We start from the raw sequence: 230,686 nt of genomic DNA, 5'->3' as shown, positions 1-230,686 counted from the left end.
CACGGGTCCTCGGCGGCCTCGGTATCGCAGTGTTGTCGACCAGCCAGGGACTCATGACCGACCGTGAAGCGCGCAGGCGCAAGGTCGGTGGTGAGGTGCTCTGCTACGTCTGGTAGGTACTCATGTCTCGAATCGGTAAAGCACCAGTCGCCATCCCCGGCGGCGTAGAGGTGAAGGTCGACGGCGACGATGTTGTCGTCAAGGGCCCCAAAGGCCAGCTCACCCAGGCCATCCCGGACGGCATCTCGGTCTCGGTAGAGGACGGCACCGTCTCGGTGACGCGTGGCGACGACGAGGGCGAAACCCGCTCGCTGCACGGCCTGACCCGTGCCCTCATCGCCAACATGGTCAAGGGTGTCAGCGACGGCTTCACCAAGGAACTGTCCATCGTGGGTGTCGGCTACCGCGCCCAGGCGAAGGGCCCAGGTGAGCTCGAGCTGGCTCTCGGTTTCTCGCACCCCGTCTCGGTGGTGGCCCCCGAGGGCGTCACCTTCGAGGTCCCCACACCGACCAGCATCAAGGTCTCCGGAATCGACAAGCAGCTGGTCGGACAGGTCGCCGCTGACATCCGCGAGTACCGCAAGCCAGAGCCCTACAAGGGCAAGGGCATCCGGTACGTCAACGAGTACGTACTCCGCAAGGCCGGCAAGGCCGGCAAGTGATCAAGCGCGCACAGTAGGCACGAGCACCATGAGCAACAATCAACACGCACGAGCTCGGCGACACACCCGGGTTCGCAAGAAGATCATCGGCACCCCGCAGCGGCCGCGCCTCGCGGTGTTCCGCTCGAACCGCCACATGGTCGCCCAGGTAATCGACGACCTCAACGGTCGCACCCTTGCCGCCGCGTCGACCCACGAGTCGGACATCCGTCAGGCTGGCGTCACGGGCAACAAGGACGCTGCCACCCGGGTCGGCAGCCTGATCGCCCAGCGCGCCTCGGCCGTTGGGGTTTCACGTGTCGTCTTCGATCGCGGCGGCAACCAATACCACGGCCGTGTCGCGGCACTGGCCGACGCCGCTCGCGAGGGCGGACTGGAGTTCTGATGGGTAACAACAACCAACGTGGTAACCGTCGCGACGAGAACCGTCGCCCCGAGCGCGATCGCAATGGTCGTGACGCCGACGGTCTTCGCGAGTCTCGAGTCATCGACATCAACCGTGTCGCCAAGGTCGTCAAGGGCGGCCGCCGGTTTGCCTTCACAGCCCTCGTTGTCATCGGCGACGGCGCCGGTCGCGTCGGCCTTGGCTACGGCAAGGCCAAAGAGGTGCCGCTGGCTATCCAGAAGGGCACCGAAGAGGCGAAGAAGAACCTCTTCGAGGTTCCCCTGGCCGGCTCCACCATCACCCACCCCGTTCTGGGCGAGCTCGGTGCAGGCAAGGTACTGCTGAAGCCGGCTTCTCCCGGTACCGGCGTGATCGCCGGCGGTGCAGCCCGAGCCATCCTCGAAGAGGCCGGCATCCACGATGTATTGGCCAAGTCGCTCGGATCTTCGAACCACATCAACGTCGCAAAGGCGACCATCGAGGGTCTCAAGGACCTGAAGCGCCCTGACGAGATCGCAGCGGCTCGAGGCCTGTCGCCCGAGGAGTGCATCCCGGCCGGCGTTCTCAATGCGTACCGCGAGACTCAGAGGGCCAAGGCCGTGGCCTCGGTCGACGAGGAGGCTGCATCGTGAGCGGTGCAAACTTGAAGGTCACCCAGGTGCGCTCGGCCATCGGCTCGAAGCCCGTTCATCGCGGAACACTTCGTGCCCTCGGTCTGGGTCGCATCGGCAAGTCGAACACTCTGGCCGACGGGCCGGTGCTCCAGGGAATGCTGCGCAAGGTCGCACACCTGGTCGCCGTCGAACCGGCCGAAGAAAGCTGATCTCAGATGCTCAAGCCACATGACCTGCGCCCGGCAGAGGGTGCAAAGAAGGACCGTCAGCGTGTCGGTCGAGGCATAGCCGGCAAGGGCGGCAAGACCGCCGGCCGCGGCACCAAGGGCCAGAAGGCTCGCAGCAAGGTACCAGTCTGGTACGAGGGTGGTCAGTACCCCTTGCAGCGCAGCATCCCCAAGCTCAAGGGCTTCACCAACCCGTTCCGTGTCGAATATCAGGTGATCAACCTCGACGTCGTCGCGAGCCTCGGAGTCGACGAGGTGACCCCCGAACTTCTCCTCGAGAACGGTCTCATCGGCAAGAACTCGCTGGTCAAGATCCTTGGCCGCGGCGAGATCTCCTCCGCGGTGTCGGTCAAGGCTCACGCCTTCTCCAGGTCGGCCGAAGCGGCCATCACCGCCGCTGGCGGTACGGTTGAGACCCTGCCCCTTCCATTCGGCGGGCCGCGTCCGCCGGCCAAGGGCAATCAGCACACCAACCGCTGACGCCTTTCGAGGCCACGACACACCAGGGAGTAACGAGTGCTGTCGAGCATGCGCAACATATTCAAGGTGCCCGAGCTGAGGAACAAGATCCTCTTCACGGTCACGATCATTGCGCTCTACCGAATCGGAGCCCAGGTGCCGGTACCCGGCATCGACTTCGACCGAATCATCGAGCTGCGCGACAGCGCCGAACAAACCGGCGGCGTACTCGGCATCCTGAACCTGTTCTCGGGTGGCGCCCTCACCAACTTCGCCATCTTCGCGCTCGGGATCATGCCCTACATCACGGCGTCGATCATCATCCAGATCCTCACCGTGGCGATCCCCAAGCTCGAAGAGCTGCAGCAACAGGGTGCAGTCGGTCAGCGCAAGATCACCCAGTACACCCGTTATCTGACGCTTGCCATCGCGTTCCTGCAGGCCACCGGGATCACCTTCGTGTTCGGCCGTGGTGGTGGTTCGGCGTTGGGCAACAGCTCTGGCATCGAGGTGCTGCCTCAGTTCACCTTCGGGCGCGTGATGCTGGTGATCATCTCGCTCACCGCCGGCACAGCCCTGCTGATGTGGATGGGTGAGCTGATCAGCCAAAGAGGCGTTGGCAACGGCATGTCGTTGCTGATCTTCGCCTCGGTGGTGTCGGGCTTGCCATACGACGGCGCCCGTCTGCGGGCAACCGAGGGCAACCTCTACCTGTTCATTGCGATCATCGTGGCCATCGGCCTGATGGTGGCCATCATCTTCATCGAGCAGGGCCAGCGACGCATTCCGGTCCAATTCGCCAAGCGTCAGATGGGCCGGCGCATGTACGGCGGCCAGAGCACATACATTCCGCTCAAGGTCAACCAGTCCGGCGTCATCCCCATCATCTTCGCCAGCTCGGTGCTGTTCTTGCCCGTCCTGCTCTCGAATGTCATCAACTGGAGCTGGTTCCAGACATTCATCAACGACTATCTGACCCAGCCAGACAACCCGGTCTACGTGATCGTGTTCGGCCTGATGATCGTGGGCTTCGCCTACTTCTACACCGCGGTCACCTTCGACCCGATCAAGCAGGCCGACAGCATTCGTAAGCAGGGTGGCTTCATCCCGGGCATCAGGCCTGGGCCTCAGACCGAGCGTTACCTCGGCAAGGTGCTGTCTCGCATCACCTTGCCAGGCGCCCTGTTCATCGCTGCCGTCGCCCTGGTGCCTTCGATCCTGATCGCCATCACGGCCCCCGGCTTGGGTTCTGTCTCGGGCCTTGGCGGCGGTGGAGCTGCGCTGTCGTTCGGCGGTGTTTCGATCCTCATCGCGTCGGGCGTAGCGCTCGAGACGATGAAGCAGGTCGATAGCCAGCTGATGATGCGCAACTACGAGGGGTTCTTGAGATGACGCACAGGCTGATCGTCATGGGCAAGCAGGGTGCAGGCAAGGGCACCCAATGCGTGCGGCTCTCCGAGCGCTATGGCATTCCTCATATCTCGACTGGCGACATGTTGCGCGCCGCGGTCGAGGCCGGAACCGAGCTCGGCGAACGTGCCAAGGCGATCATGGACGCCGGGGACCTGGTTCCCGACGACCTGATGATGTCCATCGTCGAGGATCGCCTGTCGCAGCCCGACGCTTCCAACGGGTTCTTGCTCGATGGCTTTCCCCGCACATCTGTTCAGGCCGAGTGGCTCGACGGTGCGCTTGCCCCCGGGGGCGTCGACCTGGCGGTGAGCATCGAGGTGCCAGACGAGATCGTCGTCGAGCGGATGCTGTCCAGAGGGCGTGCAGACGACACCGAGGATGCAATCCGTCGTCGGCTCGATCTGTATTCGGAGCAGACCGCTCCGCTGCTCGACCATTACTCGTCCGCCAGCCGTCTTGTCACGGTCGACGGATTCGGCGACGAAGACACTGTCGAGGCCCGCTTGGCCGAGGCAATCGACGCCAGATTGGGCGGGGAGGAATAACGACCCGATCTAGGGCTTGGCTTGAGCCCTGCGGGACGCTATCCTGCAACGTCGGCCGAGTGCGCCCTTCCGCCGCTCGAGCTGCCGGCCACCACCGACTTGCGTTCAGCACAATACGTGTCGTGCCTGAATTAGGTCATCTACGAGGAGAAAGACACTGCCGAAACCCAAAGACGATGTGATCGTCCTGGAAGGAAAGGTCGTCGAGCCACTTCCGGGAGCGATGTTCCGAGTTGAACTCGACAACGGGCACAGCGTGCTGGCCCACATAAGCGGCAAGATGCGGATGCACTACATCCGCATCCTTCCAGGAGACCGTGTTCAGGTCGAACTGACCCCCTACGACCTCAGCCGCGGTCGCATCACATATCGGTACAAGTAGCCGGGCGCCAGCCAGGCTCACATCGTTCGGCACGCCCACCCGCAAGGTCGGGGAGGCTCTGACAAGGCGGCACTGCCAGAGGTCGTCATGAGGTCATCGTGAAGGTAAAACCAAGCGTCAAGCGAATCTGCGACAAGTGCCGCGTCATCCGTCGGCGCGGTCGAGTTCAAGTCATTTGCACCAACCCTCGCCACAAGCAGCGCCAGGGATAGGGGAGTAGCAACCAATGGCACGTATTGCCGGCATCGACATCCCCCGCGAAAAGCGCGTGGTCATCTCGCTCACCTACCTCTATGGCATCGGGCAGACCCGAGCCGAGAGTATCTGTGAGGCCACGGGCATCGACCCCAGCACGCGGGTCCGCGACCTCACCGATGACGAGGTCAACAACATCCGCGCTCACATCGACGAGAACTACAAGGTCGAGGGCGACCTTCGCCGCGATGTGTCCCAGGACATCAAGCGCAAGATGGAGATCGGTTGCTACCAGGGACTGCGCCACCGCCGTGGCCTCCCGGTTCGTGGGCAGCGCACCCACACCAACGCTCGCACCCGCAAGGGACCCAAGCGCACAGTGGCCGGCAAGAAGAAGGCCCCCCGCAAGTAGTTCGCCCCACGACCAGACATCGAGACATCGAGAGATCAATGGCAAAGCCACCAGCCGGGGGACGTCGCCCCCGCCGCAGAGAACGCAAGAACGTCACGCACGGCGTCGCTCATATCAAGAGCTCGTTCAACAACACGATCATCACCTTCACCGACCTGCAGGGCAACGCGCTCTCGTGGGCGTCGGCCGGAAACGTCGGCTTCAAGGGTTCGCGCACGTCGACCCCCTACGCTGCCCAGCAGGCCGCCGAGCAGGCAGCCCGCCGCGCCATGGAGCACGGCGTGCGCAAGGTCGATGTCGAGGTCAAGGGCCCGGGCTCGGGCCGCGAAACCGCTATCCGTTCCATCCAGAGCACCGGTATCGAGATCACCGGTATCAAGGACGTCACGCCCGTTCCCCACAACGGTTGCCGTCCGCCGAAGCGTCGGAGGGTCTGACAATGGCTCGTTACACCGGTCCCAAGGCCAGGGTTTCTCGCCGTCTGGGCGTCAACATCTGGGGAACTGCGGGTGAGACCAAGGCTCTCGACCGTCGCCCCTACCCCCCGGGCGAGCACGGCCGCGATCGCCGTCGCAACAACAACTCCGAGTACCTGGTTCAGCTCCAGGAAAAGCAGAAGGCCCGCTTCTCCTACGGGATGACCGAGCGCCAGTTCCGCAACGTCTACGACGAGGCGAGCCGTCGCCAGGGCGTCACCGGCCACCTGCTCCTGCAGCTCCTCGAACGCCGTCTCGACAACCTCGTGTACCGCGCCGGCTGGGCCGCAACCCGCCGCCAGGCGCGCCAGTTCGTCTCGCACGGTCACGTCAACGTGAACGGTCGTCGGGTCAACATTCCCAGCTACCGCGTCCGCAAGGGCGACGTCATCGAGCTTCGCGACAAGGCCCGCAACATGGTCGTCGTGCGCTGGAACCTCGACGTACTCGATCGGGCCGTTCCGGCCTGGCTCGAGTCGGGCGACGGCGGCCAGCAGGTGACCGTCCGCGAGCTTCCGTCTCGCGAGCAGATCGACATACCCGTCCGCGAACAGCTCATCGTTGAGCTGTACAGCAAGTAATTCGTTCCCCAGCGCCAGGAGTCAGCGCCAAATGCTCATCATGCAGCGGCCAACGGTGGAAGCCCTCGGAGAAGAGGACGGCAACCGTCAGAAGTTCGCCCTCGGCCCGCTCGAGCCAGGGTTCGGGTACACGCTCGGCAACTCGCTTCGGCGCACCCTGCTGTCGTCCATCCCCGGAGCAGCCATCACCCAGGTCAACTTCGACGAGGCTCTCCACGAGTTCGACACCATTGCCGGTGTCGTCGACGACGTCACCGACATCATCTTGAATCTCAAGGACGTCGTGCTCACCTGTGAGTCCGACGAGCCGGTATCGGTTCGTATCGACGCCCGCGGTCCGGGCGATGTCGTCGCAGGCGACATCCAGCTGCCCCCAGAGGTCAGCTGCCTGAACCCCGAGCTTCGCATCGCCACCCTCAACGACAAGGGCCGCCTCGCTGCGGACCTCACGGTCGAACGGGGCCGTGGCTATCTCAGTTCAGCCGGTGCTCCAGCCTCGTCGACCATCGGTGTCATCCCCGTCGACGCGATCTTCTCACCGGTGCGCCGTGTGGCCATCGAGGTCGAGCCGACCCGTGTCGAGCAAAGCACCAACTTCGATCGTCTGATCCTCGACATCGAGACCGATGGTTCGATCGCACCCCGCGACGCACTCGCCTCGGCGGGCGACACGCTGCGCACCCTCATCAGCCTCGTGGCCGATATGAGCGAGGAGCCACTCGGCCTCGACGTCGGCGAGCTTCCCCAGGCCGCGGGCGGGTCGCCCGACCTGGACCTCCCCATCGAGGATCTCGACCTTTCCGAGCGTCCTCGCAACTGCCTCAAGCGAGTGCAGGTCAACACCATCGGCGAACTGCTCACCAAGAGCGCCGACGACCTGCTCTCCATCACCAACTTCGGCCAGAAGTCCCTCGACGAGGTCATCGTCAAGCTCGATGAGCGCGGCCTCGCCCTACGCGGCATGTCGGCCGGCGTTTCCTAGGAGATTCCCTCATGCCCACGCCAATCAAAGGAAAGCGCTTCGGCGGCTCGTCGGCCCACCAAAAGGCCATGATGTCCAATCTCGCCGCATCGCTGTTCGCTGCCGAGGCCATCGACACAACCGAGGCCAAGGCCAAGGCGCTGCGCCCGATCGCCGAGAAGATGATCACGAAGGCGAAGAAGGGCGGACTTCACCGCCACCGCCAGCTCGTCTCGGAGCTGGGCGATATCGAGATGGCCCAGAAGCTGATCGACGACATCGCGCCTCGCTATCAGGATCGCCAGGGCGGCTATCTCCGCATCCTCAAGCTGGGTCCGCGCTACGGCGACAAGGCGCCGATGGCGCGCATCGAGCTCGTCTGAGCCGAGCACCGCAAACCGGTCGCTTGTGGCCCTCGCGGTTCACAGGTCAGCTGCGAGCTTGAGGGTCAGGCTCGACCTGGCCTATAGGGGCACCGCGTTTCACGGCTTCGCCGAGAATCCGGGTGTACCGACAGTCGAGGGAACCCTGCGGCGCGAGCTCGAACGTGTGCTTCGCCATGGCGTGTCGATCGACGTCGCTGGCCGCACTGACAAGGGCGTGCACGCCTCTGGTCAGGTCGTCAGCTTCTCTACAGAAGCCGATCACTTCGCGCCCGATCGGCTCCTCTCTTCGCTGAACAAGTTGTGCGCGCCCGATATCGCAGTGAAGCGTGTGTCGATCGTCGACCCCGACTTTCACGCCCGATTCTCGGCCACCGGCAGGCGATACGTCTATCGCATCCTCGACGGGACCACCCCCGATCCGCTGCGCTCCGATCTCGTGTGGCACATCACCGATGCCTTGGACCTCGAAGCCATGACCGCCGAGACGGCCGCCGTCGTCGGTGAACACGACTTCTCGGCGTTCTGCCGGCCACCCAAACACGACCCGCAGGCCTCACTGGTGCGCCACGTGCGACTGTGCGCCTTCAGCCGCACCGACGACGAGACGTGCCTGGAGATCGAGGCCAATGCCTTTTGTCATCAGATGGTGCGCTCGTTGGTGGGTGCACTCGTGGCCGTGGGGCGCCACCGCGCCGCGCCAGGTCTGATCGGGGCGATGCTGACGGCGCCAGACCGCGCTCGCGCGCCCTCGCCGGCGCCTCCACAGGGGCTCAACTTGGTAGAAGTGGCCTATTGATCCGGCCTCGGTGTTGCCATAGGCGATTGTGACGCCTATCCTTGCCCCTCGGCCCAACAACCGGTCGGGTCGTTTCGGGCGTGCCGCCGCGCCGCCGCCCAACCAGCTGTTTTCTGAGGTTTCTCTCGTGCGTACCTATTCCGTCAGCGCCAGCGAGATCGAGCGTAAGTGGTTCGTCGTCGACGCAACCGATCTCGTGCTCGGCCGCATGTCCACCGAGGTCGCTCGCATTCTCCGTGGCAAGCACAAGCCGACCTACACCCCACATCTCGACACCGGCGATCACGTGATCATCGTGAACGCCGACAAGGTCGTGCTGACCTCCGACAAGGCCAACACCAAGATGGTCTACCACCACACCGGTTACCCGGGTGGCATCCGCTCGGAGAGCTACGGCAACCTTTTGTCACGCAAGCCAGACGAGGCGATTCTGCGCACCGTCAAGGGCATGCTGCCGAAGAACCGCCTCGGCGCCCAGATGCTGAAGAAGCTCAAGGTATACGCCGGGCCCGACCATCCTCACGCTGCCCAGCAGCCAGAGCCTCTCGCCATCGACCACGCCCGCGCCGGCCAGCGCTGACCAACCGGAGACCACAAATGAGCGCACCTCTCGTCCAGTCAACCGGCCGTCGCAAGCGTGCTGTCGCCCGGGTTCGCCTGCGTGCCGGAAGCGGCCAGATCACCATCAACAAGCGGCCCTTCGAGGACTACTTCCCCTCGGCGACCCACCGCATGATCGTGTCGCAGCCCCTCGAGGTCACCGAGACCACCGAGGCCTACGACGTTGACGTCACCCTCGATGGTGGTGGTGTCAGCGGTCAGGCCGGCGCCCTTCGACTCGGAATCGCACGGGCGCTCATCGCTCTCGACCCCGAGGCTCGTCCGGCGCTCAAGTCTGCCGGCCTGCTCACTCGCGACGCCCGCGAGAAGGAGAGCAAGAAGTACGGCCTCAAGAAGGCCCGTAAGGCTCCCCAGTACTCGAAGCGCTGAGCCAGTCGAGGTGCGGTTCGGCACCGATGGCCTGCGTGGGCCCGCGAACTCCGAGCTGACCCCCGAATTGGCCCTGCGTCTGGGCCGCGCCGCAGCGCGCGTCATCGACGCACCTCGTTGGTTCGTCGCCCGCGATCCTCGCCGCAGTGGTCCGATGCTCGACGGCGCCGTCGCGTCGGGCCTCGCAGCCGAAGGGGTCGACGTATTCGACGTGGGTGTCATGCCAACACCAGGCGTTGCATATCTGGCGGCCGCCCATGACGCGGCCGCGGTCATGGTGTCGGCCTCACACAACCCCTGGTACGATAACGGGCTGAAGATTTTCGGCCGCGGCGGGCTCAAGCTCGACGATCAGACTCAGTCGACCATCGAGCGCGTGCTGGCGGGGCTGGCCGGCGCCGAGGTCGCTGGCGATCCGAAAGCTGTGGGCTGGATACACCGCGACCACGATTCGCTCGGGCAGTACCGCCAGATGTTGCTGGGCGCCCTCGAGAGCCGATCGCTCGCCGGTCTGGACATCGTCATCGACTGTGGGCACGGAGCCGCATCGCCCCTGGCGGGAGAGCTGTTCCGCGCCGCGGGAGCCGATGTCGAGGTCTTGCACGACCATCCTGACGGTCGCAACATCAACGACGGTGTTGGCTCGACCAATCCTTCACCGCTGGCTGCCAGGGTTGTGGCATCGGGCGCCGATCTGGGTCTGGCGCTCGACGGTGATGCCGATCGCCTCATCGCAGTAGATGCTCGAGGCAACATCGTCGACGGCGACCGTTTGCTTTGCATGTTCGCCCTGGACCTCGCCGAGCGAGGCATGCTGGCCGAAAACACACTTGTTGTCACCGTCATGTCGAATCTCGGGCTCCACCGCTCGATGGCGCGACATGGCATCGATGTCGCCGTCACCCCCGTCGGCGACCGTCACGTCCTCGAGGCGCTCGCGACCGGTGGATGGTCGCTGGGCGGCGAGCAGTCGGGACACATCGTCTTCGCCGACCTGGCCACCACGGGCGACGGCTTGTTGGCGGGCCTCCTGCTGAGCGATCTGATCGTCCGATCAGGCCGACCGCTGGGCGAGATGGCCACTGAGGTGATGACCACGGTGCCCCAGCTGTTGGTGAACATCGAGACCGCTGTCCGGCCAGACGATCCGGCCGGCGATCTCGCTTCAGAGATCGCAACTGCCGAGCAGCTGCTCGGGTCCGATGGGCGAGTGCTGGTGCGAAGCTCTGGCACCGAACCTCTGGTGCGCATCATGGTCGAGTCGACGACGGCTGAAATCGCGCAGCGGGCCGCCGACGGGCTTTCCGAAGCAGTTCGAGAACGATATGGGGTGGCCAAGGCCCACTGAGGTCGCGGTCGTCCGCCGATAGTCGAGGGGTACGCTCGCCGTCATGTGTGGAATCATCGGAGTCGTCCGCAAGCGCGACGACCGCACGCCCCTGGATCCGGCCGACGTGTTGGCTCGCCTTTCGATGGCTGCCGATTTGCTCGATGCAGCGTCAGTTGATCTCGACGTAGGTTCACTCGAGACCGCCGCCCAGACAGCGCAGCACCTGGACGCTGATCTTCGCTCACTGCCAGGAGTGCGGGCGTTGGTGGACGATCCCAAGGTTCTCGCCGACGTTGCGGCGTTGACCAACCGATTCCGTGTCTCGGTCGCTGCGATTGACAGTGCGGTCGATACCGGGCGGCTCGTTTTCGACGCTTCTACGGAGACCCTCAACCGGGTGCTGGTCGATCTCAAGGATGCCGCCTGGGCGCTCGAGCGCGACCGGGTCCGTAATGCTGCAGCGATTGCAGCTCTGGCTCCGGCCAATCCCACGATCGAGCAGGTTGCCGGATTCTGGTCCATTCAGGTGGCTTTGTCGGCCTTGGACCGGCTCGAGGTTCGCGGACGCGACTCGGCCGGTATCGAGGTGGTGGTCGAGAACCACGGTCTCGGGCCAGATGAGCTCGAGGCCCATTCCGAGCTGAGTGTGCGGTTGGGTGACGCGGTCTATCGGTCGGGTGCGGTGCGAGCCGACGAGCGGATTGCCGTGTTCGTCTACAAGGCGGCGGCCGAGATCGGTGAGCTCGGCGACAACACCGCGGCCTTGCGCGCTGCGATAGACGCCGACGAGTTGTTGACCCGCGCCATGTCGCGCCCGGGCGCACACACCACAGTGTTGGGACATACGCGGTGGGCGTCGATTGGCATCATCTCAGAGGCCAATGCCCATCCGCTCGACTCGTGCGAGCTGGGCAAGCTCGATGGTCCGTTGGTTACTTCGGTTCTCAACGGCGACGTAGACAACTTCGCCGACCTCAAGGCGCACCACCGGCTCGAGATCGCTCCAGAGATAACAACAGACGCCAAGGTCATCCCGACACTGGTTGCGCGCGGTCTCGAACGTGGCGACGATGCCCTGGAGGCGTTCCGGTCGTCGGTGGCGTCCTTTGAAGGGTCGGTCGCCATCGCAACCCACATCGTCGACGATCCGAGCTGCCTGTACCTCGCCCTGCGCGGCTCTGGCCAGGCGCTCTATGTGGGCTTGGCCGACCACGCCTATGTGGTGGCTTCCGAGCCGTACGGTGTGGTCGAAGAGGCCGGTACCTACCTGCGTCTCGATGGAGAGACTCCCGCAGACCCCGACAACCCCGTGGGTTCGCGGGGCCAGATCGTTCGTGTCGAGTCGAGCGGCGCCGGCACGACCGGCGGCCTCACCCGCATCTCCTACAGCGGAGAACACCTGCGGGTGGCCGAGGCCGAACTGGTCCGGCCAGAGATCACGACGCGAGACATAGACCTGGGTGACGCGCCTCACTTCTTCTTGAAGGAGGTCGGCGAGGCACCCGAGTCGTTCCGCAAAACCTTGCGGGGCCGCATCGTCGAGGCCGACGGACTTCTCGAGGAGAGGCTCGACGAGGGCGCCTTCCCGTCCCTCATCGCCGATCGACTGGGCAGCGGCCAGATCACCCACATCATCTCGATAGGGCAGGGCACAGCGGCCGTTGCCGGTGAGAGCCTCGGCGCTTTCTTGTCGAACCTGGCCCGAGGTTCGATCAAGGTCGAGTCTCGTCTGGCCACCGAGTTGTCTGGCTTCGGCCTTCAACCCGACATGTCGAACACCTTGGTGGTGGCGGTCAGCCAGTCGGGTACCACGACCGACACCAATCGCACGGTCGACCTGGTGCGGGGCCGCGGGGCCGCGGTGATCTCCATCGTCAACCGCCGCGGCAGTGATCTGACCGATCGGTCTGACGGGGTTTTGTATACCAGCGACGGTCGCGACGTAGAGATGTCGGTGGCTTCGACAAAGGCGTTCTACGCCCAGATCGCCGCTGGTGCACTTCTGGCCTGTGCCATCGCCCGGGCCGTCAATCCCGACTCGGCTCCGCGCCAAGAGATTTCCGAGCTGTTGTCGGCGATCCGTTCCCTGCCCGAGGCCATGGCCGAGGTGGTCGCCGAACGTTCGCGGATCGGCGAGATCGCCCGAAGGCACTCGACGTCGAAGCGATACTGGGCAGTCGTCGGAAACGGCATCAATGCGACTGCAGCCCGCGAGCTCAGGATCAAGCTGAGCGAGTTGTGCTACAAGGCGATCGCCTTCGACAGCACCGAGGACAAAAAGCACATCGACCTGTCCTCTGAGCCGATGATCATCGTGTGTGCCGCAGGCCTGGTCGGTTCGACCGCCGACGATGTCGCCAAGGAGGTAGCGATCTTCCGGGCGCACAAGGCCACTCCCATCGTGCTGGCTTCTGGCGACACCACCCGGTTCTCGGCGGCCGTCGACCTGATCTCGCTTCCGGCCGTGCATCCGTTGGTTGACTTCGTCCTGGCCACGGTGGCCGGGCATCTGTTCGGCTACGAATCGGCCCTGGCCATCGACGCGCTGGCGCGGCCGTTTCGCGAGTGCCGATCCATCATCGAGGGTGCGGTCGACGAAGGATGGGAGGCCGGCAAGTCCGACGAAGTGGTTGCCGCCCTCACCCAGCCGACCAGCCGCTTCTTCGATGGCATCCGCACCAACCAGTACGACGGCAACCTCGAGGCCAGCACGGCGGTGCGCCTGTCGACCCTATTGCGTTACGCGTCGGGGCTGATTCCCCTGGACCGATTCCAGGTCGACTTCGGCAAGGTCGGCACACCCGCAGTGGTCATCGAGGATCTGATGAGGGCATTGACCCTGGCAACCGACGAGCTGACCCGTCCGGTCGATGCGATCAAGCACCAGGCCAAGACCGTGACCGTGGGTATATCTCGCTCGGACGAGACCCTTCTGGAATCTGCGCTGGTTCGCGAGGTGCTCGCGGCCGGGACTCCTCGCGACCGGCTTTCCTACAGGGCGCTGCGAACCCTCAGCGCCCTCGATCCCGCCGTGCTCGAGGTCGTCGGATACACCCGCTATCGAATCGATGGCGACGTCGAGGGCGATGCTCTGGTGCAGGTCATCGACCGGGGCGGCATCTCACTGAACATCCCGACGCGCACCGAGTCGCTGCCGACCCTTCGGGGCACCAAGCACCGCGCCGCATTCGAGCGCGAGGTCACCGTCAGCAAGGGTCGCAGCGACAATCGCACGATCGTGCTGATACCCGAGGTCAAAGACACCCAACCGACTGGCCTGACGCTGCTGCACGTCAAGATGCCCGAGCGGCTGAACGCCGAAACCATGAGGGCGGTGATGCAGGGCTACAGAGGCCGGTACGCAGCCCTGAAGGATGCCGTCACAGAGACCGAGCCGAGCTTTCGTGACGATCTGCTGGCCACGGTGGATGTCATCGACTTGCTCAGCGAGCCGGTGTACGTGTTGGCCAAGCACTGGACGTCGTGAAGCTCGGGCGCTGGCGCGGTCTCGGTGTTTCGCCGATGCCGGTGCTGACGCCAGAGCAGGTGCGAGTCGTCGACTCGGCCGCCGGCGATCTCGATGAGCTGATCGGCCGGGCCGGATCGGTCGTCGCCCGGGTGGCCGTCGATGTTCTGGGCGGTACCTATGGCAGGCGGGTCGTCGTTATCGCCGGGCCCGGCAACAACGGAGCCGACGGCCGAGTTGCAGCCGCCCGGCTGAAGGCTGCCGGCGTTCGCGTCGAGTTGGTCGACCCCACCGTCGGTCTCGTCGGCCCAGCCGATCTGGTCATCGACGCCGCGTTCGGCACCGGGTTGTCCAGGCCATACGAACCACCACAGGTCGACGCGGGCACGCCGATACTCGCCGTCGATGTTCCCAGCGGTCTCGACGCGTTGACGGGCGCGAATCTCGGCGCGCTGGGTGCCACCACCACGGTCACCTTCGGAGCGCCGAAGCGAGGAATGTTCTTCGGCGATGGCCCAGAGCTGTGCGGGCAGGTCGTGGTGGCCGATATCGGTCTAGATCTGGCTCCAGCCCAGATCGACACCTGGTTGGTCGACGACGGACTGGCAGAGCGCGTCCTGCCGCACAGGCCACGCCGGGCGCACAAGTGGTCTGCGGCGGTCAGGGTCGTGGCCGGCAGCCCCGGCATGTGGGGAGCTGCACACCTGACCTCGTCGGCAGCGATGCGTGCCGGATCGGGGATGGTGGTGGTCAGCGGTGCCGGCGATGCCATCCCCGATGGATTGCCGGTCGAGGTCGTCGCCCGCTCGGCTGACGACCAGGCCGGCGCCGCACCGGCTGATGCTCGCGAAAGGGCTGCCAGGGTCGCGGCCGACCTCGACCGTTTCGGCTCGCTCGTGTTGGGGCCTGGTCTCGGGCGCGACCAGGACGAGTTCGTCGATGCGCTGGTGGCGCTCTCGCCGGTTCCGACCGTCATCGACGCCGACGGGCTGGGTTTTGCTTGGGGGCGTCCGGAGGTTCTTCGACGTGCGGGTGGTCCGGCGATAGTGACTCCACACGACGGCGAGTTCGCCAAACTCGTGGGCCGTCCACCCGGTCCCGACCGTGTCGGTGAATGCCGAGAGCTCGCTACACGTTCGGGTGCTGTGGTGCTGCTGAAGGGTCCTACGACGGTGGTCGCTTCGCCAACGGGAGCCTCGTGGTTGGTGACCGCCGGAGATCAGCGGCTGGCGACGGCGGGGTCGGGCGACGTGTTGTCCGGAATGCTCGGAGCCGTGCTGGCTCAGCTTCGACCTGACGCCGATGATGTCGACCAGGTCGCTCTGACTGTCGCGTGCGCAGCGCACTGGCATGGCTCGACGTGTGACCACTTGGCTGCCGGCACGGTTGCCTCCGACATCGTCGACGCTCTGGCGCGCACTCGGTCAGGATGGCGTCCGTGAACGAGGTGCCGCCCCGCCCGACTTTCTGCAGGATCGACCTCTCGGCGCTGTCGGGCAACATCGCGGCCATCGAACGTCATGTCGGCCCCGGGTGCATCGTCATGCCCGTCATCAAGGCCAACGCATACGGACATGGCCTGGATCTGGTGGTCCCGCATCTGGAGGCGACGGGTACCCGACGCGTCGCGGTCGCCTACCTGGAGGAAGGCATCGAGGTTCGAAGGTTGGGTTTCACCGGCGACATCCAGGTGCTCGGTGGAGCATTCCAACCCCAGATCGAATCGTTTCTCGATCACGATCTGATCTTGACCGTGCCCTCGACCGACAAGCTCGACGAGGTGGCGACCATCGCCCGCCGTCGAGGCGAGCGTCCGCGGGTGCACCTGAAGATCGACACTGGCATGGAGCGCATAGGGGTTCACCACGACAGGGCCAAGCCCTTCTTCGATCGGGCCTTCGCCTGTGAGGACGTCCAGGTCGAAGGTGTCTTCTCTCACTTCGCGAACGCCGATGCGGCCGACCTGGATCACGCCAAGAGCCAGCTCGAGCGATTCATGGTGGCCACCGAAGAGTTGCGCGGGCTCGGCGATCGGCCCCTATTCCACATCGCCAACTCGGGCGCGGTCGCCCAGCTCGCCGAGAGTCACCTCGACATGGTGAGGCCCGGCGTGCTCACCTATGGCGTGTACCCCAGCGCCGAGACCCAGCGCAGCATCGACGTGCTGCCAGTCCTGGAGTGGCTGTCGACGGTGATCTACTTCAAGGTCGTCAAAGCCGGCTCTCCGGTCGGGTATGGCTCGACCTGGGCTCCCGACGAGGCGACCCGCGTCATCACCCTTCCGGTCGGCTACGGCGATGGATATCCGCGCGCTGCATCCAACCGGTCTCGGGTGTTGGTTGGCGGAACATCCCGACGTGTCGTAGGACGCGTGTGTATGGACCAGACGATGGTCGACATCGGCTGGAGCACGGCATACAACGGCGACGAGGTGGTATTGATCGGAAGCCAGGGCGACGAGCGAATCACCGTCGAGGACCTGGCCGATTGGTCGGACACGATCCCCTACGAGGTGCTGACACGGGTGACCTCGCGAGTTCCGCGCATGGCGATCGGGCGCGATGGCGGGGTCTGACCCCCGAAGCGGATCGCGTCGCTAGCATCAGGAGGTGTGATCGAGGTCAAGAGCAGCTCTCCTGATGCCACCAAGGCCATCGCCGCGGCTGTCGCGTCGATGACACGTTCGGGCGACCTCATCGTTCTCACCGGCGATCTGGGAGCGGGCAAGACGGCGTTTGTGCAGGGTTTTGGCGCCGCACTAGGGGTCGTCGAGCGAATCACCAGCCCGACGTTCACCCTCGTACACGACTATCAGGGCGCTCAGCTGTTGGTTCATCACCTCGATGTGTACCGGCTCGAAGACGTCTACGAGGTGTTCGACCTGTCGCTTCCCGAGCTTCTCGACGACGGCTCGGTCACGATCATCGAGTGGGGCGACCGTGTGTCTTCGGAGCTTCCACCCAACTATCTCGAAGTTCGTCTTCGACTGGGCGACCCGGCCCGACCCGACGACAGAGTTCTCGAGTTTGTCGCGATAGGAAACGCGTGGGTCGACAGGCTCGCCGAGTTCGAGGTCGCCTTCAGTTCCCTAGAGGTTCCCGAGCCGTGTTGATCCTCGCCATCGAGACATCCACGCCCCAGGTCGGCGTGGCCCTCGTCGACTACGACGGGGTCTTGGCCAGCTTCCACGCAAACCGCGATCGCAGACACGCCGAAACCGTGGTGCCCGCCGTCGAGTTCTTGTTCCGGCAGGCCGGGGTGGGCCCATCGGACCTGGGCGCGGTGGCGGTCGACGTGGGCCCCGGATTGTTCACTGGGCTGCGTGTGGGCCTGGCCACCGCCAAGACGATGGCGCAGTCGCTGCGTATCCCCATGGTCGGGGTCTCCAGCCTCGATCTGCTCGCCTTCGCAGCGCGCATGAGCGACAGGCGCATCGTCGCCACAGTCGACGCCAGACGCGGCGAGGTCTTCGCTGCCACCTATCGCCGAGTACACGGTGGCGTTCAGCGTCTCACCGAGCCCGTTGTGGCTTCACCCGACGAGGTCGCAGGCCTGGTCGAGAGCTTTGGCGAAGACTGCCTGCTCGTCGGAGACGGGGCCGACAGGTACTCCGACATCTTGTCCAGAGTCCACGGCGTCGAGATCGGACGGGAAGGAATGCGGTTTCCGTCGGCCGCAGCGCTGGGCGAACTGGCCCACAGCCGAGCTGTGCGCGAAGAGTTCCAACAGCCTCGCGAGATCGAGCCGATCTACCTTCGCGGACCCGACGCCACCCCCAACTGGAAGAGTGCCGGGTTTTCATGACCGGGTCATCGTCCATGCCGGCGCGCTCGGCCTTGTCCATAGTGGTCGAGCCGATGACCAGGCGCCATCTGAAGGCGGTGCGCGCCATTGATGCGCAGTCCTATCCCTCGCCCTGGTCGACGGCGATGTACTTGCAGGAACTCGCCAATTCAGCGACCCGGGTCTATCGCATCGTTCGCGTCGAAGGCACAATCGCCGGCTACGGCGGGCTCATGAAGGTGGGACCCGATGGGCATGTCACCTCGGTGGCCACGCATCCGTCGTATCGGTCGCTCGGCGTGGCAACCAGGGCCATGCTCGGCCTGTGCCGAGGGGCGCTGGACCTGGGCTGTGAGGCGATGACCCTCGAGGTCAGGGTGTCGAACTCCAGGGCCAGTTCGCTCTATGAGCGATTCGGCTTCGAGGTGGCCGGGGTTCGCAAGGGCTATTACTCCGACAATGGTGAGGACGCTGCGATCATGTGGCTCAACGACATCGATACGTCGTCGTTTCGCGCCAAGCTGCGCGATATCGAAGCCGGCCTGACAGGCGCCACCGATTGGAGGTCGATCTGATGAGTGATCCTTCCGAACTCGTGGTGCTTGGCATCGAGACGTCTTGCGACGAAACGGCGGCCGCCATCGTGGTGGGTGGTCGCAGCGTGCGCAGCAACGTGGTGTCGAGCCAGATCGATCTGCACGCGGCCTATGGGGGCGTGGTTCCCGAGGTGGCGGGGCGGGCCCACGAGCAGAGAATCGCAGAGGTTCTGGCCGAGGCGTTGGTGGAGGCCGGGGTCGACTACCCCCAGATCGACGCAGTTGCCGCAACGGTGGGGCCGGGGCTGATCGGTTCGTTGCTGGTGGGGGTCAGCTCGGCAAAAGCGCTGTCTTTGGTGTGGGGGGTTCCCTTCGTGGGGGTCAACCATCTGGAGGCCCACTTCCACGCCGCCCTGCTCGACGAACCCGATCTCGAGTTTCCGCTGGTCATGCTGCTGGTCTCGGGCGGGCACACCATGCTGGTTGCTATGGAGGCGCCTGGGCGCTATCGGCTGTTGGGCTCGACCCTTGACGATGCCGCGGGCGAGGCATTCGACAAGGTCGCCCGATTCATCGATCTCGGCTACCCGGGAGGGCCGGCGATCGACGCCGTGGCTCTCGAAGGCGACCCCGAGGCGATCCGGTTTCCGAGGGCCATGCTCAACGACGGCTATGACTTCTCCTTCAGCGGTCTGAAGACCGCTGTGGTGAACCACGTCAGGGCCAATCCCGATGTTTCGGTGCCCGACGTAGCGGCGTCGTTCCAGGCCGCCGCCGTCGACGTGCTCGTCGAAAAGGCCAGGCGTGCGGCAGCAGACATCGGGGCGACGGGCATCTGCTTGGCCGGAGGAGTCGCCGCCAACAGCCTGCTGCGAGCCTCAACCGAGTTGGTGTGCGCCACCGAGGGTTTGTCCTGCCACCTTCCCAGCCGGGCGATGTGTACCGACAACGCCGCCATGGTCGCGGCCGCGGGCTGGTTCAAGCTCCAGGCTGAGGGTCCCGACACCCTCGACAGCGGTGCCAATCCCAGAATGGCTATCCGATTCGTCGACTAGGGGTTGTCGATCCGTGCGGACGAACGTATCGTTAGCACTCGCCATATGAGAGTGCTAATGCCCCACGGAGGCACATCACATGAACCTTCAGCCGCTCGAGGATCGCATTGTCGTGCGTCCCAACGATGCCGAGGAGACCACCGCCAGCGGTCTGGTCATTCCCGACACCGCCAAGGAGAAGCCCCAACAGGGCACTGTCTTGGCCGTCGGCCCGGGCCGTCGCTCGGACTCCACCGGTGAGCTCATCCCCGTCGATGTCGCGGAAGGCGACGTCGTCGTCTACAGCAAGTACGGCGGCACCGAGATCAGCATCGGTGGCCAGGACCTGCTCATCCTGAACGCCCGCGACGTGCTTGCGGTGGTGAAGTAGCCCATGCCGAAGATTCTCAAGTTCAGCGAAGAAGCACGCCGCGGCCTCGAGGCCGGCGTGAACAAGCTCGCAGACGCAGTCAAGGTCACCATCGGCCCCAAGGGTCGCAACGTGGTGCTCGAGAAGTCGTTTGGCGCTCCGACCATCACCAACGACGGTGTCTCGATTGCTCGCGAGATCGAGCTCGAGGACCCGTTCGAGAACATGGGTGCTCAGCTGGTCAAAGAGGTTGCCACCAAGACCAACGACGTCGCAGGTGACGGCACCACCACGGCCACCGTGCTGGCGCAGTCGCTGGTCCGCGAGGGTCTGCGCAACGTTGCCGCCGGCGCCAACCCGATGTCGCTCAAGCGTGGCATCGAGGCTGCCGTGAAGGCTGCGGTCGACCGCATCGGCGAGATGTCCGAGGATGTCTCCACCGACAAGGGCAAGATCGCCTCGGTCGCCGCCATCTCGGCTGCCGACACCACCGTCGGCGAGATCTTGGCCGAAGCCTTCGACAAGGTCGGCAAGGACGGCGTGATCTCGGTCGAGGAGTCGAACACGTTCGGCACCGAGCTCGAGTTCACCGAGGGCATGCAGTTCGACAAGGGTTTCTTGTCGCCGTACTTCGTCACCGACCCCGACCGCCAGGAAGCCGTGCTCGAGGATCCCTACATCCTCTTCGTCAACGGCAAGGTGTCGTCGGTCCAGGAGATGGTTCCGGTTCTCGAGAAGGTCATGCAGACCGGCAAGGCTCTGCTGATCATCGCCGAGGACGTCGAGGGCGAAGCTCTTGCCACCCTGGTCGTCAACAAGATCCGCGGCACCTTCACCTCGGTCGCTGTCAAGGCTCCCGGCTTCGGCGAGCGCCGCAAGGCGATGCTTGCCGACATGGCCATCCTCACCGGTGGCCAGGTCATCGCCGAAGAGGTGGGTCTGAAGCTCGACAACGCCACCCTCGATCTGCTGGGTCAGGCTCGTAAGGTCATCGTGACCAAGGACGAGACCACCATCGTCGAGGGCGCAGGCAGCAAGGAAGACGTCGACGGTCGCGTCGCTCAGATCAAGCGCGAGATCGAAGAGACCGACTCCGACTGGGACCGCGAGAAGCTCCAGGAGCGCCTCGCCAAGCTGGCCGGCGGCGTCGCCGTCATCCAGGTCGGTGCGGCCACCGAGGTCGAGCTCAAGGAGAAGAAGCACCGCATCGAGGATGCCGTCTCGGCTACTCGTGCCGCCATCGAAGAGGGCATCGTCCCCGGCGGTGGCACCGCACTGCTTCGTGCTCGCGCTGCCATCAAGGACCTGCAGCTCGAGGGCGATGAGAACACCGGCGCCCAGATGGTGTTCCGGGCACTTGACGCTCCGGCTCGCCTCATCGCTCAGAACGCAGGCCACGAAGGTGCCGTCGTCGTTCAGCAGATCGAGATGGGCACGGGCAACATGGGCTTCAACGCCGCCACTGGCGAGTACGAAGACCTGGTCGAGGCCGGCGTCATCGACCCCGCCAAGGTCACTCGTGCCGCCCTGCAGAATGCTGCGTCTATCGCAGCTCTGCTGCTGACCACCGAGACCCTCATCACCGACAAGCCGGTCGACGAGGATCCCGCTGCCGCCGCTGCCGCCATGGGTGGCATGGGGGGCATGCCAGGGATGATGTGACCCCAGGGTCACCCCATCTCTTGACACCACTCGCTTCGAGGGGGTCCGGCTCTGCCGGGCCCTCTCGGGCTTTTTGACCTCCTCGACCATGGCCGTGACCCACTAGCCTCGCTTCGGTGAACAGCTCGGGGCAAAGAGGGGGTCCGCAGAAGATCCCCCGACCACCCGATGCCAGGCCCGGCAGCCCGCCCCCATGGCATGGCTTCACCGTCGTCCCGGATCTCGATGAGATCTGTCGGCGGGTAGCCGATCACCGGCCGGGGGTCAGGTTCACCGGTGCCCCGCCCCCAAAGCGCAATTCGGCGGTGCTGGTGGCGCTGTTCGAAGACGGCGGCGAGCCTCATGTCGTCTTGACCACCCGCAGCGTGAACCTGAGGTCGCACACGGGTGAGGTCAGCTTTCCGGGCGGCAGGCAGGACGACTTCGAACCCCTGGAGGTGACCGCCCTGCGAGAGGCCGAGGAGGAGATTGCGCTGGGCCGCGAACGCGTGACGATCGTGGGTGAACTCGACCGCCTTTCGACGTTCTCGTCGAAGTCGGCGATTCATCCCTTCGTCGGTCGTGTCGATTCCCTGCCGGCGCTCCGGCCCAATCCGGCCGAGGTCGATCGCATCCTGCTGGTTTCTTTGGCTGAGCTTGCGAGCCCGGCCGTATACCGGGAAGAGCGCTGGTCCAGTGGGGTTTATGGTCATGAGCGGGCCATGCACTTCTTCGAACTCGTGGGCGACACCGTGTGGGGCGCAACAGCATCGATGTTGCATCAACTGCTGACGCTGGTACTGGACTGAGACAACACCTCATCGCTGCGGCCAAAACGCCGACTGGAGTGGTGAGGAACCGTGAAAATTCCGTTCGTATCTCGCATTTTTGCGCCGCGGCACGTGGCGAGCGACGAATGTGCGCGCCCAGGAGCGACCCGATGACCGGCGCCAGGTCCGCGTTGGCACGTGTGTCGCCGGTTGCGAAGGTCTCGGCGTTTGCGGTTGCCATGGCGGCTGCGGCTTGTGTGGTCATGGCCACCATGGGCCCTCTGCCAGGCAGGTCGGCATGGGTGGCCGCAATTCCGTTTGTGATCGGGTACGCCCTCACCGAATCGATGGTGTTTCACATCGAGATCCGCAAGCAGGCCCACACCTTCTCGATTCATGAGGTGCTCTTGGTCGTGGGGCTGTTCGCTGTTGAGCCGGCGGCCTTGTTCGTAGCGAGGGTCTTGGGCGGGGCGATCGCGATGTTCCTCATCAGACGCCCGCCTCTGTTCAAGGCATTCTTCAACGTCGCGATGCTGGCGCTCGAAGTCGCGGTCGCCGTGCGGGTCTTTGCTTTCTTCGGCTACGCGGCACAGCCTTCGTTGGGCAGCGGCTTCGCTGCCATCGCGTCGGCCGCAGCCGCCGACGCAGTCAGCGTTTTCGCCGTATTCGGGGCGATCACGATATTCGAGGGTCGACCGCGGCGACGCCAGGCCGTCGACGTGTTCAACGCCCAGATGCTCGTCATGCTGATCGCAGGATCAGTCGGCGTGGTGGGTGCCGGGGCTTTGACGGTGGGTCGCTGGCAGGTGCTCTTCCTCGCCATCATGGGAACGGGCGCGGTGGTGGTCTTCCGTCAGCACGCGCTGACGACCAGCAGGTTCACGGGGCTCCAGACCCTCTACGCGTTCAGCAGGACCATTTCCAACGACGTTGATGTCGACCGGGTCGTTCGCACTGCAATGGTCGACGTGGTCGACATCATCGCGGCTACCTCCGTGGTGATGATCGCCCTGGAGGATGGCTCCTTCGGGCCCGCCGGCGCTTATCGGGTCGACGGTGGCAACCTCGCTCACACGAAGCTGGACCCGGTCGCCCGCAACGAGTTCGCCAAGTTCGACGCCGTCGAACCGGTGTTGATCGCCGCCGAGAGCCTGAGCCCCGAAACCCGATCGACGCTCGGGCTGCAGACCGGCCAGGTTCTCGCAGCCGAGTTGGCACTGGACGGCGAGCGTCTGGTGTTGATCGCCACGAAGGCGGCTGACGCTGTAGGTGTGTTCGACCAGGCCAGCGTCGATCAGGTGGGGGCTCTGGCCCGCCAACTGACTTCGACTCTGCGCAACGGTCTCTACGTTCGTCAGCTGGACGAGGCGGCGCGCCGAGACGAACTGACCGGGCTGGACAACCGAGGTGAGCTTCTCGAAAAGCTCGACGCCCTCGCACCCTCGAGCGACTGTGTGGTCGTGGCTATCGGTCTGGTGTCGTTCGACGTGGTCAACGAAACGCTCGGCCACGCGACGGGAGACTCGATGCTGATCGAGGCCGCCGACCGCATCGTGTCGGCGGTGCAGGGTCGTGCCCTGTCGGTGGCCCGCCTGAACGGGGCCACGTTCGCCGTGGCGCTGCAGGGTCGAATCGATCGGGATCTCGAAGATCTGGTAGCAGCGATCGTGTCGGGTGTATCGGCCCACGATCCCCGGTCGGCGCTGAATCTCGACATGCGATGCCGGGTTGGCATGGCCGAGTCGAGCAACCTCGATCGTGTCGACTCGGCAACTCTGGTGCGTCGATCGGATCTGGCATTGGCCGAGGCCATCCAGAAGCGCAATACCACGTTCACCTACACGCCTGATCTCGACGCGACCCAACAGCGCAGTGTGAGGCTGATCAGTGCCCTGCGCGAGGCCATAGACGAGGAACAGTTCGAGCTGTGGTTCCAGCCCAAGATCGAGCTCGCTACCGGGGATATGACCGGAGCCGAGGCCCTGATCCGGTGGACTCACCCCGAGTTCGGCCCGGTGAGGCCAGACGAGTTCATCGAGCTTGCCGAGACTGCGGGTCTGATCGGCGACATCACCCAGTTGGTGCTGGAGATGGCCGCGGCGGAAGCCAAGCGATGGATCGATGGCGGGACCCCTATCAAGATCGCGGTCAACCTCTCGATCCACGATCTGGTCGACTCGGACCTGCCCTTGAAGATCCAGGACCTGTTGTCCCGTTATGGGCTCGAGACCCTTCATCTTGGCTTCGAGTTGACCGAGACCGCCCTGGCTGCCGACGAGCAGAAGGTGGTGGCGGTTCTCGGATCACTGAAGGAAGCCGGCTTCAGCCTGTTCGTCGACGACTACGGAACTGGCTACTCGTCGCTCAGCTACCTGCGTTCGCTTCCTGTCGACACCCTGAAGATCGACCGGGCGTTCGTGTCGAACCTGGCAACCGACAACGAGGACCGCATGATCGTCAAGAGCACCATCGAGCTTGCGCACTCGCTGGGGCTCGAGGTGGTAGCCGAAGGAGTCGAAGACGCGGCTAGCTACGAGATCTTGCGCGACTTCGGCTGCGAGACGGCTCAGGGCTACTTCATGGCCAAGCCGATGCCCAGCGCTCAGCTGAGCGAGTGGTACAGCGACCTTCCCAAGCTCAAGAAGCTGCTGGGTTACGACACTTCGGACACCCCTGCCGGCAAGGGTGCCGCCGACCAGGGTCAACAGGCGGCGAACGTCGACTCACCGTCGATCATCTAAGATCGTTGGTTTCCACTTGCGCCCGAGGCAGTCATGGAAGCCACCAGTTCTCACCCAACGGTCCTCGTTGTCGATTTCGGCGCTCAGTACGCCCAGTTGATCGCCAGGCGAATCCGCGAAGCGAACGTCTACAGCGAGATCGTTCCGCACAGCACAACCGCCGCCGAGTTCGCACAGCGCAGGCCGGCGGGCATCGTGTTCAGCGGTGGCCCCAAGTCGGTACACGTCGAGGGGGCTCCGGCCATCGATCCGGGCGTGTACGAGCTGGGCATTCCGATACTGGGCATTTGCTACGGCGCCCAGCTGTTGGCCCAGCAGTTGGGCGGCATGGTTGACCGCTCGGGGCGTGGTGAATACGGGCGTACCAGCATGTCGCGCCAGGGCCCGTCCGCTCTGTTCGACGATGACAGCCCCTTCGAACAGCCGGTGTGGATGAGCCACTTCGACGCGATCGTGCAGCCGCCCCCGGGCTTCACGGTCACCGGCACCACCCCCGACGCCCCCGTCGCCGTTCTCGAGAACGACGACCGGCGTATTTACGGGGTGCAGTTCCATCCAGAGGTGATTCACACACCGCACGGTCAGCGGGTCATCGAACGATTCGTCCGCAATGTGTGCGAGCTGCCAGGCGACTGGAACACCGCAGACATCATCGAAGAGTCGGTGGCCGCGATTCGAGCCCAAGTGGGCACCGGGCGCGCGATCTGCGGGCTGTCGGGGGGTGTCGACAGCGCGGTGGCGGCCGCTCTTGTACACAAGGCGATCGGTAGCCAGCTGACCTGCGTGTTCGTCGACACCGGTCTGATGCGTCATGGCGAGGGCGAACAGGTCGTCGATACGTTCCATCGCACACAGGGCATCGAGCTCATTCACGAGCGTGCAGCCGATGAGTTCTTCACCGCCCTGCAGGGCGTCACCGATCCCGAGGACAAGCGCAAGGTAATCGGCGAGAAGTTCATCCGGGTCTTCGAGAGAGCCAGTGGCGGCATCGAAGATGCCAGGTTCTTGGTGCAGGGAACGTTGTACCCCGATGTGATCGAGAGCGGAACCTCTGAGGCTGCCAAGATCAAGAGTCATCACAACGTGGGCGGTCTGCCGGACGACATGGAGTTCGAGCTGGTCGAACCGCTCCGCAGCCTCTTCAAGGACGAGGTCAGGGCTGTGGGATCACAGCTCGGTCTGCCTGACGAGATCGTGTGGCGCCAGCCGTTCCCCGGTCCTGGGCTTGGCGTTCGGATCCTCGGCGAGGTCACCCCCGAGCGGGTGGCGGTTCTGCAACACGCCGACCTGATCGTCCGTGAAGAACTGGCGGCCGCGGGCCTCGAACGTTCGATCTGGCAGGCGTTCGCAGTGCTCGCCGACATCAAATCGGTGGGGGTCATGGGCGACGAACGTACTTACGAGAACCCCATCATCGTCAGGGCGGTCACCAGCGAGGACGCAATGACCGCAGACTGGGCCCGCATACCCCACGAGGTTCTCGCCACCATCTCGAACCGGATCATCAATGAGGTGGACGGTGTCAATCGAGTCGTGTACGACATCACTTCCAAACCTCCCGGCACGATCGAATGGGAATGACATGGACCTTCCTGCGGGATTCAGGGCCCATATCGGAAATATCGGCATCAAGGACGACCGCCCCGACGCTCTGATCGTCGCGGCCCAGGCGCCGGTTCCGACTTCGGGCCTCTACACCAAGAGCCGATTCGCTGGACCAAGCGTGCTGGTGTCTCGCCGGCACGGAGCCGACCTGACCGCTCGGGCCATGGTGGTGGTGGCGCGCAACGCAAACGTGGCAACGGGTTCAGAGGGCCTGGCCAACGCTCGCGAGCTCACCGAGTTGACCGCCCGCCTGGTGGGTTGTTCCAGCGACGACGTCCTGGTGGCATCCACCGGGGTGATCGGCAGGCTGCTTCCGATGGATCGGGTGCGTTCGTGGTTCTCGTCCCAGGACTGGGGCCAGGCCGACGCCGATGCCGACGCCGCAGCCAGGGCGATCATGACCACAGACACCCATCCCAAGTTCGCCCGGGCTCAGGCCGGCGCGGCGTCGGTGGTGGGCATCGCAAAGGGTGTCGGCATGATCGAGCCCGACATGGCGACCATGATCACCATCGTGTTGACCGACGCCCAGGTGGCGTCTGCCGAACTCGACGCCATGTGGAGACGGGTGGTCGAACGAACCTTCAATGCGGTCAGCGTCGACACCGATACCTCCACCAGCGACACCGCCGTGGTCATGGCTTCGGGTGTTGCCGGCGAGGTGGACGCGGCCGACCTCGAAGCCGCTCTATACGACGTCGCCCTAGATTTGACCCGACAGATCGCCGCGGACGGCGAGGGGGCCGAAACCCTCATAGTCGTCACCGTCGACGGTGCCCGCGATGACGCCCAGGCCAAGCGTGTGGCCAAAGCCATCGTCAACTCGCCGTTGGTCAAGACGGCTGTTCACGGGGCTGACCCCAACTGGGGGCGCGTTGCCATGGCTATCGGCAAGTGCTCGGACGAAGTCGACATCGAGCCGGACAATGTGGTCATTCGTTTCGGGACCGACGAGGTCTTTCCTCGGTTGCTTGACGACGCCGCTCTGGCGCAGCTGTCGAGCTACCTGAAGGGTCCTGAGGTGCTGATCCATGCAAGCCTCGGAATCGCCGACGGCCAGTTCACGGTCTATGGCTGCGACCTCACCGACGGCTACGTGCGCATAAACGCCGACTACACGACCTGACCATCACACCACGCCTCCAGCACCTGGAGCTGATGGTGGGGAAAGGCGATCTCGGGCCACGGGATATCGCCCGGCCCGAACCAGCCGGCTTCGCTGTTCTCGTCGGGGTCCAGCCGGATGTCGATGTCGTCTGCTTGTAGTTCGAAGTAGGTGTTCAGGGTGTCGAAGCGCACCGCGCCCAGCGTGTATGTGTCCAGCAGCATCGCTATTTGGCGTCCGGCGCGGGCACGGATGCCGGTTTCCTCGAAGACCTCCCGGACCGCCGCGTCCACGGGCAGTTCGGCGCCGTCGCAGAACCCGCCCGGAATGTCCCAGTACCCCCTGTAGGGGTCGATGGCGCGCTTCAACAGCAGAACCTTGCCCTCGTGAACCAATAGTCCCCCGGCGGTGGGGCGCGCGTTGCGAAAGTGGGGTTCACCACAAGACGGGCACGATCCGGGAACGTCCAGGTCGATGCGCGCGCCGCAAAGTGGGCAGTACGGCAGGTGGTTCATCGCCCGTCGAGCAATTCGATGACCGCGCCCATCTGATCCATCGCATCTGCGCTGACCGTGATGTAGCTGATGGCCCATCGTTCACGCCTGGCCAGGAGGTCTTCGGCAATCTGTTGGGCGGTTCCGACGAGGGCGAAGGGCGACCCCAGGGCCTGGTCTGTCGTGAGGCCGAAAGCTGGAGCGAGCATCTCGGCCATCGACATCCGATCATCGGTGACGGTGGCGAGGTGGATTCGGACCTGGATCTCGATGTCGTTCCATCGGTCACCGGCTCCGGCCTTGACCCACGAGATCTTCTCGTCGGCACGTTCGGGGGTGGCGTCGGGCCCCAACTCGGCTGAAATGACCCCAGGGTTGAGGTTGAAGTTGATCCCCACCATGTCGGCGTGGCGTCCGGCTTCGCGCAGCATCCGCGGCCCGCCACCTCCGATGAATACCGGAGGCCCGCCCGGTGTGCGGGGCCGAGGGCCGCCGGAGAGCCCCGAGATCTGATAGTGCTCGCCTTTGAAATCGACGGGGGCGTCTCCAAAGAGCCGCCGGCAGATCTCGAGCGACTCGAGCATTCTGTCGATTCGCCGGCCCGCAGGTTCGAGTTCGATTCCCGAGCTGGCGTAGTCCGAGGTCATCCAGCCCGCGCCGAGGCCGAACTCGAAGCGGCCCTCGGTCAACAGGTCGAGCGTTGCGGCTTCCTTGGCCAACACGACGGGGTGGCGGTAGTCGTTGCAATAGACGATCGTCCCCAGACGCAGTTTCGTGGTGGCCTCGGCCGCCATGGCCAGCGCAGGGCCTGCGGCCAGTTGATCGTCGAAGTGATCGGCCATGGTCAGCGTCGAGTAGCCCAGGTCTTCGGCCTTTCGGGCGAGATCCTTCCACTCGTCGGCAGATGTTGCCCGGCTCGCTTGAACTCCGAATCGAAATGGCCTTCTCGTCACATTGCGGACCCTACCGAACGCGAGGCCGTTGTCAGGAGAGCGCGACCTCGGCGGCGTGGATGAGGTCGCTGGTGGCCGCGGTGATGGGCCCGATCAGGTCGGGTATCAGCGCTTCGGCGACCGCCAGTGGGTGGATGCTGGTGCTGACCACGCCTGGCTCGAATCGTTTCCAGCTTGCGCCGGCGCGGTTCAACACGGCCCGCATGGCGGCATTTTCGGCCAGGACATAGGCGGTGAACTCGTCGAAACCCGCCGCGGCAGCCGACGCGGCGACAGCACCCACCAACAGGTTGCCCAGGCCTTTGCCGCGCTGGTCCTCGTCGACGGTCACGGCCATCTCGACACCGTTCTGGCACCTGGGGTCGAGGATGTAGCGGCCTTCGCCCCAGGTGACGGCGAGATCGTCGGGGTCGCTCGCCACCCACACGAACTGGTGAACGAAGTCGATGTTCAGCAGCCGCTCTATGACCTTCGGGGTGGGCCTGGCTCTCGAGAAGAAGCGGTTGAGGATGGTCTCGGCCGATGCCGTCGCCAGCTTGTGGATGTAGTCGGGGCGATCGACTGGCAGCATCGGCCGAAGCATCGTCAGGTGCCCCCTGTCGGTCTCAGCCGGAACGGGAACCACCTGGCTGGCCAAGCGTTGAGCAGCTGTCGAGCCGATCATCTCTGCCAACTCGCGGTCTTCCAGCAACTCGGCGAACGTCGCCGCATCGCCCTTCAGGCCCGTCACCTGCCCGACCGCAACGACGTCGTGTCGGTGCTGGGCCCTGGTCAGCAGCCCTATCTCTCCGAGCAGCGCGTATGCATCGACACGTGCAATCTCTGGACCTTCCACGCCCACCGGGTGGTGAACCCCGCTCATGGTCAGGCGCTCGACCACTCGGCAGGTGCCCGTCGTGAGGATGATGAACTCGTCGCCGGACGTGCCGGCGCCCATCAGCACCTGGCCAGGCGAGTAGGCGACCTCGACCATCGCCCTAGAGGCTTCGAGCGTCATCAGGCGAGCGAACCATGCTGGAGGTGAAACCTCTTCACCCACAGGGGCCAACCTAGCCGATGAGTTCGACCGATCCGGCGACCAGCGCCCGTGGTGTCACACAACATCGCTAGTCTCGAACGCGCATGGTTGCTGCGACCCCGATCTTCGACGGCCTCAATCCCGCCCAGTACGACGCAGTGCTTCATCAGCACGGGCCGTTGTTGGTGGTCGCGGGCGCCGGGTCGGGCAAGACCCGTGTTCTCACGCATCGCATCGCCCATCTCATCGATCAGGGTGCTTCGCCGTTCGAGATCCTGGCTATCACCTTCACCAACAAGGCCGCTGACGAGATGCGTCATCGGGTCGGCGGGCTCATAGGTCCCGTAGCCGAGAAGATGTGGGTTTCGACCTTTCACTCCGCCTGTGTGCGCATCTTGCGCCGCGACGCGGTGGTGCTGGGCTATCCGTCGTCGTTCAGCATCTACGACCAGGCCGATGCCGTGCGCCTGACCGGCTATGTGTTGCGCGATCTCGGAATCGACCCCAAGAAGTTCCCGCCTCGCAGCGTCCACGGTCACATCTCGACGGCCAAGAACGAGTTGGTGGGCCCCGACCAGTACCGCGACACGGCGGGCACCATCTTCGAACGCAAGATCGGCGACGCCTACCTCGAATACCAAAGCCGGCTGCGCAAGGCCGGCGCCATGGATTTCGACGACCTGCTCACCGTCACGGTCGAGCTGTTCAAGGCTGCGCCAGATGTGCTGGCCCACTACCAGCAGCGCTTTCAGCACGTCATGGTCGACGAGTACCAAGACACCAACAAGGCCCAGAACGAGATCGTCTTGATGCTGGCCGAGCAGCACCGCAACATCTGTGTTGTCGGCGACAGCGACCAGTCGATCTATAGATTTCGCGGTGCCGACATCCGCAACATCCTCGAGTTCGAACACGCCTTTCCAGACGCCACGGTCATCGTGCTCGACCAGAACTACCGGTCGACCCAGACCATCCTCGACGCAGCCAATGCGGTCATCGCTCGCAACGCCGGGCGCAAGCCCAAGGATCTGTGGACCGACAAGACCGGCGGGGACCGCATCGTTCGGTATCAGGGCGACGACGAGTCCGACGAGGCGGCCTGGGTGGCCGGCGAGATGTCGCGGTTGCACAGTCACGGAGATATCCGCTGGAGCGACATCGCTGTCTTCTTCCGTACCAACGCCCAGAGCCGCATCCTCGAAGAACACCTGGTCAAGATGGGAATCCCCTACAAGGTCGTGGGGGGCACCAGGTTCTATGACCGGCGCGAGGTAAAGGACGCTCTCGCATACCTGAAGGCGGTCGCCAATCCTGCAGACGAGGTTTCGCTCAAGCGCATCATCAACACGCCGAAGCGAGGGGTGGGTGACTCCAGCATCGCCAAGGTCGATGCGTGGGCAACGGCCAACGGCGTTACGTTCGTCGAAGCCCTCCGAGACTGGGAAGCTGCCGGCGTCAGCGGGCGCGCTGCCAAGGGAATCGTCGGCTTCATAGAGATGCTCGACGCCATGACCGGGTTGGTCGACGAGGGTCCGGCAGCCGTCCTGGAGTCGGCCCTGGAACGATCTGGCTACCTCGACGAGCTGCGGGCCGAGCGTTCGATCGAGGCCGAGGGCCGTCTCGAGAACCTCGCGGAGCTGCTGGGTAGCGCTCGCGAACACGACAGCATCGCAGAGTTCCTCGAGCAGGTGTCGCTGGTGGCCGACACCGACGACCTGGACGGAGACGAATCGCAGGTAGTCATCATGACCCTGCACTCGGCCAAGGGTCTCGAGTTCCCGACCGTGTTCATGATGGGGCTCGAGGACGGCGTGTTCCCCCATCTGCGTTCTCTGGGCGAGCCAGACGAGCTCGAAGAAGAGCGGCGCCTGTGCTACGTCGGCATCACCCGCGGCCAAGAGCGGCTGTACCTGACCAACGCCTGGAGCCGCACCATCTTCGGCTCCACCCAATACAACCCGCCCAGCCGGTTCATCGACGAGATCCCGGCCGAACTCCTCGAGGATCGTTCGTCACGACCGGGTCGTGGTGGTGGCAGGCCGTCGCTTCGGTCGCTCGACAGGCTCGACGATTCCGACTTCTCGGCGCCGATCGGATCGGGGCGGGGGCTGTCGTTGTCGTCGCGCCAGGAAGAGCGCCGGGCGCGCCGGCGCCAAGAGGCGCGCGAGCGGGTGGTCGAGCGAGCCATGCAGGCTGGGGCCGAGGCATCGGCATCCGCGTCGGGGCCTCAGCTTCGTCCCGGCGACGATGTCAGGCACGCCAAATACGGCGATGGGGTGGTGCTCGACGTCATAGGCATCGGTGAAAACGCCGAGTTGGTGGTCCGATTTCCCGACGCCGGCGAGAAGCGCCTGCTGTTGGGTTGGGCTCCGATCGAGAAGATCTGAGCCTCGGATCGGCCTAGCCGTCGGCGTTGGGCCGATCTGCGTAGTTGATGTCGATCTGCAGCTTTCCTTCGCTGAGCTCGACCGGGTATTGCTCGAGACCTGATCCGTCCGGTGGGTAGGTCAGCGTCTCATCGCAGGTGTCGACGAACACCGTCACCGCCGGCCGCCACTCGACGAGGCACGAGGTCTGTGGCGATCGGGCCGAGAACGCCAGGAAGCCCCGAAGCGGGTCGTCGCCCAAATGCGTCACATAGATGTCGCGCGTGCCGTCGGTCAGATCGGGGAAGAAGACAGGCCCGCCATCGTCGACCACGGTCAAGATCTCGGCGGCCCTGATGTCTTGGAACCTGTCGTCGCCCAGACTGGTGGTCGAGCGATCGCGTCCGATGGTCACGGCCACCACAGCCAGAGCCAGCATGGTCGCGACCACCACCGCTGCGCCCAAGATGACACCGCGCTGCTCGGAAGTGAAGCGCGCGATCTTTGCGCTGGGGTCGGGTTGATTCGCGCCGGCTTCCACCCGCCTAGTATGGCTGTCCTGGTGGCGCGATCGGCGTGCGCCGGAACCGACCAGGAGTGGCCGAGTGGATCTCTTCGAATACCAAGGCAAACAGTTCTTCGCGACCTTCGACATGCCGGTGTCGCCCGGCGAGGTCGCCTTCACCGTCGACGAGGCAGTTGCTGCCGCCGAGCGGCTGGGCACACCTGTGATGGTGAAGGCCCAGGTCCACACCGGCGGGCGTGGCAAGGCCGGCGGCGTGAAGTTCGCAGCGACCGTCGACGATGTCCGCGAGCACGCGGGCAACATCCTCGGGCTCGACATCAGGGGCCACATCGTCCAGCGGGTCTGGATCGAGAAGGCATCCGACATCGCCGAGGAGTACTACGCCAGCTTCACCCTCGACCGATCGGCCAAGAAACATCTGGGCATGCTGTCGGCCGAGGGTGGCGTCGAGATCGAGGCCGTGGCCGAGGAGAACCCCGACGCCATCGCCAAGATCTGGGTCGACCCCGTAGACGGCCTGACCGAAGACGCGGCGCGCGCATGGGTCGAGGCCGCAAAGCTCAACCCCGAGGCCACCGAAGGTGCGGTCGGCATCTTGATGAAGCTCTACCGGGCCTATGTCGAGGGCGACGCCGACCTGGTCGAGATCAACCCCCTCATCTTCACCCCCGACAAGCGTGTCCACGTCCTCGACGCCAAGGTCACCCTCGACGGCAACTCGGTGTTTCGTCATGGCGACTATGCCCAGTACGACGAGACCCAGCCCCGCGACGAGCGCGAGTCGGCAGCCCACGACAAGGGCCTGCAATACGTGGGTCTGGAGGGTTCCGTGGGCGTCATCGCCAACGGTGCCGGGCTGGCCATGAGCACGGTCGACGTGGTCAACCAGGTCGGCGGAGCGCCGGCCAACTTCCTCGACATCGGTGGCGGCGCCAACGCCGACGTGATGGCCGGAGCGATGGAGGTCATCAACAACGACCCCAACGTCAAGTCGATCTTCATCAACATCTTCGGTGGCATCACACGGGGCGAAGAGGTCGCCAACGGCATCATCGAGGCCATGAATCGGGTCAAGATCGACGCACCCATCGTGATCCGCCTCGATGGCACCAACGCCGACGAGGGCCGCGAGATCCTGCGCCCGCACCTGGGCGATGCCCTGCAGATGGAAGACACGATGCTGGACGCCGCCCGCCGGGCTGTCGAGCTGGCGAACTGAGGAGCCCACAAGTGAGCATTTTCGTCGACGAGAACACCAAGGTCGTCTACCAGGGCCTCACCGGTTCGCAGGGCCGCTACTACGGCCTGCTCAACCGCGAATACGGCACCCAGGTCGTCGCAGGTACCAACCCAAAGAAGGCCGGCACCGATGTCGATGGTATTCCCATCTACGCCTCGGTCGCCGAGGCCGTGGCCGAGACGGGCGCCACCGCCAGCTGCATCTTCATCCCCGCCCCGGGGGTCAAGGATGCGGTGATGGAGGCTGCCGAGGGCGGCATCGAGTTCATCGTGGCCATCACCGAGGGTGTGCCCGCCCACGATGAGGCTTGGTTCTACAACAAGCTGCGCCGCGACTTCCCCAACGTGCGCCTGTTGGGCCCGAACTGCCCCGGCATCATCAGCCCTGGCAAGTGCAACATCGGTATCACCGCCGGACACATCGCCAAGGCCGGTGGCCCGGTCGGCATCGTCAGCCGTTCGGGCACACTCACCTATCAGGCGCTCTATGAGCTCAAGCAAAAAGACATTGGCGTCACCACCTGCGTGGGTATCGGTGGCGACCCGGTGCCTGGCACCTCGTTCATCGACTGCTTGAGGGCATTCGAGGCCGACCCCGAGACCAAGGCCGTCATGATGATCGGCGAGATCGGTGGCTCGGCCGAAGAAGAGGCCGCTGAGTTCATCAAGAACCACATGAGCAAGCCGGTCACCTCCTACATCGCCGGCGTCACCGCTCCTCCCGGAAAGAAGATGGGCCACGCGGGCGCCATCGTCTCGGGTGGCAAGGGCACCGCTCAGGCCAAGATGGACGCCCTGGCCGACGCCGGTGTGAAGGTCGGTCTCAACCCCACCGAGGCCGGCGATCTGATGGCCGAGGTCGTAGCGGGTCTCTGACCCGACCGGACCGATTGAAGAACTGAAGATGCCCGGGTCGCGCGACCCGGGCATCTTTCGCGTTCTGGTTCGAACCCGCCGTTTGGCTAGTTCCCCTTTTCCTTCAGTACCCCACCGACGATTATCGCGGCCGATGACAGCCAGGCCAGCGTGAGGCCGAATTCGACAGACTGTCCGCCCAGCTGCATGCCGAAGGTGGGCAAGAACACCGCCAGTGCCAGCATCGTCATCAGCTGATCGATCGTGTAGCCCAGGATCTTGTCGGGCAGTTGAACGTTTCCGAAGTTGCGGGCCGCGGTAACGCCGGCGACCGCGATACCGATCAGCAAGACGAAGATGCCAAAAAGGCCCCAGAAATCGGTGTCGAGGGCGTTCGAGATGCCTCTCCAGTCGATGAATGTGGAGATCGCAAGCAGTGCTCCGCCTGCGAGCATCGTGATGGCACTTGGCTTCAGATTCATATTCGCCCCCTGGGGTGTCGGGTCTGACACCGCGAACGCTAGCTCAAACACGCAGCGTGGTTCTCCTTCATCTGATCTTGGGCTCTCAGCTGAGCCTTCGCTGCCCGTGCTGGCGCTATGGTCGGATCGCACAGCCGAGAGGAACGACCATGCGTGCATTGCTTTCCGTCTACGACAAGACCGGCATCGTCGACCTGGCCAAGGGCCTGGCAGAACTGGGCTGCGAACTGGTCAGCTCGGGCGGAACGGCGCGAGTTCTGGGCGAGGCCGGCCTGGATGTGCTGTCGGTCGAGGAGGTCACCGGCTCGCCCGAGATGCTCGACGGTCGGGTCAAGACCCTGCACCCCCGTATACACGGCGGCATTTTGGCCGATCGTTCCAAGCCGGCTCACATGCAACGACTGGCCGAGCTCGACATCTCGGCGATCGATCTAGTGGTCTGCAACCTGTATCCGTTCCGGTCGGAGCCATCGGTCGAGCAGATCGACATCGGCGGACCATCGATGGTGCGGGCGGCAGCGAAGAACCACGATGCCGTGGCCGTCGTGGTCAACCCATCCGACTATCAGGTGGTCCTGGACGAGCTGCGCCAGTCGGGAACAGTGGGATTCGAAACCCGCAAGCGGCTGGCCCGCGACGCCTTCGCCCACACCGCCGCCTACGACGCCGCCATCGTACGTTGGTTCGACGAAGGCGACCCTCTCCCTCCAACGCTGCACTTCGCCCTCGAGCGGGCCCAGGACCTGCGTTATGGCGAGAACCCTCATCAGCAGGGGGCGCGCTATCGAGACTTCGAGCTGTCGTCGTGGTGGGACTCGTCGGTGCAGCACGGTGGCAAGGCTCTGAGCTATCTCAACCTTTTCGACACCGAAGCCGCGTGGCGTCTGGCGCATGCGCTGGGCGACGAGCCTGCGGTGGCGATAATCAAGCACGCCAATCCGTGCGGGGCGGCCGTCGCCGACGACATCGCCACCGCATACAAGCGGGCCCACCAGTGCGACCCAACCTCGGCCTTCGGCGGCATCGTCGCCGCCAACCGCATCGTCACCCAGGAGATGGCCGAGGCGCTTGCGCCGGTGTTCACCGAGGTGGTCATCGCCCCCGGCTATGAGCCCGAGGCCCTCGACACCTTGCTGGCAAAAAAGAACATGCGCGTCATTGAAGGCCCACCGCCCAGTGACCTGCCGTGGCACATCCGCTCGATCGACGGTGGTTTCCTGGTGCAGGACGAGGACCGTCTGGTCGCCCCCCGGTCCGAATGGCGGGTCGTCACCGATGCCCAGCCCACCGACCAGCAGTGGGCCGACATCGAGATGGCGTGGCGGGTCGCGGCCAAGGTTTCGTCGAACTGCATAGTGCTGGTCAAAGATCAGCAGGCTGTGGGAATCGGAGCGGGCCAGCAGAGCCGCATCGACGCGGCAGGTATCGCCGCAACCAAGGCCGACGGCAGAGCCAAAGGCGGAGCTGCTGCCAGCGATGCGTTCTTTCCATTCCGAGACGGCCTCGACGCGGTCGCGGCTGCGGGCGTGGCCTGTGTTATCCAGCCCGGGGGCTCGGTGCGCGACCAAGAGGTCATCGACGCCGCTAACGAACAGGGTCTGGTGATGGTGTTCACCGCGGAGCGCCATTTCCGCCACTGACCTACTGGCACTGGCCAGACGGGCGGGCGCGATCGGTCAGCTGCGGTTGCGGATGCGCCGCACCAGGCCGCGGGTGATGGAACTGGGCGCCTCACCTCTGGCGACGCGGTCCAGCAGTTCTGCGAGTTGTTCGGCGAGCTGGCGGTCTTCGCGGCGGCCCGAACCAACGACGATCACGCCGCCGATGGTGACGACTCCGAAGGCCACTGCGGCCGGCGGGTTCAGCACGAAACCGGCGGCCGTGAGGGCAGTGCCGGTGGCTCCACCGCCGGCGACCAGGCCGCCCGCGGCAACCTGAGCCGTGCGCTTCACCGAGCGGTCCACGACCACGCGCACCATCGACATGGCCTCGCCGGTGCCGCTGGTGTAACCCTGAACCAACGCTTCGACGCGGCGGGCGTTGCCGAGGCCACCGTCGCCGGTCAGGCGCCTGGCGCGTAGTTGCATCGACGCAACCGGGTCTCGTCTCCTGACCCACATGGGCGAACCCGGCGCACCTGAGGCGCGGCGCAGGTGGTGGCCGGTGACCAGCCATGCATCCAGAGCGGTCAAGCAATCGCCGGGTGAAGCTGCGATGCGGCGCTCGAGGTACACCTGCGCGCGACCTGCAATCGGGTCGAGCACCCGAGACACCGGCTCGTCGCCCAGCCTTTCGAGGGCGAGTGCCTCCGAAACGGCATGGGCGGGGATTCCGGCCTCGGCCGCGGCCGAGATGACGAGCTCATCGTCGGGGTCGGGTGTCGTGTCGACGCTGCCGGGGTCTGACAACTTCGAAGCGCGTTCGATTATTCGTTCGAGCCGTTTCTCGTTGCCGGTCGGTGGTGTCGGTCCGCCTGCCACGGCAACGATCTTAGGAGTCGAATTTCATACGACCGGCTCAGCCCGACACCGGTACGCTTCGCAGGCGCCGCACGAGGAGGGGTATGGACTCGAACGGGCGCGAGCGCTCGGCCCACAAACCACCGATCTTCATTCCTGGAATGCGCATGCTGTTTGGCTACGTGCGCAACCACCCAGGTCCGTTTTCGCTTTCGGTGCTCGGCGCTTCGATCTTCTCGATTTTCTCCGTCGGCAGCACCGTGGTGATCGGCCGGGTGACCGACGACGTGGTTGTTCCGGGCATCGAACAGGGCGTACCCAGGTCGACCCTTGTGGCGGGCGTCGTGGCCATCGTGGCCGTGGCCCTGGTGCGTGCAGCCGGTGTGGTCATGCGGCGCTACTTCGGTGCCATGACAACCGATAGGCAGCAGGCGACTTGGCGCTCTCAGCTGAGCGATCGATTCGTCACCGTGCCCATGTCGTTCTTTCGCGATTACCCCACCGGCGAGCTGTTGGCCAACGCCGATGCCGATGTCGAGACCTCGACGATGGCGATGCAGCCCCTGCCGATGTCCATCGGCGTTGGTGTGTTGTTCGTGGCTGCCTTCCTCAGCCTGCTGGCGGCCGACCCCTACCTACTCTTGACCGTGTCGGGCTTGTTCCCGGTCCTGATCGTGGCCAACCGGATTTTCAGCCACAAGGTGATCGGTCCGGCCGAGTCTGTGCAGGCGTCGCTGGGAGAGGTCGGCTCGATCGTGCACGAGAGCGTCGACGGGGCCCTGGTGGTGAAGACCCTGGGCCGCGAGGATGCCGAGGTGGCCCGTCTCGAGGCCGCTGCCGACCGGTTGCGCCACAGCCGTATTCACATGGGTCGCCTTCGGGCCACTTTCGAACCCGTGATCGAAGCCCTCCCGACCCTCGGCGTGGTCGCCGTGCTGGCGGTCGGAGCCTGGCGCGTGTCGGTTGGCGCCTCCACCGCAGGTGATGTCGTTCAGTCGATGTTGCTGCTGCAGATGTTGGTGTTCCCGATGCGAGTTCTGGGGTTCCTGCTCGAGGAGTTGCCCAGATCCCTGGTTGCGGCCCAGCGCATCGAGCGGGTCCTCGAGGCCACGGCCGACAGCGACGGTGCTCAAGCACCCGAGATCCACTCGGCGGCGGGTATCGAAGTCGACGACGTGCATTTCAGCCACACCGGGGAGGCCGTGCTTGACGGCGTCAGCTTCCGGGTCGATCCCGGCGAGATCGTTGCCATCGTCGGTGCAACCGGCTCGGGCAAGAGCACCCTGGCACATCTGTTGTTCAGGCTCATCAGGCCCGACTCTGGACACATCCGCATCGGCGGTGTGCCGCTGGAAACCATGAGCGCCCGCGAGTTCAGCGAGTTCGCGTCGTTGGTGTTCCAGGAGACCTACCTGTTCGCCGACACCGTCGAGGCCAACATCGACCCCGACGGTCGCCACGGCCGAGAGGCGGTAGAACGCGCGGCGCGCCTGGCCAACGCCCACGAGTTCATCCTCGCAATGCCCCACGGCTACGGCACGGTGGTCGGCGAGCGGGGCGTGACATTGTCGGGCGGGCAACGACAGCGTGTGGCACTGGCACGCGCCCTGGTGCGCCAACCACGGGTCTTGTTCCTGGACGATGCCACCTCGGCCGTGGACCCGACGGTGGAACGCGAGATCCTCGACGCCCTGGCCGATCATCTCGATGCTTCGACACTCGTCGTCGCCCACCGCCTGTCGACCATCAAGCTCGCCGATCGTGTCGTGTTTCTGGAAGCCGGGAAGGTCAGGGCTACCGGCACCCACGACGAGCTGATGTCTATTCCGAGCTACGAGGCCCTGGTGACCGCCTACGAGGATGAACGATGATCGCCCAGGTGCCGCCCGAAGAAGGCCCGCTGCCTCTGCAAGACGTCGGTGCAGTCGAGCTGCTGCGTCGAGGTGTGGCGGTCACTCCCGAGCTCCTGCGCGGCGTTCGGCTCACCGTGGCGATGGCGTTGGTGGGTGCGGCCGGGCGCCTTGCGGTGCCGATACTGATCCAGCAGGTTGTCGACCGGGGTTTGGTTGACGGCTCCGAATACGACGCCGGATTCGTCTGGCGAGCATGCGCCACGGCGGCTGTGCTGATCCTGGGCGTGGCCATTCTTCAGCGGGCCACCTTCATCAGGCTGGCCATCGCGACCGAGAACGCGTTGTACGCAATTCGCACCAGGGCATTCGCGAAGATCCACAAGCTGTCGATCGCAGACCACAACGACACCCAGCGAGGGGTCTTGGTCGCTCGTGTCACCAGCGACATCGAGACGCTGGCAAGGTTCGCCCAGTGGGCCGGAATGTCGTGGATCATCAACTCGACCCTGCTGATGGGAATCCTGGTGGTCATGCTGGTGTATTCCTGGCAGCTGACCTTGGCCGTTCTGGTGGTGTTCATTCCCCTGCTGCCGGCTCTGCGTGCGATGCAAAAGCGCCAGTTGGCCGCCTACGACGACTTCCGCACAGCGGTGGGGGAGACCCTGTCGGAGATGAGCGAATCGGTGGGCGGCGCCGCGGTGATCCGGGCCTACGGCCTCGGCGACCGTGCCCGCAGCAGGCTCGAGCGGGTCATCGACAACCAGTATCGGGCTCGCATGAGGGCGGTGAAGTTCTTCGCGATCATGTTCCCGATGGGCGACGTGTTCGCATCGTTTGCCCTGTCTGCGGTGGTGATCGTCGGGGTCGAGTGGGGCGCGGGCTGGGATCTGGAGGTGGGCACGATGCTGGCCTTCTTGTTCCTGGTCAACCTGCTCTTGAGCCCGATCGGGGAACTCACCGAGATCCTCGACATGACCCAGACAGCCGTGGCCGGATTCCGCAAGGTCCTCGGCCTGCTCGACCAGGAGATCGACATCGTCGAGCCCGAGAACGGGCTGGAGATTCCCGACGGCCCGCTCGACATCAACGCCAGCGGTATCCGATTTGCCTACCGCGACGGTGTCGAGGTTCTGCACGGAATCGATGTGGTGATCCCGGCAGGCACCAACGTGGCCGTGGTAGGCGAGACCGGGTCGGGCAAGACCACCTTCGCAAAGCTGCTGTGCCGGCTGGCCGACCCCACAGCGGGTTCGCTGAAGATCGGTGGGGTAGAGCTGAGCCAGGCCGATCCGCACTCTCGTCGGCGCCACATTCGGATGGTGCCCCAGGACGGGTTCTTGTTCGACACCACGATCCGAGAGAACGTGCGCTTCGGCAAACCCGATGCCACCGATGAGGCGATCGAGAGGGCAGCAGAGGCGCTGGGCCTCGACCGCTGGCTCGCTTCGATGGCGGCCGGCGTCGACACCCAGGTGGGCGAGAGGGGCGAGAACCTCTCGGTCGGAGAACGTCAGCTAGTCGCCCTGATCCGTGCCGAGCTGGCCGACCCTGGTTTGCTGATTCTCGACGAGGCAACCAGCGCCGTCGATCCCGAAACCGAGCGGGCCCTCGCAGGGGCGCTGAAGACCCTGGCACAGGGTCGCACCACGGTGTCAATCGCCCACCGCCTGTCGACCGCCGAGGCCGCCGACCTCGTCTTGGTGTTCGATGCCGGCCATCTGGTCGAGGCTGGAAGCCACGAGCAACTGGTCGACGGCGAAGGAATCTACGCCGAGCTGTTCTCGAGCTGGCAGGGCAACACACAGCGGACTTGATCCTCTGTTCGGCCACGTTGCGGTCACGGCTACTCTTGAACCGTTCCCCCTCAACACGTGGAGATCTTCGATGAGCGATCCAGTTCGCGTAGCAGTCACCGGGGCCGCCGGCCAGATCGGCTACAGCCTTCTCTTCCGCATCGCGTCGGGCGCCATGCTCGGCCCCGACCAGCCGGTCATCCTCCAGATGCTCGAGATCACGCCGGCGCTGGGCGCCCTGGATGGTGTGGGTATGGAGCTCGATGACTGTGCGTTCCCGCTGCTGGCCGGAATGGTCAAGACAGACGACGCCAACCAGGCGTTCGAAGGCGCCGACTATGCCCTGCTGGTCGGTTCGATGCCCCGCAAGGCGGGTATGGAGCGTTCCGATCTGCTGTCGGCCAACGGTGGCATCTTCACCGGTCAGGGCAAGGCGCTGTCCGACAGCGCCAACCCAGACTGCAAGATCTTGGTGGTCGGCAACCCGGCAAACACCAACTGCCTGATCGCGATGCACAACGCGCCGAACATCCCCAACGCCAATTTCACGGCGATGACCCGTCTCGACCACAATCGTGCCAAGGCCCAGCTGTCGCAAAAGCTCGGGGTCAGCATCAACGACGTCACGAACATGACGATCTGGGGCAACCACTCGGCCACGCAGTACCCAGATCTGTTCAACGCCAAGGTCAACGGTGCCAACGCCGCCGAGCAGGTCAACGATCAGGATTGGATCGACGGCACGTTCATCCCCACGGTCCAGAAGCGTGGTGCCGCCATCATCGAGGCTCGCGGTCTGTCGTCGGCGGCTTCGGCCGCTTCGGCAGCCATCGATCACATGCGCGACTGGGCGGCTGGTACGCCCTCTGGCGATTGGGTGTCGATGGCCATTCCGTCCGACGGCAGCTATGGCGCCCCTGAGGGCATCATCACCAGCTATGCGTGCACCACCTCGGGTGGTACGTACCAGGTAGTGCAGGGCCTCGACGTCAACGACTACTCGCAGTCGAAGATGGAAGCCACCTGGGCCGAGCTGGTCGAAGAGCGCGACGCCGTTGCCGAGATGGGCCTGTTGGGCTGATTTCGTCCGGGTAACCGAACCCGACCTCGATTTCCCGACAGTGGGGCCGCTTTCGGCGGCCCCACTGTCTATTTTGGCGAACCCGCTAGGAGGGTTCAGCCGGTGAGCTTGGCGAGCATGTGGTCCATGACCTTGACGTGTTGGTGCTGGGGGCTGAACAGGACGACTTCGGTGTCCTCGATCACCCGCACGGAGTGGCCGGGAGGCCAATGGAACATGTCGCCACCTGCGAATGTGAACTCTCGGCCGCCGACGAACGTCACGACCACCTCACCCTCGAGCATGTAGCCCCAATGCGGGGCATCACACATGTCGTGTTCCAGTCCCTGCAGCAGAGGGGCGATGTCGGTTCCCGCCGCCAGAGAGAAGTACTCGCCGGCCATCTTGCCCAGCCCGGTTGCGTCACCAAAGTCGGGCATCTGCCTGGCCTTGGCTCCTGGCACATCCATCTTCGTAGGTACGTCGTTCTTGTCGACTCGGATCGGAGTCGACGGTGTGCGCCAGCGCTCCTCGATCGACCGCCCGCTGAACGCGGCCAGCGCTTCGAGTGCCGACGCGTCTTCCGGAGCCGGTGCCGGAGCCGAGAACAGGCCTGCTTGGCGGAGCTCGTCGGTGAGGGCAACGCGGGCGAACGCATCAACCGCCGCGACGGCGTCTGGGTCGACGGCGTACACCTGGCCCGTGGCGACGGCCAGATCCCATCCGTGAAGCAACCCGTCGAAGGCCACCACCCGCGCAAACGTCGCTCCGTCCATCCGGCCGATCGGGGTGTCGAGCATTCTGTCTAGAGCCCCTTCGGATCGCACCGCGGCGAGCAGGTCGTCCATCGCGGACCGGAAGTCTTTGGCTGGAACCCATCCGTACACCACCGGCGCATCCGCTTGGGGTGCCTCCTCGCCCCGGAACAGCGACGAGAAAGATGTCCCCAGCACGATCATGTGGTCGAGTACGCCGTGGACGCTGAACTGGTCGCACGGGGTGGGCTCGGTCAGCTGTGCGGGTGTGATTCGGTCGACCAGGTTGCAGACGATCGGCAGTATGACCTCGAGCTGTTCGGTTGGTTCCATGGTTGCTCCTCCAGTTGAACTCGCGCGCACCCAAATGGGTGTGACACCTCGAAGGCGTGACATTGTCTGTGACGTTGTGACAAACGAGGCAGTTCTGAGCCGCGCCACCTTGTTGGTGGCCGAGGGTGATTGGACGGCCGCGTTCGATCTGCTGCGCGGCTCCGACATCGACGGTGCGAACACCGCCACCGGCGGCAATCATGCCGATTTGCTCGAGTTGCTCGCCCAGGCCGCCTATGGCGCCGGCGAGTTCGAAGCCTCCGTCGAGGCCTGGGAACGGCTGTATTCATACGAGCTGGGTCGCAACGACCTGCACGCGGCAGCTCGCGCCGCGGCCATGGTGGCGATGTACCTGATGATGGACACGGGCCTCATGGCGCCAGTTCGGGGCTGGCTGGCTACCGCAGAGCGCCTGCTCGAGGGCCAGCACGACACGCCCGCGCATGCAATCGTCGCGATGACCCGGACCTACGAGAGGTTCATGTGCGGCGACATGGATTCGGCTCGTCGGCTCTCCGAGCGAGCGATCGAGCTAGGGACGGCCACTGGTGTCACCCCGGCCGTCGTCATCGGCACGACGGCGCGAGCGCGCATATGTATCTTCGACGGCGACCTCGAAGGCGGACTGAGCCAGCTCGACGAGGTCGGGGCGCTGTTGATGGCCGGCAACGCCGACCCGTTGACCACCGGGATGATGTATTGCGAACTCATCTGTGCGGCCCAGGGGCTCGGACTGCACGACGTGGCCGGCGAGTGGACCGACGTGATGGAGCGCTGGCGTCACGGGGCAGCCTTCGGCGGCATCAACGGTCGCTGTCGGGTGCACCGGGCCGAACTCCTGCGGGTGTCTGGACCTTGCGATGAGGCCGAAGCCGAGGCGATTGGTGCGTGCGACGAGCTTCGCCCGTGGATGCGCCGCGAGTTTGGGTGGCCGCTGGCCGAGTTGGGCACCATCCGTCTGCGACGGGGCGATCTGGCAGGCTCCGAGGATGCCTTCCTCGAAGCCCACGAGCACGCCTGGTCGCCCCAGCCGGGCCTGGCGTTGTTGAGGCTGGCCCAAGGCGAAGTCGGTGCTGCCTCGACGATGATCGCCGAAGCCATCGACGTCCCCTTCGACATCCCATCGAAGGAGCGTCCCCCCAACGGCGAGCTTCGGCTGGCCCCATTGCTCGATGCACAGGCCGAGATAGCGTTCGCCGCCGACGACGCCGAAACGGTCCGGGTCGCGGCCCAGCGCCTAGCCGAAATAGCCGCCAGCTTCCCCAGCCGCGGGCTCAAGACAGCAGCGATGCTGGCGGCTGCACGGGCTGATCTGCTCGAGGGCCACCCTGCCCATGCGGTCGATCGAGCGTCGGAGGCCGCGGCGGCCTGGACCGAGATGGGCGCTCCGTACGAGGCCGCGGCAGCACGGGTGGTGCTTGGCCTGGCCTACCGGTCGTTGGGCCGCCCCGATGCCGCCGCCATGGAGTTTGGCGCCGCTGCGTCGTTGTACGGCCGGTACGGCGCGCTCGGCAGGGTCGAGGAAGTTGCGGCCTTGGCGGAAACCTCGGGCCTTGTCACCGCGACCGCTGCGCCACCGCCCCCAGCCCAAAGGACCGCCGTGTTCGCAGCGAGCGCGGGGATGCGCGAGGTCGGCTTCGACGGGTTCACCACCACGATGCGCGACCTGAAGGGGTTTCGTTTCATCGCCCGCCTGATCGCCGACCCCGGCCGCGAGATCCATGTCCTCGATCTGGTGGCCAGCGACGAAGGGGTCTTGCGCCCGGGCCGAGATCACCGCGACGGCGACTCTGGCTCGCTCCAATACGGACAGGCTGGGTTGCCGGTCCTCGACGACTCGGCGCGCGACGCCTATCGACGCAGGCTCGCCGAGATCGACGACGATATCGACCGTGCTCGGCGAATGAACGACCCGGCGCGGGCCGAGCTTGCCGAGGCCGACCGCGACTATCTGATCGCCGAGCTGCGACGGGCCGTCGGCCTGGGCGGTCGGAGCCGTACCGTCGGCGGTTCGTCCGAGCGGGCACGAACCAGCGTGACCCGGTCGATTCGGTACGCCATCGATCAGCTCGCCCCGGCGCAGCCAGAGCTCGCCTCGCGCCTGACGCAGTGTGTACGCACGGGCACCTACTGCTCGTTTCAGCCAGACGCTGTGGCTCCGATTCGGTGGCGCCAGTAGCGCCCCGCCGCGCCGGCGACCACGCCCCAGCCCCTATTTCAAGAACTTGCTGGTGGTGTTGTCGGCGAGGATCTTGCCGCCGGTTTGGCAGCTCGGGCAGTAGCTGACCGTGTATTTGCGGTATTCGACCGATCTGACCTCGTCGCCACACACCGGGCAGGGTTGTCCGGCACGCCCGTGTACTGCGCTGGGCCGGTCGGACGAGTTGCTCATCTCGCCGCGCGACCGGTCGTATTGCAGCCCCTCGTCGACCACGGCATGCATCGCCGCATGAATGGCTCCGGCATCGTCAGCGGTCATCTTCGAGGTGGTGGCGAACGGCGACAGTTTGGCCCGATGACAGATCTCGTTGGCCAGCCGGCGGCCCAGTCCCGAGACGATCCTCTGGTCGCGAAGCAGCCCGTGCAGCCTCATGCTGTGGGCGTTCAAGACCGTCTGCAGCTCAGATGCCGACAGCGAGGTCGCCTCGGGCCCCAGCTCGGCGATGGGTTCTTGACTGACAGCATCGCCGGTGACCACCCACACCCCGGCGCGTCGCTCGGTGCCTGGCTCGGTCAGCAACAAGGCGTCGAAGTCTTCGAACAGCCACCGGGCCTGTCCGCCGCGAGGCTTCTTGGCCATCTTGGGATCTGGTTTGAGGCGCCCGCCCTGCATGAGGTGGACGACGAAGCTGATGTCGCCGAAGTTGAGCAGCAGGTACTTGGCGTGTGATGTAACCGAGTCGAGAGGCTGGCCATAAGCGTCTTCGGGCCTGGGGCTGAACGTCTTCAGCACTGTGAAGCTGAGGGGCTTGAACCCGATCAGGCGGCGCCCTGCGTATTGCTCGCTCAGGCGTTCTGCGTGGGCTCTGATCTCGGGGATCTCGGGCACCGACGCACCTCTGCCTAGAACTCGACGCTCGAGTTGACGGCCGAAAAGGCGCTGTCGAGACGGCCGATGACGCCCTGATTGGCCGTGAGTTTGGCGACCTCGCCCTTGATCGAGATTCGTCCGGATTGGAACGCCTCCAGGGCATTGGAGCGTCCCTCGTGCACGGCAACGGCGGTTTCATAGTCCTGGGTGAAGGCGACATCGCTGGAGGAAGCGACTCCGGCCTGGACGTACACCTCGCCACGATCGAAGGTGATGAAATAGGCGACCTCGCCGAACGGTGTCCCGGTGACGACCTGCTGCAACACCAGCTCGGTGTCGGCGGCTGCCTCGGCCAGTTCGGCATCGGTCGAGACGGCAGCTCTCACCGCATCGAGCCACTCTGAACTGAGGTACTTCACGGCCCTGAGCCTACGGTGTCTCGATGGTCGTTGTGTCAGATGACGGGCTCGAGCGGCCCGACCCCAGTGCCCCGGTCGACCGTTGGTGGTTCGAGTTCTGCGACCAGGCCGCGGATGCATTCGGATGGGTCGAGTTCAGGCACTACCCCCCGCTGGGGCTGGCTCACTATTCGTGCGCGGTCACCGGATTCGACCGGTCGCTCATCGTTGCGGTCGACGACGCAATCACCATGAGGCAGCCGACCCGTTCGCTCGAGTTCCGCAATTCGGGAATGTGGGCGCACCACGTGTGCGAGGAACCGTGGGAACGATGGACGGTTGGTCTCGAGGCCTTTGGGGTCGAGCTGGATCGGCCCGACGATGCCCTGGAGGTGCATGCGAGGGGCCGGCTGGTGCCCTTGGGGCTGGACCTCGAGTGGTACGCCACCGACGCTCCCGAAGGTTCCGCACAGCGTTGCCGCGTGGTTGGAGATCTGCTGTTGGGGCCCGATGTGATCGAGATCGACTCGAGCGGCTGGCGCGGGCGATCGTGGGCTTCGCCCGGCCCACAAGTCAGGGGCGAACGCCTCAGCGACGATCCGCTGCAGCAGCCGCACGCGCCTGCGCTGACAGCATCGGTGGCAGGCGACAACCCTGGTAGGTGGACACACCGCCGCTGGGTTGTCGAGGTCGACGGCTCTTGGGGATGGTTCGAGCTGGGCGACGATCTAGCCTCGTGGGCGTGAACTTTCCGATCCGTCGCCTCCGTCGATTGCGAACCACTCCTGCGATGCGTCGCCTGGTAGCCCAGACCAGGCTGGGTGTGGACGACCTGATCGCCCCGTTGTTCGTCCGCGAGGCGATCGACACCCCGGTGCCCATCTCGTCGTTGCCCGGTGTGGTGCAACACACTCAGGAATCGCTCGTGGCCGAGGTGTCGGCCCTGCGCGATCTGGGTGTGCCTGCGATCATGCTGTTCGGTGTGCCCCTGCACAAGGATCCCGAGGGGTCGCAGGCCTGGAACCCCGACGGTGTCGTGCAGGTGGCCCTGCGCAATCTCAGGGCCCAATTCGGCGACGACGTGGTGCTGATGGCCGACCTGTGCGTCGACGAATACACCGATCACGGTCACTGCGGAATCGTCGTCGACGGCGATGTCGACAACGATCAGACGCTGGTGTTGTACCAGGCTGCCGCGGTTGCCCAGGCCAACGCCGGGGCTCACGTCGTGGCGCCCTCGGGCATGATGGATGGCCAGGTTGCCGCGATCAGGGCCGCACTGGATGGCAGCGGTCACATCAACACCGCGATTCTGGCCTACAGCGCCAAGTACGCATCGGCCGAGTATGGGCCATTTCGTGATGCCGTCGACGTTCAGATCGCGGGTGGTGGCAACCGAAAGAGCTACCAGCAAGATCCCGCCAACCGGCGTGAGTCGATGGAAGAGATCGCCTTCGACCTCGACGAGGGTGCCGACATGGTCATGGTGAAGCCAGCCCTGTCGTACCTGGACATCATCTCCGACGCCAGGCTGCGCTTCGACGTACCGCTGGCCGCCTACCACGTCTCGGGCGAGTACGCGATGTTGAAGGCCGCCGGCGCCAACGGCTGGATCGACGAGACCGCAACCATGTTCGAACACCTGACCTCGATCAAGCGAGCCGGAGCCGACATGATCTTGACCTACTGCGCCCGAGAGGTGGCTGAGATCTTGAACGGCTGAACGGCGGCCTAGAACACTCGACTGGCATCTTCGAAGAACCGTCCGAGGGCCTCGCTGGCCGGCACGTCCCGATTGGCAGGGTCGGCATAGAAGTCGGCGAGCCAGTTCCCTAGGGCGTTGCCGGCGCGCTGGTCGGGCGGCGCGAACTCCGACGCCCATCGGAACTCTCCGTGCTCCCAGCTCGACCTAGGTGCGTGCATCACCTCTTGCCACGAGTCGCCCCCGTCGGTCTGCGTCCAGCGCATGAAGTCCCGCCAGAACTCCGGCTGCCCTTCCCGGTTCATGTCGCTCCGGACCCCGGCGTAGGCGTGCGTCATGTCGATGAGTGCGCCGTTGGGTCCGATGAGCCACTTGGGCGTGACATAGGTGATCGGCGGGTCGGTCGATCTCGGATCGAGGTTCAGCGCGGACAGGATCTCCCGGTAGTACCCACCATCGGCCCCTCCGACGAATCGCTGCCAGGTCCAGGGCACCGGCATGTTGGCGTCGAGGTCGACCCCGAACTCGTCGGCGTGGAGGGCGCGAAAAACGTCCGCGGGATCGGCCTTGGGAAAGCGACGTTCGATCTCCTGGATGTACGCCACGTACTCATCGATCGGGAGGGTCCGGGTGCGGTCGGCCGGCTTGGCGTTCAGCTTGTCGCGCACCGCGTCCATCAGTTCCTCGTGCGTTCGCGGCGCCGCGGCGCGCATCTCGGTACCCGTCCCGCCGAGAGCGGGCGGGCTCGAACTCGTCACCGAAGGAGGTGGGAGATCCGTTCGCGACGGCGGAGGCAGTGGTTCGGGCACCGGGCGGGAAGGTTTCTCCTCACGAGCCAACGCCGTTCGGTCCAGGACCGAGCCGATCAGGATGCCCGCCTCGTTCGCCGAGATCAGGCCGATGGCGATGGCGATGATCATGCCGGCTATGGCCTGGGCGATCGCCTGGTCTGGTTCGATGACGGTCTCGGGCGTCGCCGTCGGATCGACCGCATCGGACCCGGCGGCTGCGGGCCCGGCCTCGCCCGAGGCGACGAACCGGTAGGTCGATCGCACCTCACACGCACCGCCGCAGTTCAGGGCCGACAGCGAGAACGACCAGGTGTCGCCGGAGCTCGGCACCGTCGCCGACAACTCGCCCGGGACGGTCCGCGGTTCGCTACACACGAACTCGTTGCTGATCACCGTCGTCTCCCAGCAGTTCGCTGCGGCGCCGACGGCCACGCCGTCCCAGCGGCCGTCGACGAGCAGGATCACGTCGAAGGCGAAGTAGTACTGCGTCTCGCGGCTACCGGTGATCTCGCCCGTCACCGTGACCGGGACGGCGAGCGTCGCGCCAGGCTCCAGTGTGGTCGGGGGCTTTGGCCACGATCCGGAGAACTGCGCCTCGGCGCCGCTGCCGTCGTCCACGCCCATCCCCTGCACCACGTGGATCGAGGTCGGACCGAGCTCGATCTGCCACGCGGGCGGTGCCTCGCCGCCCGCCGGGTTGGTCTCGGTGGCGACGAGCGACCACTGTCCCGGATCGGATGCCGCCTCGCCGCTGGTCGCGGAACCGATCGTCACCAACATCCAACCGCCGGCCAAAGTTAGCAGCACGAGGGCGGCCGGAACGGGACGACTCGCAGCCACCATCCCCTGGCGGCCGGCGATCATCCCGGCGAGCGCCCCGGCGCCGAACCACCCGACCAGCTGACCGATCTGCAGCAGCCCGGTGTGAGCCAGGACGCCTGCGAGCTGCATCACGACGACGCCGGTCGACCACGTCGCCAACCCGACCGTGGTGCGAGTGGCCACCGGCGACGCGCCTCGCCACTCGATGTGCAGCGAACGCCCTTGGAGCACGCCGAGCCCCATGCCGCTGACGAGTGCGAGGACGATCCACATCGCGCCGACCGAGGTCCCGACGGCGAACATCATCACCGCAGCACCGACGATCGCGACGACGAGCCGGGCGACGTCGAAGACGATGCGGACACGACTCGGCCGCCGAACCGCGGCGATCGCCACGACCGAGGCGGCCGCCGTCACGATCACCGACACGATGGCCACGAGCCACGCCCCGAGCGACCAGCCGAACCCGAGCATCACGGTGACCTCCCTCTTGCAGGGACGCGGTCACCCTACGGTGGTGGGTCAGCAGCCGCCAGGGCCGAACGTCGGACTCATGGCGTTCCTCGCGGTGCGCGCGAGTCAAGGGCGGCGCCCCGGCGGCCACTTCCCGACCTCGCCGCAGCGTCGGGCGCGGCGTTCGCCACCATCGTGCTCGCGCAGGCCGCGAATGCGTTCGCCTGCCGCGCTGCCCGGGACGCCGCATGGCGCATCCCGCTCCGGTCGACACGCTGAGTGGCACCTTGTCCCGCCACGCCGTGCTCACTGCGCTCGATGACGCCGTGCGCACCGACCGTCGGTCGGGGTTGGCGACGGCCGCGGTCTACTTCGATCTCGACGGGTTGAAGCTGATCAACGATCGTGATGCCATGAGGCCGGCGACCGGATGATTCACGACTTCGCGGGTGCTGCGCTCCACCACGTGCGCAGCACCGACCGTCTCGGCCGGATGGGCGGCGACGAGTTCTTGCTCGTGTGCCCGAACTCGACCATGGCCGAACGCAGCCTCGCCTGGCTCGCCCACCGAGCCGCAGCCGTCAACCTCGGCCTTACCCACCATGACGGCCGGCAACTCGCCACCAGATAGGCGGGCCGGGGCTGACAACGAGGGAACGACACCTACAGCGATCTGCCATCCAGCGCGGCCGACTCTCACCCTCGAACACCGGCTCTTCGGGCGGTCAGGACCCACCAACAACGCTACGCCCCACCCCTCACCCACGAAAGAGCGACTTGCTCAGCAGTCTCCTAGAACCAGGGTCGCCGATCGGTCAGGACCGTGTACAGGACCCGGTCTCTCAACGCTTCGGCCTGTTCCTGGGTCAGGAACGGAATCTCGACGCTGCCTTCGGCGGTTCTGAGCACGAAGGTGGCCACGCCCCTCCTTCGCTGATACAGGTTCTGCGTCACCGTCGCCCTCTGGACCCTGCGCATGGTCACCTCGGTGCGTTCGGTTGACAACACGCCTCGGCTGGTGGCCAGCCCTGTTTCGGTGAGGTCCCATCTCCACGACCGCTGCAGCGCCCTGTTGTACAGCCACAGCGGAGCGAGCGCTGCCCACGCCAGCAAGGCGAGGGGCGAGGTAGTGATCGCTGCGGCCGTCGTTCCCACCAGCACCGCCACAGCGGGCCAGCGAAACCAATACAGGGTCGCGCTCGGATCGATCGTGCGCTCCAGATCGGCCAGGCGGGCGTCGGCATCGATGGTGAGGCAGCGCAACACATCCAGTTCGCTTCTGCTGGCGCCGGGCAACCTCAGCGAGTCGCTTTCGCCCGCCGTTGGCAGCCTGATGGTTCGGTGGTCGACCAGGCGCTGCAGGAGGCTCTGATCGGTTTCCAGCTGCTGTATTCGCGTGATGGCACTGGATGCACTACGCCTGTCGAACAGCCCAGACTCGCGCCGCAGAACCCGGTCGTCTCGGCTGAGGGTGAGGTCGAACTCGGTCACGAAGGTCCAGGCGATCTGCAGAGCCACCAGCGCACCCAGAGCGACCACCAACGTCAGCGCGATCGATACGGCCAGCGACCCGACCTGAGGTAGATCACCGGGCACAGCGCTCTCGGGCCACAGGCCGAATGTGCCCAGCACGTCGTCGGCCATGCCCATCAGGGGTGCGATCAGCACCAACCCGGCCAGTGGCCGGTTGGTCAGCGCCATTACCACCAGGTCCGACGCAGAGCGCTTGGCCAGCACCTCGCGCTGTGGGGCGGCCGGCGGTGCATCGCCCGTTTCGCCAGGCGATGGCGTGGCCCGAACGACCCCCGAGCCCGCCAAACGTTGAAGTGCTTCAGCGATATCGCGCGACGTGGCCGAAACGACGATCTCGGCTTCTCCGCCCGCAGTGTCGATCTTCACCTCGACCAGGCCGATCGGCCTGTGTAGAAGCTGCTGCTCGATGTCGACGCTCTGGATCCGCGCCAGCGGCACGACCACTCGTCTGGACGACACAACTCCGCTATCGACGATGAGGGTGTCGTTCTCGACCACGAAGGTGTAGCGGTACCAAGCGACCACCGCCCACGCTGCCAGCGCGGCCACGATCAGCGGGACGACAAGCAACTCGGGCCCGGGGAGGCGCCCGGTGGCAACCAGGACGGCGGCGATTGCCAGTTGGCCCAGCCCCAGGCGGCGCAGAGCTGTGATGGCGATGAACACCGGGGCCCAAACCGATTGGCGACGCCTGCTCGACAAGATGTCGAAGTCGGCGTTCATCGTTCGCCGTTGTGGGTCTCGCCTTGATCGAGTCCGGCTCGGGCGACCACAGTCTCTTTCAACGCCTCGGCGATTTCGACCGGAAGGCCCGGAACGGCCAGCGACCCGCCTGCGCTGGTGACCGTCAGCGATGCAAGGCCCACTGCGCGGTCGAGCGGGCCGCGATCGACGCGCACGTTCTGAACCCGACCGAAGGGAACGGTCTGCACCGACACCACCAACACGCCGCGCCGCACCGAGATGTCGTGCTGGCGAAGCAGATACCCCAGCCGCCGATACCTGGCTCTCAGGTAGACGACACCCGCGATTCCAACGGCCAGCACCAGGGCCGTGGCCGATGACCCCCAGTACAGCGCTTGGCGCCCGTCGGTGTTGGACGAGGCGAACGCTGTGGCGAACACGGCCAATGCGGCGGCCAGGGCGGTGAATCCGGCCAAGGCCGCGGTCGAGATGGAGAGATGTTTCGGGCTCACCTGCTCGAAGGCGTGAGCACCGACCTGCGGAAGGCTCGAAGCATCGAGTGGGTCGTTTCCGATGAGCGATCCGTCGCCCATCAACCGATCTCGAAGGCGATTCGCACCGCTCCGCGAGCGCCGGCCGCAGCGGCGTGATCGATCGCGTCGACATAGTCGTCGAGCGCGTAGGTGGCGCTGACCAGCCGACCCAGGTCGAGCTGGCGCACCAACTCGAATGCCAGCTCATAGGTGTGCTTGCCACCGTGGCTGTGTTCGGTGCCGTAGCAGTATGAGCCGACCAGCTCGGTTTCGCGATGCCACAGTGCAGTCAGGTCGGTGCTGACCTGGGCCGGCATTCCCAGCATGACGACGCGGCCCCGAGGCCTGGTGATTCCAATTGCGTCGGTGAGCGACTCGGAGTTGCCGACAGCATCGATCACCGCGTCGGCCCCACCTGCCAGCCGGGGGCCGATGACACCACAACCCGTGATGCGCCTGACAGCGCGCGCCACCTCGTCGGGCGACACCACAACGTCGGCGCCGGCCAGCTTGGCCAAACGGTGCTGATGCGGATAGCGCGCCCCGGCCACGATGGTGCCCGTCGGTGTGTGGTGGCGCAGCCCCGCGATGGCCGCCAGCCCCATCATCCCGGCGCCGAGCACCGCGACCAGGCCACCGTCGGGGACGTCGGCCTTCAGAGCGGCGTGGATTCCGGCGGCGACGGGCTCGACCACCACGGCTGAGGCGTCGTCCAAATCGTCGGGAACATCGTGGAGTTGGCTGGTGTGTGCCACCAGCACCTCGCCCCAACCTCCACCCGTCGACTTGCACGAGCCGATCTGGATGCCAGGCTCGATGTCTCCACCGAGCAGGTGGCCATAGTCGTGGCCGTCGGCCTGGGCCGCGCCCTCGAAGGGCGGGTCGAAGCCGTGGGCTGCATGCCCGAGAACGGGTTCGATCAGCACGCGGCGTCCGTCGTCGGTTCTGCCGACCACCTCGTGCCCGAGGACGAACGGGAACGTGATGAGGGGTTCGAAGTAGCGAGACGAGTGGCCATCGATCGTGGACAGATCGCTGCCGCAGATGCCGCTGAGCGTAGGCGACACCCTCACCCAATCTGGGCTCGGAAGCTCGGGTTCTGAGATGTCTGCCAGCCTCAGCGGGCCCACCCGCGCCCCAACTCCAGGCCGAAACCGGCTGGCGGCCGCTGCTGCAACGAACCGTGCTTCCTTGCGCTCGAACAAAAGGGCTTTCATGCGCCAGCAATCATGTCATGCCACGCGTGGATCTGGCTCAAAGCGTGGGTGGAGAGTCTCAGGGCAGGTACGCCATGGGATTGACGGTGCTGCCATCGATACGGATCTCGAAGTGGAGATGTGACCCCGTCGAGTTGCCCGTGCTGCCCATGAGCCCGATCTGCTGGCCCTGACTCACCGCGGAACCCTTGCTGATCTGGCGCTGCGACATATGCCCGTAGAGGGTCACGTATCCGTTGTGATCGATCATGATCGTCTCGCCGTAGCCGCTCATCCACCCCGAATAGATGACCGTGCCGGATTGGGCGGCCCAGATGGGGTCGCCCGTGTCGCCGTCGATGTCGATGCCTGCGTGGAATCTCTGGCCGCCCGTTATGGGGTGAACGCGGTTCCCGTACGGGGATGTGACCGCGCCTCGAGATGGCCAGATGACATCTGGGTCGCCGGCGGGCTGCAACACGACCGGCGCGGTGGTGGTCGTGGTGGTCGCCGCGTCTGGGCTGTCGGCCGTCGTCGTGGTGGTCGATTCGCCGCCCGATGGCTGCTCGGCGATCGTGGTGGTCGTGGTCGACGTCGTGGTGGTGGTCGTCGATGTGGCCGCACGGGCCAGGGCTTCACGTCGGGCTATCTCGCGCTGGCTGTCGCGGATGATGGCCTGGATCTCGGACTCGGCTGCCGCCATCGCCTCGATCTCTTCCTCGAGGTGTGCGATCTCTTCTGCCAGTGCCGTTCGCAGGCGCTCTTGGGCGGCGACGTCTTCTTCCAACAGAGCGATCTGGGCCTCGTAGTCGGCCTGGCGTTCGGCTGCAGCCTGAGCAGCAGCGGAGGCTTGGGTCTCCAGCAGGTCGAGGTCGTCGGTGGCGGCACGCAACTGGTCGATGAGGTCGCGGCCGTCGAGGTCGACCTGCCTGAACAGTGCGTCGCGGCGCGCGGCCTCGGTGGGGTCGCCCGCCACCGTTTCGTTGCCTCTGGGGGCTACGTAGGCAGCGACTGCACGTTCGATGGTCATCTCGCGAAGCTCTGCAACCTCGGCCGCCAGCTCTGCGATCTCGAGATCGAGACGAGCCTGTTCGCCCTGGGCTTGCTCGACTTCGATTCGCGCCCCTTCGACGCGCAGTTCTTGAGCCGCTATCTCCTCGTTCAGGGTGGCCAACGCTTCGAGCAGCTCGGCGTCTGATGCCTCCAGCAGGTCGAGTTGTTTGGCCAGCTCGGCCTTCTCGCGTCTCACCTGCTCCTGCTGCTCGCGGGCCTCGCGGATGGTTTGTTCCGGCGCTTCTTGTGCGTCGACTAGCGGCGCAACGAACACGAGAGCCGATAGGGCGCAGATGGCGCAAGCGAAGAGAGCGGTCGGTCGGTGTCGCACGGTGGTTCAAAGATGCGGCCGGGTCTGGGCCGGCGGCGAGGCGTCATCCTAATCACATCCGTCACGCGAACGTAACGATTCTTCGGCGGTCTCACCGACGGGGCCGAGGCCGCCGGCCCGCAGACGACTTATTGCGACATTTGGTCACTGTGTGTGAGAATCGTTGTCATCGCAGAGGTCGCAATCGGGGTGCATCCGTAATGGAGAACGTGGAGGACATATACCCGCTCACCCCCGCGCAGGCAGGGATCCTGTTCCACGTCCTCAGCGCCGACGACCCCGAGCTGTATTTCGAGCAGTATCGAGCCGATGTGGTGGGTGCGGTCGACGAGGCCGTTCTGGTCTCTGCGTGGACCGACATCGTTGCCAGGCACCCGGCTCTTCGGACGTTGTTCGTCTGGGAGGGGCTCGACGATCCTGTGCAGGTCGTCAGAGCCAAGGTCGAGCCCAGGGTTCAGGTCATCGACCTCCGCGACGCCGACGATCCCGATGAGGTGCTCGACGAACTAGCGGCATCGCATCGTGCCGAGGGCATCGATCTGCGGCGAGCCCCACCGACCCACGTCGTGTTTGCCAGGTTGGCCGAGGACCGCTGGCACATGATCTGGAACTTCCACCACATCACTGTCGACGGTTGGTCGGTCGGTGTGATCGTCGACGAGTTCCTCGCACTGGCCTCGGGCGAGCAACTCGAGCATGATGCACCACCCTTTCGCCGCCACATCGAACATCTCTTGTCTCAGCCGGCCTCGCTCGATGTGTGGCGGGATCGATTTGGCGACGTCGACGAGGTTCGCAGATTTGACCTGCCCGGGGCCCGGGCCCGATCACAGGCTTCGCCCCAGCGATTCGACCGGCGTCGCATCGACGTCGAGGTCGGTGAAGGGCTGGCGGACGCCGTCAAGGAGGTTGCCCGTCGGCTCCGGATCACGCCCAACACCGTCGTTCAGGGCGCCTGGGCACTTACGGTGGCGCACCACACCGACTCGCACGACGCGATTTTTGGGGTCACGATGTCGGGCCGGTCGCCCGATGTCGACGGTGTCGACGACATGGTCGGAATGTTCTTGTCGACCCTTCCGATGCGTTCGTCGGTACCCGACACGGCATCGGTCGGTGAGTGGCTCAAGGATCTACAGAGCCAACAACTCGATCTGCTGGCGTCGCAGCATGTCTCCTTGGCCGAGGTGCAGAGGTGTACGGGCCTCGCCCCGGGCACCGAGTTGTTCGACTCGATACTGGTCTTCGAGAATTGGCCGGAACGCAACACGGACCGGCCCGTTGGCCTCGAGGGACGTCGAGCCGTCGAGCAGAGCCACTACCCCCTGACCCTGATGGTGTCGGTCGAAGACCAGATCCATGTGACGATGCTGTATGAGGGAGCCTCCATCGCCGAGCCCTCTGCCCGACGTGTCGCCCAACACTTCCTGGCAATGATCGGCGAGTTGGTCGCCGACGTCGACCGCACGCCCGCTTCGATCGAGCCGACCACCGCAGCCAGCAGACGTAGACAGCTCGAAGAATGGAATAGCACCTCTGTCGACGAGGGCGACTCGTCGATCATCGAACTGTGGGCCGAGGTCGTGGCGACCAACGGTGATGCTGTGGCGCTGATCGACGGTGACCGCCAGGTCACCGTGTCCGAACTCGACGAACTGGCTCGAAGGGTGGCGTCGGGGCTTAGCGCTCGAGGTTTGAAGCCCGGCATGCCCATCGGCTTTTGCATGCGTCGCGGCATCGACGCCATAGCTGGCTTGTTGGGCGTGGTGTTGGTGGGAGGTGTTTACGTTCCACTCGATCCGACCTATCCCCAAGGTCGTCTGGATCTGATCGTCGACGACAGTCGAGTCGACATGGCAATCGTCCACGCCGAGACGCGAGGCCTGCTTTCAGGTGTTGTCGAGCTCGACATGGCCGACCTCGCATTGGCCGACCCGTTGGCCGAGTCTGCCGACCTGGCGCCGACGAGTCCGCTCTACATCACCTACACCTCGGGCTCGACGGGAATGCCGAAGGGCGTGGTCGGACACCATCTTGGCGTCTTGTCGCGCTGTCGGTGGCAGTGGGAGGCCTACCCGATAGCGCCAGGCGAGCGGCTGCTGCAGAAGGTCACGTTCAACTTTGCCGATCACCTCTGGGAGCTGTGGGGTGCGCTGCTGAGCGCAACTCCCTTGGTGCTCGTATCCGAGGAAGCAGCGCGCGATGCCCACGCCCTGCTGGACCTGGTTTCGCGCCATTCGATCAGACGACTTGTGTTGACACCATCGTTCGTCGAGACGATGGTCGACAGTATTGCGGACCTGGCCGAGCGTCTTGCCAGCCTCGAAACACTGACGCTCAGCGGCGAAGGAGTTCCCACCGAACTCGTCGAGAGGTTGCGCGCCGCGGTGCCTCACGTCGTTCCGCTCAACTTCTACGGAATGTCCGAGGTCACCATCGACGCAGCCACCCACGACGGCCGCGAAGAGGTGGCGGCATCATCGTTCCCCATCGGCCGTCCGATCAGAAATCAGCGGGTGTACGTACTCGACCGGTTGGGTCGGTTGGCCCCGGACGGAGTAATCGGGAGGATCCACGTGTCGGGCGTGGGGCTCAGCCTCGGTTACTGGGGCCGCCCCGATCTGACAGCTGAGAAGTTCTTCCCGCATCCAGTCGCCGGCGGCGACCTCGTGTACGACACCGGAGACCTCGGGCGGTGGCTGCCCGAAGGTGTTCTCGAGTTTCACGGCCGCTCTGACGACCAGGTCAAGATTCGTGGCAACCGGGTTGAGTTGGGTGATGTGGAGGCGACATTGGCTGCAGTCGATGGCGTGGCGGCCATCGTGGCAACGACGGTTGAGAGGTCGAATATCGCCGACCGGGTGCTGGTGGCCTTTGTTAGGCCGGCCGAAGGATACGACCCCAATTCGGTCGTTGCCGCTGTTCGAGACCACGCGCTGAAGGTGCTTCCGAGCTACATGGTGCCCGGTTCGATCCATCCGATCGAGACAATCCCAGTAACGCCCAACGGCAAGACCGACCGCAATGCGCTCAGCGCCCGCTGGGACTCGATAGTGCCCTCGACTCCCGACGACGAGGCCCCGGCCGACGACGACGAACAACGCATGGTCGAGGCCTGGGCGACCGTCCTCGATGTCGCGGTGGGCCCGAACTCGGACTTCTTCGACTGTGGCGGTCACTCGCTGCTTGCGCTGCGGCTGAGCTCACGACTTGCAGCCGAGTTTGGCTCTGAGATCACCCTTCGCTCGCTGCTCGAGAACCCAACTCCGCGCCTGTTGTTGGGTCACATGCGCAGCGCGTCCGAGCAGCCCAAGGCTCTTCACGTGGTGGCGATGGGAGGCCAGGAACTCGCCAGACCGCCCTTCTTCTGCGTCCATGGCGCAGGAGGGAACATCATGCGTTTCACGGGCATCGCTCGTGACATCTCGAGGTCGCGTCCCTTTTACGGGGTGCAGGCACTTGGGGCCGACGGCACCCAGAAGCCCCACGAATCACTTGCAGAGATGGCCGAGTCATATGTGTCCGAACTGGAGGCTGCGGCGCCAACGGGACCGGTGATCGTTGGCGGGTATTCGGCTGGTGGCGCTATCGCGTACGAGATGGCGCGACTGCTGGAAGGCCGCGGACGTCGACTGTTGGGTGTTGTGCTGATCGACACCTATCACCCACAGGTAGGCCCTCGGTCGAAGAACACCAGGGAGCGTCTCGGTGATCTCGTGGCGGCCGGGCCCGTGGGCGCAATAGAGAAGATTCGCGAACACCGCCGCTGGACACAACGCCGGGAGGAATGGAGTCAGGCCCGGGAGACGGCAGGCGAAGCAGTGCCAGAGACGCTTCGGTTTGCGCGTCTTACCGAAGCGATACGAACGGCTTACAGGGACTATGTACCTGCGCCGATCCCGGTGCCGCTGGTCGTCATAGGCGCCACTTCAGTGCCTAGGAATCTCGCTCACGCGTCGAACTTCAGGGGGTGGGAGTCGGTCAGCGACCAGATCGAGTTGCTGGAGGTCGCCGGCGACCACCACAACTTGTTGTCGGGCAGTCTCGCCGGCGAAACGGCGGCTGTCATCGAACAAGCCCTGCGCCAACTCGAACAGCGCTGATCAGTCGAGCCCGTCGAGTAGAGCGCCAAGCCTGGTCAACTGCTGTTCGTTCAACCCTGACAGCGCAAACCTCTGCTGGAGGCTGTCGGCATTGTGGCTGCCGCGGTCGGACTGCGCCTCCAGCGTGGCCACCAAACGGTCGATCAGGGCAATCGCTTGGGCGTCGGGCAGATCTGAGGGGGCGTAGTCAAAGAACAACTCGACCTGGTCGGCACCGGTGCGGATCAGGATCCCGAGAAGGTGGGTCCTGCGGTTCTTGTCGCCAACGATCGCAAACGGTCCCTCGACCAGCTCGATGACTCGTCCGGTGCCGGTTGGGCCAGGCACCGAACCCAACTGGTTGATGCGCACGACGTCATCGGGGCCGGTGTCGCCGTGTTGGATCGCCCGGCGGGCGCTGACCAGGTCGGTTGCGCCGAGACCTTCCAGGCACGAACGAACCTCGGCCAATGCAAGCTCGGGGTCATCGGTGGCCGTTGCGTGGATGGTCTCGGTGGTCGTGAACCACCCGACGGTGCGAGTCAAGTCCAGCGGTCTCGACGCTTCGCGGCCGTGTCGTTCGAAAGTCACCGCCAGCCGACCGTCGTGGATGAGAGGGCTGTCCGAAGCCTTGGCGGCAGCGACGGCAGCACCGGCAACCGTGTCGGCAATGCTCCTGGGTTCGGACAGCATGCGCTGGGCGGCCTGGGGCGACAACTGGCGCGACACGTGCACGGTCTCGTGTTCAAGGGCTGTCGGACGTGTGCTTACCTGCGGGCCCGATGCGGCTACGGGGGGCATGTCTCTCAGCCGCTCGACCCAGCTCTGGGTGGATGTGTGGCGCATCGGAGGGCTGTCGCTGGTGGGCTCTCGGCGCGATGACAAGAACCACTCGAGGTCCTCGGTCAATATTGCCCACGACACGGCATCGACAACCAGGTGGTGAGCGTTGATCACCACTCGTCTGGATGGCTCGGTCCCGATCAAGCCGGCGGCGAGCAGACGTCCCGTGCCGATATCGAGCCAGTCGGTCGTGGCGGTCTTTGCGCTTTCGTCGTCGGGCCAGATCCCGATCAGAGGTGGGCCGAGCGGTGATGGGTGGATCGTCTGGGTCGGGCCCGACTCACCGACCTCGAACGTCGCTCGCAGCGATTCGTGCCGGTTGACGAGCCAACCGATGGCGGCCTCGAGTTCTTGTGTGTCGATCGCAGCGGCCAGGTTCAGCACTATCCCCTGCGACCATCGATCGGGTTCCGCGAATCCTCGCTCGAAGAACCAGCGCTGTATCGGAAGCAGGTCGGTGTGACCGCTCAATGGTGGGTCACCGACAGAACTCTGCTCGACCTCGGCCGCCAGGGAGCGCACTGTCGCGTGTTCGAAGATCGTTCGCGGCGAGAACGTGAGCCCATGCTTCGACAGAGCAGCGGCAATCCTGATGGCAACGATCGAGTCACCGCCCAGGTCGAAGAAGTCGTCGTCGGGGCCGATTGTCTCGATCCCCAGGGCACTGCGCCAGGCATCCAAGAGGTGCGCTTCGACCTCGTTCGTAGCGCCATCGCGATCGTGTTGGGGGACGTTGGGCTCGCTCTCCTCAGAGCGCCTCTGGTGGTCCAGGTCGGCCAGTGCTTTACGGTCGAGCTTGCCGTTCGGTCGTCGGGGCAGCCGGTCGATCCGGTCGATGCGCGATGGGACCATCGCCGGCGGCAGCGAAGCCTTCAAAGACTCCCGCAGAGCTGGTGCGTCGACGGTTCCTTCGACGAAGACCACCAACTGTTGGGTGCCGTTGGCAGCGGCTGCAACCGTCGCAGCCGCTGGTGCGCCGGCTCGTTCGGTGACCAGCGCGTCGACAGCCGCGAGTTCTATTCGGTGGCCTCTGACCTTTACCTGGTCGTCCACCCGTCCAAGGAATCGAAACCCTCCCGAGGCGTGGACATCGACCAGGTCACCGGTGCGGTACCAACGGGTCGACTCGAACTCGACAAAGCTCTCGGCGGAGAGCTCGGGCCTACCCAGGTAGCCATCGGCGACGCCGGGGCCCGAGATCAGGAGCTCGCCGGGCACGCCGACAGGACGCTTGACCGGCCCGGGGCCTACGACGATCGACCGGCTACCCGGTGCCACCTGGCCTATCGGCACCGGGTCCGATTCGTCGCCCTGGGTGATCAAGCGGTGCGACCAGACGGTGCCTTCGGTCGGCCCGTACTCGTTCGCCAGCAAGCAGCCTGGCAAAGAGCTGTGGTGCAGCCGCACCAGCGCAGCGCTGCACGCCTCACCGGCGACGATGACGACCTTCAGCGAGCCGAGCCGGCTCGCGCCGGCGGTACGCAGCACGATCTCCCAGAGGGTCGGCAACATCAGTGTGTGGGTGATCCGGTGCTGCTCGATCAGGTCGATGATGTGTGCCACGTCGTCGCTGCGGCCGTCTTGTGGCAGTACCACGGTGCCCCCGAACGACAGCGGCCACCACAGCCCGACCATCGACGAGTCGAAGGCCATCGACGAGATCATGAGGAACCGCTCGGGACTCTGGGGGTAGCTGAGCGACCTGGCCATCGTCGAGTAAGCGATGTGCGATTGGCGTATCAGAACACCCTTGGGCAGACCTGTCGATCCGCTCGTGTGGATCACGTAGGCCGGATCGGCCGGACCTATCGTGCGCTCGATCGGCGAGAACCCTGACGTCAGGGCCGAGCGAATGTCGATGATCTCCGTGCCCAGAGCCCGGTAGGCATCGGCGGCGTTGCCTGTGGGGTGTCCGTCTACCAGCACCGCGCGGCTTTCGCTGTCTTTGAGCACCTGCACCAGATAGTCGGCCGGGTAGGCGGGGTCGATGGGTTGGTAGGCGCCTTGGGCCAGCTGAATGCCCAACATCGCCATAACTGTGGCCGAGCTGCGCCTGGCCTCGACCGCCACCGTCGACGATGACAAGCCCGTGGCGTCCAGATAGCCCGCCAGTCTCTGAGCGCCCTGCCAGAGGTCGGGCCACGACAACCTGCCGCCGGCATCGATGACAGAGGTCGCTGTGGTCGTGGCAGCCGCCTTGGCCAGTATCTCTACGAGCGATGTAGCCGCGGGCTCTTCGAGCAGGCTTGCGGGTGGCACATCCGAGGGCAACGGAACGCTCAGGTGCGACAGCGGGCCGAGGTTCACGATGCTTTCGGCGAAGGCTGCCACATCGTCGAGCAGGAGCAGTGCGTTCGATTCGCTCAGCTTCGAGCCGCGGTACTCGAGGAGCAGCTCTATCAATCCATCGGTCACCTGGACGAACAGGGTTGCGTCGGCGACGGTTTGGCCAGACCACCTGACCTCTGGCCGGGCTCGATGGCCGCCGAGTTCTACCGAGTTCAGCCGTTCGAGGACGAACAGATTGGACAGTTCCAGCTCTCGTGAGGTCCGACGCCTCAGCTCCGAGACGATCGAGGCCAGCGGGACGGTTCTGTCGGCCAGGGCCGCCGTGGTTGATGCCTTCAGGCGCGAGACGACCTCGGACATCGAGGTCGTCTCGTCCCCGGTGTCGATCATCATCGGCAGCGTGTTCAGGTGGTAACCGACTAGATCGTCCATCGCCTGGTGGGTGCGTACCGATGTGACGACTCCGGTGAGGATCTCGTTTCCATCGGAGCGGCGGCGCAGTGCCATCACCCAGGCGGCCAAGAGGGTCGTGAAGGTGCTCAGGCCCGTGCCCAGCTGGTGCTCGCTCAGCCCCAGAACTCTGCGCGCGAGCCCGTCGGCCCCGTCGTGACGGCCGAGGTCGATCTCCGCAGGTGAGGGCTGCAGGCGCTCGATCCAACGGTCGAGGGCGGCGTCAGACAACCGACCTATCTGCCAGGAGAAGACGTCGGCGTTGTCGGGCGCGTCATCGCCGGCGCGCAACGGGCCGCCGCGGTACCTGTCGTCGATCTGATGCCACAGCACATCGAAGGTGCCCGCATCGATCGTGACATGGTGCGTGGCGATACTGACCGCCGTTGTTCCATCGTCGAGATGCCTTGCCGTCAATCGCAGCATCGGCCCGTTGTCCAGATCGAACGGACGTCGCTGGGCTCGTTGGGCCAGCTGGTCGAAATCCTCTTTGCTGGTGGTTGCCTGTTCGATGTCGACCTCGACGATCGACGAGGGTTTCAGCTTTCGGCGCGGCGCGGAGTAGGTCCAGGTAAAGGGAGCGTGACGAGCCGCAACCTCTTCGACCGACCTGGCCAGTTGTGCCAGGTCGATCGCTTGGGGCTGACTTGTCTCGATGTGGTAGTCGCGCGCGACGTTGTATCGAACGTTTCGCGGGTCGGCTGCCTGTTCGAACAGGATCGCGGCCTCGCCTGGCGTCAACTCGGGAGCGGTCGCGTCAGATCTCTTGACCGGGCCCTCGATATCGGTGCGCTCTCCTATCAGGGATGCGAGGTCGCGAGGTGTTGTGGCCTTGAACACCCACTCGTCGCTCGTCTCGAATCCGCCTGAGCGAAGGCGGGCAGCGAGGCGGAGCGCCCCCAGCGAGTCGCCTCCGAGCTCGAAGAAGTCGTCATCGATCGAGACCCCGGACATGCCGAGCAGTTGCTCGTAGAGCTCGACCACCAGCGCCTCTGATTGCGAACGGGGCTCGGCTCGGCCAGCACGAGGTCTGTCGGCTCTGTCTGGCGGTCTGAGACGCTCGTGGTCCAGCTTGCCGTTGGGGGTCAGTGGGAGAGATTCGATCTCGACGTAGGCCGACGGGACCGCCGCCGACGGCAGCATCGTGGTGGCAGCCCGGCGCAGAACAGCGATGTCAAGGTGTGCGCCGATCTCGGGAACCACCCACGCGACGAGCATCGGGCGAACGTCTTGTTCGTCGGGGGGTGACCACAAGCGCACGGCCACCGCGCTCACGCCTGGTTGCTTTGCTATGGCGGCTTCGATCTCGGCCGGCTCGAGGCGGATACCTCCCACCTTGATCTGATCGTCCGCTCGCCCGACGAACACCGCGGTTCGCTCGTCGACCAGTCGAACCAGATCGCCGGTTCGATACCAGCGTCGCCCTTCCAGGTCGACGAAGCGCCCAGCGTCGTCGCGGCGATCGAGGTAGCCGGGCGTTATCCCGCGGTGGCTGACGAGCAGCTGTCCGGTGGCGCCGACGGGAACGGGTCTGTCGGAATCATCGACGATGCGAAGTGAAGTTCCCGGATGAGGCGTGCCTATCGGGACGTCGGGTCCGGTAGCGAAAGGTTCGGCCTCGTGGATCATGCAGCCGACTACGCACTCTGTGGGTCCGTACTCGTTGAACTGCCTTACTTCGTTGCCGAACACCTCGCGGATCGCCTCTGCCAGCTTGGAGGTGAAGCGCTCGCCGCCCACAACGATGGTCTCGAGGCGGCACCTGGGCTCCAAGCGTCGAAGAACATCCAGGTGTGTAGGGGTTGCCTTGATCCAGGTCAGCTCGGTCATCTGGCTGATGGATCTGAGCCCGTCGACCCCATCTTCGGTTATCGGAACGATCTTGCCCCCAACCAGCAATGGGGCGAACATCGTTGTAACGGTCAGGTCGAAAGTCAGGGCAGAAAACAGTGGGGCAACAACTGGCTTGGTGCCCTCGAAGTAGAGCTCGGTGGCGTTGTTGATGTAGTCGGCCAGGCCGCGATGCGAGATCGGCACCCCCTTGGGCGTGCCGGTCGAGCCGGAGGTGAACAGCAGGTACGCCTCGTCCTCAGGGCGCGCCCGGTCGAGTCGTTCGAGGGTTCGCGGGTCGGGCGCTGGAGCCCTCTTCAGTGTTCCCAGCATCTCTGGGTCGATCGAGAGCACCGACCCAGATCGCTCGATCAGCGACCGCCTTCGTTGCGGCGGTGCCGACGGATCGACCGGCACGTACGAGGCCCCCGCCCTCAAAACAGCGAGCACCGCAATCACCGCCGTGGTGGACCGCGGCAATTCGATCGCGACTCGCGAGCCGGGGGTTACCCCCATTTCGTGCAGCGCCAAGGCCCATCGCCCCGCTGTGTTCCATAGCTCTTGGCCGGTGAGCGCAGCTTGTGTGTCGTCGACGGCCACCGTGTGGCGCTCGGCGAGGGCGTCGCGCAGGCGGCCGAGCAACAGGTCGTCGCTACGAAGTGCCGTCCCGGTGCCCCAGCGGCGTTGGGCGGCCATCTCGGCGTCCGTGCACAGGTTCAGTTGTGCAGCAGCGGTGCGGTCGTCGTCCAATAGGGCACGGGTCAGCGTCAGCACATGTGAGGCGACCGATCGAGGGTCAGGTGGCGCTACCGACCGAGCGATGTCGGCAATGAACTGACCTTCGGGCGACCCGTATGGCGTCAGTTGAAGCTGCAGCAGGTTCCGAGCATCGATCGAGCCGTTGTGAATCCACTCGACGGACACCTTGCGCGAACCGAACGCTGGGAACGCGGCGTGCGAGATGACGTTGACCAGCGCATCGACGTCGGCGGGTGGCGTGCGGCCCGGGGCCGAATGAGCGAGGGCGTCGAACACGATGGCTGCCACGCCGTCGTGGATCGAGCGCATCGGCAGGGTGAGGTCGGGCTCCACGGTTATCGGCACAACCTCGAGCACCGGTCCGATCACCGACTTCGCGACCTTGCCCCGACGGTGATGCACCGGAATGCCGACCGACACCTTTGTCTCACCGCTGAGTCGGGCCATCAATACGGCAGCGACGGTTGTCATCACTGTGGTCCAGCCGAGCTGTTCGGACAGGCTCGTCAGCCCTTCGGGCAGCCGCAGTTCGCTTGCGTCGGCGACGACGACCCGATGCGCCGGTGATGTCGTGCCTGTCTCTGCCCCCGATCCGTAGAGGTTGGTCAGCGGCGGGGGAGTCGGGTTCGCCTGCCAGTACAGCGCCGCGCGCTCGTGTCTGGTCGATGTGCCCACCGCCTGGTCGCTGATCCACTGGTGGTAGTCGGCCCGAGGACGGACCTCGCCGCCTTCGTAGATCTCAGCGGTTGCCTCGAAGACCAGCGCCGAAGAGGTGGCATCGGTCGCGAGGTGGTGGAGGTTCAGGTACCAGCTGGCAGAGCCGTCGGGGTGGGTGAAGATGGCACTGTCGTACAGGCACTCCTCGGGCCTCAGAGCAACACGTGCGCGGGTCGCGCACCAGCTGAGAGCTTCATCTCTGGTCGCTGTTGCGATGCGAGAAGTGGGCGCCTCTCCCCGTCTTTGCGTCCAGACGGCGCCGTCGGGGCCTTCGACGAGAACGTCGCTCAACACCCTCGTGCGGGCGACCAGCTCGTCGAAGGCATCCGCCAGCCTGGCTGCGACGACTGGCCCGTCGATGTGGGCGAGCAGGGCCATGTTGTGCGCGGCCGAGTCGGGACGGCGCCGCTGGCCCGCCAACATGGCTCGCTGTACCGGCGAAAGAGGGATGCCGGTTCGCGAGCTCACCGTTGGAGTCGCGTGGCGAGGTCGACCATACGAGCCACGGTCCCGAAGTTGTCCACGGTCACCTCCGAGGGCGGTACCTCGACGCCCAGTCGATCGCTCAACCAGTCGACGATTTGAACCACCCCGAGCGAGTCGAGGGCTTCTGTCTCCAGCAGGTCGGTATCAGAAGCGACCTCGACGTCGGGATCCAGCGACAGTTCGTCGTTGATGAGGGCGCAGAGTTCTGCTTGGAGCTGGAGAGGTGTCATGTTCGTTTCGTTTCGTTTCGCATCGCCGCCAGATCCGCTCGAATCTTCTTGCGATCCGTCTTGCCGCTGGACGTCTTTGGCATGTCGGCGGAACCGGTGATCATCCAAGATGTGGGAATGGCGGGCGGGGTCAACAAAGACGTTGCGTGTTTGCGCAGGTCCGATAGCTGCACAGGGGCTGAACACCCCACGGCCGCCAGCAGCTCTGTCGGCGAATCGGCCGGGTGAGGCGCCACGACCACCGTCGCAACCCCAGGGAATGACTCCAGAGTGGATTCGATCGCATCGAGTTCGAGCCTCACGCCTCTGATCTTCACCTGGTTGTCGACCCGGCCCTCGAACACGACCCCGTGTTCGGTAGTGCGCACCAGGTCGCCTGTGCGATACCAGACCCTTCCAGCGTCGTCTGTCTGGGTCCGGTCTCGGGTCAGGTCGGGCCGGGCGAGATAGCCGTCCATCATCGTGTCTGCGCTCAGCCACAGCTCACCGACGGATGTGTTGGTGGTCTGCATCGTCTGCACGTCGCGGATGTCAAACAACGCCCCCGGCCAAGGTTCACCTATGGGAATGGCGTCTAGTCGTGCGTGCTCGGGGGCGACGTCCAGCACCGACACGACGTTCGTTTCGGCCGGGCCGTAGGCATTCTGGATATCGACCTCGGGCAGGATCTGCATCAACCTCGCCACCGTAGAAGGCGGGCACGGCTCGCCGGCGTAGGCGATCAAGCGTAGGGAGGGTACGTCGGCGGCGGAGAGAGCGCCTTGGTCGAGCAGCGCCCGCAACAGCGTTGGTACCAGGTACCAGACCGTGCAGCCGTGGCGTCTGCTGTGGTCGATGACGCTGGCCGGAAACCGCAGAACCTTGTCCGGCACCGGCGCTATGCAACACATTGCCAGCGGAGCCGCGTACAGCTCGAGGGTCGACATGTCGAAATGCAGCGGTGCGATGCCGGCGATGGTGTCGCCGTCCCCGAGCGAGTGTGCAACCACCGCCGCGTCGGCGTAGGCCCGTGCGCTTCTGTGGGTGTGCACGATGCCCTTCGGGACGCCGGTCGAGCCCGACGTGAAGATGATGTAGGCCTCGTCGCTGGGCCTCGCTCTGTGCGGGAGCCGATGCGCTGTGGTCTCGCCGGCCGTGTCGATCGTCAGCTCCGCGTCGTCGCTTCCGAACTCGGGTGCAGCGACACACCTTGGGGAGGGCGCGACACGGTCGAGTTTTTGCAGCACCTTGGCACTGGCGACGACGGTCGATGCCTGGCTGGCCCTCACGATGTCCGCGACATGTGACGCAGGCGAGCGGGGGTCGACGGGCACAACGGACGCGCCGAGGTCCAGAAGTGCATGGATGGTCAGGTGTGATTCGATGGTCTTCGGTGAAGCCAAGACCACGCGGTCGCCGGGCGAGACACCCGCGGCGCAGAGTTGGGCGGCGAGGCTGGTCGCGGCCCGATTCGCTTGTTCCCACGTCAGATCGACGCCTTGTGCTGTGTAGGCGGCGCCAGCTGGCATCTTGTCAGCCGCGCGCCTCAGCAGGCCTGCAATGGTGCCGTGTTCCGCCACAGGAACAAGTGTCGCACGAAGAGTGGCCAAATGCACGCGCTTGGTGGGTTCATTGCCACGATGGGTGATATCGGGTTAGTCTGAGCTTTCCACGTGTAATCCCGCACGCACGGGGAACGAGAGATTGCCGATGGTTGACGATCAAGACGACGACGACCTGTTTGTCGCGGCGTTCCTCGACCCCGACCACTCCGAGATCATCGCTGCTGCAGATTGGGCTGCGAAGTATCTGGTGCGGCGCGACAGCTTCGACCGCTCCGTGTGGTCGACGGCCGCCGAAGGTGGATACCTCGGCATCCACATGCCGTTGCACGTTGGTGGCTCGGGGGCCAGCCCGGTCCGTGCGTTGATGGCCTTCGAGGGGTTGGGCCGCGGCGCCGATGACTTCGGCATGGTCTTCTCGCTCGCCTCGCAGCTGTTCGCAACCCAGTCGGCGATCGTCGAGGGTGGCACTCCAGAGCAGATATCGCAGTGGCTGCCTCCGCTCGTGTCCGGCGACAAGATCATGGCCTTCGCCATGAGCGAACCCGACGCCGGCAGCGACACCGGTTCGATCACCACAACCGCGTTGCCGCACGGCGACCGCTACAGAATCGCAGGCACCAAGACCTGGACGACCCTGGCGCCCGTGGCCGACGAGGCGCTCGTCTTCGCCAACACCGACCCGTCCAAGGGTCGCTGGGGTATCACCGCGTTCCGAGTTCCACTCGATCTGCCGGGTGTCGTCGTAGGCAAGCCCATCGAGAAGATGGGAATGGGCTCGTGCCCCTTTGGCGAGATCCACTTCGACGACGTCGAAGTGGGCCCCGAAGCAGTTCTTGGTGCCGTGGGCGCTGGTCAGAGAATCTTCGCGGCCGCCGTCGAGATCGAGCGCGCCTTCTTGTACGCCGCTCAGCTGGGCCGGATGAGAAGGCTCGTGGACCTCATGATCGAGCGGTCGCGTCAACGCGAACAATTCGGAAAGCCCATTGGCCAGTATCAGGGGGTATCGCACCGGATCGTCGATGCCATGGCCGAGCTCGAAGCCGCTCGGCTGTTGGTCTACAAGGCGGCGGCACTGTACGAGCGGCGTCGTCCGATCGGCATGGCCAGCGCACTCGCGAAGCTCAGGGTCAGCGAGAAGGCCGTGGAGGTCGCCGTATCGGCGATGCGGGTCTTCGGCGCCGAGGGCTACGTGACCGAGGTCGGAATTGAGTCCGAGATCCGCGACGCTCTTGCAGGTCTCGCCTACTCGGGTACCTCAGAAATCCAAAAGAACATCGTTGCCGGGCTTGCTGCCATAGGCCGACCCGTCCGCCGAGCCAGTCGAGGTGAGTAGTCACTCGCGTCGGCCGAACCGACAGGAGAAATCTGCAATGGTTAAGCGTCAAGCTCTGGCCCTACTGGGTCTGTTGATGACCGCTGTCTCGGTGCTGGTGTTTGCACCGGCAGCGGGCGCTCACGACGCCGACGAGGCCTACGTGTACCTGAGCGTGTCCGAGTCGAGCCTGTCTGGTCGAGTCGAGCTCGCGTTCGTCGACGTGGAGCAGGTGTTCGGGATCGATCTCGAGGGCCGCGGCGATGTGGTTCTCGAACGAGTCAACGAAAGTCTCGAAGAACTCATCGCCTACACAGATCAGCATCTCCAGATCGGTGCTGAGGGGCGGCAGTGGCAGATCGAGTTCGGCGAGGCCTCGCTGCTGTTCCCCAACAACACCCCAGACTTCAACTACGTCCAGTTGGCCTTCGAGGTCGTGGTCCCCGAAGCGTCGGTGCCTCGCGACCTCGAAGTCACCTTCGACCCCTTCTTCGATGAGGTACCCGACAGGGTCGGATTGCTCCTGATCGAGAACGACTGGGCCGCTGGAACCTTCGACAACGAGTCCGAGGCCCTGGTCGCCTTCGACAGGTCGAACCGCAGTCGAGATGTCGACCTCGGCGACACCAGCAACTGGTCGAACTTCACGGCGAGCACCCAACTGGGGCTCGATCACATCCGCACGGGTCCAGACCACATCTTCTTCATTCTCGTGTTGCTGCTGCCCTCGGTCCTGGTGTTCGGCGCAACGTGGCAGCCTGGGCACGGCTTTGGGTCTGCCCTGTGGCGAGTTCTGAAGATCGCCACCATGTTCACGATCGCCCACTCGATCACCTTCACTTTGGCGGGTCTCGATATCTTGCCCTTGCCTCCTTCTCGCTTTGTGGAGTCCCTGATCGCGCTGTCGATCGCTGTGGCGGCGCTGCACAACCTCCATCCGATCGCAGCAAACCGCGAATGGTTGATCGCCTTTGCGTTCGGGCTCTTCCACGGCATGGGCTTCGCGGGTCTCGTTTCTGGCCTCGACGTCAGTCGCTCGACCCAGCTCGTATCGCTCCTGGGCCGCAACGTGGGCATCGAGTTCGGCCAGGCGGTCATCATCTTGCTGGTGTTCCCCGGCCTGTTCCTGCTCCGCCGAACCTCGTACTACCGGCCGTTCTTCTTGGCCGGCTCAATCGTGTTGGCGACGGTGTCGTCGATTTGGACCATCGAGCGCGTCTTCGCCACCGACTTCGGAATCAACGACTACGTAGACGCCGCCATCGAGTGGCCGCGGGTTCTGGTTCTGATTGCCGCGTTCACCGCCGTCGCCGCGATTTTGCACCAGCGCGAGCGCGCAGCCGGCAGGCTCCTGGCCGTTGCCAGCCAGCGACCCGACGAGGCAGAGCTGGAGCTGGCAACGATCTGATCGCCATCAGTTGGCGACGATGTTCACCAGGTTCGGTGGTCTGACGATGACCTTGCGAACTGTCATGTCGGCGGTCAGTTCCTGGATACGCGACGACGCCATGGCCGCGGCCTCGGCCGCGCTCGCATCGATGTCGGCCGCCACGTCCAGACGATCACGGACCTTGCCGTTCACCTGAATCACCATCGTCACCGTGTCTTCACGAGCGATGTCGGCGTCGGCTTCGGGGAAGGGTTCCAGGTGAATGGACCCAACGTGGCCGCGACCTGCCCACAGCTCTTCGGTGATGTGGGGTGCGATGGGCGCAAGAAGCTTCAGAAGCGTCTCGACGCCCTCGTTCCAGGCCTGCTCGGTGACCGCGCCGGCGCGCCGCGCCTCCGTCAGGTCGTTGCGCAGCGTCATCAAGGCCGCCACCGCTGTGTTCCACTTGAACGCCTCGAGGTCCGAATCGACGCGCTGGATGGTCTGATGGACCTTTCGGCGCAAGGTCGCCGTGGCTTCTTCGGTGACATCGCCAGGCACATACTCGTGGGTGCCGATCTTCCATACGTCCTCGATGAAGCGCCGGCTGCCGATGATGTTGTGGCTGTCCCAGGGCCCGCCCTTTTGCCACTCGAAGGCGAACATCAGGTACGTGCGAACCGTGTCGGCGCCATACTCGACCACCAGCTCGTCGGGGTTTACGACATTGCCCTTCGACTTCGACATTCGCTGAATCTCGAGGTGATGCTTGAGCTGGTTGACGTCGTTGGTGCCAGGAATCGACGCGATCTCGACGGTTGCGGCCGCGGGAACCTCGACGGTCACCAGGCCATCGGGCCCAGCCACCTGCAGCACGTTCTCTGTGCGGCGCATCAACTCGCCAACCAGCATGCCCGAGCCATCGGCGGCCTCCGGGTCGACCACGACCGATGTGGCCACGATGCGATTGCCGTCGCGGGTGCCCTCGACGACCAGCCTGTCGCCTGTGCGCTCTTCGCCAAGGATCTGGCCCTGGTTGCGAAGCATCATGAACGGCTCGTCGAACAAGCCCTCGGGGTCGCGGCCATGGGCGCGCATGGTTTCGATGGTTTCGTCGAAGACCCCGATGTCGCGCATGGCCTTGACGAAGAAGCGTGCGTACAACAGGTGCATGACCGCGTGCTCGGCGCCGCCGGTGTAGGTGTCGACCGGCAGCCAGTATGCGGCCTCCTCGGGATCGAAGGCCGCGGTGTCCAGATGCGGTGACAGGTAGCGGAACCAGTACCACGACGAGCACATGAAGGTATCGAGGGTGTCGGTCTCGCGGCGGGCGTGTGTGCCGTCGGAGGCGACCGCGTCGGTGTAATCGGGATGGTCGTGCAGTGGGCTCCGCCCTCCGTCGAAGGCGACGTCTTCTGGAAGCACCACCGGCAACCGCTCGAGGGGCACGGTCTCGATGCCGCCATCGTCACGGTGCAGCACAGGTGTTGGAGAGCCCCAGTACCGCTGCCGGCCGATGAGCCAGTCGCGTATGCGGTAGTTGACGTGCTCATCTCCGGCATCGTGTTCGACGAGCCAATCGATGGCTGCCGATATCGACGGGTTGGAGCGGCCTTTGGCCTCGGTGACCTCGACCCCATCGAGTGGACCGCTGTTGACCATCGTGCCGGGGCCCACGAACGCCTCGGCCATCGTCGCACCGTCGAGTGGCTCCTGGCCGGCCGGTTGAATCACCGGAACCACGTCGAGCCCAAACGTGCGGGCGAACTCGAAATCTCGCTGATCGTGCGCTGGAACGGCCATGATCGCACCAGTGCCGTATGAGACCAGCACATAGTCGGCTACCCAAACCGGAACCTGTGCGCCGTTGACGGGGTTGGTCGCATAGCCGCCGGTGAATACCCCGGTCTTCACGTCGGCGCCTTCGAGGCGCTCGAGCTCGCTTCGGCGGCTGGCTGCCTCGACGTAGGTCTGCACGGCTTGTTGTTGCTCGGGCGTGGTCAGCGCATCGACCAGGTCGTGCTCTGGTGCCAGGACCATGAACGTGGCGCCCCACAGGGTGTCTGGGCGTGTGGTGAACACCGTCAGCGGACCCGCGGGGGTGTCGAAATCGACCTTGGCCCCCTCGGAGCGGCCGATCCAGTTGGTCTGCTGGGCGACGATGTTGTCAGGCCAGTCGATCGAGTGGAAGTCGAGCAGTTCGTCGGCGTAGTCGGTGATGCGGAAGAACCACTGCTCCATCAACTGCTGAATGACGGGCTGGCCGGTGCGCTCGTCGACCCCGTCTATGACCTGCTCGTTTGCCAGCACCGTCTGGAGGGTCGGCGACCAGTTGACCATGGCCTTGCCGCGGTAGGCGATTCCGTTTTCGAACATCTGGGCGAACAGCCACTGGGTCCACTTGTAGTAGGCCGGATCGCACGAGATGGCTTCACGGTTCCAGTCGAACATCGCGCCCATCGACTTCATCTGGACGCGCATGCGCTCGATGTTCGGCCATGTCCAGTTGGCCGGGTGAATTCCGCGGGTGACCGCCGCGTTCTCGGCGGGCAGGCCAAAGGCGTCGAACCCCATGGGGAACAACACGTTGTAGCCCTTCATGCGCATGTAGCGCGCCCGGGCGTCGGACGGTGTCATCGCATACCAGTGACCCATGTGCAGGTCGCCCGAGGGGTAGGGAAGCATCGTGAGCGCGTAGTGCTTCGGCTTGTCCCAGTCGACGGTGCTCGCGTAGAGGCCGTCGGCTTCCCAGCGCTGTTGCCAGCTGGTCTCGATCGCCCGATGGTCATAGGTCATGACAGGCAAGGCTAGCGAGGCTGCGACACGGCGCTGACGCCCATTTCTCAGCGTTCTACGCTCCTGCCCGAGACATTCACCTCAGGAGGTCCCGTGATTGCTGCTCCCGTGTTCATCAGGGCGCTTCGAGCGCTCGTGGCCGACCCGGCGGCTCGAGGTCTCGCCGGAACTGCGTTGTTGACCGTCGTGGGCGGAACGGTGTTCTACCAGCGGGTGGAGGATCTGACTTGGGTCGACTCGCTTTATCTGACCGTCATGACCTTGACCACTGTCGGCTACGGCGACGTTTCACCTCAGACACAGGGCGGTCGTCTGTTCACCGTGTTCTACGTTCTGGTCGGAATCGGATTGATAGCGGCGCTGATCTCGGAGCTTGCCCGCGCGGTGATGGCTGACAACAAGACCTGACATCAGCCCGCTTATCGAACCCTGGTAGCAGCCGACCAAGTGTTGTATGCCTTCGCTCGCCGTTTTGTTGTCCCACCAGGGGGGCTGGGACGAGGTGCTGCTGTACGGGGCTCCACTGGTCATCGCCATCGCAATCTTGTGGGGCCTCAGCAGGTACGCGAAGCGCAAAGCTGCCGAGGCCCCAGCCGAGGGCGATTAGGGGTCTAGGGCCAGGTGCCCGTCACCAGCGTGGTGACACCGTCGGCCACGGCCACCGTCTCGCACGGAGGCGTGAACCCGTCGGATTCACCGAAGCAGACCTCGTAGGTGCCGAGGGGAAGGTCTACCCACATTCCCCAGTTGTTTCGAGGCACTCCGTTGGCATAGATCACCGAGTCATGCGGCAGATCGGTCACGACCCGCAGCCAGCCGCGGTGTTGGAACATCCCCTCGACGAATGTCGTCTGACCCACCTCGACCAGCACGGTCTGACAGTTGGGCGTGTCGAAGTCGATGACATCACCGAAGCACACCTCGTGCCAACCCGGTTCGGCCTTCATCCAGCTGATACCCCACTGGTTGACCGGCTCGCCGTCGATGTAGATCTGGGTCGGGACCGGTGGGTTGGAGGTGACTCGCAACAGCCCGTGCGGGCCAGGCCCAGGGGCAGCCGGATTGGCGCTGAAGTCGCCCGTCACCACCTCGGCGTCACCGGCGTTCACGGTTCGGGTTTCGCATGCCGGGGCGTCCATGCCTGCGACATTGCCGAAGCACACCTCGTAGTCGCCGGGTGCGACGTCTGACCAGTAGCCCCAGTCGTCGACGGCGACCCCGTTGATCGAGATCGTCGACGGCACCGGTGGGTTGGTGATGACCCTCAGGTTGCCAGCCTGCTGGAAGTTGACGTCGTGGGTCGTGATCTGTCCGGAGGTGACCGTCACGGTGTCGCAAGCGGGCGTGATCCAGCCGATGATGTCGGTGTAGCACACCTCGTGTTCACCCGGCTCGATGCCCATCCAGTCGAGGCCCCAGCGTTGTCTGGGCTCTCCGTCGATGACGATCTGGGTGGGCAGGGCCGGGGTGGTCGTCAGCCGCAGCTGCCCCAGAGCGGGCTTCGGCAGTTCGGCCAGGCCGGCCTGCACGGTGTCGTGGGTGCGCAAAATTCCCCACATGCCTCCCTCTAGGAATGGCATGCGGTAGTCGCCGAACAGATAGTCGGCGCCGGACTCGACACCGCCACCCGCCCCGTTGTGCAGCACCAGGTCGAAGGTCTCTCCAGGCAGCAGGCCCTTGGCCGCCAGCAGGTCGGATCCGGTGATGTCGTTGTCCCATGGGAACAGATGGCCGCCCACCCCGAACACGTGTGCCTGCATGCCGGCTGCCATCCCGAGCCTGAACACGACCTCATCGCCGACGTAGGCCTCGAACAGGTTGGCCGGATCGCCGTGTTCTGCGGTGCTGAACGCCAGTTCGGTAGCTGCCAGGTCCATTCGGCCACCATCTCGAAGCGGGTCCGTGGCGTAGTTGATGGCAGCGGGCTGACGAACGAACTCCGGGTACGGCATGGAACTGGAGCCGATCTTGTCGTCGGCATCCTGGAACAAGGCGACGAACTCGCGGAACGAACTTCCGTCGGCCCTCACGATGATGGCTTCGAGCCCGGTCTCGATTGGGGTGGCGGTCGACGTATCTAGCCAGGTCGAGCCGGCGGGTTCGACGATGATGGCTCCGAATCCGCCTGCCAGCAGCACCAGCTCGATGTTGCTCAGGTCGTAGATCATCGCCATACCGACATCGGCCGAATCGGCGTAGTACTGGAAGTCCTGAGACCCGAAGATCGGAATGGACGAGTCCTCGTTGAATCCGACCGCCATGCCAGACGATTGCTGTACGTCCGACGTCAGCTCGCCGACGTTGAACACCACGCGGTGGTTGGCGTTGTTGTTCACCGTGATCTCGAGACACTCGCCCTCCTCGACCCGCAGCACAAGCGGCTCGAGCGGCTTGACACCATTGAGGATGTCGATGACGTCGCTTGTCAGCGCGAAGGCCGTGGTCGCGACTTCGCCGGCGGCGAGAGGCGGGGTGAACGCCGTGATGTCGTAGGTACGTATCGGCGCGTCGCCAGGGCACACATCGCCGGGGTTGTTGGCTACGTCTGGGGCCAGTCCGGTGAAGGTCTGGTCGGGGAAGCCGTTCCCGGACGGTGGCGCGGCCACGTCGGGAAGCGGCATCAGGTCGGGCTCTTCTCGGTCGTGCACCCGAATGATGCCCCAAGCGCCCATGTCGGTGTCCTGGGCTTTGGTGCTGTAGTAGAGGTAGTCGCCGGGAAGGCCTGCGGACCCACCGGCGCCATCGATCAGCACCAGATCTTCCCTGGCCGAGATCCCGACCGAAGATGTTTCTTCGACGGCACTGTTCGGATCCCAGCGGTCCTCGAGATAGCGGTGGCCGGTCACCCGTAGCGCTCCAACCCGCTCGACGACGCCGAGGTTGCGGACCACTACGTCGTCGCCGACGTAGGCGCGGAACACCGGTGTGGCCGGGTCGTCGTTGGTCACCGACGAGAACGGGAAATCGGGGTCACGGTCGGGCAATGGAGCCGATCGCATGTTGATGGTGGCGAAGGCGAACTCGTTGAGTCCGTCGACGACGTTGGCTCCGTTGTGCAGGAACACCATGAACTCACGGAAGCTGCCCGACTGGCCCACCCCGACGCTGGCGCTGGCCGGAGCGTGGATGTCGGCGACCGTTCCGGTGCGGACTTCGGCCCCTGTCTGGGGGTCGTGCCAGGTAGAGCCCGCGGGCTCGATGATGTGGGCTGCGAACAGGCCGTGGAACCAGTTGTTGAAGTCGACGTGGTCGTGGAAGAACACGGTGCCGGCCTCGGTGTCGGAGTACCAGCGGTACTGCACGAACTCGACTCCCACGGCCTCGCCGAGGGCGTGGTCGTTCTGCAGCGGAGCATCGAGCGTTATGGACGTCGGTGTCAGGGCGACGATGTTGCGTATCTCGGTGCACGCCCGGTCGGCGTTGTCAGGATCGGCCACCGGTGCTCCCGTGGCCGGGTCGCACATGCCTTCACCCAAACCCACGCCGATCGAGATGCCGACCCGCAATCGGTCTGTGTTGGTGACGGCTATGACGGTGTCGCCTACGCCCGCCGCGGCTGTGAGCGTGCGGTTCTCGGACTCGTAGGGCCTCACAGACTGCTCGTAGGACATGCCGGTGATGACGCCGTCGGATGCCTGTGGGTCGAACTGCACGAAGTGGGTGTGCATGTTGACCTTGGCGAAGTCACCGTGGTTTACGTCCTCCTGCTCGCTGGTGAGGATCACGTCTATGCAGTCGCCGACGTTGGACCGCAGCACCAACGGCTCGGCCGTCTGGGTACCCGCCCTGATCTCGTCGACGTCCTCACTCAGGGCATAGAGCATCCCGAGGGGGTCGGTGACTGCGTCGGTGATCGGGATGGGCACGTCGATGGCGGTGACCGGATAGTCGAGTATTCGCCGCCCGGGCACCTGGGTGTCGGTCGGACAAAGACCATCGGGTCGCGTTCCGGTGACGTCGGAACCCAGCCACGGGGTGCCCGAATGCCCGTTGGGCGAGAACGGCGGTCGCTGGTTCAGATGGGGCCTGAACAGGGGCCACGCATAACGTCCGTTGCTCAGGTTGAACTGGACCTCAGGCCTCACGCCCGGAGTCGGAGACTCGTAGTTCGGCCAAACCGTGGTGTCGTCGGGTTCGCCCAGTACCAGGGGTTGGCGTGGGTCTCCGCCGACGTATTCGATGGTCCAGTCCCACACCGTGGCGTCCTGGTCGTCGATGCGCACACCCTGGGGTGGCAGCAGCGAGGCGACGTAGTCCTCGATGGCGAGTTCGGAGGGCAGGTCGGCGTCGATTGCCGGAACCAGCGTCTGGCCGTCGATGACCGTCCCGATGAGGTCTATCGAGTTGCCTGCGGCTGCCACCGGCGGCGGCAGGTATCCAGCATCTGGCGGCATTACCGCGAGGTCGGCTTGTTGGGTGTCGAAGACCCGCCAGAACGACCACATGCCCGATACGTAGTGGGGGCCGATGTGGCAGTGGAACAAGAAGTCGCCTGCGGCCTGCTGGCAGCCGCCCGCACCACATGCGTGCTCGAGGTTGAACGTCTCGCCCGGTCCGACGGCCTGGCTGTCGAGGTGCGTCGACTGCACGTCAGCCGGCTGTTGTTTGTCGAGGCCCGACGCGAAGTTCGAGGTCGAGGCCCCAGGGTTGCGCGGCCAGCGATCGCCGCCACCGTGCAGGTGATAGACGTGGAACATCTCACTGCCGGGGTGCGTGAGTCGGGTCTTCGTCGGTTCGCCGAGGTACGACCGCGGAATCGGCGTGGCGGGGTCGCCGAACGTGTACGACGAGTAGGCCAGGGACTTGTCGGCGCCAAGCCCAAGGCGGTTGCGGAACGGCTCGCTCCGGTAGTTCAGGGCTCGCGAGGCCGGCCGATACGAACCGGTGATGTCGTCGACCAGCGGCAGCGGGTTGTCGTTGGCGTCGAGGACTTCGAAGATCTCGTCGCCGACCTCGTGCATGTTGATGACGAACTCGCGGAAGTCGACACCGCGGGGATCGACGATGATCGCTTCCCACCCGCTCTCGATCTGGACTGAGGAGTCTTCCGGGTCCAGGTAGATCGAGCCCGCGGGCTCGATCACGAGGGTTCCGAAGAGGCCATGCGCCATCGTTTGGCGGGGGTCGTTCATGCTGTGGAAGGTGTAAGCACCTTCCACAGCCGGATCGGACGGAATCGAGAATCGATAGGTCAGCGTGGCGCCAGGAGCCGCCAGGGTGTCGGGGTTGAGGCCCACGAAGCCGGCACCGTTGGCGGCGGTGTAGGGAAGACCGATGACGTTCATCGACGCGTCGATCGCCAGGTCATTGCGGAAGTTGATCTCGAGACACTCGCCTACGTTGGCCCTGATGACCAGGGCCTGGATCGGATCCTTGCGGAGGCCCGGTGTCACCTCGCCGGACGCCTCCTGAGCGCGAACGTCCGCGATGCGGTTCTCGAGCACGTACATCATCGCCGTCGGGTCGTGGTCGCCGAAGCGGTTGAGCACCATGTCCACGTTGATGGCAGCGACGTCGTAGGTGCGCACATTGGCACCGACCTCGCAGCCGTCCGCGTCGACAGCGGCAGCCGCGGGCGAGGGGTCGCTGAGCCCGATGGGTCCAGGCAGTGCAAGGGACCCGGCCATCAGTGCGCCTGCAAGCGCAATGCGCGTTGCGGTTGGGCGTTCGACCGAGACCAGCATCACCAGGATCGTTCCGGAGGCGACGACGACGATTCCGCCGGCGCCGGCTACCGCCAGGGCGCACACCGCTGTTGTAACGGCAGCGGCGCGGACGACCATGCGTCGCGTCAACACCTCGGCCGGATTCGTGCACGCATAGATCGCGAGCACCAGCAGTGGGAAAGCGACGAGTTGCCCGACGAGAGCATCACGAATGGCGTGCGAAAGCCACGGTCCCGTTTCGACATGGCCGCCGAACGCCGCATCGATCTTGCCGTGAATGGGCACCCCGATGAGCATGGTCATCGAGAAGATCAAGCTCGTGAGGGCTGCCCTTGGCCAGGGGCGGCCCGAGCGATCGACGAGGGAGGAGATGTTGCGACCGCTCACGACCGCCACGGTGGCGAGCGGTATGGCAAGGGCGATGTCTCGCATCAGGTGAGGGAGGTGGGCAGACCATGCGTCGTCGGAACGCACCAGCAGGGTGGCGTGCAGCAAGTGCTGCCAGCCGACCACGCTGGCGGCCAACACCAGCGTGATCGCGGCGGTGATCAGTTTGGATTCTTGACCAACGGGCCTAGGCCGATCGAGCGACTTGGTCTTGGAGTGTGGCTCAGTGTGCATGGGTGCTCCCATTGAGCGAAAAGCGGAGCTCTTCGACTCCGTTGGTCCAGATGAGGAACATGTCCAGCGCTGCGTCGTCGTAGGGGACGTCGAACGCCACCACCGTCGACAAGGCCTGTCCGGTGTCGAGGCTCGTCGGAACGAAGGTGCCCCCGAGCAGTGAGGGCCAGGTCTTGCCCTCGGTCGACTCGAGGCGGAAATCGTCGGGGCTTATCGGTTGGGCGGCGCCCTGGCTCAGAACGTTCAGGTTGACCTGGAGTCTCTGAAAGCCTTCGTCGGGTGTGCCCGGCATCATTCTCGAAGGCATCGCGAATCCGGCGTTGGCGCGGATCTCGTCGAGAGCCTGTGAGGTCGGATCGGGTTCGCTCTCTTCGTCTTCGTCGTCACCGTGGTCGTGGGCGTCGTGGTCGTGTTCGAGCCACTCGTACCGATCGACCCACACCGAGAGCTCGCCGGCGCTCGCCTCGGTCTGCAGCCCGATGGCCGGACCACCACCGAAGAGCATCAGCGCCACCAGCACCAAGCCCGCGAACGCAGCGAGAGTCGCCAGCGATGCGATCGCAAAGATGCCGCGCCCGGCGTGTCGATTACCGACAGCGCCGGAGGTGTGTCCCCCGTGTGATGTCACGGTCACGCAAAGTAGTCACAACCCTAAATAAAGTCAAACAAACCCTGATATTTGACCGTTGTGCCACACCAAGGCGACCCTTGGACTGGTTGATGTGAAGCCCGGCCGGTCAGCGCATCCGTACGATCGCCGAGCGATCGTTGGGCGTCACGGCGCTTCCGCAGACCACGCTCAGCGTTCGACCGACGAGACGCGGTCGGGGCCTCAGATGCCCCCGAAGAACTGGGCGAGGGCGTCGTTGGTGGCCGCGGGGGCTTCTTGTTGAACCCAGTGGCCTGCCCTGGGGACGATGGTCGTGCCTCGGAAGTCGTCGCAGAATGCTCCAGCGGTCTCGAACGGGTCGTACCCCTCGACGAAGTTGCGAACGACGTCGTATTCGCCACCGATGAAGGCCGCCGGTTGGACGATGTTCGGATTGGGAGCCGTGCCCAGCTCGGCCGCGTCGAGGGGCTGGGCGCGGTATCTGTTCAGCGGACCGCGCCAGCCGCTTCGCTCGAATGCGTCGGCGTAGACCTCGAGGTCGTCGGGGCTGGCCCACGCCGGGAACGGATCTGGGTCGGTGAGCCCATCGAGCATCTTTGCGTCAGCGGGCTTGTCCTTGGTGAACTCGGCGCCGTGGGCGTCGCCGCTGGCCGAGTAATAGATCTTGCGAAGGCTCACCATGTTGTCCGCACCCAGCTCCGCCTCGGAAGCGTCCTCATCCAGGAAGTAGACCTGGTAGAAGAACTTGCCCTGGTCGGTGAACAGTGCCTTCCACAGATCGAACGGATTGTCCGGGGTGATCGGCCGGTAGGGCACCGACAGGCCGGCAACTGCGCGCACCCGGTCGGCGTGAAACCTCGCGGTGTTCCAGGCGATGGGTGCGCCCCAGTCATGACCGACGACTATGGCCGGTTCGTCGCTGAGGGCATCGATGACAGCGGCGACGTCCGAAGTGATCTTCGACAGGGTGTACTCGCCGACGTCATGTGGCGCCGACGAGCCGCCGTAACCACGTACGTCGAGCGCGGCGGTGGTGTAGCCGCGCCGAGCGAAATGGTCCATCTGGTGGCGCCACGAGTACCAGAGCTCGGGCCAGCCGTGAACGAACACGATCAGCGGGCCCGAACCTTGCGTGGCCACGTTGAGCTCGATATCGCCGTTGGCGACGGTGATGAAGTTCTGTTCCCCCATGCCGTCCAGTCTGGCACCCAGGTGACGTCAGAGCTCGAGCTCGATTGTTGCCACGACGTCGCGGCTGCTGCGTCCGATGCGCAGCTCGACCGGGCCCGCTTCGAGCGCCCACGATCGTTTGCTGGGGTCCCAGTGGCGAAGGTCGGCGTGAGAAACGGTGGTTCGCGCCGTGGTCGATTCGCCCGGTTCGAGGGCGACCTTGGTGAACCCGGCGAGGATCTGTTCTGGGCGCATCACCGCAGTGTCGGGGCGGTGGGCGTAGATCTGGACGACCTCGACGCCGGCGCGGTCGCCCGAGTTGGTCAACTCGACGGCAACCTCGATCGAATCGGCGCCGGCCTGCACCTCGGGCTGACCCCACTGGATGTCGGTGGTGGTCAGGCCATGGCCGAAGCAGAACGCCGGTTCGATGTCGCGGGTGTCGTACCAGCGGTGGCCGACCAGTTGGCCCTCGCCGTAGTGCACCTTTCCGAACTCACCCGGGTAGTTGCCGAACGACGGCGTGTCCTTCATCCGCTTGGGGAAGGTGGTCGGCAGGCGTCCGCCAGGAGGTGTGGTCCCAAGCAGCACGTCGGCCACGGCGTTGCCGTCTTCCTGGCCCGGATACCACATGTAGATGGTGGCCGCGGGAGCGTCCGACCACGCCATGTCGACGGGCGATCCGGCGTTGACGAACACGATCGTGTTCGGGTTCGCCGCCGATACGCGACGGATCAGTTCGTCTTGTTCGCCCGGCAACTCGAACATGTCGCGGTCGCGGCCCTCTGTCTCCCAGTCTGCGTTCTGGCCGACGACCAGCACCGCTGCGTCGCAGCCGGCTGCCAGCTCTGCGGCCCGATCGATCAGGTCGTGCGGACGTTCGGGTCGAGCCCCGATGGTCAGCCCGGCCAGGTGGTCGGTGTCTGCATTGTTGGAGAATTCGACGCGGATCTGGTGGGGTTCGCCCTCGACGAGGTCGATCTCGCCGGTCACCTCGCTGCATCCTTGACCGAAGAACTCGGGGCCGGTCGCCCAACCGGTCCAAGCGTCGACGAGCAGTTCGTCGTCGATGTACAGCCGGCTTCGTCCTGCGCTCGCGAGGCTGAACGTCCACGTCGATGTTTCGTCGGCCTGGAACTCGCCCTCGATCCTGACCTCCATGCTCGTGGGTACGACCCCAGGAGCGATCTCGTTCATCCAGATGAAGTGGCTGTTTCTCGTCTGGCGGACTGCGACGGGCTCGGTGCCACCGACTGCGTAGAACGAGGCGGTCCAGCGTCCTGCCTCGGCGCCGATCGGCCGAACGAGGCGCGTGTCGAGATGTGGGGTGCGTGCATCGATCGAGCAACCGAGGGCGCTGATGACCTCTACGCCCTCACCGAGGGCCTTTCGAATTCCCTCGAGTGGAGTGATGGCGTAGTGGGGGTTGACCCCGGAGCTACCGCCTCCCTGGATGCGTGCCTGATCGGCATTGGGCCCGATTACAGCGACCCGCTTCAGGGTCGACCTGTCGAGGGGGAAGCTGCCGTTGTTCGTGAGCAACACCATCGATGAAGTGGCCGCGGCGCGTGCTAGCTCTCGATGCTCGGGTCGGTCGATCGATTGTTCGGTGGTGTCCTCCTGGTCGAAGGCGCCGGTGCGTTCCATGGCTGACAGCACACGCCGGGCTTTGTCGCGCACGGTTGTCTCGCTCACCTCGCCGTTGCGCACGGCCTCGGCGAGCCTTTCGCCGAACATCCGTGGTGGCCCCGGCATTTCGAGGTCTAGCCCGGCGTTGGCTGCCTCGATCGTCGAGCGGGTACCGAACCAGTCCGAGATGACGAAGCCCTCGAAACCCCACTCGTCCCTGAGGATCGTGGTCAACAACTCGTGATTGTCGCTGGCCGAAGTGCCATTGACCTTGTTGTACGACGACATCACCGACACCGGGTTGGCCCGCTCGATGGCCATCTCGAATGGGCGGAGGTAGACCTCTCGCAGCGTCCGCTCGTCGATCACCGAGTCGATGGTGTGGCGTTCGAACTCGCTGTCGTTGGCGACGAAGTGTTTGATGGTCGCGCCCACACCGGTGCTCTGAACGCCGTTGACGTATGCGCTGGCCATCAGCCCGGTCAGGAATGGGTCTTCCGAGTAGCACTCGAAGTTGCGGCCGGCGAGAGGCGTGCGGTGGATGTTGATGGTCGGGGCCAGCAACAGATGGGCCTTCTTGGTCCTGGCTTCGTCGCCGATGGCCCTGCCAACCCTCTCGACCAGATCGAGATCCCACGTGGCACCCAGAGCGGTCCCGACGGGGAAGCACGCGGACGTGGCGCTCCCCGAGAAGCTGCCGCCGCGGGCGCCGTTGGGGCCGTCGGTGACCTTGATGGCGGGGATCCCCAGCCGTTCTACCTGGCCTCCGAACCAGACACCGGTGCCGGTTGCCAGTGCCACCATCTCTTCGACCGTCAATTGGTCCAGTAGTTCTTCGACGCGTGACATTCGAGCTCCTCTCGTGGCCGAGACTCTACGGCAGTCGCCGCAACCAGGTTGAAAGCGTTTGCAGCCAAAATAGGCCGTGCGTCCGATTGGTCGTCACTACGGTTGGGCCGTGGTTGGTCCCGATCCGATCTTCGCCAACCCGCGGCTGGCAGCGATCTACGACGTGTTCGACGGTGATCGCGACGATCTCGATCTCTACGAGACGATCGTCGCAGAGTGCGGCGCACGCACGGTCATCGACGTGGGGTGTGGCACTGGCGAGTTGGCGACCCGCCTGGCCCGGCGTGGTCTGTCTGTCACAGCTGTCGATCCGGCTCTGGCATCGCTGGATGTGGCGCGGACCAAACCAGGTGCCGATCGGGTCACTTGGCTGCATGGCACCGCGCGCGACCTGCCTGACTTGGCGGCGGATCTCGTGACCATGACAGCGAACGTGGCTCAGGTCTTCGTCGAAGAACGAGACTGGCTCGACAACCTTCGTCAGATCAGGCGGGTGCTGGCCACCGATGGCTTGCTGGTCTTCGAGGCGCGCGACCCGAGCCGGCGTGCTTGGGAGCGGTGGATTCCAGCCTTGACCACACGCCGCCTAGAGCTCGAAGGCGAGGGCGCAGTCGAGGGTTGGACAGAGCTGGTCGCCGTCGACCTGCCGCTCGTGCACTTCCGTCACCACTACAGGTTCGAGGTCGATGGCGAGGTGCTCGTGTCTGACTCGCAGTTGTGCTTTCGATCGCGAGCTGAAATCGAACAATCCCTCGTAGACGTGGGCTTCGACGTCGTCGAAGTGAGAGACGCGCCCGATCGTCCGGGTCTCGAGTTCGTCTTCGTGTGCCGCCGAAGATAGGCGGTTGTGCGAACGCATGTTCGATGGCACACTCGAACCTGTGTTCGCAGTGCGTGACGGAATCGACGAGGCGGCGGGCCTCTCGTGGCAGTCGACCTTGTTCGGTTCGGGCCCACGGTCGATCGACGAGCGCACTGCGATCGTTCGCCATCAACTCGACTCCACGTCCTGGGTCGATTTTGCTTCGGGTTTCGCGTCCGAACCAGACGAGGTGTTGGGCCATCTCCTGACCAGCCTGGTCTGGGAACAGCACGAGATGAAGATGTTCGACCACATCGTGTGGCAGCCGCGGTTGTCGGCCGCCGCCGAAGTGGGCGACGAACCCGCTCCGTTGCGCCGCGACCTCGACCTCGTCGAGCAGCGTTACGGACTGGTTCTCGACCGCTACTGGGTGAACCTCTACCGCAACGGCACCGACAGCGTGGCCTGGCACGGTGACAAGATCGGGGCCGTTGCGCACGAACCTCTGGTGGTGATCTTGTCCTATGGGGCAACTCGCACGTTTCGCCTCCGCCCCAACCCAGGTGGTCCATCGGTGGCATTCGAGGTCAGGCATGGCGACTTGCTGGTCATGGGTGGCCGGTGCCAGCACGACTGGCAGCACTGCGTTCCCAAGACGTCTCGTGCTGTCGGGCCCAGGGTCAGCTTCACTGCAAGGCATTGGCCGCGCTAGAGGCGCTCGATTGGCGCCCGGGCCCGACGGGCTGTGAATCTGTGCCGGGATATGGAGGTCGAAGAGCCGTGAGCACCAATCAGTGGCAGGTCGGGTCGGTGACGATCACACGCGTGGTCGAGATGGAGGTCGCGGGCGGCACCAGGTTCATCCTTCCCGATGCCATGCGCGACGCATGCCTTCCCTATTCGTGGATGCAGCCACACTTCATGGACGCCGAGGGCAACCTCATCATGAGCATCCACGCCCTCGTCGTCGACACCGGCCAACGCCGGATCATCGTCGACACCTGTCTGGGCAACGACAAGGAGCGCGAGATTCCCGCCTGGAGTCATCTCCAGACGTCGTTCCTCGACGATCTGGCCGCGGCTGGTTACCCACCCGAGTCGATCGACACGGTGTTGTGCACACACCTGCACGTCGACCACGTCGGCTGGAACACTCGACTGGTCGACGGCCAATGGGTGCCAACGTTCGTCAACGCCCGTTATCTGATGGCAGAGCCCGAATGGCAGTACTGGTCGGCCAACGGCGACGACCCGACCTATGGGTCGGTTCTGGCCGACTCTGTGCAGCCCGTCGTCGACAGAGGCCTGCACCAGCTCGTCGAGACCACACACCGGTTGTGTGACGAGGTGTCGCTGATCCCCACGGTCGGGCACACGCCCGGTCACGTGAGCGTGATGATCGAATCCGATGGCCACAGGGCCTTGATCACCGGCGACTGTTTCCACCACCCGGTTCAGATGAGCCGGCCCGACTGGTGCTCATCGGCCGACTACGACCAGGCGCAGGGCGAGGCGACCCGTCGCGAGCTGCTCGATCGCCTGTGCGGCGAGGATGCCGATGTTCTGGTCATCGGCACCCATTTCGCCACACCAACAGCCGGCCACGTCCGCCGCGCCGACGACGGCACCCACTGGCTCGAGGTCTAGGACTCGGCGGCCACCACGGGGGCGGTGCGCTTGTTGGCGACGTCATCGTTCAGCCGCTCGATGAACGCCTCCACGCTGACCCCGCGCTCGACGTCGCCCCCCCTTGGGTTGACCCCCACCGTGTTGTTGGCCACATCGTCGTCACCGATCACCAACACGTAGGGAATCTTCTCGAGCTTGCCCTTGCGTATGCGTGCGCCGAGAGGATCGTCGGCCTCGACCATGTCGGCTCGGTAGCCGGCCTCGACCAGCCGGCCCACCAGCGCGCGAGCGACGTCGTCGTGATCGGCGCGCACGCCCAGAACACGAACCTGCACGGGCGAGAGCCAGGTGGGGAACGCACCGCCGTAGTGCTCGACCAGCACGCCGAAGAACCGCTCGATGGATCCCAGCAGGGCACGGTGCAGCATGATCGGTCGGTGGCGTTCGCCGTCGGCGCCGATGAACCCCAGGTCGAACCTCTCGGGCAACTGGAAGTCGGCCTGGATGGTCGACAATTGCCAGGAACGCCCGATGGCGTCCTTGACGTCGATGTCGATCTTGGGCCCGTAGAAGGCGGCGTCGCCCTCCTTGATGGCGTACTCGAGACCGTGACGGTCGAGTGCCTCGCGAAGGCACTGGGTTGCGTACTCCCACACCTCGTCTGTGCCGACGTACTTGTCGGGGTCCTTCGTGGACAGGTTGAACACGAAGTCCTCGAACCCGAACGCCTTCAACACCGAGAGCACGAAGTCGAGCAGGCGCGCGATCTCGTCGGCCAACTGTTCTTCGGCGACATAGATGTGCGAATCGTCCTGGGTGAAGCCGCGTATGCGCATCAGCCCGTGCAATGTGCCCGACCGCTCGTAGCGATACACAGTGCCCAGCTCGAAGAGCCGCAGGGGCAGTTCCTTGTAGCTGCGTTGCCCGTGTCCGAAGATCAGGCAGTGCATGGGGCAGTTCATCGGCTTGGGGTAATAGGTGCCGTTGTCCATCTCCATGGGCGGGTACATGCCGTCGGCGTAGAAGTCGAGATGCCCTGAGGTCTCGAACAGGTTCGCGTTGGCCAGATGGGGCGTGTAGACGAACTCGTAGCCGCCCTTCTCGTGGCGTTCGCGGCTGTAGTCCTCCATCACCTTGCGGACGATGGCCCCCTTGGGGTGCCACACGGCCAGGCCACCGCCGAGCTTGGTCGGAAAGCTGAGCAGGTCCAGCTCGTTGGCCAGCTTGCGATGGTCGCGCTTGGCGGCCTCTTCCAGGCGGGTGAGGTGATCCTTGAGGTCTTTCTTCGAGGCCCACGCTGTGCCGTAGATGCGCTGAAGCATCTGGCGGTGTTCGTCGCCGCGCCAGTACGCGCCCGCGACGCGCATCAGCTTGAAGTGGCCGAGGCGCCCGGTGTGTGGAACATGGGGGCCACGACACAGATCGACGAACGTGTCGGTGTTGCGGTAGGTCGTGATGACGTTGCCTTCGGGGCCCGATGTCGGATCATCGGCCTCACCGTCGAGGATCTCGCGCTTGTACGGGTGGTTGGCGAACAGCTCGTCTGCCTGCGCTCGGTCGACCTCGGCGCGGATGAAAGGCTGCTTCTGGTTGACGATCTCTCGCATCTTTTGTTCGATGCGATCGAGGTCGTCGTCGCTGAACGTCTGACCGTTGGGCAGATCGAAGTCGTAGTAGAAGCCGTCGGTGATGGGAGGGCCGATCGAGAACGTGGCGCCCGGGTAGAGCTCGAGCACGGCTTGGGCCAAAACGTGGGCGGTCGAGTGTCGGATGACCTCGAGACCCTCGTCGGTGTCGGGGAACACCAAAGACACGTTGGCGCCGTCGGGTAGCTCGCGGTTGAGGTCCAGTTGCTGACCGTTGGCAACGGCGACCAGAGCCTCGCGGGCGGCCCTGCCACCCAGAGAGTCGGCCAGACCGGCGCCGGTGGTCCCGGCGGGCAACTCTCGTTCGCTGCCGTCTGGGAGCACAACGCTGATGCTGCTCATCGCCTTCGCCTTTGCCTTGGTGTTCGGGAACGACCTTCGAGGATACCGACCACTGCGGTGCGGCCTTCCCCGAATTGTGCTGGACTCGGGTGATGTCGACGCTTGACGAGACCGCTCCCGCCTTCATCGAGATAGCCCACCGCATCGTCTGGTGCACCGCAGCGACGGTCGACCCCGACGGTCGTCCCCGGACTCGCATCTTGCATCCGATATGGCAATGGGACGGTGGCTCGTTGATCGGTTGGATCGCAACCGGCCCCACCCCCGTCAAATCGGCAGCACTCGACATCATGCCTGCCATGTCCGTGAGCTACTGGGACTCGACCCACGACACCGTCAGCGCCGATTGTGACGTGACGTGGCACGACGACCTCGAAACCTGCACCACCGTGTGGAACCTGTTTGCCGAAGGTCCAGAACCCGTCGGGTACGACCCGTCGATAATCCCGGGTTGGGACGGTCCCGACTCGCTGGGTTTCAGAGCCTTGCGCCTCGACCCCTACCGGGTGCGAGTCTTCCCGGGCACGATGCTGCTTTCGGGCAGCGGCAAGGTGCATCACTGGCGCCGCTGAAAGACGGCCAGCCGAGGGCGGCCCGGTTCAGGACACCAGGTCGGAGATGGCCGCGAGGGTGTCGGCGCCGGCGTCGAGGTCGTTGACCGAAACCTGGAACTCGTCGATGCCGTGCGCTGCCATCAGGGTCTCTAGCTCGGCTCGGCACTGGGCCGGGCTGCCCGCGATGACGAACTGCTCGACCCACTCGTCCTTGACGAGATGTGCAGCGGCCGGTGGCCCGCCGGCAGCTATCGCGCTGCGCAGCGCGGCTGTGTCGGCTGGTGTCATGCCGATGCGTTCCTTGACCGACTCGGGCGAATCGACCAGGCGAAACGTCAGAGCTTGCTTGGCCGATGCGAACGACCTGTCGTCGGAGGCGACGAGGGTCATGTAGCAGATCTTGGGCCTTGGCTTCGCGGCTGCTTCGGCGGCTGTCGCCAGCGAGGCGACATGCTCGTCGATCAGGTCCTTGTGCACGTAGGACATGATGAAGCCGTCGGCCAGCTCGCCGGCGGTGGCAATTACCTTTGGTCCGCGACCGGCGATCCACACCGGTATCTCGGCCCTGCCATAGCCCATGCGGGCGTCAGCGAAGGAACCGGTGATGCCCGGTCCGTCGACGGTCTGGCCGCCCCACAGTCTTCGGCAGGTTTCGATCAGCTCGCGCATAGCGCTGAGCGGTTTGACCCGATCGATGGCCATGGGGGTCAGGGTCAGCCCGCCTCCTGCCCCTACACCCAGTGCCGCCCTGCCTCCCGACAGCTCATCCAGCGTGGCAATGGCCGAGGCCGTCACCCCCGGATGGCGCGTGTAGGCGTTGGTGATCCCTGTACCCAGCTGAACCCGGTGGGTGGCTGCAGCAACAGCGGCCAGCGATACGTAACACTCGCGGGCTGCCAGACCCTCGTCAGGTATCCACACCCGTTCGAAGCCCAGGCGTTCGGCCTCGACGGCAACGTCGACCACCTTGCCGACCGGACCTTCTGGCATCAGCATGCACGCAAGCGAAGTCATGGTGTCGCGACGCTAGCCGACTACTGCCGAGAGGTGCCTCAGTCGCGCTGGTTGTCGGTGAGGTCTCGGTACAGCTCGCAGAGGTCTACGTCGCCTGACAAGTCGGCGATCTCCTGCGCGGCCAGCACCGTCTGTTTGATTTGGCTCTTCCTCGCCTCCGTCGAACGAAGGCACTCGGCGACGGCTTCGGCGTGGGCGGCGATGTCTGGGTAACTCGGGAAGGTCGACCACTCGAGCGAGGGAATAGCTCGCACCAGAACGGGGATCTCGAGCGATGCGGCGTCGAAGATCGACAGGGGAACCCCGGCTTCCCAGGCTGCGGTGTGGACATATACGCCCGAGTCTGCGACCCACTCGAGAACCTCGGGTGGTGTGAGCCATCCGGTTATCTCGACCCCGGCATCCCTGAGGATGCTGTCGCTGAAGCCCAGATCGACGCCTCCGATCCAGCGGGCCGATATCTCGCGACCCATCAACTGCTGAACCCGGTCCCGGAGTTCCACGAAATAGCCAGGGTCCTTCTGGGAAGCGATCCGGCCGATCGTGGTGAGTTCGGCTCCGGGTTCGGCTGCGACCAAATCTGGCTCGCGGCGCCCGACCATGGGCAAGTTGACGACGCGCCGATAGCCCAACGAGTCGGCCGTCTGAGCTTCGCGGCCACCGTTTGCGATCAGCACGGCGGTCCGCTGCGCGCCTGCGCGCTCGATCAACTGGAAGACCGTTCGGGTGACTGTTCCGATGTCGACCCGCTCGAAGGCGAAGCAGTGGGGCGAATAGACCACAGGAGCCTTGCCGTTGACGATTCTCGACAGAAGGCCCGCCCAGCTGGAGTGTGCGTGGATCACCGCGTTGTCGGACCTCTTGAGTTCTGACCTGATCGTCCTGGCCATGGCGAGCCGGCCGTCGGTTTGGATAGCTCGCTCGAACAGTTCGGGGTCAGGTTTCCTCGAAACGCCGTCGCGTTCGACGTAGATGAGGGTGTGGTGTGAGTCGGGGCTCTGGCTTGCGATCCATTCGCACGCGTCGACGATTCCTCCGCCCCACGCCTCGGCAACGTGAATGACGGTTGCGCCGGTGCGGTCACCTGCGCGGTCCGTGTTTGCGCGCCGCCTTCCCTCTCCCACGGTGACTACGGTACGTGGTCTTGGTGTCCCAGGCAACCACTTTAAGTAGTTGCGACGAGAATCGTAGAGCGGCTGTGACGTCACGGCTGAACGACCACGAATGACCATACGAGGGTCGAGGCCCCACTCTTGGCGGTCACAGCGCCCGTCCCCTCAGTGGCCGCGAATATGGCGAATCTCTGATCGCCGGTGTCGACGAGAGAGTCGAGCGGTGCAACAGCTACCGCTCCGGACGCGGTTGGGGCGCTAGCGGCGGCGTCGAGGGCGAGTGTGACGTTCGAACCTGCTCGAATCTGGAAGGTCGCACCACTGGTGGCAGCCGTGATGAGCGCCGGGGCGTCCGGTATCGCGGGCTCGGTGGTTGTTGTTGTGCTCGTTGTCGGCGCCCCCTCGTTCTCGGTGGCGTTGTCTGGGGGCTCCGTGGTCGTGACCACCACCGAGGTCGATGTGTCCGAACCGCCGGCGGTAGTTGGCGTGGGCGACTCTGATGATGTCGATGTCGTCGACGTGATCGAGGTGGTCGAACCCGACGGGCCTTCGGTGGTGGTGGCCGCGGACTCCACTTCGCTGCGTTCCGGCCGTTGTGCCTCGGTTGCTTGTGGAGCAGGGGTGGTAACGACCTCTGCGTCGGAGGGCTGCTCGCTCGTCGGCGTCGTCGTATCGCGCGTCTCGGGCTGGGTGCTTGTCGGCTTTGGGGCAGTGACCGTCGCTGGCGTCTCGGTGGTTGGGGCGCCGTCTCCGGTTTCGACCGAGGTGCCCGATCGTGGTGCCAGCGCGAATGCGCCGACGACCACAGCAGCAACCGCTGCCATGCCACCGATTGCGACCTTGGGTCTCACGGCCAGGTTCCCTCGACGACCGTTGTGTTGAGGGCTGTGAGGGTTGTCGTCTCACAAGGTGGCGTGAACCCCGCCCAGCCCTCGAAGCAGACGATGTGGTCGCCCACCGGCAGGTCGGTCCAAAGACCCCAGGCATCGCGTGGGAGCCCGTCGACGTAGATGGTGCTCGGCTGTGGGGGAGCGGTGACTACCCGCAGATCTCCCAGCTGTTCGAATACGCCCTCGGTCGCCGTGACCTGACCGGCCACCACCTCGACCGTACGACAGTCGGGCGCGACGTAGAGATGGATGTCGCTGAAGCAGACGTCGTAGCTGCCCGGTGCCAGCTTCACCCAGTCGAGACCCCAGCGATCTGCTGGGTTTCCGTTGATGGATATCATCGACGGAAGTGCCGGCGAGGTTGTTGCTCGGAGAAGCCCGTGCCCTGCCGGCCCTGGTGACCCTGGTTGTGGTGTGAAAGAGCCGGTCACCGTCTCGAGCGCACCGGCAGACACTGTCACCTGCTGGCACGGCGGCGTCGCGTAGTCGGCGACTGCGCCGAAGCAAACCTCGTAGTTACCCGGATCGATGTCAATCCAAAGCCCCCAGTCGTCGGCCGGCTCACCGTCGATGGTGATGGTGGAAGGCACTGGTGGGCTTGTCTCGACGCGCAAGAAGCCTCGTTGGGAGAAGGTTCCGACGGCGGTGGTGGTGGTTCCGTCTTCGATGACCACCGTCTGGCAGGGTGGTGCCGTCCAATCGATCACGTCCGAGAAGCACAGCTCGTAGCTGCCTGGAGCTACGCGGAGCCAGTTCAGTCCCCAGCGGTTCATGCGCACGCCGTCGAGCGTGATCTGGGACGGAACCGGTGGGTCGGTGGTCACCCGCAACAAGCCGCCTTCGTGGATCTCGGTCTGTAGCTGAGCCGGTTGCGAGGTCGTCGCCGGAGTGCTGGCGGTGGCGGTTCCGCTCACGATCGCGCCGACCTCGTTTGCCAGGCGGACATCGTCTACCCACCACCCGGGTGCGCCTACGCTTGCGTCGGTACCTACCCTGAACCGGAACATGAGGTCGAATCCCTGATACGGGTCGAGCGAGAGTACCGACTCTTTCCAGCCGCCGCTGTCGCCGGTGAATGCAGGTCGTCCGCTAAGCGGGTTGGAAGTACTGAACAGGGACGTCGGGTAGCCCCCGGAGACGAACAGGTTCTGGGTCCCGACCCAGGTGGTGCCGCCGTCCTCGGAGATCTCGACCACACCTCCGTCGTACCGGTTCTCGAAGTCGTAGCGATGCCAGAACCGCAGAACAGTGCTCGTTCCCATCGTGATCGGCGATGTGGTCGTCATCTGCTGGTCGCTGGTCGTGATGCTGTCGATGGCGAAAGCCGAGTTGTTGGGGCTGTGCGAGTCGGTGGACACCGCTGACCATTGGTCGGGCCCTGCCGGGCTTGTTACGGCCCAAGAGGTAAGGCCCGACTCGAAGTCGTCGTCGAGCAGCACCTCGGTCGCCGCGGTGGTGACGCGAGCCAGGAACCGACAAGCTGCTGATCCGGCCGGGCCGACATCGCCGAGCTGTAGGTCGAGAGTCGTCCCCGACACGGCGGGGCAGGTGGCCGATCCGTCGACATACGACGCGTTGTGGAGGTCGAGGCTTGCTGACACTCCGGTCTGGATGCTGGCAGTGTTGTTCGATGCCGAAGCGGTGATCTCGATCACCTCACCGGCGGCCGCGATGGTCGGGCCGGTCAGGGTCAGGCTCAGGTCGGTGCAGTCGGGGGGGATGTCGAAGGCTTCTACCCCGTCCGTGTGACTGGCTGAACTTCCCTGGCTGGCGCTGTACCCGAGGCCGCGCTTTGCGAACGACTCCCAGATCAGGCACCGGTTCGTTCCACCGGTGAGTAGCTGGTCTGCGGTGATGATTGCATCGCGTGCATCGACGAAGCCGGGGTTGCACGGCTGGATCTTCATCGCGTCGATCACCAGCTGAAGTGCTGTCGTGTTGCCTCCGGCTCCGTTGATCAGATCTGGGTCGAACCCATCGCGATCGATCAGGGCCCAGGTCATCTCCCAGAGCATCGTGGCGAAGATCGAGCCGACCCCGTGCGGAGCGGTCGAGTTCGCTACGTCTCCGTAGGTGCGGGGGTCGACGAGCATGTTGGTCGAGTAGGGGTACGCGCGGATGCCCGCACCGGTGGGGGGTTGTCCGAGCAGGTAGGTGCCGATGCCCCTCGGGTCGGCACCGGTCTGGCCCGGCTGCATCGTGAGCATCAGACCGACGTAGTCGCTCCAGCCCTCGCCCGGCTGCTCTGCTTGCTGTAGGCACGAAACGTTCGAAGGTCCGCCCGTCAGGCGGTTGCTGAGTCCGTGGGCGTACTCGTGGACCACGACGCCGCTGTCGAAACTCGACGACCGATTTGGGGTCGCGTTGTTCCATACGAACATCTGCATGCGAGGTGACTGGCCGTCGGGTGGTGTGGCGAAGTTGGCGTTGTTCAGGGCCTCGCCGTCTAGCGCCTCGGCGCGGACCGGGTCTGAGCCGAGCCCCCCGTTTCCGTAGTTGTTCATCTGGAAGTTTCCGGCGGCTTCGTCGAACCCGAATGCGTACAGGACATCGTGTGCGATGTTGTTCCAGTAAAAGAGGTTGGTCACCGCCGCGTCGGCATTTGTCGAGGGGGCCTGGAGCGGGTCGAACGCGAAGTCGAAGTCGAGGGTGGCTCCACCGTCGGGCTGGCTGCCCGGGTCTGGGTTGTTGTCGAAGTCGGTGTCGGTGTAGGCCGTGACGTTGTTGCCTGATGTGAGGGTCGACTCGGCACCTGCCACGCCGTCGGTGTCGTGCCAGCCGAACGGAGAAGCGGTCGGGTCGGCCGGGTCGTTGACTATCGCTCTTGCTCCGAAGCTCGGTGCCTCGGTTGGTTGAGGGATGACGTTGTACGAATCGTGAGCGACGTAGCTGACGCGTCCCAGTTCGTCGCCGCTGTCTGCGTCGATGTTGATCTGCCACCAGCCTTCGTTGCCGATCGCCTCGATGGTCAAGTTCCAAGCGAGCGCAAGCGTGCCGTCTGCGGTGGGTATCAGTCTCAGTTCCGCAGGGATCTCGGAACGTGAGACCCCTCCGTCGCTGAGCCGCGTCGACATGCTGTCCCCTGCGGCCGATGCCCTCAGCATGAACGGCGCGCTCGGAGAAAGGCCCAACGCGTTTGCGGCTGCAGCGGCCGCGCCGGCGGGAAGTGTCTTTGGCCTGATCCGGGGAGCGGCCTTTGCGAGGTCGGGCTTGAAATTGATGTTGTGGTCGACGACCTCGCCGGTTCGGTCGATGGTGAAGTTGGCTGTTGCGCCTTCGACGACGATGCCGCGATACCGCTGCTGCAGGTAGACGTGGATGGCCGAAGTGTGGTCCGACTCGACCACATCGGTGACCACTACATCGTCGAGGTCGCCGGGGAGCAGGCCATGGTCTGTACGGACCTGCTCGAGCAGATCGATCGCCACCTTCGCCGGGTCGAAGCCTGCCGGGGCCCGGGGCGCAACCGGCACGGGGCGCTGGTTGGGCTGGACGCCGGCCGCAGCGGGAGTGATCGGAGCTTGCTGGAGGGACAGCCCGATCATGGCCATGCAGATGAGTGACAGCTTCAGTGCACGCATGCAAGGCCCTTCCCTCTGTTTGTGCTGATACAGTCAGTGCGAAGCTATGTCATGGCCACGCGGAGTGGCAAATAAACCGCGGGGGCAGCGGGAACCCGAGACATATTTGGCTCAACCCCTGGATTCCCGTCACTCTTTATGCTCAACTCTGACGTGTGAGTGGTACAAATCTCACTCTGCGTGATCGCAGGGCACGGCTGCGAGGAGCGCGTTCGGTGGAGGTCGGGCAGGTGGGTCTCTCGTGATCTCAGTTCTCTGGTTTCTCGTGCTCGCCTTTCCCAAGGCGGGCTTCTACCTGGGTGCGGTGCCCGTCACATTCGCGTCGTTGGTCGTTATGGGCTACGCCGCATACCACTTCCTTTACCCGGGATATCCGCCCAAACGATTGGCCGACTCACGCCGATTCAACCGGATCCATCTGATCCTGGTCTGGGTCTTGCTTCTCGGCCTGCTGGTCCGATTCGAAGAGATGTCGGCCACCGACCTGGCCGCGTGGTTGCTGTTCGCGGCGAGCCCGCTCGCGTATCACGCCGGACTTCGCGTGCGCAGGCCGAGGGTTGCGGTGGCCGCCGTCTTGATCGCAATGATTGCGGTGGGCTGCTACGGGGTCGCTCAGAATCTCTTGGGCGTCGAGGAGACTGCGGTGCCGGGGCTGACCCACGTCCTCGGCGAGGATCTTCTGGCCGACAACCCGATCACCACGCGGTCGGGGTCGATCAAGAGCCCGTCGACATTTCACAACGGCAACCTCGCGGCGGCCATGTTGCTGACGGGTCTGACGGCAGTCGGCTATGCGTGGGTGAAGGGTGCAGGTATCCGGCACTCGAAGCTGTTGGTAGCCGGCGCGGCTGTGGCAGCCATCGCCGGTATCGGCGTCTCGCTGTCGCGTTCGGCTGCCTTCGGTGCGTTGGTCGCGCTCGCCATCTGTATGTGGCCATCGATGCGACCTCGCTCTCTCAGCAGCCGCGTCGGAAACATCCTTCTCGGCTTCAGCGTGTCGGTCGGCGGCGCTGCCGCTCTGTATTTGGCGACCGGGTGGGGATCGTTTCTGGTCGACCGCTTCGTCGGCGACACCTTGGGCGACCCGACTGCGTCGGGCCGAACTCAGGGATGGAGTTTTCTGGTCGATCACCTGACCAACGGATCGCCGGCAGAGGTGGTTGGGCGACTCGTCTTCGGCGACTGGACTGTCGACGCAGTGGCCGAGCGCGTCGAAGGGGTGGCCACCGTCATCGCCAACTTCGGCCTTCCGGCGCTGCTTGCCTTTGTTGCGCTCGCCGCCTTGCCGATGCGCCAGATTCGCGAGCGTGCCGGTCGCGAAGGCACGCTGCTGTTGTTCGGACTCATCGCAGCGTCAGCGTCCTGGTTGGTCGACAACACCTTCCTGTTCCCTCCCACCTTGATGAACTGGTTCTTGCTCGCGGGACTGGCCGTGCAGCTCAGCTCCGGCGATAGCGCGTCGGCTGGTGCGATCCAACATCACAGCGATCGCAGACTGGTAGGCGTGTCGTGACCCGCAAGCTGGCGAATCTCGGTGGACACGCCTCTGCCCTGTTGAGCATCGGTGCGCGCGGTGCCGGGTCGGTGCTGCAGCTACTGGCGACGATCCTGATCGGCAACTCGGCCGGGGCAGCGGCCGTGGCTTTGTACATCACGATGCTCACCTGGTACCGCCTTGCCGAGATCGTCCTGAACCTCGGTGTCGCGCCGCAGGCCCTGCGGGACGGAAGCCGGCTCAGCGAGAACACCTCGGCCTTCTGGTTCTTGGCGCGGGTCTCGAAGGCAACGACACCGTTGGCTCTGGCCGTCACCGTCGCAGGCATCGGCTGGGGCCTCGGTGTGTGGGCGCTCGGCGCTGGCGAAGTCGCGGCGGTCGGAGTGTGTGGCGCCGTCGGTGGTGTGTCGATGGCAAAGTCGAAGCTGGCCATCGAGTTGCTGAAGGCCCGCGGTCGCGGGATCATCGCCCTGCTGTTCGAATTCTCGGTGGTACCTGCGCTGACGATCGCTCTGGTCGCAGGGGCGCCCGGAGTCTGGTCGGGAGCCACCGGTCTGACCTGGATCGTTGCGTTCGCCGTCGCCGCGGTTCTGTCGATGGTGTCGTCCCATCTGACACTCTGGGCCTTGGAGCGGGGCCGCAACCACGGGCGAGAGGTTCGATACTCGGGGCTCAGCAGCGAATCGAAGCGGTTCCTCTCTGCGGGTGCGCTGGGTATCGCTCTGTGGGTAACCCCCACACTTCTCGTGCCGATCATGGTCAGCGGCGAGGACGCCGGCCGCTTCGCTGTGTGCTTCCGTCTGGCAGCTGTCGCAGAACTCATCCTCGGTGGTCTCGCTGCGGTGTTCGCACCCCGCTTCGCCCGCTACTGGGGTGAGGGGGACACACGGCACCTGGCCAAGAGCTTCGCCCTCTCGCGAGCTGTTGCGGCGGCCGTGTTCGTCCCCTTCGTGTTGGTCGTAGCCGTGTTCGGCACGGAGGTCCTGTCCGTCTTCGGGGACGAGTTTGCGTCGGCCCGCCCTGTGCTGTTGATAGCGGTGTGCGGCCATCTCGTGAACGCCCTGACCGGTCTGGCGTCGGAGCTGTTGTTGATGACGGGCGCCGAGCGCGAGGAGCTAGCGACGTCCGCGATCGCCTGGGCGTACATGCTGGTGGCTCTCGTGCCCGCGACGGTTGTGTTCGGTATCGGTGGTGCCGCCTTCGTCTATGCCTCGAGCCTTTCCATCAGGACGCTCCTCGCATACAGCCGTGCCACTCGCAAGATGAGGGCGCGAGTAATCCCGGTGCCGGGCGGGCGCACATCTCGACCTGCCTCGGACGCAAATGTCACCGAGGCGTTCCGATGATGCTCTCGTGGCTCGGCCCCCGCTTCCTTAGCTTTCGATCGATCTCGCCGATGGAGCGAGGGGAATCGAGATCGGATTCTCCAGTGCTGTCTCGTGCCACGCGACATGCCGGTTCAACAGTTGGTGCAGCATGACCCAGTTCGAATCAATACACGGAACGGAAGATCCCGCGCTCAGGCGGATCGTTTTGGCGTTGAGGCGGGCTCTGCCGTTGCTTCTCGTCTTCACGTCGCTCAGTGCTGCGGCGGGCTACCTCCTGGTTTCGGGCAGCACCGAGATGTACTCGTCGGAGAGCGTCATCGAGCTGACCGACCAGGTCGCCATCGGCGTCACGTCGACCGGTCAACGTCGAGGCGACGCAGTGGTGGAGATCGAAGCGCAGCGCCGCCTCATCGAGAGCTCGTCGTTCGCTGAAAGCCTTGCTTCTCGGCTTGGGGCCGAAGCCGGAGATGTCGCGATCTCGGTTACCAACCCCGAGGACTCACCTGTTCTCGTCATCGGCATCGAAGCCGACGAGCCCGAGCTGGCCGAGCGCGGGGCCGACGAGTTCGTGGATCTGTACGTCGAGCAGAGGATCCAGAACGAATTCGACCGACTCGAAGACGAGCTGGTTCCCCTTCGATCCCAAAGAGAAGAGCAATCGGCTCTGGTCGACTCTCTCGTCGATGACCTTCAGGATCTTCGACTCACCGGCAACCAGGACGAGATCTCGGTTCTCGAGAATCGCGTGGCCAGTGCCCTCGATCGACTCGACGACTACAACGTCGCGATCCAAGAGCGCGAGTTCTTCCAGCAAACGATCGAGGGCAACGTCAGAGTGGTCGAGCCGGCAAGTCCGGCGGTCAAGTCTTCCTCGTCATCGGTGGTGAGAGCCGTCCAGTTCGGCCTTATCGCATTGCTGCTGGGCATCGGGGCGACCGTTCTCGTCTCGCGTATCCGCGGCCGGGTATTGCTGCTGGACGAGGTCAGGGCCATCGCCGGGCCGGACGTGCCGGTGTTGGCGACCGTTCCCAAGTTCGGGCGACGGTTCCGCAAGGGAAGGGCGTCGTTGGTCGTCGCGTCGCGGGCAGCCCGGCGAGAGGCCGAGGCGTTCAGATATGTACGAAGTGCGCTCGAAGTTGCCGCGGGTGGTGTTGTGCCGCGCAGCATCGTGTTCACCAGCGCCAGGCCCAACGAAGGCAAAACAGTCACCGCCGCAAACCTCGCGCTCGCATCGGCGCGGGGCGGCCAAGACACGGCGCTGCTCGATGGCGACATCTTGAACTCGAGTGTCGAGCGAGTCTTCGAGCTGAAGGGAATGCACAGCGCCTTCCCGTCCCTGATAGACGAGGTCGTCGACCCCGCCGACCACGACTGGCACACGGTCGGAATTGCCGATACGAAGCTGTCGGTGCTTGCGACCCAGGCCTACCGGCAGCCCGGCGTGCGAACAGAACTGACCTACGAGACTGCTCTGCGCGTATTCAACCGGCTGAAGAAGACCTGGGACATCGTCGTCGTTGATGCACCGCCGGTGCTCGCAGTCAGTGACGCCTTGAGCCTCGCTCGCGCCGGCGACCTGACCGTGCTGGTCGTGAAGCTCGGGGCCACCAGGCGTCGCGATGTGGAGACCGCAGTGACCCAGCTCCGTCAAGGCGATGTGAACCTCGCCGGCGTCGTGGTGACACATGTGCGCCAGTCCGACGACGCTTATTACGGCGGCGGCTACAACTACGGCGGCATGGTCTGAGCGCTGCGCTCGCCATTCCAGCGCTCTGAGTGGTCATTTAGCCTAAAGATTCCGCATCTTTAGATTTTTCTTAGGAATTGTTTGCCTCCTTTGTGTGTTCGCGACTACGTTCCGTGGCAATGCGGGGTGGATGGCCTCCTGCAATGACACACAGGGGACTGTTGTGGCGAAACAAAGGAAGAGTCCTCCGGGGGGCACACGCTCCCGGCGGGGACGGATGGGACTGGTGGCCCTTCTTGTGGTCGCCATGCTTGCAGCGCTGGCGCCGGTAACGCCGTCCAGCGTTGGGGCAGCTGAAGGGGACGGCCTGTTCCCCTGGCAGATCGAGGATTATCAGCCCGATGGTTTGGTTGGCGCCGGTTTCGACCTGACCATCGCCGACCTGACTTTCATCCTCGACCAGATCAAGATTGCCGAGGCGCACATGGGGCCCGGGTTCAACCCGGCCGACCCGTGTGCGAATCTCATCGGCCCCGGGCCAGACCAGATTCCGGTTGGCAACGAAGCATTGCCGCTGGGCCTGCGAACGGTCAGCGGTATCTGCAACAACCTGCTGCCCGGGCAGGAGGCCTTCGGTGCTACCGACGAGCCCTTCATCCGTCTGGCTACCCCGAGCTATCGGGATGCTGAGGATGGTTCGCTCTGCGGAATGGCTCCGGGTCTCACCAGCTACGCCGACTTCGGCTCAACGGTCTGCGACCCGCAGCCCCGTATTGCGTCGAACCTGATCGTCGATCAGACGCCGGCCAACCCAGCAGCAGTTGCGGCGAACACCGGTGGCGGAGCGGTTAGCGCGGACGGGTCGTTGTTCATCGACAACACCGCCCCCGACGCAGGCCTCTCGGCCCCGACCAACTCGCTGTTCACGTTCTTCGGCCAGTTCTTCGACCACGGCCTCGACCTGACCACCAAGAGCGGTGCAACCGTTCTGGTTCCCCTCGAGACCGACGACGAGCTGTTCGGCGTCAGCCCGATGAACTTCATGATGCTCAGCCGCGCCATCAACACCGATGGCTCGGAGCCGGTCAACCTGACCTCGCCGTTCGTCGACCAGAACCAGACCTACACCTCGCATCCGGGGCAGCAGATCTTCCACCGCGAGTGGACTGCTGCGACGGTCGACCCCGACGGTGCTGGTCCCAAGGGCATTGGTGACCCGGTCGACACCGGCCGCCTGCTGGTTGGTCTCTTCGACGGTGAGGAAGACGGAGTTGCCCTCACGAACCAGGAAGGTCTTGCCACCTGGGCCGACATCAAGGCCAACGCGAACTACCTCGGGTTCGAACTCAACGATCGCGATGTTCACGACGTTCCGATGATGATCGCCGACCTGTACGGCAACTACATCCCGGGTGCCAACGGCTACCCGCAGATGGTGTTCGTCGGCCTCGACGGCTTGCCCGGCACCCTCGACGATGTTGTCGTCGAAGGTAACCCGGCTGCTCTGGTTCCCTCTGCGGGTACTGCTGCAACCGGTCCGGCCGTGACCATCGGTCACCCGTGGCTCGCCGACATCGCCCACAGCGCCAATCCCGGCCCTGGCGACGTCGCCGACGGTGACACCATCATCAACCCGGGCCCTCCGGTCGCTGGTGAATACGACGACGAATTGCTCGATGCCCACTTCGTGTGCGGCGACGGGCGATGCAACGAGAACATCGCTCTCAGCGCTGTTCACCACGTGTTCCACAGCGAGCACAACCGCATCGTCGATCAGGTCCAGAACACCCTGACGCTCGAAGCAAGCCCGGCGTTCCTCGCCGAGTGGCAGTTGAGCGACGGCTCGTGGAACGGTGCTCGTCTTTTCCAGGCGGCCAAGTTCGCAACCGAGATGCAGTATCAGCACCTCGCGTTCGAGGAGTTCGCACGCACCGTTCAGCCGAACGTCAACGTGTTCGCCGGCTACGAGACCAGCATCGACTCCCGAATCACTGCAGAGTTCGCCCATGCGGCTTACCGATTCGGCCACTCGATGCTCGGTGACGAGGTCACGAGGTTCGATACCTTCACCGGCAACGAGCACTCGCTCGGCCTGATTCCGGCGTTCTTGAACCCGCCTGAGTTCTTCTCGGGTGAGGGCGCCAACGGCAACAAGACACCGGCGGCTGCGGCCGGCGGCATTCTGGCAGGTGCTGTAGTCCAGCCGAGCCAGGAGATCGACGAGTTCGTCGTCGAGGCCTTGCGGAACAACCTCGTAGGTCTTCCGCTCGACCTTCCGACGATGAACATGACGCGAGCTCGCGATGCGGGTATCCCCCGCCTCAACGAGATGCGTGCGGCGATCTTCGCCATCACCAACAGCGACCCGATCTTTGCTCCGTACGCCAACTGGTGGGAGTTCGGTCAGGCGCTCAAGACTCCAGAGTCACTGGTGAACTTCATCGCCGCATACGGCGATGACTCGGCCCACGGTGGTGTGCTCAACGCCGCCACCAACAACGCCGACCGTCGTGCCGCTGCTGCGGTGCTGGCTACCAACAATGCCTTCATCTTCGATGACGCCGCCACCACTGGTGTCGACGACATCGACCTGTGGGTTGGTGGTCTGGCGGAGTCCCGCGAGGACTTCGGCGGTCTGCTCGGCTCGACGCTCAACTACATCTTCGAGACCCAGATGGAGGACCTGCAGAACGGCGACCGGTTCTACTACCTGTCGCGCACCGCAGGCATCCCGCTGCTGGCCACTCTCGAGGGCAACTCGTTTGCCGAGATGATCGAGCGCAACACCACCGCTGTGAAGCTTGCTGCTGTGGCCTTCATCAAGCCGACTCACATCATCGACGTCGAGGTCGTCAGCCCCACCGCTGGCTCTGGCCTGTTCGATGATCCGTCCACCACACCAGACGAGTCTGCCGGCGAGCCGACCAGCCTGGTTCTGTTGCCGAGTGGCCAGATCCGTTACACCGGCGCCGAGCATGTGCTCTTCAGTGGTCGTTTGACCCTGGATGACAACATCTATTCCGGCGATGGCGACGACACGATTCGTGGCCACGGAGGTAACGACCGACTCGAGGGTGGAGCCGGTAACGACTCCATCATCGGCGGCGAAGGCGACGACATCCTCACCGACACCTTCGGTGATGACACCATCAAGGGTGGTCCGGGCAACGACGCCATCAATGGCGCCCGTGGCCTCGACCTTCTCCAGGGCAACGCAGGCAAGGACTTCATTGTCATCGGCAACGATGCCGCCGAAGCCCTCGCAGGCGAGCAGGATGACTTGATCATCGGCGGCGCCGATGCCGACATCATCGTCGGTGACGGCGGCGACGACTGGATGGAAGGCCGCGGCGGTATCGACTTCATGCAGGGTGACCTCGGTCAGCCTCTCGAGATCCCGCTCGGTTTCGATGGTCACGACGTCATGAACGGCGGAAGCGGCGACGATGCGTACGTCGGCGAGGGTGGAGACGACATCTTCATCTCGAGCCCGGGTACGAACATCTACGACGGCCTCGCCGGTTATGACTGGCAGACCCAGTACGGCACTGCTACCGGTGCCAATATCGACCTGAACAGGCTCGATGTTCTGGGCGTGCCCGTCGATCCGCTGGCCCCCCGCTACGACCTCGTCGAAGCGGCATCGGGTTGGACCGGAGACGATGTCATCCGAGGAACCGGGGTGCTCAACGCAGCCGTTGTTGGAGCCAATGTCTTCAACAACGACCTCGATGCAGCAGGCCTGGCACGCATCACCAACCTGGCGAATCTGGCTCCGGCCGGGCTCGTCGGCGACGTTGGTGGAAATGTCGGCAACATCCTTCTGGGTGGCCCGGGCAGCGACACCCTCGAGGGTCGCGGCCTCAACGACATCATCGACGGCGATGCGTATCTCGTGGTCCAGCTCGAGGTTGGCGGAGTTCGCTACGACTCGCTCCTCGAGCTCCAGGCTGACGTCTTTGCCGGCGTGATCAACCCGGGCGACATCAACATCGTCCGTGAGATCGTCTGGGCCCCCGCCGACAGCGGAATCGACACCGCTGAGTTCGACGGTGCCCTCGCCGACTACGACATCACCTACAACGCGGATGGTTCGATCACCGTCTTCCATGCCCGTAACACCGGCCCCGGCCTGTGCGCCGACCCGGCATCGGACTGCGACGACGGTCTCGACACCCTGTACAACATCGAGATGTTGGCCTTCAGCAACACCACCATTCCGGTGGATGCTGCCAACTGCAACTCGTGCTTGCTGCGTGTCACCACCAACGACGGCCTGGGCAATGGCGTCCAGTCGCAGATCGTTGTCGATGGCACCCCGCGTGACCGTTGGGGTCTCAACTGGATGGAGGTCAGCCAGGGCATGCACGAGGTGTGCTTCACCGACGTTGTCGGGTTCATCACCCCCGCTTGCCAGATGGTCGATGTCCAGCCTGGTTCGGCCTCTGCCGTCGAGGGTGTGTTCACGCAGCAGGGAATCCTGCGGGTGATCACCGACGACGGTCTGGGCAACGGCGTTCAGTCGACGATCACCATCGACACCACCGTCAACGGTGTTGCCGACGGTCTGCCGTCAAATGACTGGGGCGTCTGGCGCTCGGTCGATCCGACCATGACCTACGAGGTCTGCTTCGGTCCCGTTGCAGGGTTCGATGCACCCGCATGTCAGGTCGTCGGGCCGATCGCCGGCGGAACCCAGCAGACGGTGACCGGTGTGTTCACAGCCAACGCAGCTGCACCTGCTCCTGGCCCGCACGGCTTGCTCCGTGTCAGGACCGAGGCTGGTGTTGGCGGCGGAGGCGTCCAGAGCATGATCTCGATCGATGGCAACGATGCCAACGAGTGGGGTCTTGACTGGGTGAAGATGCCGGCTGGTACCTACACCGTCTGCTTCAGCGATGTTCCGAACTTCTCCACTGCACCGTGCCAGACCGTCGACGTGCTCGACGGCCAGGTGACCGAGGTAGTGGGCACGTTCGGGGTGCGCGGCTTCCTCCGGGTTGTGACGGATGTGCCGCACCCGTCGACCATCCTGGTCAACGGCGTCGCCATGAACGCCTGGGGCTCCTGGACCGATGTCGATCCTGGCATCTACGAGGTGTGCTTCCGTGAAGCCGATGCCTTCGCTCCGGCGTGCAGCACGCCGCAGCTGGTCTCGGCTGGCGGACCGCTGGTCCTGGTGACCGGCACCTGGCCCTGATTGACAGGCTAGCCATACCCATCTAGAGGGTCCCCGCCCGCTCTTTCGAGAGCGGGCGGGGATTCTCGCGTTCGGCCACGATCGGTTTCGCCGTTTCATCGCCGGTCGACAGGACAATGGTTACAGGAGTATCCGTTGTCCGACGCGCCAGGCCGACCGTCCATAACCGTCATTCTCCCCTGTCTCGACGAGCAAGGGGCGGTAGAACGCGTCGTGCGAGAGGCGTTGGCCGGTCTCGCTGCCAGTGGTAGGCAGGGCGAGGTTCTGGTGGTCGACAACGGCTCATCGGACCATTCCGCCGACCTGGCCCTGAGGGCCGGGGCGCGAGTGGTCCATGAGCCGGTCAAGGGCTATGGGGCGGCGCTGCGGCGCGGAATCGCCGAGGCCCGTGGCGACATTGCAGTAATGGCCGACGCCGACATGACCTACGACCTGGGTCGCCTAGGTGAGCTGGTCGCGAAGGTCGATGCCGGGGCAGACCTGGTGCTCGCCAGCCGCCTCGTTGGTGCAACAGGCGAAACAATGCCGGCTCTGCACCGCCTGGTCGGGACGCCAGTGTTGAGCTTTCTGGTGCGCCGCTTGTCCGGAGGCATGGCGGTCAGCGACAGCCAGTCCGGCTACCGGGCGTTCGATCTGGAGAAGGTCAGGGGGCTACGCCTCGTGACCTCGGGGATGGAGTTCGCCTCCGAGATGTTGGTGCGAGCCGCGGCCGAAGGCCTGCGGGTTGAGGAGGTTGCCATCCCGTATCGGGCTCGTGTTGGTGAGTCCAAGCTCAACACCTTCGACGACGGCTTTCGTCACCTCAAGCTGGTGGCCCTGCTCGGACCGCAGACTGTGCTGTTGTGGCCATCGGTCCTGATGGGCATCGTTGGGGCGGTGCTGACGGTCGCTTCGCTGGTGTCGCCGGCTGGAATCCAGGTTGGCGGCGGCCGCTGGCAACCCGTCTTCTTTGCGCCGATCCTGCTCGTGCTGGCAACCATGTTGGGCGTCGCTTACCAGGTCGTGTCGGCCTTCGATCCGCTCAGGCCGGCGAGAACACCGTCCGAACACTCTCGTTCGAGGCTGCGCCTCGTGCGAGTTGGGTTCGTTCTCGCTTCGATGGGAGTCTCGGTCGACGTCGGGCTGTTCTTCCGCTGGTCGATGGCGGGCGAACAATGGGACAGGGCGCTCGCCCTGGCCGGACTTGCCCAGGCGCTGATCTTGTCTGGGGCGACGGTGATGGCCAGTGCGTTCATCTACTGGCTCGTGCATCGCCAGAGCGAATACGGGACTCGCCGATGACTCGCCGCGAAACCTCGGATCGCCTGGAGGTGCTGGCCTTCTGCGATTACTTCGGAGGCTCGAGCGGCGGCATCGAGATCGCCACGCGCAACATCTACAACAGGCTCGCCGACCGGTTCGACCTGACCGTGGTCAGCGGGACCAGGGCTGACACCTTCGAGGGTCTCCGTGTCGTTGCCTCGACCCCCATCGACCTTTCCGGTCTGTTGGGAGCACAGGTGTCGTTCGCTCCCGGGCTGGTCTTCAGGGCGTGGAGCCAGCTGCGACGCAACCGTCCAGCGGTGGTCCACGTCTCGGGCCTTCACTTCTTCGGCTCGGTCGTGGGGGCGACCATGGCCCGCACGATGGCGATTCCCTTCGTACTGTCGATGCATCTGGGTGATCCGGCGGCCGGCGGTGGGCTCGTCGGCAGAGCAGCAACCTTGTACGAGCGGCTCGTCGGCCGTTGGATGGTCCGCCATGCAGCAGCCGTGATCGCAGTGTCGGAGTCGGTAGCCCAGCATGCCCGGCGGCTCGGAGCGCGGGCCGATCGTACCCATGTGGTGCTGAACGGGGTCGACCCGGTCCTGTTCGCGCCCGGCCGCGACGTCGGCTCGCACAACGGCACTGCACGGGCGCCTCGGATTGCGGTGATCGGTCGGGTGATAGGCAACAAGGGCGCCATCGAGACGGCGCTGGCCTTGAGTAAGTCAGAGGCGGAGTTCTCGGCTGTATTCGTCGGCGACGGGCCCGACACCGACGAGTTGCGACGGATCGTGGCCGGAGATCCTCGCTTCGAGTTGCTCGGTCATCGAGACGGCGTTGAGCAGATTCTCGCGAGCACCGACATCTTCGTCAGGTACTCGACCACCGAGGGTCGTTCGCTCGCAGTGCTGGAGGCGATGTCGGCTGGGTGCGCGGTGGTTCTGTCCGACATTCCTGCCAACTCCGAGATTGTCACCGACGGCCAGGATGGTGTCCTCGTGCCGCTCGGGAACGTCATGGCTCTGCGAGGCCAGATCGAGGAACTCGTCCTCGATCCAGATCGGGTCAAGCGGCTCGGTGCAGCTGCGCGACAACGAGTTCTGACTCATGGGTGGGATGTGTGTGCCGACGGCGTGGCCTCAGTGCTGCGCTCGGCGGGTCGACGGGAGCCGGGATGACCAAGCTTCGCGCTGTCCTGGTAGGAGCCGGGTGGGTCGCTCGGGCTCGATACCTGCCTGCCTTGAGATCGCTTCCCGGTGTCGAGCTGGTCGGTGTGTGCGAGCACACCCCCGGTGCGATCCGAAGTGAACTCCCTGAGAGCATCATCGTGTCTTCCAGCCTCGACGCGGTACTAGAGCTGCGACCAGATGTCGTCTTCGTCTGCACGCCTCCCTGGCTTCATCACGACCACTCGATAGCGGCGCTCGCTGCTGGAGCGGACGTGTTGTGCGAGAAGCCGATGGCGATGACCTCGGCCGAGGCGCGATCGATGTACGCAAGCAGCCGCGAGCACGGCGGCGCCCTGTGTGTCTCGCACAACTTCTTGTGGTCGGTGGCGATGGGCCAGGCGAGGCGTCGTCTCGACCACAGCGATGGTCTCCAGTACCTCACCGCAACTCAGCTCAGTAGCTCCAAACGCCGACTTCCCAGCTGGCACAGAGAGCTTGCCGGAGGACTCATCTTCGATGAGCTTCCCCACATGATCTATGTGATGTCGGACCTGGCAGGCACGGCACCCGCTGTCGTGGATGTGAGGGCCCACCGCCGCGACGGTGAGGTTGTTGGTTGCGACGTGATGTTCGACTTCGGCCAAACGCCCGGCTCGTTGGCAGTGGTGCTCGACGCGCCGATTTCTGAATGGCACGTATCTGCGGTGTGTGCCAACGATGTCGTCGACATCGACCTCTTTCGCGACACGATGGTTGCCACAGGCTCAGACGGCTCACACAAGGCACTCGACGTTCTGGGTCTGTCGGCAAGAGTCACCGCTAGACATCTCTTGGGCTTTTCGGCTGCGGGACTTCGCTCTGCACTCGGGCGACAGTTCTGGGGGCACGACCGGCTGATCGCCCAGTTCTGCTCCTTCGTCGTGGCGCGGCGCGCTGGTGATCTCACCGCTCTCCCGCCCGTCTCAGAGAGTCGGGCGCTGCAGGTCGTCGATTGCGTCGAGACGATCGTCGAGGCGCTGGCACATGACTGATACAGCGCCCTTCGCCTTCTCGTCGCGTCGGTCACAACGGGTCGCGTTTGCAGCCGCCGCGGGCACGGTCGCCATCTTTCGGCTCGTCGTGCTGTTGACGGGTGGGGCTCCGGCCACCATCGACGCGGGCAACTGGATCGCATTCGGACAAGCCCTGGTGGCGGACTCGTCGAGATCTGGCGAGCTTGTGTACCCCCCGCTGGTGCCTTTGCTGACCTATGGGGCAACCACGGCGCTCGGGTTCCAGACGGGTGTTGCTGTGACCGGGGCGTTGTCTTCGGTGATGCCCGGCGCAGGCGTCTTCTGGGCGCTCGGGCGCTGTCAGATCGGGCGAGTCAGGCTGGTTGCCTCGATTCTGATGCTGGGAGTTGGTTCTGTGGGCGAGGCAGCCGCTTGGGGTGGGTTCCCTCAGCTCATAGGGTTCGGCCTGTTGCCAGTGGCGGTGGTGGCTGTGGACCGCTGGCTTTCCAAGCCTTCCGTGAGGGCGGTCATCGTTCCCTCGTGCCTCGTCTTCGCGGTGTTCGCCACGTCACACTTCGTTGCACTGATCCTCGTGGTGGCACTGCCGGTGGTCCTGGCGAGGCACCTCTTGCTTGCGGGTACAGCTCTGAAGCCTCGGCTGGCGTTGATGGCCAAAGCGGCCCTGCTGGTGGTGCCGCTGTTGTTGCTGGCTTCGACCTACTGGAAGCTCGCGGGGGCAGCCTTCGGCGATGACAACGCGTTCGCAGAACTGGACGACTTGACGTGGGGCAATGTGCTCGACCGCCTCGAGCACGTATACGCGGAATGGCCATTGTTGTGGCGCCTGCTGGTGCCTTTGTCGGCTATCACGCCGTTCGTGAAGTGGGCCCCGAAGCATGGAGCGGCGGTGCGGCTCGTGCGGGTTCTCTGGTTCGCCCTGATCGTGGTCTCGGCCGTCACCAGGGAGAGTCGCTACCTCTACCTGGTGCCGCTGATCGCTCTCGTGGCCAGCTCGATCTGGCTCGAGGAACTGGAAGCCCGTACCTACGGCATGAGCCGCCGAACACGGGGTGTTGTGGTCGCTGCGGTTGGTATTTGTGCGGTGTGGCAGATGACCGCGGGCATCGGCCTGTTCGACGACCAGAGGTATTTCTATGGCCCGCTGACCCGCGACCTGACCGCGGCGATCGAAACTGCCGGCGACGCTACGACCGACGGGCGGCGCATAGCGGTCCCTTCGCTGGACGGCACACCCGTTGGGTGGTGGGTCGAGGCGCTCGGTGAGAGCGAAGCGCTCTATGGCTCGTCGCTGCGGTGGCTGGTGTTCCCCGACGAGATCGAGCGTGCGACGGCGGCGAACCGGGTATTCCGGCCCGACTTTCCTGCCAGCGATTCCTTGGGCCTGCTGCGAGAGGCCGACGTCGAAACGATTGTGCTGCCGCGCACCTGGCGGTGGTTCGACTACGACGCGGTGACCCGATGGGCCTACGAGAACGAACTCGAGACCTTGCTTGTAAACGCCGATGCCGTGGTGCTCAGGGTGGGGTTAGGCTGATCGATTGCGGCGAACCATCAAGGCCACGCCTCCGAGCGTGGCGCAGATGGCTACAGCTGCGATTGCCACGATGGCACCGTCGCCGGAACTGGAGCCCGAGTCAGAAGCCGCCGCGTCGGCGTTGGTGTCGTCTGGCTCATCGGCGTCCTCGTCGACGGTGGACGAGTCGCCCGGTGACCCCGCCTCCGATGACGGACTCGATTCTGAATCGTTCGTCGTGGACGGTTCGCTCGTGTCGCTGCCCGATGCCTCGCCTTGTTCCGAGCCTGCTCCGGCGTCCGTCGTGTCTCCGGTTGTCTCGGAGGTCGCAGCGGTTGTCGGGGTGGTGGTTGCGGGAGGCTGGGTGGTGTCGGCGACCGGGTCTGGTCCGATATCTGTGTCGGGCAGGTTCACGCGCACCGATAGAACGAGCGACCCGCCATCGGGAGTGGCGCCGGACATCACAGCTATGTACAAGTCCTGGGTGAGATCCACAGGAAGGGTGAACTGGAATGCCGCGCGGCCCGTCTCGTCCGCATCGGCCGTGCCCTGGGCAATGATCTCGCCGGTGCCGGTACTGGTCATCTCGACCTCTACAGGGGCCAGAGGTTCGAACCCGACGCCTTCGACCTCTGCGTCGCTTCCGTCGATCGTGATCGCCAACTGGCCCTGCTCGTTCGACTGGTAGGTCTCGGCCCGGGCTTGGGGGGCAACGATGGCACCCATCAAGGTGAGGGTCACCGCGGCTACAACCGTCCACAGCCCCAAAACGCCCCACCGATTGACTCTTGTGCCGCGCCTTGTCATTTTTGAGGGTCCTGTCTGGCCGTTGAACGTGACCGATTGCGATCCTTCCAGACCCCAGTCGGATCGTTCGGTGCAGATTTGAGAGTAGCGCCACGCGCGGTGGTAATTAGCGCGGTCTGCGTGATAATTTTGCAGGGCGATCTTGGTGGCGGCCTCCAGGCGCGAAGACCCGAAGGCGAACAGATGTCCTCAACCCGTCGAGTTATCGACACAGAATCCCAATCCGGCGGGCCGGGGCGCGTCCGCATTGGCACATGGTTCCTGGCCGCCTTGGCCATAGGAATTGCCCTCACTTGGGTCAACCCCACGCCATCTGCAGGCGTCTACGACACTGGCGGCGGCGGCGGGGGAGTCGTCGGCGACGGCTACTGGATGCTGTCGGCGTCCGGCAAGGTCTACAACTTCGGTGCGGCCGGTGATTTCGGCGACTTCGCCGACAACGTCGGGGGATCCATCCCGTCGCCCGCCGTCGATCTCGCGGCTGTACCCGACGGCTCCGGCTATTACATCCTCGACACGGCAGGCAGGGTCTATGCATTCGGATCGGCCGTGGCGAGGGGCTCGGCTGTGGGACGACTCGATGTGGGCGAGACTGCGGCTGCCATCTCGGTTACGCCAACGGGCAGCGGATACTGGGTGTTCTCCGACCGCGGCCGGGTCATCCCCTTCGGCGATGCACGACACCTGGGCGACCTCGTAGGCCTCGATCTGGCCGGGCCCATCGTCAGCAGCGTGGCAACCGCTTCTGGCAACGGCTACTACATGCTCGGTTCCGATGGGGGAGTGTTCGGGTTCGGCGATGCCGAGTTCCGGGGCTCGATACCCCAGGTGTTGCCTGGGGTCACGCTCGACTGCGAGGTCGTCGGCCTCGTGCCTACTCCGACGAATCGTGGCTACTGGCTCGTCGGTTGTGATGGCGGCGTGTTCGCGTTCGGCGACGCAGGCTTTGTGGGGTCGATCCCCGCCGTGCTCCCGGGTGTGACCCTCGACCAGCCGATCAACGGCATGGTGGCCTACGGGAACGGCTATCTGATGACCGCATGGGACGGTGGCGTGTTCAACTTCGCAACCGACAAGGACTTCCTCGGCAGCCTCGGCGGCACCAAACTCGACTCACCGATCGTCGGAGTCGTGCCTCTCCCGAGCTGATACGAGTTTGTCTGTGTAGATCATCCGATCGAGAACAAGGAATCGGGCGATCCAAACCATGCCGAACCCCGCCAGGTTTGCGGCGTTGATCCACAGCCCATCGCCCAGAGTTGCGGCGGCGAGGGCCACGGTTACCGTCGAGACGGCCAACCCGGCCACGGACAGTGCCGAGAACGCGGCAACCTCGACGCGCATCCGGGGGCGCCCCAATCCGGGCCAAACCAGCGCCCGGTTGGCCACAAAGACGAGGACCGTGTTACCCACTGTCGAAAGCAGGTTCGCAACGGTCGGTCTGACCCCGAGCACCGAGTGGATCCAATAGAGCAGCGCCTGACCCGTAATGACCGAACCGGCAGACACGACGGCGAATCTGACTAGTCGTTCACGCCTCGCGGTCGGCCTTGCCATTTGCTCGAACCTACCCCACGGCTGAATCTGGGATACTCAAACAGTGGATCTGGACGGACGGGTCGCCTTGGTCACCGGCGGCGCACACCGCGTAGGCAGGGCTATTGCCATCGAGCTCGCGAGAGCGGGCGCATCGGTCGCGATCGGCTACCACAACTCGGCCGAAGCGGCTTCGCAAACCGTGGCCGATCTGAGGGCAATGGGGGTGGCGGCCAAAGCTCTTGGTGCCGATCTCGGAGATCCGAAGCAGGCCGAAATGCTGGTTTCGCAAGCCGAGACCGAGTTTGGTGCCGTCGACGTGTTGGTCAACAGCGCGTCGGCGTTTGCTCGAGACACCTTTCCGACCAACGACCACAGTGGTTGGTATTCGACGTTTGATGTCGTCCTGCACGCCGCCTATCACTGCTCCAATGCGGCCGCTGTCGGGATGTTGCAACGGGGGCGCGGCGCGATCATCAACATCGTCGATCTCTCCGCTTGGCAGCCATGGCCGGGCCGAATGGCGCACAGTGTCGCCAAGGCAGCATCGTTGGCCTTGACCAGACAGCTGGCGGTCGAGTTGGCCCCCGCGGTTCGGGCCAACGCCGTTGCGCTGGGCCCGACAATCGCGCCCTCCAAGTTCGGGCCCGAGCAAATCGAGTTGCTTCGCGACCGGACCTTGCTGGGCCGCTGGGGAGGCGGTGAAGAGGCGGGACGTGCAGTTAGATATCTGGCCGAGGCCGACGCAGTCACCGGTGAGTGTCTGACCGTCGACGGCGGCGAGCAGTATGGGCATGTCCGCCAGCGATTCTTGGATTGAGCCCAGGCCCTGCAGGCTCAGCCGCCTCAGAAGATGATGGCGTCGGCCCCCAGCAGGGCCCTCAACTCGCCCGCCAAACCCTGGCTTGCGTCCACGCGGAACTCGTCTGGTAGCCGCACAACCTGGTGATCGAGATGGATCATCACCTCGCTGTCGCCCGGGTGGCGGGCAAGGGTTTCGCGCAGATCCACGACCAACTGGTCGGACACCGAGTTGGCGTTGAGGCGCAGCTTCACCGGCACCGAGTCTTCCTCGTAGGCCTCGATGACCTCGATGGAGTTCGCCACGAAGTTGACCTCTTCGTCGCGGTGCTGCGCCCGGCCCGAGACGAGGATGATGGCGTCGTCTTCGAGCTTGTGCCCGTGCTCTTGCATGGTTCGAGGAAACACCATGACCTCGATCGAGGCCTCGAGGTCTTCGAGGTTGAAGACCGCCATGAGGTCGCCGTTGCGGGTGTACTTGCGCTGCAAACCCGTGACGACACCGCCCAGGCTGACGAACGGATCACGCCCGCCATCGTTTGGCCCCGTCGAGATGGTGCTTCGCTCGGACAGGCCGGCGATGGTGGTGTCGGCGCGACGCTTGAGCATTCCCACTGCACCCATCAGCGGGTGAGACGAGACGTAGAGGCCCAGCATCTCCTTCTCGAGCTTGAGCTTCGAGCGAGAGTCGAACTCGAGATCGGGGATGGCGGTGCGTTCGTCGAAACCCGAGTCGAGGTCGCCGCCCATGTCTCCGAACAGCGTCTGGATTCCCATGTCGCGCTCTTTGCGCCTGGCTGTGACCTGATCGATGACCTGCTCGTGGACTGCCAGGAGGCCTTGGCGGGGATGCCCCATCGAATCGAAGGCGCCGGCCTTGATGAGCGATTCGACGCTGCGCTTGCTGAGGGCGTTCAGCGGAACTCGCTCGCAGAAGTCGTAGAAATCGGCGTAGGGGCCCGCGGCGAGGCGTTCCTCGACGATGGGTGCGACGACTCCTTCGCCGACATTACGCACGGCGGACAGGCCGAAGGTGATCTCGCCATTCCTCGACCCGAAGTCGACCTCGGACTGGTTGACGTCGGGGACGTTGACCTTGATTCCGAGCTGACGGCAGTCGTTCAAGAAGACGGCCGCCTTGTCGAGGTTGGTCTTGGCGCTGGTGAGCAACGCCGCCATGTACTCGACCGGGTAGTTGGCCTTCAGGTATGCCGTCTGGTAGCTGATGAGCCCGTAGCCGAAGGCGTGACTCTTGTTGAAGGCATAGTCGGCGAACGGCTCGATGATGTCGAACAGATCGGTTCCGAGCTGCGGGTCGTAGCCACTGGCCGCGGTGCCCTCGACGAACTGCACCCGATGCTGCGCGATGAGCTCGCGCTTCTTCTTGCCACAAGCCTTGCGGAGGTTGTCGGCCTCTTCGAGTGAGTAGCCGGCGATGCGTTGGGCAACACGCATCATCGACTCCTGGTAGATCATCAGACCGTAGGTCTCGCCCAGGATCTCTTTCAGGTCGTCGTGGAGGAACTCGACCGGTTTGCGACCGTTCTTGCGGTCGGCGTAGTCGTAGTGCATGTTGGCGGCCATCGGCCCCGGGCGGTACAGGGCGACCAGGGCTGCGACGTCGTCGAACTCGGTCGGCGCAAGGGCGCGCATGAGGGCGCGCATCGGTGCCGATTCGAGCTGGAACACACCGACCGTTTCGCCTCGGCGCATCAGCTCGTAGGTGCGGTCGTCGTCGAGAGGTACGTGGTCGATATCGACCCGCACACCGTGCACCTTCTCGATGAGCCGTAGGGCGTCGTCGATGATCGAGAGGTTGCGCAGGCCCAAGAAGTCCATCTTCAACAGGCCGAGCGACTCGACGCCGTTCATCTCGAACTGGGTGACGACCGGGGCTTCGTCGGGGTCTTGCCCCGACGCCGGCTTGCGCTGGATGGGCAGGTATTCGGTGAGGGGGTTGCGGGTGATGACCACGGCTGCGGCGTGGATCGAGTCGCCGCGTCGCAGGCCCTCGAGGCCTCTGGCCACGTCGACGACCTTCTGGACGTCGACGTCGGTCTCGTACATCTGACGCAGCTCGCCGGCCGCCTTGAAACCATCGGAGAACTTCGGGTGCTCTTCGAAGCAGGCGTACAGCGGGGTGTCGCGGCCCATGACTATGGGGGGCATGGCCTTGGCGACCTTGTCGCCGACCGAGTACGGGTATCCGAGCACGCGGGCGGCGTCGCGGACCGCGGCTCGGGCCTTGATCGAACTGAACGTGATGATCTGGGCGGTGTGCTCGCGCCCGTAGCGCTCGGCGGTGTAGCGGATCATCTCGTCACGGCGACGATCGTCGAAGTCCATGTCGATGTCTGGCATCGAGATACGGCCCGGGTTCAAGAACCTCTCGAAGAGCAGGTCGTACTTGATCGGATCGAGGTCGGTGATCCAAAGCGTGTAGGCGACCGCGCACCCAGCCGCCGAACCACGCCCGGGCCCGACGCGGATGCCGTGGTCGCGTGCGTACTTGATGAGGTCCCAGGTGATCAGGAAGTACGCCGAGAAACCCATGTCGGAGATGACCCGAAGCTCGTACGCGAGCCGTTCGACGATCTCGTCGGAGAGATTCGGGCCCCAGCGCTTCTTGGCCCCCTCGAAGGTGAGGTGACGGAGGTACTCGTCGTCGTTGGCGAAGCCCTCGGGGATGGGGAAGTTGGGCAGTTCTGGCTTGCCGAACTCGATGGTGACGTCGGCTCGTTCGGCGATCCAGAGCGAGTTGTCGCAGCTCTCGGGCAGCTCGTCGAACAGTTGGCGCATCTCGTAGGCGCTCTTCAGATAGTGCTGATCGCCGTGGAACTTGAACCGATCGGGGTCGCTCATCAGCGACTGGGTCTGCACGCACAACAACGCATCGTGGGCGACGGCGTCTTCCTGCGTTGTGTAGTGGAGATCGTTGGTGGCCAGCAGGGGAGCCTTGATGCGCTTGGCGATCTCGAGCAGCTGGGGGTTGCAGCGCTTTTGTTCGGGGATCTCGTGGTCTTGTAACTCAACGAACAGGTTGTCTCGGCCGAAAATGTCCTGAAGTCGGGCTGCGTTGCGCAAGGCCTGTTTGAAGTTGCCCTTCAGCAACTCTTGCTGAACGACCGATCCGAGACATCCGGTGGTGGCGATGAGGCCCTCGCTGTGGCGCTGGAAGAGCTCCCAGTCCATGCGGGGCTTGTAGTAGTACCCCTCGAGGTACGCCAGGCTCGACAGCTTGAGCAGGTTGCGATATCCAGCGTCGGTTTCGGCCAGCAACGTGAGGTGGTAGTAGAGCTTGTGGCCGTCGTCGGTGTCGCCGCCCGAGTCGTCGAGCTTGCGGCCACGGCGGCGCGGACGCTCGTGCCGCGACTCGCCGGCCATGTAGGCCTCGGTGCCGATGATGGGCTTGATTCCCTGGTCGTTGCACGCCTTGTAGAAGTCGAGAACGCCGTACATGTTGCCGTGGTCGGTGATGCCCAGTGCCGGCTGACCGTCAGCGACGGCCGCGGCGACAGCGTCGGGGACGCGCGCGGCCCCATCGAGCATCGAGAACTCGGTGTGGGTGTGAAGATGGACGAACGAGTCGGCCACCGGGCCCCCTGTTCTGGTGTCGGGCGGAAAGGTGTATCGCGTACGCGAACCGAACCCCTAGGCTCTCGGGGTTCTTGTTTTGACCCTAGCGCGACCCTGTCACACTCGACCCATGACCTCTGAAGAATCACAACCCCAAGCTCACGAGGTCCTGTCTGAGGTCCTCCAGCGAGACGACCCGTCCGAGGGTCTCTGGCATCTCGTCGACTCCGGGTGGGCCGACGAGCATCTCCCCGAGCTGCCGGCCCTGCGGCTCGAGCAAGACCCGATTCATCGTCACAAGGACGTTTTGACCCACACCATTGTCGTGACCTCGCAGGCCCCGAGTCGCCTGGTGGTTCGACTGGCCGCCCTGTTCCACGACATCGGAAAGCCGCGCACCCGAAGGTTCGAGCCCGGTGGGGTCACCTTTCACCACCACGAGGCCGTCGGGGCCAAGATGACCCGCAAGCGCATGCGCAAGCTCGGCTACGACGAAGACATCGTGGCCGACGTGTCGCAGTTGGTGTTCCTGTCTGGACGGTTCAAGGGCTACGCCGACGGTTGGTCAGACGCCGCGGTGCGGCGCTATGCGCGCGACGCTGGGCCGTTGCTGGGCGACCTCAACGCTCTGGTGCGCAGCGACTGCACCAGCCGCAACCCGCGTCGCGTGGCCGCCCTCCACGAGGCGCTCGACGACCTCGAACTGCGCATAGCTGACCTCGCTCGCGACGAGGCCCGCAAGGCCGAACGTCCCGAGATCGACGGAGCCAAGGTAATGGAGCACCTGGGCATCGGGCCTGGCCCGGCCGTGGGCGAGGCTATGCGGTTCCTGCTGGACTTGAAGCGTTCGCAAGGAACTCTCGGGGAAGCCGAGGTGCTCGAGCGCCTGGACCAGTGGTGGGCCAGCCGCTGATCAGCAGATGTCGCGCCGGTCGAACACAACGGTGGCCAGGGCGGCTATGACACCAACGGCGACGAGGGCGATGAGGGTCCCGAGCCAGGCACCTCCGGCAGCCGGGGCTTCGCCCAACGCCAGGCCCACCGGAGACAGCGAACCAAAGTCGAAGGCCACGGCACCGAAAGAGGCCGCTGTGGCAAGTGCGCCCACGGCGGCTGGCATCAGCACCCCAGATGACGCAGCCGAAGCGATCATCGCAATCGACGAGATGAATGTCGCGAGGACCATCGCCTTGATCCCAGCTCCGAGAACGGTAAGGGCTCCCACGTCGATCTGGCCCAGTTGAGAACCGACGGCGACCAGTAGTACCGCCGGAGCGGCTGCTTGCACCTGGGCCGCGCTCACGGCTAGCAAGCGCTCGACCAGGAGCTGAGACCGGGTGACCGGATTCGAGACGAGCAACTCGAGTTCGCCGGACCCGGCCGCCCCGGCGAGCGCCCTCGAAGCGCCAACGATTCCCAGTGCGATGAGCACCAGCGGCAACGCCAGAGACAGGAAGGTCGCGTTCAGGTGGCCGATGCCGGTGTCGAGAGACTGGCCGACGCTCAGGCCCAGCAGTCTCGAGGCCGGCGCGGGTAGCTCGCTGGCTGCGGTTGCGGCCCCATCGCGCTCGAGCAAGACAGGTGCCGAAGCGACCGAAGCCACGCCGACGACGGCTAGCACCGCAGAACACAGGGCCGTGTAGGGCTGCAGATCGGACAGGTAGTGGCGTGCTGCCACCCCTACGCGAGGACGCGCCATCATCGCTTGCGCTCCGCCAGCATCCGGTAGTCGACCAACAGTTCGTCGAGGGTTGCGTCGTGGTGGGTCACACGATCGAGGCCTGCGCCTTGGGCGGCGCTGACCAACCTCTCGGGCTCGCCGGCATACAACACACGCGCCTTTGTTCCGTCTACGGCCGCCGCCAGTACCCCGGGCAGAGCCGCTACCCAGGCCTGGTCGGGCGGTTGGGAGAACTCGAGTTCGCTGCGATGCCTGGCCCGCCGCCTCAACCCCTCCAGCGACCCGGTGGCAACAATCTTGCCCCTGTCCAGCAGCATCACAGGGCCACCGAGATGTTCGGCGAGCGTCAGATCCCGTGCGGTGGCCAGGATGGTCGTGCCCGGCCCGCTGACCTCGATCAGCTTGTCCAGGACCCAGCGATGTCGGCCCAGTTGAGCCAGCGGCTCGTCCAGCAGCACCACCTGCGGCGACCGCTGGAAGGCTGCCACCATCGCCAACGCGTGGCATTCGGACTGATCGAGGTCGGCGATCTTGTCGTCGGGTGCCAAGTCGAGGCGAGGAAGTATGTGGTGTCTGGCGGCCCGGTTCGGATCGGTGCGGCGGAACTGGGCCGAGCGATCGAGGAACTTCTCGACACTCAGGTTCTGAGGCAGATGAACCTGAGCCGGCACCCACGCTGTGGCTCTACGTACCTGGTAGGAGGCCCGTCGGGTGTCGAAGCCGGCCACTCTGGCCCGGCCTGAGGTGGGGTGAACCAGGTCTACCAGCAGCCGGAGAAGCGTCGATTTGCCCGCGCCCGGCTGGCCCACCATCGACACTCGGTCGCTGCCGACTATCTCCATCGACAGCTGATCGATTGCGGTGGTGGACCCGAAGCGCTTTGTCAGTTGTTCGGTCTGGACAACCGACTGCATCGACCCCTCCGAAATTGACGCCGCTCTAGTCTGGCACCTCTCGGGTGCAGATGCGATCGCGGCCCGCGAGGGTCTATGGGAAGACCTGACCGGCCAGCTTGCGGTTCTTGATCTTGGACTTCAGGTAGTCGCGGTTCATCCAAGCGATGTTGTCGAGGCTGATCTCCTTGGGGCAGGCCTCGGCACATTCGCCGTGATTGGTGCACGACCCGAAGAACTGCTCCATGGTCTCGACCATGGCCTCGGTGCGCTTCCAGCGTTCGGCCTGGCCCTGCGGCAGCAGGTTCAGGTGGCTGAGCTTGGCCGAGGTGAACAGCTGTGCGGCCGAGTTGGGGCAAGCGGCGACGCAAGCGCCGCAGCCGATGCACGCTGCAGCGTCCATCGCCATGTCGGCGGCATCCTTTGGCACCGGGATGAGGTTGGCATCGGGTGCCGCGCCGGTGTTGACCGAGATGTATCCGCCGGACTCGACGATGCGGTCGAACGGCGAGCGGTCGACGACCAGGTCGCGCACGATGGGAAAGCCACTGGCCCGCCAAGGTTCTACGACGATCTCGTCACCGTCTGCGAAGTTGCGCATGTGCAACTGACAGGTCGTGGTGCCCTTCTTGGGGCCGTGGGCCTTGCCGTTTATCATGACGCCGCACGTTCCGCAGATGCCTTCGCGACAGTCGTGATCGAACTCGATGGGCACGCCGCCCTCTTCGATGATGTTCTCGTTGACTATGTCGAGCATCTCGAGGAACGACATGTCGTCGCTGATGCCCTTCACAGGAACCGTCTGGAAAGAACCCGCCGAATTGGGTCCGTCCTGGCGCCAGACCTTCAGTGTCAGGTTGAGCACCTTTGCGTTTCCGCTGCCGCTCACTTGTAGCTCCTCTGAGTCAGTGCGACGTTCTCGAACTCGAGATCTTCCACATGGCGTGTCTGGACCTGGCCTGCGCCGTTCCACTCCCACGCGGCGACGTGAGCAAAGTTCTCGTCGTCGCGCTTGGCCTCGCCCTCCTCGGTCTGGTGTTCTGACCGGAAGTGGCCTCCGCAGCTCTCTTCGCGCTCGAGGGCGTCGCGAGCCATCAGTTCGGCCAGCTCGAAGAAGTCGGCGACCCGGCCGACCTTCTCGAGGCTCGAGTTGAGCGTCGATGCCGAGCCCGGCACCCTGACGTCCTTCTCGAACTCGGCCTTGAGAGCGGGAATTTCCGAGATCGCTTTCTCGAGGCCGGCCTGGTTGCGCTCCATGCCGATGTAGTCCCACACGATCTTTCCGAGCTCGCGGTGGAACCAGTCGACCGAGCGGGTGCCGTTGACGCTCATCCAACGGTTGGTCTCGTCGGCGATCCCGGACTGGGCCTCGGCGAACACCGGATCGGAGGTCGAAACCGGGTCCGAGCCGAGCTTGCCTGCCAGGTAGTCACCGATGGTGTAGGGCAGCACGAAGTAGCCGTCGGCCAGGCCCTGCATGAGCGCCGAGGCTCCGAGGCGGTTTGCGCCGTGGTCGGAGAAGTTCGCCTCGCCGATCGAGTAACAACCTGGGATGGTGGTCATGAGGTTGTAGTCCACCCACAGGCCACCCATGGTGTAGTGGGTTGCCGGGTAGATCCTCATCGGGACCTTGTACGGATCCTCGCCGGTGATGTTCTCGTACATGTCGAACAAGTTGCCGTACTTGGCCTTGATCGTTTCGACACCGTCGCGGGCGATGGCGTGGCTGAAGTCGAGGTAGACACCGTTCTTCAGCGCCCCCACGCCGCGACCCTCGTCGACGACGGTCTTGGCGTTGCGCGATGCGACGTCGCGGGGCACCAGGTTTCCGAACGCCGGGTACTTCTCTTCGAGGTAGTAGTAGCGCTCGGACTCTGGGATCTGACCCGCAGCCCGGTTGTCGTCCATGCCCCGGGGCACCCAGATGCGGCCGTCGTTGCGCAGCGACTCCGACATCAGCGTGAGCTTGGACTGGAACTCGTCGCTCGACGGAATGCAGGTTGGGTGGATCTGGGTGTAGCACGGGTTGGCGAAGAAGGCGCCCTTGCGGTGTGCCCGCCATGCGGCCGTGGCGTTGCAGGCCATGGCGTTGGTCGACAGGTAGAAGACGTTGCCGTAGCCGCCGGTCGCCAGAACGACCGCGTGAGCCGAGTGAGACGCGATCTCGCCGGTGATGAGGTCGCGGGTGACGATGCCACATGCCTCGCCGTCCTTGACCACCAGGTCGAGCATCTCGGTGCGGGTGTGCAGCTCGACCGTGCCCTCGGCGATCTGGCGAGCCAGAGCCTGGTAGGCACCGATCAGCAGCTGCTGGCCGGTCTGGCCTCGGGCGTAGAAGGTACGGCTCACCTGGGCGCCGCCGAACGAGCGATTGTCGAGCAAGCCGCCGTACTCGCGGGCGAACGGAACACCCTGGGCCGCGCACTGGTCGATGATGTCGACCGATACCTCGGCAAGGCGGTGGACGTTGGCCTCTCGGCTGCGATAGTCGCCACCCTTGACGGTGTCGTAGAACAAGCGGAAGACCGAGTCGCCGTCGTTTGTGTAGTTCTTGGCGGCGTTGATGCCGCCCTGAGCTGCGATCGAGTGAGCCCGTCGTGGCGAGTCGTGGTAGGTGAAGACCTTCACCCGATAGCCCAGCTCGCTGAGGCTGGCCGCTGCCGAGGCACCAGCCAGGCCGGTGCCCACGACGATGATCTCGAACTTGCGCTTGTTGTTGGGGTTGACGAGCTTGACCGAGAACTTGTGGTTGCTCCACTTGTCGCCAATGGGGCCTGCGGGGACCTTCGAATCGAGGATGCTCACGATGCGACCTCCTGGCTGATGACGAGCGCGGCCGGTGCGCTCTCGTGGGTTGCGTTTTCGGAATCGAGGACTCCGGCCTGAACCATGATCGGGAAGCTGAGATTGCCGACCAGGATCAGGGCCGCGAGACCAGCCGACATCGGCTTGCGAACAGCGTTGATGCGGGGGTTGTTGATGCCGATGCTCTGCAGAGCAGACCAGGTGCCGTGGAAGATGTGGACCGCCAAGGCGACGTTGGCGACGATGTAGATGATCGCCACAGGCAGGCTCGAGAGGCTCTCGGAGAGGTTGTGGTACGGGTTGCCGCGGATGAAGTCGTCGCCGAGCCACCAGCCCCAGGTCAGATCGGCCAGGTGGTAGAAGACGTAGAGGATGATGATCGGGCCGGTCCAGCGCATCGTGCGAGATGCGAAGTTGGCAGCGATGAAGTCTTGGCTGCCCTCGTACTTCTTGGCCCCGTCGATCGAGACCTTGGGGCTGGCCTTGCGGCTCATGCGCTGCAGCGACAGGGCCGCGTGGATATGGAGTGCGAAGGCGCCGATGAGCCCGATTCGCATCGCCCACAACAGGTGGGTGCGCGGAACTAGGTGACCGCCCAGGTCGCGGAGCGCCTCGCCGTACTCGTTGATGTCTTCAGGCCCGAGGTAGGCCTTGAAGTTGCCGAGCATGTGGACCACGACGAACCCGATGAGCATCAGGCCGGTGAGACCCATTACCCACTTGCGCCCGACCGCAGAGCGGTAGAGCTGGACCGGCCAGGGGAGCGTCTTTCTCGGAGCGGGTCTGATCGGGGTCACACCGCGCTGTGTCGAGGTAGCAGCCATATGTGGGAATGCCTCCACTCGATGTATCGGGCGTGTCCGCCGAACGGCGGCGAACACTCTTGCTGAAAGGTACTCGCGTCAGAGGTGCCCAACGACAATCGGGTCGACCGCATTCCCATCAGGCTGTCGGCGAGACCCTGGTCCGATAGATGTTGACGCTGTCGACCCCGGGGGCGGTCACCTTCAACTCGATGCTGATTTGGCCCGCCGCGGCAGGCACGGTCCAGGCGATATCGCCCACCCGGTTGACGCTGTCGGCGCCGAGAGTTCCCTCGAAGATCCAAACCCGGGGTTCCATCTCGGAGGTCAGCTTCACCTCGAGCTTGGCGTCGATGGATTGCCGCAGGTCCGAGACCACGTGGATCACCTGCTTGTGCTCGACACCGGGCTGCACGGTTGTCGGCAGAGGGTCTGCAATTGCGAGCACCGGGCTACATGCGGTGGCGAGTGCTGCCAGTGCAGGCTTTGGACGGCGGTCACTGCCGATCACCGCACACGAGATCTGCGGCGTGGGGTCGAGCAGGTGGAACTGGCAGAACCCTCCGGTCGGCTTGTACTTGAGCAGCCGCAGCGTCTCTATCTGACGCCTGATGACCTCGGCCTGGTACGTCTGCAGCGCTTCGGTCCACTCCGCGAAGGTGTCGAAGCCTTCTATCGGAAGGCGGTCGAGGGCCACGTCCACGTGCAGGCCGAAGCGATCGCTCAGGTAGGCCCAGTCGACTTCTGCCGGGTGCATGGAACCCCAATCCTGCAGGCCCAACGACGGCAGGGGCGGAGGCGCCTGGGCGCCAAATTCGCTGACGAAGCGCACCACCCGAGGGATTCGGGCCGCCAGCGACTTGAGTCCGTCTATGTCGCCCTGGAACCAGCCGAAGTACCAGTGGCCGTCGGTGCCGTCCAGTTGGGGCGGATGTGGCAGCACGCCCGAGTGGGGGATGACGGGTCGGGAGGGATCGGCCTTCTGTATCGCCCGTTTGACAGCGTGGTCCAGGACCGTGCGGTTCCAAGACGGCCTCTCGTGTTGCCACAGGCTGCGTCGCAAGAATCGGTTCGAGGGCTGGGCGTCTTCTCGGTGGCCCGGTCTGGCTTCCAGCGGTATCGGCTCGTTGTGGCCGCACCAGATGACAATCGATGGATGGTGCGCCAGCAGATCGACCATTGCCTCGGCTTGGCGTTCGGCGCTCTTGCGGATTCCTCTGGCATGGCCCCACTGGAGCGGGAAGTCCTGCCAGACCAGCACCCCAGCGGCGTCTGCTTGCCTGTAGAACTCGGGTGGAGCGATGTGCCCATGCACCCGCACCAGGTTCAGGCCGGCGTCCTTGACCGTGTCGAGGACCCACCGGTGGTCGTCATCGGTCTGCGAGCTGAGGTCCGCTCCGATCGGGCCGAGGTTGGTGCCCTTCAGGAACACGCGCTCGCCGTTGATCGACGCGATCCAGTTGCGCAGCTCCATCGACCTGATGCCGATGCGGCGCTTGCGGGTGTGGCTGACCTCGCCGGCCAGCTCGACCTCGACACGTATGTCGTGCAGGTTCGGATCGCCGAGGTCATGGGGCCACCACAGCTGCGGCTGTTCGATGGCGACGCGCCACTCGATCTCGTTCGAGCCGGTGGCGAGCACCTGCTCTTCCTCCACCGTCGCGATCTGGCCGGTTCCCTCCGAATCCGACGACGGGTCGACCAGCGTTCTGACAACCACCGTGTGGGTGGCCACCGAGTCGAGCTTGGCGTGGAACTGCAGAATCGCCACTGCACTGTCGGCTTCGACGACCGTCACCCTCAACGTGTTGATTCGAATGGGTCCTGTGTCTTCGATGCGAACCCTGCGCCACACACCGCCCGGGTTGAGCGAAGGGTCGAGGTTGTCCCAGTGCTGCAGAACGCCGGTGATGTTGCGCTTGGCGGTGAGGTCGCCTGGTGTGCGGCACGAAGCCTCGATCGCCAGGACGTGGCTGGTGCGCCTTGACCGCCTCGGATATTTCGAACACGTGAGGCTGGAAATAGCCTTCGGTGTCGCCTATGTAGGCGCCATCGAGCCAGATGTCGCCCTGATAGCAAAGGCCGTCGATGCTGAGCCAGGTCCGCGAGCCGGGACCGGGCCAGGTGGCATCGAATCGGGTGCGGTAGAGCACCTCGTCCTCGTCGGCCAGTGCCGGCGTCGAGCGCCACAGACCAGGTACCGCCACCGGCAGCCACGTCGAATCGTCGAAGTGCGGATCGGCGAACGAACGCCTGAGGTCTTCATCGGGCACCGCCGCGACCCAGGGTCCGTCGAGGGTGACGCTCGCGTCGAATCGAGCATCGGTGGGGCGCCTTGCGGTCACCGTGACACGCTACGTCGTTCGCAGGTGGCTCCGATAGGGTCACCGTGTTCAGGTCGATAGCGCGAGGGGTGTTTCATGAGCCGACCATCCACGTTGGGTGAGTTGAAGGCGTCGGGGTGGGAGTCTCTTCCGGTCAAAGAAGAGATGCGTCGCAACGCCCTGCGCCTCATCGCAGCCGGAGAGCCGCTGTTCGAGGGGGTTCTGGGCTACGAGAACACCGTGCTGCCCCAGCTCGAGAACGCGATATTGGCTGGTCACGACGTGATCTTCCTGGGCGAGCGGGGTCAGGCCAAGACCCGCATGATCCGCTCGCTCACGAACCTGCTCGACGAGTACTGCCCCATCGTCGCTGGTTCGGAGATCCTCGACGATCCCTACAACCCGATCTCCAAGTACGCAAAGGACCTGCTGGCCGAGAACGGTGACGAAACGCTCATCGACTGGGTTCACCGCGACCATCGCTTCGGCGAGAAGCTGGCCACGCCCGATACGTCCATCGCCGACCTCATCGGCGAGGTCGACCCCATCAAGGTCGCCGAAGGGCGCTATCTGTCCGACGAGCTCACCCTTCACTACGGCCTGGTTCCGCGCACCAACCGTGGCATCTTCGCAATCAACGAACTACCCGACCTCGCCGAGCGCATCCAGGTCGGTCTCTTGAACGTCCTTGAAGAACGCGACGTGCAGGTTCGCGGCTACAAGGTCAGGCTGCCCCTCGACGTGATGCTGGTCGCGTCGGCCAACCCCGAGGACTACACCAACCGCGGCCGTCTCATCACCCCGCTGAAGGACCGATTCGGCAGCCAGATCCGCACCCACTATCCACTCGATGTCGACATCGAGATGGACATCGCCCTGCAAGAGGCCCACTTCCCCGAGGCTGTGTTGGCCGACGGCACCACCATCACGGTCACCGTCCCCGAGGTCATGACCGAGATCGTCACCACCTTCAGCCACGTCGCTCGTTCCAGCCCGCACGTCAACCAGCGCTCGGGTGTGTCGGTGCGCATGACCGTCAGCAACCTCGAGGTTCTCGTCGCGAACGCCACCAGGCGAGCCCTCTCCAGGGGCGAGACCCACGTCGTGCCCCGCGTCAGCGACCTCGACGCGCTCGTGGCCTCCACCAGCGGCAAGATCGAGATCGAATCGATGGACGACGGGCGCGAGTCCATGATCATCGAGTCGATGTTGCGCCAGTCGATCCTCGAGGTCTTCCGCGGCCACTTCACCACCGAGGAACTCCGAGCCGTCGTCGAGGGGTTCGAGAACGGTGTGGTCGTGCACACCGGCGACGACCTGGGGGTCGACCAGTACGTGTCGATGCTCGAGACCGTCCCGGCTCTGAAAGACGCCGTTGCCGAGGTCGCCGACTCGCAAGACCCAGCGGTTGTTGCGTGCGCGGTCGAGTTGGTGCTGGAAGGCCTGCATCTCAACAAGCGCCTCAACAAGGACGCTGTCGGCGCGAGGGCCACCTATCGGGGCCGGGGCTGAGGTGTCCGTGCCCTTCGACGAGCGCGCAGGTGCCAGCGGGCTTCGGTAACCACCGCGTTCGCCCCCACAGCGGTCGTTGCCAGCAGTGACGACGTTCGAGTCGGCGCCCAGGCGTAAGTTGCCCGAACAAACGACCGCACCAGCCTCGGGGAGCGTGCCGTCGGTTTGGCGTTCGGGGAAAACCAGCGCGCGATATCGGCCTTAGACCGATTGGCCGAGCGCGAATCGGACGCGTGGCGCCTCCGTTTGAAAAGTCGATCATCGACCTCGACCACGTGACCTCTGAGAGCCATCTCGAGCAGCAGCGTGTAGTCGCTCGAGTCGAAAGGTTGGATGAGATCGGTGCTCAATAGGGTCGAGCGGCGGTGAAGGCCGAAGACGGCGTGGCACATCCGAAGTCTCCACAGGAGCCGGACCGCCCGGTGGGTTGGGCTGTCGATATCGAGGTCGAGATGCTCGTCGTGCTCGCGAACCGCAGACCCGACCTCGTCGATGATCACGCTGCTGGGGTATACGAGACAAACCTCCGGCCGATCCTTGAACGCGCGCAGACATGCTTCGATGCAGGTCGGTTCCAATAGGTCGTCGTGGGCCAACCATTGGAAGAATTCCCCGTTCGCAGCATGAACGAGCCGGTTGTAGTTGAAGGCGGCGCCCCTGTTGTGGTCGCTTGGCAGGAGCCTGATGCGTTTGTCACGGCTGGCCGCGTCGCGCACGATGTCCCTGGTGTCGTCGCAACTGGCGTTGTCGGCGACGAGGATCTCGATGTTGCCGTAGGTCTGCGACGAGGCGGAGGCGAGAGCCTCGGCTATGAAGTCTGACCCGTTGAAGACCGGGATGCCTATCGACACCAGCCCCGTCACCGAACTGTCGGTTGCAAGTCGGAGGGCCGGGTCACCCAATTTGTCCACCACAATAAGTGAGATTAGCCTCCGGCCATGGATACCGAAATGACGGTGGCTTTCTGTGTCCTCACAACCGCGCGGGCCGAGAGAATACTGGGGTTGTTGGAGTCGGTCTCGGCGCTCGAGGTTCCAGCCGGTGTCAACGCCTGGCTACTGTTAGTGGTGAACACAGCCGAGCCCGTCGAGCTCGATGTCAGTGCTGTCCGCAACATGGCGGTTCGTGTGGTTCACGAGCCGCGGGTAGGTCTGGCCTCGGCCCGCAACCGAGCTGTTGCCGAGACTCGTGGGTCCGACCTCTTGGTCTTTCAAGACGATGACGAGCGGCCCCGTCCAGATTCGCTGGCGCGGTTGGTCGAGGCGTATCAAAGCAGTGGAGCCGACGTAGTGCAGGGATCTTCTACTCCGGCTTTCCCCAGTGATGTGCCGCAATGGGCCCTCGACCTGAGGCTCTACAGTCGTCACTTTGCTCCGGGCTTGGTTGCCATTCCCCCTTTCATGGCGCGTACCAGCAATGTCTTGATCCGCCGGGACAGCCTCCCCTCGGACAGCCCATTCGATCCCGCTCTCAATTCGACGGGCAGTGAAGACACGCATTTGTTCCGGCAGATGGCCGACGCCGGGGCACGCTTTGTGGCAGTTGATGAGGCGTGTGTCGACGAGCCGATTCCGGCTGATCGCGTCAGCGCGAGGTGGTGGATCCGGCGCGGCTACCAGATCGGTTGGGGAGTCTCGTATCACCTGTGGGCCTCGAACCCGTCATGGTGGAGACGTATACGACGTCTGGGGCGTGGGCTGAAGGAGATTTCGGGCTCGGTTGGTCTAGCCGCCATGGGAATGTTCGACGGCAATGCGACTGTACGCGCCGGCTATCGCGGGGCCTACGGTGCTGGACTGGTCGCAGGCGCTTTCGGGAGTCGTTTCGCCCCCCGCCCGTATGGGGGAAAGATCGAGGGCGGCCGTCGCCGCGGTTGATCTCTGCTCGCCCCGGTCAGCCGTTGACCGTAGCGATGGCCGTGATCGGCGAGGTCGGGGGGTTGTCACCAAGGCTGCCCAGGAACGGACCACCGAAGGCGAACACACCGCCATCTCCGGCGATCAGCAGATAGCCGGCACCGTAGGGAACCATTGCGTTCACCGGCGCTACGGGCACAACCCCCAGACCTGGCAGGGAGCCGACGAAGGGCGCATCGCCGAACGCGAACACGCCGCCGTCGCAGCCGACCAGCCAATAGCCGTCGGGGCCCGAGGCGACCATTCCAGCTATCGGGCAATTGAGCGTCACCCCGGGCAGGATCTGGGGGATGCTGCCGAGAAAGCGGTCGGTGCCGAAGCTGAACACGCCGCCATCGGTGCCCAGCATGCGGTAGCCGTCGCCCACCGGGTTCACGGCCCCCGCGATGATCGGCCCGGCTAGGTTCAGGTCCGAAACGTCGCCCAGATGCGGCACGCCGCCCACGGCGACGACCCGGCCGGCGTCGCTGAATATCCAGTAGCCGCGGTTCAACGGATCGATCTTGACGTCGACCGGCGTATCGCCCGGCGCGCCCACATCTGCGGGCGGAGCGTCGGTGGGTGCGTTGCCGAATGGGTGAACGCTCCAGTCGTCTGCCACCACCAGGTAGCCATCGCCGGTCCTGGTGGTGTCGATCGCAACGGCGGTGACGCCGTCGGCGAGCGGCACGCTTCCGCGGTCGACGGCCGAGCCGAACGTGAACACCCCGCCGCTCTCGCCGAGCAGGTAGTAGCCGGGCTCGGGGTCGTAGAGATCGGTCTCGATGAATGCGTGACGGCCCGTGGTCTGGAAGTTGACCTGATCGCGGTCCAGTCCCAGCAGCAGGCCGCGGTCGATGACCTCGATGTCGTACACGCCTATCTGGACGTTGGTCGTGGGGTTCCAGTCGAGAACCTCACCCGTTTGGGGGTCGAGGGCCGCCAGCTGGTAGCGAGCCTTGGCACCGTCCATGTCGACGTTGTTGAACGGATCGCACGGCGCCGGCTTGTCCTCGTAGACGTAGTCGGCTGCCTGGTCGGTTCGAATCGGGCCCAGGCCCTTGGCATAACAGAAGTGGCCCCCGACATAGACGGCCTCGTCCGACACACCGACGGCCAGCGACGAATCGAACATCGACGTGACCCAGAGGTTCTCTTCGAGACCGGGCCAGTTGGCCGTCGGGAACGCTATGGCCTTGTCGCACTCGTAGTGGCCCTTCTCGACCACGACGAAGAACGAGCCGTCGGGCGAGTATTCGGCGTCGCGGATGGTCAGCGCCTCGCCGTCGGCGCAGCGCAGTCTTGCCGCCGCGTACCAGTCGGTGCGCCAGTCGCTGACCTTGTCGGTGGTCAGGTCGATCTGGGGCCACTCCGGTGCGGGGAAGGCCGCCGACCTGGGTGTTCGAGGTTGCCACCAGCAGTCGCGTGCCATCGGGGTGTACATCGAGGGCGCGAACCGAGCTGGCACCGTCAAATCCGATCCCGCCGGTGACGTCTGCCCTGAACGGGTCGAGCTCGCCGGTGGTGATGTCCAAGGCGGCCAGGTGGCTGCGCGGCTGACCGTCGACCTCGACGAACGAACCTCCGATGTAGACCCGCTTCCCGTCGTCTGCGATCTCGTGCACCTTGGCTTCTACGACCACCTCGAATTCGGCGACCACCTCGCCGGCGAGGTCGAGCTTGGCCATGCGCTGGCGCTCGACGCCGTCTATGTGGGTGAACCGGCCGCCCAAGAACAGGCCGCTGCCGTCTGTTGCCACGGCCAAGCCCAAGACCTCGCCGTCGACCACCGGATCGAACGACTCGACCAGCTCGCCGCTGTCGATGTCGTATGCGATCAGGTTGGCTCGGTCGACGATCGACCCGTCGGGGCGCTTGACCTGGGTGAACTCGCCACCCACCACCACCATGTTGGCGAACACGACGTTGGCGTTGACCACGCCGTCGAGCACCTTGGGAACGTCGAGGCGCGGCGACTCGGGAACGACGCGACCGTGTTCTGGGCCTCGCTCGGCGCCCGCAGTTCCCACGAAGGTGGCGATCACGGCGAGCAAGGCCAGCGCGGGGATGCCGATACGAATCGGGTTCGGGCGCGCGGTCAACAGCTTCATGGTTCTACATCGGTAGTCGATGGACGGAACTCAAGGGCGTCGGGGTAGCCTCCGATCGCAGAAGGGGGCAGACATGGGCATCCTCAGAGGTCGACTGAACCAGCGCACCGAGAGGGATCGCGAGGGTTCGCGCTTCAGGTATTCGGCCTGGGATGGCACCCAGGTCGGCTTCGAGATGGACGCCGACGCGCTGTTCGGCGAGCTGACCGACGACCTGCTCTACCACGGTGATCTCAACGCCGCCCTTCGTCGCCTGATGCAGCAAGGCATGACCGACGCCGACGGCAACCAACTGGTTGGTCTGCGCGAGATGCTCGAACGCCTCCGCGAGCAGCGTGAGGCGCGCCTAGACCGCTTCGACCTGGGCGGCGTCTACGACGAAATCCGCGACCAGCTCGACGACATCGTCGAGGACGAGCGCGACGCCATCGCCGACCACATCGAAGACGCCAAGGCGTCCGGCGACGACCGCCTGGCCGACATCGCCGAACAATCCATGCAGGAGAAGAACCTCCAGCTCGACCTGATGCCCCCTGACCTGGCCGGCAAGGTGTCGAGCCTCAGCGACTACGAGTTCGTCTCGCCAGAGGCTCGTGAGCGCTTCGAGGAGCTGATGGAGCAGCTGCGTCAGGAGTTGGCCGAGAGCTACTTCAACCAGATGGCCGGCGCCATGGAGTCGATCACGCCAGAAGACATGGCGCGCATGAAGGACATGATGGCCGAGCTCAACCAGATGCTCGAGGCCCATCAGCGCGGTGAAGAGACCGACTTCGACGGCTTCATGGAGAAGTACGGCGACTTCTTCCCCGAGAATCCCCAGTCCATCGACGAACTGCTCGAGATCATGGCCCAGAGGATGGCCGCGATGCAGGCGATGATGAACTCGATGTCGCCCGAGCAGCGTCAGCAGCTTCAGGAGCTGATGGACCAGCTGATGAACGACATGGACCTGCAGTTCCAGGCCCAGCAACTCAGCCAGAACCTCCAGCAGATGTTCCCCCAGATGGGGTGGAACAACCGCTACGAGTTCGGTGGCGACGAGCAGATAGGCATCGGGCAGGCGTCGGGCGTCATGCAAGAGTTGGGCGAGCTCGACGCCCTCCAGCAGTTGCTGGGGCAGGCATCCACCCCCGGGGCCTTGGCAGACATCGACTTCGACCGCGTGGCCGACCTGCTCGACAAGGAGAGCGCCGAGAGCCTTCAGCGCATGGCGCAGATGGCGCGCATGCTCGAAGAGGCGGGTCTGGTCGACAACAAGGAGGGTCGCCTCGAGCTGACCCCCAGAGCCATACGCAAGATCGGGTCCAACGCCCTGGCCGAGCTGTTCCACAAGCTCACCAGCGACAAGGTCGGCAAGCACAAGGTCGACAAGGTCGGCATCGGCCACGAGCGCGCCTACCAGACCAAGGAGTACGAGTTCGGCGACCCGTTCAATCTCAACATCGAACAGACGGTGCGAAACGCCATACGCCGAACCGGTGGCGGAACGCCCGTCTCGTTGTCGCCAGAAGACTTCGAGATCGAGCGCACCGAGATGACCACCAGGGCCAGCACCGTGCTGATGCTGGACCTCAGCCTGTCGATGCCCATGAGGGACAACTTCTTGCCAGCCAAGAAGGTGACCATGGCGCTGCATTCGCTGATAACCAGCCAATACCCCCGCGACTACATGGGCATCGTGGGGTTCGCCGAGTCTGCCCGCGAGCTGACCGCGGCCGAACTGCCCGAGGTCTCGTGGGATTTCGCCTACGGCACCAACATGCAGCACGGCTTCATGATCGCCAGGCGGCTGCTGGCGGGCCAGACCGGCACCAAGCAGATCATCATGATCACCGACGGCGAACCTACGGCACACTTGATGCCGCACGGCGGGGTCTACTTCAACTATCCGCCAGTTCAAGAGACCATCGACGCGACCATGAAAGAAGTCGTCCGCTGCACCAAGGACGGCATCAGGATCAACACCTTCATGCTCGACCCCGACGGTGGGCTCAGACGTTTCATCGAACAGCTCAGCGCCTACAACGGCGGCCGGGCGTTCTTCACCACCCCGGACAACCTGGGCGACTATGTGCTGGTCGATTTCGTCGAGCACCGGCGCAAGCTGTTGGCCGGTCGCGCCCGCTTCTGACGCACCTGCCAGCGATGCGCTTGTAATCCCGGTCGACCTGCCGACTGGAACTCGTCAGAGAGGCCCGATGGGGCCTCAACAGTAGGGCCCGATGGGGCCTCAACGGTGTGGCAACCGCGCCTCGGTACTGTGGAGCATCAATGGCAGGACATGCGTTTTCCAATTTCGTCAAACGCCCGACCTTCGTGGCGAGCGACAAGGCTCTGGCCCGCTACGTGGCCCGGCCGGTGCTGCGTTTCATCGATACCGAGGTGGCCTCGGGCATCCTCTTGCTGATCGCCACCGCGGCTGCCCTGATCTGGGCGAACGCCGGCGACAGCTACAACGAGTTCTGGCACACCGAGATGTTGCTCGAGGTCGGCTCGTGGACCGCCGAGATGTCGTTGGCCCACTTCGTGAACGATGCCCTGATGGCGTTGTTCTTCTTCGTGGTCGGCCTCGAGATCAAGCGTGAACTCGTAGTCGGACGCCTCGCGAACCCCCGTGTCGCAGCCCTGCCCGGCATTGCGGCCCTGGGCGGCATGGTCGTTCCGGCGCTGCTGTTCTTCCTGGTCAACCTGGGCGGAGACGGCGTGCCGGGCTGGGGCATACCCATGGCCACCGACATCGCCTTTGCGCTCGGGGTCGTTGCCCTTCTTGGCAGCCGTGTCTCGCCCGAGCTCAAGCTGTTCTTGCTGACGCTGGCCATCGTCGACGACATCGGCGCCATCGCCGTCATCGCGATCTTCTACAGCAGCGGCCTCGATTTTGCTTGGCTGGCCCTGGCCATCGCCGGTTTGGCGCTCACGCGGGCGCTGCAGGTAGCCAGGGTTTGGGCGCTACCGGTTTATGTGATCGTGGGGGTCTTCGTCTGGTACGCCACATGGCAGTCGGGTGTCCACGCCACCATCGCCGGCGTCGCCCTTGGTCTGATGACCCCCGCCCTGCCCCTGCTCACCCGTGAGGAGGCCGAAGACATCGCTGACGACCTGCCGACCGATCCCTCGGCCGAGGAGATCCGCCAGGCTGCGTTCTTGTTGCGCAACGAGGTCGGCATCTGCCAGTGGCTCGAGACCCATCTGCATCCCTTCACCGGCTACGTGATCATCCCGATCTTCGCCCTCGCCAACGCGGGCATCCTCATCAGCGGCGACGCGATCTCCGATGCGGCATCGAGCCGGGTGACCATCGGCATCATCGTCGGCCTGGTGCTGGGCAAGCCGATCGGAATCATGCTGTTCACGTTCTTCGCCACCAAGCTGGGCTTCGAACTGCCGCCAGGTGTCCGCTGGGCCCAGTTCCTGGGCATGGGGCTGGCCGCAGGCATCGGGTTCACAGTCTCGATCTTCATCAGCGGTTTGGCCTACACCGACTCGGCGGTACTCCACTTCGTGCCAGAGGCCAAGATCGGCATCCTGGTGGCATCTGCCATCGCAGCAATTGCTGCGCTGTTGGCGCTGAGGGCCTCGAGCGATCCAGCCTGACGTCCGGTTCGCCGCGGCGGCTCCAGCGTTACGGTTTGCGCGAATATTTGAAGCGACCACTTCCCAGCACCTACGGTTCCCGGATGCCCCCGAGCCTTAGACGCGCGCTCTGAGCGCTGCATCTTCGACGCTCACATCTCCCGAACAAGAAGGAAACACGTGGAAGCGGTTCCCTACCTAGCCCTGGTCGCGTCTGCCGCGGCGTTGGCGCTCGCTTACTACTTCGCTCAAGTTGTGCTTGCTGCCGACCAAGGCACCGACCTCATGAAAGAGATCGGCGAAGCCATCCGCGAAGGCGCGATGGCGTTCCTACGCCGTGAGTATCAGTGGGTCTCGGCTTTCGTCGCCGCGATGTTCATCCTGTTGCTGGTGGTTCCGATCGATGGTCGGCCCTATGCATCGTTCGCCTATTTGATGGGCGCGGTGCTCAGCTCGATCGCAGGTTTTATCGGCATGCGCATCGCCACCGCTGCCAACACCCGCACGGCCAACGCGGCCCGCGAGGGTGCTGCCAAAGCGCTTCCCTTGGCATTCAAGGGTGGGGCGGTCATGGGCTTCAGCGTCGCCGGCCTGGCTCTGTTCGGCATCTCGCTCAACTACCTGCTGTGGGTCACCTGGATCGGCGTCGACGACGCCTTCCAGGTCGTGGCTGCCTTCGGTTTGGGCGCCAGCTCCATCGCCCTGTTTGCCCGTATCGGTGGCGGCATCTACACCAAGGCCGCCGACGTCGGCGGTGACCTTGTGGGCAAGGTCGAAGCCGGAATTCCCGAGGACGACCCCCGCAACCCGGCCACCATCGCCGACTCGGTCGGCGACAACGTCGGCGACGTCGCCGGCATGGGCGCCGACCTGTTCGAGTCATACGCCGGTTCGATCGTCGCTCCCGTGGTGCTGGTCTCGCTGCTGCTGCCGGGTGCGTTCATCAACGACGCCGGCGAGCTCGTCTCCGACTTCGGCAACGTCGAATCGCTCCTGCTGTTCCCCATCCTCATCGGTGCCTTCGGCATGATCGCGTCGATCATCGGTGCCCTGCTCACCAGGGGCCGCGAGGGCGCATCGTTGTCGGCGCAGCTGCACCAGGGTCAGTACATCTCGATGGCCTTGACCGTCGTGCTCGCGATCGTCGCCGCGTTCTGGATGTTCGGCGGTGACGAGGTCACCGTCGGAGCCGAGACCTTCGACCTGATCGACAATCCGTTCTACCTCGCCTTGACCATCATCATCGGTCTGTTCGGTGGCTGGGCCATCGGATTCACTTCCGAGTACTTCACCTCAGATCACTATGCGCCGGTGAAGGGCATCGCCCAACAGGCAGAGACCGGTCCGGCCACGGTGACGATCGCTGGTATCGCCCAGGGCAAGCTCTCGACACTTCCTGCTGTCGTTCTCGTCGCAGCCATGATCGCCTCCACCTACTGGCTTGGCGGCGCGGCCTTCGTCGAGGGCGCTCCTGACGCCATCGGCCTCTATGGCGTGGCCCTGGCTGCCATCGGCATGCTCGCTGTCACTGGCGTGATCGTGGCCGTCGACGCCTACGGTCCCATCGCCGACAACGCGGGCGGCATCGCCGAGATGGCAGAGCTTCCGCCCGAGGTTCGTGAGGTGACCGACTCGCTCGACTCGCTCGGCAACACGACGGCTGCCGTCGCCAAGGGCTTCGCGGTCGGCTCGGCTGCCGTCACGGCGTTGGCTCTGTTCAAGTCGTTCAGCCTCACAGCCGGCGCCGAGTTGGTGCTCGACATCAACCGCACCGATGTCACGATCGGCCTGTTCCTGGGAGCGATGACCCCGTTCATCTTCGCCGCCTTGACGATGGCGTCGGTCGGCCGGGCCGCCCAGGCGATGATCGTCGAGGTGCGCCGCCAGTTCGCCGAGATTCCGGGGCTCCGCGAGGGCAAGCCTGGCGTCAAGCCAGACAGCCGCCGCTGCGTCGACATCTCCACGCAGGCCGCTCTGCGCGAGATGTTGCTTCCCGGCGGCCTGGCCGTTGTCCTGCCGCTCGTGTTCGGATTCATCAGCGTGCACCTGCTCGGCGGCTTCCTCGCCGGTGCGGTCGTCACCGGCTTCCTGATCGCCATCTACATGGCCAACTCGGGTGGCGCCTGGGACAACGCCAAGAAGTACATCGAGGCGGGCGCCCACGGCGGCAAGGGCTCAGACGCCCACAAGGCTGCCGTTGTCGGCGACACCATCGGCGACCCGTTCAAGGACACCTCCGGTCCGGCCATGAACATCCTCATCAAGGTCATGACCATCGTCAGCCTGGTGTTCGTGCCTGCGTTCATCTGAGGTTCTGACATCTCGCAACGAGACGGGCCCCGCCGCGACCTTTCGGTAGCGGCGGGGCCCTCTCGCGTTCGGCCTCCGAAACACAGGGTTCACGCCCCGGTCGAACGCCCGTGACAAGGGCGCTCTACCGTGATGTTTACGCCCAGCCAGGCGCCGCAGCAGCGACGTGGTGGACTGTGACGGATCACTAGATCTCCCCCCTAGAGCGCGCAGCCCTGCGGTCCCCCTCCGCAGGGCTGCTGCGCGCAGTGGGTCACCGCATTCAGTCCATGGCGTCTTTGAACTCTTTTTGTGCCTGCCCGATCGATCGAGCCAGCTTCGGGAGCTGCGATCCGCCGAACAGCAGCAGCATGATCACCAGGATGATAATCATTTCTGTGGGTCCAAGGTTCATCTCGGCATCCTCGTGGTCGTGTGACACCCGCGCTTGGGGCATTTGACGACATATTCGCCGTTCAACATGAAGGAATCGTGAGCACGGTTCAGAGGCTGTACCGTCGCTGCTCGTGATCAAGCGCATTCCCGCCCAGGTGGCCCGTGGCTTTGCCATGGGCGCCGCCGATATCGTGCCTGGTGTCAGCGGGGGCACGGTTGCGCTGCTGCTCGGTTTCTACGATCGTCTGATCCACAACGTTCGCGAGGGCGCGGGCGTTCTGGGCCACGCCCTCAAGGGCGACGTCAAGGGTGCCACGGCCCGACTCAAAGCGATCGAGTGGATGTTCCTGTTGCCCCTGTTCGTCGGCATCGGGCTGTCGGTCGTCGTGCTGGTTTCGTTCTTGCGAAACCAGGCCGAGACCAACCCGGTCGAGGTCTCGGCGGTCTTCTTCGGCTTCGTAGCGGCTTCGGTGTTCGTGGCCGCTCGCGAGGTCGAGCGATGGGACGTGTTGCGGTTGGCAACGGCGGCCGTCGTCGCCGTCGGAGCCTTCTTCGCCCTGGGGCTGCGATCGGGATCGGTCGATGACCCAGCGCTGTATGTGGTGTTCGCCGCAGGCTCGATAGCGATCTGCGCAATGATCCTTCCGGGCATCTCGGGGGCCTTCATCTTGTTGATGCTGGGTATGTACGACCCGGTCACCGCAGCCATCGACGAACGTGACCTGGCCGTGGTTGTCGTGTTCGGCGCCGGCGCGGTGCTGGGTCTGGCCTTGTTCTCGACCGTTCTCAACTGGATGCTCGAGCATCACCGAAACACCGTGATGGCCGCTCTGATCGGCCTCATGGCCGGCTCGTTGCGCGTCTTGTGGCCATGGCCCGTCGGGGAGGGCGAGGGCACCCACGCCCTCGAGAACGCCGAGCTGGCGGCTCCGATTTCGGGAGACCTCCCCACGGCCGTGGTGGGGGCCGTCATCGCCTGTGTGGTGGTGGTCGTGTTGGGCGAATTCGGCCGACGGCACCGCCCCGAGTGAAGACCCTCGCGCTTGTCGCAGCTTCGGTATCTGATAGGGCTAGGTGGGTTGAGCGGCTCAAGTCCTGTACGTTCCGGACGAGGAAGTCTCCGGAGCCGTCAGTGCTCCAGCCGCAGATCCGCAAGCCAGCCAACCCGAGAAGAACGTGAACAAACCCCTCGTAATTGTCGAGTCGCCCACCAAGGCGAAGACGATCGCCCGATTCCTCGGCGACGACTACGTGGTCGAATCGTCGGTGGGGCACATACGCGATCTTCCCCGCAACGCGGCCGATGTTCCCGCCAGCTACAAGGGCGAGAAGTGGGCCCGTCTGGGGGTCGACACCGACAACGACTTCAAGCCCCTGTATGTCGTTACCGGCCGTGCCAAAGAACAGGTCCGCCATCTCAAGGCACTGCTGAAGGACGCCACCGAGCTGTATCTCGCAACCGACGAAGACCGTGAAGGGGAGGCCATCGCGTGGCACCTCCTCGAGGTGCTCAATCCCAGGGTGCCCGTGAAACGGATGGTCTTCCACGAGATCACCGAACGTGCCATACAGCAGGCCATCGACGAACCGCGAGAGATCGATCGGCGGCTGGTCGACGCCCAGGAGGCCCGCCGAATCCTCGATCGGCTCTATGGCTACGAGGTCTCGCCGGTCTTGTGGAAGAAGGTCATGCCCCGCCTCAGCGCAGGCCGGGTGCAAAGTGTCGCCGTGCGACTCATCGTCGAACGCGAACGAGAGCGCATGGCATTCGTGTCTGCCGGGTACTGGAGCCTGTCCGCGACCTTTGCCGACGGTTCGATCTCTTTCGGGGCCTCGCTGGCCGCGCTCGATGGCTCTAGGATCGCCACCGGCAAGGACTTCGACGATGCAGGTGCCCTCAAGACCGAAGCCCATGTCTTGACCGAGGCTGACGCCAACACCCTGGCCCAGGGCCTTGCCGGTTCACAGCTGGCCGTCACTTCCCGCGAGTCCAAGCCATACAGGCGCAGGCCGGCCGCTCCGTTCATCACGTCGACCCTTCAGCAAGAGGCAGGCCGCAAGCTCGGCTTCTCGTCATCGCGCACCATGCAGGCTGCTCAGAGGCTCTACGAGAACGGTTACATCACCTACATGCGAACCGACAGCACGACGCTGTCTGGGGAGGCCGTCGGCGCAGCTCGCTCTTTGATCTCGGAGCGCTACGGCCAACAGAACCTGCCGCCCGAACCTCGCATCTACACCCGCAAGGTCAAGAACGCCCAGGAAGCCCACGAGGCCATCCGCCCCGCGGGCGAACGCTGGCGTCACCCAGACGAGATCAGCGCCGAGGTAGCGGGCGACGCTGCTCGGGTCTACGACCTCATCTGGCGGCGCACGGTTGCCAGCCAGATGATCGACGCCACCGGCGAGACGGTCACCATAAAGCTGGGCGGTGTAGCCCCCGATGGGCGCAGTGTCGAGTTCTCGACCAGCGGCACCGTCATCACCAGCCCGGGGTTCCGACTGGCCTACGTAGAGGAGGCCGAGCCCGGCAACGACGACGCGGCCGAGCAACAGCTTCCCCCTCTGCAGGAAGACGACACGGTCACGGCCCGCGAACTCGAACCCAAGGGCCACGAGACCACGCCACCGGCTCGCTTCACCGAGGCCTCGCTGGTCAAGCGACTCGAAGACCTGGGGGTCGGCCGTCCTTCGACCTACGCATCGATCATCGAGACGATCCAGGCACGCGAGTACGTGTGGAAGAAGGGCAACGCCCTGGTTCCTAGCTTCACCGCCTTTGCGACCTCGGCCCTGCTCGAGAGCCACTTCAACGATCTCGTCGACTACGCGTTCACCGCCCGCATGGAAGACGACCTCGACGACATCGCGGGTGGCGACAAGGAAGCCATTCCGTGGCTCTCTGAGTTCTACTTCGGCACGTCGGGCCCCCAGCGCGAAACCGGCGACGGTCTCAAGTCGATGGTTGCGGCCCGCCTGGCCGAGATCGACGCCAGGGAGATCAACTCGATTCCGATCGGCGTCGACGAAGACGGCGCTTTGGTCGTCGCCAGGGTGGGCCGCTATGGGCCCTACGTGCAGCGCGGCGACGACACCTGCAGCATCCCGGACGATCTGGCACCAGACGAGCTGACCATCGACAAGGCGATGGAGCTCTTGTCGGCTCCATCCGACACCAGGGTGCTGGGCACCGACCCCCAGACCGGCATCGACGTCATCGCCAAGCCAGGACGTTTCGGGCCCTACGTCACGCTGGGTGAGCCAGAAGACGGCAAGCCCAAACCCAAGACCGCGTCGCTGTTCGCTTCGATGAGCCTCGACACGGTGACGCTCGACGATGCTCTGAAGCTTCTGAGCCTTCCTCGCGTGGTGGGCACCGACCCCACCGACGGCGAAGAGATCACGGCTCAAAACGGCCGCTACGGGCCCTATCTGAAGAAGGGCTCCGACAGCCGCAGCCTCGAGTCAGAAGACCAGATCTTCAACATCGATCTCGACGGCGCGCTGGCGATCTATGCCCAGCCCAAGCGCCGACGAGGGGCCGCAGCCCCCAAACCTCCGCTCAAGGAGCTTGGCGAAGACCCGGTCAGTGGCGTCAAGATCGTCGTGAAGGACGGTCGATTTGGCCCGTATGTCACCGATGGCGAGACCAACGCCTCGTTGCGCAAGGGTGACGACGTCGAGACGATCACCACCGAACGCGCTGCAGAACTTCTACAGATCAGGCGCGAGGCTGGACCCTCCAAGAAGAAGTCGACCAAGAAGAAGGCCACGGCGAAGAAGGCGGGCTCGAAGAAGGCAGCCGCAAAGAAGTCGGCTGCCAAGAAGAAGGCGCCGGCCAAGAAGAAGGCGACCTAGCCTGAACGGCCGTGACCGGACCTGAGCCCATCGACGCTGCGCCAGCGGCGCTCGATGGCAAGGCTGGGGTGTTCGGGAGGCTCTTTGCCACCCCAGAGTTCTTTCGCCTGTGGTTGGCGCAGGTGTTCAGCGCGTTCGGCGACTGGGTTGGCTTCCTGGCCATCATCGTCATAGCAGAGCGCATCGGCGGCGACACCGCCGGCTCGGCCATCGCACTGGTGATGATCGCCAGGGTCCTGCCAGGCTTCTTTCTCGCCTCGGTGGGCGGTGTCATCGTCGATCGATTCAACCGCAAGCGCCTGATGATCACCTGTGACATCACACGCGCCGTGGTGCTGTTGGTCCTGCCGGCTATCGACACCGTGTGGGGTCTGGTGCTGGCATCGCTGGTCCTGGAGTTGGCGACGTCGCTTTGGGGACCCGCCAAGGAAGCCATCGTGCCCAATGTGGTGCCCGAGGACCAGCTGACCACTGCCAACTCGCTGTCCTTGGTTGCTGCGTACGGCACGTTCCCGTTTGCCTCGGCTGCCTTTGCAGGCCTGGCCCGAACATCGGACTGGTTGGTGGGCACGGGCAGGCTCGACCTGCTCGACGTCAATCGCGAGGCGTTGGCACTCTATGTCGACGCGGCGACGTTCCTGGTGGCTGCCTCGCTGATCGCGACGCTGCCGCTGGTCGCCCGCTCGGCGGCCGAACGCCGCAGCTCCAAGCGCACCATCGACTGGTCATCTGGCGTCAGGGAGCTGAAGGAAGGTTGGAAGTTCATCGCCCTCAACCCCACGGTACGGGCGGTTCTGGTAGCCCTCAGCACTGGCATGATCGGCGGGGGGATGTTGATACCGCTGGGTTCGGTCTTCAACCATCAGATTCTCGAGGCCGACGACGATGGTTACGGCGCGATCCTGACCGTATTGGGCGTCGGGGTGGCGGTCGGGGTGGCCATCCTGTCCGCCATCCAGACCAGGGTCGACAAGCGTCGGATGTTCGTGGGGGTGATCATCGCGGCGGGCGTGTCGCTGTTCTTCGCCGTATCGGTCTCGGCCATTCAGGTGAGCCTGGTCGGGGTCTTTGCGTTGGGGTTGAACGCCGGCGCCGTCTACGTGCTCGGGTTCACCTTGTTGCACGAGTCGGTGTCCGACGAACTGAGGGGCAGGGTGTTCAGCGCTCTGTACACCCTGGTCAGGTTTTGTTTGCTGGTCGCCATCGGCGTGGGTGGGTTCCTCAGCGAGGCCCTCGACTGGGTGTTCGAGCAGACCCTCGAATCTCGGGTCGAGATCGGGTCGTTCGGCTTCGATTTGGTAGGGGTCCGCGGCGCCCTGTGGCTGGCAGGTCTGTTGATAGTCGGCGCAGGTCTTCTGGCGGCCTGGTCGCTGCGCGGTGGCACACCGTCTGGGCAGAATCTCGACAGGGCCGAATCACCGGCCACCCCGAACCGGTAGCCGACAGGGAAGCCAATGTCCGAACAAGCAGGCCCAATCGAGATTCTCGGCCAGCCCCAGGCGACCAGACGCCTCAACGCTGCCCTGGACAACCCGGTACCGGCGTACCTGTTCGTTGGCCCCACCGGCGTGGGAAAGCGAGCCGCAGCGGCCCAGTTCGCCGGCGCACTCATGGCCTCCGCCGATCCATCCGGTGCCGAACGCCATCGTCGCCTTGCGGTCGCCGAACGCCACCCAGACCTGTTGGTGTTCGAGCGGGCGGGCCAGACGATCACCGCCGAGCAGGCCCGCGAGGTGGTCAGGGTCAGTGCCACCAGCCCCATCGACGCGCCGCTGAAGGTCATCGTGCTCGTCGACTTCCACCTGGTGGGCGACCAGACTGCGATGGTCCTGAAGGCCATCGAAGAGCCGCCCGCCACCACTCGCTTCGTGATTCTCGCCACCGAGATCCCGCCAGAGTTGGTCACCATCGCGTCGCGTTGTGTCGAGATCGCGTTCGGCCCGGTGCCTCGCGACGTGATCATCGCCGAGTTGCTCGACATCGGAATCGATCAGGCCGGCGCCGAAGCCTGTGCCGAGGCCGCTGGTGGCGACCTCGAGCGGGCTCGCCTGCTCGCATCCGACCCAGATCTGGTGGTGCGCCTCGATACATGGGTCGAGATCGCCGGATCGTTGAACGGCGCTGGTAATCGTGCCGCCACAGGCGTCGAGCGCCTGCTGGCGCTGGTCGACGGCGCTGCGGCTCAGGTCAAGGCCAGACACGAAGCAGATCTCGACGAGTTGGCTCGTCGTGTCGAACAGACTGGCGAACGAGGGGCGGGGCGCAAAGACCTCGAAGCCAGGCACCGGCGCGAACTGCGGCGCCATCGCACCGACGAGTTCCGTGCCGGTATGGCGAGGTTGGGTGCCTTCTACCGAGACGAGTTGCTGGCCGGCCGGATGGCGCCAGACGAGATGGCGGCCGCGTGCGGTGCTGTTTCGGAGGCATCGCAAGCATTGGCTCGCAACCCCAACGAGAGGCTGCTGTTGCAGGATTTGTTCTGCCGGCTGCCACAGCTCGGCTAGCGGAGCCCGAGGTGGGGATTGAACCCACGGCCTGCTCTTTACGAGAGAGCTGCTCTACCACTGAGCTACTCGGGCACGGACCGATCATGTTACAGGCTCGCCATGGCCTAGCCGCGCCCGGTCGCGCCGATCGCAGGCACTGCCGGACAGGTCCTTTTCGCAGCTCGTGCCGCTAGGTTTTTAGCGTGGCCGATCAGGAGAACTTCGTCGAAGACGCCATGGAGTTCATGGACGGCCTCTATTCGGCTGCGTTGCGGATGACCCGCAACCCCGCCGACGCCGAGGATCTGGTCCAGGAGACCTACCTGAAGGCCTACCGCGCCTACGGATCGTTCTCTCAGGGAACGAACCTGCGGGCGTGGCTGTATCGGATCCTCACCAATACGTTCATCAACCGGTACCGAGCCAAACAGCGGCGACCCGAAGAGTCTGATCTGGCCGAGATAGAAGATTTCTACCTCTACCGCAGGGTCAACGATCTGGAGAAGGTCGCAGGGCGTTCCGCCGAGGACGAACTGTTCGACTGGTTCACCGATGATCAGGTCGTCGCTGCTCTCGACGAGCTCCCGGAGAACTTTCGCCTCGCGGTCTACCTGGCCGATGTCGAAGGTTTTTCCTACAAGGAGATCGCAGAGATCACAGATGTGCCGATCGGAACGGTGATGAGCAGACTGCACCGTGGAAGAAAGGCTCTACACAAGGCGTTGTACGACTACGCCGTAGGTCTGGGCATCGTGGAGGCCAAGTAGCGATGACGAGCGGATCAACGATGGACGCGCCTGATCCTCACCAACAGACAAGCCAATCGCTCGACTGCCAGCAGGCTCTCGACCGTTTGTATCGCTTTCTCGACGGGCAACTCGACGACGCGCGCAAGGACGCGATCCGTCACCACCTCGACTCTTGTGGTCACTGCCTCGAGGCGTTCTCGTTCGAAGCCGAGCTCAAGACCGTCATCGCAAGGCGGGCGGTCACACCGGTTCCCCCGGGTCTGAAGGACCGCATCGCCGAACAGCTTCGGCGTTCGGTTTGAGCCGTTGTTGTTCTCTTGGGCCGATCCAGCGCCTACGATGTCTGCCATGATGCTCGCCGCCCAGGAATGGCACTTCTGGATCGCCCCACTCCTCACCGCAGGTGCGGTGTTGCTGGTACTCGCGCTGGCCATTGGCTACGCGGTCCGGGTTGTCGGGCCGCGTTACCCGAGGCGCTGATATCGGCGTGGATCAAACCATCGACTGGGAGTTCGCAGCCCGCATCGCCAGGCGAGCCGCTGGCGTAGAGCCCCTGTCGCAGTCGTATCTCTACCAATCCCTGCACGACGACTTCGCCGAGGCGACGGTTCTGGCAGAGGAATTGGTCGCCGACGAGACCGGCCTTAGGTCGCTTGACGGCCCAGCTCGCGCCCGGGTGATCGGACGCGAGGACTGGATCGATGCAAACATCCGCTCGTTCCAACGACTGTTGCGCCCCCTCACCGCCAAGATGGAGGAGCGGGCGCCATCTGGCCCCATGGCGGCGGTGTCGGGCAAGGTCGCTGCAGTCGAGGTCGGCACCGTGCTGGGCTGGATGTCGCGGCGCGTTCTGGGCCAGTACGACCTGCTGCTGGCAGAGGACGAAGATCCACAAGACCAGGATCTCGTCTATTACGTGGGCCCCAACGTGTTGGCCGTCGAGAAACGTTATGCGTTCGTGCCAGGCGAGTTCCGGCTGTGGCTGGCCACCCACGAGCTGACGCACAGGGCCCAGTTCACCGGCGTGCCTTGGATGCGCGAGCACTTCATCGGCTTGGTCGAACAGACGCTCGACAACATCGACCCCGACCCCGATCGCATCATGTCGGGTCTCAAGCGCCTGTTCGACGAGAGGCGCCGCGGCGAGACGGCCGCACTCGACAACGGCCTCGCGCTGTTGTTCGCCTCCGACGAGCAGAGGCTGGTGTTGGATCAGATCTCGGGTCTCATGAGCCTGCTCGAAGGCCATGGCGACGTCACCATGAACCGGGCGGCACGCGAACACGTTCCCAGCGCCGGACGTTTCGCCAAGGTCATGCAGCAGCGCCGAAACAACACCAAGGGCATTGCTCGCATCATGCAAAAGCTCATCGGCATCGACGCCAAGTTGGCCCAGTACGAACAGGGCGAGAGGTTCATCGAGCGCATCGAGGCCGAGCGCGGCGACCGGGCGGTCGACGTGATCTGGCAAGACTCGACCCATCTGCCCTCGATCGAGGAGATCAAGGAGCCGTCGCAGTGGCTGCTGAGGGTGCCCGAAGCAGCCTGACGCTCGGCGACCTGGACGCACCCACGCGTGGGCTGGTCGACGATCTAGTCGCCAGGTGCAGGTTCGTCGCCGGTCCCGATCCGTTGGTGCTGGGTGTGTCGGGAGGCGCCGACTCACTGGCAATGCTGGCCTTGGCCGTGTTCTCCGGTCACGAGGCCCTAGCCGTCCACGTCGACCACGGCCTGCGCCCTCGATCAGCAGCCGAGGCCGATGTCGTCGAGCGGGTGGCGTCTCTTCTCGGGGCCTCCTTCGAGGCGCGAAGCGTCACCATCGAGCCCGGGCCCAATCTCGAGGCACGCGCTCGCGAGGCCAGGTATGAAGCTCTGGGGCCCGGCGCCCTGGTGGCTCATACACGCGACGACCGCGCCGAATGGGTGCTGCTGGCACTGCTGAGGGGGTCGGGCATCGACGGTGTCTCGGCGATGGATCCCACCACCCGTCCGCTGCTGGCCCTGAGGCGAACCGAGACCGTCGGGTTGTGTCGCAGCCTGGGGTTCGAGTTTGTCGAAGACCAGCACAACACCGACCCCAGGTTTCGCCGCGTCCGGGTTCGCGCAGAGCTGATCCCGCTGATGAACGAGATCGCAGACCGAGACGTCGCCGTTCTGCTCGACCGCTTCGCCGAGGTGTCTCGGGTCGACTCCGAGTTGCTCGACGAGCTCGCGGCGGCCATAGACCCCACCGACGCCCGGGCGTTGACGGCTGCGCCCGTCGCTTTGGCCAGAAGGGCGGTGCGAAGCTGGCTGCGAGCCGACCACCCGCTCGACCTCGCCTCCACCGACCGGGTGCTCGGCGTGGCCGCCGGCCGAGCCGTTGCCACCGAGATCGTCGGCGGTCGAAGGGTCAGGCGAAGCGGGCAGCGCCTCTTCGTCGAGGAATCGCCAGGGCGTTCACCGTTGTCGGGCGACGGTGGGGCTGGTTCGACGGCGGTGGTCTAGCGTCTCGGGCGTGCTCGAAGGACCAAACATGGATGCCGTGGGCGATGTCGTAGTCGACTCGACCTCTCTTCACCGTCGCGTAGACGAGATCGGAGCCGAGATATCGGCCGATTTCGCGGGCTCGAACGTGTTGATGGTGGGGGTGCTGAAGGGCGCCTACATGTTCCTTTCCGACCTGGTTCGTTCGATGTCGATACCAACCGAGGTCGACTTCATAGCTGTTTCGTCTTATGGCGCGTTGACGACATCGACAGGCGTCGTCAGGCTGTTGAAGGATCTCGACCACGACATCGAAGGGCGCCACGTCGTTGTGGTCGAGGACATCATCGACTCGGGTCTGACACTGCGCTATCTCCTCGAACTGCTCGAGGCCCGCAACCCGGCCAGCCTCAGCGCCTGCAGCCTGCTGGCGCGCAGCGGTCATCCCGCCGACCTCATTCGTTACCTGGGTTTCGAGATTCCCGACGGGTGGGTCGTCGGTTACGGTCTCGACGTCGGTGGGTGGCATCGCGACTACGACGAGATTCGTTGGTACAACTCCGACGTCTGATTTTCCGGTGTTCGTTGGGCATTCGTGGGGGCCTGTCGGCTAGTGTCCCGTCTGGCCGCGAAGCTGTGGGGTGAGACTGTTCGATGAAGGGCAAGTGGGCCGAGGGAATCCGGCCGCGCAACTTCGCCTGGGTCATCAAGGACCAGCTAGCAGTCTGCGAACGCCCGGGCGGCTATGGCGAGAGCCATCGCCGTGTGCGCCGCCAAGAAGAGATCATCTGGTTGCGCCAGCAGGAGTTCGATGTGGTCATCTCATTGACCGCCGCACCGCACAACCTGCACAACTACGACGAGCTGCGGTTGCCCTATCTGCACCGGCCATTCCCACCCACCGACGAGGTCGGGCGTGCGCTAGAGCGGCTCTATACCGAGATCCGTCAGATGCTCGAACAGCACCGCAGGGTCGTCGTGCACCGAGACGAGGTCGGCGACCACGTCAGCGGGCTCATCGCCGGTTATCTCGTCTGGGCGGGTATGGTCCCTGAGGTGCCCAAGGCAGTGGTCGTGACCGAACGTATCTTCGGTCGTCAGCTCGGGCCTCTTGCCCGCGGCCTGGTCGCCGAGGCCGAGAAGCTCGCATCGCACTCGCCTGCGTCTTGAGCCCACCCTCTCTTAACCATCCACCGACCGTGCCGGCTCGTGTGCCGGATCCCCAGCGCTGATGACTGCCATTCCCTACCGCTACGAACGCGATCATTCCGTCGCTCAGATAGTCGACGCCAACCAGGGTCTCGAGGCCGGCACCGAGACCGATCAGGTCGTGTCGATCGCCGGTCGCCTGATGCTTCGCAGGGTGCAGGGCAAGCTGGCGTTCGGGACGCTCCAGGACTCTTCGGGGCGAATCCAACTCTTTGCCCCCTCGAAGACCACTCCCGATTTCGATTCGTTCTGCGATCTGAACCTGGGCGACTGGATCGGTGTCAAGGGTGTGGTCATGGTCACCCGTCGCGGCGAGCTGTCGGTGCGAGTAGACGAATGGGTCCTGCTGGCAGCCACGAAGCGTCCGTTCCCGGACAAGTGGCATGGCATCAGCGATGTCGACACCAGGTACCGCCAGCGTTACGTCGATCTGTGGGTCACTCCCGAAGCTCGGCGGACGTTTCTCATGCGCAGCCGTATGGTGTCGCTGATCAGGCGGTTCCTCGAAGACCGAGACTTCATCGAGGTCGAGACGCCGATGTTGCAGCCGCTGCCGGGTGGGGCGCTGGCCAAGCCCTTCGAGACGCACCACAACTCGCTGGACATGAAGCTCTATCTGCGCATCGCCCCAGAGCTGTACCTCAAGCGGCTGACCGTGGCCGGCTTCGAGAGGGTGTTCGAGATCGGCCGGGTGTTCCGCAACGAGGGCGTCTCGACTCGACACAACCCCGAGTTCACGATGCTCGAGCTCTACCAGGCGTACGCCGACTTCGCCGACATCATGGAGTTGGTCGAGCAGATGGTCGAACATCTGGCGCTGAGCCTGCTCGGCACGACCGTGGTCGACTTCGGCGGACGCCAGCTCGATCTCGCCGCACCTTGGCGCCGCGCCACCCTCGATGAGTTGATCGCCGAGTTCACCGGCCATCAACTCGATCTGACGACACCCATCGACGAGCTACGCCGCGTGGCCCAAGACCTAGGTGTCGACGTCAAGGCGGCCTATGGCCCAGGGAAGCTGTTGCTCGAGATCTACGAAGCCTCCGTCGAGGCACAGATCTGGTCGCCGACATTCGTCACCGACTATCCGTCCGAGGTTTCTCCGCTGTCTCGCGACCACCGAGACCGTCCGGGGTACACCGAGAGGTTCGAGGCCATCGTTGCGGGCCGCGAGTTGTGCAACGCGTTCAGCGAGCTGAACGATCCGGTCGAGCAGCGCAAGCGGTTCGAAGACCAAGCCGGCCTGCGAGATCTCGGCGACGACGAGGCCATGGTGCTCGACGAGGATTATCTGCGGGCCCTCGACTATGGCCTGCCACCCACGGGCGGCCTGGGCATCGGCATCGACCGGCTCGTGATGTTGCTTGCGGGCGTCGAGACCATTCGCGACGTCGTACTGTTCCCGACCCTCAGGCCCGAGGCTTCCTCTTGATGTGCGCGGCGCCTGTGGGTGAGCCGATCATCCGATAGGTTGCCTGCGTGGAATTCGACTACCTGGCCCGTCTGCTTGCAGTCGACGAGCTGGTCGCGCGCATCGACAGGGTCGAAGAGCGCTTGTCGGAGGCGTTGCTGCTGGACGGTGTGGGTCTGGGGCCGCCGTCGACACGTATGGCCCTGTCCGGCGGCAAACGCCTGCGGCCGGTGATGGTGATCGCAGCAGCCCACGTCTTCGACGTGTTCGACGACCGGGTCATCTCGGGTGCCGCTGCCGTCGAACTCGTGCAGGTCGGGTCGCTCGTACACGACGACATCTTCGACAAGGCCGCCACCCGGCGAGGCGTGCCCACCATCAACGCCACCGACGGAGAAGAGCCGGCAATCCTGGCCGGCGACTACATCTTGGCCCGCGCCGGAGTCGAGGCCGCACGGGTGTCGGCCGAGGCTGCCCGCGTTCTCGCCCGCACCGTCATCGAGCTGTGCGTGGGCCAGCACCAAGAGACCGTCCAGCTCGAAGACCGTCATCGCACCATCGAACAACACTTCGCGTCGATCGAGGCCAAGACAGCAGCGCTGTTCGACGTGTCGGCCCGCATGGGCGGTCTTGCGGCCGACGCCCCACCAGAACTCGTCGACGCTCTGGGCATCTACGCCCGAGCCTTCGGCATGTCGTTCCAGATCGTCGACGACGTACTCGACCTGGTGGCCGACCCCGAGCGGCTGGGCAAGCCGGTGGGCAGCGACTTGCGTGCCGGTGTCTATACCTTGCCCGTATTGCACGCCCTGGCCGGCGACCGCGGCGACGAGTTGTCGGCCCTGCTAGACGGCCCGGTCGACTACGAGACCTCGGCACATGCCAGCCGACTGGTTGCTGCTTCTGGCGGCATCGAACATGCACTGGCCGTGGCGCTCGACTTCGAGAAGTCGGCGGTTTCGGCACTCGACACCTTCGACGACCACCCGACCGTTCAGGGTCTGCGACGCCTGCCCGAGGATTATCGCGTGTGGGCCTTGTCGACTCTGGGCGACGACCTCGAGATCGGGCCCGTAGGGGTCTGAAGCTCCTTGGGCCGCTCAGGCCCGAGCCAGCTGGTCGAATGCCTGGGCGACGATGCCGCAGGCCGAGTGCAGCGGCGAACCGGGTTCGAGTCCGGTCCGGGCCGCATCGAGTTCCGAGCGACCCATCGAGATGGCGCTCGCCCGAGGTTCGGCCATCAGTTCGTCCCTGAGCTCTTGGGGGTTTGCGCCGCTTTGGGCGCGGTCCATCAGATCTGGGCCGGCGATGGTCATTGGCAGCGTCCACACGTGGCGGTCGAGATCTGCCAGCGGACCTGTACCAGTCCCCGGATCGCCGGACACGATTCGCGTCACGTCGTAGAAGATGGCGATCGATCGTCCCAGCGCCATGCCGGCTTGGCCGATCGCATCCGCGCTGTCGCTGCTGGCTCCGGCGACAAGGGCGCCGATGGTGGCGCCGGTCGAGAACAGGCTGGCGTGGCGCGTGCTGATGGTGTCGATGCGTTCTTCGGGGGTGGGCCGAGCGCTACCCGATTGCTGAAGTTGGCGGGCCCTGCCCTCGCATATCCAGCCGATGGTTTCGGCCAGCATCTGGGCGATCTGGGTGCCGTGGGCCGCGGCGTACTCTGATGCTCTGGCCATCAAGAAGTCGCCGGCCAGTATCGCCTGCAGGTTGCCGGCGGTCGCGTTGACGGTAGGCGACTCACTGCGTGTGGTCACCGAGTCGATCACGTCGTCGTGTGTCACCGCGCCGATGTGCACGAGCTCGACGGCCGCGGCGGCATTCAGCAGATCCGCGCTCAAGAGGGCCGACGAAGCGTCTGCGTCCGAGCGCTCGAGCGCGCCCAGCACGGTCGTCGAGGCGCGTAGGCGACAGGTCACCGGCGTGACGGCCTGCACGGCGAGCAGGCTGAGCTGCGGGTCTTTCGCGTCACACGCCCTGCTGAGCGTCTGTTCGATTGACAGCCGGTCTTGGTCGGGCGAGTGACGCCAGGCGAGAAGATCGATCGACATCGTGGCCCAACGTATCTGCCCACGGCCACACCCGCCACGCTCGGGCCCCTCATCTCGGGTGCGGTTCGGCCGATGGAAACACCATGTTGACGGCCTTGACGCAATCGCGAGGAGATGCTGTCACATGTGCCCGGTACACTCGGGTTTGCGCTTCTGAAGCGAGATCGAAGAGCGTCACGTCGGCTACAGCGACATCCGGCGTGTAAAGGACGGAGGGTCCGTGTTCGAGAGGTTCACAGACAGGGCACGTCGAGTCGTGGTGCTGGCGCAAGAAGAAGCTCGCCTGCTCAACCACAACTACATCGGCACCGAGCACATCTTGCTCGGGCTCATTCACGAGGGCGAGGGGGTTGCCGCCAAGGCTCTCGAATCGCTCGGCATCTCCCTCGAGGCTGTTCGCAGCCAGGTAGAGGAGATCATCGGCCAGGGCGGGTCTTCGCCCTCGGGGCACATCCCATTCACCCCGCGCGCCAAGAAGGTTCTCGAGCTGTCATTGCGCGAGGCGCTGCAGCTCGGTCACAACTACATCGGCACCGAACACATCTTGTTGGGGCTGATCCGCGAGGGCGAGGGTGTCGCTGCCCAGGTCCTCGTCAAGCTGGGCGCGGATCTGTCCAGGGTTCGCCAGCAGGTCATCCAGTTGCTCTCTGGCTATTCGGGTCCTGCATCGTCGGGTTCGTCTGGCAAGGAGACCGCAGGCGCTTCCACCGGAAGCAATGCGGGCGAGGCAGGCAACCAGTCGGGCTCGGTCGTCCTCGACCAGTTCGGCCGCAACCTCACCCAGGTCGCCCGCGAGAAGGGCCTCGACCCGGTCATCGGTCGATCGCGCGAGACCGAGCGTGTCATGCAGGTCTTGTCTCGTCGCACCAAGAACAATCCGGTCCTCATCGGTGAGCCGGGTGTCGGCAAGACCGCAATTGTCGAGGGCCTCGCTCAGCGCATCGTCAGCGGTGATGTGCCCGAGACACTCAAGAACAAGCACCTCTACACACTCGACCTCGGCGCCCTCGTCGCCGGCTCGCGTTATCGGGGTGACTTCGAAGAGCGCCTCAAGAAGGTCCTCAAAGAGATCAAGACCCGCGGCGACATCATTCTGTTCATCGACGAGCTCCACACCCTGGTGGGCGCCGGCGCTGCAGAGGGCGCCATCGACGCTGCGTCGATCCTCAAGCCAATGCTGGCTCGCGGCGAACTGCAGACCATCGGTGCCACCACCCTGGACGAGTATCGCAAGCATCTCGAGAAAGACGCTGCCCTCGAGCGTCGCTTCCAGCCCATCAAGGTCGACGAGCCCACCGTGGCACACACAATCGAGATCTTGAAGGGACTTCGCGACCGCTACGAGGCGCATCACAGGGTCACCATCACCGATCAGGCGTTGGTGGCCGCAGCCAACCTCGCCGATCGCTACATCTCCGATCGCCAGCTGCCGGACAAGGCCATCGACCTCATCGACGAGGCCGGCTCGCGGTTGCGGATCAAGCGCATGGAGACCCCGCCCGACTACAAGGAGATCGAGAACAAGATCGCCGACGTCGTCGAGCGCAAGAAGCAGGCCGTCGAAGACCAGGACTTCGAGCTCGCCGGGTCGCTGCGCGACGAGGAGAAGCAGCTCCTCGAGCAGAAGTCCGAGATGGAGACCCAGATCAAGGCCGAGGGGGTCGACCTCTTCGACGAGGTCGACGAGGAGGCCATCGCCGAGGTTCTGTCGATCTGGACCGGTATCCCGGTCTACAAGCTCACCGAGGAAGAGACCCAGAAGCTTCTTCGCATGGAGGACGTCCTCCACGAGCGGGTGATCGGTCAAGAAGACGCCATCAAGGCGGTCAGCCAGGCGATCCGCCGCACGCGTGCGGGCCTCAAGGATCCGCGCCGCCCGGGTGGCTCGTTCATCTTCTTGGGCCCATCGGGTGTCGGCAAGACCGAGCTCGCCAAGACCCTCGCCGAGTTCTTGTTCGGCGACGAGGATTCTCTCATCAGCCTCGACATGTCCGAGTACATGGAGAAGCACACCGTCAGCCGTCTGGTGGGTTCGCCCCCGGGCTATGTCGGCTACGACGAGGGCGGCCAACTCACAGAGGCCGTCCGACGCAAGCCGTTCTCGGTGGTGCTGTTCGACGAGGTCGAGAAGGCGCATCCAGACGTGTTCAACACGCTGCTGCAGATCCTCGAAGAGGGTCGCCTCACCGACTCTCAGGGTCGCTCGGTCGACTTCCGCAACACGATCCTGATCATGACCTCGAACCTGGGTACCCGCGATCTCCGCAAGGTCAATGTTGGCTTCTCCAAGGTCGACGAGGCTGTCAGCTACGCCCGCATGAAGGAAAAGGTCAACGACGCTCTGAAGGAACACTTCCGCCCAGAGTTCTTGAACCGCATCGACGAAACCATCGTCTTCCACGAGCTCTCGCTCGAGGAGGTCACCGAGATCGTCGACCTCATGATCGCCCGCACTGCAAAGCAACTCGAAGCTCAGGGCCTGGGCCTCGAGCTCACCGATGCTGCCAAGACGATGCTGGCTCGCAAGGGCTACGACCCGACGTTGGGTGCACGACCGCTGCGCCGCGCAATCCAGCGCCATGTCGAGGACGCTCTGTCCGAGCGCATTCTCTACAAGGAGTTCCACGCCGGGAACATCATCATCGTCGACGCCGACGAGGAGAACGACGAGATCGTGTTCCGTGCGATCGAAGGGTTCGAGCCGCCTCAGATCGAGATGGCCGACGCCGGCGCTGAGTGAGGTACAAGGCTGCGCTGTCGCTGGCGGCAGCGTCGGCCCTGCTCACCGGGTGCCGATTAGACCTAGCTCTGAATGTCGACATGGCCGAGGACGGAACGTCCTCGGTCATGTTCACTCTCTACGCCGATGACGAGGTTGTCTCCGGTATCGATCTCGACACCATCGATCTGGGTGGCGTGATCGACTCGGGTTGGGCCGTCAGCGGCCCCGAGGCCGTCGACGGTGGGGCTCGGCTCGAGCTCGCTCTGAACGACGTGTCACCCGAAGATGTCGCACGGGTGGTTTCCCAGGTCGACGATGGGCGACTGTTCGAAGTATCGGCTGTTGAGGTCGTGCCCTCGATCGGCCGAACGGACTACCGGGTGGCGTTGTCGGCCTTGCCCGAGGCCACGGTCGCGGACTTCACCGACCCCGAACTGGGTCAGTTGTTCGGTGGCGAACCCTTCGGCGAAAGCCTCGCCGAGCTCGAGGCGCGTGCCGGCGGCCCCCTCGACGGCGCGGTATCGGTGTCTGTCCACGCGAGCGTTCCGGGTCAACCACCCCAGGACGCATCGGTTCTGTTGTCCGATGAAGCCGCCAGGTCGGTCGATGTGATGGCTACTGCAATAGACGGCTCTGTGCTCGAGTCGAGGGCTCAGGCTGCAGACGCCAGGGCCGACTATGACCGGGCCTGGCGTTGGGTGGCGTTGTCGTGGATGGCCGCTGCCGTGCTGGCGGGCGCGCTGGTGGTGGTGCATCGGCGTCGTCGGCCCACCACCAGGGTTCCGACGATTTAGCTCCGAAGCCCCACGCGACGTCCCACCCCTCTGCGAGACTTGGGCGGTGGCTCGAAACAAGGTCTCGTATCTGTGTCGGTCGTGCTCGACACCGGCTCCAAAGTGGACAGGTCAGTGCGCTTCCTGTGGCGAGTGGAACACGCTCGTAGAAAAAACCGCCACGGTCGGCGGCCTCACGGCGGCTTCGGCGGTGCCCCTTGCTTCGGTCAGTTCCGCGGCTCAACCCCACGACCCAACGGGTATCGATCAGCTGGATCTGGTTCTGGGCGGTGGCCTGGTGGCCGGCTCGGTCACCCTGCTTGGCGGCGAGCCTGGCATCGGCAAATCGACGCTGCTGGTGCAGGCGGCGGGTTCGGTGGCTCGCTCGGGCCGCAAGGTGTTGTATGTGTCGGCCGAAGAGTCGATGACCCAGGTGCGCGACAGGGCCGCACGCCTGGGCGCGGTGGCCGATGGTGTGTTCATCACCGACGTCATCGACGTCGGCGCCATCACATCGGAGATCGAAACGTTGCGGCCAGACGTCGTCATCGTCGACTCGGTCCAAAGCGTTTACCAGCCCGATCAGCCCGGCACCCCTGGTTCGGTGACCCAGGTGCGTGAGGCGGCCCACAGCTTGGTGCGGGTGGCGCGGGCGACCTCGTCGTCCGTCGTGCTTGTCGGCCATGTCACCAAGGAAGGCAACATCGCCGGCCCACGAGTGCTCGAGCACGTCGTCGACACGGTTCTCACCTTCGAGGGCGACCGGCACCACGCCCTGCGTTTCCTCAGGGCGGTCAAGCACCGCTTCGGTTCGACAAGGTCGTTGGGCGTGTTCGAAATGGGCCCGAGCGGCCTTGTGTCTGTCGACGATCCGAGCCGGCTGTTCCTGGCCGATCGGCGCCCGGGTGTTCCCGGGTCGATCGTTGCGCCGGTCCTCGACGGCAGCCGGCCTCTTCTGGTCGAGGTGCAGGCCCTGGTTTCCGAGACCAACCTGGCCTCGCCACGACGGGTGGTCCAGGGGTTCGATCAGCGTCGCCTCTCGCTGCTGTTGGCGGTTCTCGAGCGCCGCTGCCGATTGCCGCTGGCAAAGCGCGACGTGTTCGTGTCGATAGTCGGCGGCGCCAAGGTCACAGAGCCGGGCATCGACCTCGCAGTTGCCTTGGCCGTGGTCTCGGCCCTGTACGACGAACCTCTGCCTCCCGACATAGTCGCCTGTGGCGAGGTGGGCCTGGGCGGTGAGGTTCGCCAAGTGGCAGACATCGACCGGCGCATGGCCGAGGCTGCGCGGCTGGGTTACGGGGCTGTGATCGTGCCCGCCGGGTCTCCGGTTGCACCTGGTGGGCGCGTACATCGGGCCGTCGACGTCGTCGAAACCCTGGCTCGCTTGGGCTTCGGAATCGATCGGGTCAAAGAGATCGCTGCGTGAGGGCGTCGCGGTTGGTGATCAGGTAGGTGCGCTCGCGTTGTTCAAGCCAACCGAGCCGGTTGAACGACGACAACGCCTTGTTCACCCGCTCCCGACTGGCCCCGACCATCTGTGCCAGTTCTTCTTGGGTCACAGGCAACTGGAACTCGTCTTCGTCGCCCGCCATCTCCAACAGTTTCTTGGCGGTGCGGCCGGCGACATCGAGGAACATGGTGTCGGCCAGGGCGTCGTCCATCGTCCGCAGCCGCGACGCCAGCAGCGACACGGCTCCCCACAGCAGCTCGGGCCTGGCGGTGTACATGCGTCGCAGCGGCTCGTAGGGAACCTTCACTAGGCTGGTGGGCTCGAGCGCCTTCACCTTTGCGCTCCGTGGGGCGCCGTCGAACAACGGCATCTCACCCACCAGATCACCCGCGGTCAGCAACGCCAGAACCGACTCGCGCCCGTCGAACGAGTCGCGAACGATGGCCAGGCGACCATCTCGGACGACGAACAGGCAGTCGGCTTCGTCGTGTTCAGAGAACAACACCTCGTTGCGTCGCAACTGGATGTCGCCCGTCAGCGCCTGGAGTTCGTCGAGTTCGGAGTCTGTGAGCCCCGACAGCATCTCGACCGACATGAGCAGTTGGCGATCGTCCATCGGACTCATGGTAGTGGCGTACGACACATCTGCTGAAGCCGAGCCTCGCACATCGCACAAACTCGTCAAACGGTTTACATCTCGCCGCGGGTCTGCCGATGGAGTTTGGTAGTGGCGTGATACCGCACTGTTGGAGCGAGAGGAGGAGCTGAGTTGTTCGTCGAGACCATCAGGCTCCTCATCGTTTTGCTCCTCACAGCGGCCGGCCACGAAGTTGCGCTGATGACTGCAGGCGGCGAGGTATCGCCCTTCGTCGGAGCAACTCTGGGTGCCGGTATCGGGTACGTCATCGGCGGTGTCCTGGGCCGGCGCGTGTCCCGCACCGTCGACGGCCTCGAGAACATGAAGCTGCCATGGTCGCCGGCCGAGATGGTGTCGGGCGCAGTGTTCGGAACGTTCGGTGGCATTCTGGGGATCGTTGCCGGCACGGGTGCGCTGCTGGGCATGGGCTGGCGATTTGGTGGTCCGGTCGCGGCCGTCGTCTGCTGGCTCGGAATGTCGATCGGCACCAGGTTCGGGTTGCGTGCCAGTGCCGACTTCTGGGCCCTTCTGGGCCTGTCACCCATTGGGTTGTCAGCGTCGAGACGCCTGGGCGAGGCCCCGGCCGGCGACGCATTGCTGGTTGATTCCAGCGCTGTGTTGGACGGCAGGCTTCTCGAGATCGTGAGGTCGGGCTTCATTCGTGGAACCTTGTTGGTTCCCCGATTTGTGCTCGACGAGATTCAGGCGATCGCGGATGCCCAAGACCCGACCAAGCGGCGCAGGGGCCGCAAGGCGCTCGAGCTGCTCGACGTGCTCGACGACGAGGGCACGGTCTCGCTGAGGGTCATCGACGACGAGGTGCCAGAGGTCAAACACGTCGACGCCAAGCTCGTCACCCTCGGACGCCGCCTGAACGTCAGGCTGATCACCAACGATCAACCGTTGGCCCGTGTGGCCGAGCTACAGGGAGTGTCCACCCTGTTCGTGTCGCGGCTGGCCGACGGATTGCGGTCAGAGGTGATGCCCGGCGAGGTGCTCAGCATCGAGCTGGTCCGCGAGGGTTCCGAGCCCGGCCAGGGTGTCGGGTACAGGTCCGACGGTTCCATGGTCGTGGTCTCCGACGCGGCCGAACAGCTTGGCAATGAGGTCAGGGTTCGGGTCAGCCACTCGGTACCCACAGCCAAGGGCATCATGCACTTCGCCACCATCGATGCCCACGAAGACCTGGAGACAGCGGCCGCGACCTGACACGCTTTGTGTATGACAGGACGAACGCCAGGGCCGGTTTGGGCCATCGTGGTGGCGGCCGGCTCGAGCACGCGGTTCGGCCGGCCCAAGCTGCTCGAGACCATCGCCGGTGCAGCCGTCGTCGAACATGCCGTCGGCGTTGCCCAACGCTGTTGTGATCAGGTCGTGTTGGTGTCGTCCGACCCCAATGTCGTCGAATTGTGCGACGGAGTGTTGGTAGTACCCGGCGGCGAGTCGCGCAGCGAGTCGGTGCGTCGGGGGCTCGACGCATTGCCGCCCGACGTCGAATTCGTGCTGGTGCACGATGGGGCTCGGCCCGGTGCTCCTGCCGAGGTGTTCGCTCGCGTCATCGCCGCCTTGCGTCGTGGGGCCGATGCTGTGGTGCCGGCGCTGGCGGTGGCTGACACGATCAAGCAGGTCGAAGGCGACGTTGTGGTGTCGACGCCCGATCGCTCGTCGCTCGTCGCGGTGCAGACCCCACAGGGGTTTCGTGCCGCCCTGCTGCGCGAGGCTCATTCGTCGGGGGCAGACGCCACCGACGACGCCGCCCTGATCGAATCGGTCGGCGGGGTCGTGCATGTGGTGGAAGGTTCGCCGCGAGCTGCCAAGATCACCACCGAATACGACCTGGTAGTTGCCAGGGCAACCTGGTGAGACTGGAGCGTCAGCCCGTGAATCTGCGAATCGGACATGGATACGACGTTCACAGGGTCAGTGACGACCCCGATCGTCGGCTTCTGCTGGGAGGTATCCACTTCGAGGGTCATCCCGGCCTGGTCGGCCACAGCGACGCCGACGTCGTGGCCCATGCCGTGATCGACTCTCTGTTGGCCGCTGCGGGACTGGGAGACATCGGCCAGCAGTTTCCCGACACCGACCCACAGTTTGCCGGGGCCGACAGCATCGAGTTGTTGCGCAGGGCCGTCGAGCTGGTGCACGCCGCCGGCTATCGGGCTGTCAACGTCGACTGTACGGTGGTGGCCGACCGCCCCAAGCTGGCACCCCGGCGCTCTCAGATGTCCGAGCGGCTGGGTGCGGTGGTGGGCGCTCCCGTTGGAGTCAAGGGGCGCACCACCGAAGGTGTCGGCGCACTTGGTCGTGGAGAGGCGATCGTCTGTATGGCGGTAGCCCTGATCGAAGGGTCGCAAGACCGATGAGCAACGCAAGAGGTCGCAAAGGCGGTCGCGGCGGCACACCCAAGCCGGGCAGGCGCAGCCAGGGTCGCAACAACCCGAGCGCGGCCAGGGGACGCCCCGGGGCAGCTGCCGGGGGTCGCAGCACCGCACCGCGTGGCGGCGACGATCGCCAGCGTGGGCGCCAACGCGACCCAGACGACCTGGGCGGCGACCGGGTCGAGGGCCGTCAGGCCGTGGTCGAACTGTTGCGCGTAGGCAAGCGCAAGGTTCGAGAGATCGTCGTGGCAGAAGACATCGACGATTCGGTGATAGTCGCCGAGATCCTCGACCTGGCTGCCGAAGATCGGGTGCCGGTGACACGAGTCGCTCGGCGCAAGCTGGACGAGCTGGCCCGCACAGACGCCCCTCAGGGAGTAATAGCGACAGCCAAGTCGGTTCGGGCCACCGACTTCGACGACCTCACCCAGCCATTCGAGGGCCGCCAACCCTTCCTCTTGATGCTCGACGGCATCACCGATCCTGGCAACCTCGGCGCCATCCTGCGAACCGCCGAAGTGGCCGGGGTGACCGGTGTGGTCATACCGCGGCATCGGGCGGCCCGCCTCACGCCGGCGGCGGTGAAGTCGGCGGCCGGCGCTGTCGAGTACCTCCGGATCTCGCTGGTCGGCGGGCTACCAGCGGCGATGGGACAGTTGGCCGACAAGGGAATCTGGACCATCGGGTTGGCAGCCAGGGCGCCCCAGTCCATCTGGGAATCGACTGCTGCCTTCGATGGTCCGGTGGCGATGGTGCTTGGCGCGGAGGGCGCGGGTCTGGGTCGTCTGGTCTCGGAACGATGCGATGAGTTGGTGTCGATTCCTCAGTTCGGAAAGCTCGACTCGTTGAACGTCGCCAACGCTGCGGCGGTCGCCTGTTATGAGGTGGTCAGGCGCAGATCTTGACGCGCGCCCACCACGGGGTCCGCGGGGCGTACCATCGTCCGAAGCGCCCGAGTAGCTCAACGGCTAGAGCACCGCTCTTGTAAAGCGGGGGTTGTGGGTTCGATTCCCACCTCGGGCTCGGTGCGGCATCAGCGGGCAGCAGGAGGAGATCAATCATGAACGCCGGACGTCATGCATCGCAGGACGGTTCGTTCGTCCGTTCTGCCGGAGGGGCGATGTCGCGCGGCATCATCTTGATCGTCATAGCCGTGGTCATCGGAATCGTTTTGATCCGTACCGCCGTGGGTGATTCGACCGTTGCCGCTGGCGGCGAGCAGTCGGCCTCGACAACCGAGGCCGCGTCGGGAACCACCGACACGACCGCTGCTGGTACCGCCGACACCTCGGTCGCCACAACCGACACAACCGCTGCTGGTACCACCGACACCTCGGTCGCCACGACCGATACGACCGCTGCTGGTACCACCGACACCTCGGTGGCCACAACCGACACAACCGCTGCAGGCACCACCGACACCACCACCGACGACAGGGGTGCGGTCGAGCCCAGGCCGAACGCTCAGGTGCGTGTCCAGGTTGCCAACACCACGGCTGTGGCCGGTGCGGCCGGTGGCCAGACCGACGATTTCAAGGCCCTTGGATACGTCACCCTCAAGCCCACGAACTCGGCCAGCGGCCAGGGCACCTTGGCTCTCACGAAGATCCACCACGTTGGTGGTTATCTGCTCGAGGCCCAGCAGATTGCTGCGGAGCTGGGGCTGGGCAACGACGCTGTGTTCAGCATGCCCGACTCGCCCGAAGCGCTCGTGGCCGACTGGGAAGATCCTCACATCCTGGTGCTGCTGGGCTCGGACATCGCCAACTGATCCATCTCGTGGGCATTCGCGACCTGCTCGGGGACGACCTGACCGGTACCCACGTGTTCACCGATTTCGACGGCACCCTGTCGCCGATCGTGGGCACGCCCGAGCAGGCCAGACCCCAACACGGCGCACTGGATGCGTTGTCGAGATTGCGTCGTGACGGGGCACGGGTCACCGTGATATCCGGCCGCCCGGTTTCGTTCCTGGTGTCTCAGCTGGCCGGCCTCGATGTCGAGCTGGTCGGTCTGTACGGCCTCGAGAGCTTCGTAGGGGGTCGGGAACTGACCAACGCCGAGGCCGAAGGGTGGATTCCGACGGTGGAACGAGCTCGGGTTTCGGCGCTCGACAATTTCTCGGGCACCTCGGTGGTGGTCGAGAGCAAGGTTCTGTCGCTGACAGTGCACTACCGGAGCCGCCCAGACCTCGAGGCGCGGGTCCTCGAATGGGCTCGACGCGTGTCGGTCGACTCGGGGCTGCAAGCCCGACCGGCCAAGATGAGCGTCGAGCTTCACCCACCGATCAGCGTCGACAAGGGCTCGGCGGTCAAGGAGCGGGTCCAGCCCGGCACAGAGGCGGTGTTGATGATCGGTGACGACGTTGGTGACCTGTCCGCCTTTGTCGCTGTGGCCGATCTGCAAGCCAACATGCGTGCGCTCAAGGTGGTCGTCGCCAGCCCCGAGCTCGATCCGCAGGTGGCCGCCATCGCCGACATCACGCTTGATTCACCTGCCGAGGTCGTCACTTTCCTGCAGACCTGACGCTGCGAGTTGGTCCTCGAGCCAGCGCTGCGACGACAGCGCCTCGGCCGCTGTTCGGGCTCGGGTTGCCAGAGCGATGCGATCGCCCGACGGCATGTCGAGAGCGCGTTCCAGGGCCTGCGAGGTCTGCGCCAGGTCGGTCGGATCGATCGACTGGACGTTGCCCACAAGCGCGTCGTGGGCCCCGCAGTTTGTGCTCAACACGATCGTGCCCGAGTTGTCGTTCAACGCTGCGCCCTCGAAAGCCACCAGGTTCAGGCCGTCCTCGACGGGGTTCACCAACAAGACGTCGAATGCCTGTAACCCGGCCACTGCTGCATCGAGGTCGTCGTTCAGGTCGAGCTCGATGGGTGTCCAATCGGGGGTGCCGAAGCGGTCGTTGACGCGATGCACTGCGGCCGTCAGATCCTGGCGAAGGATTCGGTAGGCCCCTAGGGCAGACCGTGACGGATACGCGTAGGCCATCAGGGTCACCCTGCCCCGCATGTCTGCCCTGCGGGTCAGTAGATCTTCGAAGGCATCTACTGCGACCAGGTGGTTCTTGGTGGGCTCGAGCCGGTCTACCCGCACGATGAGCTTTCGGCCGCCGTGGTGGGCCGCCAGCCGTGATCCTTCTTCGACGCAGCGGTCGCTTGACGCGCGTCGACGCATCGCCTGGAGGTCGGGGGCGAGCTGGGTGACGAACGTGGCCGGCGTGGGTGTCACGTCGAGACCTACGGAAGCTGCGAAGCGTTCTGCCCATCTTGTGCTGTGAAATCCGCAGGCTGCGTAGTCTCCAAATCCCTCAGCGATCCGGGTGCGCTCGGCCGGCGGCAACAGGCGCCACACCTCGGGGCTTGCGAACGGGATGTGGTTGAAGTGGGTGCACACCAGGTCAGGCCTCGAGGCTTTCAGGTGCGAGGCGGCCAGAGGCAGGTGATAGTCCTGCACCAGCACGGCGGCACGCGGTGGTGCGTAGGCGGCTACACACTCGGCAACCGCCCGGTTGTAGCTCTCGAAGGCCAGCCAGTGCGATGGGGTCGGTTCGCGGGCGATCTCGGTGAGGCCGTGATGCATGAACCACAGGTATTCATTGGCCACCCGACCCACGCCGGCATCGATGACGTCGGCGTCTACGTCGGCGAACACCACCTGTATGCCATCGACCGAAACCGTCGTGCCGACCGACTGTCGGTCGGCCTCGGTCAAAGGCACGCACACCCACATGCCGCCGGTTTGTGCCAATACCGGACGAACACCTGCGGCGAGACCTCCTCCGGTCTTGGCTGTGACGACATTGCCGGCATCGTCGAGGTCGAAAGCGATGGGCCCTCGGTTGCTGACCAGCACGATCGGCCTTCGGTCGAGGATGGATGATCCTCTTTGAGCAGCGGGGTTCATTGCAGACAGTGTGGTGCGAGCTGGCCTGCCGCGGTGTCATGGGAGAGACTGGCCCGGTGAGGGTCGTGGCCGCATTCGACAAGTTCCGCGGATCGGCCACTGCGCGAGACCTTGCGCGTGCTGTGGGCAGGGCCGCCAGCGAGAACGGGTGGTCGTGTTCTCAGGTACCCCTCGCCGACGGAGGCGAGGGCATGCTCGACGTCTTCGGAGGTCCCAACCGGCAGGCGATCGTCACCGGTCCGCTCGGAGACCCGGTCGAGGCCGGGTTCCGAATCGACGGCGGCCGGGCAGTGGTCGAGATGGCAAGAGCGTCTGGGCTCGAGCTGGTGGGAGGGGCAGCGGGCAACGACGCCTTGTCGGCCACCAGCGCAGGCACCGGAGAGCTGATCACCGAGGCCGTTTCGTGCGGGGCCAGGCGCATCATCGTCGGTGTAGGCGGCTCGGCGTGCACCGACGGTGGGCTGGGTGCGTTGCGGGCGATGGAGCCATTGGCCAGGCTCGCAGGCTGCCGTATCGAGGTCGCGTGCGACGTTCGGATCGACTTCGTTTCTGCTGCCACACGTTTCGGACCCCAGAAGGGCGCCAGCCCGGCTCAGGTCGAGTTGTTGGTCAGGCGACTCGAGCGGTTGGCCCAGGTATACGCGGACCAGTTCGGCATCGACGTGACCAGACTCGAGGGAGCCGGGGCCGCGGGTGGTCTTGCCGGCGGTCTCGCCGCGATGGGTGCCCAGCTGGTGTCGGGGTTCGATCTGGTCGCCGACGAGGTGGGGCTCGATGGCCTTTTGGCCGGCGCCGACCTGGTGGTAACCGGTGAGGGTCTGCTCGACGACCAGTCGGTCGACGGCAAGGTGGTCGGAGGGGTTCTCGACATGGCCCACGAGTTCGGTGTCGAGGCCATGGTCGTCTGCGGATCGGTCGATGCCGGCGATTGGGATCGGTCGCTTCTGGACGGTGTGGAGGTTGTGTCGCTCGCCGACGCCTTCGGGCTCGACGCAGCGATGAGCGACACCGTTTCGTTGGTCGGGCGGGTGGTTTCCGACGCGCTGTCGGCGCGCGGGGGCCGACGCTGAGGTGGTGTTGGGCTCAACGCGCGCGTTTTGGTCGTGAGAGGTTGCGATTCGGGTGCGCGACTGGTTTGCTGTTAGCACTCGTACATCGAGAGTGCTAACAAACGCCGGTCGTCCGATCGGTGCAGAAGTGTCACCGCCCCGGTCGCCACGATCGGGACTCGTCACATACGGAGACATCCAACAATGGCCAAACTCATTTCGTTCGACGAAGAAGCTCGTCGCGGGCTCGAGGCCGGCATGAACAAGCTGGCCGACGCCGTGCGTGTCACCTTGGGCCCCAAGGGCCGCAACGTCGTTCTGGACAAGAAGTGGGGCGCTCCCACGATCACGAACGACGGCGTGTCGATCGCCAAGGAGATCGAGCTCGAAGACCCGTTCGAGAGGCTGGGCGCCGAGCTCGTCAAGGAGGTCGCCAAGAAGACCGACGACGTTGCTGGCGACGGCACCACAACCGCCACTGTTCTGGCGTGGAGCATGGTGCGCGAGGGCCTGCGAAACGTTGCGGCTGGTGCCAACCCGATGTCGCTCAAGCGCGGCATCGAGGCCGGCGTGGCCGCCGCTGTCGAGGCGGTTCGTGACCTTGCCCAGGACGTCTCGACCGACAAGGCCCAGATCGCCAACGTCGCCGCCATTTCGGCTGCCGACGCCGAGATCGGTCAGCGCATCTCGGAGGCCATCGAGAAGGTCGGCAAGGACGGCGTCATCACCGTCGAAGAGGGCCAGACCTTCGGCCTGGAGATGGACCTCGTCGAGGGCATGCGTTTCGACAAGGGCTTCATCTCGCCCTACTTCGTGACCGACCCCGACCGCCAGGAGGCGGTGCTCGACGATCCTTACCTGTTGTTCGTCGGATCGAAGATCTCGGCCGTACGTGACATCGTGCCTGTTCTCGAGAAGGTCATGCAGAGCGCGAAGCCGCTCGTCATCATCGCCGAGGACATCGAGGGTGAGGCGCTGGCCACGCTTGTCGTCAACAAGATCCGCGGAACGTTCCGCTCGGTGGCCGTGAAGGCTCCTGGCTTCGGTGATCGCCGCAAGGCGATGCTGCAGGACATGGCGATTCTCACCGGCGGCCAGGTCGTCACCGAGGACGTCGGTCTCAAGCTCGAGAACGTCACCCTCGATCTGCTGGGTCAGGCCCGCCGCGTGGTCGTCACCAAGGACGAGACCACGATCATCGAGGGTGCCGGCCAGGAGATGGACGTGCAGGGTCGTATCGCCCAGATCAGGGCCGAGATCGACAACACCGATTCCGACTACGACCGCGAAAAGCTCCAGGAGCGTCTTGCCAAGCTGTCGGGTGGTGTCGCTGTTCTGAAGGTCGGCGCGGCCACCGAGGTCGAGCTGAAGGAAAAGAAGCACCGCATCGAAGATGCTGTCAGCACCACCAAGGCTGCCCTCGAGGAGGGTGTTGTTCCTGGCGGTGGTGTTGCTCTGCTTCGTGCCCGCCCCGCCGTCGAGGCTGCCGCTGAGGCTCTCGTGGGTGACGAGGCCACCGGTGCTCGTCTGGTAGCTCGTTCGCTTTCGGCGCCGCTCAAGCAGATCGCCGAGAACGCCGGCCTCGAGGGTGGCGTCATCGTCGACAAGGTTTCGTCGCTCGAGGGCCCCAACGGCCTCAACGCCGGCACCGGCGTGTACGAAGACCTCGTTGCCGCTGGTGTCATCGATGCTGCCAAGGTGACCCTGTCGGCGTTGCAGAACGCCGGCTCGATCGCTGCGCTGTTCCTCACGACTGAGGCTGTGGTTGTCGAGAAGCCGCACGAGCACGGCGGCCCCGCCATGCCGGGCATGGACGACTTCTAGGAAGTCGTCCCGAGGGATCAGACGACTTCTTCCGAAGTCGTCCCGAAGGTACTGACGACTTCTTCCGAAGTCGTCCCGAAGGTATTGCCGACTTCCGGTCGGTTGAGGGCGTCCGCTCGTGCGGGCGCCCTCGCCTCTTTTTGGCTGCACAATGGCGTGATGAACGCCGACCTGCATCCCGATATCGCATTCTTGGCCCCCATTCTCGGCACCTGGAAGGGGGCGGGTAGGGGTGACTATCCGACCATCGATGGGTTCGACTATCTCGAGGAGATCACCTTCTCGACGGTCGGCAAGCCCTTCGTGGCCTACACGCAGCGAACTCGCAGCGCGGCAACGGGTTTGCCGATGCACGCCGAGACTGGCTATCTACGGCCTTGTGGCGGAGATGGGGTGGAGTTTGTCGTGGTGCAACCGACGGGTGTGGTCGAGATCCACGAAGGTTCTTTCGTCGATGGGCGCCTGAGCCTGGCGACGGTGCAGGTGGCTTCCACCGCCACCGCCAAGCCGGTGGAGGCGGTTGCGCGAACCATGCACTTTTCGGAAAACGAGTGCCGCTACACCCTCGATATGGCTGCCGTTGGGCAGCCGATGGGGTTCCACCTGGAAGCATCTCTGGAGCGGGTTGCGGCCTGATCGGGTGGAGCGCGCATGTGACCGATGTCACGCGCATGAAAGGGTGGATCCTGCCGACTGGTTGAGACAATTGGACCAAGTTTGTCTCAGTGTCTAGCAGGGGTGTGTGATGACCGACGTTCAGGAGCCGGGCCTGGAGCCGATCGACGACTGGGCGACCCAGTTCGATCACACACGACCCGAGTACGCAGCCCACGCCCCCGAGATCTGGTCCGACCTGCGCCAGCGCTGCCCGATTGCGCATTCGGATGCCTTCGGCGGCACGTACCTGCCGACTCGCCATGAAGACGTGAAGGCGATTGCCCACGACACCCACAACTACACGTCGCAGGGCGTCATCGTGTCGCCGTTCAAGCCCGATGTGCCGCGGCCCATGGGTTACGCCCCACCGATCACGTCCGACCCGCCCTTCCACGCCGAAGCAAGACGTTTGTTGCTGCCTCCGTTCGGCCCCAAGAAGATCGCCCAGCTGGAACCGTTCACCCGCGAGTTCTGCAACCATCTGATCGACGAGATGGTGGCCGACGGCGCCGATGTGGTCGATGCTGCCACCCAATACGCGCAGCACATCCCGGTGAGGATCATCGCCCACATGCTCGGTTTGCCGCCCGAGGACGGCGACTTGTTCCGTGGCTTCATCCATCGCATCGTCGAGACCCCGGGCGCCGAGGAGGCGATCGATCCGCAGGACACCCTCGATGCCTATCTGACCCGCAAGATCATCGAGCATCGCGAAAACCCCAAGACCGGTGACGACGCCGACCTGATCGACTTCCTGGTGGCTGCACGAATGGCCGGCCAGCCATTGGCCGACGAGCACATCTTCGGCACCATCGCCCTGCTGCTGATCGCCGGCATCGACACCACTTGGTCGGCCATCGGCGCTTCGCTGTGGCATCTGGCTCAGCATCCACAGGATCGGCGACGTTTCATCGAAGACCCCGACGTTCGACCCTTTGCCGTCGAGGAGTTTCTGCGGCTGTACGCACCGGTCACCATGGCCCGTCTCGTCGCCGAGGACCACGAGCTGTCGGGATGCCCCATGGAGGAAGGTCAGTGGCTGCTGCTGCCGTTCCCGGCCGCCAACCGCGATCCTGAGATGTTCGAGAACCCCGACGAATTCGTCATCGACAGGGTCGAGAACCGGCATGCGGCCTTTGGCCTGGGCATCCATCGTTGCCTGGGGTCCAACCTCGCCCGCCTCGAGCTCTCGGTTGCCATCGAGACCTGGCTCGAACGCATTCCCGAATTCGAGCTGGCGGACCCAGAGGGCGTTCGCTGGTCGACGGGCCAGATCCGCGGCCCTCGGCTGCTTCCGGTGCGAATCGGCTGATACCCGGTTGACGGCGCTCGATCCTTCTTAGGATTGGGTCATGCGTCGAACCCAGAAGGTCCTGTTGCGCCAGCATGGTGTCGACGGGTCGCGGCGGGTACCAGACGAGGTCATCGTCGAGGAGCCGCTCGAGATCCGCCTGGACGGCGAGCAGGTCTCGACCACCATGCGCACACCAGGCAACGACTTCGACCTCGCGGTTGGCTTTCTGCATGCCGAGGGTCTTCTCGACGGCGCCAAGGTGACTGGCGTCCGCTACTGCGGCACCGGTTCGGCGGTGGCCACCGAGTTCAACGTCGTCACGGTCGAGACCGACGGCCGTGGTCCTGGCCCGACCCCCCGGCTGGGTCCCGTTGGGTCGGCTTGTGGTGTCTGCGGTGCCGACCAGATCGTCGAGCTGGCCGGTCGGTTGCGTCCCCTCGACTCGGTGCCCGAACTGGGGGCCGCCGGGCTCGTCGAAGCGCTGAATGCGCTGGGCGACCTTCAAGACCTCCACGGCCGAACCGGCGGGTCGCACGCAGCAGCCCTGGTCGACCCCGCGGGCCAGATCGAGCTGATCAGAGAAGACATCGGGCGTCACAACGCCGTCGACAAGGTGGTGGGCGCCCTGCGCCTGGGCGGCCGCCTCGCAGATGTCGCCCAGATGGGGTCGGCGGCGTTGTTCGTGACGTCGCGTGCCAGTTTCGAGATGGTGCAGAAGGCCTGGGCGGCTGGCATTGGAAGTGTGGTTGCCGCAGGGGCGCCCTCGGCTCTGGCTATCGATACAGCGCAGACCGCCGGCATGAACCTGATTGCGTTCGCCAGGGGAGAGTCGTTCAACGTGTACGCCGGTTCCGTTGGCACTTGAGGCACAGATAGCCTCACATCCATGAGCGAGACCCCCGACTCCACCACCGAACCCGGCTACCTGACCACCTCGACCGGCTGGGGTGTGGTCCACCTTTTCGCCAAGATCGGCCCTGCCGCCGACGGCCAGGCCATCGTCAACGCGGTCAAAGATGCTCGCAACGCCGAGCACCAGGTGATTCCTTTCGCTGTGTTCGGCCACAAGGCCGACATCGGCTTCTTGACCATGGGGCCAGACCTGTGGCACCTACGCAGCATCCAGACCTCGCTTCAGAAGGCGGGGCTCGACATCATCGACAGCTATGTGTCGATGACCGAGGTCAGCGAGTACGCGGCCGGGGTGCCCGATGCCATGAGGCAGGCTCGGCTGTTCCCGCAGCTGCCGCCAGAGGGCAAGAACATCGTGTGCTTCTATCCGATGTCGAAGAAGCGTGATGGCCACGCCAACTGGTTCACCCTCGAGTACGACAAGCGCAGCGAGCTCATGCACGAGCACGGCACGTCTGGGCGCAGGTTCGCGGGCCGGATAGTGCAGCTGGTCACCGGCTCGACGGGTGTCGACGACTTCGAATGGGGAGTCACCTTGTTCGCGGTCAACCTCGACGATCTGAAAGACGTCGTCTACACGATGCGATTCGACGAAGCGTCGGCGATATATGGCGACTTCGGTGCGTTCTACACGGGCCTCATCGGCGAGATCGAAGACGTCGTCGAGCGTGTGGGCATCGGCGGCTGACCCTGGGCGCTGGGGCCTGTCTCAGGCGTCGAGCCCGGGGCGGGCTGCGTAGCCTGCCGCGGCGACCGAGCCCGCTGCGGCGGCCGTGGTCACGAAGGTCCTGAAGCCGACATCGCCGCGAGCGAAGGCGGCCAGCGCTACCGCCAGGTCGATGGAGTCGACCACGATTCCTTGCCTGAGGACCTCCTCGAGCTCTTCCTCGGGAGCCTGGTAGAGCTGATAGGCCATCAACGCCTCGCGAACCGCGAACATGCGAAGCACGGGCGTCACCGCAGACCCCTTCGGTGCCCCAACACCGAACAGCCAGGCCACGAGGCGCGGTGCGACCAGGCCTGCACCTCCGATGGTCAGTCGTACGGTCATGATCGCCTTGCGCAGTCGCTGTTTGTCGGATGCGAACGCAGTGATCGTCTGAAGGTCTCGCTGTGCCATTGGCTCAATTCTGCCAGCGTGTCACCGGCAGTCGGCACTGGTAATAGCCTTGCCTGCCAGGAGGTTGTCATGGCTTATCGTCCACCGGTCAACGACATGGCGTTCGTTCTCGAGCACCTCGTGGGAATTTCCGAGCTGTCCAGGCTCGACGGGTTCGAGGAACTCGACATGGACACGGTCGTCGGCCTGCTCGACGAAGCGGGTCGGTTCTGCGCAGAACAACTAGAGCCACTGAACCGCACCGGCGATGCGCAGCCAGCGCGCGTAGACGGCGACAGGGTCATTGTCGCCGACGGCTTTTCCGAGGCCTACTCGATGTTCGTCGAGAACGGCTGGAACGGCATCGCATTCGAGCCCGAGTACGGCGGTGGTGGCCTGCCCTGGACCCTGGGCGTGGCGGTGCAGGAGATGGTGAACTCGTCGAACATGTCGTTCGCCCTGTGCCCGCTGCTGACCCAGGGCGCCGTCGACATGCTGATGCACCACGCCAGCGAGGAACAAAAAGAGACCTACCTCCACAAGCTCGTGTCCGGAGAGTGGACGGGCACGATGAACCTCACCGAGCCGCACGCCGGAAGTGACGTCGGGGCCCTGACCACGCGCGCCGTCAGGGCCGATGACGGTACCTACCGAATCACCGGCACCAAGATCTTCATCACCTTCGGCGAACACGAGATGGCCGAGAACATCGTCCACCTGGTGTTGGCCAGAACCCCCGATGCCCCGGCCGGCACCAAGGGCATTTCGTGTTTCATCGTGCCCAAGTACCTGGTCAACCCCGACGGGTCACTCGGCCAGCGCAACGACCTGGCGGTCGTGTCGACCGAGCACAAGATCGGCATCCACGCCTCACCGACCTGTGTGATGTCGTTTGGCGACAACGGCGGAGCCGTCGGCTATCTGATCGGCGAAGAGAACCAGGGCATGCGCTACATGTTCACGATGATGAACAATGCCCGGCTGTCGGTTGGCATCCAGGGTTTGGCCATAGCCGAGATAGCCATGCAGTTGGCGGCCGATTATGCCCGCGAGCGCAAGCAGGGCCGCCCTATAGGTGCCGACGCAAATGCTGCCATCGTCGAACACGCCGATATTCGCCGCAGCCTCATGACGATGAAGTCGCACGTCGAGGCGATGCGCGGCCTCATGTACCTGAACGCAGCGGCCATGGACCGGGCCGCCCACTGCGACGGCGAACAAGCCGCGGCCGCTGCTTCGCGAGCCGCCCTGCTGACACCGCTCTCGAAGGGCTGGGGCACCGACTGCGGCGTCGAGGTCGCTTCGCTGGGCATCCAGGTACACGGCGGAATGGGCTACATCGAAGAGACCGGCGCCGCCCAGCACTGGAGAGATTCGCGAATTCTGCCCATATACGAGGGCACCAACGGCATCCAGGCGCTCGATCTGGCCTTCCGCAAGCTGCCGCTGGATGGTGGCGGTGCCATGAGATCGCTGGTCTCTGACATGCGGGCCGCCGCCGAGGCTGTCGCTGAGGGCCCCCTCGCCGACATCGGAAACGCTCTGAGCCGTGCGGTGGACGATGTCGAAGCCGTTGCGACCTGGATGGCCACAGCGTCGCCCAACGACATTGCCGCCGGAGCCACGCCCTATCTGACCCTGGTGGGCACAGCGGCAGGCGGCTGGGTGCACGTGCGCAGCGCGGCGGCGGCTTTGGCCCTGCTCGAAGCGGGCCGAGGTGATGCCGAGTTCTTGAACGACAAGATCGCGTCGGCACAGTTCTTCTGCAGCCAGGTTCTTCCCAAAACGGCGTCGCTGGTTGCCGCGTGCACCGCAGGTGCCGACCCGCTGTTCGCCGTCGCAGCCGAACGCTTCTAGGCCATGCCCGATCGACCCACGGCTCAGGACCTGGTCGTCTGGGGCGAGGCCCTGGCGGGCATCGCCCGAACCGGCCTCGGATTCACCGACAACCTGTACGAGCGCGAACGCTTCGAAGAAGTGCTGCGCATCGCCGCCGAGATTCGCTCTGCAGCCGTCGGCGACCCCGACCCCGAAGCCCTGGCAACCGAGTGGATGAAGTCGGTGGGCGCCGGTGTGCCTGGTTATGTGACACCAAAGGTCGCTGTTGGCGCCGTCGTGGGCGACGACCAGGGCCGCATCCTTTTGGTTCGACGGGCCGATTCGGGCATATGGCTGTACCCGACCGGTTGGGCCGACGTGGGTTACTCGCCCTCGGAGGTAGCGGTCAAAGAGGTGTTCGAGGAGACAGGCATCCGCTGCGAGCCGGTAAGGGTCCTCAGCGTGCTCGACGGCATGCGCCTGGGGTTTACCCAGATACCGCTGGTTTCGATCGTGTTCTTGTGCCGAGCCGTGGGCGGTGAGATCGACCCCCATCCGCTCGAGACCAGTGGATGTGGCTGGTTCACCCGCGACGGCCTGCCCGAACCCACCGCAGGCGCCGATCGTTGGGGCGATGAGGCGTTTCGTGCGATCGACGGCGAAATGTTGGAGACCTCGTTCGACTTTCCCAGGCAGCCACCCTGGGACTAGCCGCTGGGTTGGTGTTCAGCCCTGGTCGCGCAAGAACTGTTCGAGGTCTTCGATGAGGCTGTCGCCGTCGACCTCGTCGAGGTCGGGCAAGATGTCGTCAGGGTGGCCCGGTTCGTCGTCGACCGACGCCAACAGGATCTGTTGGGCGTATTCGGCGAGGTCGTCGTCGGACTCGAGCAGTTCGTCGACCTGACGTTCGTAGGTCTTGGCCGCTCGCAATAGGTCGTTTGCCGCCATGTCGATGCCTAGCGTCTGGGCCAGGTGGTTCAACAGTGCGTGTGCAGCCTTTGGAGAGGTCGCGTTCGGCACATAGGTGGGAACCGATGCCCACACCGACATGGTCGAAATACCCGCGTCGGCAAAGGCCGTCGACAGCACGCCCACTATGCCGGTTGGGCCGGTGTAGGAGGGTCGGCGCAGGTTGTATCGCTCGATCATGTCGTCGTCGCTGCTGGTGCCCGCAACGGGAACGGGCGACGAGTGATGGACCTCAGCCAGCAAGGCTCCCAGTGAGATGGCGGTCTTCACACCCAACTCTTCGGCCACGGCGACGATCTGCTCGCTGAACGTACGCCAACGCAGCCTCGGCTCGGGTCCGCGCAAGGTGATGATGTCGGTGCCGTCGTCGAGCCGGAACCAGCCAAACGACACGCTGGGCCAGATCAACTGACGTCGATGGCCATCGGACAGTCGGATAACCGGCCTGGCCGAACCGAAATCGAAGAACAATTCGGGGTCGATGGTGGCGACGGTGTGGTGGTCGAACCGGCTGGCGATGTAGTCGACGGCCGTTGTGGCGGCATCGCCGGCATCGTTCCAGCCATCGAAGGCGAGCACCAGGATCGGGTCGACGAGGTCGGGGTGCTCTTGCCAGATCACGTGATCCATGGGAATCACGCTAGCGGCGTCGGGCGCCGGTCACTGCACGTAGCCTGTATGCGCACCCAACCTCGGAGCAACGATGAGCGAGATCGAGATTGCCATCTGCGACACCGTCGACGCCGACGTGGTCGAAGCGTTCGCGCGGCTGATTCCCCAGCTGTCGCGCTCGTCTGCGCCCCCCGACGCCCAGGTCTTGCAGGGCATTGTCGACCACGACGCATGCACCCTGTTGCTGGCCAGAGACGGCGATCGGATCGTCGGCAGCATGACCCTGGTCGTGTTCCCCATCCCCACCGGGGTGCGTGCGTGGATCGAAGACGTGGTCGTCGACGACGCGGCGCGGGGCAAAGGGGTCGGGGCAGCCCTCAACATCAGGGCTCTCGAGATCGCTGCCGAGATGGGGGCCAAGACCGTCGACCTGACCTCGCGGCCCAGTCGCGAGGCAGCCAACCGGTTGTACCAGCGGTTGGGCTTCGTGGCCCGCGAAACCAACGTCTATCGATACGACCCAGCCCGATGACGACCCTGTACGAATACGTCGGCGGCGACCAATGGTTCGTCGACCTGGTCGATCGGTTCTTCGACGAGGTCGAGCGCGACCCGATCGTGCGACCGCTGTATCCAGACGACCTGGCCGAACCGAAGGAGAACATGGTCGGCTTCCTCGTGCAGTTCTGGGGTGGCCCGGCAACCTACAGCGAACGCAAGGGGCATCCCAGGCTGCGGATGAGGCACATGCCCTTTGTCATCGGGGTCGCCGAACGCGACGCCTGGTTCGACGACATGGTCGCCGCCGTGCGCGGCGGGGGCCTCGAGCCCGAGGTCGAGCGTCAGGTCATCGATTATTTCGACAATGCAGCCACAGCGATGATCAATCAGTAGTTTCGTCGCTCGGGGAGGATCCACATGGACGAACTCAATCTGGGGCTGTTGATCATCCGGGTGATCGTGGGCGTGACCTTTGCGGCCCATGGCTGGGCCAAGGTCAAGGGCGGACTTGCCGGCGTGGCAGGTTGGTTCGAAGCCGAGGGGCTCAAACCCGGGGCGCTGCACGCAAGGCTGGCAGCGTTCGGCGAGATCGGAACCGGGCTGGCATTTGCAGCGGGTTTGCTGTTTCCCTTCACCAACGCCGGAATAGTCGGGATCATGGTGGTGGCCGGATTCATCGGGCACCGAAAGAACGGCTTCTTCATCATCCGAGAGGGATGGGAGTACGTGTTCATCCTGGCGACGATCGCTGCCGGTTTGGCGTCGACCGGCCCGGGCGAATGGTCAATCGACAACGCAATAGACCTGGCCATCGATGGTTGGGCCGGTTTGGCGATCGCCGTCGTGGGCGGTGTGGGTGCGGCCGTGGCGACGTTGGCCGTCTTCTTCAAGGACCCGGCCCCAGCCGCTTAGGGGCCTCGCGGGGGTCTGATCAGGCCTTCTTGCATGACCGACACGACCAGCTCGCCCTCGGCCGTGTAGATCTCGCCCCTGGCAAGGCCGCGAGCGTGCGACGACGAGGGTGTGCCCTGGTCGAACAACAGCCAGTGGTCGGCGCGAAAGGGCCGGTGGAACCACATGGCATGGTCGAGACTTGCCATCATCACGTCGTCGCCCCAGCTGAGGCCGTGGGGCAACAGGGTGGTGTCCAGCAGCGACATGTCGCTGGCGTAGGCGGCCACACACTGGTGAATGGCCGGGTCGTCCGGCAGCTGACCATCGGCCTTGAACCACACCTGCATCCGGTCGCCGCTGGATACACCCGACCGTCGTTCGATGGGGTGTTGCTGAACCCAGCGGGTGTCGATGGGGCGGGGCCGGTCGTACCACTCGCCGAGCTTGTCGCGATGGGGTGCCATACGGGTTGCGAAGTCTGGGAGGGAATCGGGATGAGGCACCTGGGGTGGCTCTATCTGGAACGCAGGCCCTTCCTCGACCCTGTGGAACGAAGCCTGCAGGTTGAATATGGCGCGACCGCGCTGGATGGCGACCACCCTGCGGGTCACGAACGAGCGACCGTCGCGGATGCGGTCGACCTCGTAGAGGATCGGGATGGTCGGGTCGCCAGGGCGCAGGAAATACGAGTGAAGGCTGTGGACGGGCACCGAAGGGTCGACGGTGCGTATTGCCGCCATCAGCGCCTGGCCCGCCACCTGGCCGCCGAAGACACGCTGACGGTTCTCGTCTGGGCTGACGCCTCGAAACACGTTGACCTCGATCGGTTCGAGCGCCAATAGCTCGACCAGGTCTTCGAGTGCCGACATGCCGCAATCCCCATTCTCCACAGACGGCCCACTCGGTCGGTGCTTGTCGCGGGCCGAACGGATTGATCAGCCTATGCCCCCGAGGCGCGGCTGTAGCCAGACGCTCGTAGAATTGTCGCTCGTGTCCGTGACAGAAATCGTCTCGAAGGCTTGGCAACTGCGCCATCGGCTGCTGCGCTTTGCCGGTGTTTCGGTGATCGGCGTCATGGTGACCCAGGTGCTGCTGTTCGTGTTCAGCGGCCCGTTGAGCTGGGACGCGGTCGCGTCGAACGTTGCCGCCACGATGTTGGCCGCCGTTCCGGTGTACCTGCTGAACCGCAGGTGGGTTTGGGGCAAGCGCGGTCCTCACTCGGTGTCGCGTGAGATCGTTCCGTTCTGGAGTTACACCCTCTTGGGGCTCGGGGTATCGACCGCGATGGTTGCGGCTGCCGACCGGATCTGGGGTTCGGTTGCGGCCGTGATGCTGGCAAACCTCGCCGCCTGGGGGCTGCTGTGGTTGGGCAAGTTCGTGCTGCTCGAGAGGTATCTCTTCCGCGGTGACGACGAGGTGGCTCCGGGCCGCGCGGCGGCGGTGTGATGGGTGACATTCCGGCCATCGACCCGGCCTTGCATGCCGCAGCAATCGACGCCAAGGGCTTCATGCCCGATGACGAAGGCCTGGCGCTTTACCGTGCGGCGGCCAACGCGGGCCCACAACCCATCGTCGAGGTTGGCACCTACTGCGGCAAGTCGACGGTGTATCTCGCGGCGGGCGCCAGGGTCAGCTCGACAGTGGTGTTCACAATCGATCACCACCGCGGATCAGAAGAGATGCAGAGCGGCTGGCAGCACCACGACGCCTCGCTGACCGACGCGAGCGGCCGCATGGACTCGCTGCCACAGTTCCGCGGGCTGGTCGATCGGCTGGGGCTCGACGATGTGGTGGTGGGTGTGGTCGGCCAGTCGGCAGTGGTTGGGGCGGCCTGGAACGCCGAAGCCTCGCTGGTGTTCATCGACGGCGGTCATGGGCCAATACCGGCCCACGCCGACTTCGAACTGTGGGCGCCTCGGGTGGCAATGGGCGGAACCCTGGCCATCCACGACGTGTTCCCCGACCCCGCCGATGGCGGCAGACCGCCGTACGAGATCTATCTCAGGGCGACTCGGTCGGGGTCATTCGTCGACCTGGAGGCAGTGGGCTCGCTGCGTTTGTTGCGCCGGGTCAGCTAGTCAGGTCTGGCAGGTCTTCGTTGCGGAAGACCCCGGCGGCGGGCGAGTGCCCGTCGAGGGCGTCGGCGGCGAGGATGACGGCGGCGCTGGTATAGGTCGAACGCTCGGCATCGGGAAAGTTGATGCGATCGGGGTACACGATGCCGGTGAAGTACGCCCCGTCGTCGTCTCGCAGCACCTGAACCGCCTCGAAGAGGCTCTTGGCCTCGTCGCGTTGCCCGGCTACCAGATAGGCCATCGCGCACTCGCAGGTCTCGGCGGCTGTCACCCAGGGCTGATCAGACACGCAGCGCACGCCGCGGCCGTCCATCACGAAAGTGTCTCGCCCGGCGGCCAAGCGATGTGTCGCGGCGTCGCCGTCTATGGCTCCTGCCAGCACCGGGTAGTACCAATCCATGGCCCAGCGTTCCTTGGGCTCGAAAGCGTGGGGGTCGTGGGCGATGGCGTGGGCCAACTGCACGGCCGAGAACTCCCAGTCGGTGCGATCGACGTCCATGGTCTGGGCCAACATCAGCGCGCACCGCAGCGAGTGATAGATCGAAGAGGAGCCGGTCAATAGTGCATATGACCACGGGGTGCCGTCGGCGTGGCGGGCCCAGATGATCTCACCGCCGGCGCGCTGCATCGAAAGCACGAAGTCGATGGCGCGTTCGACGACGGGCCACATGGTTTCGAGATAGCCCCTGTCGCCTGTGCAAAGCCAGTGATGCCACACGCCGGTGGCCACGTAGGCGCACACGTTGGTGTCGATCTTGGGGTCTTCGATGCCGTCGGCGAGGTAGTAGTGATGCCACCAACCGTCGGGTTTTTGGGCATCGGCAAGCCATTGGTATGCCCGCTCTGCCTCGGTTCGCAGCCCGGCTACATCGAGGGCCATGGCGGCCTCGACGTGGTTCCAGGGGTCGGCGTGGCCGCCGGGAAACCACAGGATCATCCCGTCACCCAGCTGATTGGCGACGATCGAATGGGCTGTGGCTTCTATGTCGGTCAGCGACATCACCCCGGTGTGCTCAGGCTGCTGCATGGGCCTCTCCGACTGGGGCATCGGCGGGCTTTGCGCCGTAGTGGACGATGCTCTTGCCAAGCACCGGGTTGAGTAGCCGGTCGGCCGTTCTGGTGAGCTTCGGAGCTTCGATGATGTCCCACTCGAGCAGCTTCAGGTACTTCTTGACCAGCGGGTTGCCGTTGTTGGTGGGGCCAACGGCACATTTCAGCCACCAATAGGGCGAGTGCAATGCGTGGGCCCTGTGGGTACCCGACAGTTCGAAACCCGCCTGCGACAACAATTCCGAGAGCCCGGCCTTGCGGTAGATGCGCACGTGTCCGCCAACGGCCTTGGGGGCGTGATACTCGTCGGAGAGCTTCCAGCAGATCTGTTCCGGGAACCACGAAGGCACCGTGGCGGCGATGGTGCCCCCAGGCGCCAGCACCCGGTACAGCTCGGCGATCGCCCGCCGGTCGTCGCCGATGTGCTCGAGCACCTCGGAGGCGATGATCCGATCGAACGATCCGTCTGGGAACGGCAGGGCGAGAGCGTCGCCGCGCACCGCGGTGCCCGCTCCGCCGGGCGGGATCTGGCCCTCGGTGTGCATTGCGTAGTAGGTGCCCATGCACTGCTGCAGTTCGGTGAGGCTGTAGTCGAACGCCACGATGGTTGCGCCCCGCCTGAGGGCCTCGAACGCGTGTCGCCCGGCGCCCGCGCCCATGTCCAGCACGCGGTCGCCGCGTTTGACCCCGAGGCGATCGAAGTCGACGGTCAGCATGGCGATGTGCGGCGCTGAGCCTGCGAGTGAGTGGTCATCGGCGGGTGCCCAGCTCGTCGAGGAGGGCGCGGTACTGGTCGACGGTGCGTTCGGCGGTGGCCCGCCACGAGAAGTTGTCGACGACTCGCTGACGGCCGGCCGCTCCGATGGTCGAGCGAACGTTGGGGTCGCGCAGGACCAGACCGATCTTGTCCGCCAGGTCGGTCGAGCTGCCGGGCTCGACGTGTATCGCGGTTTGGCCGTCGGGGCCGACGACCTCGGGCAGTGCACCACCAGTCGAGGCCACCAGGGGAACTCCACAGCTCATGGCCTCGATGGCCGGCAGCGAGAAACCCTCGTACAGCGAAGGCACGACGGCTACCTGGGCCTCGCTGTACAGCTCGACGATGCGCTGGTCGGATACCCCGGACACGAACTCGACGTGGTCGGCCAGGTTCAGTTCGGCGATGGTTCTGGTGGCCCGGCTGTCGTACTTGGGCTTGCCGATGACGGTGAGGTGCGCCTCGGGCATCTCGACCCGCAGTTTGGCCAGGGCCTCCAGCAGGAACGCCAGGCCCTTCATGGCGACATCGGCCGAGGCTGTGGTCATGATGCGCCCGGGCACTGGGTTGACACCTTCGACCGGCTTGAACTGTTTGGGGTCGACCCCTACGTGCACGATGTGGAGCTTGGCGGGGTCCACTCCGTGGCCGCTGACGATGTCGTCGAAGGAATTGGACGACACCGTGACGATTCGTGGAAGCCGCTGGGCCACGTGCGACTGCATCGTGGTGAACGCGTAGAAGCGATCCTTTGTGAAACGTTTCCAGCGCGTCGGGGCATGTTCGGTCTCGATGCGACGATCGACGGTGATGGGGTGATGAATTGTCTCGAGAACGGGCATGCCCATGTCTTGGATGCGCAAGATGCCGTAGCCGAGGCACTGGTTGTCGTGGACCAGGTCGAATTCGTCGAGGTGGTGCTTCAGATACCGGGCGGCGCGCAGGCTGAACGTCAACGGTTCAGCGAAGGTCGCGCACGATGTGACGCCGTATTCGAGGACGTCGATCCAGTCGCGGTACTCGCTGAACTTGGGGAACCTGAACGGGTCTGGCATGCGGTACAGGTCGAGACTGGGCAGCTCGACCAGCTCGACACCACCGTCGAGGATCGGATAGGGCGGGCCACTCAGCACCACGACCTTGTGGCCCATCTCGGTCAGCTCGCGGGCCAGGTGGCGTGTGTATACGCCCTGACCGCCGACATAGGGGTGACCACGGTAGGTGAGCAGGGCTATCCGCAGGGGGCGCTCGTTCATCGGGCGAGGCTCGTGTTCATCGTGCGTGCTCACCTTCGTCTGGCGCCGCGACCGGCCGTGTGGGCCCGGTCTGATGTCGTGTGAACAGCGCACCCAGACCACCGATGCGCCGCAACATGTTACAGGGGCGCACTGCTGATCTACCTTCGATGGCATGCGAAGCGTTGTGCAGAGGGTGCGGGCGGCTCACGTCGATGTCGGCGACGACCGCGTCGGTGAGATCGGACCAGGGCTGTGCGCTCTGGTGGGGGTCACCCACGGTGACACCGAGGCCCAGGCCGCCAAGCTCGCGGACAAGCTCGCGGGGTTGCGGATCTTCGACGACGAACAGGGCGTGATGAATAGGTCTGTCGCCGACGCCGGCGGCGAGATCCTGGTGGTCAGTCAGTTCACTCTGTACGCCGACACATCGAAGGGCAGACGTCCGGCATGGGGTGCAGCCGCTCCGGCAGAGCAAGCCGAACCCCTGGTGGCAGCGGTGGTCGACCGTTTGCGATCGTCAGGCCTGCAGGTCGCCACCGGCCGGTTCCGGGCCGAGATGGTCGTCAGCATCGTCAACGATGGTCCCGTCACGGTCATCGTCGAGGTCTGAACCCCGGCCCGGGCGCCACAGCGACAAGCCCGTCAGGGCCAACAGCGACAGCAGGGTAAGCGGGAACTTGCCCAGGCGTGTGGCCAGGGTCTCGCCGGAGCGACGTTCGATGTCGGCTGTCAGCACGATCTGTTCCCTGAGCCCGCTGCGCTCGACGACCTGGCCGTTCGGGTCGACTATCGCCGTGTAGCCGGTGGTCGATGCCTGAACCACCCATCGGCCGGTCTCGACGGCGCGAATACGCGCCGCCGCCAGCGACTGCTCGGGCACGTGGGTGGTGGTGTACGACGAGGCCAGTGTGGGGTTCAAGACCAGCTCGCCGCCTTCGCGAACGCCACTTCGAATTCGCTCCCAGAAGTAGATCTCCCACGAGATGCCGATGGCCGCCTGGCCTGCGGGTGTCCACAGATAGCCGGCACCCTCGCCCGGAACTGCGTCGCGGGGCACCAGCGACAGGTCTGCGAAGCGGCCGACAAACGACCGGAACGGTATGTATTCACCGAATGGCACCAGGTGGACCTTCTGGTAGCTGTCGACCACCGACCCGTCGGGGGCGATGACCACCGAGAGGTTGTCGAACGAGGTCTCGTCGCGCTGGGTCACGCCGACCACCAGTGTCGTATTGGTCGATCGCGCCAACTCGGCGAGTTGCTGGTGCCTGCGACTGCCTTCGAACTCGCCGTCGACCGTCACAGCAGACTCGGGCCACAGAACCAGTGCGCCATCGGGGAGGTCCTGGCTGGCTTCCAGGTGGCGAGTGAACACGGGCTGCTGGTCGCTGGTTTCGGCGTTGGTACCCAACTGCCCGCCGCCCTGCACTGCGGCCACGGTCAGGTCGCCTACGGACCGCGACGAGGGGTCGACGGACCCGGTCACCAGCAGCAGCCCGGTCAGTGCGAAAGCCACCCCGGCGCTGCGTCGACGGCCCATGACCAGTTCGGCCAGCGCCACCGCAGCGGTGGCCGTAGTCGCCAAGACGCCCAAGGCCCCCGCCGTGCTGGCCACTGTCAGGAATGGGCCGTTGACCTGCCCAAGCGCCAGTCCGCCCAACGGCACCCCACCGAACGGCACCACCCATCGCCACGCTTCGCCGACCACCAAGGCCGCTACGAACGCCACGCCGCGCAGCGATGGCGGGCCAGGCACCACATGAGGTGCAGCCATGATCGCCGCCAGGGTCGGCACCGCAATGACGTATCCGGGCGCTGTCAGGTCGATGATGAAGGCCACGCCGAGCACGAAATAGCCGACCATGAACCACCAGGTCAGGGCGAAGCGTCTGAGGGGCCGATCGATCTGGCTGGTGATGGCGTACAGCACGCCCAGACCACCGACACCCAGCGGCCACCATCCCCATGGCCCCAAAGACAACGCGCTGAGCAGTCCGGCAGCCACGGCCACCAGCCGAGCCAACACCCGTGCCCTCCTGGTTTCTGTGGCGGAGCGGGCCAGTATCGACGTCATCCCGCACCCGCCCTGATGGTGTCGAGCACCGCGTCGGCGGTTTCGGATGCGTGGCGCACGCAGGCGCTGACGCCTGCGCCGCGGTACGACGCCCCGGTGACGAACAGGCCCGGAGCCTCGTGGCGGAGCGCAACCTCCAATGCCGTGACCCGTTCGCCGTGCCCCGGCGGGTACTGAGGCACCCGATCGGCCCACCGCGTGACCTGCCACTCCAGAATCGGCCCCTCGAAGCCGAGCATCGGCGCGAGTTGGCCCACCAGCGCGTCGACCAGCTCGTCGTCGTCCAGTTGCATGGCTCGATCGTCGCCAGACCGACCCGAGGTGACGTGCAGTACGAACGGTTCTCCAGCCCCGGTGTCTTCGAACTCGACCGATGTCGCCAAGATCTCGTCTGAGCCGAACAGCAGCCTGCCCCCTTCGGGGCCATCTGCTCGGAGGTCTTCTGGCCCGATGGCCAGCGTGGTCACCACCAGCGAAGTCGACGAGAACTTCGCCGCGTGTTTCGCTGATGCCGGGGCCCACGGTGCCAACATCGCCGCGGTGGCCGGTGCAGGACAAGCCAGTACCACCGAGTCCGCCTGCCACACGCTGTTGCGGGATCTAACGGCGTAGCGCCCGTCTTCGGCATCGACCGAGACGGGGCAAGAAGTCACGATCTCGACCCCATCGAGGGCCGAGGCGAGCCGTTCGGTGAGTACCGACATGCCACCCCTGAAGCCGCGCACCTGCCTGCGGTCAGAGCCTGCGCTGCGCTTTTCGATGCGGCCCAGCCCCTTCAGCAGACTGCGGTCGAGCCTGGCTGCCTCGGCGATGGCGGGTGTCGCCAGGCTAGAGCTGAGGTCGGCCGTGTTGGCCGCGTTCGCGCTGCCGATGATGGGGTCGACCAGCTTTGCGGCGACCTCAGATCCGAGGCGTCGCTCGATGAGTTCTGCCACCGGCTCGTCGTGGCCCGGCCAGTCGTCGGGCAAGACCAGGTCGAGACCGGCCCTGACCACGCCCCTCCACGAGACGATTCCCGATGTGGCGAGCTGCCAGAGGCTGGTCGGAACCCCGTCGATCAACCCGGGCGGCAGTTGCCTGAAGCGGTCGCGCGTCCACAGCTGGGTTATGAGATCGCGGGGAGGTTCGACCAGGTGATCGATGCCGAGGTCGTGGGTCAGCTGCATCACCGCTTCGTCCTCGGCGAACGACCGGGCGCCTACGTCGACACGTCGCCCCGCGAACTCGATGGTTCGCAGCTGTCCGCCCAGCCTGGAGCTGGCCTCGAACAGACGGATCTCGAGGTCTGTCCCCGATGTCGCGAGCCTGAAGGCGGTGACCAGGCCGGCGATACCACCGCCCACCACCGCCACCCGACGCCTGGTCATCGGTGCGACACGGTCCCTTCCTCGTGAACCAGCGCCACCACCTGTTCGAGGATCGCGGGATCGGTCGAGGGAAGCACGCCGTGCCCGAGGTTGAACACGTGCCCCGGGTGGCCGTCGTTGTCGGCCAGGACGCGGCGAACCTGCTCGGCGACCCGAGGCCACTGGGCATGGCAAACCGCAGGATCGAGGTTGCCCTGCAGGGCGACGCGACCGCCAGTGCGGCGTCTGGCCTCGCCCAGCGGGATGCGCCAGTCGACGCCGACCACGGTCGCTCCGGCATCGGCGAACATGGTCAGCAACTCGCCGGTTCCGACTCCGAAGTGCGCCATCGGCACCCCCAGGTCGGCCAGTTCGGCGAAGACGCGCGAGCTGTGGGGCAGCACGAACTCGCTGTAGTCGCGCGGTGCCAGAGCGCCCGCCCAGCTGTCGAACAGCTGGAACGCCGATGCGCCGGCCATGACCTGCGATCTGATCGACACGATCGACAGGTCGGTGAGGCGCTCCATCAGGGCGTGCCACAGAGCCGGATCGTCGAGCATCAGGGCCTTGGTGTTCAGATAGTCGCGGCTGGGGCGGCCCTCGATCAGATAGGAGGCGAGGGTGAACGGGGCGCCCGCGAAACCGATCAGCGGGATGTCGAGCTCTCGCACCAGGATGGCGATGGTGTCCAGCACATGGCCGGTGTCTGCTTCGGGGTCCAGGGGCCGCAGTCGTTCGAGGTCTGCCGCGCTGCGGAAGGGCTGTTCGACGACAGGTCCCACGCCGGGCACCACGTCTACCCCGAACCCGATGCACTCGGCCGGAACGACTATGTCCGAGTACAAGATCGCAGCGTCGACGCCATAACGACGGACCGGCTGGAGCGTTATCTCGGCACTGACCTCGGGGTCGCGAAGGGTCTGGAGGATGCTGCCCTCGCCTCGAATGGCGTGGTACTCGGGCAGGCTGCGGCCGGCCTGGCGCTGGAACCAGACGGGGACCCGGTCGTGGGGCTCGGCGCGGCAGGCTCGCAGGTAGTCGCTGTCGGCGAGGCGATGCGATGGGTGGTCGGAGGGGAGCATCGGCGTTCTTCCTGATCGTCTCGAACAGATGACGCTACCTCTGTGTCGGGTCGAACGGTTCACAGGTGTTGAGCCGTTGCGGAGTGGATAGCCTTGATGATTCCCCTCTTTGGACTTACTGGCGAGTGAGCGAACATCCGGAACTGGCCGCCGAACAGGCCTACATCGATCACGCCTACGAGTGCCTCGAGACGGCGCGCGCCCGCGCGACCCGTCTGCGCAACATGGTCGAGGTCGGCCGGGGCGGCACCACACAGGCGCGCTACGAGCGTGATGTCATCGAAGAGAGCATTCACACCCGACTCAGTCAGCTCGAGCTCGGCTCGGCCTCGCTGGTCTTCGGGCGTGTCGACACCACCGACGACGAGGTCTTCCACATAGGCCGTCTGGCGGTCGCCGACGAGCACCAGGAACCGGTGGTGGTCGACTGGAGGGCTCCGGTCGCCGAACCGTTCTACCGCGCGACCGGCCGCGACCCCATGGGCCTGGTTCTGCGCAGGCACTTCGTGTGCCGCGGTCGCCAACTGCTCGATCTCGAAGACGAGCTGTTCGACCTCGATCGCCTCGACGACACCTACCAGGGTCATGGCGCATTGTTGGCTGCGCTCGAACAGAACCGCACCGGCCAGCTGCGCGACATCGTGGCCACGATCCAGGGCGAACAAGACGAGATCATCCGCGACGAGTTGAAGGGCGTGGTGATCGTTCAGGGTGGCCCCGGAACCGGCAAGACGGTGGTGGCTCTTCACCGGGCCGCCTACCTGCTCTATACGCACCGATTCCCACTCGAGGGCCAGGGGTTCTGGTGCTGGGGCCGAACCGACTGTTCCTGCGATATATCGAAAGGGTTCTGCCATCGCTGGGCGAGGCGGGCGTGCACCTATCGGTTCTCGCCGACCTGGTGGCCGACATCTTCCCCGACACCCGGGTCAGGTTGGCCGACCGCCCGGGACAGGCTCGCATCAAGGGCGACCTGGCCATGATCGAGGTGGTCAGGCGAGCCGTGCGCGACCGTCAGCGAAAGCTGCGCCGGCCCCTGGTGGTTCCGTTCGGCCTGGTTCGACTGCGCCTGTCGGTCCAGCAGTCGGGGGCCATCGTCTCGGACGCCCGTCGCCGGTTCCGCAACCACAACCGAGCCCGCGCGTATGTCGAGTCAGAGGTCTACCGCGCTCTCGCCCAGAGCCATCGGTCGCTGCCCGACCCCGACATCGTCAGGGCGAGGCTGCACTCCAACAACGAGTTGCGCGCCGCTCTCGAGTGGATGTGGCCCGTTCTCACACCGCACCAGCTGCTGCGCGACCTTTTCGGCTCGAAGGCCTTGCTGAGGTCTGCGCTGAAGGCGGGCTTCGGTCGCCTCGACGAAATCGAACTTGACGCGGCTGTCGCCGAGTTGCACCGACAGCGGGGCGACCAACTCGCCGACTATGTGTGGGCAGACGCCGACGTGCCCTTGCTCGACGAGGCTCACGAACGCCTGGGCAGCCTGCCCGCCAACAAGGACGCCGAGGAGGTCAGGACCTACGGCCACATCGTCATCGACGAGGCTCAAGATCACAGCCCGATGGCGCTGCGTATGGTCGCCCGCCGTTCGCTCAACGGATCGTTCACCATCGTCGGCGACATCGCCCAGGCCACAGCGCCTGGTGCCGCATCGAGCTGGGACGAGGTGCTTTCGTTGCTGCCGCTGGGTCGCCGCGAACCGCGGGTGCGCGAGCTGACCCTCAGCTATCGCATCCCTGCCCCAAACCTCGAGCTGGCGCTGCGTGTTCTGGCGGTTGCTGCACCCGACCTGACACCTCCCGTCGCGGTGCGCGACAAGGGCGCGCCACCGGCGATGATTCGGGTCGGCCCAGCGTCGGTGCTGGACGCGGCCATATCGGCCGCACGAGACGAGCTGTCCGTACTCGACGGTGGCAGCGTGGCGATCATCGCCCCCGATTCGCTGATCGACGAACTCGACCGCAGGCTCGAAGCGACGGGCATCGAATACGGACGGGCCACCAACGCATCGCGCAACGTCACCGGACAGCTGCACCCCGAACTGGCGCTGGTGCCCGTCACCCTGGTCAAGGGCCTCGAACTGGACGGTTCGGTGGTCGTCGAACCGAGCCGAATCGTGGCCGAGGAACCCCAGGGCCTGAGGGCCCTCTATGTGGCGCTGACCCGCTCTACCAAGCGCCTTGCGGTGGTCTACTCCGAAGACCTGCCGGGGCCTCTGGCATCGGCAGGCTAGGGCGCGAGGACCAGCCTCACGCTGGGCTGTCAGGGCGCGAGGACGAGCCTCACGCCGTTGTTGTCTTCGGGGCGCACGGTTCGTAGACCATCTGGCGTCGTAACACTGTGCACGACGTCGATACCTGTGGTCTGGCTGAACCTGAGGTGGTGAAGTCGCCCTGTGCGGCCGCCCATCCACTCCACTGCAGAGCGCTCGGTGGGCCGCACCAGGCGCAGTCGCGCAGGCCCGGGCCATGCCAGCTCTCGATACTCGCCCAGCGTTTCGCTGCCCTCGTCGACGACCGCGCCGCCCAGAACGTCGACGAACATCGTGGTCGCCGAGCCCAGGTCTGCGACGAGGTGCACAATGCGCTCGAGCGCAGCCGTAGCGCGCGAACGCCCAGCCGGGTGCACCTCGGGGTCGACCGCACCCGGAACGCCGTCGGCGTTCGAGCCCTGGTACGCCAGCTGGATGACGATTCCGTGCGACGACTTGGGATGCAGGAATGCCTCCTGCCAGTCCTCGTTCTCGCGGTTCTCGCCCACGACCTGGTAGCCGGCACCGCGCGCGGTGGCGATCGCCTCATCCAGATCGGCGACCTTGAAGGTGATGTGATGGGGGCCAGGACCGTTGCGATCGAGGAACCGTCGCAGGAAGTCGAACTCCTCGACGTTGCGAGGCTCGAGGATCTCGATGCGAACGTCGTTTGCGAACGCCACCTGGCAGAAATGGAACCCCACCGAGATCATCCCGCCGGCCCAGCGGCCGCCAAGGTCTCCCGCGTAGCGCCACAGGTTGTCCCATCCGCTCTCGGAGGCCACGGCGACGTGGTCGAGATCTGTGGTCTTCAGGTTGGGTGGCGCCATGGGCAACATCTTCGCGGTTCGTGCACGAAACGTTCCAACGTGATGGAATCTGCTCGCGCCCTGAACAGCCCTCGACTAAGGACAGCCTTGTGTGGACGTGGACCCTGCCCCCCGAATTCGGTGATCCCCGAAAGCGGATGCTGTTCAACATCGGAATGCCCGCGGCCGTTGTCGCCATGGTCGGTCTTGGCATCACATTCGGCGAAAGAACCCTGATCATCATCGGGGTCATGACGTTTGGCATCTACCTGCTGGGCCTGGCGGAGAACTCGCGCACCCGGCGGTTTTCGGTGACCATCGCCGACGGATCGCTGACCATCGACGATGGCAGACAGGCGCGCAGCATGGCGGTCGCAGAAATAACCGAAGTCAAGGTTCGTCATCGCTCATCGACCGGCGGAGGCCGTTGGAGCGTCGAGGCCCTGGGGGCCGGCAAGGCCGTCACGCGGTCGATACCCGCATATCAGGGCTGGATCAACGTCGACGAGGCGACCGCCGCCGACCTGGAGCAACAGCTGAACTCTCAGCTGGGCCTGGCCAAGCGTTCGGCGACCCTGATGCAGGGGTTTCCTGCGCCCGAACCCAGGGCGACAGGCATCGAGGCGGGCGATTTCGAGTGGAGTCCCCGCGTCAGCCCCAAGGCCGAACGCAACCGGAAACGGATTCGCTTCTTCATGCTCGGCGCAGCACTGGCTGTGGCCGTTTATGCCGGCATCTCCGAACGCGACTCGGGCACCGTAGGTGTGATCCTGTCGGTCACGGTCGTGCCCGGGCTCATCGTCGGGTTCTGGGCGGTCATCGACTGGCTGTATCGCGTCGGGCGCGGCACCCGTGTGGCTGTGGCCGACGGCCAGCTGGTGATTCAGCGTTCTGCCAGGGCCAAGCCTGTCAGCATCCCCACCCAGCAGGTCGCTTCGGTAACCGTCGACTCGAGCGTCCAGACGAATATCACTGCCGAAACCCACACGCGCACCACTGTTTGGCTATTGACCGTCACCGATCTCGACGGCAACACCACCAAGACCCAACTCGGCAACGGCTTCGGGCTGGCGACCACCCGAGACGACTACGCAATGCTCGAGGCCGAACTGAAGGCGCGGGTGGGCTGAGCGCCTGCCGCAGCGGCCCGGCTGCTCGATGTCCCAGCGCATCAATAGGCTGAGCGGGTGTCTCAGCAGGTCCTCGAACGGTTCTCGCCGGTTGTCCGCGAGTGGTTCGACACCACCTTCAGGGCCCCCACCGACGCCCAGATCCAGGGTTGGGACGCCATCTCCCGAGGCCGCCATTCGCTGATTCTGGCTCCCACGGGTTCGGGTAAGACGCTTGCCGCGTTCTTGTGGGCCATCGACCGCATCATGACCGACCCGGTGCCCGACAAGTCTCAAAGGTGCCGGGTGCTTTACATCTCACCGCTGAGGGCCTTGGCGGTCGACGTCGAGAAGAACCTGCGGTCTCCGCTGCGCGGCATCGCCCTGGCTGCCGAGCGTTCCGGCGCCGTGGTGCACGAGCCGACGGTTGGTGTGCGCACCGGCGACACCCCGCCCGACGAACGCCGTCGGCTGGTCACCCGGCCGCCCGACATCCTCATCACCACGCCCGAGTCGCTGTTCCTGATGCTGACCTCCAAGGCGCGCGAGACACTGCGCAGTGTCGAGTACGTCATCATCGACGAGATCCACTCGGTCGCGGCAACCAAACGTGGCTCTCACTTGGCGCTGTCGCTCGAGCGCCTCGACGAGATCTCGGCCCGCCCGCCACAGCGCATCGGGCTGTCTGCCACACAACGTCCCCTGGACGAGATTGCGCGGTTTCTGGCCGGGTTCCAGGCCGGCGCCGCCCGCGATGTTGCCGTGGTCGACGTCGGGTCGACCAAGGAGCTCGATATCGAGGTGATCGTACCGGTCGACGACATGGCCGAACCCGCCAGGGGAGCCGACCTCGACGCGTCTTCGCCCCAGAACTCGATATGGCCTTCGATCCATCCTCGGCTTCTGGAGCTGATTCTCGAGCATCGTTCCACCATCATCTTCGTCAACGCCAGACGCCTGGCAGAGCGCTTGGCCAGCAGGCTGAACGAGCTGCACCTGTCGGGGCAGAACCGCGGCGACACCTATGAGGGTTCGTCGGTGGCCGAGGGCGAGGAGTTGGTCAAGGCGCACCACGGCTCACTCAGCCGCGAACAGCGCCTGCAGATCGAAGACGAACTGAAGGCCGGCAGGCTGCGCGCTCTGGTGGCTACCAGCTCGCTCGAGTTGGGCATCGACATGGGTGCCGTCGACCTGGTCATCCAGGTCGAGTCTCCAGGCTCGGTGTCGTCGGGTCTGCAGCGCATCGGTCGGGCGGGTCACCAGGTCGGTTCTCCCAGCCGGGGCAAGGTCTTCCCCAAGCACCGGGCCGATCTGCTCGAGGCCGCAGTGGTCGTCGAGCGGATGAAGGGCGGGCTGATCGAGCGCACCCATTATCCCCGCAACCCGCTGGACGTGTTGGCCCAACAGATCGTCGCCATCTGTGCGATGGAAGACAGGCGCACCGACGAACTGCTGAGCCTGGTCAGAGGTGCGGCCCCGTACCACGAACTGACCGACGAGGTCTTCGAGTCGGTGCTCGACATGTTGTCTGGTCGCTATCCCAGCGACGACTTTGCCGAACTGCGGCCGCGCATCGTGTGGGATCGTGTGGCCGGGGTGGTTCGCGCTCGGCAGGGCGCCGGTCGGCTCGCGGTGACCAATGCCGGCACCATCCCCGACAGGGGCCTGTACGGGGTGTTCTCGGTCGATGGCCGCCGGGTCGGCGAGCTCGACGAGGAGATGGTGTACGAGAGCCGTGTCGGCGAGGTGTTCCTGCTGGGTGCCAGCTCGTGGCGAATCGAGGAGATAACCCCAGACCGCGTGGTCGTCAGCCCCGCACCTGGGCAGCCGGGAAAGATGCCGTTCTGGCACGGCGACGGCCCGGGTCGTCCACTCGAACTGGGGCAGGCAATCGGCGCATACTCGAGGGGCCTTCTCGACGGCTTGCCCACCGATGTCGAGGCGGCTGCGGCCGCAGGCGAGCTCGACGCAACCCTGGCCGCCCTGACCCAACGCAGCGACCTCGATCGGCGTTCTGCCCTGAATCTGCTGCGTTTCCTGTCCGAACAACGCGGTGCCACCGGTGTGGTCCCAGACGATCGCACCATCGTCGTCGAACGGTTCCGCGACGAGATCGGCGATTGGCGGGTCTGCGTGTTGACCCCCTTCGGTGCTCGGGTTCATGCCCCGTGGGCCATCGCCGTTCAGTCTCGCCTCGAAGAGCGCTTCGACATGCCGGTCGACACCATGTGGACAGACGACGGCATCGTCTTGCGGCTCCCCGAGTCTCAAGACCGGCTTCCTCTCGAAGACCTGATGCTCGACCCAGACGAGATCGAAGACCTCATCGTGGCCCAGCTGCCAGGCACGGCCATGTTCGCTTCGAGGTTCCGCGAGATCGCGGGCCGAGCCCTGTTGTTGCCCCGACGTCGGCCGGGCCAGCGCACGCCCTTGTGGCAACAGCGTCAACGCGCCGCCAACCTGCTGCAGGTCGCCGCCAGATATCCCGGCTTTCCCATGCTTCTCGAAGCATCGCGCGAATGCTTGCAAGAGGTCTTCGACGTGCCGGCCCTGCGCGACCTTCTGACCGACATCCACCGGCGCAAGGTTCGCCTGGTGCCGGTCGACACCGAGCAAGCGTCGCCCATGGCCCAGTCGCTGCTGTTCAACTGGATCGCCACCTTCATGTACGACGGCGACGCTCCGTTGGCCGAGCGCCGGGCAACCGCCTTGGCGCTCGATCGCGATCTGCTGCGCGACCTTCTCGGTGCCGAAGAGCTGCGCGAGCTGATCGATCCGGGTGTCCTCGCCGATCTCGAGCTCGAGCTGCAACGCCTGGTCGACGATCGCAAGGCGCGCGACGCCGACGAGTTGACCGACCTGTTGAGGGTGCTTGGCGATCTGACCCTCGCCGAACTCGCCGCCCGGTGTGCGTTCGAGCCCTCGCGTGCCGTGGAAGACCTGCTGCAGCAGCGCCGCATCGTCGAGGTCTCGATCGCCGGCGACACCAGGTACATCCTCGGCGAAGACGCCGGCCGCTACCGCGACGCCATCGGTTGTGCGCTGCCGGTGGGCCTGCCGGGCGCATTCACAGAGTCGGTGGCTGATCCTCTCGGTGATCTGGTCGCCAGATGGGCCCGCACCCACGGGCCTTTCTTGGCCGGCGAACCGGCTCGTCGTCTGGGCGTGCCCATCGACCGCGCCCGTGAGGCGATCGCACGGGTGGCAGCCCTCGGGCGTCTGACCCTGGGCGAGTTCCGGCCCGATGGTCGCGAACGCGAGTGGTGCGACGTCGACGTGCTGCGGTCGTTGCGGCGGCGGTCGTTGGCTGCGCTCAGGCGCGAGGTCGAGCCGGTGTCGCCCGATGCCTTGGCCAGGTTTGTCACGCGGTGGCACGGTCTCGACCGGCCTCGGCGAGGTCACGACGCACTGGTCGACGTCCTGGTTCAACTGCAGGGCGCAGCGATACCGGCCTCGGTTCTCGAGAACGACGTTCTGGCATCGAGGGTCGCAGACTTTCGCCCCGCCGACCTCGACTCGCTGATCTCGTCGGGCGTCGTGGTGTGGGCCGGCGCAGGAGGCCTCGGATCTTCCGATGGTCGTATCCGCTTGGCTTTTCGCGAGCAGGCCCACCTGCTGCTCGACCCACCCAACGACCCGCCCGAGGGCGCGGTCCACGAAGCCCTGCGTTCACACCTTGCCGAGCGTGGTGCCTCGTTCTGGCCAGAGCTGTTCAGCGCTTCAGGAGTGGCCGACGAGGCCGAGGTCTTGGCGGCGTTGTGGGACCTCGTCTGGGCCGGCGAAATCACCAACGACACCTTGGCCCCGGTTCGGGCCATGCTTTCGGCCACGTCTTCGCGTCCGGGTCGCGCCGCCAGGGGCTCCAGAGGCAGGCCGCGGCCCGGGCAGCTGCGCCGTGTTGGCCCGCCGTCGGCCGCCGGGCGTTGGTCGCGCACCTCTTCACTGTTCGCTCAACCCGCCACCGAGACCGAACGGGCCCACCTCAGGGCCCTTCAGCTGATCGAGCGACACGGCGTGTTGACCCGAGAAGGCGCGCTTGGCGACGGCGTGGTCGGAGGGTTCGCTGCCGTGTATCCGGTGCTTCGGGCTCTGGAAGAGCGTGGCCAGGTCAAGCGGGGTTATTTCGTAGAAGGCCTGGGCGGGGCCCAGTTCGCGGCTTCTGGCGCCGTCGACCGGCTGCGTGAGTTTCGCGAGGCCGCCGAGTTGCCACAGGTCGACGTGCTGTCGGCGGTAGACCCTGCCCAGCCCTACGGCGCCACCCTGCCATGGCCACAGTCGCCAGGGCGCCCGTCGCGAACCGCCGGCGCCTATCTCGTTGTCGTCGACGGACAGCCGGTGGTGTTCGTCGAGCGGGGCGGCAGGTCGCTCGCAACCTTCGAGTCAGCCATCGAGTCCATCGATGTGTGGATAGACCCACTGCGGGCGCTGGTCGACACTCGGCGGCTGAAGTCGCTGGAGGTCGCCAAGATCGACGGCGAGCCGGCCCACGGCTCTCCCTTGGCCCAAGCCCTGATCGATGCCGGCTTCTCGGCCGGCTACAAAGGGCCCACCTATCGTGCCTGAGGGCGACACGCTCTGGAACCATGCGAACACCCTGCGGCCGGTGCTGGTCGGTCAGCCGGTCACCGATCTGCGGGTGCACCGCAATCGCAAGAAGGGCCCTCGCAGGGGGGTTGGTGTGGCTGCGGTCGAGGCTCGCGGCAAGCACCTGCTGATCACCTTCGACGACGGTGTCGTGTTGCACACACACCTTCAGATGACCGGGGTATGGCACCTATACAAAGCCGGCGAACGCTGGCGGCGCAGCCCTGGCGCCATGCGGGCGCTGGTTCAGGTGCCCGACGCCGTGGCGGTGTGCTTCTCGGCGCCAACAGTGGGCCTTTATCACCCCGAAGAGCCGGGGCTCAGGCCGTGGCAGCGGATCGGCCCCGACCTGTGTCTGCCCGACTGCGACTTCGACCAGATTGCCGTCAACCTCGAACGCTCCGACGGATCACGCCAGATGGCCGACGTATTGCTCGATCAGGCGATCGCTGCCGGAATCGGCAACGTCTACAAGTCTGAAGCGCTGTGGTTCGAACGCGTATCGCCCTTTGCCCGGCTCGACAGCCTCGACGAGCAAGCCCGATCGGGCCTGTATCAGCGGGCGTCGCGGCTGCTGCGCCAGAACCTCGGCCGGGCCAAACGGCGAACGCTCGGCAATGGACTGGCTGTATATGGCCGTGGGGGGCGCGACTGCCCTCGTTGCCGCGCCACGGTCTCGTCGGTCGAACACGGCGATGACCTGTTGCGCGTCTCGTATTGGTGTCCCCGATGTCAGCCCGCCACCACCGACCCCGCTCTGGGTCATGGCAACGCTGCTGGGGAATGATTCAGGCTCGGCCCAGGACGGCGTCGACGGTGATCTCTATAGCGACGCGGTCGGGTCGCTGCTTGGGGTCGCGGTATCTCTCGCCATATCGGCGCATGGCCTCGGCGCATCGTTGTGGATCTGATGTACCCACTGCGCGGCCTTGAAGCGTCAGCCACCGCCCACCGTCGACTTGGCACAAGGTGACGTCTGTAGGCGCCGCTTCGATCAGCTGGTACTTGACCGAGGCTGCGAACGTTATGACCCTGGCCAGCCCGGCGTCGGCATCCCAGGTGAAGCCCACCGGTGTCACGTGTGGCGCCGCCCCGGGCCGGGGTATCGACAGCGTCGCCAGATGCCGTTCGGCGAGAAAGTTGATCACGCCTTCGGGAAGGTCGGTGGGGTCGAATCGCGCCATCGCCTGCCCCTACTGGTAGCTGATCGCTTCGAGGATGTTCATTCGTGCGGCCCTGATGGCGGGGTACAGGCCCGCGACCATGCCGCCCAGGCCGGCGAGGATGGCATACAGAACCAGCGAACCCCACGGCACTGCGAACGTGTTGACGACCGAATCGGGAAGCGCCACCACGGCCGCCCAACCGAACACCAAACCCAGAACGGTGCCCAGAATGGCTCCGAACACGGCGATCAGCACGGCCTCCCAGCGCACCATCGAGCGAACCTGGCGAGCCGTCATGCCAACGGCCCGGAGCATGCCGATCTCGCGGGTGCGCTCGACAACCATCAGGGTCATCGTGATCAAGATGCCGAGGATCGCGATCACGAAGGCAAACAGCAAGAACACGTTGATCACGATGAGCATGCCGTCGACCTGGGCCTCCTGGCTGGCCAGGAACTCGGTGCGGTCCTGGATCTGAATCTGTGGGAAGTCCTCGGCCACGGCTTCTATTGCAGCGCGAGCTGCCTGCGCGTCGACTCCGTCGGCAGACTTGCCCATCACGAACAGGTCCGAGTCGAGGGAGAAGAACCGGTCCCAGGTGGCCAGATCTATCGCCCAGTTGTCGAGGATCTGGGCGTCTTCGTAGACCGCGGCTACAGGCATCTCGACGGACTCGCCCGAGGCGAATTCGACCGTTATCGAGTCGCCTGCTGTCACGCCCAGGTCTCTGGCCGGGTCCTGGTGCAGCGCAATCGACAGCGGTGGCGCGTCGGAGAACGATCCGCTGATCACCGATGCATCGATCATGCCGTCGAGTTGATCGAAGTTGGTGGCGATGACGTTCTTGATGTCGCCGTCCACCCTGATGTTGCCGAACCTGAAGGCGGCCACCTGTCCGAACTCGTCGGTGTCACGAAGCCGTTCGGCGAACCCGGCACCGAAGCCTCCGTTGCCGAACCCATTGGGCTGGGCGATGAAGTCGGCGGTGACCGACTCGTCCAAGATGCTCGAGATCGTGTCCTTCAACGACTGGCCGAACACCGAGGCGCCGACCGTCAGCGCCAAGCCGATCATCAACGCACCGGCGGCCGCGGCCGTGGTGCGCGCCGAGCGGGCGCTGTTTTGTTGAGCGAGCAGGCCCGACACCTTGAGCCACGGCAGCTTCTTGAGTGGCGACCCGACAGCGCTGACGATGGGTGCGGCGAACAGGGGGCTCAGCGTGGTGACGCCCACAAATACCAGGACCGACCCGAACCCCAGCGCAACCGCGAGCCCTATGCCCGATACGGCCCCTCCCAGGCCCAGGGCCATCAACACGGCGCCGAAGACCGTCAAGATCGCGCCGACGATCAGCCGAGCGCGCGGCCGATCTGGGATGTGGAAGCCCTCTTGCACCGCTGCCGCGGGCGGAACGCGGCCGGCGTGGAACGCCGGAAGCAACGAGGCCGCGATGGTCACACCCAGGCCGATGATGAAGGCGGTGACGACGGTCAGCGGTGCGATGTTGATGTCGAACTCGGGCAGGCTGAACCCGGCCGCGTTCATCAGTGCTCGAGCCACCCATGCCAGGCCTGCTCCCACACCGATTCCCAGGACCGATGCGATGAGGCCGATGGTTACTGCCTCGGTCAGCACCGAGCCGCGAATCTGTGACGTGGTCGCCCCGATTGCTCGCATCAAAGCCAGCTCTCGAAGGCGTTGGCCAATGGTGATGTTGAAGATGTTGGTGATCAGGAACGCCGCTACCAGCAGCGATACCAGGCCAAAGCCGGTGAAGAACCAGCCGAGGGCATCGATGATCACGCCGAAATCGGCCTGGTCCTCGGCTACGACGGCCTCGGTCGTGACGGCTTCGGCGTTGTCTGGCAGAACCTCTTGAATGCGGCTGGCGAGGGTGGCTGGCGCAACCCCTTCCTCGGCGCGAACCGAGATCGTCTGCAGCAGACCCTCGGTGTCGGTGAGCTCGCGGAACTCGTCGAAGTCGTAGGCCGTCAGCACCGCCCCCAGAAGGGCGTTCTCGTCGCCGAAGGTCATCAGGCCCGACAGCGTGAACTGCTGGCGGCCTTCGGGGAAGATGATGTCGTAGGTCTGGCCGATCTGGAAGTCGTGGAGTTCGGCCGAGTCGATGTCGATCACGAACTCGCCCCTCTGGGGGGCAGAGCCCTCGGTCAGGGTCACGGGCGACATCGAGGAGTCGGACCACGTGACGCCCAGCAACGGTGGGCCGAACGTCGGCAGCGGCTCGCCGTCGGAATCGATGGGGATGATTCCGGGGAACCCGACACCGGCCATGGCGTCTGCAACGCCGTCGACGCCCTCTACGAGGCCCAGCACCGACTCGTCGAACACCGGGTCGTCCTGGAAGTCGCTTTCCGAGAACTCGACGTAGCCCCGCACCTCTACGTCGACCTGGGCGTTGATGTCTTCGATCAGGCCGTTGAAGGTCTCCTTGAGGCCGTCGCGAAGCACGAAGCTGGCCACGACGAACGAAACGCCCAGAAGTACTGCAAGTGTTGTGAGGAGGAACCGGACCAGGTGGCCCCTGATCCCTTTGAGGGTTATTCGGAGCATTGGTTCACGCGTCCAGCGACTTGATGCGATCGATGATCGCGTCGACGTCGGGGTCCGAGATGTCGTCGACTATGTGGCCATCGGCGAGGAACACCACCCGGTCGGCGTAGGAGGCCGCATTGGGGTCGTGGGTGACCATGATGATGGTCTGGCCGTACTGGTCGACGGCCATGCGCATGAAGTCGAGGATCTGGTGGCCGCTTCGGCTGTCGAGGTTGCCGGTGGGCTCGTCGGCGAAGATGATGTAGGGCCTGCTCGCCAATGTGCGCGCAACCGCTACGCGCTGTTGCTGGCCACCCGATAGTTCGTTGGGACGATGGCTCATGCGGTCGGCCAGGTCGACGTGGTCGACCACCGTCTTCAGCCATTCCTCGTCGACGGCCTCGCCGGCCAGCAACTGGGGCAGGGTCATGTTCTCGCGGGCCGTCAGCGTGGGTATCAGGTTGAACGCCTGGAAGATGAAGCCGACCCGATCTCGGCGCAGCAGCGTGAGCTGGCGCCGCGACAGTGATCCCAACTCGGTCTGGTCGATGTACACAGACCCAGAGGTCAGCTCGTCGAGGCCGGCCATGCAGTGCATCAGGGTCGACTTGCCAGAGCCCGATGGGCCCATCACGGCCGTGAACTCGCCAGCGAAGAACTCGACGTCGATGCCGTCGATGGCCCGCACCGCCGTGTCTCCATAGCCATAGATCTTCGTGGCCCCGACAGCCCGGGCAGCAGCCGTTCGAGTCGAGGTTGAGGTGGTGGTCATTCGAGGTCTCCTCCCGCCACACTGGCGACCGCTCAGACGCTACCTCTGATGGTGGTGGTTTTCGCTCGGCTTTCGGATGCACCACCTCTCTAGACTGGTGACATGCCATGTCCCTCATGCGGTTCAGCAGTGCCCGCAGGCGCCCGGTTTTGCCCTGCCTGTGGTCACCTGCTCGTGCTGTCCGAAGAGCGGCGTGTGGTCACGGTCCTGTTCGCGGATCTGGTGGGGTTCACCGCCCTGTCCGAGCGCGCCGATCCCGAATTCGTCAAACATCTGATCGACAGGTGCTTCGAGCGCCTGGTCGCCGACATCACGGCTTTCGGCGGAACCGTCGACAAGATCGTCGGCGACGCCGTGGTGGCTCTGTTCGGTGCGCCCAGGGCCCACGAAGACGACGCCGAGCGTGCGGTGCGCGCCGCGCTTCGGATGCAACGCAGCCTGGTCGACGTGACGTCCGATGTCGGCGTAGAGATCAAGATGCGCATCGGCATCAACACCGGCGAGGTCCTGGTCGGAGCGATCGGCGCCGGTGGCGACTACACCGCCATGGGTGACACGGTGAACCTGGCGTCGCGACTCGAATCGATGGCCGAGCCGGGCGAGATACTCGTTGGGCCTGCTACCCGCGACGCCACCGCCGACGCCATCGAGTTCGAGCCTCGCGGAACGGTGAAGATCCGTGGCCGTGACGACGAGACAGCCGTCTGCGTCGCGGTGGGTGAGTTGCGGCCTCCAGGCAGGATGAGGCGTTCGGTCAACGCACCCCTGGTCGGTCGGGGCCCCGAGCGCAAGCATCTCAGCGCTGCCATCGACGCGTCTGTCGAACGTCGCAGGGCCCACCTGATTTCGATCTTGGGCGAAGCCGGCCTGGGCAAGACCCGCCTGGCCGAAGAGGTCGCCGCCGACTGCGAGGTTCGCCACGACGCCCTCGTCCTCGAGGGGCGTGTGTTGCCTTACGGCGAGACCAACCCTTATCGACCCATCGGCGAGGCCCTCGGAGCGGCCTTCGAAATCGACCCCGGCGATTCACAACAAGCCGCGTCCCAGAGGGTGTGGGCGATCGTTCGCAAACTCATCGGGCCCGCCGCCGACTCGTCCGACATCGACATGGCGGCGCGAGCGGTCATGTACGCCCTCGGTTATGACAACACCGAGGGTCCAGACCCCGGACGCAGGCGAGACGAACTCAGCGCCGGGCTGGCGTTGCTGTTCGACGCGGCCATGTCCCGGCGCCCTCTGGTGTTGGCCCTGGGCGATCTTCACTGGGCCGACCACAGACTCCTCGAACTGCTCGAAGAGTTGTTGGCGTCGCTGATTCAGTCGCCTTTCATCATCTTGACCACCGCCCGTTGGGTCATCGACGAAGAGCGCTGGGTGGCACCCCCCGGACGGCACAACACATCGGTCGTCAACCTTGTGCCCCTTGGCCGCGACGCGTCTGCCGAACTCGTGCGCTCGTTGTTGGGCAACGAGGTCGACGAGCGCCTCATCGACGTCATCTACGAGCGCAGCGGAGGCAACCCGTTCTTCCTCGAAGAACTCTCGGCCCTGTTGCGCGATGCTGACGGTGCCAGCCGCCGGGATCTCACCGAACGGCTCACCACCCTGCCCGACACACTCAGGGGGCTCGTGGCTGCCAGGCTCGACGCCCTCGACCCTGACGAACGTCGAATGGTCGACGACGCCGCGGTCATCGGCCGCTCTGGCCCGGTGTACGCACTGCTGATAATGGCTGCGGGTGAGGGCAACCAGAACCCCGAGCACACGTTTGGCCGTCTGGTCGACAAGGACGTGTTCGCCACCGAGGCCGACCGCTGGCTGTTTCGTTCCGAGGCCGTGCGCGACCTGGCCTACACGACTCTCACCAAGACGCGCAGGGCGGTCACCCACTACGGCATCGCCCAATGGCTCGACAGCCACACCGAAGCCAACCGCAAGGCGGGCGAGATCGCCGCGGTGGCCAGGCACTACAGCGCGGCTGCCCAGCTGTACGTCGAGATGGCCGGCATCAGCGATCTTCCGTCGAACATCGTCGACGTTGCCATCGCCAGCCTCGTAGAGGCCGGGTCCAGGGCCAGCGCGCGCGACTCGCACCTGATCGCAGGTCGCATGTATGCCGAAGCTCTGGGCTTGGTAGGCCCCGACGACCCCCGTCGCGCCGAGATCGCGATCGGTCGTGCCAAGGCTCGTGTTGGTCTTCGCGAGCTTGCGGGTGCCACGACCGATGCACAAGAAGCCCAACGGGTCGCCTCGATGCACGGCGATGACAGGTGCGTGGCGTCGGCCACGACGCTGCTGGGTGAGATCTCAACCCTGGGTGGCGACCCGCGCCGCGGCGAACAACTGTTGGACGAGGCCATCGAGCTATGGCGCCGCCTCGACGATCCTGCCGAGGTGGCCGAGACATTGCGCCTTCACGGCATGGCGCACATGTCTCTGGGCGAACGCCTGAATGCCGAGCAAGACTTTCTCGAGGCCCTCAACGTCTTCGTCGAACTCGGAGACTCGACAGGCGAGGCCTGGTGCCAGCAGAACCTGGCCTGGCTGTCGTTCGAGAGCGGCCGCATGGCCGAAGCAACGAAACGAATCGACCGATCCATCGAACTGTTCGCCCAAAACGACGACGCCGGCGGGCTGGGCTGGGCGTTGGGCTTGTCTGCGTTCCTGATGTTCCACACCGGCGAGAGCGCCGAGGCCGAAACCACCGCGTCGATGGTGCTCGAAGAAGCGCTCAAGCGTGGCGACCGATTCGGCGAGACCATGATGCGGCTGCTGTTGGCGACCATCGCTTTGTGGCGTGGCGAATGTCGCAAGGCGGTCGACGCCGGCCGAGAGGCGTTGGTGACGCTTCGCGACATCGAATCGGTGTTCGGCCAGGTTCAGGCGCTGGCCACCCTGTCCAGGGCTCATGCAGCCATGGGCGAGCTGGAAGCCAGCCGCGAGTGCATAGAAGAGGCGCTGACCTTGGCAGAGAACGAGCCTGGTACGCCCCAGCTCGATCTCGCTCTGATGGTCGCCGGAGCGGCCTCGGCCCAGATGGGTTTGGCCGAGCGGGCCAGGGAGTACCTCGACCAGGTCGGCGACGATCCCGATGGGCCGAACATTCTGGGCAGCACCGATCGTCAGGTCACCCGCGCCCTGGCCAGCCTTCAGCTCGGCGAACTCGACCAGGCCACCGAGATCCTCGCTGCCCTCGACCGCAACGGCGAACGAGGTGACTATCACGGGTGCGTTCACGCGTTGGCCGCCGTGAGCCGGGGCGATATCGATGACGCATTGGCCAGTGCCGAGAAGGTTCGGAGTTCGGCCAAGGCGACCTACCTAGACCGCAGGTCTGCCAACATCGCCCGAGCTCTGGCCTTTGCCCGCGCCGGGCGCGTCGAAGACGCCGAGGATGCCTTCGACGAGGCCACCGAAATGATCGACCAGACCGAGTCGCGCCTGTCGCAGGCCGTCGTGCGTCTCAGCCAGGCGGTTGCCTACGAGTTCTTGGGGCATCCCGAGGCCGTCGTGGCCCGAGCCATAGCCGAGATGTCGCGCGATTCGCTCGGCGTCAGCCTTGCCGGCTGGGAAGCCCTGTTTCGCAACGCTTTGGGGGTCGGCGCTCACAAGGCGCACGAAGCCGGCTGATCCCAGCCCCGCCGTGTGACATCGTATTCGCCATGTCATTCGAAAAAGTCGGAGTAGTCGGCTGCGGCCTCATGGGTTCCGGTATCGCAGAGGTTTGTGCCAGGGCGGGCCTCGATGTCTTGGTGGCCGAATCGTCGCCCGCAGCCGTCGAGGCCGGGGCAGCCCGGATCGAGAAGTCGCTCGGTCGTGCCGTGCGAGCCCAGAAGATGTCAGAGGACGAGATGGCGGCTGCAATGGCCAACATCAGGTTCACCGACGACATGGCGCAGATGGCCGATCGACAACTCGTCGTCGAAGCTGTGGTCGAGGACGAGGCCGCCAAGGTGGCGGTCTTCCAATCTCTCGATCAGGTGGTCGAGAGTCCCGATGCGGTTCTGGCGTCGAATACCTCGTCGATTCCGATCATGAAGCTGGCGATGGCTACCAAGCGCCCCCAGCAAGTCGTGGGTGTCCACTTCTTCAACCCGGTGCCGGTGATGGGTTTGGTAGAGCTGGTCACGTCGTTGCTCACCGGCGACGAAACCGCCCAACGATGCCGCGACTTCGCTTCGGACGTGTTGGGCAAGCGGGTCATCGACTCGCAAGATCGGGCCGGGTTCGTAGTCAACGCCCTGCTCATCCCCTACCTGCTGTCGGCGATTCGGATGATGGAGTCGGGCTTCGCCAGCGCCGAAGACATCGATGCGGGCATGGTTCTCGGTTGCAACCACCCCATGGGCCCGCTGGCATTGGCCGACCTGATCGGTCTGGACACGACCATGGCTGTTGCCGAGTCGTTGTACGAAGAGTTCAAAGAGCAGCTGTATGCCCCGCCGCCCTTGCTCTCGCGCATGTGCGACGCTGGCCTGCTGGGTCGCAAGTCGGGGCGCGGCTTCTACGTCTACGACCGTTGAACCAGCCCGCGGTCCAGGCCGTGGTGTTCGACCTCGGCAACGTCTTTGTCGAGTGGAGTCGCGAGCGGCTCTACGAACCCTTGATCCCCGACCCTGATGAACGCCGCCGGTTTCTCGACAACGTGCTGACGGCCGATGTCAACATGCGGCTCGATGCGGGCGAGACGTTCGAACACGTTCTGGGCGAGCTGGCGGCCAAACACCCCGACCAGCGAGACCTGGTGCTTGCCTTCGAGTCCGACTGGGAGCGTTCCCTCGGGTTGGTCGACGAACAGATGGTCGAGCTTCTCGCCGAACTGCGCGGACGGCTGCCGGTATTGGCGCTGACCAACTGGTCGGCCCAGACCTTTCCGGTGGCCCTATCGCGTTTCGAGTGGCTCGGCTGGTTCGACGCACACGTGGTCAGCGGCCGCGAGCGCGTCACCAAACCCGACCCTTCGATCTACCGCATCTTGTGCGAACGCCACCGCGTGCGGCCGGGTCATGTGTGGTTCACCGACGATTCGCACGCCAATGTCGAAGCGGCCCGGAGCCAGGGCTGGAGAGCCGAGCTGTTCGTCGACGCCGCCACTGCGCGCGTCCACCTGAGCGACTTGGGTGTGCTGGGCTGAGGGTCCGCCCGACAGCGCGGGATGTGACCTAGCGACGCCGCGCCTGCTAGACGAATGCCCTACGGCGGTCGACGACTTCATTGCGAGGGGAACGTGAACGAAAAGGCCATTCCGGCAGGAATCGACGCTGGTCGCGTCAGTGACTGGCTCGACTCCAACGTCGACGGCGTGCAGGGTCCCTACGAGTTCGCGCTCATCGCAGGCGGCCACTCGAACCTTACGTTTTCCGTACAACCCGCCGACGGCCCAACGCTGGTGCTCAGACGGCCCCCGCTTGGGCATGTCCTGGCCACGGCCCACGACATGGAACGCGAACACAAGATCATCACCGGCGTGGGTCTGACCGACGTGCCCGTGCCTGTGACGATGGGGCTTTGTGTAGACAACGAGGTGAATGGTGCTCCGTTCTATGTGATGCGCCACGTGTCAGGCCCCGTGCTGCACTCCGACGTAGAGGCGGCGGCAATGCCCGAGGCCGAGCGAACCGCCCTGGGCGCAGACGTGATTGAGGTGTTGGCGCGGCTGCACTCGGCCGAACCCGACGACATAGGCCTGGGCGATCTGGGCAAGCGTGAGGACTACATCGGTCGGCAGCTGCGCAGGTGGACCCGCCAGTGGGAGAACTCCAAGACACGCGAACTACCCGAGATGGAGGAGGCGCAGCGTCTGCTGACCGAGAGCCAGCCCGAGCAGGTTGGTGCGGCCATCGTCCACGGTGACTATCGCCTCGGCAACATGATCGTCGGCGATGGTCGTGTCAGGGCGGTCCTCGACTGGGAGCTGTGCACCCTGGGTGACCCACTCGCCGACGTCGGTTATCTGATGAACAACTGGGTCGGCCCGGGCGAGGAGGTCGCCGGCAGCAGCGGCCCCACCATCGTCGGCGGTTTCGGCGAGCGCGACGCCCTGCTGGCCCGCTACCAGGAACTCACGGGGCGCGATGTGTCGGGAATCGACTATTACCGCGCCTTTTCGTACTGGCGGCTTGCGGCCATCGTCGAAGGAGTGCTCAAGCGCTACCTCGAGGGTGCGATGGGCGACAGCGACGGCGACACCGACAACTTCCGTCAGAACGTCGAGAATCTCGCCAACCGGGCCTTGAGTCTGCTTCGCCCTTGAAATCGGGTTTCGATCGTCCGATGGAGTCGGGTGATCGAGACCTCGGTACGCCATCCGCGCCTCATCGCCCTGCTGGCAGGGTTGGTTGCTGTTGTCGCGGCTGTGTCGCTGATCGGACCCCGCGGCAGCTCTGTCGTAGGCGTCTCGGATGCCGGCGCCGACGATGGTGGTGAAACCACCGCGGTCTCAGAGTCAACTTCGACGACCGTGACGGACGACGACGGTGTGGTGCTCACTGCGCCCGGCGAGCTCGTATCGGTCATCGAAGGGCCGATATCGACCAGCGCGGGCACTGGGAATGTCGGAGTCGCCGGCACGCCGCCGGGGTCCACGGCCGCTCCCTCGACCTCAGGACCTCCGGCGGCGACCGGCGATGTATCGGTGACCACGACAGCCGCAACCCAGCCTCCTCAGCAGTCGAGCACCACCGTCTCGTCGACCGACCAGACCTCGTCGACGCTGCCCAGCACCACGGTGCCGGCGACCACCGCCGGCTCTGGTTCGGCCAGCACCAGCACGGTTGTGGAGGCGGCCGCCGTGGTCGACGATCCGGCCAGGGCGCTTCTCGCCGCTCCCGAGATGGCGGGTTCTACCCGCGGCTCGGATCAGGCGGGCTCGGCCGACGGGCTGGTCGCCCAGATCGGCACGCGCGACACCAACTCGGTGCCATGGATGCTGCTGATCGCTGCGAACTTCGGGATTGCGATCTTCGCACTGGTGTTGTTGCGACTTCGACGCTGATCGCAATGGACGACGATCGCCCCGAAGCTCCCGAGCACAGCGAAGACGCCTCCGATGGGGCGTCGACTCGGTTCTTCTCGGTGGTTACCGACGGCTCCGATTCCCGCCAGGAATTGCCGGCTGCGGACGCAGAGACCTCGCCTGAGACAGTCGGTGACGCTGACGGCGGTGACGGGGTCGTCGAAGACGCCAGCATCTCGCCCCAGGCCCAAAGCCCAAACGCGTTCGCCGACGAACCATTCGTCGACGATGGCGACGATCTGGTGGGCGCATTCAGAACCGATCGTCGGCCGGGGTTCCTGACCGGGGTCGTCTTGGGTTCAGCCGTGGGCGCGGTGGTCGCTGCAGTCGTCGCTGCGCTGGTTTTGGTCGTGTTCGGCCCCTCGTCCACCGGGCTCGACGTCAAGGAGGTCCTGACCGAGATCGAACCAGCGGTAGTGCGCATCTCCATTGGTTCCGACGGGGTTGAAGGGATCGGTGCCGGCACCGGCTTCTTCATCGACTCCGAGGGGACGGTTGTGACCAATGCCCACGTGGTCGAGGACGCCGATTCCATCACGGCCGAGTTGAGCGACGGGCGAGTGTTCGTGGCCGAGTTGCTGGGGTCCGACCCGACCCGAGATCTGGCGGTCGTGCGTATCGACGTCGGTGAGCCCACGGTTCCGGCTCGGCTGGGCTCGAGTCAGGATGTCTCTGTCGGCGACCCTGTCGTGGCGATAGGCAACGCCTTGGGCTTGGCGGGCGGTCCCACCGTCACAACGGGCATCGTGTCGGCTCTTCATCGCACCGTCCCCACCGAGTCGGCGCGGCTCACCAACGTCATCCAGACCGATGCAGCGATCAACCCCGGCAACTCCGGCGGTCCGCTCGTCAACTCGCACGGCGAGGTCATAGGAATCTCCACGGCCATCGCCGGCGACGCCGAGGGCATCGGGTTCGCCATATCCATCGACCACGCCCGCCCGGTGATCGACTCGCTGGTGGTCGGTATCGTTCCCACGCGACCGCTGCTCGGCGTGCGGGTAACCGATGTGGCCCGTATCGACGAGGCAGACCGCGAGGAACTGGGCCTGACGGTCGACTCGGGTGCGGTGGTGGTCGAGGTCACCGATGGAGAGGCGGCCGATCTCGCCGGGATCCAGGTCGGAGACGTGATCGTCGGCTTTCGAGAAGACCAGATCGAAACCGCCGCCGAACTGGTGGCTGCTGTCGCCGGCAGCCGCGTCGGCATGTCTGTCGAGGTCGACATAGTGCGCGGGGCCCAGAGCCTTTCCACCCAGGTGAATCTGGGTGAGATTCTGGGCGCGGGAGGCTGACCCTGACGGTCCGGTTCGCGGCGCGCGGTCGGGTAACCACCTGAATGTCACAGGGGGTTGCTACGTTTCGAGACGATGCAACCGACCGATGCGACACCCGCTGAGTCTGCTTCCGCCGCCGGGCGGCCCACCCTCGCCGGCACGTTCGTCGCGCTCGGCGACCTCCATCTCGACACACCGTTCGCCTGGGCGCCCGCGTCGGTCGGCCGCCTTCGTCGCAACGATCTGCGCGATGCCCTCGAGGCCTCGGTGGCGCTGTGCGAAACCGCAGGCGCCGACGCCCTGTTGCTCGCCGGCGACATCTACGAACACGACCGCATCACCCCCGACACCGCCCGCTTCATCACCCGCGTGCTCAACCGGTGTAGTTGTCGGGTCCTGGTTGCTCCCGGCAACCACGACTGGCTCTCGCCCTCCAGCGTCTGGGCTACCGCAGACTTCGACGATCACGTGCATGTGTTCGATGGGCGATCCCTCGAGCCCGTCAGGATCGCAGGCGTCACCGTCTGGGGGGCTGCTCATCACAGCCCTTCGGGCACGCCCGGGTTTCTCGACGATTTCCGCGTGCGCGGTGAGGGCCCTCATCTCGGGCTGTTCCACGGGTCGGAAAAGGCTGGGTTCTCCATCGAAGATCGCGACCAGTCGGGTCGCTCCAAACAACCACATGCTCCTTTCGAGGCATCGCAGATTCCCCGGTCGGGTCTCGCTCACGCCGTCGTCGGCCACTTCCATCGGCGGCGCGAGGCCACCCATCACACGTATCCGGGCAATCCGGCGCCGCTGGCTTTCGGCGAGCAGGGCGGTGGGGGAGCGGTGGTGTTGGGTGTCACGCCCGCTGGCGCGGTCGAGCGCGCCTGGCACAGCGTCAGCGCCCGCTCGATGCACGACGTCGAGATCGACGTCACGGGGTGCTTTGACGCCTCGGCCATTCGTGACGAGGTCGCATCCAAGACCGCCGGCTTGTCGGGCCTGGTTCGCCTGTCCCTCACCGGCGAGATCGATCAGTCGATCGAACTCGTCGACGACGACGTCGCGGCCGCCGTCAGCCCGACCATCGACCACGTCGTGGTCAGGCGTACCAAGCTGAGCCAAGCGCTCGACTTCACCACCCTTCAGGCCGAGGCATCGGTCAGGGGCCAGTTCGTGCGGTCGGTGCTCTACGACCAACGGCTCGACGAACAGACTCGATTTGCCGTTCTGGCTACGGGGTTGCGCGCACTCGATGGCCGCCGAGACCTGGATGTCAGCCGGTGAGGTTCAAGCGAGTAGAAGCCGAGGCCTTCGGCCCGCTCACGTCCGCGGCACTGGAATTCTCCGAGGGGCTGAACGTCGTATGGGGCCCCAACGAGGCCGCCAAATCGTCGTGGCACGGTGCCATGTATGCGGCCTTGTGCGGGCGCCGCCGTGGGCGGGGCGCATCGGTTCGCGACGAGGGATTCCGCAAGCGCCACCAGCCTTGGGATGGCGATGCCTGGGCGGTCGGCGCCGTGATCGAGCTCGACGACGGCCGCTCCATCAGGCTGGCTCACGACCTGGCCAACAAGCGCTCAGATGTCATCGACGCCCAGCTGGGACGTCCAGTCGCCGATGACATCGTTCACGATGGCGGCCCCGACGGTGCCCTGTGGCTCGGTCTCGACCGCACGACGTTTCTGGCCACAGCGTGTGTCAGGCAGGCCGACATCGCGGCGGTGGTCGACGACCCCGACGGCATTCGCGACCTCATGCAGAAGGCGGCGTCCACACTCGGCGGCGAGGTCACCGCGGCACAGGCCATCGACAGCCTCACCAGCTTTCGGCGAGAGGCGGTGGGCCTCGATCGCGCCAACGCGGTCAAGCCGCTCCGAAAGGCGGTCGAGGCCGTTGCCGAAGCCGAGGCACAACTCGACGCCGTTCGCGTCGCCCACGACGACTACCTGCGCCTGCTCGCCGAAGCAGACAGGGCGGCCGCTCGCGTCGATGCGTGCCGGGCCGATCTGGCGTCTGCACGTCGACTCGTTCGATACGAACAGGCCAAGCGGGTGGTGGCCGACGCGGCTGCCGTCAGCCGCCTTGCCGAGCGGCTCGGCGACGCCGAGGTCTCGGGCCCTGCCATCGACGACGCTCGCCTCGACGATCTCAACACCCTCGTAGCCAGGTGGCGGTCGGTCGAGTGGCCGAGTGCCTTCGAGGGCCCTTCGCTCGAAAGCATCATCGCCGAGATCGAGGCCATGCCGCCCGAGCCTTCGGGCCCAACCGAGCCTGCTCCGCAGGTCTTGGCCGCGGCGCAAGCACTCCATCAGGCCCGCAGCTCGCTGGCAGCGCTTCCCGAGGTTCCGCCCGTCGTAGGAGCCGAGGTCGAGCTTCTCGAAGAGGCCGAGCGACGCGCGGTTTTGGTCAGATCACCCGAGCCCACCGACGGTGGCGCACGCGCAGCGCTCGACGCTGCTCGCTTGGCGCTCGCAGATCGACGTCGCCACGAATCTCGCCGGCGCGTGGTTCTCGGGGCCGCAGCACTCGGCGCCGTGGGCGGCGTTGCCGCTGCAGGCCTGGGCTATTCGGTCATCGGTTTGGTCGCGGTCGTGGCCGCCATCGCTCTGGCCGTGGTGGTCTTCGGTCTGGGTGGCGGGTCTGACGGGCACGATGTCGCGGCCCTCGAAGCCGAAGTTGCCGCCTTCGACGAACGAATCCAGGCCCACAGGCTTCAGGTGCTGGAGGCGGCCGAGTGGCTGTCGAAGCGCGGATTTGTCGCAGACCCCGTGGATATCCGTCACCAGGCGTTCGCTCGCTCCGCGGCCGACTCAGAACGCGAGCGCTGGGCCCAAAGGGCCGACGAGCTTCGTCACGCCGAGCAACAAGCGATCGACGAGCTTCGTTCGGCCCTGATCGACGAGGGGATCTCGGTCGTCGATATCGACGATTCGCTCAGCCGCTACCTCGACGCGGTGCACGCCAACTCCCAGGTCACGAAGGCTCGCGAACGGCTTGGGCTGCTGGTCGAGCAGCGCCGTGAGCGACAGCGCGAGCAGCAGGTTCTGCACCGGTTCGAGTCTCTGGTCGACGAGGTTCGTCGGGCCGTCTTGGAGTTCCGGCCCCAGTTTCGCTCTGACACCCACCAGGGCTGGGGTGCCGAGTTGATCGACGTGGTCGACCAGCTGCGGGCCGCGCAGCGCGATCGCTCCGAGCTCGCCGGTGTACGGGCCAGGCTCGAGACGTTGCTACAGGGCAGGTCGGTGGCCGACGTCGAAGCCGCTGCCAACGAAGCTCGCGAGGTCCTGAACCAGCTCGACATGGGCTCCAACGCCGGGGCTGCCGACCGCATCGATCTAGACGAGCTCGGCCGAAGGCTCACCGATGCCGAGAAGACTCACTCCGAGCTTGGTGGTCGGCTCCGGTCCATCGACGGCGCGTCGGTCGATGTTGCCGGTGCCGAGGCATCCGTGGCCGAGGCCCGGCGCGAGCTGCAGAGGGTGCGGACGCTCGCCGACGTTCTCGACTACACCGTCGAGCATCTGGCCAAGGCCGAGTCCGAGGCCTTTCGCAGGGTGGCACCGCTCGTCGCCGAGAACGTCACCGAACACATCGCAAAGGTCACCAACGGTCGATACGTCGAGGCGCTGGTCGACCCCGAGGCGCTCGAGGTGACCGTTCGCGATGCGTCTGGTCGCTACCGGCCTGCGGGGGCTTTGTCGCACGGCACGACCGAGCAGATCTTCCTGCTGCTCAGACTGGCGATGGTGAAGGTGCTCACCAAGCCAGACGAGACGTGTCCTGTGCTCGTCGACGATGCGACTGTTCACGCCGACGACTCTCGAACCGAGGCCTTGCTCTCGCTGCTGCACGATGCATCGGCCGAACGTCAGATTGTCGTGTTCACCCAGGAGACCGCCGTGCTCGACTGGGCTCGGCGCAACCTGGGCCAGCGCGACAAGGTGATCGAGCTACTTGCCGCCAGCTGAAGGCGTTTTGTCAGGCTTGACGTCCATTCCCGGAAGCCCGCGCCTTGCCTTGCTCTTCTTGATGTCTCTCACCACCAGGAAGGCTAGCCCACCGAGGGCTACCACGATCACCCAGAAGGTGGCGACCTGGGCCGAACCGCCGCGGTCGCCGGCGTCCTCGGGAGGTTTGCCGGCCCCGGGGCGCGGCCCCAGTATCGACCCGACCCCGTCGGCCGACGGCACGGTCGTCGTCGTCACCACGGTTTGGTCGGTCTGATCGGGCGTTTGGGTCTCTTGGGCGCCGGCGACCGACTGCCCTGCGCCGAGCCCACCTACAACGACAACGCCTACGAGGAGGGCGACGGCAAGCATCGCCGCCGAGATGTGTCTAGCAGCCACGAGTCAGAGGCTATCGCCATCGTTGGCCCAGCGCGCCCTGGCGTTTACATCACACGTGTGCAAGAGTTCTGAACGGTGATTTGACGTGCAATCCAGTGCGCCGCAGGCCGGCAGTAGAGATCGCAATTCGAGAGGGCTCGCCGGCGTCGGCTTGGTCGCAGCCGTAGCTGGCTCGATCTTGGTTGCGTCCGTCCTGGCAATCATCGTCACCGACGCCGCACGCAGCGAGACACCAGACCCACCTCCCGCAGCTGAGCAGTCGACTACCACCGTGCAGCCGCCGGCAACAGAAGACCCGGCCACGGTCTCGACAGCCCCGGCGACGGCGCCCACCGAACCGCCCGCCCCACTCCCCAGCAGCACGACGACCACCGCCGCTCCCACGACCACCGCTGCGACCAGCTCGTCGGCCCCCAGCACCACACGTGCCAGCGGCCCAACGCCCACAACGGCGGCTTCTGCGCCCACCACCGACGTTCAGATGACGCTAGGGACCGTTGTTGTCGAAGAGGTGATCGAAGGCGATCAGTCGGGTGCCGGCGCAGACGTGTCGGGCGAACCGCCCATGACGCTTGGCACGGTGCCCGTCTCGGTGGTCGAACCCGAGGGCTGACCATCGGCGTCCGCCGGTTAAGGTGGCCTGGCGGACGGGGGTGATCATTTGTACGGGCTGGGCATAGACCTGGGCACGACCTATTCGGCGGCTGCTATAGCGACGCCCGATGGCCGGGTCGAGATGCTGCCCCTCGAGCACGCGTCCGCCATCGTCCCATCCGTGGTTGCGATATCGGCCGGCGAGCCGCCGGTCATCGGTCAGGCCGCCCAGCGGCGCTCTGTGACCCAACCACAAACCGTTGCCCGCGAGTTCAAGCGCAGGTTCGGTGACACGGTGCCGTACCTTCTCGACGGCCAGCCGGTCGCGCCCCAGCAGCTGACCGCTCATCTGGCCAGGTGGGTAGTCGACCGGGCCACGGCCGAACGGGGCGAGCCGCCCGCTTCGCTCGTGTTCACCCACCCGGCCAATTGGGGTCCTTACAAGCGCGAGTTGCTGCAAGACGTCGCACGGCTGATCGAGCGGCCCGATGCCGTGTTTGTCCCCGAGCCCTCGGCCGCAGCTTGTTGGTACGCGCACCAGGGCCGCATCGAGGAGGGCGAAGTCGTCGCCGTCTACGACTTCGGTGGGGGCACCTTCGACGCCGTCGTGTTGCGTCGAGGGCCCATGGGTTTCGAGGTCATCGGCCATCCGACCGGAATCGATCGTTTGGGAGGCATCGACCTGGACGACATCGTGATGGGCTTTGCGCTTCGAGCAGCGGGGGTCGAGCTCGGTTCGCTCGACCCTTCTGACCCATCGGTTCTGGTACCGATGGCGCGACTGCGCGAAGAGGCCAAGCAGGCCAAGGAGGCCCTCAGCTCCGACACCTCGACGCACCTTCTGGTCGATGTTGCCGGCGTGAACCTGCAGGTGCGGCTGACTCGTTCAGAGTTCGAAGACATCGCCAGGCCTGCCATCCGTGACACGGTTATGTCCCTGCGTCAGGCAGTGCACGACGCCGGTCTGACCTTCGAAGACCTGTCGTCGATCCTGCTGGTCGGAGGGTCCAGTCGCGTGCCCTTGGTCGGCGAGATCGTCGCCTCCGAAACCGGGGTGCCGATAACCGCCGACGCCCATTCGAAGAATGCAGTGGCACTGGGCGCGGCCGTGTTGGCATTCGAAGAGCTGGAACATCGGGGTCGTCCAGCCGACGCCTTGGCCGTAGACCTGGTGGCCGCGCCCGAACCCGTCGGGGCCGAGCCACAACAAGAACCCAACCCCGAGCCAACGGTCGCTCTGCCCGACGAAGGGCCAACACACATCAGCACGAGCACGGGCGCGTCCCCGGGTCAGGGCCGCAGCCGGATGCCGCTGATCGCTGTTGGTGCGCTGGTGGCCATCGCCGCCATCGTTTTCATCGCCATTTTCGCTCTGGGAGGGGGTGATGGCGACGGCGGTTCTGATACCACGACCACAACGGCTTCGGCGGTGCCCGCGACAACCTCGCCAGACACAGCGCCCACTACGGAGGCACCGGCCGACACTTCGTCTTCGACCGTGCCTGACGATGTGGCAACCGTGGCTCCGGGACGCAGTGACGATTGGGTCGCAGGGGTTCTGGCCGATCCGGCGCGGACCAACGGCTTCGCCCAGTCGGGTCCGGTCGCCCAACCGGCGGTGCTGTGGCGCTCGTCAGATTCTGTGCCAACCGGGGTGGTCGTCGACCAGGGCGTTCTGTACGCGTCGTTCCAGGACCAGACCGTGCGCGCCGTCGATTTGACCACCGGCGACGACATCTGGGTGCGCGAAACCAGCTTTGGTGGGCGAACTCCCACGCTCAGCCAGGACGCTGTCTTCTACGTCGACGGATTCGACATCGTCGGTGTGGACCGCGACACCGGATCGCAGGAGCTGTACCGGCTGGTTCTCGACCCCGATTCCGACACGGCGGCATCGCCCGAGTCGCCGACGATCTTCCAGGGCACCTTGTACGCAACCTACCTGTACCTCGAAGGCGACACCTGGACCAACACCGTTGTTGCCGTCGATCTCGACAGCGGCGAGACGGTGTGGACATGGTCGCAGGATGCGCAGCGCTCGCTGCTTCCGGTGATGGTCACGCCAGACGCTGTGGTGCTGGTCGCTGAGTTCAAGGTCACGGTGCTGGATCGTTTGTCTGGATCCGAACGCTGGACCCTCGACCTGCCAGGCGACATTTCCCCTAATCAGGCCATGGTTGTCGATGGCGACCTGATCACCCGCGACACCCGAATGAGGCGCTACGACCTCCAGACCGGTGATCAGCTCTGGTCTAACCCAGATTCAGACCTCAACATGGCCTCGGCTGCCGGGTTGGTGTTTACCCATTCTCTCGACACCCGGGCGCTCGACGCCGGAAGCGGAGACCTCGTCTGGTCTACCGGGTGGGACGGTCCGCTGATCTCGGGTGTCATCGCAGTCGGAGGCGACACCGTCTACAGCCACGGCGGCTCCAACGGCGGGCTGGCTGCTTTCGATCTCGCCAGCGGCGCCCGGTTGTGGCAGTTGGTCGACGAAGAAGGGTTCCAACCTGGTCTTCAACTGGTGCCCCACGACGGGCATCTGATCGCTCTGGACATGCAGAGGCGCGTGGTGGTCTACCGCTGACGTCGAGCCGTTCGCCTGGGGTCGAACACGCCACCGACCACCGAACGTCTGGCCGCCAGCACGAATGAGGCCACCGCCAAGGCGACCGCCGCAGTGCCGCACGCCAGCCACACGCCCTCGCCGCCGTCGGCGATGCGCAGCGCCAGGGTGACGACGATGGTCGCCAGCACCGCGGCCCCGACCCTGATGGAGATGCGCTCGAAGTGCGTGAACTGCTCGTCAGCTGCCATCGCGTGGGCCGTGGCGCCGTCGGCGCGCAGCAGTCCCTCGACCCACCGGACGGGTGACGAAACGGCCAGAACCATCGCCGGCGCCCACAGAGCAAAGGTCGACAGCAGCCAGATTTCTCCGGTCGGGTCCACGCCGGAGTCTCGAGATGTCACGGCAGCCGCTGCGAAGACCGCCATCGCCGTGACCAGGAACACCAGCAGCGACTTCACGTATCTGACGACGATGACCTGCATCCGCACGAGGTGGCGGGCCATGCCGAACTCGACCTTGGCAACCTCTTCGGCCAGTGATCTCGACTTCGACCCGACCAGCTCCAACAGGCCCGCTGCCCGCTCGGCATCCGCGAGCTGCGATGTCGGCCCGGCGAGCTCGTACGCCCGCAGCCTCTGGTCGATGTCGGCGCGGCCCTTGGGGTTCGGTGGAACGACCAGTTCCAGCGACTCCCTGCTGGCGCGCCGTTGGCTCAGCTGCGCCGCGGCCGCCGGCGACAGCTCGTCTGACGGCAGGCGCAGCCCGGTGAGGGTGAATCGGGGGACGAACACGGAGTTGGTGGTGCCGTCGACGTGCTCGGCATGGAAGTAGAACTTGGTCAACGCTCCGAGCAACTGGAAGAAGACCACCAGTGGCAAGGCGATGATGACGAGGGCCACCACCGCCAGCAGCAGATGGGTCGCTGTACGTTCGGCGGTCACCAAGGTGCTGATCACCCCACCGATCTGGTCGCGCAGCATCGCAGGCAGGATCACCAGGAGTCCTGCGCCCGACAGCATTGCGGTGGCTATTCGATGAAGGGTCGACAGCCGCACCTCGCTGCGCTGCAGGAATCCCCTCGCCGCAGCCCGATCCTCGCTGGACCATTCTTCGTTCATGTGCCAGATTGTCGCACCACCGCGAGGGCAGTTAGGACGTGGGGCGTCGTGGATGGTCTTCCAGCTGGACGAGACGGGTCGCGATACGAACTGTGGGGTTCGACTCGCGTGCTCGATGCAGGGGTATGTCGAGGGCTGCGGAGCGGGCTGTTCCGTCCTGCGGAGAACCGCAATCTGCTTGCCGGCGCCTCCTGCCTCTTGTTGGTCGTCTGTCTCTCGGTAACGCAACTTGTGTCTGGTGCTTCCGGCTGGTCGGTCCTCGTCCCGGTTCTAGGCGGGTTGGTCCTTGTTCCCGCGGCCCTACCGCTGCTCAAGCGACTCGTCAGGGCAAAGATGAGGGAGGCGTTCGGCAGCAACAGCATCTTCATCAGGGTCAGGTTCGGTCAGATCGGTCAAGCACCGCTGACTCACGTTGTGCTGAAGTGGGACCGGACGTGCTGGGAGTTTTCGGACGGCGATATGGGCGCTGCGGCAATTGTCGAGGACGAGATCGAATTCGGTGTCGATACGTCGGGTCAGCTCTTGGCCGTGCGGTTTCCATTGCGATCGCCGGACTGGGCATCGGCCAAGCGGTATTGACCCGACGCTCGACGTAGAAAATCGGTGAGCTGGTGTTGCCCGATGTGGAGCCGAAGGCGGGTTGTCGCAAAGGAGGTGGGATGAAGCGGGTTTGGATTCTCGACCACCTCGGCGTTGCCCTGGTCGTAGGCGCAGCTTTGGGCTTTGCTGCGGTTGGTGGTGCTGCCGCGTGGGTGGCCTACTCGGTCGAAAGTCACTGGGAGTCGGTCGGCTACGAGCCGGTGACATGTGCTTCTCTGGCCGAGGTCGAGCACTATGCGCCGGCCTCGACTATCGAAGTCGCTGGCGCAGGAATGTACGAGTACTACTCGGGGCCCGCGTGGTTTACTGCCGGCTTGTTGGTCGGCCTGGCTCTGCTCGGGGCTGTCGACATAGCGCTTTCGGGCCGCCCAAACCGGCACGGGCGGGGGGCGCTCGTGGCGCTAGCGGTGTCGGTTGTGTGGGTTCTCGGCGTGTTGGTCGTGAACTACGACACCGGCTGCCTGATCGATGTCGTCCACCAGGTCGCTAGGGACTGACCCCGGATTGCGGTGGAATCGTCCGATCCTGTCGAAGTGCCGGGACAAGAAGACCTCCGGCAGGAGCCAGCGGGTTCGAACTCCGCCTCATCCGATCCCGATGGGCTGAGAGCTCAAACCACCGATTCGGTCGACCTCGATCAGGCACAGGCTCGGCTCCGATCCTATGGAGTTGGCGGGTGGTGACGCCGCGGACGCGCCTCCACCACTATTCGCTGGATGACAGCTGCATAGAGTAATAATTCCTACTACCTATGACTGTCACACCCCTTCAGTAGGCTTTCGATCAGAGATCGAAAGCCTGTTCGGCCTGCGAACCGGCTGGGCCAAGTGACAGGAGGAAACAGGGTGGGAACTGCGGTGGTCACAGAGGAAGAGCTGCGACGCAAGCGTCTCGAGGCGGCAGAGCTGGTGAACGCCGGCCGGCAGATCACGCAGGCTCACTACAGGCTCGTCGTCTCTTGCGCCGCCTTCGCCGACGGGCCGGTTTGGATCGCCGATGGCGAGCCGTCGGCCGCTCACTGGCTGGCTCCCCGGCTCGACGCCTGCCGTTCAACGGTGCGTGATTGGATTCGCGTCGGCCGCGCTCTGCGTGACCTTCGCGCGTCCGCGGCGTCATTCGAGAAGGGCGAAATCTCCTACAGCAAAGCCAGGGCCCTGGTCTCGCTGGCGACCCGAGAGAACGAGGCTGAACTCCTCGAGATCGCAAAGAGCAGACCCGCCGCCGACATCGGGGCCGCTTTCGCCCGGTGGTCGATGCGGAACGAAGACCAGGGGATCATCGACAAGCGTCACCGACGGGCCCGTGCGCTTCGGGGCCGAATCGAACCTGACGGAAGCGGCGTGACCACCCTGCGACTCCCGCCGCTCGAACACCAGGTCGTCACACGGGCGATCGAGGCCCAGGCCATGCGCACGAAGTTGAAGCCCGAGGCCGACGGTAGCTGGCCATCGCTCGCCCAGCAGCGAGCCGATGCCTTGTGCGAGCTCATTACGTCGAACGCCAAACACCGGTTCGAGGTTCTGATCCATGTCGATCAGAACGGCTGTAGGTTCCCCGATGGCACGCCGCTGACCGAATCGGCGGTCGCATCTGTGCTCGACCAGGCGTCGATCCGTCTCATCGTCCACGATCTCGACGGGAAGCCCGTCAACGCCTCCGATGGTCGGCGCAGGCCGACCATCCGCCAGAAGCGCACTGTCACATCCCACCAGGCCGAATGCAGCCGATGCGGCCGGACCGATCTGCCCGTTCTGCATCACACCGTCGAGCACCAACACAGCGGGCGCACGGTCACCCACGAGCTCGAACCCTTGTGTGCTCCGTGCCACCGTCTGCACCACAGCGACATCTAGCGGGGCCGGTCTACCTCATCGTGGACGTCACCGAGCCCTGAGGTTGCTCTCAATCGAGCTCTGAGGACGCACCAGTTTGAGCTGATCTACAACCAGCCTCGCCGAGAGGCTGACCAGCAGTTGAGCAGCGACCTCGGCACGGTCCCCCTCATGGTTCGACGCCGTATCGGGTGCAGTACCCGGTCAGCATGGCTTCGGCCGCCTCTCGGAACCGTTGTTCACCGTCGCGTCGGCTGTAGGCGTCGGCCTGATCGGTGAGGACCGGTCGCGCCGCATCGGGTAGGTGATCGAGGAGTTCGAAGCGGACATGTGGGGGTCGGCTCAGATCGTTCGCGACCGAGCCCATGAGGACCAGGGTCGCGGCATCGCCGGTCGCTGCGATCGCGTCGCCTTGGAAGCCGGCCCGTTGCAACGCCTCGAAGGTCATCTCGGTGATCCGAGCCATGTTCGGGCTCAGTACTGGTCGCCGCAGGAAGACTTCGGCTGCGACGCGGTGGCCGAGGAGTGCGGCGCGGTACCGGCACCCGAATTCGATGAGATCCGCCATCCACGGCAGGTTGCTTCGCCCGAAGTCGGCGATCGCGTCACCGACGACTCGGTCCACGATCAGGGTCAGCAAGGTTTCCTTGTCGTCGACGTGGCGATACAACGCCATCGGCGTCACCCCGCACGCCGATGCCAGGGCACGCATCGTCAGGCTGGACTCCCCTCCGTCGGTCCCCGTGATCTCGATCGCTCTGTCCACGATCTCGTCGACGGTCAGGTCACGCTTTGGTCGGCTCGGCATCGATGGTCCTTCTTGACACGACGCATGTATACGGCGTAAACATTACCTTGTATACAATGTAGACTTCTAGTCGGGAGGCACGGTGCAGATCGAAGGCAGCAAGGTAGGGATCATCGGCGGAAGCATCGCTGGATGCGCTGCGGCAATCGCGTTGACGCGACTGGGCTGCGACGTCACCGTTTTGGAACGAAGCTAGGGTGCGTTGCAGGACCGGGGGATGGGAATCGTGATCCCGCCCCACCTGCTGGCGGAACTCGTTGAGCACGCCTACCTCAGCGCGGACTACGCCTGCGTCCATCAACTCGCCCGCCGCACATACGTGCACGACGGCTCGTATTACGGCGCCTTGAAGTGGGACTTTGCGTGGCAGGGTATGGCCAATAACTGGGGGAGCCTGTGGCGAGGGCTGCGCGCCAACCTCGACCCGGCGGTGGCCTACCGATCCGGTGCTCGCGTCCAAGACGTCGTGGAGGATGACGATCGTGTTGTTGTGGTCCTTGGTGACGGGGAGGCGCTTTCGTTCGACGTCGTGGTCGGCGCCGACGGCTACCGCTCGATGCTGCGTCGCCGACTTCACCCCCAGACCGAACCTGACTTCGCCGACTACGTTCTGTGGCGGGGTAGCTTCTCCGGCTCTCGTCTCGAGCACGACGACGGGTGGGAAGAGGTGGTGGACGACCACGCCGCGATCCTCGTGGGTTTCGACGGAGGCCATGGCGTCGCCTACGCAATCCCCGAACTCGATCCTGACACGGTCGACGAGCTCCGGATCAACTGGGCCATCTACACGCCGACGCCCGCCGGCCTCCGAGCCGAAGAACCCAGCTCCATCCCGCCGGGGGCCGTGACCGATGAATGGTTCGCCGAACTCGACGCTGTTCGTGCCGAGTGTTTCCCACCACGCCTGCGCGCCCTGTTCACCAGCCCCAGGGCTGAGACCACCATCCAGCCGATCTACGATTGCGTCGTCGACTCCTACGTCGGCGAGCGGGTCCTGCTGCTCGGCGACGCGGCGACCGTTGCCCGGCCCCACGCTGGCGTCGGAGCGACCAAGGCCCTCGAGGATGCCCGGCTCCTCGAGACCCTGGGAGCCGCATACGGGACCTGGGAGGGGCTGCTTGCCGCCTACGACCAGGACCGCACCCCCAACGGCAAGGAACTCGTCGAGATCTCACGACGCATGGGCCACGCGCTCGTCGACAACACGCCACCGTGGAGTCAGATGACTCCAGACGACTACGAGGCGTGGATGATTTCGCAAATCACCGGCGACACGTGGGAACTCGCAGGTACCGAAGCCTGATGGTTCACGAACAGACGGTTGCGCACCTGCGGTCGGCCCGGGGGCGTTGACCGTTCGAGCGGCCGACTGAACGCCCTCACCAAGTTCGGCAAACCGACTCTGACCTGGGATTTCGCCAGCGCCCCCGGCAGGATTCGAACCTGCGACGCACGGTTTAGGAATCACCCGAAAGGGCTCCGGCGTGGTCCGGTGTTGTCCGAAAACCCTTATGTTTCCTGGGTTTCCTGTCCGGCCGGTCCCAGCCGTTCCGGCCGAGTCCAGCCGAAATATGGGACAAAACATGGGACAGAGTTCCCTGTCTGTCGAAGCCGCCTATCCGCAGTCGTGTGAGCTCGGGTCGGACCACGCCGAAGAGGGGAAGCTGAGTTTCCGCCACAGGCGCGCGTGCTTGAGGTAGTAGCGCCAGGGTCTTGGAAGGGCAACGGCTATCCGTGCTCTGGGTCGGGCTGGTTCAGGGCCTGTTGGCAGGCTCGAATGGCCTCGTCGAGAGCGGCGCTGAAGTCGGCGTCGTCGCTCATGGGCTCCACGAGGCGTGTGAGCGTGGGGATCAATCGTGGGTCGGCGAGTTCTGCCGCGGTTCGGAGGTTGAGCATGGAGATGCTTGGCCTGTCGAGTTCGGTGGCTAGTGCGTTGAGAGCGGACTCGGCCCCACAGCGGACGAGCCCTGCGATCGCTTCGTCTCTGACGGTGTCGTATTCGTCGGCGAGGCCCGTCGTGAACGCTGCTCGGATTTCTGGCGTGTCGGCCTCGATTTGTGTTCCGAGGGCGAACATGGCCCACTCGCGGACCTCGCGGTTGGGGTCTTGTGTGAGGCCGATCAGCGCCTGGATAGCGTCGAGGTTCTCGTATCCCATGAGGCCGTGGACGACTCCGAAGCGGACGTCTCCGTGGGGGTGATCGACCATCGCTAGAAGATGCGGGATTGTCGATTCGTGGTGGCGCCTTCCAAGCGCGATGGCTACTGCTCGGACGACTTCGCCAGATTCGTCGTTGAGCATCGGAAGGAGCACTTCGACGCTCTCGTCGATGAACGTTCCTCCCTCCTCGTATCCGAGCTGGGCCAGGATGTTGGCGCCGACCTCTCGGACAGCATTGTTGGGGCTGCGGCAATACTGGGCGGCGATCGCGAACTCCTCGGCTCCGCCGCGTCGTTGGATCACCTGAAGTGATGGCATGTCCTCGGAGCTACGGATCTCGCGGACGCAGTCGGCGGCGATCTCCGAACTCGTCCTTTGATCGCTTAGGGGTTCCGTCGTCAACGGATCGGTCATGGTTTGAGGATGCCACGAAGACGAACCTGGGGGCTCGCCAACAAGCTGCGCTTGGCGTCGGCTCGCTAGCGGGAGGCGATCGAGTTCTTCACGGGCTTGGTTGGAGACCGCCGCGGCATGCCGGACTGGCGCCGATTCATCCATGCGGCGTCCTCGTCAGCGACGACGCCCGCCAAGCACCTTTGAGAAGCCGAGCTTAGCCACACGCCCGACGCTTTCTGGGGTTACCAGCACCAGTACCACTCGTCCACCAGGTGCTCGCACTCCGTGGGGTCGTAGGTGGCGAATGACCAGGCTTCGTCGGCGAACTCTGCATCCGACATCCTGTGTGTTGGGTCCAAGGCCAGGCCAGTGCCGCCGTCGAGGATTGGGCCAACGTGGAACACCCACATGGCAACGCCTTCGTTTGTCGCGTCCGCGGTTTCCTCCTCGCCGAGGTAGTCGAACGCAACTGCAATCTGGGCCCGAGCGAGTGCGGGGAACCAGGAGCGGTCCAAGCCGGTCCAAAAGAACCCGACGACGATTGCCGCTACGGCGAGCACCACAGTTGCTCCGGCCGCGCCTTGAGGCGTGCCCAGAAGGAAGCTCACTCCGAAGAGGATCAGTCCGGAGACGATGAACAGGGCCGCAAGGACGAAAGCCGACCCACGGAGCTGAGTCAGCGGAAACCCCAGGTGCGCGCCTGCCCAGGTCGACTGGAGGTGAAGTGTTGCCATGTGCTGGCGAAAGGCTCTGCGCTTGTCCGCCGATCCGAACCATGACCAAAGTCCCACGCAGACCGCTCCAAGAACGGCGACAGCGAGGAGCAAAGCCACCAACGATTCCACGATGGGCTTGACTGCGCCGAGGGTGAAGCAGACTACGAAGGCGGCAGTCCCGACGACGAAAGCAGTCGCGGCTGCACTTGTGGATTCGCCTGGCTCTGCGGCATGAGCGGGCGGTAGCTCTGCGCGATCGACGCTCGGGTCCTCCACCGCTCATATTGTAGAACTCGCCACCACAAGGAATCTGGGAGCCGATGTATGGACTCGGGGTTCCAGAGTTTCTCACCTCCCAAGTGGTCCGAAGGTAGGTCCCGTCGCCTGGACGTCCGCAGGATGTCCAGTTGTGTCTCGGCGGTTTCGGAGGTGTGAGGGATGTGGGATTCCGTCGTGCGATTCGGTCGTGAGGGTGGGGCGTGCTTTGGGTTGAGGGTGGGGCTTGTTGGCAGGGGTTGGTTCTGTGCTGGGCGTTTGAGTGCCGGGTGATCGGCGTACGGTGTGGCGATGGGACGCTGGCGTGTCGTGGGGGTCTGTGGGGTTGCGTTGCTTGCGTCGTGTAGTGGCAGCGGTGAGATTGGTGTTCGCAAGACTGCCGGCGGGTTTGATGTCATGTCACGGTGCACGGATGTCGGTATTGCAGGGTTTGCTGTAGGGCCCGATGTGGGGCTGCGTGAGGGCGCGTCACCGGTGTTGGAGTCGGCGGTGCTTGACGTTCAGTTGCTCGGTGGGATTGGCGGGGCTGAGGCGCCGTTCGTTGTTGCGGTGACTGAGCCGGGCGACTCGTACCTGGTGAGGGGGTCGGTCGCAGATCTCGACATGAGTGGGCCGCTCGTCGTGGACGCAGAGGTTGCTGACAGGCTCGTGTTCACTGCGCCGCTCGCTGTGAACCTCGAGCAGATGGACGTCGGCGACATCGCCGTTGTCGACTATTCCGACGAGGCTACCGATGGGCGCGTGGTTCTGGGAGAAGCGGAGTTTGAAGCCGGGCGATTCCGGTGCGGTGCGTCGCCTTGGCCGTTCTGGCTGACTGTTTCGGTGAGGGTGCTGTTTGGAGTAGGGGCACTTGCGGGAGTGGCACACGCGATTCGGGCGGTCTGGAGGCGGGCACGCCAAGGGCACTTAGCGAAGGGCGACACGTCCTCAGGCTGTCCCTAGTCGCGTCTCTGGAAGCCGGTGCGACGGGCCAGCATCGAACGTCACGGGATACTCCGAATCCGAGTTGACCCCTGCTCAAGGTTGACTGAACGACTCGACCTAACAGGAGCCACTACACCCAGCAGCTCGAGCATCGCACGCCGCCCCGACCTGTGAACCCTGTCGATCGCTCCACTCCTCGCACTCCCCGCCGATCCGATTGACGGCGCCCATCTAGTGCCCGTACCGATTCCGCCGAGACACATCTGGAGGTCTACCGGATAGAGCCCCGTTGGGTGGTGGGGTTTCGTAGGTCCGCCAGCCGGTGAGCCATCGGCGTGATCCTTGGTGTGTTCCTGCAAGAACTACCGAGGAGAACACACCGATGGCTCTCGATGAGTCTGCCCTGTCCGAACTTCTTGACGCGCTCGCTGACCGTGATCGCGGCGTGGACCTGGTCCGCGAGCTGGCCCAGTGGGTCGCCCAAGAACTGATCGAAGTCCAAGCCACCCAGGCGATCGGCGCCGGCCGTTACGAGCGTTCCGATGAGCGCGTGACCGAACGCAACGGCCACCGCCCACGCACGTTGACCACGAAGGCCGGCGACCTCGAGTTGGCGATCCCGAAGCTGCGCAAGGGCAGCTTCTTCCCGTCGATTCTCGAACCGCGACGCCGGATCGACCAGGCTCTCCACGCGGTCGTGATGGAGGCCTACGTGTCCGGTGTGTCGACCCGATCGGTCGACGCCCTGGTCGAGTCGATGGGTGCCTCCAGCGGGATCAAGAAGTCCGAGGTGTCACGGATCTGTGCCGGGCTGGACGAACGCGTCGGCGCGTTCCGGAACCGCACGCTCGGCCACACCGAGTTCCCATACGTCTACCTCGACGCGATCTACGTCCACGTCCGCGACGACTCCTTGGGCCAGGTCGTGTCCCGAGCGGTCGTGGTGGCGACCGGTGTCACCGCCGAGGGTGGCCGTGAGGTGCTCGGCGTCGATGTCGGCGACTCCGAGGCCGAGACGTTCTGGACGGCGTTCCTGCGCTCGCTCAAGGCCCGCGGGCTGTCCGGTGTGCGCCTCGTCATCTCCGACGCCCACGAGGGCCTGCGGGCCGCGATCCGCAAGACGTTGCAGGGCTCGAGCTGGCAGCGGTGCCGCGTTCACTACGTCCGCAACCTGTTGGCACCGGTGCCCAAAGCGCACCAGGAGATGGTCGCCGCCGCGTTCCGGTCGATCTTCGCGCTGACCACCCCCGACGACGTGGCCGCCCGCTGGGACGAAGTCGCCGAAACACTCGCGGAGCGGTTCCCCAAGGCCGCTGCGCTGATGGACACCGCCAAGACCGACGTGTTGGCGTTCACCGCGTTCCCACGCGAGCACTGGCGACAGATCTGGTCGAACAACCCACTCGAGCGGCTCAACAAAGAGATCCGACGGCGCACCAACGTCGTGGGGATCTTCCCCAACGACCCGGCCGTGATCCGTCTCGTCGGCGCCGTGCTGTCCGACCAACACGACGAATGGGCCATCGCCCGCCGCTACTTCTCCGAAGCCTCGATGGCCAAGCTCTACGCCACGCGCGATACTGACCCCGCCGTCACCGCCGAGCTCCAGCCCGGCACCTGACGGCCACCAGGGATCGCGTCACGCGAACCCCACCACTCCGCGGGGCTCATACGTCTACCGACCTCCGACTTTGAAGTTGGTTCTCTCGCCCCGCCAGTAGGTGGCCGCCGCGGGGAGCAGTAGATGGTGGTCACGCTGGCGGCCATCTACTGGACATCCCGACGGCGATGCACCATCTACTGGCCCTGGGTGTGCACTCGTCTGTCACTTGAACGTCGCTCTGGCGGGAGATGCTGGTAGGTGTCATCGGGCGGCTTCAGGCGGTGAACGGGAGGTTCGGCTGATCGGCCTTGGGCGACTTGCGGGGACGTGGCGACTGGCGCCGGGAGTGAGAGGCGTCGTGTGCAGCGGTGCGGGCTGCGTCGAGTTCGGCCGGGAGCGGTGGCTCGACGCCGAGCAACTCAGCGAGCGCGGGGCGAGTGATGACCCTGCGACCGCCGATCGCCACGGACGGCAACTCGCCGCGGGCTACCAGCTCGTAGGCCGTCGAACGACCGATACCCAGCAGCTCAGCCGCCTCGCTCACCGAATAGACAAGTCGAAGTCCTCTTCGCATGCGTCCTCCTGCACCAGTTGCCGACACCCACCCCAGGGACCTCGAGAGCCGCCGGACGCGACAAACGAATTCCCATAAGTCGGTAGGCGCATTGGAGAGCGAGAACGCGACACGCAAGTCTGATGTCGCTGTCCGCGTGCGAACGGCGACGAAGAACGCTGGCCGCATGGGCTACCCCGCGTCAGCCGGCTTACGCGACCGCGGGCGGCCTAGAATTGAGACGTGGTAGCGGGTTCGGTGGGAGGCAATGAGACCTGGGCCGAGCAGGTAAGAAGCCGGGCAGGCATGTATGTCGGTTCAACACGGTCCCCGGGTCTCAGCCACATCGTCTATGAACTGGTGAACAACTCGATTGACCAGTTCCTCATCGACAGGGCGACTTCTGTTTCCGTTCGTTTCGCTGGCGACATGGTTGAGGTCCTCGATGACGGTCCGGGTCTTCCGTTCGATCAGATGTCCGAAAGCGGTGGCAGGAATCTGGTCGAGTCGTTCTGCACGACTCTGCGGGACGCGCGGTCGGTCGACGATCATGCGCCGCATATCCACCTTTCTTCCCTCGGCGCTGGCCTGGCGCCTGTGGCTGCACTCGCGGCCGAACTCGACATCGTCAGCGTTCGCGGCAGTGTGTGCTGGCAACAGATGTTCAACTGTGGCGTTCCGGGCCCGCTCACTGTGTTGGACCCTGGCCCGATCGAGCACGGCACGCGTGTCCGGTACACGATCGACCGCGAGATCTTCGAGCCGGGCGTCAGTTTCGATCGGCGGACGATTCGTACCCGTCTGTTTGAGGCCGCCCACTTGTTCCCAGGCTTGCGGGTGGGCGTCGATTCCGAGGCGTTCTACAGCTCGTCCGGGTTGGCTGATCTGGCCCCACTCCTCCTGCCACCGCGCTTTGCTCCGGCTACTACTTCCGCCAACGGCCGACATGAGGACGTCCAACTCGACTTCGTCGCAGTGGATGGTCCGGCAAGTCAACGGTTCGTAGGCGAGGGAACCGTTTTGTCGTGGGTCAACGGCTCTGCGATGGTCGAGCACGGACATCACGTGTCGGGCATTCGCGATGTGCTCGCCGAGCGAGAATGGTGGCCGAGCCTCGTCCTGGCTCACGTCGTCATGCACAGCCCTGAGTTCGCCGGCCCCACCCGCGGTCGCTTGAACGCGCCACACGTCCGAGAGGCAGTCGCTCAGATCCTGCGCGACCACCTGCCGCAGCGGGAGCAGTAGCAGGCGGGTCGCATACCAGTCTGGGTGGTGCCAGGGCGTGTCTCGAGAGGGAGCTTGGGTCTTCGGCTGTTCTGGGAACGCGACGACGCCGAAGCCGCAGCCCACACTTCGGAACATGCCACAGCCCTCGTCGTTGGATTCAAGCGAACGACGAGGCGGATCACACCGCTGGATGCGGGCCAGATGTCGTGGGCCGGTGATGGAGCTGGCGGTCGACCGCATCCTGCAGGTCTCAGTGTTGCCACGAGACGTACACTCGGTCGCACGGACTGGTCGTAGAGGAGGATGGGTGACCGATTCACGATTCACTCGCGGGCTGTACTCGGTGGCCGGGGCAGCGAGGCTGGTCGGCATGAGTGCGTCCACCCTTGCGACCTGGGCTCACGGATATGAGCGGCATCCCGTGGGACGTGCTGTGGTCAGTCAAGGTCCTGTGATCACGTCGGTTCCGCGCTCGGCCGGAGATGATCGCAGCATCAGCTTCATCGGCCTCGTCGAAGCGACTGTCGTGCAGGCGTTCCGCCAGACCGGCTTGCCAATGCAACGGATTCGCGGAGCCCTAGAGGTGCTCTCCAGCCAAGGCGAACTTGAGCATGCGCTGGCTTCGCGTCAGCTGTACAGCGATGGGGCGGACGTCTTGTACGACTACGCGAAGAGCGCCGACGACAAACAACTGGGTTTGCTGACCATCGTCAGTTCGGGCCAGCGAGTGTTCCACGACGTCATCAGCCAGTACCTCGAACGGATCACCTTCGAGGACACGTGGGCGAGTGAACTGATCCTTCCGGTGACCGAACGCAGACTCTTGCGAGTCGTTCCCGAGGTCGAGAGCGGCGGTCCGGTCTTTGTTCATGGTGGTGCCCCGTTGTCGGCGGTGAGATCCCGCCTTGTCGCAGGTGAGCCGGTCGGGTCGATCGCCCGCGACTACGACGTTCCGGTCGACGAGATCCAGGAAGCTGTCGATGCCATCTGGCCGGCGAAGCAAGCGGCGGCCTGACCCGCCCGCCCCGACCTTCTTCCTCGACCGCGGACTCGGCCGATACTTGGTGGCCGACGCGATCCGAGCTCGCGGCTACACGGTGCTGCCGATGGCCGAGGTCTACCTCGACGGTGAGGATGAGCGAGTTCCCGATGCTGACTGGATCGAACGCGCAGATCGGGAAGGCTGGGTGGCCCTCACCAAGGACTACGCGATCATCCGGGACCACATCGAGACGCTGAGTCGCACGTCGCTCCGAGTGTTCTCGCTCAACAACGCCAACCTGACCGGACCGCAGATGGCCGAGCGATTCAGCCTTCACCTCAACCGCATCGTTCAGAGGGCAACCAAGCCCGGCCCATACCTGTACGTGATCGGAGCCAAGGGACTCGAACGCCGCTGGCCTGGCGGCTAGCGCGGCGCACGTCAGGCGTGCCGCCTCGACCGCTGCACTGCGCGCCCTGCTCTGCTCGCATGGGGTGGGAAAAGCTGAGCTTCGTCGGACCCCGCTATGGCCGGTCCAGCTGGCCCAGCAGCACACTGCCGGTCATCCAGTCACGGGCCACGATCCGTCCGTCCGCGAGCGCTACTGCCACGAGGGGTTCGGAACCGAGGTAGACCGAGGCGTGAATAGCGAGGCTCTCCGAGTCGAGCACGAGCACATCGCCCGAACCTGGTCTCGGTACAAGGATCTCGGACTCGTCGGGTGTCACCCAGAGGTCGCCGATGAACATGCCGGTACCTTCGCGTGCGGGCTGAAGCAATGCTGATTCGGCGACCTGCCAGGTCGTCGTGTCCAGGCGCACCAGGGTGTCGTAGTCGGCTGCCCATACGTTCTGTCCCGTCGTGGAGAGAATCGGGTGAGGGTTCCCGTGACGATCGGCAAGCGGAACCCTGCGCACGACATGCCCATCATCGGCATCGATTATGACGAGGTCGGATGATCGCTGGATCCCGACGACAAACTGCTTGGACCCGGGAAGTAGCTGTGCAGATCCGACGCTCTGGTACATCGGGTCGTAGTCGTCGAACCAGTCGAGCCGAATAGTCCGAGGCGTCGCATCGTCGAGGGCGAGCACCCGGTAGCAGATGGACGGGCCAGCGGCAACGGGTCCAACGTAGGTCGATGGCAGCGATGCCCATACCGAGGCGTCACCGTCGAGGTTTGCGGAGTGTTCGCCGACCTCGATGGAGCTGAGCGTCTGTTCCGGGACGCTCCAGGCGTGCGCGGTCATGCGAAAGCGGCCCGACTGCCAGATGTGCTGGACAGCGAAACACTCGGCCTTGCCGCGGAACAGTCGTACGTAGTCAGCGTTGCTGAGCGGAATAGAGTCCTGTTGCCCGCTCTGGCCGTCGAAGCGCCACAACGCCCCCCGGTCGACCCAGCCGAGACAGGAGAGGACCACGTCGGACCTGCTATCTACGATCATCGTATTGGCCACGATCGAGCAGCTTGCCTGAACTCGCGGTCGCTCCTGCAATCGCCGTGCGCTCCTATCAGCGATGCGGTAGCCCGCTCGAACCGCCGCGTCAGTCCGGGCACGGGCGGTCGACCGAGGCGTCAGGCGCGATCGGAAGCACATCTTCCGGGACGCGTCTACATGTAGGTCTTGAGTTCCTGCAGCTTGCGAATGGCCTCGTGTGAAGCATCGATTGCCTGGTCAGCCATCTGCCGCGTTGCTTCTCTCACCTCCCCGTGAACCAGGGCATTGCGTGGGTTCGCTACGTGTTCGCGCCAATCCGCGTACTCGGATGTGGCGCAGAAGTCCACATTCACCGGGTCTGATGGCAGCCGGCCGAGAACCTCCGTGACACTGCGCCATCGTCCGTTCGGCCTTCTTAAGAATGCGTCGACGATCGATTCGTGTGACCAGCCTGCGACCTCCCCATGGACCTGCACGTAGTCCGAAACGAATGTCTCGAAGGCCACGGAGCAGTCGATCACCGCGTTTCGGTATCGGCCGCGCGCTCGGTGCTCCATTGCCATGAAGAAGACCTCGCGTGCTGGCTGGGGATCATCCAGCGGGTTCCAGAG

Annotated in this window: 193 protein-coding genes and 2 tRNA genes (2 of these 195 only partly in view); 132 read left to right on the top strand and 63 right to left on the bottom strand. The window is 65.1% G+C overall.

Going from position 1 to position 230,686, the window contains the following annotated elements:
- From rpsH to argJ, 32 genes are all read left to right on the top strand, one after another.
- Positions 1 to 116: the 3' portion of a 30S ribosomal protein S8 gene (rpsH, locus tag R2770_10660; GenBank protein ID MEZ5280927.1), read on the top strand. 289 nt of this gene lie to the left of the window's left edge; only the last 116 of its 405 coding nucleotides appear in the window; its start codon lies off the left edge, out of view; the stop codon is at positions 114 to 116.
- Positions 117 to 122: 6 nt separating this feature from the next.
- On the top strand, positions 123 to 662 hold the full coding sequence (gene rplF, locus R2770_10655) for a 50S ribosomal protein L6 (protein ID MEZ5280926.1): 540 nt from the start codon (positions 123 to 125) through the stop codon (positions 660 to 662).
- Positions 663 to 690: 28 nt separating this feature from the next.
- Entirely contained in the window at positions 691 to 1,047 is a 357-nt protein-coding gene (gene rplR / locus R2770_10650) for a 50S ribosomal protein L18 (protein ID MEZ5280925.1), read from the top strand.
- Complete coding sequence (rpsE, locus tag R2770_10645) at positions 1,047 to 1,679, top strand: 30S ribosomal protein S5 (protein MEZ5280924.1); 633 nt, start codon at positions 1,047 to 1,049, stop codon at positions 1,677 to 1,679. The genes rplR and rpsE overlap by 1 nt, the downstream gene beginning before the upstream one ends.
- Positions 1,676 to 1,870: a 50S ribosomal protein L30 gene (gene rpmD, locus R2770_10640; protein ID MEZ5280923.1), complete on the top strand. Its 195-nt coding sequence runs from the start codon at positions 1,676 to 1,678 to the stop codon at positions 1,868 to 1,870. The genes rpsE and rpmD overlap by 4 nt, the downstream gene beginning before the upstream one ends.
- Positions 1,871 to 1,876: 6 nt before the next feature.
- Positions 1,877 to 2,368, top strand: coding sequence for a 50S ribosomal protein L15 (gene rplO / locus R2770_10635; protein ID MEZ5280922.1), 492 nt, complete (start codon positions 1,877 to 1,879; stop codon positions 2,366 to 2,368).
- A gap of 48 nt (positions 2,369 to 2,416) precedes the next feature.
- On the top strand, positions 2,417 to 3,739 hold the full coding sequence (gene secY, locus R2770_10630) for a preprotein translocase subunit SecY (GenBank protein ID MEZ5280921.1): 1,323 nt from the start codon (positions 2,417 to 2,419) through the stop codon (positions 3,737 to 3,739).
- Positions 3,736 to 4,305 carry an adenylate kinase gene (locus R2770_10625; protein MEZ5280920.1) on the top strand — a complete coding sequence of 190 codons (570 nt, stop codon included), beginning with the start codon at positions 3,736 to 3,738 and terminating at the stop codon, positions 4,303 to 4,305. Before secY ends, R2770_10625 begins: the two co-directional genes overlap by 4 nt.
- A gap of 157 nt (positions 4,306 to 4,462) precedes the next feature.
- Positions 4,463 to 4,687 (top strand): translation initiation factor IF-1, encoded by a 225-nt coding sequence (infA, locus tag R2770_10620; GenBank protein MEZ5280919.1) that lies wholly within the window; start codon positions 4,463 to 4,465, stop codon positions 4,685 to 4,687.
- A gap of 98 nt (positions 4,688 to 4,785) precedes the next feature.
- The gene (rpmJ, locus tag R2770_10615; protein MEZ5280918.1) at positions 4,786 to 4,899 is read left to right on the top strand and encodes a 50S ribosomal protein L36; all 114 of its coding nucleotides are present in this window, start codon (positions 4,786 to 4,788) and stop codon (positions 4,897 to 4,899) included.
- Positions 4,900 to 4,913: 14 nt separating this feature from the next.
- Complete coding sequence (gene rpsM, locus R2770_10610; protein ID MEZ5280917.1) at positions 4,914 to 5,294, top strand: 30S ribosomal protein S13; 381 nt, start codon at positions 4,914 to 4,916, stop codon at positions 5,292 to 5,294.
- A 38-nt stretch (positions 5,295 to 5,332) separates the two neighbouring features.
- Positions 5,333 to 5,731 carry a 30S ribosomal protein S11 gene (gene rpsK, locus R2770_10605; GenBank protein MEZ5280916.1) on the top strand — a complete coding sequence of 133 codons (399 nt, stop codon included), beginning with the start codon at positions 5,333 to 5,335 and terminating at the stop codon, positions 5,729 to 5,731.
- Between the two features lie 2 nt (positions 5,732 to 5,733).
- On the top strand, positions 5,734 to 6,351 hold the full coding sequence (gene rpsD / locus R2770_10600) for a 30S ribosomal protein S4 (protein ID MEZ5280915.1): 618 nt from the start codon (positions 5,734 to 5,736) through the stop codon (positions 6,349 to 6,351).
- A 31-nt stretch (positions 6,352 to 6,382) separates the two neighbouring features.
- On the top strand, positions 6,383 to 7,333 hold the full coding sequence (locus R2770_10595; GenBank protein ID MEZ5280914.1) for a DNA-directed RNA polymerase subunit alpha: 951 nt from the start codon (positions 6,383 to 6,385) through the stop codon (positions 7,331 to 7,333).
- Positions 7,334 to 7,356: 23 nt separating this feature from the next.
- A complete protein-coding gene (gene rplQ, locus R2770_10590) occupies positions 7,357 to 7,695 on the top strand; it encodes a 50S ribosomal protein L17 (protein MEZ5280913.1) in 339 nt (112 codons plus the stop codon).
- A gap of 58 nt (positions 7,696 to 7,753) precedes the next feature.
- Positions 7,754 to 8,494, top strand: coding sequence for a tRNA pseudouridine(38-40) synthase TruA (truA, locus tag R2770_10585; GenBank protein ID MEZ5280912.1), 741 nt, complete (start codon positions 7,754 to 7,756; stop codon positions 8,492 to 8,494).
- Positions 8,495 to 8,621: 127 nt separating this feature from the next.
- Positions 8,622 to 9,074, top strand: a complete 453-nt coding sequence (rplM, locus tag R2770_10580; protein MEZ5280911.1) for a 50S ribosomal protein L13 — start codon at positions 8,622 to 8,624, stop codon at positions 9,072 to 9,074.
- Between the two features lie 17 nt (positions 9,075 to 9,091).
- Complete coding sequence (gene rpsI / locus R2770_10575) at positions 9,092 to 9,484, top strand: 30S ribosomal protein S9 (GenBank protein MEZ5280910.1); 393 nt, start codon at positions 9,092 to 9,094, stop codon at positions 9,482 to 9,484.
- 10 nt (positions 9,485 to 9,494) lie between these two features.
- Positions 9,495 to 10,832 carry a phosphoglucosamine mutase gene (glmM, locus tag R2770_10570; GenBank protein ID MEZ5280909.1) on the top strand — a complete coding sequence of 446 codons (1,338 nt, stop codon included), beginning with the start codon at positions 9,495 to 9,497 and terminating at the stop codon, positions 10,830 to 10,832.
- 43 nt (positions 10,833 to 10,875) lie between these two features.
- Positions 10,876 to 14,301: an SIS domain-containing protein gene (locus R2770_10565; GenBank protein MEZ5280908.1), complete on the top strand. Its 3,426-nt coding sequence runs from the start codon at positions 10,876 to 10,878 to the stop codon at positions 14,299 to 14,301.
- Entirely contained in the window at positions 14,298 to 15,722 is a 1,425-nt protein-coding gene (locus R2770_10560; GenBank protein MEZ5280907.1) for an NAD(P)H-hydrate dehydratase, read from the top strand. Before R2770_10565 ends, R2770_10560 begins: the two co-directional genes overlap by 4 nt.
- A complete protein-coding gene (gene alr / locus R2770_10555; GenBank protein ID MEZ5280906.1) occupies positions 15,719 to 16,855 on the top strand; it encodes an alanine racemase in 1,137 nt (378 codons plus the stop codon). Before R2770_10560 ends, alr begins: the two co-directional genes overlap by 4 nt.
- Before the next feature lie 36 nt (positions 16,856 to 16,891).
- Complete coding sequence (tsaE, locus tag R2770_10550; protein ID MEZ5280905.1) at positions 16,892 to 17,392, top strand: tRNA (adenosine(37)-N6)-threonylcarbamoyltransferase complex ATPase subunit type 1 TsaE; 501 nt, start codon at positions 16,892 to 16,894, stop codon at positions 17,390 to 17,392.
- Complete coding sequence (gene tsaB / locus R2770_10545) at positions 17,386 to 18,084, top strand: tRNA (adenosine(37)-N6)-threonylcarbamoyltransferase complex dimerization subunit type 1 TsaB (GenBank protein ID MEZ5280904.1); 699 nt, start codon at positions 17,386 to 17,388, stop codon at positions 18,082 to 18,084. Before tsaE ends, tsaB begins: the two co-directional genes overlap by 7 nt.
- Positions 18,081 to 18,638 (top strand): ribosomal protein S18-alanine N-acetyltransferase, encoded by a 558-nt coding sequence (gene rimI, locus R2770_10540; protein MEZ5280903.1) that lies wholly within the window; start codon positions 18,081 to 18,083, stop codon positions 18,636 to 18,638. The genes tsaB and rimI overlap by 4 nt, the downstream gene beginning before the upstream one ends.
- A complete protein-coding gene (gene tsaD / locus R2770_10535) occupies positions 18,638 to 19,654 on the top strand; it encodes a tRNA (adenosine(37)-N6)-threonylcarbamoyltransferase complex transferase subunit TsaD (GenBank protein MEZ5280902.1) in 1,017 nt (338 codons plus the stop codon). The genes rimI and tsaD overlap by 1 nt, the downstream gene beginning before the upstream one ends.
- 79 nt (positions 19,655 to 19,733) lie before the next feature.
- Complete coding sequence (gene groES, locus R2770_10530; GenBank protein ID MEZ5280901.1) at positions 19,734 to 20,024, top strand: co-chaperone GroES; 291 nt, start codon at positions 19,734 to 19,736, stop codon at positions 20,022 to 20,024.
- A 3-nt stretch (positions 20,025 to 20,027) separates the two neighbouring features.
- The gene (gene groL / locus R2770_10525; GenBank protein ID MEZ5280900.1) at positions 20,028 to 21,665 is read left to right on the top strand and encodes a chaperonin GroEL; all 1,638 of its coding nucleotides are present in this window, start codon (positions 20,028 to 20,030) and stop codon (positions 21,663 to 21,665) included.
- Between the two features lie 116 nt (positions 21,666 to 21,781).
- Positions 21,782 to 22,453: a CoA pyrophosphatase gene (locus tag R2770_10520; GenBank protein ID MEZ5280899.1), complete on the top strand. Its 672-nt coding sequence runs from the start codon at positions 21,782 to 21,784 to the stop codon at positions 22,451 to 22,453.
- A 131-nt stretch (positions 22,454 to 22,584) separates the two neighbouring features.
- Positions 22,585 to 25,155 (top strand): bifunctional diguanylate cyclase/phosphodiesterase, encoded by a 2,571-nt coding sequence (locus tag R2770_10515; protein MEZ5280898.1) that lies wholly within the window; start codon positions 22,585 to 22,587, stop codon positions 25,153 to 25,155.
- Positions 25,156 to 25,188: 33 nt separating this feature from the next.
- Positions 25,189 to 26,736, top strand: coding sequence for a glutamine-hydrolyzing GMP synthase (gene guaA / locus R2770_10510; GenBank protein MEZ5280897.1), 1,548 nt, complete (start codon positions 25,189 to 25,191; stop codon positions 26,734 to 26,736).
- Position 26,737: 1 nt separating this feature from the next.
- Positions 26,738 to 27,886 carry a bifunctional glutamate N-acetyltransferase/amino-acid acetyltransferase ArgJ gene (gene argJ, locus R2770_10505; GenBank protein ID MEZ5280896.1) on the top strand — a complete coding sequence of 383 codons (1,149 nt, stop codon included), beginning with the start codon at positions 26,738 to 26,740 and terminating at the stop codon, positions 27,884 to 27,886.
- On the opposite strand, the gene R2770_10500 is transcribed toward argJ, so the two are convergent.
- From R2770_10500 to R2770_10490, 3 genes are read right to left on the bottom strand one after another with little or no spacing between them, the layout of a single operon-like run.
- Entirely contained in the window at positions 27,874 to 28,380 is a 507-nt protein-coding gene (locus tag R2770_10500) for an NUDIX domain-containing protein (protein MEZ5280895.1), read from the bottom strand. The two genes, argJ and R2770_10500, sit on opposite strands and share 13 nt — an antisense overlap.
- The gene (locus R2770_10495) at positions 28,377 to 29,312 is read right to left on the bottom strand and encodes a TIGR03621 family F420-dependent LLM class oxidoreductase (GenBank protein ID MEZ5280894.1); all 936 of its coding nucleotides are present in this window, start codon (positions 29,310 to 29,312) and stop codon (positions 28,377 to 28,379) included. The genes R2770_10500 and R2770_10495 overlap by 4 nt, the downstream gene beginning before the upstream one ends.
- A 31-nt stretch (positions 29,313 to 29,343) precedes the next feature.
- Positions 29,344 to 30,351, bottom strand: a complete 1,008-nt coding sequence (locus tag R2770_10490) for a cyclic nucleotide-binding domain-containing protein (protein ID MEZ5280893.1) — start codon at positions 30,349 to 30,351, stop codon at positions 29,344 to 29,346.
- An 83-nt stretch (positions 30,352 to 30,434) separates the two neighbouring features.
- On the opposite strand from R2770_10490, the gene pcrA reads away from it, so the two are divergent.
- Positions 30,435 to 32,717, top strand: a complete 2,283-nt coding sequence (gene pcrA, locus R2770_10485; protein MEZ5280892.1) for a DNA helicase PcrA — start codon at positions 30,435 to 30,437, stop codon at positions 32,715 to 32,717.
- Between the two features lie 13 nt (positions 32,718 to 32,730).
- Here pcrA and R2770_10480 read toward each other — a convergent pair whose 3' ends face one another.
- Positions 32,731 to 33,237, bottom strand: a complete 507-nt coding sequence (locus tag R2770_10480) for a hypothetical protein (GenBank protein MEZ5280891.1) — start codon at positions 33,235 to 33,237, stop codon at positions 32,731 to 32,733.
- A gap of 64 nt (positions 33,238 to 33,301) precedes the next feature.
- On the opposite strand from R2770_10480, the gene sucC reads away from it, so the two are divergent.
- On the top strand, positions 33,302 to 34,441 hold the full coding sequence (gene sucC / locus R2770_10475) for an ADP-forming succinate--CoA ligase subunit beta (GenBank protein ID MEZ5280890.1): 1,140 nt from the start codon (positions 33,302 to 33,304) through the stop codon (positions 34,439 to 34,441).
- Between the two features lie 11 nt (positions 34,442 to 34,452).
- Entirely contained in the window at positions 34,453 to 35,337 is an 885-nt protein-coding gene (gene sucD / locus R2770_10470; protein MEZ5280889.1) for a succinate--CoA ligase subunit alpha, read from the top strand.
- 86 nt (positions 35,338 to 35,423) lie between these two features.
- On the opposite strand, the gene R2770_10465 is transcribed toward sucD, so the two are convergent.
- Positions 35,424 to 35,798 (bottom strand): hypothetical protein, encoded by a 375-nt coding sequence (locus R2770_10465; GenBank protein ID MEZ5280888.1) that lies wholly within the window; start codon positions 35,796 to 35,798, stop codon positions 35,424 to 35,426.
- A gap of 149 nt (positions 35,799 to 35,947) precedes the next feature.
- Here R2770_10465 and purH point away from each other — a divergent pair, with 149 nt between their 5' ends.
- Complete coding sequence (purH, locus tag R2770_10460) at positions 35,948 to 37,438, top strand: bifunctional phosphoribosylaminoimidazolecarboxamide formyltransferase/IMP cyclohydrolase (protein ID MEZ5280887.1); 1,491 nt, start codon at positions 35,948 to 35,950, stop codon at positions 37,436 to 37,438.
- A 36-nt stretch (positions 37,439 to 37,474) separates the two neighbouring features.
- On the opposite strand, the gene R2770_10455 is transcribed toward purH, so the two are convergent.
- Positions 37,475 to 38,278, bottom strand: a complete 804-nt coding sequence (locus R2770_10455) for a hypothetical protein (GenBank protein MEZ5280886.1) — start codon at positions 38,276 to 38,278, stop codon at positions 37,475 to 37,477.
- Between the two features lie 83 nt (positions 38,279 to 38,361).
- Here R2770_10455 and R2770_10450 point away from each other — a divergent pair, with 83 nt between their 5' ends.
- The 3 genes from R2770_10450 (at position 38,362) to R2770_10440 (ending at position 42,984) form a co-directional block, all read left to right on the top strand.
- Positions 38,362 to 40,128 carry an ABC transporter ATP-binding protein gene (locus tag R2770_10450; protein ID MEZ5280885.1) on the top strand — a complete coding sequence of 589 codons (1,767 nt, stop codon included), beginning with the start codon at positions 38,362 to 38,364 and terminating at the stop codon, positions 40,126 to 40,128.
- Positions 40,125 to 41,924 (top strand): ABC transporter ATP-binding protein, encoded by a 1,800-nt coding sequence (locus tag R2770_10445; protein ID MEZ5280884.1) that lies wholly within the window; start codon positions 40,125 to 40,127, stop codon positions 41,922 to 41,924. The genes R2770_10450 and R2770_10445 overlap by 4 nt, the downstream gene beginning before the upstream one ends.
- Before the next feature lie 70 nt (positions 41,925 to 41,994).
- Positions 41,995 to 42,984: a malate dehydrogenase gene (locus tag R2770_10440; GenBank protein MEZ5280883.1), complete on the top strand. Its 990-nt coding sequence runs from the start codon at positions 41,995 to 41,997 to the stop codon at positions 42,982 to 42,984.
- Between the two features lie 95 nt (positions 42,985 to 43,079).
- On the opposite strand, the gene R2770_10435 is transcribed toward R2770_10440, so the two are convergent.
- Positions 43,080 to 44,051, bottom strand: a complete 972-nt coding sequence (locus tag R2770_10435; protein ID MEZ5280882.1) for a TIGR03086 family metal-binding protein — start codon at positions 44,049 to 44,051, stop codon at positions 43,080 to 43,082.
- Positions 44,052 to 44,127: 76 nt separating this feature from the next.
- Here R2770_10435 and R2770_10430 point away from each other — a divergent pair, with 76 nt between their 5' ends.
- The gene (locus R2770_10430) at positions 44,128 to 46,230 is read left to right on the top strand and encodes a hypothetical protein (protein MEZ5280881.1); all 2,103 of its coding nucleotides are present in this window, start codon (positions 44,128 to 44,130) and stop codon (positions 46,228 to 46,230) included.
- A gap of 33 nt (positions 46,231 to 46,263) precedes the next feature.
- Here the strand turns inward: R2770_10430 and R2770_10425 are convergent, their stop codons facing one another.
- Both R2770_10425 and R2770_10420 read right to left on the bottom strand, forming a co-directional pair.
- Positions 46,264 to 47,100, bottom strand: coding sequence for a DNA-formamidopyrimidine glycosylase family protein (locus R2770_10425; protein ID MEZ5280880.1), 837 nt, complete (start codon positions 47,098 to 47,100; stop codon positions 46,264 to 46,266).
- A 14-nt stretch (positions 47,101 to 47,114) separates the two neighbouring features.
- Entirely contained in the window at positions 47,115 to 47,501 is a 387-nt protein-coding gene (locus R2770_10420; protein MEZ5280879.1) for an SCP2 sterol-binding domain-containing protein, read from the bottom strand.
- Between the two features lie 23 nt (positions 47,502 to 47,524).
- Here R2770_10420 and R2770_10415 point away from each other — a divergent pair, with 23 nt between their 5' ends.
- Together R2770_10415 and hemB are read left to right on the top strand one after the other, a co-directional pair.
- Positions 47,525 to 48,226, top strand: a complete 702-nt coding sequence (locus tag R2770_10415) for a hypothetical protein (protein ID MEZ5280878.1) — start codon at positions 47,525 to 47,527, stop codon at positions 48,224 to 48,226.
- Positions 48,223 to 49,203: a porphobilinogen synthase gene (gene hemB / locus R2770_10410; protein ID MEZ5280877.1), complete on the top strand. Its 981-nt coding sequence runs from the start codon at positions 48,223 to 48,225 to the stop codon at positions 49,201 to 49,203. Before R2770_10415 ends, hemB begins: the two co-directional genes overlap by 4 nt.
- 8 nt (positions 49,204 to 49,211) lie before the next feature.
- Here the strand turns inward: hemB and R2770_10405 are convergent, their stop codons facing one another.
- On the bottom strand, positions 49,212 to 51,272 hold the full coding sequence (locus tag R2770_10405; protein ID MEZ5280876.1) for a hypothetical protein: 2,061 nt from the start codon (positions 51,270 to 51,272) through the stop codon (positions 49,212 to 49,214).
- A gap of 224 nt (positions 51,273 to 51,496) precedes the next feature.
- On the opposite strand from R2770_10405, the gene R2770_10400 reads away from it, so the two are divergent.
- Positions 51,497 to 51,682: a hypothetical protein gene (locus R2770_10400; GenBank protein MEZ5280875.1), complete on the top strand. Its 186-nt coding sequence runs from the start codon at positions 51,497 to 51,499 to the stop codon at positions 51,680 to 51,682.
- Positions 51,679 to 51,879 carry a hypothetical protein gene (locus R2770_10395; protein MEZ5280874.1) on the top strand — a complete coding sequence of 67 codons (201 nt, stop codon included), beginning with the start codon at positions 51,679 to 51,681 and terminating at the stop codon, positions 51,877 to 51,879. Before R2770_10400 ends, R2770_10395 begins: the two co-directional genes overlap by 4 nt.
- Before the next feature lie 161 nt (positions 51,880 to 52,040).
- Here the strand turns inward: R2770_10395 and R2770_10390 are convergent, their stop codons facing one another.
- From R2770_10390 to R2770_10375, 4 genes are read right to left on the bottom strand one after another with little or no spacing between them, the layout of a single operon-like run.
- On the bottom strand, positions 52,041 to 53,504 hold the full coding sequence (locus R2770_10390; protein ID MEZ5280873.1) for a PH domain-containing protein: 1,464 nt from the start codon (positions 53,502 to 53,504) through the stop codon (positions 52,041 to 52,043).
- Positions 53,501 to 54,058, bottom strand: a complete 558-nt coding sequence (locus R2770_10385; GenBank protein MEZ5280872.1) for a PH domain-containing protein — start codon at positions 54,056 to 54,058, stop codon at positions 53,501 to 53,503. Before R2770_10385 ends, R2770_10390 begins: the two co-directional genes overlap by 4 nt.
- Positions 54,058 to 55,215, bottom strand: coding sequence for a zinc-binding dehydrogenase (locus tag R2770_10380; GenBank protein MEZ5280871.1), 1,158 nt, complete (start codon positions 55,213 to 55,215; stop codon positions 54,058 to 54,060). Before R2770_10380 ends, R2770_10385 begins: the two co-directional genes overlap by 1 nt.
- A gap of 58 nt (positions 55,216 to 55,273) precedes the next feature.
- Positions 55,274 to 56,443: a peptidoglycan DD-metalloendopeptidase family protein gene (locus tag R2770_10375; protein ID MEZ5280870.1), complete on the bottom strand. Its 1,170-nt coding sequence runs from the start codon at positions 56,441 to 56,443 to the stop codon at positions 55,274 to 55,276.
- 335 nt (positions 56,444 to 56,778) lie between these two features.
- On the opposite strand from R2770_10375, the gene R2770_10370 reads away from it, so the two are divergent.
- Positions 56,779 to 60,681, top strand: a complete 3,903-nt coding sequence (locus R2770_10370) for an amino acid adenylation domain-containing protein (GenBank protein ID MEZ5280869.1) — start codon at positions 56,779 to 56,781, stop codon at positions 60,679 to 60,681.
- Here the strand turns inward: R2770_10370 and R2770_10365 are convergent, their stop codons facing one another.
- The 3 genes from R2770_10365 to R2770_10355 are packed head-to-tail and all read right to left on the bottom strand — an operon-like array spanning position 60,682 to position 69,823.
- Positions 60,682 to 68,016 (bottom strand): AMP-binding protein, encoded by a 7,335-nt coding sequence (locus tag R2770_10365; protein MEZ5280868.1) that lies wholly within the window; start codon positions 68,014 to 68,016, stop codon positions 60,682 to 60,684. It lies immediately after the preceding gene.
- Entirely contained in the window at positions 68,013 to 68,264 is a 252-nt protein-coding gene (locus R2770_10360; protein MEZ5280867.1) for a phosphopantetheine-binding protein, read from the bottom strand. Before R2770_10360 ends, R2770_10365 begins: the two co-directional genes overlap by 4 nt.
- Positions 68,261 to 69,823, bottom strand: coding sequence for an AMP-binding protein (locus R2770_10355; GenBank protein MEZ5280866.1), 1,563 nt, complete (start codon positions 69,821 to 69,823; stop codon positions 68,261 to 68,263). Before R2770_10355 ends, R2770_10360 begins: the two co-directional genes overlap by 4 nt.
- Before the next feature lie 130 nt (positions 69,824 to 69,953).
- On the opposite strand from R2770_10355, the gene R2770_10350 reads away from it, so the two are divergent.
- On the top strand, positions 69,954 to 71,141 hold the full coding sequence (locus R2770_10350; protein ID MEZ5280865.1) for an acyl-CoA dehydrogenase family protein: 1,188 nt from the start codon (positions 69,954 to 69,956) through the stop codon (positions 71,139 to 71,141).
- Positions 71,142 to 71,178: 37 nt separating this feature from the next.
- Positions 71,179 to 72,528 (top strand): HupE/UreJ family protein, encoded by a 1,350-nt coding sequence (locus tag R2770_10345; GenBank protein MEZ5280864.1) that lies wholly within the window; start codon positions 71,179 to 71,181, stop codon positions 72,526 to 72,528.
- Positions 72,529 to 72,534: 6 nt separating this feature from the next.
- On the opposite strand, the gene leuS is transcribed toward R2770_10345, so the two are convergent.
- Positions 72,535 to 75,285: a leucine--tRNA ligase gene (gene leuS, locus R2770_10340; GenBank protein ID MEZ5280863.1), complete on the bottom strand. Its 2,751-nt coding sequence runs from the start codon at positions 75,283 to 75,285 to the stop codon at positions 72,535 to 72,537.
- Between the two features lie 93 nt (positions 75,286 to 75,378).
- On the opposite strand from leuS, the gene R2770_10335 reads away from it, so the two are divergent.
- Together R2770_10335 and R2770_10330 are read left to right on the top strand one after the other, a co-directional pair.
- On the top strand, positions 75,379 to 75,693 hold the full coding sequence (locus tag R2770_10335; GenBank protein ID MEZ5280862.1) for a potassium channel family protein: 315 nt from the start codon (positions 75,379 to 75,381) through the stop codon (positions 75,691 to 75,693).
- A 46-nt stretch (positions 75,694 to 75,739) separates the two neighbouring features.
- Complete coding sequence (locus tag R2770_10330) at positions 75,740 to 75,892, top strand: hypothetical protein (GenBank protein ID MEZ5280861.1); 153 nt, start codon at positions 75,740 to 75,742, stop codon at positions 75,890 to 75,892.
- Positions 75,893 to 75,896: 4 nt separating this feature from the next.
- Here R2770_10330 and R2770_10325 read toward each other — a convergent pair whose 3' ends face one another.
- The 4 genes from R2770_10325 to R2770_10310 all read right to left on the bottom strand — a co-directional run bounded on the left by R2770_10325 (position 75,897) and on the right by R2770_10310 (position 85,830).
- A complete protein-coding gene (locus R2770_10325; protein ID MEZ5280860.1) occupies positions 75,897 to 81,572 on the bottom strand; it encodes a multicopper oxidase domain-containing protein in 5,676 nt (1,891 codons plus the stop codon).
- Positions 81,562 to 82,200, bottom strand: a complete 639-nt coding sequence (locus R2770_10320; protein ID MEZ5280859.1) for a hypothetical protein — start codon at positions 82,198 to 82,200, stop codon at positions 81,562 to 81,564. The genes R2770_10325 and R2770_10320 overlap by 11 nt, the downstream gene beginning before the upstream one ends.
- Before the next feature lie 204 nt (positions 82,201 to 82,404).
- Positions 82,405 to 83,373: an alpha/beta hydrolase gene (locus R2770_10315; protein MEZ5280858.1), complete on the bottom strand. Its 969-nt coding sequence runs from the start codon at positions 83,371 to 83,373 to the stop codon at positions 82,405 to 82,407.
- Between the two features lie 27 nt (positions 83,374 to 83,400).
- Positions 83,401 to 85,830 (bottom strand): glycoside hydrolase family 3 C-terminal domain-containing protein, encoded by a 2,430-nt coding sequence (locus tag R2770_10310; GenBank protein MEZ5280857.1) that lies wholly within the window; start codon positions 85,828 to 85,830, stop codon positions 83,401 to 83,403.
- A gap of 109 nt (positions 85,831 to 85,939) precedes the next feature.
- On the opposite strand from R2770_10310, the gene R2770_10305 reads away from it, so the two are divergent.
- The 3 genes from R2770_10305 to R2770_10295 all read left to right on the top strand — a co-directional run bounded on the left by R2770_10305 (position 85,940) and on the right by R2770_10295 (position 88,279).
- Complete coding sequence (locus R2770_10305) at positions 85,940 to 86,671, top strand: class I SAM-dependent methyltransferase (protein MEZ5280856.1); 732 nt, start codon at positions 85,940 to 85,942, stop codon at positions 86,669 to 86,671.
- A 16-nt stretch (positions 86,672 to 86,687) separates the two neighbouring features.
- A complete protein-coding gene (locus R2770_10300) occupies positions 86,688 to 87,344 on the top strand; it encodes an alpha-ketoglutarate-dependent dioxygenase AlkB (protein ID MEZ5280855.1) in 657 nt (218 codons plus the stop codon).
- Positions 87,345 to 87,412: 68 nt separating this feature from the next.
- Complete coding sequence (locus tag R2770_10295) at positions 87,413 to 88,279, top strand: MBL fold metallo-hydrolase (protein ID MEZ5280854.1); 867 nt, start codon at positions 87,413 to 87,415, stop codon at positions 88,277 to 88,279.
- On the opposite strand, the gene thrS is transcribed toward R2770_10295, so the two are convergent.
- Entirely contained in the window at positions 88,276 to 90,249 is a 1,974-nt protein-coding gene (gene thrS / locus R2770_10290; protein ID MEZ5280853.1) for a threonine--tRNA ligase, read from the bottom strand. The genes R2770_10295 and thrS overlap by 4 nt on opposite strands.
- Positions 90,250 to 90,341: 92 nt before the next feature.
- Here thrS and R2770_10285 point away from each other — a divergent pair, with 92 nt between their 5' ends.
- Positions 90,342 to 90,821, top strand: a complete 480-nt coding sequence (locus R2770_10285) for a pyridoxamine 5'-phosphate oxidase family protein (GenBank protein ID MEZ5280852.1) — start codon at positions 90,342 to 90,344, stop codon at positions 90,819 to 90,821.
- Positions 90,822 to 90,848: 27 nt separating this feature from the next.
- On the opposite strand, the gene R2770_10280 is transcribed toward R2770_10285, so the two are convergent.
- Together R2770_10280 and R2770_10275 are read right to left on the bottom strand one after the other, a co-directional pair.
- Positions 90,849 to 91,817 (bottom strand): LLM class flavin-dependent oxidoreductase, encoded by a 969-nt coding sequence (locus R2770_10280; GenBank protein ID MEZ5280851.1) that lies wholly within the window; start codon positions 91,815 to 91,817, stop codon positions 90,849 to 90,851.
- Positions 91,818 to 91,855: 38 nt separating this feature from the next.
- Positions 91,856 to 92,941 carry a hypothetical protein gene (locus R2770_10275; protein MEZ5280850.1) on the bottom strand — a complete coding sequence of 362 codons (1,086 nt, stop codon included), beginning with the start codon at positions 92,939 to 92,941 and terminating at the stop codon, positions 91,856 to 91,858.
- A gap of 270 nt (positions 92,942 to 93,211) precedes the next feature.
- On the opposite strand from R2770_10275, the gene R2770_10270 reads away from it, so the two are divergent.
- A complete protein-coding gene (locus R2770_10270) occupies positions 93,212 to 93,811 on the top strand; it encodes a hypothetical protein (GenBank protein MEZ5280849.1) in 600 nt (199 codons plus the stop codon).
- Here the strand turns inward: R2770_10270 and R2770_10265 are convergent.
- Positions 93,777 to 97,400 carry a M36 family metallopeptidase gene (locus R2770_10265; GenBank protein ID MEZ5280848.1) on the bottom strand — a complete coding sequence of 1,208 codons (3,624 nt, stop codon included), beginning with the start codon at positions 97,398 to 97,400 and terminating at the stop codon, positions 93,777 to 93,779. The two genes, R2770_10270 and R2770_10265, sit on opposite strands and share 35 nt — an antisense overlap.
- 241 nt (positions 97,401 to 97,641) lie before the next feature.
- On the opposite strand from R2770_10265, the gene R2770_10260 reads away from it, so the two are divergent.
- The 8 genes from R2770_10260 to R2770_10225 all read left to right on the top strand — a co-directional run bounded on the left by R2770_10260 (position 97,642) and on the right by R2770_10225 (position 112,071).
- Positions 97,642 to 98,913, top strand: coding sequence for a hypothetical protein (locus R2770_10260; protein MEZ5280847.1), 1,272 nt, complete (start codon positions 97,642 to 97,644; stop codon positions 98,911 to 98,913).
- Positions 98,910 to 100,241 carry a lipopolysaccharide biosynthesis protein gene (locus R2770_10255; GenBank protein ID MEZ5280846.1) on the top strand — a complete coding sequence of 444 codons (1,332 nt, stop codon included), beginning with the start codon at positions 98,910 to 98,912 and terminating at the stop codon, positions 100,239 to 100,241. The genes R2770_10260 and R2770_10255 overlap by 4 nt, the downstream gene beginning before the upstream one ends.
- Before the next feature lie 130 nt (positions 100,242 to 100,371).
- Positions 100,372 to 101,970 carry a hypothetical protein gene (locus R2770_10250; protein ID MEZ5280845.1) on the top strand — a complete coding sequence of 533 codons (1,599 nt, stop codon included), beginning with the start codon at positions 100,372 to 100,374 and terminating at the stop codon, positions 101,968 to 101,970.
- Positions 101,971 to 102,196: 226 nt separating this feature from the next.
- Entirely contained in the window at positions 102,197 to 107,110 is a 4,914-nt protein-coding gene (locus R2770_10245; protein MEZ5280844.1) for a peroxidase family protein, read from the top strand.
- A gap of 135 nt (positions 107,111 to 107,245) precedes the next feature.
- The gene (locus R2770_10240; GenBank protein MEZ5280843.1) at positions 107,246 to 108,391 is read left to right on the top strand and encodes a glycosyltransferase family 2 protein; all 1,146 of its coding nucleotides are present in this window, start codon (positions 107,246 to 107,248) and stop codon (positions 108,389 to 108,391) included.
- The gene (locus R2770_10235) at positions 108,388 to 109,533 is read left to right on the top strand and encodes a glycosyltransferase family 4 protein (GenBank protein MEZ5280842.1); all 1,146 of its coding nucleotides are present in this window, start codon (positions 108,388 to 108,390) and stop codon (positions 109,531 to 109,533) included. Before R2770_10240 ends, R2770_10235 begins: the two co-directional genes overlap by 4 nt.
- Positions 109,530 to 110,555, top strand: coding sequence for a Gfo/Idh/MocA family oxidoreductase (locus R2770_10230; protein MEZ5280841.1), 1,026 nt, complete (start codon positions 109,530 to 109,532; stop codon positions 110,553 to 110,555). Before R2770_10235 ends, R2770_10230 begins: the two co-directional genes overlap by 4 nt.
- On the top strand, positions 110,548 to 112,071 hold the full coding sequence (locus tag R2770_10225) for a hypothetical protein (protein MEZ5280840.1): 1,524 nt from the start codon (positions 110,548 to 110,550) through the stop codon (positions 112,069 to 112,071). Before R2770_10230 ends, R2770_10225 begins: the two co-directional genes overlap by 8 nt.
- Here R2770_10225 and R2770_10220 read toward each other — a convergent pair.
- Positions 112,063 to 112,776, bottom strand: a complete 714-nt coding sequence (locus R2770_10220) for a hypothetical protein (protein MEZ5280839.1) — start codon at positions 112,774 to 112,776, stop codon at positions 112,063 to 112,065. The two genes, R2770_10225 and R2770_10220, sit on opposite strands and share 9 nt — an antisense overlap.
- Before the next feature lie 264 nt (positions 112,777 to 113,040).
- Here R2770_10220 and R2770_10215 point away from each other — a divergent pair, with 264 nt between their 5' ends.
- Positions 113,041 to 114,006: a hypothetical protein gene (locus R2770_10215; GenBank protein MEZ5280838.1), complete on the top strand. Its 966-nt coding sequence runs from the start codon at positions 113,041 to 113,043 to the stop codon at positions 114,004 to 114,006.
- Here the strand turns inward: R2770_10215 and R2770_10210 are convergent.
- On the bottom strand, positions 113,971 to 114,366 hold the full coding sequence (locus R2770_10210) for a GtrA family protein (GenBank protein ID MEZ5280837.1): 396 nt from the start codon (positions 114,364 to 114,366) through the stop codon (positions 113,971 to 113,973). The genes R2770_10215 and R2770_10210 overlap by 36 nt on opposite strands.
- A 91-nt stretch (positions 114,367 to 114,457) precedes the next feature.
- Here R2770_10210 and R2770_10205 point away from each other — a divergent pair, with 91 nt between their 5' ends.
- On the top strand, positions 114,458 to 115,213 hold the full coding sequence (locus tag R2770_10205; GenBank protein ID MEZ5280836.1) for an SDR family oxidoreductase: 756 nt from the start codon (positions 114,458 to 114,460) through the stop codon (positions 115,211 to 115,213).
- A 26-nt stretch (positions 115,214 to 115,239) separates the two neighbouring features.
- Here the strand turns inward: R2770_10205 and dnaE are convergent, their stop codons facing one another.
- Positions 115,240 to 118,788 (bottom strand): DNA polymerase III subunit alpha, encoded by a 3,549-nt coding sequence (gene dnaE / locus R2770_10200; GenBank protein ID MEZ5280835.1) that lies wholly within the window; start codon positions 118,786 to 118,788, stop codon positions 115,240 to 115,242.
- 112 nt (positions 118,789 to 118,900) lie between these two features.
- On the opposite strand from dnaE, the gene R2770_10195 reads away from it, so the two are divergent.
- Positions 118,901 to 119,683, top strand: coding sequence for an HDIG domain-containing protein (locus R2770_10195; GenBank protein MEZ5280834.1), 783 nt, complete (start codon positions 118,901 to 118,903; stop codon positions 119,681 to 119,683).
- Here the strand turns inward: R2770_10195 and R2770_10190 are convergent, their stop codons facing one another.
- The 6 genes from R2770_10190 to R2770_10165 all read right to left on the bottom strand — a co-directional run bounded on the left by R2770_10190 (position 119,684) and on the right by R2770_10165 (position 126,756).
- Positions 119,684 to 120,472 (bottom strand): hypothetical protein, encoded by a 789-nt coding sequence (locus R2770_10190; protein ID MEZ5280833.1) that lies wholly within the window; start codon positions 120,470 to 120,472, stop codon positions 119,684 to 119,686.
- Positions 120,469 to 121,365 carry an ATP-binding cassette domain-containing protein gene (locus tag R2770_10185; protein MEZ5280832.1) on the bottom strand — a complete coding sequence of 299 codons (897 nt, stop codon included), beginning with the start codon at positions 121,363 to 121,365 and terminating at the stop codon, positions 120,469 to 120,471. Before R2770_10185 ends, R2770_10190 begins: the two co-directional genes overlap by 4 nt.
- A gap of 73 nt (positions 121,366 to 121,438) precedes the next feature.
- Positions 121,439 to 122,233 carry a succinate dehydrogenase/fumarate reductase iron-sulfur subunit gene (locus R2770_10180; GenBank protein MEZ5280831.1) on the bottom strand — a complete coding sequence of 265 codons (795 nt, stop codon included), beginning with the start codon at positions 122,231 to 122,233 and terminating at the stop codon, positions 121,439 to 121,441.
- A complete protein-coding gene (locus tag R2770_10175; protein ID MEZ5280830.1) occupies positions 122,230 to 124,149 on the bottom strand; it encodes a fumarate reductase/succinate dehydrogenase flavoprotein subunit in 1,920 nt (639 codons plus the stop codon). The genes R2770_10180 and R2770_10175 overlap by 4 nt, the downstream gene beginning before the upstream one ends.
- On the bottom strand, positions 124,146 to 124,946 hold the full coding sequence (locus R2770_10170) for a succinate dehydrogenase cytochrome b subunit (GenBank protein MEZ5280829.1): 801 nt from the start codon (positions 124,944 to 124,946) through the stop codon (positions 124,146 to 124,148). Before R2770_10170 ends, R2770_10175 begins: the two co-directional genes overlap by 4 nt.
- Before the next feature lie 145 nt (positions 124,947 to 125,091).
- Positions 125,092 to 126,756, bottom strand: coding sequence for a hypothetical protein (locus tag R2770_10165; protein ID MEZ5280828.1), 1,665 nt, complete (start codon positions 126,754 to 126,756; stop codon positions 125,092 to 125,094).
- A 616-nt stretch (positions 126,757 to 127,372) separates the two neighbouring features.
- On the opposite strand from R2770_10165, the gene R2770_10160 reads away from it, so the two are divergent.
- Complete coding sequence (locus tag R2770_10160) at positions 127,373 to 128,788, top strand: sigma 54-interacting transcriptional regulator (protein MEZ5280827.1); 1,416 nt, start codon at positions 127,373 to 127,375, stop codon at positions 128,786 to 128,788.
- Here the strand turns inward: R2770_10160 and R2770_10155 are convergent.
- Positions 128,770 to 129,699: a glycosyltransferase family A protein gene (locus tag R2770_10155; GenBank protein ID MEZ5280826.1), complete on the bottom strand. Its 930-nt coding sequence runs from the start codon at positions 129,697 to 129,699 to the stop codon at positions 128,770 to 128,772. The two genes, R2770_10160 and R2770_10155, sit on opposite strands and share 19 nt — an antisense overlap.
- Before the next feature lie 27 nt (positions 129,700 to 129,726).
- Between R2770_10155 and R2770_10150 the strand changes: the two genes are divergently transcribed.
- A complete protein-coding gene (locus tag R2770_10150; GenBank protein MEZ5280825.1) occupies positions 129,727 to 130,665 on the top strand; it encodes a glycosyltransferase family 2 protein in 939 nt (312 codons plus the stop codon).
- 16 nt (positions 130,666 to 130,681) lie between these two features.
- Here R2770_10150 and R2770_10145 read toward each other — a convergent pair whose 3' ends face one another.
- Entirely contained in the window at positions 130,682 to 132,151 is a 1,470-nt protein-coding gene (locus tag R2770_10145) for a hypothetical protein (protein ID MEZ5280824.1), read from the bottom strand.
- Positions 132,152 to 132,227: 76 nt separating this feature from the next.
- On the opposite strand from R2770_10145, the gene R2770_10140 reads away from it, so the two are divergent.
- From R2770_10140 to R2770_10125, 4 genes are all read left to right on the top strand, one after another.
- Positions 132,228 to 132,842, top strand: a complete 615-nt coding sequence (locus R2770_10140; GenBank protein ID MEZ5280823.1) for a hypothetical protein — start codon at positions 132,228 to 132,230, stop codon at positions 132,840 to 132,842.
- Between the two features lie 25 nt (positions 132,843 to 132,867).
- Entirely contained in the window at positions 132,868 to 134,925 is a 2,058-nt protein-coding gene (locus tag R2770_10135; protein ID MEZ5280822.1) for a hypothetical protein, read from the top strand.
- Positions 134,926 to 135,065: 140 nt separating this feature from the next.
- Positions 135,066 to 136,388, top strand: a complete 1,323-nt coding sequence (gene nhaA / locus R2770_10130; protein MEZ5280821.1) for a Na+/H+ antiporter NhaA — start codon at positions 135,066 to 135,068, stop codon at positions 136,386 to 136,388.
- 159 nt (positions 136,389 to 136,547) lie between these two features.
- A complete protein-coding gene (locus tag R2770_10125) occupies positions 136,548 to 138,677 on the top strand; it encodes a sodium-translocating pyrophosphatase (GenBank protein MEZ5280820.1) in 2,130 nt (709 codons plus the stop codon).
- A 262-nt stretch (positions 138,678 to 138,939) separates the two neighbouring features.
- On the opposite strand, the gene tatA is transcribed toward R2770_10125, so the two are convergent.
- Positions 138,940 to 139,071 carry a twin-arginine translocase TatA/TatE family subunit gene (tatA, locus tag R2770_10120; protein MEZ5280819.1) on the bottom strand — a complete coding sequence of 44 codons (132 nt, stop codon included), beginning with the start codon at positions 139,069 to 139,071 and terminating at the stop codon, positions 138,940 to 138,942.
- Between the two features lie 112 nt (positions 139,072 to 139,183).
- On the opposite strand from tatA, the gene R2770_10115 reads away from it, so the two are divergent.
- The 4 genes from R2770_10115 to R2770_10100 all read left to right on the top strand — a co-directional run bounded on the left by R2770_10115 (position 139,184) and on the right by R2770_10100 (position 145,414).
- Complete coding sequence (locus R2770_10115) at positions 139,184 to 140,083, top strand: DUF368 domain-containing protein (GenBank protein MEZ5280818.1); 900 nt, start codon at positions 139,184 to 139,186, stop codon at positions 140,081 to 140,083.
- 145 nt (positions 140,084 to 140,228) lie between these two features.
- A complete protein-coding gene (gene topA, locus R2770_10110; GenBank protein MEZ5280817.1) occupies positions 140,229 to 142,910 on the top strand; it encodes a type I DNA topoisomerase in 2,682 nt (893 codons plus the stop codon).
- Positions 142,911 to 142,921: 11 nt separating this feature from the next.
- On the top strand, positions 142,922 to 144,349 hold the full coding sequence (locus R2770_10105) for an MFS transporter (GenBank protein MEZ5280816.1): 1,428 nt from the start codon (positions 142,922 to 142,924) through the stop codon (positions 144,347 to 144,349).
- A 15-nt stretch (positions 144,350 to 144,364) separates the two neighbouring features.
- Entirely contained in the window at positions 144,365 to 145,414 is a 1,050-nt protein-coding gene (locus R2770_10100) for a hypothetical protein (protein ID MEZ5280815.1), read from the top strand.
- Between the two features lie 3 nt (positions 145,415 to 145,417).
- On the opposite strand, the gene R2770_10095 is transcribed toward R2770_10100, so the two are convergent.
- Positions 145,418 to 145,489: transfer RNA gene (locus tag R2770_10095), tRNA-Thr, on the bottom strand.
- A gap of 110 nt (positions 145,490 to 145,599) precedes the next feature.
- Between R2770_10095 and R2770_10090 the strand changes: the two genes are divergently transcribed.
- From R2770_10090 to R2770_10050, 9 genes are all read left to right on the top strand, one after another.
- A complete protein-coding gene (locus R2770_10090; protein MEZ5280814.1) occupies positions 145,600 to 146,163 on the top strand; it encodes a sigma-70 family RNA polymerase sigma factor in 564 nt (187 codons plus the stop codon).
- Between the two features lie 2 nt (positions 146,164 to 146,165).
- Positions 146,166 to 146,447, top strand: coding sequence for a mycothiol system anti-sigma-R factor (gene rsrA, locus R2770_10085; protein ID MEZ5280813.1), 282 nt, complete (start codon positions 146,166 to 146,168; stop codon positions 146,445 to 146,447).
- A gap of 46 nt (positions 146,448 to 146,493) precedes the next feature.
- Positions 146,494 to 146,625, top strand: coding sequence for a hypothetical protein (locus tag R2770_10080; GenBank protein ID MEZ5280812.1), 132 nt, complete (start codon positions 146,494 to 146,496; stop codon positions 146,623 to 146,625).
- A 7-nt stretch (positions 146,626 to 146,632) separates the two neighbouring features.
- A complete protein-coding gene (locus tag R2770_10075) occupies positions 146,633 to 147,694 on the top strand; it encodes a zinc-dependent metalloprotease (GenBank protein MEZ5280811.1) in 1,062 nt (353 codons plus the stop codon).
- On the top strand, positions 147,664 to 148,632 hold the full coding sequence (gene tilS, locus R2770_10070; GenBank protein MEZ5280810.1) for a tRNA lysidine(34) synthetase TilS: 969 nt from the start codon (positions 147,664 to 147,666) through the stop codon (positions 148,630 to 148,632). The genes R2770_10075 and tilS overlap by 31 nt, the downstream gene beginning before the upstream one ends.
- Before the next feature lie 10 nt (positions 148,633 to 148,642).
- Entirely contained in the window at positions 148,643 to 149,182 is a 540-nt protein-coding gene (gene hpt, locus R2770_10065) for a hypoxanthine phosphoribosyltransferase (GenBank protein ID MEZ5280809.1), read from the top strand.
- A gap of 83 nt (positions 149,183 to 149,265) precedes the next feature.
- Positions 149,266 to 149,781, top strand: coding sequence for a hypothetical protein (locus R2770_10060; GenBank protein ID MEZ5280808.1), 516 nt, complete (start codon positions 149,266 to 149,268; stop codon positions 149,779 to 149,781).
- 61 nt (positions 149,782 to 149,842) lie between these two features.
- The gene (gene lysS, locus R2770_10055; GenBank protein MEZ5280807.1) at positions 149,843 to 151,252 is read left to right on the top strand and encodes a lysine--tRNA ligase; all 1,410 of its coding nucleotides are present in this window, start codon (positions 149,843 to 149,845) and stop codon (positions 151,250 to 151,252) included.
- 47 nt (positions 151,253 to 151,299) lie between these two features.
- A complete protein-coding gene (locus R2770_10050; protein MEZ5280806.1) occupies positions 151,300 to 152,316 on the top strand; it encodes a polyprenyl synthetase family protein in 1,017 nt (338 codons plus the stop codon).
- Positions 152,317 to 152,331: 15 nt separating this feature from the next.
- Here R2770_10050 and R2770_10045 read toward each other — a convergent pair whose 3' ends face one another.
- Positions 152,332 to 153,288 carry a polyprenyl synthetase family protein gene (locus R2770_10045; protein MEZ5280805.1) on the bottom strand — a complete coding sequence of 319 codons (957 nt, stop codon included), beginning with the start codon at positions 153,286 to 153,288 and terminating at the stop codon, positions 152,332 to 152,334.
- 220 nt (positions 153,289 to 153,508) lie between these two features.
- On the opposite strand from R2770_10045, the gene R2770_10040 reads away from it, so the two are divergent.
- The 3 genes from R2770_10040 (at position 153,509) to radA (ending at position 158,209) form a co-directional block, all read left to right on the top strand.
- On the top strand, positions 153,509 to 156,028 hold the full coding sequence (locus R2770_10040) for an ATP-dependent Clp protease ATP-binding subunit (GenBank protein ID MEZ5280804.1): 2,520 nt from the start codon (positions 153,509 to 153,511) through the stop codon (positions 156,026 to 156,028).
- An 80-nt stretch (positions 156,029 to 156,108) separates the two neighbouring features.
- Positions 156,109 to 156,804 carry a hypothetical protein gene (locus R2770_10035; protein ID MEZ5280803.1) on the top strand — a complete coding sequence of 232 codons (696 nt, stop codon included), beginning with the start codon at positions 156,109 to 156,111 and terminating at the stop codon, positions 156,802 to 156,804.
- Positions 156,689 to 158,209 (top strand): DNA repair protein RadA, encoded by a 1,521-nt coding sequence (gene radA / locus R2770_10030; GenBank protein ID MEZ5280802.1) that lies wholly within the window; start codon positions 156,689 to 156,691, stop codon positions 158,207 to 158,209. Before R2770_10035 ends, radA begins: the two co-directional genes overlap by 116 nt.
- Here the strand turns inward: radA and R2770_10025 are convergent.
- Entirely contained in the window at positions 158,190 to 158,849 is a 660-nt protein-coding gene (locus R2770_10025) for a Crp/Fnr family transcriptional regulator (GenBank protein ID MEZ5280801.1), read from the bottom strand. The two genes, radA and R2770_10025, sit on opposite strands and share 20 nt — an antisense overlap.
- Before the next feature lie 153 nt (positions 158,850 to 159,002).
- Here R2770_10025 and R2770_10020 point away from each other — a divergent pair, with 153 nt between their 5' ends.
- The 7 genes from R2770_10020 (at position 159,003) to otsB (ending at position 163,777) form a co-directional block, all read left to right on the top strand.
- Entirely contained in the window at positions 159,003 to 160,079 is a 1,077-nt protein-coding gene (locus R2770_10020) for a hypothetical protein (GenBank protein ID MEZ5280800.1), read from the top strand.
- Between the two features lie 12 nt (positions 160,080 to 160,091).
- Positions 160,092 to 160,733 (top strand): 2-C-methyl-D-erythritol 4-phosphate cytidylyltransferase, encoded by a 642-nt coding sequence (gene ispD / locus R2770_10015; GenBank protein MEZ5280799.1) that lies wholly within the window; start codon positions 160,092 to 160,094, stop codon positions 160,731 to 160,733.
- 17 nt (positions 160,734 to 160,750) lie between these two features.
- Positions 160,751 to 161,236: a 2-C-methyl-D-erythritol 2,4-cyclodiphosphate synthase gene (ispF, locus tag R2770_10010; protein ID MEZ5280798.1), complete on the top strand. Its 486-nt coding sequence runs from the start codon at positions 160,751 to 160,753 to the stop codon at positions 161,234 to 161,236.
- Complete coding sequence (gene rlmB, locus R2770_10005) at positions 161,233 to 162,156, top strand: 23S rRNA (guanosine(2251)-2'-O)-methyltransferase RlmB (protein MEZ5280797.1); 924 nt, start codon at positions 161,233 to 161,235, stop codon at positions 162,154 to 162,156. The genes ispF and rlmB overlap by 4 nt, the downstream gene beginning before the upstream one ends.
- Positions 162,157 to 162,201: 45 nt before the next feature.
- Positions 162,202 to 162,274: transfer RNA gene (locus tag R2770_10000), tRNA-Thr, on the top strand.
- Between the two features lie 37 nt (positions 162,275 to 162,311).
- Entirely contained in the window at positions 162,312 to 163,022 is a 711-nt protein-coding gene (locus R2770_09995; GenBank protein MEZ5280796.1) for a LytR C-terminal domain-containing protein, read from the top strand.
- 8 nt (positions 163,023 to 163,030) lie between these two features.
- The gene (otsB, locus tag R2770_09990) at positions 163,031 to 163,777 is read left to right on the top strand and encodes a trehalose-phosphatase (GenBank protein ID MEZ5280795.1); all 747 of its coding nucleotides are present in this window, start codon (positions 163,031 to 163,033) and stop codon (positions 163,775 to 163,777) included.
- On the opposite strand, the gene R2770_09985 is transcribed toward otsB, so the two are convergent.
- Positions 163,742 to 165,157, bottom strand: a complete 1,416-nt coding sequence (locus R2770_09985) for a trehalose-6-phosphate synthase (GenBank protein MEZ5280794.1) — start codon at positions 165,155 to 165,157, stop codon at positions 163,742 to 163,744. The two genes, otsB and R2770_09985, sit on opposite strands and share 36 nt — an antisense overlap.
- 56 nt (positions 165,158 to 165,213) lie before the next feature.
- On the opposite strand from R2770_09985, the gene R2770_09980 reads away from it, so the two are divergent.
- The 6 genes from R2770_09980 to R2770_09955 all read left to right on the top strand — a co-directional run bounded on the left by R2770_09980 (position 165,214) and on the right by R2770_09955 (position 171,581).
- A complete protein-coding gene (locus tag R2770_09980) occupies positions 165,214 to 166,227 on the top strand; it encodes a glycerate kinase (protein MEZ5280793.1) in 1,014 nt (337 codons plus the stop codon).
- A gap of 183 nt (positions 166,228 to 166,410) precedes the next feature.
- Positions 166,411 to 168,030 (top strand): chaperonin GroEL, encoded by a 1,620-nt coding sequence (groL, locus tag R2770_09975; GenBank protein ID MEZ5280792.1) that lies wholly within the window; start codon positions 166,411 to 166,413, stop codon positions 168,028 to 168,030.
- Between the two features lie 159 nt (positions 168,031 to 168,189).
- Positions 168,190 to 168,666: an FABP family protein gene (locus tag R2770_09970; GenBank protein MEZ5280791.1), complete on the top strand. Its 477-nt coding sequence runs from the start codon at positions 168,190 to 168,192 to the stop codon at positions 168,664 to 168,666.
- A gap of 109 nt (positions 168,667 to 168,775) precedes the next feature.
- Entirely contained in the window at positions 168,776 to 169,999 is a 1,224-nt protein-coding gene (locus R2770_09965) for a cytochrome P450 (GenBank protein MEZ5280790.1), read from the top strand.
- Positions 170,000 to 170,039: 40 nt separating this feature from the next.
- Positions 170,040 to 170,846, top strand: coding sequence for a formate dehydrogenase accessory sulfurtransferase FdhD (gene fdhD / locus R2770_09960; protein MEZ5280789.1), 807 nt, complete (start codon positions 170,040 to 170,042; stop codon positions 170,844 to 170,846).
- 21 nt (positions 170,847 to 170,867) lie between these two features.
- Complete coding sequence (locus tag R2770_09955) at positions 170,868 to 171,581, top strand: chlorite dismutase family protein (protein MEZ5280788.1); 714 nt, start codon at positions 170,868 to 170,870, stop codon at positions 171,579 to 171,581.
- 21 nt (positions 171,582 to 171,602) lie between these two features.
- Here the strand turns inward: R2770_09955 and R2770_09950 are convergent, their stop codons facing one another.
- A complete protein-coding gene (locus R2770_09950; GenBank protein ID MEZ5280787.1) occupies positions 171,603 to 172,013 on the bottom strand; it encodes a hypothetical protein in 411 nt (136 codons plus the stop codon).
- A gap of 69 nt (positions 172,014 to 172,082) precedes the next feature.
- On the opposite strand from R2770_09950, the gene R2770_09945 reads away from it, so the two are divergent.
- Together R2770_09945 and R2770_09940 are read left to right on the top strand one after the other, a co-directional pair.
- A complete protein-coding gene (locus R2770_09945; GenBank protein MEZ5280786.1) occupies positions 172,083 to 173,849 on the top strand; it encodes an acyl-CoA dehydrogenase in 1,767 nt (588 codons plus the stop codon).
- Positions 173,850 to 173,852: 3 nt separating this feature from the next.
- A complete protein-coding gene (locus R2770_09940) occupies positions 173,853 to 174,521 on the top strand; it encodes an NUDIX hydrolase N-terminal domain-containing protein (protein ID MEZ5280785.1) in 669 nt (222 codons plus the stop codon).
- Between the two features lie 15 nt (positions 174,522 to 174,536).
- On the opposite strand, the gene R2770_09935 is transcribed toward R2770_09940, so the two are convergent.
- The gene (locus tag R2770_09935; protein MEZ5280784.1) at positions 174,537 to 175,409 is read right to left on the bottom strand and encodes a PAC2 family protein; all 873 of its coding nucleotides are present in this window, start codon (positions 175,407 to 175,409) and stop codon (positions 174,537 to 174,539) included.
- Between the two features lie 73 nt (positions 175,410 to 175,482).
- On the opposite strand from R2770_09935, the gene R2770_09930 reads away from it, so the two are divergent.
- From R2770_09930 to R2770_09920, 3 genes are read left to right on the top strand one after another with little or no spacing between them, the layout of a single operon-like run.
- The gene (locus R2770_09930) at positions 175,483 to 175,923 is read left to right on the top strand and encodes a GNAT family N-acetyltransferase (protein MEZ5280783.1); all 441 of its coding nucleotides are present in this window, start codon (positions 175,483 to 175,485) and stop codon (positions 175,921 to 175,923) included.
- Complete coding sequence (locus R2770_09925; protein ID MEZ5280782.1) at positions 175,920 to 176,285, top strand: globin; 366 nt, start codon at positions 175,920 to 175,922, stop codon at positions 176,283 to 176,285. Before R2770_09930 ends, R2770_09925 begins: the two co-directional genes overlap by 4 nt.
- Before the next feature lie 24 nt (positions 176,286 to 176,309).
- A complete protein-coding gene (locus R2770_09920) occupies positions 176,310 to 176,804 on the top strand; it encodes a DoxX family protein (GenBank protein ID MEZ5280781.1) in 495 nt (164 codons plus the stop codon).
- Here R2770_09920 and R2770_09915 read toward each other — a convergent pair.
- Positions 176,801 to 177,655 (bottom strand): acyl-CoA thioesterase II, encoded by an 855-nt coding sequence (locus R2770_09915; GenBank protein ID MEZ5280780.1) that lies wholly within the window; start codon positions 177,653 to 177,655, stop codon positions 176,801 to 176,803. The genes R2770_09920 and R2770_09915 overlap by 4 nt on opposite strands.
- Before the next feature lie 121 nt (positions 177,656 to 177,776).
- Here R2770_09915 and R2770_09910 point away from each other — a divergent pair, with 121 nt between their 5' ends.
- A complete protein-coding gene (locus R2770_09910; protein ID MEZ5280779.1) occupies positions 177,777 to 178,232 on the top strand; it encodes a GtrA family protein in 456 nt (151 codons plus the stop codon).
- Positions 178,232 to 178,864, top strand: coding sequence for a class I SAM-dependent methyltransferase (locus tag R2770_09905; protein ID MEZ5280778.1), 633 nt, complete (start codon positions 178,232 to 178,234; stop codon positions 178,862 to 178,864). The genes R2770_09910 and R2770_09905 overlap by 1 nt, the downstream gene beginning before the upstream one ends.
- On the opposite strand, the gene R2770_09900 is transcribed toward R2770_09905, so the two are convergent.
- From R2770_09900 to R2770_09890, 3 genes are read right to left on the bottom strand one after another with little or no spacing between them, the layout of a single operon-like run.
- Positions 178,857 to 179,888 (bottom strand): hypothetical protein, encoded by a 1,032-nt coding sequence (locus R2770_09900; GenBank protein ID MEZ5280777.1) that lies wholly within the window; start codon positions 179,886 to 179,888, stop codon positions 178,857 to 178,859. The two genes, R2770_09905 and R2770_09900, sit on opposite strands and share 8 nt — an antisense overlap.
- On the bottom strand, positions 179,875 to 180,627 hold the full coding sequence (locus R2770_09895) for a methyltransferase domain-containing protein (GenBank protein ID MEZ5280776.1): 753 nt from the start codon (positions 180,625 to 180,627) through the stop codon (positions 179,875 to 179,877). The genes R2770_09900 and R2770_09895 overlap by 14 nt, the downstream gene beginning before the upstream one ends.
- Positions 180,628 to 180,661: 34 nt before the next feature.
- Positions 180,662 to 181,924 carry a glycosyltransferase family 4 protein gene (locus tag R2770_09890; protein ID MEZ5280775.1) on the bottom strand — a complete coding sequence of 421 codons (1,263 nt, stop codon included), beginning with the start codon at positions 181,922 to 181,924 and terminating at the stop codon, positions 180,662 to 180,664.
- A gap of 154 nt (positions 181,925 to 182,078) precedes the next feature.
- On the opposite strand from R2770_09890, the gene dtd reads away from it, so the two are divergent.
- The gene (dtd, locus tag R2770_09885; protein MEZ5280774.1) at positions 182,079 to 182,516 is read left to right on the top strand and encodes a D-aminoacyl-tRNA deacylase; all 438 of its coding nucleotides are present in this window, start codon (positions 182,079 to 182,081) and stop codon (positions 182,514 to 182,516) included.
- On the opposite strand, the gene lnt is transcribed toward dtd, so the two are convergent.
- The 3 genes from lnt to hemE are packed head-to-tail and all read right to left on the bottom strand — an operon-like array spanning position 182,424 to position 186,408.
- Positions 182,424 to 183,932 carry an apolipoprotein N-acyltransferase gene (gene lnt, locus R2770_09880; protein ID MEZ5280773.1) on the bottom strand — a complete coding sequence of 503 codons (1,509 nt, stop codon included), beginning with the start codon at positions 183,930 to 183,932 and terminating at the stop codon, positions 182,424 to 182,426. The two genes, dtd and lnt, sit on opposite strands and share 93 nt — an antisense overlap.
- Before the next feature lie 44 nt (positions 183,933 to 183,976).
- Entirely contained in the window at positions 183,977 to 185,347 is a 1,371-nt protein-coding gene (gene hemG / locus R2770_09875) for a protoporphyrinogen oxidase (protein ID MEZ5280772.1), read from the bottom strand.
- Positions 185,344 to 186,408 (bottom strand): uroporphyrinogen decarboxylase, encoded by a 1,065-nt coding sequence (hemE, locus tag R2770_09870; protein ID MEZ5280771.1) that lies wholly within the window; start codon positions 186,406 to 186,408, stop codon positions 185,344 to 185,346. Before hemE ends, hemG begins: the two co-directional genes overlap by 4 nt.
- A 125-nt stretch (positions 186,409 to 186,533) precedes the next feature.
- On the opposite strand from hemE, the gene R2770_09865 reads away from it, so the two are divergent.
- Together R2770_09865 and R2770_09860 are read left to right on the top strand one after the other, a co-directional pair.
- A complete protein-coding gene (locus R2770_09865; GenBank protein MEZ5280770.1) occupies positions 186,534 to 187,391 on the top strand; it encodes a DNA/RNA helicase domain-containing protein in 858 nt (285 codons plus the stop codon).
- Positions 187,283 to 188,641, top strand: a complete 1,359-nt coding sequence (locus R2770_09860) for a hypothetical protein (protein ID MEZ5280769.1) — start codon at positions 187,283 to 187,285, stop codon at positions 188,639 to 188,641. Before R2770_09865 ends, R2770_09860 begins: the two co-directional genes overlap by 109 nt.
- A gap of 29 nt (positions 188,642 to 188,670) precedes the next feature.
- On the opposite strand, the gene R2770_09855 is transcribed toward R2770_09860, so the two are convergent.
- Positions 188,671 to 189,489: a VOC family protein gene (locus tag R2770_09855; protein ID MEZ5280768.1), complete on the bottom strand. Its 819-nt coding sequence runs from the start codon at positions 189,487 to 189,489 to the stop codon at positions 188,671 to 188,673.
- 89 nt (positions 189,490 to 189,578) lie between these two features.
- Between R2770_09855 and R2770_09850 the strand changes: the two genes are divergently transcribed.
- From R2770_09850 to R2770_09840, 3 genes are read left to right on the top strand one after another with little or no spacing between them, the layout of a single operon-like run.
- Complete coding sequence (locus tag R2770_09850) at positions 189,579 to 190,598, top strand: hypothetical protein (protein ID MEZ5280767.1); 1,020 nt, start codon at positions 189,579 to 189,581, stop codon at positions 190,596 to 190,598.
- A gap of 57 nt (positions 190,599 to 190,655) precedes the next feature.
- Positions 190,656 to 195,140: a DEAD/DEAH box helicase gene (locus tag R2770_09845; GenBank protein ID MEZ5280766.1), complete on the top strand. Its 4,485-nt coding sequence runs from the start codon at positions 190,656 to 190,658 to the stop codon at positions 195,138 to 195,140.
- A 40-nt stretch (positions 195,141 to 195,180) separates the two neighbouring features.
- A complete protein-coding gene (locus R2770_09840) occupies positions 195,181 to 195,948 on the top strand; it encodes a DNA-formamidopyrimidine glycosylase family protein (GenBank protein MEZ5280765.1) in 768 nt (255 codons plus the stop codon).
- 1 nt (position 195,949) lies between these two features.
- Here the strand turns inward: R2770_09840 and R2770_09835 are convergent, their stop codons facing one another.
- Genes R2770_09835 through R2770_09825 form a run of 3 tightly spaced genes read right to left on the bottom strand, consistent with a single transcriptional unit; the run spans position 195,950 to position 199,652 of the window.
- Entirely contained in the window at positions 195,950 to 196,345 is a 396-nt protein-coding gene (locus R2770_09835) for a pyridoxamine 5'-phosphate oxidase family protein (protein MEZ5280764.1), read from the bottom strand.
- Between the two features lie 9 nt (positions 196,346 to 196,354).
- On the bottom strand, positions 196,355 to 198,898 hold the full coding sequence (locus R2770_09830) for an FtsX-like permease family protein (protein MEZ5280763.1): 2,544 nt from the start codon (positions 198,896 to 198,898) through the stop codon (positions 196,355 to 196,357).
- A gap of 4 nt (positions 198,899 to 198,902) precedes the next feature.
- The gene (locus R2770_09825; GenBank protein MEZ5280762.1) at positions 198,903 to 199,652 is read right to left on the bottom strand and encodes an ABC transporter ATP-binding protein; all 750 of its coding nucleotides are present in this window, start codon (positions 199,650 to 199,652) and stop codon (positions 198,903 to 198,905) included.
- Positions 199,653 to 199,754: 102 nt separating this feature from the next.
- Between R2770_09825 and R2770_09820 the strand changes: the two genes are divergently transcribed.
- From R2770_09820 to R2770_09785, 8 genes are all read left to right on the top strand, one after another.
- Positions 199,755 to 203,282 carry an adenylate/guanylate cyclase domain-containing protein gene (locus tag R2770_09820; GenBank protein ID MEZ5280761.1) on the top strand — a complete coding sequence of 1,176 codons (3,528 nt, stop codon included), beginning with the start codon at positions 199,755 to 199,757 and terminating at the stop codon, positions 203,280 to 203,282.
- 32 nt (positions 203,283 to 203,314) lie between these two features.
- A complete protein-coding gene (locus R2770_09815; GenBank protein MEZ5280760.1) occupies positions 203,315 to 204,175 on the top strand; it encodes a 3-hydroxybutyryl-CoA dehydrogenase in 861 nt (286 codons plus the stop codon).
- Positions 204,172 to 204,786: an HAD family phosphatase gene (locus tag R2770_09810; GenBank protein ID MEZ5280759.1), complete on the top strand. Its 615-nt coding sequence runs from the start codon at positions 204,172 to 204,174 to the stop codon at positions 204,784 to 204,786. The genes R2770_09815 and R2770_09810 overlap by 4 nt, the downstream gene beginning before the upstream one ends.
- Before the next feature lie 93 nt (positions 204,787 to 204,879).
- Positions 204,880 to 205,905, top strand: a complete 1,026-nt coding sequence (locus tag R2770_09805; protein ID MEZ5280758.1) for a phosphotransferase family protein — start codon at positions 204,880 to 204,882, stop codon at positions 205,903 to 205,905.
- Positions 205,906 to 205,935: 30 nt separating this feature from the next.
- The gene (locus R2770_09800; GenBank protein MEZ5280757.1) at positions 205,936 to 206,646 is read left to right on the top strand and encodes a hypothetical protein; all 711 of its coding nucleotides are present in this window, start codon (positions 205,936 to 205,938) and stop codon (positions 206,644 to 206,646) included.
- Positions 206,647 to 206,651: 5 nt separating this feature from the next.
- Positions 206,652 to 207,962: a trypsin-like peptidase domain-containing protein gene (locus R2770_09795; protein MEZ5280756.1), complete on the top strand. Its 1,311-nt coding sequence runs from the start codon at positions 206,652 to 206,654 to the stop codon at positions 207,960 to 207,962.
- A 75-nt stretch (positions 207,963 to 208,037) separates the two neighbouring features.
- Entirely contained in the window at positions 208,038 to 209,216 is a 1,179-nt protein-coding gene (locus R2770_09790; protein MEZ5280755.1) for a metallophosphoesterase, read from the top strand.
- Complete coding sequence (locus R2770_09785; GenBank protein ID MEZ5280754.1) at positions 209,213 to 211,900, top strand: AAA family ATPase; 2,688 nt, start codon at positions 209,213 to 209,215, stop codon at positions 211,898 to 211,900. Before R2770_09790 ends, R2770_09785 begins: the two co-directional genes overlap by 4 nt.
- On the opposite strand, the gene R2770_09780 is transcribed toward R2770_09785, so the two are convergent.
- Positions 211,883 to 212,278 carry a hypothetical protein gene (locus R2770_09780; GenBank protein ID MEZ5280753.1) on the bottom strand — a complete coding sequence of 132 codons (396 nt, stop codon included), beginning with the start codon at positions 212,276 to 212,278 and terminating at the stop codon, positions 211,883 to 211,885. The two genes, R2770_09785 and R2770_09780, sit on opposite strands and share 18 nt — an antisense overlap.
- Before the next feature lie 178 nt (positions 212,279 to 212,456).
- Here R2770_09780 and R2770_09775 point away from each other — a divergent pair, with 178 nt between their 5' ends.
- A complete protein-coding gene (locus R2770_09775; protein ID MEZ5280752.1) occupies positions 212,457 to 212,891 on the top strand; it encodes a hypothetical protein in 435 nt (144 codons plus the stop codon).
- 48 nt (positions 212,892 to 212,939) lie between these two features.
- The gene (locus R2770_09770) at positions 212,940 to 215,459 is read left to right on the top strand and encodes an Hsp70 family protein (protein ID MEZ5280751.1); all 2,520 of its coding nucleotides are present in this window, start codon (positions 212,940 to 212,942) and stop codon (positions 215,457 to 215,459) included.
- Here R2770_09770 and R2770_09765 read toward each other — a convergent pair.
- On the bottom strand, positions 215,450 to 216,559 hold the full coding sequence (locus tag R2770_09765) for a hypothetical protein (protein MEZ5280750.1): 1,110 nt from the start codon (positions 216,557 to 216,559) through the stop codon (positions 215,450 to 215,452). The genes R2770_09770 and R2770_09765 overlap by 10 nt on opposite strands.
- 333 nt (positions 216,560 to 216,892) lie before the next feature.
- Between R2770_09765 and R2770_09760 the strand changes: the two genes are divergently transcribed.
- The 3 genes from R2770_09760 to R2770_09750 all read left to right on the top strand — a co-directional run bounded on the left by R2770_09760 (position 216,893) and on the right by R2770_09750 (position 219,012).
- Positions 216,893 to 217,138 (top strand): hypothetical protein, encoded by a 246-nt coding sequence (locus R2770_09760; protein MEZ5280749.1) that lies wholly within the window; start codon positions 216,893 to 216,895, stop codon positions 217,136 to 217,138.
- 80 nt (positions 217,139 to 217,218) lie between these two features.
- On the top strand, positions 217,219 to 217,656 hold the full coding sequence (locus tag R2770_09755) for a hypothetical protein (protein ID MEZ5280748.1): 438 nt from the start codon (positions 217,219 to 217,221) through the stop codon (positions 217,654 to 217,656).
- Positions 217,657 to 218,004: 348 nt separating this feature from the next.
- On the top strand, positions 218,005 to 219,012 hold the full coding sequence (locus tag R2770_09750; protein MEZ5280747.1) for an HNH endonuclease: 1,008 nt from the start codon (positions 218,005 to 218,007) through the stop codon (positions 219,010 to 219,012).
- 148 nt (positions 219,013 to 219,160) lie between these two features.
- Here R2770_09750 and R2770_09745 read toward each other — a convergent pair whose 3' ends face one another.
- Complete coding sequence (locus R2770_09745; protein MEZ5280746.1) at positions 219,161 to 219,799, bottom strand: TetR/AcrR family transcriptional regulator C-terminal domain-containing protein; 639 nt, start codon at positions 219,797 to 219,799, stop codon at positions 219,161 to 219,163.
- A 217-nt stretch (positions 219,800 to 220,016) separates the two neighbouring features.
- Between R2770_09745 and R2770_09740 the strand changes: the two genes are divergently transcribed.
- The gene (locus R2770_09740; GenBank protein MEZ5280745.1) at positions 220,017 to 221,102 is read left to right on the top strand and encodes an FAD-dependent monooxygenase; all 1,086 of its coding nucleotides are present in this window, start codon (positions 220,017 to 220,019) and stop codon (positions 221,100 to 221,102) included.
- Positions 221,103 to 221,527: 425 nt separating this feature from the next.
- Here R2770_09740 and R2770_09735 read toward each other — a convergent pair whose 3' ends face one another.
- Positions 221,528 to 222,373: a HEAT repeat domain-containing protein gene (locus R2770_09735; GenBank protein ID MEZ5280744.1), complete on the bottom strand. Its 846-nt coding sequence runs from the start codon at positions 222,371 to 222,373 to the stop codon at positions 221,528 to 221,530.
- Positions 222,374 to 222,597: 224 nt separating this feature from the next.
- Positions 222,598 to 223,089 carry a hypothetical protein gene (locus R2770_09730; protein MEZ5280743.1) on the bottom strand — a complete coding sequence of 164 codons (492 nt, stop codon included), beginning with the start codon at positions 223,087 to 223,089 and terminating at the stop codon, positions 222,598 to 222,600.
- Positions 223,090 to 223,638: 549 nt separating this feature from the next.
- On the opposite strand from R2770_09730, the gene R2770_09725 reads away from it, so the two are divergent.
- Positions 223,639 to 224,289, top strand: a complete 651-nt coding sequence (locus R2770_09725; protein MEZ5280742.1) for a hypothetical protein — start codon at positions 223,639 to 223,641, stop codon at positions 224,287 to 224,289.
- 364 nt (positions 224,290 to 224,653) lie between these two features.
- Positions 224,654 to 225,892 (top strand): IS256 family transposase, encoded by a 1,239-nt coding sequence (locus tag R2770_09720; protein MEZ5280741.1) that lies wholly within the window; start codon positions 224,654 to 224,656, stop codon positions 225,890 to 225,892.
- Positions 225,893 to 226,148: 256 nt separating this feature from the next.
- On the opposite strand, the gene R2770_09715 is transcribed toward R2770_09720, so the two are convergent.
- The gene (locus tag R2770_09715) at positions 226,149 to 226,448 is read right to left on the bottom strand and encodes a helix-turn-helix domain-containing protein (protein MEZ5280740.1); all 300 of its coding nucleotides are present in this window, start codon (positions 226,446 to 226,448) and stop codon (positions 226,149 to 226,151) included.
- Between the two features lie 339 nt (positions 226,449 to 226,787).
- Between R2770_09715 and R2770_09710 the strand changes: the two genes are divergently transcribed.
- The 3 genes from R2770_09710 to R2770_09700 all read left to right on the top strand — a co-directional run bounded on the left by R2770_09710 (position 226,788) and on the right by R2770_09700 (position 229,066).
- A complete protein-coding gene (locus tag R2770_09710; protein ID MEZ5280739.1) occupies positions 226,788 to 227,672 on the top strand; it encodes a hypothetical protein in 885 nt (294 codons plus the stop codon).
- Positions 227,673 to 227,961: 289 nt separating this feature from the next.
- Positions 227,962 to 228,669: a hypothetical protein gene (locus R2770_09705; protein MEZ5280738.1), complete on the top strand. Its 708-nt coding sequence runs from the start codon at positions 227,962 to 227,964 to the stop codon at positions 228,667 to 228,669.
- The gene (locus R2770_09700; GenBank protein ID MEZ5280737.1) at positions 228,635 to 229,066 is read left to right on the top strand and encodes a hypothetical protein; all 432 of its coding nucleotides are present in this window, start codon (positions 228,635 to 228,637) and stop codon (positions 229,064 to 229,066) included. Before R2770_09705 ends, R2770_09700 begins: the two co-directional genes overlap by 35 nt.
- 94 nt (positions 229,067 to 229,160) lie before the next feature.
- On the opposite strand, the gene R2770_09695 is transcribed toward R2770_09700, so the two are convergent.
- Together R2770_09695 and R2770_09690 are read right to left on the bottom strand one after the other, a co-directional pair.
- On the bottom strand, positions 229,161 to 230,081 hold the full coding sequence (locus R2770_09695) for a hypothetical protein (GenBank protein ID MEZ5280736.1): 921 nt from the start codon (positions 230,079 to 230,081) through the stop codon (positions 229,161 to 229,163).
- 167 nt (positions 230,082 to 230,248) lie between these two features.
- Positions 230,249 to 230,686, bottom strand: partial view of a hypothetical protein gene (locus R2770_09690; GenBank protein ID MEZ5280735.1) — the end only. The gene runs 603 nt beyond the window's last position; the window shows 438 of its 1,041 coding nt (coding positions 604-1,041); the start codon falls outside the window, past its right edge; it ends in the stop codon at positions 230,249 to 230,251.

This window comes from Acidimicrobiales bacterium (assembly GCA_041394185.1).
In the GTDB taxonomy this organism is placed as follows: domain Bacteria; phylum Actinomycetota; class Acidimicrobiia; order Acidimicrobiales; family Poriferisodalaceae; genus JAAETH01.
The sequence above is the reverse complement of the archived record's forward strand: the minus strand, read 5'-3'. Positions and strand labels throughout refer to the sequence as shown.

Bases quoted from the DNA above. Each gene is read 5' to 3' on its own strand.
- R2770_10380 (MEZ5280871.1), bottom strand. From the start codon at position 55,215: ATGAAAGCCCTTTTGTTCGAGCGCAAGGAAGCACGGTTCGTTGCAGCA.
- R2770_10565 (MEZ5280908.1), top strand. From the start codon at position 10,876: ATGTGTGGAATCATCGGAGTCGTCCGCAAGCGCGACGACCGCACGCCC.
- R2770_09855 (MEZ5280768.1), bottom strand. From the start codon at position 189,489: ATGGCGCCACCCAACCTGAAGACCACAGATCTCGACCACGTCGCCGTG.
- R2770_10025 (MEZ5280801.1), bottom strand. From the start codon at position 158,849: ATGGACGATCGCCAACTGCTCATGTCGGTCGAGATGCTGTCGGGGCTC.
- groES (MEZ5280901.1), top strand. From the start codon at position 19,734: ATGAACCTTCAGCCGCTCGAGGATCGCATTGTCGTGCGTCCCAACGAT.
- R2770_09830 (MEZ5280763.1), bottom strand. From the start codon at position 198,898: ATGCTCCGAATAACCCTCAAAGGGATCAGGGGCCACCTGGTCCGGTTC.
- R2770_10300 (MEZ5280855.1), top strand. From the start codon at position 86,688: ATGTTCGATGGCACACTCGAACCTGTGTTCGCAGTGCGTGACGGAATC.
- R2770_10360 (MEZ5280867.1), bottom strand. From the start codon at position 68,264: ATGACACCTCTCCAGCTCCAAGCAGAACTCTGCGCCCTCATCAACGAC.
- R2770_09995 (MEZ5280796.1), top strand. From the start codon at position 162,312: ATGAACGCCGGACGTCATGCATCGCAGGACGGTTCGTTCGTCCGTTCT.
- dtd (MEZ5280774.1), top strand. From the start codon at position 182,079: ATGCGAAGCGTTGTGCAGAGGGTGCGGGCGGCTCACGTCGATGTCGGC.
- R2770_10100 (MEZ5280815.1), top strand. From the start codon at position 144,365: ATGTCCGAACAAGCAGGCCCAATCGAGATTCTCGGCCAGCCCCAGGCG.
- R2770_09790 (MEZ5280755.1), top strand. From the start codon at position 208,038: ATGCAACCGACCGATGCGACACCCGCTGAGTCTGCTTCCGCCGCCGGG.
- R2770_10385 (MEZ5280872.1), bottom strand. From the start codon at position 54,058: ATGGGCGACGGATCGCTCATCGGAAACGACCCACTCGATGCTTCGAGC.
- R2770_09795 (MEZ5280756.1), top strand. From the start codon at position 206,652: ATGGACGACGATCGCCCCGAAGCTCCCGAGCACAGCGAAGACGCCTCC.
- R2770_10250 (MEZ5280845.1), top strand. From the start codon at position 100,372: ATGACCCAGTTCGAATCAATACACGGAACGGAAGATCCCGCGCTCAGG.
- R2770_09900 (MEZ5280777.1), bottom strand. From the start codon at position 179,888: ATGCAGCAGCCTGAGCACACCGGGGTGATGTCGCTGACCGACATAGAA.
- rplR (MEZ5280925.1), top strand. From the start codon at position 691: ATGAGCAACAATCAACACGCACGAGCTCGGCGACACACCCGGGTTCGC.
- R2770_10215 (MEZ5280838.1), top strand. From the start codon at position 113,041: ATGTCCTCAACCCGTCGAGTTATCGACACAGAATCCCAATCCGGCGGG.
- R2770_09740 (MEZ5280745.1), top strand. From the start codon at position 220,017: ATGGGAATCGTGATCCCGCCCCACCTGCTGGCGGAACTCGTTGAGCAC.
- R2770_10265 (MEZ5280848.1), bottom strand. From the start codon at position 97,400: ATGCGTGCACTGAAGCTGTCACTCATCTGCATGGCCATGATCGGGCTG.
- R2770_10225 (MEZ5280840.1), top strand. From the start codon at position 110,548: ATGACTGATACAGCGCCCTTCGCCTTCTCGTCGCGTCGGTCACAACGG.
- R2770_09935 (MEZ5280784.1), bottom strand. From the start codon at position 175,409: ATGGATCACGTGATCTGGCAAGAGCACCCCGACCTCGTCGACCCGATC.
- R2770_09950 (MEZ5280787.1), bottom strand. From the start codon at position 172,013: ATGGCACAGCGAGACCTTCAGACGATCACTGCGTTCGCATCCGACAAA.
- R2770_10325 (MEZ5280860.1), bottom strand. From the start codon at position 81,572: ATGCACACTGAGCCACACTCCAAGACCAAGTCGCTCGATCGGCCTAGG.
- R2770_10135 (MEZ5280822.1), top strand. From the start codon at position 132,868: ATGGGCATCCTCAGAGGTCGACTGAACCAGCGCACCGAGAGGGATCGC.
- hemE (MEZ5280771.1), bottom strand. From the start codon at position 186,408: ATGCTCCCCTCCGACCACCCATCGCATCGCCTCGCCGACAGCGACTAC.
- groL (MEZ5280792.1), top strand. From the start codon at position 166,411: ATGGCCAAACTCATTTCGTTCGACGAAGAAGCTCGTCGCGGGCTCGAG.
- thrS (MEZ5280853.1), bottom strand. From the start codon at position 90,249: ATGAGCAGCATCAGCGTTGTGCTCCCAGACGGCAGCGAACGAGAGTTG.
- rpsE (MEZ5280924.1), top strand. From the start codon at position 1,047: ATGGGTAACAACAACCAACGTGGTAACCGTCGCGACGAGAACCGTCGC.
- R2770_09730 (MEZ5280743.1), bottom strand. From the start codon at position 223,089: ATGGCAACACTTCACCTCCAGTCGACCTGGGCAGGCGCGCACCTGGGG.
- ispD (MEZ5280799.1), top strand. From the start codon at position 160,092: ATGACAGGACGAACGCCAGGGCCGGTTTGGGCCATCGTGGTGGCGGCC.
- R2770_09920 (MEZ5280781.1), top strand. From the start codon at position 176,310: ATGGACGAACTCAATCTGGGGCTGTTGATCATCCGGGTGATCGTGGGC.
- R2770_09915 (MEZ5280780.1), bottom strand. From the start codon at position 177,655: ATGTCGGCACTCGAAGACCTGGTCGAGCTATTGGCGCTCGAACCGATC.
- R2770_10310 (MEZ5280857.1), bottom strand. From the start codon at position 85,830: ATGTCACGCGTCGAAGAACTACTGGACCAATTGACGGTCGAAGAGATG.
- tsaD (MEZ5280902.1), top strand. From the start codon at position 18,638: ATGAGTGATCCTTCCGAACTCGTGGTGCTTGGCATCGAGACGTCTTGC.
- R2770_09835 (MEZ5280764.1), bottom strand. From the start codon at position 196,345: ATGGCGCGATTCGACCCCACCGACCTTCCCGAAGGCGTGATCAACTTT.
- R2770_10160 (MEZ5280827.1), top strand. From the start codon at position 127,373: ATGAGCCGACCATCCACGTTGGGTGAGTTGAAGGCGTCGGGGTGGGAG.
- R2770_09725 (MEZ5280742.1), top strand. From the start codon at position 223,639: ATGGGACGCTGGCGTGTCGTGGGGGTCTGTGGGGTTGCGTTGCTTGCG.
- R2770_09890 (MEZ5280775.1), bottom strand. From the start codon at position 181,924: ATGAACGAGCGCCCCCTGCGGATAGCCCTGCTCACCTACCGTGGTCAC.
- R2770_10345 (MEZ5280864.1), top strand. From the start codon at position 71,179: ATGGTTAAGCGTCAAGCTCTGGCCCTACTGGGTCTGTTGATGACCGCT.
- pcrA (MEZ5280892.1), top strand. From the start codon at position 30,435: ATGGTTGCTGCGACCCCGATCTTCGACGGCCTCAATCCCGCCCAGTAC.
- R2770_09965 (MEZ5280790.1), top strand. From the start codon at position 168,776: ATGACCGACGTTCAGGAGCCGGGCCTGGAGCCGATCGACGACTGGGCG.
- R2770_10150 (MEZ5280825.1), top strand. From the start codon at position 129,727: ATGGATACCGAAATGACGGTGGCTTTCTGTGTCCTCACAACCGCGCGG.
- R2770_10045 (MEZ5280805.1), bottom strand. From the start codon at position 153,288: ATGTCGATCGATCTTCTCGCCTGGCGTCACTCGCCCGACCAAGACCGG.
- R2770_10435 (MEZ5280882.1), bottom strand. From the start codon at position 44,051: ATGGAACCAACCGAACAGCTCGAGGTCATACTGCCGATCGTCTGCAAC.
- R2770_09955 (MEZ5280788.1), top strand. From the start codon at position 170,868: ATGAGCGAGACCCCCGACTCCACCACCGAACCCGGCTACCTGACCACC.
- R2770_09970 (MEZ5280791.1), top strand. From the start codon at position 168,190: ATGAACGCCGACCTGCATCCCGATATCGCATTCTTGGCCCCCATTCTC.
- R2770_09895 (MEZ5280776.1), bottom strand. From the start codon at position 180,627: ATGCTGACCGTCGACTTCGATCGCCTCGGGGTCAAACGCGGCGACCGC.
- R2770_09760 (MEZ5280749.1), top strand. From the start codon at position 216,893: ATGAGGGAGGCGTTCGGCAGCAACAGCATCTTCATCAGGGTCAGGTTC.
- R2770_10625 (MEZ5280920.1), top strand. From the start codon at position 3,736: ATGACGCACAGGCTGATCGTCATGGGCAAGCAGGGTGCAGGCAAGGGC.
- R2770_10370 (MEZ5280869.1), top strand. From the start codon at position 56,779: ATGGAGAACGTGGAGGACATATACCCGCTCACCCCCGCGCAGGCAGGG.
- R2770_09985 (MEZ5280794.1), bottom strand. From the start codon at position 165,157: ATGAACCCCGCTGCTCAAAGAGGATCATCCATCCTCGACCGAAGGCCG.
- R2770_10195 (MEZ5280834.1), top strand. From the start codon at position 118,901: ATGACCTCTGAAGAATCACAACCCCAAGCTCACGAGGTCCTGTCTGAG.
- leuS (MEZ5280863.1), bottom strand. From the start codon at position 75,285: ATGACCTATGACCATCGGGCGATCGAGACCAGCTGGCAACAGCGCTGG.
- R2770_09700 (MEZ5280737.1), top strand. From the start codon at position 228,635: ATGCCATCTGGCCGGCGAAGCAAGCGGCGGCCTGACCCGCCCGCCCCG.
- R2770_10390 (MEZ5280873.1), bottom strand. From the start codon at position 53,504: ATGAACGCCGACTTCGACATCTTGTCGAGCAGGCGTCGCCAATCGGTT.
- R2770_10350 (MEZ5280865.1), top strand. From the start codon at position 69,954: ATGGTTGACGATCAAGACGACGACGACCTGTTTGTCGCGGCGTTCCTC.
- R2770_10230 (MEZ5280841.1), top strand. From the start codon at position 109,530: ATGACCAAGCTTCGCGCTGTCCTGGTAGGAGCCGGGTGGGTCGCTCGG.
- R2770_10315 (MEZ5280858.1), bottom strand. From the start codon at position 83,373: ATGGGGGAACAGAACTTCATCACCGTCGCCAACGGCGATATCGAGCTC.
- hemG (MEZ5280772.1), bottom strand. From the start codon at position 185,347: ATGACCAGGCGTCGGGTGGCGGTGGTGGGCGGTGGTATCGCCGGCCTG.
- lysS (MEZ5280807.1), top strand. From the start codon at position 149,843: ATGACTGCCATTCCCTACCGCTACGAACGCGATCATTCCGTCGCTCAG.
- R2770_10500 (MEZ5280895.1), bottom strand. From the start codon at position 28,380: ATGAACCACCTGCCGTACTGCCCACTTTGCGGCGCGCGCATCGACCTG.
- R2770_09825 (MEZ5280762.1), bottom strand. From the start codon at position 199,652: ATGACCACCACCTCAACCTCGACTCGAACGGCTGCTGCCCGGGCTGTC.
- radA (MEZ5280802.1), top strand. From the start codon at position 156,689: ATGACCGGGCCTGGCGTTGGGTGGCGTTGTCGTGGATGGCCGCTGCCG.
- rplF (MEZ5280926.1), top strand. From the start codon at position 123: ATGTCTCGAATCGGTAAAGCACCAGTCGCCATCCCCGGCGGCGTAGAG.
- R2770_10280 (MEZ5280851.1), bottom strand. From the start codon at position 91,817: ATGACTTCGCTTGCGTGCATGCTGATGCCAGAAGGTCCGGTCGGCAAG.
- R2770_09945 (MEZ5280786.1), top strand. From the start codon at position 172,083: ATGGCTTATCGTCCACCGGTCAACGACATGGCGTTCGTTCTCGAGCAC.
- purH (MEZ5280887.1), top strand. From the start codon at position 35,948: ATGCGTGCATTGCTTTCCGTCTACGACAAGACCGGCATCGTCGACCTG.
- R2770_10220 (MEZ5280839.1), bottom strand. From the start codon at position 112,776: ATGGGTGCCATCGTTGCCCCCCAAGCCCGGGCCGAGACCTACCAGTCG.
- guaA (MEZ5280897.1), top strand. From the start codon at position 25,189: ATGGAAGCCACCAGTTCTCACCCAACGGTCCTCGTTGTCGATTTCGGC.
- R2770_10395 (MEZ5280874.1), top strand. From the start codon at position 51,679: ATGATTCACGACTTCGCGGGTGCTGCGCTCCACCACGTGCGCAGCACC.
- R2770_09820 (MEZ5280761.1), top strand. From the start codon at position 199,755: ATGCCATGTCCCTCATGCGGTTCAGCAGTGCCCGCAGGCGCCCGGTTT.
- R2770_09815 (MEZ5280760.1), top strand. From the start codon at position 203,315: ATGTCATTCGAAAAAGTCGGAGTAGTCGGCTGCGGCCTCATGGGTTCC.
- nhaA (MEZ5280821.1), top strand. From the start codon at position 135,066: ATGGCAGGACATGCGTTTTCCAATTTCGTCAAACGCCCGACCTTCGTG.
- R2770_10185 (MEZ5280832.1), bottom strand. From the start codon at position 121,365: ATGCAGTCGGTTGTCCAGACCGAACAACTGACAAAGCGCTTCGGGTCC.
- R2770_09940 (MEZ5280785.1), top strand. From the start codon at position 173,853: ATGCCCGATCGACCCACGGCTCAGGACCTGGTCGTCTGGGGCGAGGCC.
- R2770_09745 (MEZ5280746.1), bottom strand. From the start codon at position 219,799: ATGCCGAGCCGACCAAAGCGTGACCTGACCGTCGACGAGATCGTGGAC.
- R2770_09925 (MEZ5280782.1), top strand. From the start codon at position 175,920: ATGACGACCCTGTACGAATACGTCGGCGGCGACCAATGGTTCGTCGAC.
- R2770_10285 (MEZ5280852.1), top strand. From the start codon at position 90,342: ATGTCGACGCTTGACGAGACCGCTCCCGCCTTCATCGAGATAGCCCAC.
- rpsM (MEZ5280917.1), top strand. From the start codon at position 4,914: ATGGCACGTATTGCCGGCATCGACATCCCCCGCGAAAAGCGCGTGGTC.
- rplO (MEZ5280922.1), top strand. From the start codon at position 1,877: ATGCTCAAGCCACATGACCTGCGCCCGGCAGAGGGTGCAAAGAAGGAC.
- R2770_10060 (MEZ5280808.1), top strand. From the start codon at position 149,266: ATGAAGGGCAAGTGGGCCGAGGGAATCCGGCCGCGCAACTTCGCCTGG.
- R2770_09735 (MEZ5280744.1), bottom strand. From the start codon at position 222,373: ATGACCGATCCGTTGACGACGGAACCCCTAAGCGATCAAAGGACGAGT.
- R2770_10400 (MEZ5280875.1), top strand. From the start codon at position 51,497: ATGGCGCATCCCGCTCCGGTCGACACGCTGAGTGGCACCTTGTCCCGC.
- R2770_10465 (MEZ5280888.1), bottom strand. From the start codon at position 35,798: ATGAATCTGAAGCCAAGTGCCATCACGATGCTCGCAGGCGGAGCACTG.
- R2770_10515 (MEZ5280898.1), top strand. From the start codon at position 22,585: ATGACCGGCGCCAGGTCCGCGTTGGCACGTGTGTCGCCGGTTGCGAAG.
- rlmB (MEZ5280797.1), top strand. From the start codon at position 161,233: ATGAGCAACGCAAGAGGTCGCAAAGGCGGTCGCGGCGGCACACCCAAG.
- rsrA (MEZ5280813.1), top strand. From the start codon at position 146,166: ATGACGAGCGGATCAACGATGGACGCGCCTGATCCTCACCAACAGACA.
- rimI (MEZ5280903.1), top strand. From the start codon at position 18,081: ATGACCGGGTCATCGTCCATGCCGGCGCGCTCGGCCTTGTCCATAGTG.
- R2770_10235 (MEZ5280842.1), top strand. From the start codon at position 108,388: ATGACTCGCCGCGAAACCTCGGATCGCCTGGAGGTGCTGGCCTTCTGC.
- rpsI (MEZ5280910.1), top strand. From the start codon at position 9,092: ATGAGCGCACCTCTCGTCCAGTCAACCGGCCGTCGCAAGCGTGCTGTC.
- R2770_10445 (MEZ5280884.1), top strand. From the start codon at position 40,125: ATGATCGCCCAGGTGCCGCCCGAAGAAGGCCCGCTGCCTCTGCAAGAC.
- R2770_10330 (MEZ5280861.1), top strand. From the start codon at position 75,740: ATGCCTTCGCTCGCCGTTTTGTTGTCCCACCAGGGGGGCTGGGACGAG.
- R2770_10080 (MEZ5280812.1), top strand. From the start codon at position 146,494: ATGATGCTCGCCGCCCAGGAATGGCACTTCTGGATCGCCCCACTCCTC.
- rpsD (MEZ5280915.1), top strand. From the start codon at position 5,734: ATGGCTCGTTACACCGGTCCCAAGGCCAGGGTTTCTCGCCGTCTGGGC.
- secY (MEZ5280921.1), top strand. From the start codon at position 2,417: ATGCGCAACATATTCAAGGTGCCCGAGCTGAGGAACAAGATCCTCTTC.
- R2770_10190 (MEZ5280833.1), bottom strand. From the start codon at position 120,472: ATGATGGCGCGTCCTCGCGTAGGGGTGGCAGCACGCCACTACCTGTCC.
- R2770_10595 (MEZ5280914.1), top strand. From the start codon at position 6,383: ATGCTCATCATGCAGCGGCCAACGGTGGAAGCCCTCGGAGAAGAGGAC.
- R2770_09765 (MEZ5280750.1), bottom strand. From the start codon at position 216,559: ATGAACGAAGAATGGTCCAGCGAGGATCGGGCTGCGGCGAGGGGATTC.
- R2770_10415 (MEZ5280878.1), top strand. From the start codon at position 47,525: ATGGTCGTTGTGTCAGATGACGGGCTCGAGCGGCCCGACCCCAGTGCC.
- fdhD (MEZ5280789.1), top strand. From the start codon at position 170,040: ATGCGTCGAACCCAGAAGGTCCTGTTGCGCCAGCATGGTGTCGACGGG.
- R2770_10450 (MEZ5280885.1), top strand. From the start codon at position 38,362: ATGGACTCGAACGGGCGCGAGCGCTCGGCCCACAAACCACCGATCTTC.
- R2770_09695 (MEZ5280736.1), bottom strand. From the start codon at position 230,081: ATGATCGTAGATAGCAGGTCCGACGTGGTCCTCTCCTGTCTCGGCTGG.
- groL (MEZ5280900.1), top strand. From the start codon at position 20,028: ATGCCGAAGATTCTCAAGTTCAGCGAAGAAGCACGCCGCGGCCTCGAG.
- tatA (MEZ5280819.1), bottom strand. From the start codon at position 139,071: ATGAACCTTGGACCCACAGAAATGATTATCATCCTGGTGATCATGCTG.
- R2770_09905 (MEZ5280778.1), top strand. From the start codon at position 178,232: ATGGGTGACATTCCGGCCATCGACCCGGCCTTGCATGCCGCAGCAATC.
- R2770_09720 (MEZ5280741.1), top strand. From the start codon at position 224,654: ATGGCTCTCGATGAGTCTGCCCTGTCCGAACTTCTTGACGCGCTCGCT.
- rpsK (MEZ5280916.1), top strand. From the start codon at position 5,333: ATGGCAAAGCCACCAGCCGGGGGACGTCGCCCCCGCCGCAGAGAACGC.
- R2770_09755 (MEZ5280748.1), top strand. From the start codon at position 217,219: ATGAAGCGGGTTTGGATTCTCGACCACCTCGGCGTTGCCCTGGTCGTA.
- R2770_10035 (MEZ5280803.1), top strand. From the start codon at position 156,109: ATGGCCGAGGACGGAACGTCCTCGGTCATGTTCACTCTCTACGCCGAT.
- R2770_09715 (MEZ5280740.1), bottom strand. From the start codon at position 226,448: ATGCGAAGAGGACTTCGACTTGTCTATTCGGTGAGCGAGGCGGCTGAG.
- R2770_10440 (MEZ5280883.1), top strand. From the start codon at position 41,995: ATGAGCGATCCAGTTCGCGTAGCAGTCACCGGGGCCGCCGGCCAGATC.
- R2770_09930 (MEZ5280783.1), top strand. From the start codon at position 175,483: ATGAGCGAGATCGAGATTGCCATCTGCGACACCGTCGACGCCGACGTG.
- argJ (MEZ5280896.1), top strand. From the start codon at position 26,738: ATGGACCTTCCTGCGGGATTCAGGGCCCATATCGGAAATATCGGCATC.